We start from the raw sequence: 230,686 nt of genomic DNA, 5'->3' as shown, positions 1-230,686 counted from the left end.
TCGGCGAAGCTGTATTACGAAGTGCGCACGCCGCCGGTGGATGCCATGGAGATCCAGGTGGTGGCCAAGCAATGGATGTGGAAATTCCAGCATCCCGGTGGTCAACGCGAGATCAATACCTTGCACGTGCCGGTTGGGCGCCCGGTACGGCTGAACATGATCTCCCAGGACGTGATTCACAGCCTGTATTTTCCGGCCCTGCGCATCAAGCAGGATCTGTTGCCGGGGCGTTATACCGAGCTCTGGTTCAACGCCACCGAAACCGGTCGCTACGAGGTGTTCTGTGCCGAGTACTGCGGCACCGATCATTCGAAGATGCTTGCCACGCTGATTGTGCAACCGCCACAGGAGTACGCGCGCTGGCTGTCACAGGCCGGTGCCAGCGAATCCCTGGCCGAGCAGGGTGAGGTGCTGTTTCGCCAGTTCGGTTGCAGCGGTTGCCATGGCCCGGCCGCCGTGGCCAAAGCGCCGAAGCTGGAGGGGCTCTATGGGCGCCGGGTGGCGCTGGAAGACGGCAGTTCTGTCGTGGCCGATCAGGCCTATATCCGCGACAGCATCCTGCTGCCGCACAAGCAGATTGTGGCTGGCTACGAATCGATCATGCCGAGCTTCGCCAACGTGATCGATGAGGAGGGCGTGCTGCGCCTGACGGCTTATATCCAGTCGCTTGGCAAGGTAGGCCACGCCCCCGGCACGATTGATGAGCGCGGGCAGGGCGAGCCGCATGCCGACAGCCCCCGCAGCCCAACGCCAGAGGAGCCAATACCTTGATCCAGAAGAACCCGGTCGCCGACCGAGCGCCCAGTTACCTCGCCGACGAGCATGGGCTACGGACCTGGCTGCTGACTACGGACCACAAGCGTATCGCGATCCTCTACCTGATCGGCGTCACGGCCTTCTTCTTCCTGGGCAGCCTTGCTGCCGCTCTGGTTCGCATCGAACTGGTCACCCCTGATGGTGATTTGTTGAGCCCGGACGGCTACAACCGGACCTTCACCCTGCACGGTGTGGTCATGGTGTGGTTCTTCCTGATTCCATCTATTCCGGCGGTGTTTGGCAATTTCCTTATCCCGATCATGATCGGCGCCAAGGAGATGGCTTTTCCCAAGCTGAACCTGTTCAGTTGGTACCTGTTGGTGGGTGGCGGCCTCTTTACGCTGTACTCGCTCCTGGCCGGAGGCGTGGATACCGGCTGGACTTTCTATACGCCGCTGTCGACGATGTTCAGCAATGGCCATGTGGTGGCGGTGATTCTTGGGGTGTTCATCGTCGGCTTCTCGTCGATCCTGACCGGGCTGAACATCATCGTCACGATTCATACGCTGCGGGCGCCGGGCATGACCTGGTTCCGAATGCCGCTGTTCTGTTGGTCGCTGTATGCCACCTCGGTAATTCTGGTCCTGGCTACCCCGGTGCTGGCTATCACGCTGCTGCTGGTGGCGGCGGAGTACCTGTTCGGCATTGGCGTGTTCGACCCCAACCTGGGGGGCGACCCGCTGCTGTTTCAGCACCTGTTCTGGTTCTACAGCCATCCTGCGGTTTACATCATGATCTTGCCGGCGATGGGCGTGATGAGTGAGCTGATCACCGCAGCGGCGCACAAGCGTATTTTTGGCTATTCGTTCGTGGCTTATTCCAGCCTGGCCATCGCGGTGATCGGCTTCATGGTCTGGGGCCATCACATGTTCGTGGCGGGGCAGTCGATGTACGCCAGCATGGTCTTCTCGCTGCTCAGCTTTCTGGTGGCAATCCCTTCAGCGATCAAGGTCTATAACTGGACCGCCACGCTCTACAAAAGCAACCTGACCATCGATGCGCACTTTCTCTATGCGCTGACCTTTATCGGCCTGTTCGTCATTGGCGGGGTAACCGGGCTGTTCCTCGCGCTGCTGGCCGCGGATGTGCACGTGCACGACACCTATTTCGTGGTAGCGCATTTCCACTACATCATGGTCGGCGCGGCGGTGGCCGGGTTCTTTGGCGCGCTGCACTTCTGGTGGCCGAAGATGACCGGGCGAATGTACTCGCAGCTGTGGGGCAAGATCGCGGCGGTGATGATCTTCTGCGGTTTCAACCTGACATTTTTCCCACAGTTTCTGCTCGGCTATCTGGGCATGCCTCGGCGCTACCACAGCTACCCGGAAGACTTTCAATTCCTCCATGTGTTGTCGTCCGCTGGCGCTGGGGTACTGGCGGTGGGTTACATCATGCCGTTCTGCTATCTGCTCTGGTCGTTGCGTTACGGCCCGTTGGCTGATGACGACCCATGGGATGCGGCGGGGCTGGAATGGCGCACCTCGTCGCCACCGCCGCAGTACAACTTTGTCGAGACGCCGATCGTCGACTTCGAGGCCTACGATTACCCTCCCGAGGCGACCCATGGCCGACCGTGACGGGTACCTGACCGAGCCCTACCAGACCGCAGCCCAGCAGCGAGAAGCGAGTTTTCTGGGCATGTGGTTGTTTCTCGCCACGGAAATCATGATGTTCGGCGTGCTGTTGCTGGTCATCTACTACTACCGCCTGCAGCACCCCGAGGCAGTGGGCGAGGCGGTGCAGTACCTGCATTCGATTCTGGCGGGATTCAACAGCGCGCTGTTGCTCACCGGTAGCCTGTGCATGAGCCTGATGGTGCAGGCTTCGCGCTTGGGTAACTACCGTCGGGTGCAACAGTGGCTCTTGCTCAGCGCCTTCTTCGGCCTGGCGTTCCTGGGGGTGAAATTCTTTGAGTACGGCTGGGAATACCACGAAGGGCTGTTGCCCGGCATAGGCCCCGAGTCGCCGCTGGAGAATCCCGCCGCGCGGCTGTTCATGAACATCTATTTCTTCGCTACCGCGCTGCATGCGGTGCACCTGACCATTGCGGTGGTGATCGTGCTGGGCATGGTGGGGCGCATTCACTTCGCCCATATGAAACTGCCGGAGCGGGCGATCACACTGGAAATGGTCGGCCTGTACTGGCATCTGGTCGATGTGATCTGGATCTTCTTGTATCCCTCGCTTTATCTGGTCGGGAGGGCTGCATGAAGGCAGGCAAGCTGGTGCTGATCTATGTCGGGCTGCTGGCGCTACTGGCCATCAGCGTCACAATAGCCATTCAGTTCCCACAGTGGGCGATGCTCGCGCTGGTCTGTGCAGCCGGGCAGGCCATGCTGGTGCTGTTCGGGCTGGCCCAGCTCGGTACCCATTCGCCGCTGGTGCGCTTTTTCGCACTGGGCGCGGGGTTCTGGCTGGTGTTCCTGTTCGCCCTTTCAATAGCTGATCTGCTGACGCGCGGTAGCTAGCTGCTCGCTGGGTGGTCTGCGTTGGCATTACTGAAAATCCCGGCTGCGCACATCGAGGCCGGTGAGCATTGGGGTGAGATCACTGAGACGCCCGGCGATGACGTGGCGTACACCATTTGCCGATTCCAGATGCCCATCGATTCGAAGCATTTGCGACTGTATCAACACCCGCCGTTGCCGCTCGGCCAGGTCGTGCCAGACCACCACGTTGATCATGCCGAACTCGTCTTCCAGAGTGACGAAGATGACCCCGCTGGCGGTCTGTGGGCGCTGGCGCCCGATGACCAGCCCGGCGACGCTGACCAGGCGACCATGTTCCACTTCAGACAACTCTCGCGAACTGCGGCAGCGCCGGCTGCGGAGTTGCTCACGCAACAAGGCCAGCGGATGAGGGCCAAGCGTGGTGCCAAGGGTGGCGTAATCGGTCATCAGCTCTTCCCCGACAGAGGGTACCGGCAGTGGCACTGGCGCTTCCTCTTTCGAGACCTGTTCAGCGAACAGCGGCAGTTGAGGCTCGAAGCCGGCCACGGCCCAGCGAGCCTGATGTCGATGCCCGACAAGTCCTTTAAGCGCTCCGGCGTCGGCCAGCTGTTCCCGCGCACGGGCATCCAATCGGGCTCGCAAGCAAAGGTCATCGATACCGGCGAAGGCTTGCTGCTCACGAGCCGTTTCGATGCGCTTCGCATCCTCCTGACGAAAGCCGCGTACCAGGCGTAGCCCCAGACGGATTGCTGGTTGATTGGTCTCGGTCGGCTCGAGGCTGCAATCCCAGCCGCTGTAGTGCACATCCAACGCCCGGATTTCGAGGCCGTGACGGCGGGCGTCCTGGAGAATCTGATCGGGGTTGTAAAAGCCCATCGGCCAGCTGTTGATCAAGGCACAGGCGAAGGCGGCTGGCTCATGACATTTCAGCCAGCAGCTGGCATAGGTGAGCAGGGCAAAGCTGGCCGCATGCGACTCGGGAAAGCCGTAACTGCTGAAACCTTTGATCTGTTCGAAGATCCGTGCAACGAATTCTGCGCTGTAGCCACGGGCGAGCATACGTTCGCTCAATCTCACGCGGTGCGGCTCGAGACTGCCGTGCCGCTTCCAGGCGGCCATGGCGCGGCGCAGCCTGTCGGCTTCATCGGCGGTGTATTGGGCGGCGACGATGGCCAGCTCCATCACCTGTTCCTGAAACAGGGGTACGCCAAGGGTGCGCTCGAACACCGGCTTCAGCTCTTCGGACGGATACTCCACCGGCTCTTCTTTATTGCGCCGACGCAGGTAGGGGTGAACCATATCGCCCTGAATCGGCCCGGGCCGCACAATGGCCACCTGAATCACCAGATCGTAGAAAGTTCTGGGACGAAGCCGCGGCAGCATGGCCATTTGTGCGCGCGATTCGATCTGGAAAACGCCCACCGTGTCGGCGCGGCTGATCATTTCGTAGGTCGGTCGATCTTCCTTGGGCAGTGTGGCAATGGTCCACTGCGTGCCGCGATAGCGAGCTATCAGATCGAAACAACGGCGCAGCGCACTGAGCATGCCGAGCGCGAGCACATCGACTTTGAGCAGGCCGACCACGTCGAGATCGTCCTTGTCCCACTGGATCACGGTACGGTCGGCCATGCTGGCATTTTCGACCGGCACCAGGGTATCCAACGGATACTCGGAAATGACGAAGCCGCCCGGATGCTGTGAAAGGTGACGAGGAAAGCCGATCAATTCACTGGTCAGCACTAGGACCCGACGCAACACTGGACTGCTGGGATCGAAGCCGGCTTCCTGTAACCGGGCGTCATCGGGTATGTGCTCACTCCAGCGTCCACAGCATTCAGCCAGAGCATTGATCTGATCAGGCGGCAGACCAAGCGCCTTGGCAACGTCACGCATTGCGCCAGTGGCGCGGTAGGAACTGGCCACCGCAGTCAGAGCGGCGCGATTGCGGCCGTAGCGGCGAAACACATACTGGATCACTTCCTCACGGCGCTCGTGCTCGAAGTCCACGTCGATGTCCGGTGGCTCATTGCGTTCGCGCGAGAGGAAACGCTCGAACAGAAGCCGGCTATGCGTGGGGTCGAGTTCGGTGATACCCAGTACGAAGCACACCGTCGAGTTGGCTGCCGAACCGCGACCCTGGCAAAGAATGTGACGTTCGCGGGCGAAGCGGACGATGTCGTGGACGGTGAGAAAGTAACTCTCGTAGTGCAGCTCGGTGATCAGCTGCAATTCATGTTCGACCAGCGCACGTGATTTATCCGTCACGCCTGCCGGCCATCGCCATCTCATGCCGTCTTCGACCAGTTTGCGCAGCCATGAACTGGCATCGTGACCGCTGGGCACCAGCTCGTGTGGGTACTGATACCTGAGCTCGTTGAGGCTGAACTGACAACGCTCGGCGATACGCAGTGTCTCTGCAAGCAACTCTGGCGGATAGAGCTGGGCGAGTTCGTCGCGCCGGCGCAGGTGGCGCTCGCCGTTGGGAAACAGATAGCGCCCGGCCTCGGCTACTGGCAGGTGTTGGCGAATCGCAGTCATGCAATCCTGCAGGGCACGACGGCCACGGGCATGCATATGCACATCGCCACAGGCCACCACGGGTATGCCCACGCGCCTGGCCATTGCCTGCAAATGCTGCCGGTGTGTTGCATCGTCAGGTCCGCGATGCAGTTCGATACCCAACCAGAGGCGTCCCGCAAAGCGCTCGAGCAGCCAGAGACCTTCGGCGTCAGCATCGGGTTGCCGGGTAAGCCAGATGGCCAACAGTCCATTCAAGGGCTCGTTCAGGTCATCGCCCAGCAGCTGGTATTGACCTTTCTCGGCGCGACGTCTGGCGCAGGTAATGAGCCGGCACAAGCGCTGATACCCAATCAGGTTTTCGACCAGCAGGAGCAGCTTCGGGCCGTTTTCGATCTGCATCTCACTGCCGACAATCAGCGGCAGGCCTGTTTCCTTTGACGCCTGCCAGGCACGGACGATGCCCGCTAGCGTGCATTCGTCAGTAATCGCCAGGGCCCGATAGCCTTGGAGTGCGGCGCGTTCGAACAACTCTTTGGCGCTGGAGGCGCCCCGTTGAAAGCTGAAGTTCGAGAGACAATGCAGCTCCGCGTAATCGGGTGTCATGCGAACCAACCGTGCAGCATCAGCGGCCCTCCCGTGACTGAGCGAAAGGCCCAGCCGCGTTGGCCCGCTCGGGTTTCCACCAGATAGTAGTCGCGGCGCACGTCGCCTCCATCCCACCAACCCGATTCGATACGCTCAGGGCCCGATAGGATGCGCAACGAAGCTTCGTGGAGCTGTTTCGACTCGGCCAGCAACCAGCCGGGGCGGGGTGCTGCGGCCGATGGCGTTTCCAGGTGGGTCGCAGACTCTGGTCGCCAAGCGCATTCGGGGCGATGGTCGGCACGAGCAGCAAGCCCCTGTACGGCGTCGTCGCCCAATCGGGCTCGCAACCGCTCGCGCAACTGTTCCCATGACAACGACTGCTGCGGTCGCTCTTCGAAGAGCTCGCGATGTTCGGGCACAAAGGTCGGCAACTGGTCTGCAATCAACCGTATTGCCAGCACCGGGGCTGGGAGTTGCAGATGCTCCAGGCGACCGCGGGTCAGCTCGAACAGCATGGCCGGGTCGCGCTCCGCGCCGAGCAGACCGACCGGTAACAGGCTTTCGGGCAGGCTGCGGTGCTCCAGGTGCAAGGTGAAGCGTTGCACCCCGCTGTCGCGGCCTGCCAAATAGGCGGCGAGATCGGCGGTCAGGCGGCGCAGCGGGAACAGCAGCGCCTGATGCGACTCGACTTCGAAGTTCAGCTCGATTCGCGCATCGAAGCGGTCAGGCGGACGATAGAAACTCAGCCCCAGCGGGCGGTGCTCCAGCAGGGTGTCGAGGTGTCTCAGCGCCTCTGCCGGAAAACGCTTCGCCAGTCCGTTTCGAGGCAGTGCCAGCAGTTGCTTGAAGGTGCGCAGACCCATTCGCGCCAGAGCATTCGAGACATCACGTGGCAAACCGAGGCGATCTACAGGCAGGTCAGCCAGTACCTGATGCAGCTCAGGTGTATCAGTCACCGCCAAGCCGTCGTGCACGTTGGCCAGTACCCGCGCGGCGGCGGGATTGGGTGCCAGTGTGATGCGATGTCCAAAGCCCAGCGCGCTCAGCTCTGTGCGCAGTCGTGTTTCCAGACGAGGCCAGGGGCCGAACAGGCCGAGACTGGACTGCACTTCCATGAGCAGGCAGCGCGGGTAGTGCAGGCTGACCTGTGAACTGAAGCCGTAGGCCCAGGCGGCGAGGAATTGCTGCCAACGTTCGATCGAAGCCAGGTCATATTCGGCTGTCTCGAATTCCCGGGTCAGCGCCTGGGCGGCTATCAATGATTGCCCTGTTTTTAGCCCCAGTGATCGTGCCGCTGGGTTGACTGCTTGTAGCACGCGGCGCTGTGGCGTACCGCTCAGTAGTGCCAGTGGCGCATCAGCATCGGTACGGCTACGCAGCACACCGTCCATGGCCAGTTGCGGTAGCAGAATGCAGGCCCAGAGCATCTTCACTGCCATCCCACGGCAGAAATCGGCTGGACGGGCGCCAGTCCGCCGCGGCACTTGAGTACACGCACTTGAGACGGCTGAGCCTCGACTGCCAAGCGCAGTGCCGCTGGAGAAGGATTCACGGCTTCGTGCAAAGAGCGGTAGGCGAAGGCCAGCGTCTGTCCGGTTTCGGCGGCCACCTGCAGGCGACGCAAGGCGCGATCATCCGCTTTCTGCGGCCAGCACAACACAGCACCACAACTCCCTGAACGCAGACACTGTTCCGCTGCCCACAATGCATCACGTCCTTGCGCTTGAACGAGGCTGAGTTGGCGCAGATCGACGCCGGCAGCGAGCCAGGCATGAGGGAAGGGCAGATGAGGCGGGGCGATCAGTACCACCCGTTCGCCAGCAGCGGTCAGGCGTGCCAGGGTGGGCCAGAGCAGCCGTAACTCGCCAATCCCTGTGGTAGCGATCAGCAGCTCGCTCAGTGCTGCATCCGGCCAGCCACCGCCGGGCAGAGCGGCGTCGAGTGTGGGATGTCCGGTTGGCTGGTTACTGGTCGAGACGACGCTGGGCTGGCCGCGCCATAGGCGGCGTGCATCGAGCAACCGATCAAGGGAGACAACGGAGGACATGATGAACCGCAAACCCAGAATACTGTATATGGATACAGTATTCTGCTTTGCCTGAGTGCGGGTCAAGTCGATGTGATGAACGTCATCGACTGAGGGGGTATGCGCTAGCTCACACCAGAACGTTCAGGGCTCCTATCACGCTGAGGGCAGCGCCCATCGGCAGTGCCATGCGCTCACGCCAGGCGAGCATCAGGCCTACCAGCAGCCCGGCGCACATCAACTGGCCCAGACAAACGATCAGACCTATTGACACTCCCAGTGCTGTGACATCAAGCATGACGATGGCGATCAGCAGTCCGCCTGCCAGCAGGCGCAGCCCTCGCTGCAGAAGAGGGCTCGGTGCGCGATTGAACAGTTGCCGATGATGACGGGGCATCGCCAGGCACAGTGCAAGCATGCCCACGTAAGCCAACGCAAAAGCGAGTAGCGTCATGGTGAAACCTCCTGCATGCGCCTCTCTCGTGCCGGTCGCGCCTCGGGGCGGGCAACAGCCCGCCAGGCACACACCAACCCAACGGTCAGCAATACCAGGTCGATGCCGAAGAGCGTCATATCACCTCGGGTCAGGCTCGCAACAAGGTTGCCTTGCGGAGCCACGATACCGTTCAGCGCAGGCAGGCCAAGGGCGAGAATCGCCAGTACCGCAAACAATTGACGGGTGGCCCGTGCGGGTTGGCAAGGCCTGATGCATGCGAAGGCTGCCACTGCCAGCCAGCTCAAGGCGAAGCACCAGCCTTCGACTGTCGCCCGGTCAGGCAGGGTGTCCGGCAACAGACGGTTGGCCCAGAGGAGTGTGAGCGAAGCGATCGGAAATCCGAAAAAAACCGCTCCGTTGAGTGCGCGAACCACCTTCAGCCCTTTGATCTGCCGAGCTTCACGCTTGCGCAACCAGACTGCTGAACCGGCAATCAGCATTGCGCAGCCGGCTAGTCCCATCAGTCCGTAGAACAGTCGAACGATCTGCCCGCCGAATTGCGCCATGTGCAAACCGCCCATCCACATATAGGCCTCGTAGCTGGTGGGTGCCTGCTGCTGGTGGAGCATTTCGCCAGTGGTGGCGTCGTAATTTAGGGTGTCCTGCGGTGAACCGATACGTGAAGGGTCAAGCCGACGAATGCTGACCACTGCCGAGGCGTCGAACGGGTGCTCGACGATCAACCAACCTGGCTCGCCGCCGTTCCAGCGCTGACGGGCATCGCTGATCAGACGATCCAGGGAAGTCAGCTCACCTGCGGGTTTGTCCATCTCGTTGCGGTGATAGCCGCCCTGGACCTCCTCAAAAAAGGCCAGCGGATCTCCGTCATAGGCCACCATCGCGCCGGCCGGCATGTAGGTCGCGACAAAAATGGCGACGCCTGTGTAAGCCAGTACCAGATGGAAGGGCAGGCCGATTACCCCGAACAGGTTGTGTGCATCGAGCCAGGCACGTTGGCCGTTGGCCTGCGGCCTGAGGGTGAAGAAGTCCTTGAAAATCCGCCTGTGAACGATGATTCCGGACACCAACGCGACCAGCATGAACATGCCGGCAAGGCCGACGATGTACATGCCGATCGTGCCCGCCTGCAGGTTGTAGTGCAGGGTGAAGAAGAACTCACCGCCCAGCGTGTCCGGCATGGGCTTTCCGGTAGCGGGATCGAAAGCTGCACGGCCGCGTTCGCCCGTACCGTCTTTCTCCCAGCCCAGCTTCCAGTAAGGTTCGCGTTCGGTAGGGCCGTGCAGCCAGTAGGCATGCAGAGGCCCTTCTACATTGGCATTCAACCACTGCCGGACGTTGTCAGCATCGATGGTGCTGGTTGCAGGTACGTGCAACGCGGGCCGCATCCAGCGTTCGATTTCCTTGTCGAAGCAGGCCAGCGTACCGGCGAACAGAATGACGAACAGCAACCAGCTTGGCAGAAGCCCGCCCCAGGTGTGCAGCCCGGCCATCGATTGACGTAAGGTCACGGTCGGCTTCTCCATTCAACAGGCAGATAAGCGGCCAGACAGAGCAGTACTGTCAGCGCTCCCAGCCAAAGCCAGGCCCGCAAGGCGCTGCGGGCCGCAAAGGTGTAAATGACGGCGGCTACCCAGACGGCAAAACACAGCAAGCTGGCTGTGACCACTCGATCCGCTCGCGCCAACGGCAGATAGACGGATAGAAAGGCGGTAGAGCCGAAAGCCAGCGCATAGCCGCCGAACAGGGCGGCCGTGATGCGGCCGGCCAGGTCCAGTGAGAGGAGGGGGTGGTAACGCTTCATGACAGAGACGATCCGCGGATGGTAGGCACTCATGTTAATGCGAATCTGTTTGATTTGTAATAAGCAAGAGCTCTGGTTGCTCACGCAGCGATCCAGCTGAAGCACTGAAGCCAATCAACAGCGGCCAGCGACCGTCGCTTGTGCTAGCAAAATCAGTCGATTAGGATTCGCGCCGGGTGAACGGTGCAAGGCGATTATTCGGTCCGCCGTCCCAATCTATTAAAGCGAGGAAGCCCGGCCCGAAAGCGACCGGGCTTCTTTGTTTTCCGGCCTTGATTTTGCGCCGAAGCGCTCGTCGGCCAGGCCATTGCTTACTTAAAAGAGGTATGCTATGCGTGAACGTTTGTTGGCCGCGGAAAAGGTAAAGGCCATCGAATGGGAGGGCGGACAGTTGCGTTTGCTCGACCAGCGCAAGCTGCCCCTGGAGGAGCTCTGGCATACCTGTGATTCTGCTGCAGCGGTGGCCGCGGCGATCCGTGAAATGGTCGTGCGCGGCGCGCCAGCCATCGGTATCAGCGCCGCCTACGGACTGGTCATGGGACTAAGGGCCCGGCTCGCCGAAGGTGAGGACTGGCGTGCGGCACTTGAATCCGACTTTGAGCTGCTGGCGGCCACGCGTCCAACCGCCGTCAATTTGTCTTGGGCGCTGAACCAGATGCGCGAACGCCTTGACCGTCTGAAGCCCGGCGAAGATCCGCTGACCGCTGCCGAGGCTCAGGCGGCGTCCATCCATGCCAGTGATCGCGAAGCCAATCTGACCATGGCGCAATTCGGCGTCGACCTTATTCGCAAGCATCAGGGCAACTCGCAAAACATTCTGACTCACTGCAACACCGGGGCATTGGCTACCGGAGGGTTCGGCACTGCGCTCGGCGTTATCCGCGCGGCACACCTGGAAGGGCTGGTCGAGTGTGTCTATGTCGACGAAACCCGTCCGTGGCTGCAGGGTTCCAGGCTGACCGCCTGGGAGTTGGCCGGCGAGGGCGTGCCGGTCATGCTGAATGCCGACTCGGCGGCGGCGCATCTGATGAAGACCCGCGGCATCACCTGGGTCGTTGTTGGCGCCGATCGGATCACGGCCAATGGTGACATCGCCAACAAGATCGGTACCTACCAGCTTGCCGTGCTGGCCATGCACCATGGCGTACGGTTCATGGTGGTAGCAGCCAGCTCGAGTATCGATATGGAGCTGGAGTCAGGTGAGGACATACCCATCGAGGAGCGCGGCGGTCACGAACTGTTGGAGGTCAACGGTCAGCGGTTCGCAGCAGATGTCGAGGCCTTTAATCCTGTCTTCGATGTCACCCCTGCTGACCTGATCGATGCCATCGTCACGGAGAAAGGCATCGTCGAACGACCGAATGCGGCCAAGCTCGCCGCGCTGATGAGTCGAAAGCGGCTCCATTGAGGTTGTCGATGCACACCCGGTCATGCATTCCAGAGTGTGCATCCTGGAGCCTGCGGCTCCCCAGCTGTGATACCATTCCGCGCTTAATCGCAGGACCCTGCTGACTACAAGGAACCAGGCTTCCATGGGCGAACTGGCCAAAGAAATCCTCCCGGTCAATATCGAAGACGAACTCAAGCAGTCCTACCTCGACTACGCAATGAGCGTAATCGTCGGTCGTGCGCTGCCGGATGCGCGCGACGGATTGAAGCCTGTGCATCGCCGTGTGCTTTTTGCCATGAGCGAGCTGGGCAACGACTGGAACAAGCCGTACAAGAAATCCGCCCGTGTGGTCGGTGACGTGATCGGTAAATACCACCCTCACGGCGACTCAGCTGTTTACGACACTATCGTGCGTATGGCGCAGCCTTTCTCGCTGCGCTACATGCTGGTCGACGGCCAGGGCAACTTCGGTTCGGTGGACGGCGATAACGCTGCAGCCATGCGATACACCGAAGTGCGTATGGCCAAGCTGGCGCACGAGTTGCTGGCGGATCTGGATAAGGAAACCGTCGACTGGGTGCCCAACTACGATGGCACCGAGCAGATTCCGGCAGTCATGCCGACCAAGATTCCAAACCTGTTGGTCAACGGCTCCAGCGGTATCGCCGTGGGCATGGCGACCAACATTCCGCCGCACAACCTCAGTGAAGTCATCGACGGTTGCCTGGCGCTGATCGAAAACGCCGATATCACCATTGATGAACTCATGCAGTTCATTCCTGGCCCGGACTTCCCGACCGCGGGCATCATCAACGGTCGCGCCGGCATCGTAGAGGCCTACCGCACCGGTCGCGGACGCATCTATATGCGTGCCCGCTCGACCATCGAAGACATCGACAAGGTGGGTGGCCGTCAGCAGATAGTCATCACCGAGCTGCCTTATCAGCTGAACAAGGCGCGGCTGATCGAGAAAATCGCCGAGCTGGTCAAGGAAAAGAAGCTCGAAGGCATCACCGAGCTGCGCGACGAGTCCGACAAGGACGGCATGCGCGTAGTGATCGAACTGCGCCGCGGTGAAGTGCCAGAGGTTGTCCTTAACAATCTCTACGCCCAAACCCAGTTGCAGAGCGTGTTCGGCATCAACGTGGTGGCCCTCATCGACGGGCAGCCGCGCACCTTGAACCTCAAGGAGCTGCTCGAAGCCTTCGTCCGCCATCGCCGTGAAGTCGTGACTCGCCGGACCGTCTATGAGCTGCGCAAGGCGCGTGAGCGTGGGCATATTCTCGAAGGCCAGGCAGTCGCACTGTCCAACATCGATCCCGTGATTGCGCTGATCAAGGCCTCGCCGACGCCAGCCGAAGCCAAAGAAGCGCTGATCTCCAAGGAGTGGGAATCGAGTGCTGTTGAGGCGATGGTCGAGCGCGCCGGTGCCGACTCCTGTCGTCCTGAAGGTCTCGATCCGCAGTACGGTCTGCGCGACGGCAAGTATTACCTGTCCCCGGAACAGGCCCAGGCCATTCTTGACCTGCGCCTGCACCGCCTGACGGGTCTTGAGCACGAAAAACTGCTCAGCGAGTATCAGGAGATTCTCACCCAGATCGGCGAGCTGATCCGCATCCTGACCAACCCGGTGCGCCTGATGGAGGTCATCCGTGAGGAGCTTGAAGGCGTTAAGCGCGACTTCGGCGACGCGCGTCGTACCGAGATTCTCGAAGCGCGGCTGGATCTGACTCTTGCTGATCTGATCACCGAAGAAGAGCGCGTCGTCACCATCTCCCACGGCGGCTATGCCAAATCCCAGCCGCTTGCCGCTTATCAAGCGCAGCGTCGGGGCGGTCGCGGCAAGGCTGCAACCGGGGTGAAAGAAGAGGATTACGTCGAGCATCTGCTGGTCGCTAACAGCCACACCACGCTTCTGCTGTTCTCCAGCAAAGGCAAGGTGTACTGGCTCAAGACGTATGAAATTCCAGAGGCCTCGCGCACGTCTCGCGGGCGTCCGCTGGTGAACTTGCTGCCGCTGTCCGAGGGTGAGCACATCACCGCGATGCTGCAGGTCGATATCGAGGCGGCGCGACAGCAACAGCTGAACGGCGACGATGATATCGAAGACGCCGAAATCATCGGCGAAATCGATGATGTCGAAGAGTCGATTGAGGGTGACGAGACCGACGAGTCGGTGGACGAGCCTACCGGTACTTATATCTTCATGGCGACCGCGAAGGGCACCGTGAAGAAAACGCCGCTGTCGCAATTCAGCCGTCCGCGAAGCGTGGGTCTGATCGCGCTTGGCCTGGAGGAGGGCGACACCCTCATTGCAGCAGCCGTGACCGATGGTGCGCGCGAAGTGATGCTGTTCTCCGATGGCGGCAAGGTTATCCGGTTCAAGGAAAAGCACGTCCGCACCATGGGCCGTACCGCCCGCGGTGTGCGTGGTATGCGCTTGCCTGAAGGGCAGCGCTTGATTTCGATGCTGATCCCTGAGCCAGATGCCCAGATCCTAACGGCGAGCCTGAACGGTTATGGTAAGCGCACCGTGCTGGATGAGTTCCCGCGCCGCGGTCGTGGCGGTCAGGGTGTGATTGCAATGGTCTCCAATGATCGGAACGGGCCGTTGGTTGGCGCAGTTCAGGTGCAATCAGGCGAGGAAATCATGCTGATTTCCGATCAGGGCACGCTGGTGCGTACGCGAGTCGACGAGGTGTCTTCGCTGGGCCGCAACACGCAGGGCGTTACCCTCATCAAGCTGGGCAAGAATGAACATCTTGTAGGCCTTGAGCGGGTGCAAGAACCTTCCGAAGAGGACGTCCTGGAAGACATCGAGGCGGTAATCGATGAGGATGCGCTGGATAAGGAAATGCCCGTAGTCAGCACCGAGCCAGGCGAAGATGATTTGCTGGGCGGCGGGGGCGACGTTCCGCCAGATGTAGTGCCCACCGACGACGAGGATTGATCGGACGACGGCGCAGCCTTGAAGGCTTCGCCGTCGTTTCGTGTGTGCCTCTTTGCAGATGAAGGAATGGCGAGCACTGAGCCGAGCCCTTGGCACGGACGGAGCGAGCTAGGTATCGACCGTTTTTGAGAGAACGAAGATGAGCAAACGCGCGTTCAATTTCTGCGCAGGTCCCGCCGCGCTCCCTGAGGCCGTACTGCAGCGCGCCCAGGCTGAACTCCTTGACTGGCATGGACGCGGTCTATCCGTTATGGAAATGAGCCATCGCAGTGACGAGTACACAGCGATTGCCGAGAAGGCCGAGCAGGATCTGCGCGATCTGCTGAGCATTCCTTCGAACTACAAGGTGCTGTTTCTGCAGGGCGGTGCCAGCCAGCAGTTTGCCGAGATACCGCTGAATCTGCTCCCTGAAGATGGCGTCGCCGATTACATTGATACCGGCATCTGGTCGCGAAAGAGCATCGAGGAAGCCAAGCGTTTCGGCCACGTCAATGTAGCCGCCAGCGCCAAACCCTATGACTATTTCGCCATCCCAGGCCAGAACGAGTGGAAGCTGAGCGCCAATGCCTCCTACCTGCATTATGCAAGTAACGAAACCATCGGCGGCTTGCAGTTCGACTGGGTTCCGGAGGTGGGCGACACCCCGCTGGTTGTCGATATGTCGTCGGATATTCTTTCGCGACAGCTGGATGTTTCCCGCTTTGGTCTGATCTATGCGGGTGCGCAAAAGAACATTGGGCCATCGGGTCTGGTGGTGGTAATCGTTCGTGAGGACCTGCTTGGGCGGGCGCGTTCCAGCTGCCCGACCATGCTCAATTACCAGATCGCCGCCGACAATGGTTCGATGTACAACACACCGGCGACCTTTTCCTGGTACCTCTCGGGCCTGGTATTCGAGTGGCTGAAGGAGCAGGGTGGCGTCGAAGCCATGGAGCAGCGCAACCGCGCGAAGAAGGACTTGCTCTACGGCGTGATCGATTCCAGCGATTTCTATTCCAATCCAATAGCCACCAACGCCCGTTCCTGGATGAATGTCCCGTTCAGGCTTGCCGATGAGCAACTGGACAAAGCGTTCCTGGCCGGTGCGGATGCACGTGGGCTACTCAACCTCAAGGGTCACCGTTCGGTGGGGGGCATGCGTGCTTCCATCTACAACGCGGTTGGCCTGGATGCGGTCGAAGCGCTGGTCGCCTATATGCGCGAGTTCGAGAAGGAGCACGGCTGATGAGCGATGTCGACCGGCTGAAGGCGCTGCGTGTACGCATCGACAGTCTCGACGAGAAAATTCTCGAGCTGATCAGTGAGCGGGCTCGTTGCGCTCAGGACGTGGCTCGGGTCAAGACAGCCGCGCTCGCCGAGGGCGAGGAAGCGGTGTTCTATCGCCCCGAGCGCGAGGCCTGGGTGCTCAAGCACATCATGGAGCTGAACAAGGGGCCATTGGATAACGAGGAAATGGCACGCCTCTTCCGGGAAATCATGTCGTCCTGCCTGGCGCTGGAACAGCCGCTGCGGGTTGCCTACCTTGGGCCGGAAGGCACCTTCTCCCAAGCTGCGGCGCTCAAGCATTTCGGTCAGGCGGTGATCAGCAAACCGATGGCCGCGATCGACGAGGTGTTCCGTGAAGTGGTCGCCGGTGCGGTCAATTTCGGCGTAGTGCCTGTGGAGAACTCCACCGAAGGGGCGGTCAACCATACCCTCGACAGTTTTCTCGAGCACGACATCGTCATCTGCGGCGAAGTCGAGCTTCGCATCCATCATCACTTATTGGTGGGCGAGACGACCAAGACGGATCGCATCACCCGTATCTACTCGCATGCCCAGTCGCTGGCGCAATGTCGCAAGTGGCTTGATGCTCACTACCCGAACGTCGAGCGCGTGGCGGTTTCCAGTAATGCAGACGCCGCGAAGCGGGTCAAAAGCGAGTGGAACTCCGCTGCGATCGCCGGCGACATGGCGGCGCAGTTGTATGGCTTGACCAAGATTGCCGAAAAAATAGAGGATCGCCCGGACAATTCCACGCGCTTTCTTATCATCGGCAGCCAGGAAGTACCGCCCACCGGTGATGACAAAACCTCGATCATCGTTTCCATGCGCAACAAGCCGGGCGCGCTGCATGAGCTGTTGATGCCGTTTCATTCCAATGGCATCGATCTCACGCGGATCGAAACGCGGCCGTCGCGCAGCGGCAAATGGACCTATGTGTTCTTCATCGACTGCATTGGTCACCACCAGGATCCCTTGATCAAGGATGTCCTGGAGAAAATCGGCCGCGAAGCGGTGGCACTGAAGGTGCTGGGGTCCTATCCCAAAGCAGTACTCTAAATAGCAGCTGCAAGCTGGCAGCTGAGGCTGGAAGTCGAGAGCAACGTCGTTTGCCTGGCGCTTCAGGCTTCACGCTCCGGGCTTGCAGCTCCAGCGGAGCTGAATATGTCTTGTGATTTCCTTGCGCTGGCTCAGCCAGGTGTGCAAAAGCTGTCGCCCTATGTGCCTGGCAAGCCTGTGGAAGAACTGGCCAGAGAGCTCGATCTCGATCCGCAGTCCATCGTCAAGCTGGCCAGCAATGAGAATCCGCTGGGCCCCAGCCCGAAAGCCCTCGATGCGATCCGCGCGCAGCTTGATGAGCTGACCCGCTATCCCGACGGCAACGGTTTCGCGCTCAAGCAGAAACTGGCGCAGCGTTACGGCGTCGGCATCGAGCAGGTCACGCTCGGAAATGGCTCCAACGACATACTCGAGCTGGTCGCACGGGCCTATCTAGCCCCTGGCCTCAATGCCGTGTTCAGCGAGCATGCGTTTGCGGTTTACCCCATTGCTACCCAAGCTGTGGGCGCTGAGGCCAGGGCGGTTGCTGCCAAGCAGTGGGGGCATGATCTGAATGCCATGCAGGCCGCCATTGATTCGAACACCCGGGTCGTGTTTATCGCCAACCCCAATAATCCTACAGGTACCTGGTTCAACGCCGCAGCGCTGGAGCAATTCCTGGCTGCCGTGCCCGAGCATGTCCTGGTGGTTCTCGATGAGGCTTATATCGAGTATGCCCATGATGGGGAGCTGCCGGACGGATTGGCGTTCCTGAGCTCGCACTCGAACCTGCTGGTTTCACGCACTTTTTCCAAGGCCTACGGGTTGGCGGCGCTGCGCGTGGGCTATGCGATCTGTTCAGCTCAGATCGCGGATGTCCTTAATCGCGTGCGTCAGCCATTCAATGTCAACAGCCTCGCGCTAGCCGCGGCTTGTGCAGCGCTTGATGACAAGGAATACCTGGCCAGAAGCCGTGCCAGCAATGCTGCCGGTATGCAGCAACTTGAAGCGGGATTCAAAGAGCTGGGGCTGGAATGGATACCTTCCAAAGGTAATTTCATAGCGGTCGATTTTGGCCGTGACGCGGCCCCCATCAACCAGGTATTGCTGCGTGACGGAGTGATCGTACGGCCTGTGGCTGTTTACGGGATGCCGACTTTTCTCAGGGTGTCGATCGGTACCGGCGCTGAGAACGAACGGTTTCTGGAAGTTCTGCGCAAGGCGCTTGGACGTTGAGCCGAAACGGCGAGCCGCTCCCCGGAACGAAGCCGCTGCCTCGACTGGCCGTCGTTGGTCTGGGTCTGATTGGTGGCTCGTTCGCCAAGGGGCTGCGTGAAGGCGGGCACTGTGGCGAGGTCGTCGGGTTTGACTTGGACCCACGGTCGCGCGAGTTAGCGGTCGAACTCGGGGTAGTGGATCGCTGCGCTAGCAGCCTCGCTGAGGCCTGTCAGGGCGCAGACGTGATTCAGCTTGCCGTCCCGATCCTGGCGATGGAGCGCCTGCTGGCCGAACTCGCGCGGCTCGATCTCGGGCAGTCGGTGTTGACTGACGTAGGCAGCGCCAAAGGCAACGTGGTCCGCTGCGCCCGCGAACAGTTTGGTCGAATGCCGCCTCGCTTCGTGCCTGGGCATCCGATAGCCGGCTCGGAACAGAGTGGTGTCACAGCTGCCCAAAGCACGCTTTTCCGCCGGCACAAGGTAATCCTGACGCCTCTGGAAGATACCGATCCGGCTGCGCTAGCGCTTGTAGATGGGTTGTGGCGTGCCTTGGGCGCCGATGTCGAGCATATGGATGTCCGGCATCACGATGAAGTGCTGGCCGCGACCAGTCATCTGCCGCATTTGCTGGCATTTGGTCTTGTGGATTCGCTGGCAAAGCGCAACGAAAACCTGGAAATATTTCGCTACGCCGCGGGTGGATTTCGAGATTTCACCCGTATTGCGGGCAGCGATCCGGTGATGTGGCACGACATCTTTCTCGCCAATCGAGAAGCGGTGCTGCATACCCTGGACGATTTTCGTGCCGACCTCGACGCCCTGCGCGCCGCGGTCGATGAAGGAGACGGGCATACATTGTTGGGCGTGTTCACGCGCGCCAAGGCTGCCCGGGAACATTTCAGCAAAATACTGGCTCGCAGAGCCTATGTGGACGTTATGCATTCCAAAGATCTGATCTTCCTCGCCAATCCTGGCGGCAGCCTCAGCGGCCAAATTCGTGTTCCAGGTGACAAATCCATTTCTCATCGATCCATCATGCTTGGTTCGCTCGCAGAAGGCACCACAGAAGTTGAGGGCTTTCTTGAAGGTGAGGATGCGCTGGCAACCATCCAGGCATTCCGCGACATGGGTGTGGTTATCGAGGGCCCTAATCAGGGGCGTGTGACGGTGCACGGTGTTGGCCTGCATGGCTTGAAGGCGCCACCAGGGCCGATCTATCTCGGTAATTCAGGCACCTCAATGCGCCTGCTGTCCGGCTTGCTCGCAGCCCAGCCGTTCGACACCACCCTGACCGGCGATGCCTCGCTGTCCAAGCGACCGATGAACCGTGTCGCCAAGCCCTTGCGCGAGATGGGGGCGGTGATCGAGACGGCCCCTGAGGGCCGCCCGCCGATGATCATCCGCGGCGGTCAGAAGCTTTCCGGTATGCACTACGATATGCCCATGGCCAGTGCTCAGGTCAAATCCTGCCTGCTCCTCGCGGGTCTGTATGCTGCCGAAAAGACATCCGTCACTGAGCCTGCGCCAACACGGGACCACACCGAACGGATGCTGCAAGGCTTCGGCTATCCGGTACAGGTTGAGGGCAACACGGCTACGGTCGAGCCAGGTCATACGCTGCGCTCGGCTCAGATCGAAGTGCCAGCCGATATTTCGTCGTCAGCATTCTTTATGGTTGCTGCGAGCATTGCGCCGGATTCCGATATCACGCTCGAACACGTAGGGGTCAATCCGACCCGTACCGGCGTCATCGACATTCTCAAACTGATGGGTGCCAACATCGAGTTGATCAATCAGCGCGAAGTGGGCGGTGAGCCGGTCGCGGATATCCGCGTGCGTGCCGCTCAGCTGAAGGGGATCGATATACCCGAAGAACTCGTGCCGTTGGCGATTGATGAATTCCCTGTGCTGTTCGTGGCTGCATCCTGTGCCGAAGGGCGAACCACGCTGCGCGGAGCCGAGGAGTTGCGAGTCAAGGAGTCCGATCGCATTCAGGTAATGGCCGATGGTCTGCAAGCACTCGGTGTGAATGCCACTCCCACCCCGGATGGGATTATTATCGAAGGCGGCAGCTCCCTTGGTGGCGGAGAGGTCTGGGCGCACGGTGACCACCGTATCGCCATGTCCTTCAGTGTGGCCGCGCTTCGGGCAAGTGCATCGATCCGAATCCACGATTGTGCCAATGTTGCTACCTCGTTTCCGAACTTTCTTGCACTGGCCGAGCGGGCCGGGATGCGGGTTGGTGTGGAGGATAACTCATGATCAGGCAGATCCCCGTCATCACCATTGACGGTCCGAGCGGTTCCGGCAAAGGCACGGTTGCGGCGTTACTGGCGGCCAAGCTGGGGTGGAATTTCCTCGATTCCGGTGCGCTGTACCGTTTGCTTGCCTTCGCAGCGCGTAACCACGGCGTAGATCTGACCAATGAAGAGGCGCTGAAACTGCTGGCCGCTCATCTGGATGTGCAGTTCGGAGCGGCCAAAGGTGGCGAGGGAATGCAGATCATCCTGGAGGGCGAAGACGTCACTCAGGCGATTCGCAACGAACAAGTCGGCGCTGGGGCCTCACAGGTCGCCGCGTTGCCAGTGGTACGTGAAGCGCTGCTGCAGCGGCAGAAAGCCTTTCGTGAACCGCCCGGACTTGTTGCTGACGGTCGAGATATGGGTACGGTGGTTTTTCCCGACGCGCCATTGAAGATTTATCTTACGGCCAGTGCCGAAGAACGGGCCCGACGCCGTTACCTTCAGTTGAATAGCAAGGGTGATGATGTTAATCTCGCGAGTCTTCTCGATGAGATACGGGCGCGCGACGAGCGTGATACCCAGCGTGACGTGGCGCCATTGAAGCCGGCAGATGATGCGGTTCAGCTGGATTCCACCGATCTTTCCATCGAGCAAGTGCTAGGACAGATTCTGAGCGAAGTTGCCAAACGCGATTTCGCCTGAAGAGCGACCGCCGAGAGGCGGCCTGACGGTCACCCAATTCGGGGGCTGTTAACAAGGAGGCATGTGGGAGACCAGATCTAGTCCCGCAGGCCTTTTTTTATATGAATGAACCCACTTCTATCTGGGATGTGGAGATTGGGCGGATCCTCGTCCGAAAACAGCAGGAATAAACATGAGCGAAAGCTTTGCAGAACTTTTTGAAGAAAGCCTAAAAACCCTCGACATGCAGCCGGGTGCGATCATCACCGGCATCGTGGTCGACATCGACGGTGACTGGGTCACTGTTCATGCCGGCCTGAAGTCCGAGGGCGTCATCCCGGTCGAGCAGTTCTACAACGAGCAGGGCGAGCTGACCATCAGCGTGGGTGACGAAGTTCACGTTGCGCTGGACGCGGTTGAAGATGGCTTCGGTGAAACCAAGCTGTCCCGCGAAAAAGCCAAGCGTGCAGAGTGCTGGATTGTTCTGGAAGCGGCTTTCGCAGCTGAGGAAGTGGTCAAGGGCGTTATCAACGGTAAGGTTAAGGGCGGCTTCACTGTCGACGTTAACGGCATCCGTGCGTTCCTGCCAGGTTCCCTGGTTGATGTCCGTCCAGTGCGTGATACCACTCACCTGGAAGGCAAGGAACTCGAATTCAAGGTCATCAAGCTTGACCAGAAGCGCAACAACGTTGTCGTTTCCCGTCGTAGCGTCCTGGAAGCCGAGAACAGCGCCGAGCGTGAAGCTCTGCTGGAATCGCTGCAGGAAGGCCAGCAGGTCAAGGGTATCGTCAAGAACCTCACCGACTACGGCGCCTTCGTGGACCTGGGCGGCGTGGACGGCCTGCTGCACATCACCGACATGGCCTGGAAGCGTATCAAGCATCCGTCGGAAATCGTCAATGTTGGCGACGAGATCGACGTCAAGGTGCTGAAGTTCGACCGCGAGCGCAACCGCGTATCGCTGGGTCTGAAGCAGCTGGGCGAAGACCCATGGGTTGCCATCAAGGCTCGCTACCCGGAAAATACCCGCGTTGTCGCGCGTGTTACCAATCTGACCGACTACGGCTGCTTCGCTGAGCTGGAAGAGGGCGTTGAAGGTCTGGTACACGTTTCCGAGATGGATTGGACCAACAAGAACATCCACCCGTCGAAGGTTGTACAGGTCGGCGACGAAGTGGAAGTCATGGTTCTGGACATCGACGAAGAGCGTCGTCGTATCTCCTTGGGCATCAAGCAGTGCAAGTCCAACCCATGGGAAGACTTCTCTGGCCAGTTCAACAAGGGCGACCGCATCTCCGGCACCATCAAGTCGATCACCGATTTCGGTATCTTCATTGGTCTGGACGGCGGCATCGACGGTCTGGTTCACCTGTCCGACATCTCTTGGAATGAAGCTGGCGAAGAAGCCGTGCGTCGCTTCAAGAAGGGCGACGAGCTGGACACCGTTATCCTCTCGGTCGACCCGGAGCGTGAGCGCATCTCCCTGGGCATCAAGCAGCTGGAAGACGATCCGTTCTCCAACTACGCCGCCGTCAATGACAAGGGCAGCATCGTTCGCGGTACCGTGAAAGAAGTTGACGCCAAAGGCGCCATCATTGATCTGGGCAACGATATCGAAGCCACACTGAAAGCCTCTGAAATCAGCCGTGACCGCGTTGAAGACGCGCGCAACGTACTGAAAGAAGGCGAAGAAGTCGAAGCCAAGATCATCAGCATCGACCGTAAGAGCCGCGTCATCAGCTTGTCCATCAAGTCGAAAGACGTTGAAGACGAGAAGGACGCGATGAAGGAACTGCGTACCAAGCAGGACGTAGAGCCGACTGCCGGTCCGACCACCATTGGTGATCTGATCCGTGCACAAATGGAAAACCAGAACTAAGTTCTGTAATCCATTAAAAAGGGCGACTGCGGTCGCCCTTTTTTGTGCCTGAATTTTGTGTCTTTGGGATCGAGCAAGGTTTGGTGCTTCGACCCGCCTTTAGTGGTTGGGCAGCACTGCAGCCAGTTAGCAGTCTGCTGCCGGCCGGTTTTTCAAATGCGCGTCATGCCCGTTGCCAGTGCTTGGTTTACCGCCAGCCAGCCATTCACTGCTTCTTCTCCTGCATGCTCAAAGGCCCGTTCGAGCAACCGCACCTGCTCGCGTCGCAATGCCTGTTCGAGCTTTGCTCCTTCCGCGGTGAAGCGCAGCATGCGCTTGCGCTTGTCGTCATCGGCCGTCCTGCTTTCCACAAGGTGCATCTCGATCAGCTGGCGCAACGGCGTATTCAAGGCCTGCTTGCTGACCCCCAGGTAACCGAGTAGCTCCTTCACGCTGAGGTCTGGATAACTGGCGATAAAAAACAGGATCCGGTGATGCACCCGGGACAGTCCGCGTCGAGCAAGCATCTCGTCCGGCTTGGCGGTAAAGGCCTGGTAGCCCAGAAAGAAACTCTCCATGATCTGGCGCTGGACAGTGCTTTTTTTTAGGTCAGGCATATTGACGTATTCACGATTGGGGGCGTAATTTCGGTCAAGCAGTTTGACTCATTTTTCTTTTCCCCGCATCTGGTGCCTCATGGCCTTCTCCGAACGCGTCGACCGCCTGAAAAGCTCGCTGATCCGTGAAATTCTTGCTGCTGCACAGCGACCTGAGGTGATGTCGTTCGCCGGTGGATTGCCTGCTGAGCCCATGTTGCCAAAGGTCGATTGGGCGCCTATGCCGGCGAGCCTGGGGCAATATGGGATGAGTGAAGGGGAGCCCGCCTTACGCGAAGCCATCGCTGCTGAAGCACGTGCCATCGGAGTTTCTTGTTCGGCCAGTCAGGTACTCATTGTCAGTGGTTCCCAGCAGACGCTGGACCTCGCTTCCAAGCTGTTCATTGATCGGGGCACCGAGGTGCTGCTTGAGGCGCCGACTTACTTGGCTGCGCTGCAGGCCTTTCAATTATTCGGTGCCGAGTGCCTGGCAGTGGCGCAGGAAGCCGATGGCCCATCGCTGGCCGCGCTGCGTCAGCGGCTGGAGCAGCACAAGCCGGCTTTTGCCTATCTTATTCCAACGTTCCAGAACCCTTCAGCGGTGCGTTATAGCGAGGAAAAGCGCGACGCAGTAGCCGCGCTGCTTGATGAGTTTGGCGTAACCCTGATTGAAGATGAGCCCTATCGCGAACTGGTATTTGACGACGAGCGGGCTCGCCCAATCGTTAGTCGCTTGCATAAGGCGAGTTGGATCTACACCGGGACGGTTTCCAAGACGCTGCTACCCGGGCTGCGAGTCGGCTATCTGATCGCGACCCCAGACCTGTTCCCTTATCTGTTACGTCTGAAGCAGTCAGCTGACTTGCACACCAATCGCATCGGTCAGTGGCAGGCACTTCAGTGGCTTGGCAGTGAGCAATATCGGGCGCACCTGAGCGAGCTGCGCAGCTTCTACCGCCTGCGTCGGGATGCTATGCAGGCGGCGTTGGCGGAACATTTCACTGATCTCGCCGATTGGTTGGTACCACAGGGCGGGCTTTTCTTCTGGCTGCAGCTGAAACAATCGATCGACACCCGAACGCTGCTTGATTCGGCGCTAGCACAGGACGTGGTGTTCATGCCGGGCGAACCGTTCTTCGTCGACCCAGAACAGAATCTTGGATATCTGCGGCTTAACTTCAGTCACGTCGCACCAGAGCGCCTTGATGAAGGTGTTCGCCGGCTGGCAGGGGTAATCCGAGAGGCGCTGTTGGTCGAAGCAGCCTAGTTCAGGCGCGGTGGGAACAGCCGCTGGAGGGGCAAATGACTTACAAGGTTTATGGCGACCATCGGTCCGGCAATTGCTACAAAGTGAAGCTGATGCTGCACTTGCTCGGGCTGGCGTATGAGTGGATTCCGGTGGATATCCTGCGCGGTGAAAGCCGCGAGGCTGCCTTTCTGGAAAAGAATCCCAACGGCAAGATTCCGGTGCTCGAACTGCAAGACGGTACCTGCCTATGGGAATCGAATGCGATTCTGAATTATCTTGCCGAAGGAAGCGAATATCTGCCGGCCGATGCTCGCTTGCGGACCCAGGTTCTTCAGTGGCAGTTCTTTGAGCAATACAGCCATGAACCCTTTATCGCTGTAGCGCGCTTCATCAAGGTTTACCTCGAGCTGCCCGATGATCGCCTTGATGAGTATGCTGCCAAGCAGCTGGATGGCTATCACGCGCTCGATGTGATGGAGCAGCAGCTGCTCCGCACATCATATCTGGTTGGCGAGCGTTACTCGATCGCGGATGTGGCGCTCTATGCTTATACCCATGTAGCCGAGGAGGGTGGCTTCAGCCTTGATCGCTACCCGGCCATCAGCGCTTGGCTGCAGCGTGTAGAAAGTCACCCGCGCCATGTCGGTATGTACGATTAAGGCCAAACGTGACCGCGTGGTTAAGGCGCTAGCCTCACGCGGGCACGGTTAGGCACACTGCCTTGCAGCTTATTTGACCAAGCCGAGAAATTCGCTGCGGGTCGCAGCATTCTCGCGAAATTGGCCGAGCATGACCGAGGTGACCATCGATGAGTTCTGTTTCTCGACGCCGCGCATCATCATGCACATGTGCTGCGCTTCGATCACCACAGCGACCCCCCATGCACCTGTAACCTGCTGAATCGCTTCTGCAATCTCGCGGGTGAGATTTTCCTGGATCTGCAGCCGGCGCGCATACATGTCTACGATGCGGGCGACCTTCGACAGGCCGAGCACCTTGCCGTTGGGCAAATAGGCGACATGAGCCTTACCGATGAAGGGCAGCATGTGATGCTCGCACAACGAATAGAGTTCGATGTTCTTGACCAGCACCATTTCGCTGTTGTCGGAGCTGAACAGTGCGCCATTCGTAACGTCCTCCAGCGTCTGCTGGTAGCCCTTGCACAGGTACTGCATGGCTTTGGCGGCCCGCTTGGGCGTATCGAGCAGACCCTCGCGGTTGACGTCCTCACCCAGTTGGCCAAGGATCGCGGTGTAATGTGTTTCCAGAGACATTTGTCTACCTGTCAGGCTTGCAAATAAGCGCGAGTGCGAAGGTTAGGGACTTGACGGCTGGGCTGCAAGCAGCGCGCGCCTTATTAGAGAGGTTCATGAGTGGCCGCGCCAGGGTTACTCGTCGCGCCCTTCGAGCATGGTTCGTTTGAGCATCACATACACCGCGCCGGTACCGCCGTGTCTAGGCACGCAAGAGGCGAAGCCCAACACCTGAGAGTGCTGGCGTAACCACGTATTGACGTGGCTTTTGATCAAAGGACGCTTGCCGTCCTTTCGTGCTGCCTTGCCATGGGTTACGCGCACGCAGCGAATCTCGAGTTTGCTCGCTTCGGCGAGAAAATCCCAAAGCAGCTCACGGGCTTTCTCGACGCTCAGTCCATGCAAATCCAGGCTGCCCTCGAACGGGATTTGTCCCGCTTTCAGCTTGCGCATCTGGCTGTCCTGAACACCGTCGCGGACCCAGTACAGTTCGTCTTCAGCCGCAACATCAATTACAAACTGATCAGACAGCCCGTCGATCCGGATATCGCCGTCGCTGATCGAGGCGTTGGCCCGCAGCGTGGCGATCTGTGCCTTGTTGCTGCGTGGTTTGCCCGTCTCAGCCCGGTCGTGCTCAATCGGCTTGACGCCACGCACAGCTGATCTGAACAGTGAAAAATCATCGTCTTGCATGAGGCCTCCGCGTTAGTCGGCCATTTTATCGCAAAGCTTCTGTCGTGAGCCGCATCCATTGCCGACGACGACATGGGGCTGGCCGACATCTCAGCGCCTTTTTCCGAGGCGCGGCGACAGGCTCAAGTCGTTCGGTGCGTGCGCGCGGCGGCGAGCTCGGCGTCGGATGATCATGCCTAGGAGAAGTAGAACCACGCCCAAGGTCAACAACGTCACTGCGGCTTCTTTATCCAGCGGCATGCTAGTGAGGGCTTCGATTTCGCTAAACAGCGAAGCCGCGCCAATGCCGGTGAAGAGCACTCCAGAGACGATCAGCAGCAGGCCGAGCGCGGCCCCAAGTCGCGAGCCCCAGCTGCGGTGTTGGCGAGGGCGGAGACGGCGAGCATCGAATCCATCGGTTCGTTTCATTCCAGTTCGCTCCTCAGAACGGCTATCGCCCCGTTAAAAAACGCAGGCGAGGTAGGCAAGACGAGGCGAAAGCAGCCGAAGACGCCGGGTTTGACTTACTTGAAGATCACGCTGAGATTTTTTTACAGCCGGGTTGCCAGGGCAGGCTAGGTATCAACAGCCTGCTACTCCTGAATCCATTGGGCCAGTCTATTCGATGTCAGCTAACACTTTTCGGTTCGGTTGCGGCTTATACCAATGCGCCGGCATCAGCTACGCAGACCGCAAAGTTGTCCGCGAGAATGGTCATCTCCATACGATGCACCTCTGCCGCCGCAATTGCGCCGTCTCCCATCGGCAGGTCGCGTGTGGCACAGGCCTTGTCAACGAGTGTGCAACGGTAGCCGTAATCTTTTGCCGCACGGACCGTGGTGCTCACGCTTGAATGTGTCATGAACCCACAAACAATGAGGTCGAGGCGACCATGCTGCTGCAAAAGTTCATGCAATCGTGTGCCGGCAAATGCGTTAGGCAGCGTTTTGCCGATCACCGTTTCGCCAGGAAGCGGCGCTGCCTCCGGCATGATCTGACCGCGTAGCCCTTGAGGATCGAACAGCCCACCCGGAATGCCCAAATGGTGGACATGCACGATGGGTGCGCCAGCCGCGCGGGCGGCGGTCAGTAGCTCGCTGACCTGCTCAAGCGCCGACGTCAGATTCGGTAGTGCCAGTGTCCCCGTCCGATATTCTTCCTGAACGTCAATGACGACAAGGGTCGCGTTGGCCAGAGTCGCCGGTGCATAACTGCGGCCACTGAGCTGAAGCATGGTCTGTGGCTTGGACATGACTGACTCCTTGTTCTGAGAGGGGCATGATTGTGGCGCCAGTCGCGCGAGATGTGAACAGCCAATAAGTGATGAATTGGTCATATAGATTGGTGTTATGGGCGTTTTGCCATCGCACATAACCGCAAAACTCGCGAAACGCGCGTGGCCATCGGCTAGACTTCCGCCCTTTTTAGAGGAGATGCCCCGTGACCGCTTCGCCTTCCCGTTTGCGTACCTTGCGTGATCATATTCGCTGGGCTGTCAGCCGCTTCCACGCCGAGCAACTTTTCTTCGGCCACGGCACGGACAACGCTTGGGACGAGGCGCGTCAGTTGGTACTGGGTGCCTTGCACTTGCCCTGGGAAATGGCTGACACCTATCTCGATTGTCGGCTGGAAGACGATGAGCGCGAACATCTGCAGACTCTGTTGCAGCGACGGATCGAGCAACGCGTACCGACTGCTTATCTGCTTGGACAAGCCTGGTTCTGCGGGCTTCCATTCATCGTCAACGATCACGTGCTGATTCCGCGCTCGCCGATTGGCCAATTGATTGAACGACGCTTCGAGCCGTGGTTGGCGATGGCGCCAGCACGAATTCTGGATCTCTGTACCGGCTCCGGTTGCATCGGCATTGCCTGCGCCTATGAGTTTCTTGATGCCGAGGTGCTGTTGGCCGACCTGTCATTCGAAGCGCTGGAAGTGGCCAATCGCAACATTGAACAGCATGGTCTGGAAGACCGGGTCTACACCGTTCAGAGCGATGGATTCGATGGCCTACCCAAGCAGCGCTTTGACCTGATCGTTTCCAATCCGCCGTATGTGGACGCCGAAGACTTTGCCGATATGCCTGCCGAGTTCCAGCACGAGCCGGCACTCGGCCTGGCTTGCGGCGACGATGGTTTGGATCTCGTTCGAAGAATACTGGCGGAGGCGGCGGACCATCTGACGGAAAAGGGCAGCCTGATCGTCGAAGTCGGCAACAGTCAGGTGCATGTCGAGGCGCTTTATCCTGAAGTCGACTTCACCTGGCTCGAGTTCACCGAGGGTGGGCATGGGGTTTTTCTGCTTGCCGCCAGTCAATGCCGGGATCATCAGGCGCTTTTCCAAGAGCGGCTGGTGCCAAAGGGCAACTGAGGGTCTGCTCGGTACTCTGTTCGGTAGGGCAGGGCTGTCAGCGGGTTGCGATCCAGATCAGTAGCCCGGCCTGAAACAGTGAGAACACAATCAGGCAGGCAATGGTGAATCGGAGGGTGCCATCCTCTCGACGGAGTTTGCTCAATCGTTCATGGGTGTCGCGAATCCGATTTTCCTGTTCGAGTAGATTTCGATCAGCCTGCTCGAGCATAGCTGCCGCTTCTTGCAGTTCGATGATCTGCACTTTTTCGATGTTCCAGTCTGGCCGTAAGGCGCTGACACGAGCTGCGCTATAGGTTGCCTTGGGCTTCTGGGGCTCGGCGTAGACCACGTCGAATCCTTGACTCAGCAGGCAATGATCCCGCCGCAGCCGTACATCTTCGCCGGTTATATCCTTGACCGGCAGCGCGCCGCCTTCTACCAGATAGTGCGCCCAGCGTCGCTGCGCCCAAGCTGCCCCTTGCGCCAACAGGAAGCGCCCGAGGCCACGGTTTATCGGTTCTACATGCAAGCCTGAATCGGGGCCGAAGCGCAGCTCCTTGGCCCGGTGGTCGGCCCAGACCTCCAGCAGGTTCTGCTGCTTCGATAACACTTGGCCCGGTATACGAATGAAGAGCCTCAACAGGCTCTGCTCAGGCGTATGTCGCTCGACCTGGGCCAGCTCGACGAAACGCAGCGGACGTGTCCCGGTGTCCCGGTCGGTAGGCAGCGGAGCCAGACGGAGCAGCCGGAATCGATCCGGCGCGAGCGCGGCCCAGGGGTGCGGCTGCTGCGCCACCGCGGGCGTCTGGGCGTCGTTTTCTTCAGGGGCTGTTGGGCTGTCGGTCATCTCGGTGTCCATAGGCCTGGCGGTGGTCGTTGCGGCAGGCAAGGAGCGTATCGGCCGGCGGTCGCCTAACTGGAGGCTGGCAATACGCCGTGCTCGGTCAAGAACCGGCTGATCTGTTCCGTCAGTTCATGCGCGATAGGCAGTTCGGGGCTGTTGTAGGAAGCCACTTGTCCGGCGCTATCCTGCGGCGTGATGCGCAATACGTGGCCCATCCCTTTGATCAGCGCTAACTCGGCATCTGCCCTGGCCTGTTTCAGCGCTTGCGCATCTTTAGAGCTGACCTGAATGTCATGAGAGCCCTGAATGATCAAGGCCGGCGCGGTGGTGTTGGCAAATGCAGCGGTCGGATCTTCCTGAAACAGAGAGATCAGGTAGGGTTGAACGCTCAAGCGAAAAAGCACTTGCAGCGGCTCGGGCACCTGCTGGTTGATTCTTCCCGCGTTCAGTTCATCGATCAGGTAGTTCGCGCTTGCCAGAAGCGCCGGTGGTAGACGGCCCTGCAGCTGCTCTCGCAGTAGCGTATCGATGGAGCGGCCGCTGCCAGCGAGGCTGATCAACGCGGCAGGTTTGACGGTAGGTTCGGCCAGACTGGCAATCAACGCGCCTTCGCTATGGCCAATCAGCACGAGCGCCGAAAACCGTGGATCGGCTTGTAGCAACCGTGACCAAGCCACTGCATCGTCGACATAGTCTTCTACCTTCAACTGACCTTCGTCCGGCGCCACCGGTTGGCTCTGGCCGACTCCACGCTTGTCGTAGCGCACACTGGCGATACCGCGCTTGGCCAATGCCTGCGCCAGTCGCTTGAGGCTGTCGTTGTGTCCCAGTGGGTTGTTGCCGTCGCGGTCGGTCGGGCCCGATCCTGCTATCAACAGCGCAACCGGCAAGGGTGCGTCAGTCTTAGGCAGCAGCAGGCTGCCATGAAGATGCCCGGCCGGCACCTGCACAGTCATCCTCTGATTTACCCACGTCTGGGCTTGGGCTAAGGGCGCGAACATGGCGAGCAAGGCGAGCAAGGCGAGCAAGGCGAGCAGTAAAAAGAAACGCATGGACAAAATAAACCATCGGCGGAACGGGGATACGAAGCGAGCTCGCGAGCCGGCGGGTTCGCAGTATGCGCCGCGTCCGCAGGCAGCGAAACCTTCAGCAGCTCGGGTATACTTCCGCCCCCTCTTTAGGTCGATCGCGGAGCGCCCTGCATGTCCGGCAATACATACGGCAAGCTGTTCACCGTCACCACGGCTGGCGAAAGCCATGGTCCGGCACTGGTCGCGATTGTTGACGGCTGTCCGCCAGGCCTGGAGCTAAGCGCCGCTGATCTGCAGCGCGACCTCGATCGACGCAAGCCCGGCACTAGCCGGCACACCACTCAACGCCAGGAGGCCGACGAGGTCGAGATTCTTTCTGGCGTATTCGAAGGGCGGACCACCGGTTGCCCGATCGGTCTGCTGATCCGCAACACCGATCAGAAATCCAAGGATTATTCGGCCATCAAGGATCAGTTCCGTCCCGCACATGCCGACTACAGCTATCACCACAAGTATGGCCTGCGCGACTATCGCGGAGGTGGCCGCAGCTCAGCCCGCGAAACTGCCATGCGCGTCGCTGCCGGTGCCATTGCCAAGAAATACCTGGCGACCCTGGGCATCCAGGTGCGCGGCTACATGAGTCAGCTGGGCCCGATCGAAATTCCTTTCAAGACCTGGGACAGCGTCGAGCAGAACGCTTTTTTCAGCCCAGACCCGGACAAGGTCCCGGAGCTGGAGGCCTACATGGATCAGTTGCGTCGTGACCAGGATTCGGTTGGCGCGAAGATCAGTGTCGTCGCCGAAGGCGTTCCGCCGGGGCTTGGGGAGCCAATTTTTGACCGTCTCGATGCTGAACTGGCACATGCCCTGATGAGCATCAACGCAGTAAAAGGCGTGGAGATTGGCGCCGGATTTGCCAGCGTGGCGCAGCGCGGTACTGAGCACCGTGATGAGATGACGCCAGACGGCTTCCTGTCGAACCATGCAGGTGGTGTTCTGGGAGGCGTTTCGTCCGGCCAGCCGATCATCGCGCATCTGGCGCTCAAGCCTACGTCGAGCATCACGACACCAGGACGCTCCATTGACGTCGACGGCAATCCGGTTGAGGTCATCACCAAGGGTCGCCACGATCCATGCGTAGGTATCCGAGCCACGCCGATCGCCGAAGCGATGATGGCCATCGTGTTGCTTGACCATCTGTTGCGCCATCGCGGGCAGAACGCCGATGTGCTGGTGGGTACGCCGGTGTTGGCGCAGCTCTGAGCCTGCCGCTGGAGGCCTGAAGCTGGAAAGCGAGCAAAGCGCTCGCTCCAGCGTCACGTTTGTTTCCAGCTACTGGCTTGTTGCTTATGGCGGCTTCCATTCCCTACTGGCGTCTGTCCGGTTTTTACTTCTTCTACTTTGCGCTGCTCGGTTCGGCGGCGCCGTTCCTCGGCCTCTATTTCGACCACCTCGGCTTTACTGCCGAGCGCATTGGCGAGCTAGTGGCCATTCCCATGCTGATGCGTTGCCTGGCGCCGAACCTGTGGGGTTGGCTGGGTGATGTCACAGGCCGACGTCTGGCGATTGTTCGGATTGGCGCACTCTGTACGCTGATTTCGTTCAGCTTGATCTTCTACAGCAAGAGTTACGCTTGGCTGGCGCTGGTGATGGCGCTGCATGCCTTCTTCTGGCATGCCGTGTTACCGCAGTTCGAGGTCATTACGCTGGCGCACCTGCATGAGCAAGCGTCTCGCTACAGTCAGATCCGCCTCTGGGGCAGCATCGGTTTCATCGCGGCGGTAGTCGGGCTTGGCGCGTTGTTCGAACACCTGAGTCTCGACATCTATCCGGCGGCGGTCCTGTTAGTGATGACCGGGATCGTGATCAGCAGCCTATGGGTGCCCAATGCGGTGCCGGCGGAGCGTCCTGAGCCGGAGGGGCAGGGTGGCTTTCTTCGCCAGCTCTGCCGGCCGGGGGTATTGGCATTCTTCGTGTGCGTCGGTCTGATGCAGGTCAGTCATGGTCCGTACTACACCTTTTTTACCATTCATCTCGAGGCGCTCGGCTACGGGCGTGGCACCATCGGCCTGCTCTGGGCACTCGGAGTGGTAGCTGAGATCCTGATCTTCCTGGTAATGGCACGGCTGCTTGCGCGCTTTTCGTTGCGTCAGGTCCTTGCCGCTAGCTTTCTGCTGGCGGCGCTGCGCTGGCTACTGCTGGGAACGCAGGCTGATCATCTTGGGGTGCTGTTGATTGCGCAGCTGATGCACGCGGCAACCTTCGGCAGTTTTCATGCGGCTGCCATTCATTTCGTCCAGCGCAGCTTTGGTCACCGCCAGCAAGGGCAGGGGCAAGCGCTGTATGCGACCCTTGCCGGAGTGGGCGGGGCGCTGGGTGCGCTTTACTCCGGCTACAGCTGGGCCAGTCTCGGCCCTTTGTGGACCTTCGCCATTGCCAGCCTGTCAGCGCTCGGCGCAGCCGTTATCATCGTCTTCCCGCGCAGGAATTCGGTATGACCGCTATACCGTGGAAACCGTCATCGACGCTGGCCTGTTTCGCTATGGCAGCGGTTGGTCGCCGGCCATCAGCAGTAACGCTTGGCCCATCTGATGAGCGCCGAGGTTCCGACCTTTCCAACGCCGGGGCAGCCATCCCGACAGGAGACAACCAGTATGAGCATCCTTAGCGTTTATCAGGACACTGCGCCGGAGCAGCCTCTCAAAGTGCTCACGCATGTTGAAGATATTGCCGCCACCCTGGCCGATGTCGGGGTGCACCTGGAACGCTGGGAAGCCAGCACGCCCATTCGCGCCGGTGCAAGTTCAGAGGAGGTAATAGCCGCCTATCGTCCGCAGATCGATCGACTAATGGAAGAGCGCGGCTACGTCACGGTCGACGCCCTCAGCGTGACCAGCAATCACCCAGATAAGGCAGAACTCCACGCCAAGTTCCTTGAAGAACACCAGCACGCCGAGGACGAGGTGCGTTTCTTTGTCGTCGGCCGCGGGCTGTTCAGCCTGCATATCGAGGACAGGGTGTATGCCGTGCTGTGCGAGAAAAACGACCTGATCTCGGTGCCTGCAGGAACCCGGCATTGGTTCGATATGGGCGAGCACCCTCACTTCGTTGCCATTCGCCTGTTCACTAATCCAGAAGGTTGGGTCGCGCAATTCACCGGGGAAGACATTGCCGGCCGGTTTCCGCGCCTGGATGATTTCTGATCCCGGCAAAGCCATCCTTACCGATGTCGAAAACATCACCAGCGCCGTGAGGTCCGTCTTCGACGTGCTGTTCCCATGTATTGCGGGCTCGATCAGCTTGCCGTCCGACGGGATTCTGTTTCTCTTCGATATGTGAAGAGCTGGATGCTGCGCAGCATTGCCGGCACACCTGCGGCCTGCTGTGAGAGGGCGTGAGCTGGCTGATCATCCAGCGGTCGCCAGCTTCGAGGCGAACGATCCGCGCCGTGAGCAGATCGCGTACTGAACCCTCAAACCCGCCTGGCATCCTAATTACGAACTCACTGTAATTTGGAGTCTTGTCATGACCGATGCCTTCGGCGGTATTTTCGGCCTGCTTATCCTGGCACTGGATATCTGGGCAATCATCAGCGTGGTGCGAAGCGACAGCAGCACCGGGAAAAAAGCCCTCTGGGTGTTGTTGATCGTCATCCTGCCAGTGTTGGGCCTGATCATCTGGGGCATCATGGGGCCGCGTGGCAATCGGCCTGATGAGCGCAACCTGAGGCACTGACCGGTGGAAACCTGGAGTACGCTGCTGGCCTTGATCGTGTTGGTGGCTAATCTGGTAGCCATCGTGCAGATCTGGCGAAGTCGTATCGAGGTGGGTCGCAAGATCATCTGGAGTCTTGTTGTCGTCCTGTTGCCAGTTGTCGGACTGGTCATGTGGTTCGTGGCCGCCGGACATTTCGCCAAAGTCAGGTTGTGATGCGTATAGCAGTTCTGGTCGCGTTGCTGCTTTGGGCTGGTAGTGCCTGGAGTGGTGACGAGATGGCCTGGACTGCGCTGCGGGAGGGCCGTGCCGTTCTGCTCATGCGTCATGCCTTGGCGCCTGGGACAGGCGATCCGCCGGGTTTCGTACTGGAGGACTGCACGACTCAGCGCAATCTTGATCAGGCGGGCCGCCTGCAGGCAGAGCGGTGGGGTGATCTGCTCCGGCAGAACAGCATTACTGCGGCGCGGGTACTCAGCAGTCGTTGGTGCCGGGCGTTGGATACGGCAGAACTGCTGGGCTTTAAGCCAGTTGAGCCGCTGCCGCTTCTCGATTCGTTCTTTGTCCAGACCTACCGCAAGAACGAGCAGACCCAAGCCTTGCTCATGTACCTGCGAGAATTGCCAGGGACATCACCCATCGTGCTTATCAGTCATCAAGTCAATATCACCGCACTGACGGGCATCTTTCCACGATCCGGTGAGGCTTTGGTGCTCGCGTTGCCGATCAGCGACCCGCCTCAAGTCCTGGCCAGGCTCTCCCCGCCTTGATCGGCGCTGCGGCATAACTCTCCCAGATATGCACTGCGGCATAGGCCCGCCAGGGTCGCCAAGCCTGTGATCGCGCGAGCAACTCTTTCGCGCTGATGCCGTCACTTCCCCATAGCGGCGATTTCAGCAGGCCAAGGTCGGCTGCTGGAAAGGCATCCGCCTCGCCGAACCCCCTCAACGCAATGTATTCAGCCGTCCATGGCCCAATACCGGGTAGCTGGCAAAGGTGGCTGACCAGCGCGTCTGCACCGTTTTCGACATGCAACTCAAGTGCGCCGCCAGCAACGGCGGCTGATAGATGTTGCACTGCCGCCACCCGCTTGCCGGGCATGCCGATATTTTCCAGTGCCGCGGTGGCTAGCGTTTGTGGGCCGGGAAACAGCATGGTCAAGCCATTCGTTCCAACCGCAGATTGGCTAAGCCGGTTTTCCCCAAATCGTTCGATCAGGCGTCGGGTGATGGTCACCGCGGCCTTAACGGTGACCTGTTGACCAACGATAGCCCGCACGGCTTGTTCGAACGGATCGAACGCGCTGGGTAAGCGCAGTCCGGGGTTAGCCGCGACCAGAGGGCCGAGCTGAGGGTCCGAAGCGAAATGGCGCGTTATGGCGACCGGATCGGCATCGAGGTCGAACATCTTTCGTACACGCATTGCTAATGTTGAAGAGTGCCCCTCTAGCGAATCGCTGATGACCAGTTCTAGAGCAGATTGTGACAGCAGTGGTCGTACGCTGAACCAGCCGACATCGTCGCCTACTTGCACGGTGCGGCTGTAACGCTCCGGCTCCAGCGCCTCGATACCCGGCAGAAGGCGCAAGGCAAAGTGCCGATGAAACTGAGACCAGCTCCATGGGGCGTTATAAGGAAGTTGGATAGAAATCATCACTAGACAATAGCCAGTGGTGATGGGGCAGTCTTCATCAAACGTGCCTTGAGGACGGGCGGTTACTCCTGTCATAAGACCAAAGTAGAATGCGCCTCTCTGGCAATCGGGCCGCCTGCGAGGCCCGTCTGTTAAGTCATCCATCAGGGAGACACCCATGAGCGACTATCAGGAAACTCTCTACGAGGGGTACGGCCAGCGCTTCAGAGTCGACAAGATGCTGCATGAAGTGCACACCGGGCATCAGCATCTGGTGATATTCGAGAACGCCCGTATGGGACGTGTGATGGCGCTCGATGGGGTTATCCAGACCACCGAGGCAGACGAATTCATCTATCACGAGATGCTTACACACGTGCCGATCCTGGCTCACGGGCTGGCGCGGCGAGTGCTGATCATTGGTGGGGGTGATGGCGGCATACTGCGGGAGGTGGCCAAGCACCGTGACGTCGAAAGCATCACCATGGTCGAAATCGACAGCACCGTAGTGGAGCTATGCAGGGAGTTCTTGCCAGAACACTCCAAGGGAGCGTTCGACGATCCTCGGTTGGGCCTGGTAATTGATGACGGTATGCGCTTCGTGGCGACCACCGATCAGAAGTTCGATGTGATTATCTCCGACTCGACCGATCCCATTGGGCCGGGAGAGGAGCTGTTCTCCGAAAACTTCTATCAGGCGTGTCGTCGTTGCCTCAACGAAGGTGGCATCCTGGTCGCGCAGAACGGCACTCCGTTCATGCAATTGGCTGAAGTGCAGACCACCTCCAAGCGGATGGCCGGCCTGTTTCCCGACTGGCATTTTTACCAAGCTGCGGTTCCCACCTATATCGGGGGCGCCATGACGTTTGCCTGGGGCGCTTGCGATGCCGACAGTCGCAAGCTGTCGTTGGAAACCCTGTGCCAGCGTTTCGCCGGCAGTGGGATCGTGACCCGTTACTACAATCCACACCTCCATATTGGCGCGTTCGCGCTACCTCAATACGTGTTGCAAGCCATCAGCAAGCCCAGCAACGGCTGAGTGATCAGCTTGCTGCAACGAGATTCGGTGCAGCAAATTGGTCGCTGGCATTCCTGTCAGTGGTGATTGAGTGGGATTAAACCTTCCCGTTGCGGACGCGGTTTATACGTCGTATGTTCCAGTGGTAGCGATGGAGCACTGAAATCGCTTGGTGCTTAGCTGCTAGGCCGTGTGGTATTGGTGACGTACGGTCAGGGTCGTTCGATTGCTGTATCGAACTCCCAGACGTTGCCGAGGCCTATTAGAAACACCGCTGGGTTTCTTTTTTCGATCAACCAGGCAATTCGCGTCCGGCGCTGTCCGGTCGTTCCGCAACGAGGTAGACAAGGCTTTCCATTCCTGAAGTCGTCATCCATGAGTGAGAGGAGGTTGTTTTATGAGTACCACCTTCCATGAGGATGTAAGCGGCAATGTTCTTTTGAGGATGAAGGAGGGCGGTTTCGACTTTGCCCGCGTCCATCCGATCGAGTTCTATGCCGTGTTTCCCGATCGTGAACGTGCCTGCGCCGCGGCCAGCAATTTCCGTGGCGAGTGCGTCAATACACAGATAGCACCCCGCGACGATGGCGCCTGGGACCTCCAGGTCAGCAAGGTGATGTACGCCACTTTTGATGGTATCGGCGATTTCGAGCAGGACCTGGAGAACCTGGTCGAGCCGCTAGGTGGTGTGCTGGATGGTTGGGGGGTGACCCAGGAGCTTTCTGGGTGCGCTGTCTGACACCTCAATGCTTTAAGTAAGTGTGAGTCCGCTTTGCAGCGCCTGGTCCCATGGCGGGACCGGGCCGAAGCGACCCTTCAAAAACTCAAGCAACAATCGGCTGCGTGAATCGGCTTCCCGGGTCAGGCGCAACGCATAAATGCCGCTAGGTTCCGGTTCGGGCAGGCCACCTTCACAGAACAGCGGCAACAAATCACCACTGAGGAGTTGGTCACTGATCAGCCAGGTGGGTAGATGGGCGATACCCAATCCAGCCAAAGTGGCGGTCAGCAACGCTTCCGCATTGTTCGCTACCATACGCAGCCGCTTCGGTCTCAGCAGTTGTCGCTTGCCCTCGTGCTCGAAACGCCATGCGTGCGGAGGCGCCAGCGCGTCCCAGTCCAGCCCGTCGTGTTCCGGCAGTTCCGCTACCGATTGCGGTGCTCCTCTCCGTTGCAAATAACTCGGGCTGGCACAAACGATGCGCCTCATCGGTGCCAGCGGCGTTGCCACGAGGCGCGTGTCGGCAAGCTGGCCAATACGTAGCACCAGATCGACCTCTCCCAGATGCTCACCGTGCATATCGATGAAGCTATCGATCAGGCGTAGCTGGATGTCCACTCGAGGGTAGGCCTGCAAGAAATCGGCAAGTGCTGGCGCCAGATGTCTGCGTCCGAAAGGAGCGGGTGCGTCAATGCGGATGCGGCCTTCCGGTGCGCTTTGTAGCGAGGCCATCTCGGCCCGAGCAAGTTGCAATTCCTGAACGATGCGTCTGGCACGCTCGGCAAACAGCTGCCCAGCAGCGGTAGGCTTGATCGCATGGCTGGTACGACTGACCAGCTGGCAACCAAGTGAACGCTCCAATGCGTCCATGCGTCGCGAGACGGACGAAGGCGCTAGCGCATGCAGCCTGCCTGCTACCGAGAAGCTTCTGGTATCGATTACGTCGAGGAATAACTTGAACTGATTAGTAAGGGCTGTTGCATCCATGATGCTCGCTTCGCTTTGCGGAATACGCAAAGCCATTGTGCATGCTTGTGCATATGCCTACTAGAGCGCGCTGAGTAGCATTGCGCCTTTGATAGGAGGCGTCATGGACCTGGTCGGATTTGTTTTGGATGTGGTTCTGGGTCTGGCGTTGGGCACGCTGGGTGGCCTGTTCGGTATTGGGGGAGGGCTGATCGCAATTCCGGTATTAGGTGTGTTGTTCGATCTGGACCAGCAGGTCGCTCAGGGCACCGCCTTGGTCATGGTGGTGCCCAACGTGCTGCTCGCCATCTGGCGCTACCATCAGCACAATCGCATCGACCTTCGCCACGCGGCAGCGTTGGGCATCGCCAGTTTTTGCTTCGCCATCGCGGGTGCTGCGCTCGCTGTATCGCTGAACGCTGAGCGCATGCGGATTGCCTTTGTGGTGTTTCTCGTCGCCTTGGCTATACACACATTGTCGCGGGTGTTCTTCAGGCCGCCATCCGGTGGGACCGAACTGCGTCATCCCTGGCCCTGGTTAGGCGTACTGGGCGCTGGCGCCGGCGGGCTGGGCGGGTTATTTGGCGTGGGGGGCGCAGTGCTTGCCACGCCAGTACTCACAGCTGTATTTGGCACGTCACAGGTCGTGGCACAGGGTCTTTCTCTTGCGCTGGCGGCGCCAAGCACCGCTGTTACGCTGGTCACTTACGCCACTCATGGTCAGGTGGACTGGATGCTGGGATTGCCGCTTGCCATCGGGGGGCTCTTGAGCATCAGCCTCGGGGTGAGGTTGGCCCATGCGCTGCCGGAGCGTACTTTGCGTCTGCTATTCAGCGGCTTCCTGTTGCTGAGTGCTGTCATGCTGGCCTTGGAGGTCTGAACAGCCGGTAGCAAATGAGCGCTAGATTGCTGCCTGGTTCGGCTTTCGGCGAATTTCACGACGGGCGCTGCGCACCAGGCGAATGGTCAGCAGAAACGCGGCACAGCTCAGTCCGGCGATCAAGCCCTGCCAAAGCCCTGCCGGTCCGCTGGGCTCGCCAAATTTGTCGGTAAGGCCAAGCAGGTAGCCCACCGGCAGGCCGATTCCCCAGTAGGCGAAAAGCGTGAATATCATGGTCATTCGCGTGTCCTGATAGCCGCGCAGTGCGCCGGCTGCGGTGACTTGAACCACGTCCGAAAACTGAAACAGTGCGGCGTAGAAAAACAGGCTGGCGGCTACGGCGATCACAGCCTGATCGGGTGTGTAGATGCGCGCAATCTGCTCGCTGAACAACAGCATGCTGCCTGCCGAGAAGCAGGCATAGACCAGGCTCGATACGATCCCCACGCCAGCAACAAAGCGTGCGTCTCGTGGGGCGCCTCGGCCCAGCGCCTGGCCGATGCGGATGGTGATGGCCATCCCCAGCGACAGCGGAATCATGAATATCAGCGAGGTGAAATTCAGCGCGATCTGATGCCCGGCTACCACGGTCGCACCGAGGCCGCCGATCAGAAGTGCGATGACCGAAAAAATACTGGCCTCGGCGAACACCGCAACACCAATCGGTACGCCGACCGATAGCAGTCGGCTGAGCACCGGCCATTCCGGCCAATCGAAACGGGTGAACAATTGGCTTGGCTGGTAGTAGTTGGCGCGGCGCACCCAGAACAGCATCGCCAGCAGCATGAAAGCCATGACCACCGCGGTAGCCCAGCCACAACCGACGCCGCCCATGGCCGGCAGCCCCAGCTTGCCGTAGATGAAGATGTAATTGAGCGGAATATTCAGCATCAGCGCAAGAATGCCGACCACCATGCTGGGCCGGGTGTGGCCGAGCCCGTCGCTGTAACAACGCAGCACCTGATACAGCGCCACTGCGGGAAAGCCGCAGGCGACTGCACGCAAATAGGCCATGGTCGGGTCAATCAGTGCCGGTTCGACCTTCATCAGATGCAGCACCGGTTCAGCGTTCCACATCAACAGCGCGAATAACGATCCTACACCGAGCCCCATCCACAACGCCTGGCGGACCAGCGGCCCAATCCGTTCGTGCTGGTCACGGCCGAAGTGCTGAGCGACATTCGGGGTGGTCGCCAGGATGACACCTGTCACAAGCAGAAATACCGGCACCCAGATCGAGTTGCCCAAGGCAACTGCCGCGAGGTCTTCGGGACTGACGCGGCCGGCCATCAGGGTGTCGACAAAACCCATGGCTGTGTTTGCCAGTTGAGCAATCATCATCGGCAGGGCGAGGGCGAAGAGGGTGCGCAGTTCAACGCGAACCCGTCTGAGTCTGAACTCAGTGGGCATTGCAGATTATCCGGATTGTATACAGGAAGCCGACTAGTCTACGCCGCCAGGCGCACGCACGGGAAGCCAGCAGAGCGGCTCGCCGCGGTCTAGAATGGGAAATCACTGATGGAGCCTGACAATGCGCATCCTTGCCGATGAGAACATTCCTCTGGTCGACGCTTTTTTTGCTGAGTTCGGCGAGATACGCCGCATGCCTGGGAGAAGCATCAACAGGGCCGCACTCGAGCAGGCCGACGTGCTTCTGGTTCGTTCCGTCACCCGGGTAGACCGCGAGCTGCTCGGAGGGAGTGCAGTGCGCTTCGTGGGCACTTGCACGATCGGCACCGACCACCTCGACCTCGATTACTTTGAAGAGGCGGGAATCAGCTGGGCTAGCGCACCGGGTTGCAACGCTCGGGGCGTCGTCGATTATGTGCTCGGCAGTCTTCTGGCTCTGGCCGAAGGTGAGGGCGTTGAGCTAAAGGGACGCCGCTATGGTGTGATCGGCGCTGGCGAGGTCGGTGGCCGGCTGGTAGAGGTTCTGCGTGGCCTGGGCTGGGACGTGCGAGTCTGCGATCCGCCGCGGCAGGCACGTGAAGTGGGTGAGTTCGTCACGCTGGATGAAATACTGGCCGAGTGCGATGTCATCAGCTTGCACACCCCGCTGACCCTGGAAGGGGAGCACTCGACTTTTCATTTATTGAATCAGTCCCGTCTGGAGCAGCTGCGACCCGGTACCTGGCTGATCAATGCCGCCCGCGGCGCAGTTGTCGACAATGACGCTTTGCGAGAGCAGTTGGCCAGGCGGACAGACCTCCAGGCAGTACTCGATGTCTGGGAGGGAGAGCCGCAGGTCGATGTCGAATTGGCCGAGTTGTGTTGGATTGCGACTCCGCATATTGCCGGCTATAGCCTCGACGGGAAGTTGCGCGGAACGGCGCAGATCTATCAAGCGTTTTGTGCCAGCAAAGGGCTGGAGCCAAAGGTCGAGCTGGCGGAGCTGATGCCGCCTACGTCGCTGCGCGGCCTGGTCTTCGATGCGTGCGCAGGGTCGGCAGACCTGTTGGCGACAATCTCTCGGGCGGTTTACGACCCGCGGCGTGATGACGCTGCGTTTCGCCGTCATCTGGGGGGCGACGAGGCTCAGCGCCGGGTCGGCTTCGATCAGCTGCGCAAGCAGTACCCGCCGCGTCGCGAAATAGACGGTTTGCAGATCGAGATTAACGGCGGTCAACCAAAGCTGGAGAAAATCGTACGAGCCCTGGGCGCTACCGTTAAGTGTTAACCGGTTGCTCGCGATCAGCAGCGCCGACGGGGCGGACGTCAGGCTGGATGCAATTTGCAGCCTGCTCCGCTAGCATTACCCGTCCTCTGCTTTATCCCGCGATGGTGTTATGAGTTATCAGGTACTAGCCCGTAAATGGCGTCCGCGTTCGTTCCGCGAAATGGTCGGGCAGACGCATGTGCTCAAGGCCCTGATCAACGCGCTGGATAGCCAGCGCCTGCACCATGCCTACCTGTTCACCGGTACTCGTGGCGTCGGTAAGACGACCATCGCGCGGATCATCGCCAAATGCCTCAACTGCGAAACCGGCATCAGCTCAACGCCGTGCGGCGAGTGCTCGGTCTGCCGGGAAATCGATGAGGGTCGGTTCGTCGACCTGATCGAGGTAGACGCCGCAAGCCGCACCAAGGTCGAAGACACCAGGGAGCTGCTGGACAACGTGCAGTACGCTCCCAGCCGCGGGCGCTACAAGGTCTACCTGATCGACGAAGTGCACATGCTCTCGTCGCACTCGTTCAACGCATTGCTTAAAACGCTTGAAGAGCCGCCGCCTCACGTCAAGTTCCTGTTGGCTACCACCGATCCGCAAAAGCTTCCTGTGACCATCCTGTCCCGCTGCCTGCAGTTCTCGTTGAAGAACATGCCGCCCGAACGGGTAGTCGAGCACCTGACCCATGTGCTTGGCGTCGAGCAGGTGCCATTCGAGGAGGATGCGCTCTGGTTGCTCGGCCGTGCCGCTGACGGTTCAATGCGCGATGCGATGAGCCTCACCGATCAGGCGATCTCCTTTGGCGAGGGCAAGGTGCTCGCGGCTGATGTACGCAGCATGCTCGGAACCCTTGATCATGGACAGGTCTATGGCGTGCTGCAGTCGCTGTTGGAGGGCGATGCCCGCGCGCTGCTCGAAGCGGTACGTCATCTCGCAGAGCAAGGCCCCGATTGGGGGGGCGTGCTCGCGGAAATGCTCAACGTCTTGCACCGCGTTGCTGTCGCCCAGGCTTTGCCGGATGCGGTCGACAATGGGCAGGGCGATCGCGATCGAGTGCTGGCCCTGGCGCAGGCGTTGCCGGCCGAAGATGTACAGTTTTACTACCAGATGGGGCTGATCGGCAGGCGCGATCTGTCGTTGGCTCCCGATCCGCGAAGCGGCTTCGAAATGGTTCTGCTGCGTATGCTCGCGTTTCGGCCTGCCGATGCTGAAGGCGCGCCGCGAACACCGCTAAAGATATCGGGAGTCAGTCCGGCCACGACTGATTCCAGAGCAACGAACGTGGCCGGTTCAGCAACATCGGCTGCGCCGGTTCGTGATCCGGTTGCGGTTCCATCGGCTTCGGCACAATCACCGACTCCCATACAGGCGCATCCGTCGCAGATTGCCCCCGATTCGGCGGCTGTGGCTACCGAACGAACTATGGCACCTGTGCCTGCAGCCAGTGTTTCGTTCCCGGAAATCGCAACCGTGACGAATACTGGGTTTGCGCCTGCCTTGTCCGGACCTGCTAAGGCGGAAGCTGCGCCGCCAGTGGTGGATGTGCCCTGGAATGAGCCTCCAGACACCCCACCGGTAGCCGTGGAAAGTGAGGCACTGGAACGAAAGGCCGAGCCTCTAGCTGAACCAGCGCATCACGCTGCGGTGGTTGAAGTGAATGAGCCGGACGATGATGAGCCGCCGCTCACGGACGAAGACTACTTCGAAGTCGAAACGCAGGCGGAAGCCTACCTTGGCGGATTGGACGATTTTGAGGCTGACCCGCAGCCGCCCGAACCGGCTCCAGCCGTTGAGCCGGCCACGGGGTTGGCGGCCGAGTGGCTGGACATTTATTTGAAGCTGGGACTTGCTGGCCTGACCGGAAGTATTGCGGCTAACTGCACCTTGATTGCTGTAGAGGGCGACCGCTGGCTCATGCATTTGGACCCGGCGCAAAGTGCGCTGTTTAACGCCACTCAGCATCGGCGTCTCAACGACGCACTCAACCAATACCATGGGCGCACTTTGCAGCTGGATATCGAGTTGCAGACACCACAGCAGGAAACGCCGGCGCAGGCTGCTGCTCGGCGCCGTGACGAGCGTCAGCGGGCTGCAGAGCAGTCGATTCAGGCAGACCCCGTGGTCCAACAGTTGATGCAACAGTTCGCTGCCGTCATTCGCGACGGTACCATCGAACCCGTAGAACACTCCGAACCCTGATCCGAGGTAAACCCCATGATGAAAGGTGGCATGGCCGGCCTGATGAAGCAGGCGCAGCAGATGCAGGAAAAAATGCAAACGATGCAGGAGGAGCTGGCCAACGCAGAAGTGACCGGTCAGTCCGGTGCTGGCTTGGTGAGCGTTGTGATGAATGGTCGGCACGACGTCAAGCGCGTCAGTCTTGATGACAGCCTGATGCAGGAAGACAAGGAAATTCTCGAGGACTTGATAGCCGCTGCGGTAAACGATGCGGTTCGCAAGATCGAGCAGAACAGCAAGGAAAAAATGGCCGGCATGACCGATGGTATGCAGTTGCCACCGGGTTTCAAAATGCCCTTCTGATGTGATTTCGGGGGCCGTTCCAGGCACTCGTCCAGCGTGGCCTATCGGCGCCGTGAATGACGCTTAGCGAAGCGAAGTCCACGGCGCTGTGCTGAGCGCCGCCTCTGTATAAAACAGCCCCATTGCCTCTCAGTTTGGTGAGCCATGTCATTCAGTCCGCTTATTCGTCAACTCATTGATGCATTGCGCATTCTTCCAGGCGTAGGGCAAAAAACCGCCCAACGCATGGCTTTGCAGATGCTCGAGCGCGACCGCAGTGGCGGGCTGAGACTGGCTCAGGCGCTTGCGCGTGCAATGGAGGAGGTGGGCTATTGCCGTCAGTGCCGCACACTAAGCGAGGAAGAGCTGTGCCCCCAATGCGCTGACCCGCGTCGGGACGATACCTTGCTTTGTATCGTCCAGAGCCCTGTAGATGTGTTCGCAGTAGAGCAGACCGGTTTCCGAGGTCGCTATTTCGTCCTCAAAGGGCACCTGTCTCCGCTCGATGGCCTCGGGCCAGAGGCCATAGGCATCCCTGAATTGCTCGGCAGAGTGGCTGAGGGCAATTTCAAGGAGGCGATACTGGCCACCAATCCCACCGTCGAAGGCGAGGCTACTGCGCACTACATTGCTCAGCTTTTGATTCCCAAGGGGTTGACGCTCAGCCGTATCGCGCACGGTGTGCCGCTTGGCGGAGAGCTTGATCTTGTCGATGGGGGCACGCTTGCACATGCGTTAGCTGGACGGAAGACGATCACACTCTGACTTATCTTTCTCGCGGTGCCGAAGTGATGCGACGTTCTGCTGCTATATAACCTCCGGTTTAATGCTTATGGCGCCTAAGTGGGTGCGTTGCTCAGCTGAGTTGATGTAAAGTTCTAAGCCATAACTCGTTAATAACCAAATCAATGGCTGACCGTTCGTTCGGTTATATGCATGGCGCTGCCTATCCAATTGAGGTCGACAATGAAGGCAAAACACTGGTTGGTTCCCGCACTGCTGCTGCTAAGCGCTTTTGCGCAGGCGCAGGAAAAATTCAAAGTCGGCTATATCCGTGTAATGGATGATGCTCAGGCGATGGTTGCCCATGAGGGTGGCTTCTATAAGAAGCATGGTCTCGACGTTGAGCTGGTCGAGTTCAGTTCCGGTACCGATCTGATCAAGGCCATCATTGGCGGCCAGCTGGACACCGGAGTTCTGGGCTTTACCAATGCGGTCGCATGGGCATCCAAGGGTGCTGACCTTAAGGTAGTCGGTGGTGCTCAGCAGGGCTATCACTCGATCGTGGCTCGCGAGGGAACCGGCATCGAGAAGATCGCCGACCTGAAAGGCAAGATTCTGGCATCCCAGAAAGAAGGCAGCACCGCCGATGCGGTGCTGCGTGGCGTCACCTTGAAGGCTGCCGGCTTGGCGCCCAGCGACGTCAACATAATGGGTACGAGTCCGGCAGTCGCCGTCCAGTCGCTCGTCTCGGGACGCACCGATGCGGCGTTTCTCTTCGAGCCCTATGATCGAATCGCTCAGCTCGTGGCCCCTGTCAAGCAGATCTATGAAATCGGCGAAGTCTGGCCATTCCCGTGCATGGTTGTGATCACCGCCGGCGAAACCTTGGAAAAGCGCAAAGAGGCAGTCTGGAAGTCGCTTGATGCTCAGCGGGAGGCAATCGAGCTACTGGAAAATCAGCCAGCCGAAGCGGCCAAGCTGATCGCTGATTACTTTATCGCCGAGCCGACGCTGAAGACGCTTAACCGCGGTGAGTTGCCTCGTGAAGTGGTAATCGAAGAGGCCATCGCTACTCAAACCTTCGGCGCCAAGCTTGGCAGCGATGACCTGGCACGTATTCAGGAGCTCGCCAATATTCTTCAGGAGCTCGGCTCGCTCAAGACTCGCGATGGTAAGCCATTCGATACCAGTGCCATTCTCGACTTGTCCTGGCAAGAAGCCCGCGAGCTGTAAAACGGCGGCAGATTGTTCCGCACTGCCCGGCCATAGAGCCGGGCAGTGTCATTTAGCCCATTAATTGGGCAGTTCTTGAGGTTTTCCAAGCGATATGCAACTCAGGTTCGAAGAAGTAGACAAGCAATTTGGCCAGCTTGAAGTCATCAAGGGTTTCAGCGGCGAGTTTGCCCAGGGTGAGCTGGTCGCTCTGGTAGGACCTTCCGGTTGCGGGAAGTCGACGTTACTGCATCTGGTTGCCGGACTCGAAAAACCTACTGCAGGGCGTGTACTCGCCGATGGCGAGAAAATTCCTGGTCCAAGTCCCCGGCGCACCTTGGTTTTCCAAGAGCACGCTCTATACCCCTGGCTTTCGTTGCAGGCCAATGTGGCAATGGCCCTTGAGTTACAAGGCGTAGCCAAGGCCGATGCATTCGAGCAGGCACGGGTCTGGCTCGCTCGGGTCAGCCTGGAGGGTTTCGAGCACTACTACCCGCATCAGGTCTCAGGCGGCATGCGGCAGCGCACGGCTCTGGCGCGTGCGTTTATTGCCAAGCCGGAAGTGCTGCTGCTCGATGAGCCGTTCGGGGCGCTTGATGCGCTTACGCGCATGGCATTGCAGGACGTGCTGCGTGAGTTGATCGACGAGCATCAGCCTACGGTGCTGTTGGTTACTCATGACGTGGATGAGGCGTTGTACCTGGCTGACCACGTGCTGGTGTTCAGTGCTCGTCCGGCCAAAGTGCTGAAGACGTTCAACTTCATCCATTGCGAGAAAAGCCACGATCTTTCCGAGTTTGCTGCCGAGCGGCGCGAGATCCTTCGGTTGTTGGGTATCAAGACGGAGGTAGGGCACTGATGAGCCAGGGACGTCGTCTGACCGGACCGAAGAAATATCTCGCCGTGGTGTTGGCGATTTTATTCATCCTGCTGATTTGGCAGATCGCTGCATGGAGCCTTCCTGCCTTTCTGATGCCTGGGATACCCGTTGTTTTCGAGCGGTTGCTAACCACGGTCTATGAGCCGGAATTTCGCGAAGGGCTTTATGGCAGCATGAGCCGACTGGGGAGTGGTTACAGCTTCGCAATGCTGTTTGGTATCGGCTTCGGGTTGCTGGGCGGTGTGCTGTTCTTCTTCCGTGAAATCCTGCGTTCTGCCATCGTAATCCTCCAGTCAATCCCCTCGATCGCGTGGGTGCCGCTGTTCCTGATCGTGATGGGTTTCGGTAACTTGCCAATCATCGTCGTGGTCGCACTGGCGGCATTCTTCCCGATGGCGCTGTCGGTCATGAACGCCACCGAAAGTGTGCAGCCTGTCCAGGTTGCCGCTGCTCGGGTGATGGGCGCATCACGTTGGCAGCTGGTGCGGCGGGTCTATCTCCCGGCTGTGATGCCCGAATTGATTACCGGCGCGCAGCTTGCCTTCGGCAACGCCTGGCGAGCGCTGATCTCGGCAGAAATGCTGATCGGCTTCGGTCAGGGCCTTGGGCGCTCGCTGGCTTATTCCGGTGAAATTGCCGACATGGCCGGCGTGATGATGAATATCCTGGTCATCGCTATTCTGGCGACGCTGATCGATCAGGTTGTTCTGGAGAAGTTCAAGCAGCGCATGCTGCGCTATCAGTACGTGTAGGACAGCGCCGTGAAGACCCGTTTGTTACGGCTGATGCTCCTGCTGTTGGCGCCGGCTGGCGCCCAGGCCGCCACGCTGGAGGCTGTTGCGGTTGATGCTTACCGTCCGCTCAAAGCGGCGGAGGCTGAACCAATCGAGCAGGGTTTCGAGGCCGCTTGGCTCGCCCGTCTGGGCGAAGCCTTGGGCCACGACATAGCGCTTTCAGTCGCCCCCGGGAAGGGGCCGCTGCGCTTCGGTGAGCTTGAATCAGGTGCCGCTTATTATTCCAGTGAGACCGGTGCTTTAACCGCAAGCAAAGCAGGGCTAGCCGACTGGGCTGATCTTGCCGGCGAGTCATTCTGCGTTACAGCAGGTAGCCCGCACGCTGGCATTGTGGCTGGCCGCTTCGGCGGTGTTGCACGTATATATCCCAGCGCGGCACAGGCACTGATCGGGCTCAAACTCGGTGAGTGCAAGGCGGTTGTGGACGACCTTGTCTTGCTGCGGCAGATCGCTGAGCTGCCTGAGTGGCGTCGCTACGATCAGCTGCTACCTGCCTTTGACTATCCTCGCCTCACATTAAGGGTCGCGGCAGGAGATAGAGCGCTGCAACAGCGCGTCGAGCAATACACTGCCAGCCGGGAAGGGCAGGATGCTTTGGCTGAGGTAACGCAGCACTGGATTGACGAGGTTGCCTTTCAGGCCTACGTGCTTGCCGATACGCTTGATTGTCACTAGGTCTTTTCGGCCGTAGATGGCGTCATCTCGGGTCGATTAGCTGGGGCAGGGCCTTGCTTAGCCCTTCCAGCTTCAATGGGGCTCGGATATGTCCGCGCAGCGTCCCGTTCGGGCCGACGATTGCTAGATTGCGGCTGTGGCTGACGCTGTAGTCGGCTACCGTCGCATCCGTTGTCGCAACGAAAGGAAGCCCAAGACCTTTAGAGAGCTTCTGCAGCTCGGGCATTTCGCCGGTCAATCCTTTTAAGCCTGCTCGGTAATAACTCAGGTAGGTACGCAACGCTTCAGGCGTGTCGCGTGCAGGATCGGCGCTGACCAAGATCACTTGCAGCTGGTCACGCACCGTGGGCGGCAGCTGGTTGAGTAAACGACGCATGTCGCTCAGCGTTGTTGGGCAGATGTCAGGGCAAGCGGTGAATCCGAAAAAGAGCAGGAACCAGCGGTCACGTAGCGCATCGCTTGTGAAGCTCAGGCCCTGTTCGTCAACGAGTTCGACAGTAGGCAACTGTCGCTCCCGTGGAAGCACTAGTAGGTTCGCCTCGTCGAGCATGGCGTCGCGGTCGAGTGCAAAAGACGTTGAGCAGAATGCCAGGAGCCCGAGCAGCGCTCCGCAGCGCAGGGCAGACGTGCAACTGCTGCTCAAGTCTAGCGCTCGTTCAGTTCGAATGCGGTCAGGGTGAAGGTGGGGATGCCCATGTCCTGTAACTTGCGCGATCCTCCGAGCTCAGGCAGGTCGATAATCGCAGCGGCTTCATGAATGTGAGCGCCCATGCGGCGAACCAGCTGAGCCGCCGCGACCAGCGTACCGCCCGTGGCGATGAGGTCATCCAGCAGCAGAACCGAATCCCCTTCGCAGAGGCTGTCGGTATGCACTTCAAGGTAAGCTTCGCCGTATTCGGTGCTGTAGGCCGCTGCCAGCACGTCGGCTGGAAGCTTGCCCTTCTTACGAAACAGGACCAAAGGCCGGTTCAGTTCGTAGGCGATGATCGAACCGATGAGAAATCCACGGGCATCCAGCGCACCCACGTGGGTGAAATCGCTTTCGACATAGCGCTGAATCAGACTGTCCGCCACCATGCGCAGGGCTTTTGGCGACTGCAAGAGTGGCGTGATATCACGGAACACCACACCCGGCTTGGGGAAGTCAGGGACTGGTCTGATCAGGGTTTTGATCGCGAATTCGTCAAAGATCATACGAGCTCCGTTAGGCGTCCATGTTTCCGCCCGCCAGGGCGCACAACCGGATGGAATCAAGAATTCGGACTTCTTTTCCTTCAGCTTCGAGCAGCCCACTCGCCTGGCAGCGTGTGAATACGCGCGAAACGGTTTCTACCGCGAGACCGAGGTAGTTGCCTATTTCATTGCGTGACATGGGGAGGCGGAACTGATTGGCGGAAAAGCCGCGGGCGCTGAAGCGGGCCGACAGATTGATCAGAAAGGTCGCGATGCGTTCGTCGGCAGTCTTCTTCGACAGCAGCATCATCATCTGCTGATCATCGCGAATCTCGCGGCTCATGATGCGCATCAGCTGACGGCGCAGCTGGGGCAGCAGCACACTGAGCTCGTCGAGGCGCTCGAAAGGGATTTCACACACGGAGGTGGTTTCAAGCGCTTGTGCGGAAACTGGATAGGTTTCGGTGTCCATGCCGGAAAGCCCGACCAGCTCGCTCGGCAGGTGGAAACCGGTGATCTGCTCCTCGCCGGCATCCGTGACGCTGAAAGTGCGAAGGGCACCGGAGCGGATGGCGAACACGGAATTGAACGCATCACCCTGACGGAACAGTGTTTCGCCTTTTTTCAGGGGGCGTCCGCGCTTGACGATTTCGTCCAGCGATTCCATGTCCTGCATGTTCAACGAAAGCGGCAGACAGAGGCCAGAGAGGCTGCAATCCTTGCAATTAGCCTGCGGCTGCTTGCGGACCTTGATGGGCTCGGACATTGCGGGATCCTGATAAAACCTTACGGTGCGCAAGACTAACTCACGTAGGCACCTTAGGCCAATCGGTACAAGGGTCGCAGTGGGGGTGGCAAGGGCCGTTATTCACATGGCATGTAAGAACCGCGACGCGGGGCGAGGGGGCAGGCAGTGGTCGAACTGCATACACACGGCATGTACCAGTAACCGTCCGGCCGGCAGAATGGTCATCGCGTCCGCACTTAGCTGGATGAGACCATCGGCAGCCATCTGCTCCAGAGCGGGCCAGGTCTCCTCGAAATAGGTCTTGAAGCTGACACCGAAGATGCTTTCGATCTCGTCGAAACGTAGCTCGAAATCACAGAACAAGGCCTGAATGGTGTAGTGCCGTATCTGATCGTCCTGATTGCATCGCAGCCCCCGGATGGTGGCGAGTTGGCCTTGTGCCAGCGACTGTTGGTAGAGCGTGATGTCGCTGTTGTTCTGGCAATACAAGTCGCCAATCTGGCTAATCGCTGAAACCCCGAGGCCGACCAGATCGCAATGTCCATGAGTCGTATAGCCCTGGAAGCTGCGTTGGAGGGCCCCATCTTCCTGGGCCATTGCGAGCTCATCGTCAGGCAGGGCGAATAGATCCATGCCGATATAGCGATAGCCCGCGCGAGTCAGCTGTTCCACGCTGTGCTGCAGCATCGCCAACTTATCCGACCGGGCTGGTAGCTCTGCAGTGTTAATCTTTCGCTGCGCCATGTACCGCTCGGGCGCATGCGCATAACTGGAAACTGAAACCCGCTCCGGCTGCAGCGCGATCACGGCAGCCACCGTCTGAGCAAAGCGTTCGGGGGTTTGCAGCGGCAGTCCGTAGCTTAGATCGATCTGTATCGAGCGGAACTGCAGCGTTCGGGCAGCTTCGATAACCGTCTGAGTCTGTTGTAGGGTCTGAGTGCGGTTGATTGCCCGCTGCACATCCGGGTCAAGATCTACCAGGCCAATGTTGATGCGGTTGAAGCCAAGCTCACGCAATAACCCCATGGTCGGCCAGTCTGCTGCGCGTGGATCGATATCGATGCTGAAATCGCCATGATCGTCGTTTTGCAGGTTGAAGTGCTTGCGCAAGTGGCTCATCAATCCGCGCAGCTCGGCATGCCCGAGAAAGGTCGGTGTGCCACCGCCGAAATGAAGTTGCTCCACCATCTGGTCCTGGCTGAGATGACAGCCGACCAGCTCGATTTCCTTTTCCAGTCGTGCCAGATACGGAGAGGCACGCTCGCGGTCTTTGCTAATGACTTTGTTGCGCTGGCAGTGGTAGCAGATGTCGGCACAAAATGGCAGATGAACATAAAGCGACAGCGGTCTGACCGCTTGGCGGCTGCTGCGCAGCGCATGCAGCAGGTCGAACGAGCCGAGGTTGGAATTGAACTGCAGGGGCGTCGGATAAAGGGTATAGCGCGGCCCATCCTGATCGTAACGATGAATCAGGTCGGCATCCCAGCGAATGGCGTCGAGCATCATACGGTCTCGGGTTGACTGCGGTGACCGGATTCTAGGGCGGGCGCCATTGCGTAGACTTGACCTGTATCAAGCGAGTCCAGACCCTGCTGCAGAGCTCGAGACCGGCGGTACATAGAAGGAGATTTATTGGCTGAGTTATGGTCGGATTAGCTACCGTCTTGCCAACCTTATCTACTGCAAGGAGAAACCCATGCATCATCGCCAGCAAGAAATCGCTGCTGCGCTTAACGTTTGTGCACCTTTCGATGGGGCCGCAGCAATACAGGCCGAGATTGACCGGCGGGTCGCCTTCATTCAGCAATGCCTGCGCGATTCTGGGCTCAAGACGCTGGTACTGGGCATCAGTGGTGGGGTCGACTCGACCACCGCCGGGTTGCTTGCGCAGCGCGCCGTTGAGGGCATGCGCGAAGCTGGCGAAGGCGACGACTACCGATTCATTGCTGTCCGGCTTCCCTACCAAGTCCAGCATGACGAAGATGAAGCGCAGCTTGCAGTCGATTCGATCAAGCCGGATGAGTGTCATACGGTCAACATCGGCGCCGCCGTGCAAGGTTTGACGCGAGCGACCGAAGCGCTTGATGACTTGGCGCCGGAGAAACGTGACTTTGTTGTCGGCAATACCAAGGCGAGGATGCGCATGGTGGCGCAGTACACCATTGCCAATGCCCGGCAGGGACTGGTTATCGGCACCGATCATGCCGCCGAGGCGGTTATGGGGTTCTTTACCAAGTTCGGTGATGGCGCTTGCGACCTGACGCCGCTGGCCGGTCTGGTCAAGCATCAGGTTCGTGAGCTGGCTGCTGCGCTAGGCGCACCCGAGCAGCTGGTGAAGAAAGTCCCCACCGCCGATCTCGAGGAGCTTTCACCAGGCAAGCCGGACGAAGATGCTCACGGGGTGAGCTATCAGAATATCGACGCCTTTCTCCAAGGCCGATCAGTGCCGGACGAGGCGGCTCGCATCATCATCGACACCTACGACAAATCTGCACACAAGCGACAGCTGCCGAAAGAGCCCTGAGTCAAACGCCGGTGAGAGTAGGCCCGCTGAGCGCATGCTTGCTACTCAGTGGGCTATCTCGGTCAGCGACCTTCAGTGATGAACGTGCGTGGGCGCTTGCTGCGCGGACGCACTGTTAACGTGACCGTGGCCCATCAACCATTGCTGGTGAGGGCCTGGAAGTGTCCAGAGTCCGAAAAGAATTACCGTGAGTCCGCCGAGCATTCGTACGCCGCGTTTGCGAAGCAGTGCGGTAAGGCGTTCGGCGGCTAGGCCGGTCGCCAGAAGCACGGGCCAGGTGCCGATACCAAATGCCAACATCAGCAAGGCGCTATCCAGTGCATCGCCCTGGCTCGCGGCCCACAGTAGAGTGCTGTAAACAAGACCGCACGGCAGCCAACCCCAAAGAGCACCAAGCAGGAGTGCTCTTGGCACGCTCTTGACGGGCATCAGCTTACTTGCGAATGGTTGAATGTGCCGCCACAGGCCCCTACCGACTGCCTCGACACGCGTCAGGCCTGTCCACCAGCCCGCCAGATACAGGCCCATGCTGATCAACAGAAGTGCGGCTAAAATTCGCAACGCCATCGCGAAAGGGCTGTTGGCAACGGCCCAGCCTGCCAGTCCGATGAGCAGGCCGGCACTGGTATAACTGAGTACCCGGCCCAGGTTATAGGCCACGAGCAAGCGCAGGCGTTTGCCACGCTGCTCAGCAGGAATGGCCATGGTGAGGGCACCCATCAAGCCGCCACACATGCCCAGACAGTGACCACCGCCAAGCAGGCCAAGCACCAGCGCCGACACCAGCAGAGGCAACAATTCACTCACGATCAGACTTCCCTTCATCGTGAGCTTTGTCTGCTTGCTCGATGCCTGCCCTGTGCTTTGGGTCCTCTTCGTCGAAAAGGATGCTGTGGGCCGGACCGTCCAGATCATCGTACTGGCCGCTGTCGACAGCCCAGAAGAATATCCAGATGGCCAGCGCGACCAGAACCACGGCCACGGGAATCAAGATGTAAAGTGCGGCCAAAAGAGCCTCCAGAAGTGGTGGGTAACGCCAAGCCCCGAGTAGGCGCTACCTATCCTACGCCGGTCGGACCAGACTGTCGGGTCGCTGCTGATTCGGCACTCGGCTCAGGCGCAATGCGTTCAGCACGACCAGCAGCGAACTGGCAGACATGCCCAGAGCCGCCCATAGCGGTGTTACCCAGCCGATAGCCGCGAACGGCAAGATCAAGCCGTTGTACAGGCTCGCCCAAGTCAGGTTTTCGATGATGATGCGGCGGCTGCGGCGCGCCACGCTGAATGCTTGTACCAGACTGTCGAGACGGTTGCTGAGCAGTACGGCGTCAGCGCTGGTCTTGGCTAGATCGGTCGCTGACCCCATGGCCACGCTGATGTCCGCCGCTGCGAGGACCGGCGCATCGTTGACACCGTCGCCGATCATCAGCACACGACGACCGTCGGCTTGCAGTCTCTGCAGGTGAGTGAGTTTGTCGGTTGGGGTCATGCCGCCGTGGGCATCACTGATGCCGAGCTGCTGAGCGATTTCTCCTACCATCGGAGAACTGTCGCCGGACAAGAGGACGGTGTCCCAGCCACGTGATCTACACGCCTGTAACAGTGCCGGCGCGTCATCGCGCAAACGGTCGTTAAGCACTAGCCAGGCGAGAGGCCCCTGGGTGTCGCCCAACAGTAACCACTGGCCCTCTTTTCCGGGAATCTCGGGCGCTGCGCCGGCATAGCCGATTGCTACGAAATCAGGTTGTCCAATACGCAGCGTACGTTGGCCAACAGAACCTTGGAGGCCTAAGCCGGGAAAGCTGTTCACGGCATCGGCCGCCTGGGGCGCTCGACCAAACGCCCGGGCAATCGGGTGCTCGGAACGGTTTTCCAGAGCAGCGGCCAACTCCAGACAGGCACCGGCTTCTAGCTCAGCAAGTGGTCGAACTTCATTCAAGGTCAGTCGCCCTTCGGTGAGGGTTCCAGTCTTGTCGAAGATCACTGTGTCGATGTGATTGAGCCCCTCCAGCACATGACCCCGGGTGAGCAGTAGACCCAGTTTGTGCAGCGTGCCGGTGGCCGTGGTCAATGCGGTGGGCGTAGCCAATGACAAGGCACAGGGGCAGGTGGCCACGAGCAAGGCAAGAACGATCCAGAAAGCACGTTGCGGGTCGATCTGCCACCACACAATGCCAACCACCGCGGCGGTCAATAGCACAATTATCAGGAACCACTGCGAAACGCGGTCGGCCAGCTCGGCCAGGCGTGGCTTGTCGGACTGCGCGCGCTCCAGCAGGGTGACAATGGCAGAAAGCCGCGTGTTGTCGCCCAGCGCTTGAACCTCGATGGTCAATGCGCCCTCGACGTTGAGGGTGCCCGCAGTGACGGTATCGCCAACGATCCGAGCCTGTGGCAGGTATTCGCCGGTGAGTACCGATTCGTCCACACTCGATTGGCCGCTGAGGATACGGCCGTCGGCTGGAATCAGCGCGCCGGGCTGGACCAGCACCCGATCGCCAAGCTGCAGTTCTCGAAGCAGAATGCGAGCAGTCTGGCCGTCGTCGGCCAGTTTCAGGCACGAGGCCGGCAGCAGATTGACCAGCTGTGCAGTCGCCGCAGCAGTGCGCTCGCGGGCACGGCGCTCGAGAAAACGTCCAGCCAGAAGAAACAAGGCGAACATGCCCACGGCATCGAAATACAGCTCGCCCTGACCAGTGACCGTCGACCATATACCGGCGACGTAGGCGCCGCCGATCGCCAGCGAAACAGAAACGTCCATGGTCAGATGACGGGTGCGTAGATCGCGCATTGCACCTTTGAAGAAGTCAGTGCAGCAATAGAACACGATCGGGGTGGTAAGCAGCAGGGCGGTCCAGCGAAGGATGCTAGCCATGCCTGGCGAGAGGTCGATGTTGAATTCGGGCCAGGTCGCCATGGTCGCCATCATCACCTGCATCCAGAGCAAGCCGGCTACCCCCAGCTGGCGCATGCTGCGACGGTTCTCTTGAGCAAGCCGTTCTGCAGCCTGATCCGCTTGATAGGGGTGGGCGGCGTAACCGACACGACGAAGCTCGGCGAGCAGCTCGCTGAGCGGCAACGAGGCATCATTCCAGCGCACTCGCAGGCGGTGGTTTGACAAGTTAAGGCTGGCCTCGGACACCGCGTCGAGCCGGCGCAGGTGTTTTTCGATCAGCCAGCCGCAAGCGGCACAGCTGATGCCTTCAATCATTAGCGAAGCATCGGCCAGCGCACCTTCATGGCGTACGAAAGGCTCTTGTACGTCCTTGCGATCGTAAAGCTCCAGCTCTTCGGTCAGCGCTTGCGGCAGTGTGTCGGGATTGATGGAAGCGTCGCTGCGATGCGAATAGTAGCTTTCCAGGCCGCCCTGGACGATTGCTTCCGCAACGGCCTGACAGCCAGGACAGCACAGCGCCCGCTGCTCGTTCAGCACGCGGGCGTGATAGGCGCTGCCAGCAGGAACTGGTAGCCCGCAGTGGTAGCAGGGGACAGGGGTTGCCATCGCTCGGTCAGTAGCTCAGTTTGATCGTCTGACCGCTAGCGATTTCCTTTTCCTCGAACAGCCTCCAATCCTGGTCACCCTCACGACCAAGCAGCTCAACGAAGCGCCTGCCGGTGACTGGCTCCTGCATCTGCCCCTGATAGAAGCCATCGCCCTGTGGCTGTAGAACGATGCGACGATCGCGTTCTGGCTGCGTAGGGGAGATCAGGTTGAGTATGACTTGTTGCGGGCGGCTCGAACCGCTCAGCTGGACCTCGGCGAGCCCGCGCTCGTCGTTGAGGTTGAGTTGCGCCTGCATTTGCAGGCGCTCAGCGAGCTTCTCGCGTTCCAGTGACTGGTTTATACCCTTGCCGGCATCGTAATAGTTGTCGGAGACGAGGGTGTCGGCATTGCGAATCGCGATTGTCAGCATCGATGTGCCAAGGATGACTGACATCAGCAGGATGCCGATCACGAACCAGGCCCAGAACTGCTTGTACCAACGGGTACTCTCTTGCTCGGAATTGCTCATGTACTACCTGTTTAGCGGATGCTGGGGCCGATGAAGCGGCTTTCTGCTTCATCTTCAATTGAGGAATCATCTGCCGATCTGATGTGGAAGATGACTTCGTTTGTGCTCGACGGAAGCTGTTCTGGTGCGACGGACAGCTCTACTGGAACGGTGACCAGTTCACCCGCTTCAGCACGCACCTCGTTGCGCCCTTCGTATTGCAAACCTTCAAGGCCGACGGCTTCGATGATGAAGGTCTGCTCACTTTGGGCCTTGTTCATCACCTTGAGCGTGTAGACGTTTTCGATCCGTCCTTGCTCGTTTTCCCGGTAAAGCACGCGGTCCTTGAGCACATCGAGCTTGACGAGTGCACGGTCCGAGACGGCATAGGCGAACACGCCCATCATCGCTGTCAGCGCAACGGCATAGCCGATAAGTCGCGGCCGCACCAGATGGGTTTTTTGTCCGGACAGGTTGTGCTCGGTGGTGTAGCTGATCAGCCCGCGCGGGTAGTTCATCTTGTCCATGATGGCGTCGCAAGCGTCAATGCACGCGGCGCACCCGATACATTCGATCTGCAGCCCGTCGCGGATGTCGATGCCGGTGGGGCATACCTGCACGCACATGGTGCAATCGATGCAATCTCCCAGGCCCATTGCTTTGTAGTCGGCATCCTTTTTCCGCGGACCACGGCGCTCGCCGCGGCGTGGATCGTAGGAGACGATTAGGGTGTCCTTGTCGAACATCACGCTCTGGAAACGAGCGTACGGGCACATGTAGATGCACACCTGCTCGCGCAAGTAACCCGCGTTGCCGTAAGTCGCTAGGGTGAAGAACCCCACCCAGAACAAAGCCCAGCCGCCTACCTGAAGGGTCACGAGATCAGGGACCAGGTCCCTGATCGGTGTGAAATAGCCGACAAAGGTAATACCGATCGCTAGAGAAACTGCCAGCCAGATCGAGTGCTTGGCGGCTTTGCGCATGAACTTGTTGGCACTCATGGGCGCCTTGTCGAGTTTCATGCGCTGGTTCCGGTCACCCTCTGTGACCTTCTCTGCCCACATGAAGACCCAGGTAAACACGCTCTGGGGGCATGTGTAGCCACACCAGACGCGACCAGCGAAAACGGTGATAAAGAACAGGCCGAATGCGCAAATGATCAACAGGGCAGAAAGCAGGATGAAGTCCTGCGGCCAGAAGGTGGCGCCAAAGATATAGAACTTGCGCTCTGGCAAGTCCCACCAGACCGCCTGCCGTCCGTTCCAGGTCAGCCACACGGTGCCGAAGTAAAGTACGAACAGCAGTGCCCCGCCAGCGAGTCGCAAGTTGCGAAACAGGCCGCTGAAGGCTCGTGTATAGATCTTTTCGCGCGCGGCGTAGAGGTCGCCCGATGCTTCGGACTTGGAGGGAGGTGTTACGTTGCGGACGGGAATCTGCTCAGTCATCAAGTGCGTACCACGGCGGAGGGTGAGTGTCCCGGCCGATGCATGTCGGCCGGGATCTTTTGCTTACCTGCTGCGAATGGTACGCCTCGTCAGTCGAACTAAGGTGCGACCTTGGGTCGCGCCAGGACCGATGGATCAGTCCTCCGACTCTTGCGAGAGGCTATACACATACGCTGCCAGCAGGTGCACCTTGTCGTTGCCAAGAATGTGCTCCTGGGCGGGCATACGGCCATTTCGGCCGTAGCGCAGGGTCTGCTGAATCTGTCCGAAACTCGAGCCGTAAAGCCAGACGTTGTCGGTCAGGTTCGGCGCGCCCATGGCCTGAGTGCCTTTGCCTGCAGGACCATGACAAGCTACACAATTGGCGGCGAAGATTTTTTGACCCTGCTCAATGTCGACGTTAATACCCTCGGGGGTATCGCGGCCCGACAGGCTGCGTACGTAGCCAGCGACATTACTGATGCCATCTTCGCCAATCACATCGCGCCATGCGGGCATAGCTGCCTGCCGTCCGCCCATGATGGTGGTTTTGATGGTTTCAGGCGCGCCGCCCCATAGCCAGTCGTTGTCGGTCAGGTTGGGGAAACCGTAGGCACCCTTGGCATCCGAACCGTGGCAGACGGAGCAGTTGGAAGCGAACAGGCGGCCACCCATTTTCAGGGCTTGCGGATCCTGAGCGACCTGCTCGACGGGCATCGCCGCGAACTTGGCATAAAGCGGGCCATACTGCTCGTCCGCCTTGTCCATCTCGCGCTGCCATTCCTTCACCTGAGTCCAGCCACCTTCGTAGCCGGGCAGCATGCCCTTCCAGTTACCCAGCCCCGGATACAGCGCCAGGTAACCCAATGCGAAGATCACCGTGGCAACGAACAGCAGGAACCACCAGCGCGGGAGCGGGTTGTCGTACTCCTCGATTCCATCATAGGAATGGCCAACGGTTTCTTCGGTGCTGTCGTGGCGTTGTCCCTTGCGAGTGGCGAGCAATAGCCAGACCAGTGCGGCAATGGTCCCCAGGCTCAGCAGGGTGATGTACCAACTCCAAAACGAGGTCATTTATTTCTTACTCCTGGAAGCTTCTTCATCACGCTTGTTGGCGTCGGGCTCATCCGCGAAGGGCAGGTTGGCCGCTTCGTCGAAGCTTTTCTTGCGCTTGCTGCTATAAGCCCAGAGGATGATGGCTATCATTGCGACGAAAACAAGAATGGTGCCCAGGCCGCGAAGAGTCCCGATATCCATGGTGCGTTACCGTTTGTTGGTGAGTGCAGTGCCGAGTACTTGCAGGTAGGCGACAAGGGCATCCATTTCGGATTTGCCTTTGACCGCGTCCTTAGCGCCGGCGATGTCTTCTTCGGTGTAAGGCACGCCAACGCTGCGCAGCGCAACCATCTTGTCGGCGGTGTTCTTGCCATCAAGGCTGTGCTCGACCAGCCATGGGTAGGACGGCATCTTCGATTCAGGCACTACGTTGCGCGGGTTGTAGAGGTGCGCGCGGTGCCAGTCATCGGAGTAGCGGCCGCCGACACGTGCCAGGTCCGGGCCGGTACGCTTGGACCCCCACAGGAACGGGTGGTCGTACACGCTTTCCCCCGCCACCGAGTAGTGGCCATAGCGCTCGGTTTCAGCGCGGAACGGGCGAACCATCTGCGAATGGCAGCCAACGCAACCTTCGCGGATGTAGATGTCGCGGCCTTCGAGTTGCAACGCGGTGTAGGGCTTCATGCCTTCCACAGGCTCGTTGACCACGTCCTGAAAGAACAGCGGAACGATCTGGGTCAGACCGCCGATGCTCACTGCCAGGATCATGAACAGGGTCAGCAGACCGATGTTCTTTTCGAGTATTTCGTGATTCTTCATTTATCGGTTCCCTCAGGCGATCTGCGCAGCGGCTTCGAATTCAGCCGACTTGGCGGCACGCACAGTGCGCCAGGTGTTGTAAGCCATCAGCAGCATGCCGGCGAGGAAGAACGCGCCGCCCAGTGCTCGCACGATGAAGCCTGGATGGCTGGCTTCCAGTGCCTCGACGAAGGAGTAGGTCAGCGTGCCGTCTTCGTTGATTGCGCGCCACATCAGGCCCTGCGTGATGCCGTTGACCCACATCGACGCGATATAAAGCACGGTACCGATGGTCGCCAGCCAGAAGTGGGCGTTGATCAGACCGATGCTGTACATCTGCTCGCGAGCGAAGACTTTCGGAATCAGGTGATACAAGGAGCCGATGGAGATCATCGCAACCCAGCCGAGGGCTCCGGCGTGAACGTGGCCGATGGTCCAATCGGTGTAATGGGACAGGGCGTTGACGGTCTTGATGGCCATCATCGGACCTTCGAAGGTCGACATGCCATAGAACGCCAGGGACACGACCAGGAAGCGCAGAATCGGGTCGGTGCGCAGCTTATGCCAGGCACCCGACAGGGTCATCATGCCGTTGATCATGCCGCCCCAGCTCGGTGCCAGCAGGATGATCGACATCACCATGCCAAGGCTCTGAGCCCATTCGGGCAGCGCGGTGTAGTGCAGGTGGTGAGGGCCGGCCCAGATATAAAGCGTGATAAGTGCCCAGAAGTGCACGATGGACAGGCGGTAGGAGTAGACCGGACGGCCAGCCTGCTTGGGTACGAAGTAATACATCATTCCCAGGAAGCCGGTGGTCAGGAAGAAGCCCACGGCGTTGTGGCCATACCACCACTGGACCATCGCATCGGTAGCACCCGAGTAGATCGAGTAGGATTTGAACCAGCTCACCGGCACTTCCAGGTTGTTGACGATATGCAGCATCGCCGTGACCAGGATGAAAGCACCGTAGAACCAGTTGCCCACATAGATGTGCGCGGCCTTGCGCTTCATGATCGTGCCGAAGAACACCACGGCATAGCTGACCCAGACGAGGGTGATCAGGATGTCGATCGGCCACTCGAGCTCAGCATATTCCTTGGAACTGGTGAAGCCTTGCGGCAACGTGATTACCGCGAGAACGATGACCGCCTGCCAACCCCAGAACACGAACGACGCGAGACCGTCCGAGAACAGGCGGGCCTGGGAGGTCCGCTGCACCACATAAAATGATGTGGCCATCAGGGCACAACCACCGAAGGCGAAGATCACCGCGTTGGTGTGAAGTGGGCGTAAACGACCGAAACTTGTCCAGGGCAGGTCGAAGTTGAGTTGAGGCCAGACCAGCTGTGCGGCGATAAACACACCCAGGCCCATTCCGATAATTCCCCACACCACCGTCATGATGGCGAATTGGCGAACCACCTTATAGTTATATGCAGTCTCACTTATTGCTGTGCTCATGCAAGGCTTCCACGCTAATGGCATTTCAAGGGGGCAAAAACGGCGGCAAGTATGGAGAAAGGAGGGGGGCAATGCAATCAAGGCCCAGGCCGTCTCATGCCGTTCGGACCCTGATTCCAAGCGTTTTCCATGCTCTTTGCAGGGTCGTTTAGCACATCATGCCGATGTGATGAATCGAGGGCTTCGCCTTATAGTTCTGCGCGACTTCGGCGAGTAGAGAGGAATATTAGATCAGCGGGAGGGAGGAGCAAACGGAGGAGGGTTGGGCGGTCTGCGACAGAGCGTCGCATACGGCAGAAAGTTGATCAGAAGCAGGGCGATACGGCGTATCGCCCTGTAGAGCGTTATTGCTTGGCTACGCGTTCTGGTTGCTGTGAAAGGCTATAAACGTAAGCGGCCAGTAGGTGCACTTTGTCGTTGCCCAGGTATTGTTCCTGCGCAGGCATCTGCCCGTTGCGGCCGTGGCGAATGGTCTGCTGCAGCTGCGGCAGGCTTGAGCCGTAGATCCAGCCGGCAGGGTTGGTCAGTTTGGGTGCGCCGAGGGCGGCCATGCCTTCCCCATTTGCACCGTGGCAGACCGAGCAGGTCTGAGCGTAGACCTGGCCACCCGCAGCAGTGTCTGCATCGCTGCCTTCTGGCAGGGGCAGACCACCGAGATCATTGCGTACATAGGCTGCGACGTTTTTCACGCCTTCCTCACCGATGACCTGACCCCAAGCCGGCATCGCTGCCACGCGACCGTGGAGGATAGTCGTCTTGATTGTTTCGGCATCGCCGCCCCAGCGCCATTCACTATCCGCCAGGTTCGGGAAACCGACCGCGCCCTTGGCGTCAGAGCCGTGGCAAACCGAGCAGTAGTTGGCGAACAGACGACCGCCGATCTTCAGCGCCCGCTCGTCCTGAGCGACCTGCGCTACAGTCATGGCGGAATATTTGGCGAAGATCGGGCCAAATTTCGCGTCAGCCTGATCAACTTCACGCTGCCATTGCTTGTCCTGGGTCCAGCCGTCTTCATAGCCTGGCATCACGCCTTTCCAGTTACCCAGGCCCGGGTAGAGCACCAGGTAGAAAATGCCGAACACCAAGGTGCCGATGAAGAGCATGAACCACCACCGAGGCAGCGGATTGTCGTATTCCTCAATACCGTCGAAGGAATGTCCCATGGTCTTGTCGGTCGTGCCTGCAGATTCGCCCTTGCGGGTAGCGAAGATCAGCCAGAACAGAGCGACAATGGTGCCCAGCGTCAGCAGGGCGATGTATCCACTCCAGAAAGCGTTCATCTGTTACTCCTGGGCAGCCCGAACGCTCGAGCTGCCCGCGATGTTGGTTCCCTGACGGCTGCGCTGCAGCGCGTCGTTCTCGATAGCTTGCCGTCGATCTCAGCGCTTGTTCTGCAGCGCGGTACCGAGCACCTGCAGGTAGGCCACCAGAGCGTCCATCTCGGTCTTGCCCTTGACAGCGTCTCCCGCAGTGGCGATGTCCTCGTCGCTGTACGGCACGCCGACGGTGCGCAGCGCTTTCATCTTGGTGGCGGTGTCCTGGCCGTCAAGGGTGTCCTCAACCAACCATGGATAGGACGGCATCTTCGATTCAGGCACGACGTTGCGCGGGTTGTAGAGGTGCGCACGGTGCCAGTCATCGGAGTAACGGCCGCCGACGCGGGCCAGGTCCGGACCGGTACGCTTGGAGCCCCACAGGAACGGGTGGTCGTACACGCTTTCACCCGCCACCGAGTAGTGTCCATAACGCTCGGTCTCAGCACGGAACGGACGGATCATCTGCGAGTGACAGCCGACGCAGCCTTCACGGATGTAGATGTCACGGCCTTCCAGCTGCAGCGCGGTGTAAGGCTTCATGCCTTCTACCGGCTCGTTGACCACGTCCTGAAAGAACAGCGGAACGATCTGTGTCAGACCGCCGATGCTCACTGCCAGAATCATGAACAGAGTCAGCAGGCCGACGTTTTTCTCGAGTATTTCGTGCTTCTTCATCAGTCTGCTCCTCAGGCGATCTGCGCGGCGGCTTCGTATTCGGCCGGCTTGGCGGCCTGTACGGTGCGCCAGGTGTTGTAGGCCATCAGCAACATGCCGGTGAAGAAGATCGCACCACCGATCATGCGTACCACAAAGCCCGGATGACTGGCTTCAAGCGCTTCGACGAAGGAGTAGGTGAGGGTGCCGTCTTCGTTGATCGCACGCCACATAAGGCCCTGAGCGATGCCGTTGACCCACATCGAGGCGATGTAGAGCACGGTGCCGATGGTGGCGAGCCAGAAGTGCGCGTTGATCAGGCCGATGCTGTGCATCTGGACACGACCGAACACTTTCGGAATCAGGTGATAGAGCGCACCGATGGAGACCATGGCTACCCAGCCGAGCGCACCGGCATGAACGTGACCGATGGTCCAGTCGGTGTAGTGGGACAGTGCGTTGACGGTCTTGATGGCCATCATCGGACCTTCGAAGGTAGACATGCCATAGAACGCCAAAGATACGACCAGGAAGCGCAGGATCGGGTCGCTGCGCAACTTATGCCAGGCCCCGGAAAGCGTCATCATGCCGTTGATCATGCCACCCCAGCTTGGCGCCAGCAGAATCAGCGACATCACCATGCCCAGCGACTGCGCCCAGTCCGGCAGTGCGGTGTAGTGCAGGTGGTGTGGACCGGCCCAGATGTAGACGGTGATCAGTGCCCAGAAGTGGACGATCGACAGACGATACGAATACACGGGACGTTCGGCCTGCTTGGGCACGAAGTAGTACATGATCCCGAGGAAGCCTGCAGTGAGGAAGAACCCTACGGCGTTATGGCCGTACCACCACTGGACCATCGCATCGGTCGCACCGGCATACACCGAGTAGGACTTCATTGCTGTGACCGGGACTTCCAGGTTGTTGACGAGATGCAGGATCGCCACGGTCAGGATGAAGGCGCCGAAGAACCAGTTGCCGACGTAGATGTGCTTGACCTTGCGCGTGGCCAGGGTGCCGAAGAACACGACCGCGTAGGACACCCAGACGATGGTGATCAGGATATCGATCGGCCATTCCAGTTCGGCGTATTCCTTGGAACTGGTAAAGCCCAGCGGCAGAGAGATCGCGGCCAGCAGGATGACCAGTTGCCAACCCCAGAAGGTGAACGCAGCCAGCTTGGGTGCGAACAGAGTGGTCTGACAAGTGCGCTGGACCGAATAGTAAGACGTCGCGAACAATGCACAGCCGCCGAAGGCGAAGATCACCGCGTTGGTGTGCAATGGGCGTAGACGACCGAAACTGGTCCATGGGAGGTCAAAGTTGAGAAATGGCCAGGCCAATTGTGCTGCGATGAAAACGCCGAGCCCCATCCCGACGATTCCCCACACCACCGTCATGATGGCAAATTGGCGGACCACCTTGTAGTCATAGGCGGTACTGGTTGCTGTGTTCATGTATGGGCTTCCATCCACGGTAATGAGCATGTTTTTCTGTTGCGGTGAGCAGAGATTTCTTTCAATAGAAAGCGGGGGCAAGGATGGGCACTGGGCAAATGGCCGGTATTGACGCCGGTCAATACTCACAGGGCGAGGAAATTCCATTCGTCCGGCGTGATCAACCAAAGGGGGCGGTTTGCGCGAGCCTGATCCTGGCACATGGAGCCGGGGCTCCGATGGACAGCCCGTTCATGGAGCAGATGACTGAACGGCTGGTGGCGCGGGGCGTGGCGGTCTTTCGTTTCGAGTTTGCCTATATGGCCCGCAGGCGCATCGATGAACGCAAGCGTCCGCCAAATCCACAGGCGCAGTTGCTTCAGCAATGGCGGGCAGTTTATCGAACGGTGCGACAGCAAACCGCAGGGCGATTGGCGATCGGTGGCAAGTCGATGGGCGGGCGAATGGCGAGCATGTTGGCTGACGAGCTCGCGGTTGATGCGCTGGTATGTTTGGGCTATCCGTTTCATGCCGTGGGCAAGCCGGAAAAACCACGAGTGGCGCACCTGGCAGAGCTGCGAACACCGACGCTGATTATTCAGGGGGAGCGCGATGCCCTGGGTAACCGAGACACTGTCGCCGGCTACTCCCTGTCGCCGGCGATTCGCCTCGATTGGCTGATGGCGGCCGACCATGATCTCAAGCCACTGAAACGCTCAGGCTTTACCCACGAGCAGTCTCTGGACAAGGCTGCGGACGCAATCGCGGCATTCCTCGGCAGCCTTTAGGCTCGATCAAACCCAAAATGCCCGCTACCGTGACGCGGTAAGCGGGCATGCTTGGTGGCCTCAACAATACTGAGATGAGGCTTTAGTTAGCGGTTGAAGCGCTCTACCAGGCTGTACTGCGACTGAGCAGTCGCCGCCAGGTCTTCGGAAAGCAGCGCCGAGCTCTGTGCATCGCCAGAGGTTTGGTCAGCAAGGCGAGCGATATTGCCAACGTTCTGGCTGATTTCGTCAGCCACTGCGCTTTGCTGCTCGGTTGCGGAAGCGATCTGCGCGGTCATGTCGATAATACGGCCCACCGCCTCGCTGATGCCGGTCAGTGCCCCGTCGGCGTCAATAACGCGCTCTACGCCGCGGCTCGCCTGGCTTCGGCCTTGCTCAGTGGTTTCCACGGCCTGGCGCGCCTGCTGCTGCAGCTTTTCGATCAGCTGATGAATCTGTCCCGTGGCGGATGCCGCGCGCTGAGCCAGTTGCCGGACCTCGTCAGCCACCACAGCGAAGCCGCGACCGCTTTCACCCGCTCGCGCGGCTTCGATGGCTGCGTTCAGTGCCAGCAGGTTGGTCTGGTCGGCAATGCTCTTGATCACATCAACTACGGTGCCAATTTCATTACTGTTCTGTGCCAGTGCGGACACCGCGTCGCCGGTTTCGGTAACGGCCGCGGCCAGTAGTTCGATGGCCTTGCGCGTCTGCGAGCTGATCTGCCGACCCTGAGCAGTGAGCTGGTTGGCTTGTTCGGTGGCCTCCGCTGCAAGGGCGACGTTGCTGGCGACCTCCTGGGTGGTGGCGGCCATCTGCGTGATTGCGGCAGCGACCTGCTCGGTCTCGTGATGCTGGCGCGACAATCCATCAGAGCAGCTATGGGCCAAGTTATCCGCCCGCTTGGCCTGCTGCTGCAGTTGCACGGCGCTGTCCTGCAGGCGGGTCAGGCATGTCTTGAGTCGTGCATGCTCGCTGAGCAGGGCCATTTCCAGCTGTGCCTCGGCGCCGTGGCTGTCGGTATACATTCTAGCGATCAGCGGATCACTGGTTGACTGCTGAGCCAGGCCGAGCAATCGCTGCATCCCGCGCATCTGCCAGTGACGACCGATCAGACCAAGGGGGATCGATAGCAGAGCGGCGAGCGCGAACCCCCAGCCGTGGTCGTGCCAAGCGCCGATCAGGAAGCCAATCTGGCTGATGACGATAAAGGGCAGCCAATTGACCACGGTTGGGAGCCACTTGTCGCGCTGGGGAACCCCACTTTTCCCCGCGTTTAGCCGAGCATAGAGCGCTTCCGCACGCCCGACCTGCTCGCGGGTTGGCTTGGTGCGAACCGACTCATATCCGATGACCTTGCGCTGAGCATCCAGCACCGGCGTGACGTACGCGTTGACCCAATAGTGATCGCCGTTGTTGCGGCGGTTCTTGACGATGCCCATCCAGGGCTTGCCGTCCTTGAGTGTGGCCCACATATGGTCGAACACCGCCGAAGGGACGTCTGGATGGCGTATCAGGTTATGTGGTGCGCCGATCAGCTCACTGCGTTCAAAGCCACTGACCTCAGCAAAGATGTCGTTGCAATAAGTAATCTTGCCGGTCAGGTCAGTGGTGGAAATCAATCTCTGCTGATCGGGAAACGCATATTCACGTTGAGTAACGGGCTGGTTGTTTCGCATGCAATACGCCTGGCAAGTCGGGGTGGCCATGGCCACTTATTGTGTTCAGTCAGTCCGCAAATTCTGCGGCTCTGGGAATGATGGCATTTTGACGCCAAGTTCACGACCGTTGTGCTTGGCATCGTAACGGCTGATTTTCCAAAGACTTAAGCGACAGTGGATAAATGGCAGCACAAAAAAAGCCCGCTGCAGATGTGCTGCAGCGGGCCTTCATTGAAGCGATGACTGTTCCTGTCTATTAGCCCTCGATCAACTGGCGCAGCACGTAATGCAAAATACCGCCGGCTTTGAAGTACTCAACCTCGTTGAGCGTGTCGATGCGGCAGAGCACCTGAAAGCTGTCGCGGCCACCGTCGGCACGTTCCAGATCGACTGTCAGCAGCTGGCGTGGCTTGATATCGGCGCCCAGGCCGCGGATCGACAGCTTCTCGTTTCCGGTCAGCCCCAGCGACTGCCGGGTCTGGTCGCCGACGAACTGCAGCGCCAGAACGCCCATGCCAATCAGGTTCGAACGGTGGATTCGCTCAAAGCTCTCGGCAATAACGGCTTTCACCCCTAGCAGATTGGCGCCTTTCGCGGCCCAGTCGCGGCTGGAGCCGGTGCCGTACTCTTTGCCCGCGATGACGACCAGGGGCACAGCCTCCGCCTGGTAACGCATCGCAGCGTCATAGATGGACATCCGTTCGCCACTTGGCTGATACAGGGTGTTGCCGCCTTCTTCGCCGCCGAGCATCTCGTTCTTGATACGGATGTTGGCGAAAGTGCCGCGCATCATGACTTCGTGATTACCGCGGCGTGAACCATAGGAGTTGAAGTCCTCCGGCTGTACGCCCAGCTCCTGCAGATAGACGCCAGCAGGGGAGCTGGCCTTGATGTTGCCGGCCGGAGAGATGTGGTCCGTGGTGATGGAGTCACCAAATACCGCAAGGACTCGCGCGTTCTCAACATCCTTCGGTGGCGTCAGGGGTTGCCCGATGTCCTCGAAGAAGGGTGGGTTCTGCACATAGCTGGAACTGTTGTTCCATTTGTAGGTGTCGCCAGCGGTGACCGCAATGGACTGCCAATGCTCATCGCCGCTGAATACATCGGCGTAGCGGGTGCGGAACATCTGCCCGTCGATCTTGCTGACTGCCTCGTTCACCTCGGCGCTGGTCGGCCAGATGTCCTTGAGGTAAACGGGCTGGTTCTGCTCGTCATAGCCCAGCGGATCTTTCTCCATGTTGATCCGCGTGGTCCCAGCCAGCGCAAAGGCCACCACCAACGGCGGCGATGCCAGCCAGTTGGCCTTGACCAGCGGATGCACGCGACCTTCGAAGTTACGGTTGCCCGAGAGTACAGAGGACACCACCAGGTCGTTATCGGTGATCGCCTGGCCGATGGCATCAGGAAGTGGCCCGGAGTTACCGATGCAGGTTGTGCAGCCATAGCCGACGAGGTTGAAGCCCAGTTGATCGAGGTAGGTGGTCAATCCGGCGCGCTCGAGGTAGTCGGTGACGACCTTGGAGCCCGGCGCTAAGGATGACTTCACCCACGGCGCGCGCTTGAGGCCACGCTCGAGTGCCTTCTTCGCCACCAGACCGGCAGCCATTAGCACGTTCGGGTTGGAGGTGTTTGTGCAGGAAGTAATGGCTGCAATCACGACCGCGCCGTGTTTGAGGCCGTAGTCTTCGCCGGCCACCGGGACCGAGCTTGCGGCTTGCTGAGCCTTGCCACTGGTTTCCAGCAACAGGTCGAAGTTGGCGCCGATATCCTCAAGCGATACGCGATCCTGTGGGCGCTTGGGGCCGGCCAGGGATGGCTTGACCTCGGCGAGGTCCAACTCCAGGGTGGCTGTAAAAACAGGGTCCGGCGAGTTGGTGTCGCGCCACATGCCCTGGGCTTTGCTGTAGGCCTCGACCAGCGCGATACGGTCTTCGTCACGTCCGGTCAGGCGCAGGTAATCGATGGTCACCTGATCGACCGGGAAGAAGCCGCAGGTCGCACCGTATTCCGGTGCCATGTTGCCGATGGTCGCGCGATCGGCCAGTGGAAGGTGATCCAGACCGGGGCCGAAGAACTCGACGAACTTGCCCACCACACCGTGCTTACGCAGAATCTGGGTCACGGTCAGCACCAGATCGGTGGCGGTCACGCCTTCGTTGAGCTTGCCAGTCATGCGCATGCCGATCACTTCCGGGATCAGCATCGAGACCGGTTGGCCGAGCATCGCGGCCTCCGCTTCGATGCCGCCGACGCCCCAGCCCAGCACGCCAAGACCGTTGATCATCGTGGTATGCGAGTCAGTACCGACCAGGGTGTCGGGGTAGGCAATGGTTTCGCCGTTCTCTTCCTTGGTCCAGACAACCTGCCCCAGATATTCCAGGTTGACCTGGTGACAGATGCCGGTACCCGGCGGCACCACGCGGAAATTGTCGAATGCTTGCTGACCCCAGCGCAGAAACTCGTAGCGCTCCCCGTTGCGTTGCATCTCGATGTCGACGTTCTGCTCGAACGCTTTGTCCGTGCCGAAACGGTCCACCATCACCGAGTGGTCGATCACCAGATCGACCGGCGACAACGGATTGATGCGCTGTGGATCGGCACCGGCACGAGAGACCGCGTCACGCATGGCCGTCAGGTCGACAACCGCGGGTACGCCAGTAAAGTCCTGCATCAACACCCGCGCGGGGCGATATTGAATCTCGCGTTCGGAGGTGTGTGTCTTCAGCCACACGGCCAGTGAGTTGAAGTCATCGGCACGAACGGTGGCGCCATCTTCCCAGCGCAGCAGGTTTTCCAGCAGTACCTTCAGCGACGTGGGCAGTCGGCTGATGTCGCCCAACTGCGTCGCGGCTTCCGGGAGGCTGTAGTAGTGGTAGGTCTTGCCGTTCACGTCGAGACTGCGACGGCAATTCAGGCTGTCCAGGGATGGCATTCGTCTCTCCTTGTGCCCGCACGGCCGGGCTGATTGAGTCGGGAGCGTTCTTGGAACCTAGCCTCTGGCGAAGTGATTCGCCACGAAACTGGCCGCCAATCGTTATGGCGAAGTGCGAGAGTCGAGCCGCGACAGCGTGTTCGCAGCGGCGTAAAGGCGCTGCTTGCCGGGGCGCAAACGACTCCTGCAACTGTTCACTGGACCGAACCAGCAAGCCCGTGGTTCCCCACTCGGCTATCATGTGCGGCTTTTGTAGTAGGGGCGGCGCCGATGCGCTTTGCGCCGCTTATAGGGTTCGTACCATGAATACATTGCTGCTGCATTGCCGCCCCGGGTTCGAGAACGAGGTCTGCGCTGAAATCAGTGACCAGGCAGCTCGCCTCGATGTCGCCGGCTACGCCAAAGCCAAAGCTGACAGTGCGTGCGCCGAGTTCATCTGCAACGACGCGGCAGGGCCGGAACGCCTGATGCGCGGCGCGCGTTTCGCACGGCTTATATTTCCCCGGCAGTGGGCGCGCGGGGAATGGCTGGCGCTCCCGGAAACCGATCGGATCGGTGTATTGCTCGATCAGCTGAAATCCATGCCGGTGTGCAGCAGTCTGTGGCTGGAAGTGTTAGATACCAATGACGGCAAAGAGCTGTCGAACTTCTGCCGCAAGTTCGAGGCGCCGTTGCGCAACGCGCTGGAAAAAGCCGGCAGGCTGAAGGAGGGCGGCCATGGTCCCCGCCTGTTGCTCACGTTCAAGAGCGGTCGTGAGGTCTTTGTTGGGCTCGCTGAAGCAGAGAACAGTGCCATGTGGCCGATGGGGATTCCCCGGCTGAAGTTTCCTCGCCAGGCGCCGAGCCGCTCGACCCTGAAGCTCGAGGAGGCGTGGCACCATTTCATCCCCCGCGAGCAATGGGATGAGCGGCTGGCTCCCGGCATGACGGCGGTCGACCTCGGCGCCTCGCCGGGCGGCTGGACCTGGCAGCTGGTCAATCGCGACATCGAAGTAATGGCTGTGGACAATGGGCCGATGAACGAGGAGCTGCTCGAGTCCGGTCTGGTTGGTCATTACCGCGCCGATGGCTTCGCCTTTCGCCCCAAGCGCCCGGTGAACTGGATGGTTTGCGATATCGTCGAAAAGCCGGCAAAAAATGCTGCGCTGCTTGAAACCTGGATCGGCGAAGGCTTGTGTCGTGAAGCTGTGGTCAACCTGAAGCTGCCAATGAAACAACGCTATGCCGAAGTAAAGCGGCTGTTGGAACGCATCGCCGACGGGCTTGCCGAACGAGGGGTGAAGGCCAGCATCGGCTGCAAGCAGCTATACCACGACCGTGAGGAAGTGACTTGCCACCTGCGTCGGCTGTAGACCCACGCCTGTTTATCTGCGCATCAAAACCGTCCCTGTTTTTGTGGAGCCTGTAATGTCTCGATCTACCGAACTGTCCGCCGACGCACTGCTTGATGCCAGCGGCCTCAACTGCCCTGAGCCAGTCATGATGCTGCATAACAAGGTGCGCGATCTGCCCGCGGGCGAGGTCCTGAAAGTTATCGCAACCGATCCGTCGACCCAGCGGGATATTCCCAAGTTCTGCGTGTTTCTGGGTCATGAACTGGTCGACCAGCAGGCCGACGAGGGCACCTACCTGTACTGGATACGCAAAAAGCTCGACTAGACGCCCGCAATGTTGGGCGTCTGGTTCAGATGCAGGGAGGCAAAAACACCAGCTGCATGCCAACGAAAACCGTCGCCAACGCCGCGATGAAGTGAATCCCGGACGACACCTTGATCACGAAAACCTGGCGTTCATTGAAATCGTTCGGTTCATGAGACAGCTTCCAGGTCCGGCGTCCTAGCCAGAGCAGCAGCACGATCACCAGTACCGTGAACAGCCCGAAGCTCGCATTCAGCCAATTGAAGACCCCAAGGTTCGGGTCTGGCGGGGCGATCGAGCAGACCACCGCGTGCGAGCCATACATGATGGCGAACCAGAGACCCCAGATGGTCAGCCCGAACGGAATCTGAATGGGGTGGAAGACCGATGTGCGGTTGTACTTCATCAGGCAGCTCCCCATGCAGTCGGGAACAGGACAATCGCGGCATAGGCGCTCCAGATCACGCCGAGGTTGTAGTACCAGAGCTGTTCGACGACCACCACCTCGTAGGGCGCCTTGTCACCCACGTAGCCGTACATCACCCGCAGCGTCTGCAGCAGCGTGAGGATGGTGGCCAGCCCGCAGTGAATCAGCCCGTAGGCAAGAATCACGAAGACCACCGCGTCGTGCGCCGTCTCGGTCACCCTTAGGTTGGCCGTTAGCAGCAGCCACAGCAACATCGCCCATTGCACGGCACCGATCGCCGTGATCGCAGCGAGATTGAGCATCAGCTGTCCGCCGCTTCCCCGCCGCAGCCGGCCGGGCACCAGGCGCATCCACAGCGTCCCAGCGCTGAGCACTACTGCGCTGGCAAACATCAGCCAGCCGTTCAGGTCGGAGTGCTCCGGTACCATCCATTCCGGTGAAACCGTCCACAGGTAGAACCAGCCGAACAGCAACGACAGGTAAAGGGTGCCATTGGCCAGCAGGGTCACGCCCATTCCCCAGAGGCCGGGGCCGTCAAAGGTGCGCGAGTGCAGTGGGGGCTCGCCGGGCTGTGTCTGCGCGTCAGGTGCTGCGGCAGGGTGTGCACCGTTTTCCCAGGACCAGCGAAACAGCACGAGCAAGGTGACGACCGTCGCAATCAAAGCGACCCAGTAAAACTTGTTCAGCAGGCTCAGGCAGAGCACCGCCAGAAACACCGAAGCCACGAACGGCCACCAGCTGTTGCCAGGCAGATGGATGATTTCGCGAACCTTGCCAGTCAGCGGGTCTGAGCCCCAGGTTTCGCGCCGGCCATGATCGATGGCCTTCAGCGAATGCTCGGCGCGGGCGATGCTGTTGGGCAGGTCCGGATCCTTCCACAGCGGATGACGGTCGGTAATGTCCGGCAGGCTGACGAAGTTATAAGGGCTCGGGGGCAGGGCGGTACCCCATTCCAACGTGTCAGCATTCCAGGGGTTGGTTTTTGCGGGCTGGCCGAAGCGGAAGTGCAGGACGATATCCAGCAGGATGGTACCGATGCCGATGGCCATGATGAAGCTGCCGATCGAAGAAATCAGGTTAGGCATGTCCCAACCAAGCCCGGTGTCGTAGGTGTAAACCCGCCGTGGCATTCCGATCAGACCGGTCCAGTGCATGATCAGGAAAGTTGTGTTGAAACCAATGAATACCAGCCAGAAGCCCCAACGGCCCAGGCGCACCGAGGGCATGCGGCCGGAAAAGTGCGGCAGCCAGTAGTAAAGCCCGGCCATCAGGGGGAAGAACATGCCGCCCACAAGCACGTAATGCATGTGCGCGACGATGAAGTGGGTGTCATGCACCTGCCAGTCGAAGGGCACCAGCGCCACCATCACCCCGGTCAGGCCGCCACAGACGAACACGATCAGGAAGCCCACCAACCAGAGCATCGGCACGTGATAGACCGGTTTACCCAGCCATAACGTTGCGATCCAGGCAAAGATCTGTACCCCGGTGGGTATCGCCACGAGCATGCTCGCCGCGGAAAAGAACCCCAGCGCCAGTGCTGGAATGCCGACGGTGAACATGTGGTGCACCCACAGCCCGAAGCTCAGGAATCCGGTGGTCAGTACGCCGAGCACCACCCACCGATACCCCACCAGTGGCCGCTGACAGAACACGGGCAGCAAGGTGGAAACGATGCCGGCTCCGGGCAGGAAGATGATGTACACCTCTGGATGGCCGAACAGCCAGAACAGGTGCTGCCAAAGCACCGGATCGCCGCCCTTGGCTGAATCGAAAAATGGCATGCCGGCAGCGCGCTCCAGCTCCAGCAAAATGCTGCCCAGGATCAGCGGAGGGAAGCCGAACACGATCATCAGCGCCATCACCAGGATGTACCAGGCATACAGCGGCATCTTGTGCAGCGCCATGCCGTTGGTTCGGGTGCGCAGGATAGAAACCACCAGCTCGACACCGGCACTGACTGCGGAGATCTCGACGAAGGTGATGCCGAGCAGCCAGAAGTCGGAGTTGACGCCAGGCATGTGCGCCGAGCTCGACAGCGGGGTGTACATGAACCAGCCCGCCTTGGGGGCGACGCCGAGAAACACGCTGGACAGCAGGATGATGCCGCCGAACAGGTAGCAGAAATAGCCAAGTGACGAGAGGCGCGGAAAGATCAGGTCTCGCGCGCCGATCATCTTTGGGATCAGGTAGACCGCCAGCCCCTCCATCATCGGTACGGCGAACAGGAACATCATCACCGAGCCATGCATGGTGAAGACCTGGTTGTACACCTCAGGCTCCATCAATACATAGCCGGGCAGGGCGAGCTGGGTGCGGATAAGCATCGCCATCAGCCCGCCGATGAGGAAGAACACGGCTCCCGTGACCAGAAAGCGCAGACCAATCGTGGTGTGGTTGACGATAGTCAGCGCGCGCCAGCCGCGCGGGTTGCCCCAGACGTCGTTGAACTGGTCGCGTAGCTGATCCGGATGCGTGCTGGGCTTGCTGCTTTGGTCGAGTTGAGTCATGGAGCGAGCGTCTCCAGCCAGTCGGCAATCTGATCGAGTGTTTGCGGCGGAACGTCGTCATGCGCGGGCATGCCGTTGCCGAATTTGAGCGTCTTGTGGTCACGTAGCCACTGCCGCAGCCCGTCATGGTTGTTGTCGAGCACCCCCGCGCCGAGGGTTGGCCGTGTGGCGAGGTCGGTGAGGTCCGGCGCACGAGTGCCGTTGCTGATGCCCGCGACGCGGTGGCATTGACCGCAGCGCTCATCGAACACCCGACCGGCGTCGCCAGGGGCGCGTTGCTTGATAGTGAGATTCTCCCGCACGGCGATCCATTGATCGAAACCGGCTTCGTCCAGCGCCTCGACATGCAGTTTCATGTGCGCATGCTGCAACCCGCAGAATTCCGAACACTGGCCGTGAAAGACGCCGGTATGGCCTGCTTGCAGACGGATGACATTGGTACGCCCAGGGATCATGTCCATTTTTCCGCCGAGTCTCGGAATCCAGAACGAATGGATGACATCGGCGCTGGTGACATTCACGTCTATCAGTCGTCCGGCCGGGATGATCAGCTGGTTCGCCGTGGTGACACCGCTCTCGGGGTAGTGCACCTCCCACCACCATTGGTGGCCAGTAACCTCTACCTCCAGCGGCTGCTGACCTTCGACCGGCAGGGGCATCATGCTGCGCCCGGTAGGTATGCCGAAAATCAGCAAGACAACGATGCTCAGACTCGGCAGTACGATGCCGCCGCCAATGACCCAGCGGCGATTGATCTTGAGCGCCGTTTCCTCGCTGGTTTCCCGCGGCTTGCGTGCCAGCGCATAGATCCATATCGCGCTGACTGCGACCAGCACCAGCGTGGCGAAGGCAAACATGCCCCACCAGACATGAGATATCTGGCGCGCCATGGGACTGGCTGGGTTGAGCGACGACAGCGGACCGCCACAGCCACTCAGTAAAGGAACTGCCAGCGCCAGCGTGGTCCATTTCAAAAGGTCGCCGGCTCGTTTTGCGCGGTGGCCTACCCCCGACAAATGCTGCCGGAGCGCCCAATGGCCCGATACAGAGATTCCATCCACAGCCGCGCTGCGATAGCCGGCCACCCGCTGCACCCGATGTTGATCCATTTTCCGGTCGCCGCACTGACCGGCTTGCTGCCGGTTGATCTCGCACACCTCTGGACGTTGGATGATTTCTGGTGGCGTGCCGGCCTGTGGCTGTCCGGCGTGGGCGCCCTGGGTGGCTGGATCGCCAGCATCTTCGGACTGATCGATTTGGTGACCGTGCGCGAGATTCGCCACAAGATCACTGCCTGGTGTCATGCGATTCTCGCCGTAATGATGCTGTCTCTGGCTTCGCTGAACTGGCTGCTGCGCTACCAGAACGACGCCCAGAGCATGCAGCTGTGGGCGCTGTACCTTTCGGCAATCACCGCCGTGTTGATTTCCCTCGCGGCGTATCTCGGCGGCCGGCTGGTCTACGAGCATGCTGTCGGGGTCGACCTGGACAAGGTCTGAATCAGAAAAATACGGGGCTTGGGATCGTTCGGTCATGGGCATCTTCGAAGTGATCGAGCGGTTCGGGGCACGGGCTAGAAAGGTTTTGCCAGCACCAGCCAAAGCGTCGCGGTGATGAACGTTGCGGCAACTGCTCCAAGGAAACGACAACGGATGCTCACGCTCTGCTCAGGCGCCCGTTCGATATGCAGTACCAGCACGCCACACAGGGTGTGGCAGAGCACCATCCCGGCCACGGTGCTGAGCTTGACGATCAACCAGCCGGCCACGAGACCCTGGCTCAGGAAAAGCGCTGTACCCGAACCAATGGCGACCAGCGCCGCTGGCGTGCCGATCAGGTTGAACACCATGCGCGTCAGATGCGCATGGTCACGATAGAAAAGTGGGTCACTGCGTCGAGTACCTGCTGCAATCAGCGCAGGCAGGTAGAGCAGGGTGCCGCACCAGCAGAGCAAGCCCGCGAAGTGCACCAGTTTGAGCAAGGGCATGCATGTCTCCGTCCAGCCCGCGGCAAGTCAGATGTTGTGACAGCCGCTTGCCGGGGGGGTTCGGAGCTCGCAATGGAAGCGTATGGAAGAGGATCCAAGTCGCGAGCGCAGCGCTGCCTCAGTCGCTCTGCTGCTTAGGCGGATCCTGCTCCTCGTCGGGCTCAGGCTCACTGCGTTTGAACAGGTGAGTGCCACAGCGGCTGCAAAAGGCCGCGTTTGGTTCGTGGCTCAGCTTTTCGCAGGTCGGGCAGCGCTGCTGAAGGCTGTCGGCGCGCATGGCGGTGGCCAGCTCCGCGGTAAAAATGCCGGTGGGCACCGCGATGATCGAATAACCGGTGATCATCACCAGGCTGGCAACCGCCTTGCCCAGCGTAGTGTGGGGAACGATGTCGCCGAACCCCACCGTCGTGATGGTCACGATTGCCCAGTAAATACTGATCGGAATGCTGGTAAAGCCCCTCGATGGCCCTTCGATCACGTACATCAAGGTGCCAAAAACCAATACCAGCGTGCTGACGCTGAGCAGAAAGACGATGATTTTCTGCTTGCTGCCTCGCAGCGCGACCATCAGAAAGTTGGCCTGACTCAGGTACTGGGTAAGTTTGAGCACGCGGAAGACGCGCAGCATTCGGATCGCACGTACTACCAGTAAATACTCAGCGTCTGGCAGCAGCAGGGCAATGAAAGCCGGGACGACCGAAAGCAGATCGATCGCACCATAGAAGCTGAAAATGTATTTGCGCGGCTCGGGATGACAGTAGATCCGGATCAGGTACTCGATCAGGAAAACGCCGGTGAACAACCATTCCAGACCGTCCAGTAATCCGCCGTAGCGCTCGCTGTACAGCGCTACGCTGTCCAGCATCACCACTACGAGGCTGGCGAAGATGACCACCAATAACCAGGTATCGAAGCGCTTACCGGCCGGCGTATTGGTAAAAAAAATGATGATATAGAGGCGTTCTCGCCAGTTCATCGACTGGAGGGCGTCGTTGTCCATGTGGGCTCCCGGCAAAACTCGAGCGCGAAGTATCCCCGAGTTCGATCCGCAGGCAAAAGGATCGTTGCAAGGGGGCCTTGTTTGTAGCCATATCAAGGCGCTCCGGCAGGCTAAAGTTCAATCTCGCTGAATCGTGCCCGGATACCTCGGGTCTACCATTCAGCTCGCAGCCTTTGCTACGTCTGGCGTTCAGTAATAGTCTTAGTCTTGCGCATCAAACCGCTGGAGAGCGAAATGCCAGATTCGAAGTTGGTCGACCCATTCGGCCGACGCATCACCTACCTCAGATTGTCTGTCACCGACCGTTGCGATTTCCGGTGCACGTACTGCATGAGTGAGGACATGGTCTTCGCTCCGCGTGCTCAGATCCTCACGCTGGAAGAGCTCTATGCCGTGGCTGACGCCTTTATCAGTCTGGGCGTCAAGCGTATCCGTGTGACGGGTGGAGAGCCGCTGGTGCGCAAGGGGTTGCCGAGCCTGTTGAGTCGACTGGGTGCGCGTGAAGAATTGGAGGATCTGGCAATCACAACCAACGGTTCGCAGCTGCCGACACTTGCACCGGTGCTTCGCGAGGCTGGCGTCAAGCGTCTGAATGTCAGCCTGGATTCACTCAAGCGTGAACGCTTCGCCGAGCTCACGCGCCGCGACATGCTCGAACAGGTGGTCGCCGGTATCGATGCTGCACGTAATGCCGGTTTCGAGCGAATCAAGCTCAATAGCGTGATTCAGAAGGGCCGTAACGGCGATGAAGTGCTGGATCTGGTGAATTTCGCCGTCGAGCGCGGGCTGGATATCAGCTTTATCGAGGAGATGCCGTTGGGCAATGTCTCCAGCCATGAGCGTGAGATTACGTTCTGCTCCAGCGAGGAGGTCCGTGAGCGTATCGAAGTCGGCCATCAGCTGATACGAAGCAGCCACACCACCGGCGGTCCCTCGCGGTATTGGCAAGTGGCCGGCAGTGACACCCAGGTGGGCTTCATCTCGCCTCATAGCAACAACTTTTGCGGCAGTTGCAACCGGGTGCGGGTGACCGCCGAAGGCAAGCTGGTGCTCTGCCTCGGGCATGAAGGCGCGCTGGATCTCAAGACCTTGATGCGTCGCTACCCCGGCGACAGCGAACGGCTGCGCCAGGCGTTGGTCGATGCGCTGCAGCTCAAGCCTGAGAAACATGAATTCCGGACTGATGAACAGGTCCAGGTTGTGCGGTTCATGAGCATGACGGGCGGCTAGCGCCAGCATCCTTTGTGAAGGATGTCGCCCGTTCCTCACGCCATCGATGTCAGTTCAGTCGTGGCGTGGTAGCGGCTTTTCCCTTCGATAATGGCTAACCACTGCCGGCCATTGGCTCGCGGTCAAACCTGTCATTTCTGACCTCCCCACACACGTTTTCGCTTTGTGCTACGGGCCCTGAGAGGCCCGCTTGTCGTCGTGATAAACTGCGCGGCCGACCGCCCAGACGACTCCAGCAATGCCCCGGGAAACCCATCAAGCCCACGGTGAATACGACGCTCCGGCTCACGTACCGATTGCCACGGATAGGCCTCAATGCGTCTGAAAAGCATCAAGCTCGCCGGTTTCAAATCCTTCGTCGATCCCACCACGGTAAGTTTCCCCAGCAACATGGCGGCAGTGGTCGGCCCGAACGGTTGTGGCAAGTCCAATATCATCGATGCCGTACGCTGGGTCATGGGCGAGAGTTCGGCTAAAAACCTGCGTGGCGAGTCGATGACAGACGTCATCTTCAATGGCTCGAACACACGCAAGCCAGTGACGCAGGCCAGCATCGAGTTGATCTTCGATAATTCGGACGGCACGCTGCTCGGCGAGTACGCGGCGTTCGCGGAGATCTCGATCCGTCGCCGGGTGACCCGTGATGCACAGAACACCTACTTCCTCAATGGCGTGAAATGTCGTCGCCGCGACATCACCGATATCTTCCTGGGCACCGGGCTGGGGCCACGCAGCTACTCGATCATCGAGCAAGGCATGATCTCCAAGCTGATCGAGGCCAAGCCGGAAGACCTGCGCAACTTCATCGAAGAGGCGGCCGGTATCTCCAAGTACAAGGAGCGCCGCCGCGAAACTGAAAATCGTATTCGCCGAACCCATGAAAACCTGGCTCGCCTGACCGATCTGCGCGAAGAGCTCGAGCGCCAGCTGGAACGCCTGCATCGCCAGGCGCAGTCGGCGGAGAAGTATCAGGAGTACAAAGCCGAGGAGCGCCAGCTGAAGGCCCAGCTGACGGCACTGCGCTGGCAAACGCTGAATGCTCAGGTGGGTCAGCGCGAGCAGGTGATCGGCGACCAAGAGGTCAGCTTCGAAGCGCTGATTGCTGAGCAACGCAATGCCGACGCCAGCATCGAGCGTCTGCGCGACGGCCACCACGAACTGTCGGAGCGCTTCAACCTCGTTCAGGGGCGCTTCTATTCGGTCGGCGGTGATATCGCACGCGTCGAGCAGAGCATCCAGCATGGCCAACAGCGTTTGCGTCAGCTGCAGGACGATCTGCGAGAGGCTGAGCGGGCCCGACTGGAAACCGAATCTCATCTGGGGCACGACCGGACCGTGCTCGCCACCCTTGGTGAAGAGCTGGCCATGCTCGAGCCGGAGCAAGAGATCGCAGGCGCGGCCGCTGAAGAGACTGCCGCCCAGCTCGAAGAATCCGAGACAACCATGCAGCACTGGCAAGACCAGTGGGAGCGGTTCAACCAGCAGAGCGCCGAACCGCGCCGAACGGCGGAGGTCGAGCAGTCGCGTATCCAGCAGCTTGAACAGAGCCTGGAGCGGCTGGCCGAGCGTCGGCGACGTCTTGAGGACGAACTCAGCTTGCTCGCCGGCGATCCGGAAGATGCCATGGTTACCGAGATGAGCGAACAGTTGGCCGTCGGCGAGATGAATCTCGAGGAGCTGTCTGCGGCACAGGAGCTGACCGATCAGCAACTCGAGGGCCTCCGTGAACAGCTGCAACAGGCGAGCCGCGCCGAGCAGGAGGCGCTGGGCCAGTTGCAGCGTATGGATGGCCGTATTGCCTCGCTGGAAGCCCTGCAGCAGGCCGCCATGGATCCTGGGAAAGGTGTTTCCGATTGGCTGCATGAGAGAGCGCTCGACCAGCGACCGCGCCTGGCCGAAGGGCTACGCGTCGAGCCGGGCTGGGAGCTGGCCGTCGAAACCGTGCTGGGCGCGGATCTGCAGGCGGTACTACTGGACACCTTCGACGGCCTGGACATGAGTGGCTTCGAACAGGGCGACTTGCGTCTGGTCAGTGCCGCACAGGGACGCGGCCTGATCGACGGAAGTCTGCTGGACAAGGTCGACTCCTCGACCGATCTGTCGCCATGGCTGGGGCGGGTGCGCCCGGTGGACGACCTCGAGCAGGCCTTAGCAGCACGTGGCTCACTCGGTGATGGCGAGAGCTTAATCAGCCGTGACGGCTACTGGGTTGGTCGGCATTTTCTCAGGGTCAAGCGAGCCGGGGAGGCCGAGTCCGGGCTGTTGGCGCGCAGCCAGGAGCTGGCGCTGTTGCAGACTGAACGTGATGACTGTGAGGCGAGCCTCGATCAGTTGGCCGAAAAGCTCGGCCAACTGCGAGAGGCGCAACGCGAGCAAGAGGAACGCCGCGAGCAACAACGACGCCAGCACCAGGAACTGTCCCGTCAGCAAGGCGAATTGAATGCTCGCTTGTCGGCCAGCCAGGCCAAGCTGGAGCAGCTGAGCCTGCGTCGGCGCCGGCTGGATGAGGAGCTCCTGGAGCTCTCCGAGCAGCGCGCCCTGGAAACCGAGCAGCTGGGCGAGTCGCGGCTGCAGTTGCAGGATGCGCTCGACGCGATGGCCGTCGATACCGAGCAGCGCGAGTCATTGCTGGCGAACCGCGACACGATTCGGGAACAACTCGACCGGGTTCGCCAGGACGCCCGCCAGCACAAGGATCACGCGCACCAGCTGGCCGTGCGGATTGGCTCGCTGAGGGCCCAGCATGACTCGATCCGCCAGGCGCTGGAACGCCTGGAGCAGCAGTTCGAACGCGCCGTGGAGCGCCGCGAGCAGCTGAATCTGAATCTGGAGGAGGGCGAGGCGCCGCTTGAAGAGCTGCGCATGAAGTTCGAAGAACTGCTGGAGCGGCGCATGGGCGTCGAAGAAGAGCTCAAGCTGGCGCGTCTGGCGCTCGAAGACGCCGATCGCGAGCTGCGTGATGCTGAGAAGCGCCGGACGCAGGCCGAGCAGCAGGCACAATTGCTGCGTGGCCAACTGGAGCAGCAGCGGATGGACTGGCAGGCCCTTAGCGTCCGGCGCAAGACGCTACAGGACCAGTTGCATGAGGATGGTTTCGACCTGCATGGCGTTCTGGCGACGCTGCCTGCCGAGGCCGGCGAGGCGGCGTGGGAGGACGAACTCGAGCGTCTGGCTGCGCGCATCCAGCGCCTTGGCCCGATCAACCTCGCGGCGATCGACGAATACCAGCAGCAATCGGAGCGCAAACGCTATCTCGATGCGCAGAACGACGACCTGGCTGAAGCACTTGATACGCTGGAAAACGTCATCCGCAAGATCGACAAGGAAACGCGCAATCGCTTCAAGGAAACCTTCGACCAGATCAATTCCGGTTTGCAGGCGCTTTTTCCGAAGGTTTTCGGTGGTGGCAACGCTTATCTGGAACTTACCGGGGAAGATTTACTCGATACCGGGGTGGCGATCATGGCGCGTCCGCCGGGTAAGAAGAACAGCACTATCCATCTGCTGTCAGGCGGTGAGAAGGCACTGACCGCGCTGGCGTTGGTGTTTGCGATCTTTCAACTCAATCCGGCACCGTTCTGCATGTTGGACGAAGTGGATGCGCCTTTGGATGACGCCAACGTTGGGCGCTATGCGCGGCTGGTTAAGGAGATGTCAGAGAAGGTGCAGTTCATTTACATCACGCACAACAAGATTGCGATGGAAATGGCCGACCAGCTGATGGGCGTGACCATGCACGAACCGGGATGTTCAAGGCTGGTCGCGGTCGACGTGGAGCAGGCGGTAGCGCTCGTAGAAGCTTGAATGGCGCTGTTTCAAGCGCAGTGGAAGGTGTTGGAAGACCAATAAAAGAGCGGTGTCGGGCGGTGCAAAACTACCGTTCGTCGTGCTAGTTTAGAGCGCAATTTTTACGATGCGCAGATGAGCCTGTTCAGCGGCTGTGAATCTGCGTCTTTATCATCGATTTCAGGGGTTCAAGCATTAATGGATATCGGTCTGCGCGAGTGGCTGATCGTCATCGGCATCATTGTCATCGCCGGCATTCTTTTTGATGGCTGGCGGCGGATGCGCGGTAGCAAGGGCAAGTTGAAATTCAAGCTGGACCGCAACATCGCGAGCAATCTTCCCGATGAAGATGAATCGAACGAGCTGTTGGGCCCGCCGCGTGTCGTGAGTCGAAACAACGAGCCCTCACTGGACGAAACCGATCTTCCCTCAATGAGCGCGCGCGAAACCGGTAAGCGTCGTACCGCCGAGCCGCGGCAGGGCGATCTGCATTTCTCGAGCGACGATGCTCCTGTTCCGACGCTGCTGGATCCGGTAGCGGACGAAGAGGCGGAATCGAATGAGCATTTCGATCAGGATCTGCCTCCCGTCGAGGAAGTGCTTGTCATCAATGTGATCTCGCGTGATCCGCACGGCTTCCGTGGTCCTGCACTGTTGCAGAATATTCTGGAAAGCGGTCTGCGCTTCGGTGAGATGGACATCTTCCATCGTCACGAAAGCATGGCGGGCAACGGCGAAGTGCTGTTCTCCATGGCCAACGCGGTCAAACCTGGCACTTTCGATCTGGATGACATCGACCACTTTACTACCCCAGCCGTGAGCTTCTTTCTGGGTCTGCCAGGCCCGCGCCATCCGAAGCAAGCTTTCGATGTCATGGTTGCCGCTGCTCGGAAGTTGTCACAGGAGCTCAACGGCGAGCTCAAGGACGATCAGCGCAGCGTGCTGACCGCTCAGACCATCGAGCATTATCGCCAGCGCATTGTCGATTATGAGCGTCGGCAGATGACCACCAAGCGTTGATCCAGAAAACCGCTCCCAGGAGCGGTTTTTTGTTTCTGGGACAGTTATCCGTCTGGTCTGCCGAGCCCGTCCGGCGGGTGGGCTTCAGCCCAACGAAGCCTCTTCGCTAGCTCGGATGGTGACCGAAGCTATCTCGGCCAACGATGTCTCTGGTTGTCGCTCCGGCGTAGTCTTCGAAGGCAAAACTGACCTGCAGATAGCGGTGAAGCCTCTGTCACCTTGCTGCCCGACGCTCCATGCCGTCACGCAAACAGGCTAAAATCCTGCGCAGAACATTCACTTAAGGTCGGCCGGTGCGCTGCTTCTGCGTTCGGTCCGGCCTGCAGCTATGGCACCAATACCATGACGTCCGCCCAGACCGCCGCAGAACGCATCGCCGAGCTGCGCAGCGAAATCGACGCCCACAATTATCGTTATTACGTGCTCGACGAGCCCAGCGTTCTTGACGCCGAATATGACCGTCTGTTCAATGCGCTCAAAACGCTAGAGGCCGAGCATCCCGAGCTGGTGAGCCCGGATTCACCCACTCAGCGTGTAGGCGGCGCGGCGCTGGCAGCATTCGGCCAGGTCCGCCATGAAGTGCCGATGCTGAGCCTGGGTAATGCCTTCGAAGAGCAAGACCTGATTGACTTCGACCGTCGCGCTCGCGAAGGCTTGGACCTGCCGGCAGGCGATCTTTTCGGCGACGGCGTCGAGCTGGAGTACAGCTGCGAGCCGAAGCTCGACGGCCTGGCGGTAAGTCTGCTCTACGAAAATGGCCAATTGGTGCGCGGCGCCACGCGTGGTGACGGCAGCACTGGGGAAGACATCAGTACCAACGTCCGTACCGTGCGCAATATTCCGCTCAAGCTTCACGGCGACGGCTGGCCCGACGTACTGGAAGTACGCGGTGAGATCTACATGCCCAAGGCGGGCTTCGAGGCCCTGAATGCGCGTCAACTGGAGGCGGGCAGCAAGCCGTTCGCCAATCCGAGAAACGCCGCCGCGGGCAGCCTGCGCCAGCTGGATTCGAAGATAACCGCGAGCCGTCCGCTGGAACTCTGCGCCTATGGGGTCGGCCGTAGCGACGGCGACCTGCCCGGTACCCACGTTGGCATTCTCGAGGCACTCAAGGGCTGGGGCTTGCCGATCAGTCGTGAGCTCAAACTGGCTAAAGGCGTTAGGGAGTGCCGCGATTACTTTCATGCCATCGGCGAGAAGCGCGACGCGCTGCCTTATGAGATTGACGGCGTGGTGTTCAAAGTCAACTCGACTGCGCAGCAGCGCGAGCTAGGCTTTCGTGCTCGTGAACCGCGTTGGGCGATCGCTCATAAATTCCCGGCGCGCGAAGAAGTGACCGAACTTCTCGACGTGGAATTCCAGGTTGGCCGTACCGGTGCTATCACGCCGGTTGCGCGTCTGCAGCCGGTTCAGGTTGCTGGGGTGACGGTGTCCAACGCAACGCTGCACAACATGGACGAGGTCGCTCGGCTCGGGGTCATGATCGGGGATACGGTCATCGTCCGTCGCGCCGGTGACGTGATTCCGCAAATCCTCGGAGTCATTCCGGAGCGCCGGCCTGAGCATGCCCGTGCCGTTCATGTGCCGGAGCAGTGTCCGGTTTGCGGCTCGGCCGTCGAGCGTACCCAGCTGATCAAACGCAGCAAAGGGCGCGAGTCGGTGACGGAAGGTTCGATCTATCGCTGCGTTGGTCGTCTGGCCTGTCAGGCGCAGCTCAAGCAGGCGATCATCCATTTCGTTTCGCGCCGGGCAATGGACATCGATGGCCTGGGTGACAAGATCGTCGAGCAGCTGGTCGATGCCGGGTTGGTCCGGTCCCCGGCAGATCTCTATTGCCTGAACTTCGAACAGGTGTTGGCACTTGAAGGCTTCGCCGAAGTGTCGAGTCGCAACCTGCTCAATGCCATCGACGCCAGCCGCAAGCCGTCCCTGGCGCGCTTCGTTTTTGCTCTGGGCATCCCTGATGTTGGCGAAGGCACGGCGAAACTGCTGGCGCGTGCCCTGGGTTCGCTGGACCGCATCAGTCGTGCTCTGCCCGACGTGTTGGTTTACCTGCCGGATATCGGCCTGGAAGTTGCCCATGAAATTCATAGCTTCTTCGACGATGAACATAACCAGTCCGTCATCGAGCAGCTGCGCTCGCGTGGTGTTCAGCTGCAGGAGGAGGGGGATGTGCATCCTGACTTTGCTGCCTGTGCGACGATGGCAGGCTTGCTCGACAGGCTGAACATCCCGTTTATCGCCGCCACCGGTGCCCAGCGTCTTGCTGATCGTTTCGGCAGCCTGACCGGCATCATCGAAGCCGACTGGCTGGACCTGCGTCAGGTTGAGCGTCTCAACGAAAAAGCGGCCCGAGCACTGCGCGACTATTTCGATGATCCGGCGAATGCCGCGCGAGCGCGCGCCATCGAGGACCAGTTGAAAGAATTCGGCATGCATTGGGAGAGTGAGCGCAAGACTGCGGAGGGTTTGCCGCTGGCCGGCCAGACCTGGGTTCTGACGGGCACGCTGGAAAGCATGAGCCGCGACGATGCAAAGGCAAGACTGGAAGCGCTGGGCGCTAAGGTGTCAGGCTCAGTCTCGGCCAAGACCAGTGTCGTAGTGGCCGGGCCGGGTGCCGGCTCCAAGCTGGCAAAGGCCAACGAACTGGGACTGGAAGTGGATGACGAGGAGGCCTTTCTGAAACGCCTCGCCAGCCTGGAAGGTTAACCGTGATAGGGGGCCAGCTGCATAAGGAATGACCGACCAGGCTGCCATCGCAACGATGGCAGCCTGGTTTTCGAGCGGGGAGACGTTCACTAAGCTCACAAACGTGGCGCACGCTGGCTACCTGAGCGGACTCGGCTACCGCTTTGGCTCCGACTTCAGTGGCCGCGGTATTCGCAGCCACTGGTGCAGGTTTCATGGATACGTATCCGCGAAAGCTCTGGCAACAACGGCTTCAGCTCATCCCAGATCCATACGGCAAGGTTTTCGCTGGTTGGATTCTCGAGGCCGGGCAAATCGTTCAGATAGTTATGGTCTAGTCGTTCATAGACTGGCTTGAAGATCTGCTTGATCTCGCTGAAGTCCCGGATCCAGCCGGTATGGGGGTTCACCTCGCCTTCAAGGTAAATCGCAACCCGGAACGAGTGCCCGTGTAGACGGCCGCATTTATGCCCTTCGGGTACATGGGGCAAGCGGTGGGCTGACTCGAAAGTAAACTCTTTGAATATTTCCACTGGTCGATCCGGTAAGGCGAAAGGCCGCATTCTACCGGTTTGTGTTCGGCTGTCGCCGTTGTGCAGCGAGCTACCAGACGTAACCGCTGCACTGCCCATGCAGCGCTTTTGACACTCTCTCGGGCTTGCGGCACAGTGCCCGGCTTTTTATCGGCGTTCGCCGCTTTCGGGGAGTTGAAATGAATGCAGTGGTAGCGGCAGTCGGCATCATGCTGATTCTTAGCCTGTGCAGGGTTCACGTGGTAGTGGCACTGATTGCCGGCGCGCTTGCCGGCGGCGTCCTGGGCGGATTGGGACTGGACGGCAGCCTTGCAGCTTTTAACAAAGGGCTGGGTGGTGGCGCGACGGTAGCGCTTTCCTACGCCTTGCTGGGAGCATTCGCTGTTGCGATCGGCAAGAGTGGATTGGCCCATGCGCTGGCTGATCGTGCTTTGGCCATGGTCGGCCGGCACGAGTCGGACTCCGCGGGGGCTGTGAAGTGGTTGATGATCGGTCTACTGCTGGCGGTCGCCGTGTCGTCGCAGAATATCCTGCCGATCCATATCGCCTTCATCCCTTTGCTGGTTCCGCCGTTGCTCTACGTGCTGAGCAAGTTGCGGATCGACAGGCGCTTGATTGCCTGCGTACTCGCATTCGGCCTGGTCACGCCCTACATGTTTCTGCCGGTGGGCTTCGGTAGCATCTTTCTGCATGAGATTCTGCTGGCAAACGTGGCTAAGAGTGGTGCGGACATCGCCGGAATCAATGTCAGTCAGGCCATGCTGATTCCAGCGGTCGGCATGCTGACCGGCCTGCTGATTGCCATGTTCAGCTATCGCAAGCCGCGCACCTACGACCTCGCCAAGGTCGATCAGTCGAAAGCCATCAGTGTCAGCTACAGCCCGCTGACCTTGTTGGTGGCTGCGTTGGCCGTCGCTGCTGCGTTCGTCGTCCAACTGTGGCTGGACTCGATGATCATCGGCGCGCTGGTTGGTTTCGTGATCTTCTCCGTATCCGGCGTGGTGCGCTGGAAAGAGGCTGATGATCTGTTTACCGAGGGCATGAAGATGATGGCCATGATCGGCTTCATCATGATTGCTGCAGCGGGATTTGCCGAAGTGATGCGCGAAACCGGCGAGGTGAAAACGCTGGTCGATACGTCTGCCGCCTGGATTGGAAACAGCAAGGCCATCGGCGCACTGATGATGCTGCTGGTGGGGTTGCTGGTCACCATCGGCATCGGCTCCTCCTTCTCCACGGTACCGATCATCGCTGCGATCTTCGTACCGCTGGGGTTGGAGCTTGGCTTCAGTCCGCTGGCAATCGTCAGTTTGGTGGGCACGGCGGGTGCGCTGGGTGATGCGGGGTCGCCCGCTTCGGACTCGACGCTCGGGCCGACCGCTGGGTTGAATGCCGACGGCCAGCACAACCATATCTGGGATACCGTGGTTCCGACCTTCCTGCACTACAACCTGCCGCTTCTTGCGTTCGGCTGGATTGCCGCGATGACGCTGTAACTCTCGTCGATACGGTTAGCGCTGGCACGACGTATCGTCGCCAGCGCGTCCGCTGTTTCGCTGGATCGTGGCCCGTCAGCACTCCTGACGCCAATCGCTGACTAACGGATACAACCGCAGCGATAGGAAGTATTCGTGAACACCACTCTTGAGCAGAAAGTCTTTCTCGCTCTATTGCTCATTGTGAGCATCGCCTTCGGCTGGATACTGCTTCCCTTTTACGGGGCCGTGTTCTGGGCCGTTATTCTCGCGATCATCTTTGCGCCGCTGCAACGCCGCCTGCAACGCCGCATGGGGCACAGGCGAAACCTGACGGCGATCATCACCTTGACGGTTTGCCTGGTCGTTGCGGTACTGCCAGTGATCCTGATTGCGGGTCTGCTGGTTCAGGAGGGCTCATCGCTGTATCAACAGATGGAAAGCGGAGAACTCGACGTCGGCGAGTTCGTGGGCGGCGCCAAGGAGATGCTGCCTGAGTCGGCGCAACGACAGTTGCAACGCTTTGGGCTCGGCAATCTCGACCAGATGCGTGAACGGCTTGCCAGTGGCGCCTTGCAGGGCAGTCAGTTCCTGGCAACCAAGGCGTTCAGTTTCGGCCAGGGCACCTTCCAGTTTCTGGTCAGCTTTTTCGTGATGACCTATCTGCTGTTTTTCTTCATCCGAGACGGGCGCGAGCTGGTTGCCAAGATTCGTCGCGCACTGCCACTGACCGATAACCAGAAGCGGCGGCTGTTCAGCAAATTCACCCGCGTGGTCAGGGCCACGGTCAAAGGCAACATTGTCGTGGCGGCTACCCAGGGATTCCTCGGTGGGGTGATCTTCGCTGTCCTGGGAATCCCAGGCTCGTTGCTCTGGGGCGTGATGATGGCGTTTCTTTCCTTGCTGCCCGCGATTGGCGCCGGGTTGATCTGGGCACCTGTGGCGATCTATTTCCTGCTGCAGGGAATGGTTTTACAGAGCGTGATCCTGACGCTCTATGGCGTTCTGGTGATTGGCCTGGTGGACAATTTCCTGCGGCCGATTCTGGTGGGTAAGGACACCAAAATGCCTGACTATCTGGTGCTGATTTCGACGTTGGGCGGGCTCGCCCTGTTTGGCTTGAACGGCTTCGTCATCGGGCCGCTGATTGCTGCTTTGTTCATGTCGTCATGGGCCTTGTTTATCACTCCTGACGCCAAACCTTCCCCCCAGTAGGCGTCCGGGTGAGCCGGACGCCGCTTCGGGCTAGAGAATACGCCCGCCATCATCACGGGTGATGATGACCGTTGCCGAGCGAGGCCTGCGGCCCGGGCCATCTGGCCAGGCGCTGGTGTACTCGGTTGACGTCGAGCCTTCCCCTGGATGCTGGATATTCACGAACAGCGTACGGAAGTCCGGGGTGGCGGTAATACCGGTGACCTCGGCGCCCAGAGGGCCGACCATGAAGCGCTTGGTTTCGCCGCTCTTCGGGTCTGACACCAACATCTGATTGTTGCCGAAGGGACCGCTGCGCAGCTGGCTTCCGCTCATGTCGGTCTGGATCCAAAGGCGACCTTCATCGTCGAACCAGAGTCCGTCGGGGCTCGCCATGATGTTCTCGTCAGTCAGTGGCCGACCGCGCGGATCACGGCTGTCACTCTGCGGCCCGGCGAGCAGATAGAGGTCCCACTGGAACCGTGTGCCCACCTGATGCTTACCTTCCTCACGCCAGCGGATGATGTGGCCGGTGGGGTTCGGCGCGCGGGGGTTGGCTGCGTCGGCTTCCTGCCTCGAGCTGTTGTTGGTAAGGGTAAAATACACTTCGCCCGTATCGGGATGTACGGCGCCCCATTCAGGACGATCCATTTTGGTAGCCCCGACGATATCCGCCGCTAGGCGAGTGTTGATCAACACCTCGCCCTGATCGGCAAAACTGACGTTCGCTGCAGCACAGGCCTGCTGGAAGGCAGCGTCTTCGATATCCAGCGCTAACCAGTCGCCGCTGCCGTCCGGGTTGAAGCGTGCAACGTACAGGGTGCCATCGTCGAGCAGCCGGCCGTCGCTGCGCTGCGGGCGGTACTTGTCGCGGCTGATGTATTTGTAGATGTACTCGTTTTGCGAGTCGTCGCCGGAGTAACAAACCAGCGGCCAGCCTGCTTTGGTTGGCGCGAACACAATGCCTTCATGACCAAAGCGACCCAGCGCTGTGTGCTTGACCGGCGTGGCATCGGGGTCAAAGGGATCGATTTCCACGATCCAGCCGAAGGTATTCGGCTCGTTACGATAGTCGGCGCGCGGGTCTGCCGCCGTTGTGGTTGCGTCAAAACGCTCGAATTCGTCGCCGCGAATGGTTTCCCAGCCGTAGCGCCCGGTTGAACGGAGGCCGTACCGCTCCAGATGGCGAGGCAATTCAGCGTCGCGAGTGGCGAAATAGCCCGCCCAGTTTTCCTCACACGTCAGGTAGGTGCCCCAGGGGGTGTAGCCATTCGAGCAGTTGTTCAGCGTTCCGCGGGTGGAGGTGCCGCTCGGGCTGTAGCGGGTCTTCATCAGGTCATGACCACGGGCAGGACCTTCGATGCGCATCGGCGTGGCACCGGTTATGCGACGATTGCGTGCCGAAGGCAGTACTGACCAGTCTCCCTGCGGGCCGCGGCGCACTTCGACAACGGAAACGCCGTGCGCATTGATCTCCTTGCGCACCTCATCGGCGTCCACGCGTTTGCCATCAACAACTGTCGGGCCGTTGGGATGCAGCAGAGGTGCATCGATGTACTCATGGTTCAGCACCAGCAGACCGTGGTCACTCTTTCGGCCTTTGAAGCGCGCATTCATGGGAAAGAAATGCATGCCGTCGTGGTGCATGCCTGTCTGCTGGGCCTGATCTTCCGCACTGTTGCTGGCGTCTTCGAGGAATGCTGGATAGCTTCCACAGATCGGCGTGCCCCAAGGGATAAAGGCTTTCGCGGAGAAGCCAGCGGGAACCGTAATGGCATCGGCTCGGGTCACTGCAACCGCCCCGAAGGGGAGACGGTTACGCCGTTGAAAGGGCGACCCGCTGCCGACCCCAGCCGGCTCGGCTGCAGTGGCCATCGAAGGCAGCCCGCCGAGAAAGGCCAGCGCGCCGAACGCCGCGCCTCCGGCCACAACCTTGCGGCGCCCCGCATCGATGACATCCTGGATGTGAGGGTTGGCTGAGCGGTTGCTAGGCAACTCATCGCCATTGCCGAACAGTATGTTTTGATTATCGTCAGTCACGACGCAGCTCCATTGGTAATCGACGGGACTGTGACGTTATGTTCGGCTTACGACAGCTTAATGACACCCGCGCCACGGTCGACGAGCGGTTCGCTCGTTCTGTTCGCCAGGGCTGTCTGCGTTACCATCGCCGCCCTTGTTCACAATGGCCTTGTTATGGAATTTAGCGCTCCGCTTGCCCTGTATCAGCAGGCTATCGCACGTCAGGGTTACGTCAGTGACGACGCCCAGCTGCGCGCGGTCGAGCGGCTGCAGCGCTGCCATGAGGCGCTGCATGGCGATGCGTCTGGCGAATCGCTTCGCGGCGTTTACCTGTGGGGCCCAGTCGGGCGCGGCAAGACCTGGTTGATGGACATGTTCCATCGCAGCCTAGAGGTGCCAGCAAGACGGCAGCATTTCCACCATTTCATGCGCTGGGTACACATTCGTCTGTTCCAGCTCAACGGCACGCCTGACCCCTTGCAGGCATTGGCAAAAGAGCTGAGCGAAGAGGTGCGGGTGCTGTGTTTTGACGAGCTGTTCGTTGCCGACATCGGTGATGCGATCATTCTGGGGCGCTTGTTCCAGGTGATGTTCGAGCAGGGCGTGGTGATCGTCGCGACCTCTAACCAGCCACCTGATCAGCTCTATGCTGACGGATTCAACCGTGAGCGCTTTCTGCCCGCCATCGATGCAATCGAGCGGCACATGCAAGTCGTCAATGTCGACGGTGGGGCTGATCATCGTCTGCGTCCAGGCGTAGCCGAACAACGCTACTGGGTCAGCGAACCACACCAAGACGGGGCGCTGCGTTCGGTGTTCGACACTCTGAGCAGAGGGGAGGCTGCTGATACCCAGCCGGTCCACGTCGGGCGTCGATCATTGCAGGTCATATGCAGCAGCGACTCCGTGCTGTGGTGTGGCTTTGCCGCGCTGTGCGAGCAGCCGTTCTCAGCGCTGGATTTCATCGAGCTGTGTGATCGCTATTCCGCGATCCTGATTGGTGCGGTGCCGAAGCTGGGCAGCCAGCAGCGTGAGGGGCGCATCGCGCGCGGCACTGAAGACGGCGCAGCGCAGGTGGAGGCGGGCGACCGCGAGCTACCGAAACTGGCTGCAAACGATGACAGCGTCAGACGCTTCATTGCGCTGGTAGACGAATGCTACGACCGAGGCGTGCCGCTCTATCTGGAGGCTTGGGTTGCCATGGATGAACTCTATACCGAGGGCTATCTGTCCTTTGCTTTTCGCCGAACGCTGAGCCGGTTGCGGGAAATGCAGCTGCAGCGTTTCGGTAACACCGACTAGCTCTTCAGTCGCGGTAGAACACCTGCACCAGGTGATAGCCAAACTGGCTTTTGACAGGGCCGTGCACCTCGCGCAGCGGCTTCTTGAAGATCACCTGGTCGATGCTGCGCACCATCTGCCCCGGACGGACCTCTCCCAGGTCGCCACCTTTCTTGCCGGAGGGGCAGGTTGAGTATTTCTTTGCCAATACGTCGAAGGCTTCGCCGTTGGCGATGCGCTTTTTCAGCTGCGCGGCTTCGGCTTCAGTCTTGACCAGGATGTGGCGGGCCATGGCTTTGGGCATTGCGGATCTCCTCGGATGCGGCGGCGATTGTAGTCAGACAGCCCGGCAAACCGAAGCGGGGAAGCAGCGATTTTGACCGTTCGGATGCAAGTAAAACCGACGAACGGTAGTTATGGTTGTTCGTATGTTAGCGCTACCATCCGGTCCACAAACATAATGTGGCACAACGATGCCGCCGGAGACCGACAGTGGACTACCAAACCCACAGCGAATTTCCCGCTAACCGCCGCGCACTGGTGGTGATGGGCGTGAGTGGTTCGGGCAAGACCGAAACCAGCCATGCCGCCGCTGATGCGCTGGGCTTCCGACATATCGAAGCCGATCATTTCCACCCCGAAGAAAACGTTGCGCGCATGCGCGCCGGCACGCCGTTGTCGGATGCTGACAGGGTCGAGTGGCTGCAGAAGCTTGTCATCGAAATGCAGCGCGCCATCGATGATGACGTCGGCTTCGTGCTTGCCTGTTCGGCTCTGAAGCGTCGCTACCGTGACCTCTTGCGCGACGCGGTGCCGGGCTTGTGCTTTGCGCACCTGTCCATTGATTACGACACGGCGGTCCAGCGAGTCGGCGGGCGCGCTGGGCATTTCATGCCGATTTCACTGGTTGACAGTCAGTTCGCCACGCTCGAGTCGCCGGCTGGCGAGCCCCATGTGCTTGTGGTCGATGCCAGCCAGCCCCGCGAGCAAGTGCTGGACGAAATCACCGCCTGGATGAATCAGGACGGCGGCTTGGCGATCAATGCCAAAGAGGATCTTTCCGCGGCTCCGCTTGATAGCGCTAACAAGCGCGGCGGCCAGCGCGGCGGCCAGCGCGGCGGCCAGCGCGGCGGCCATGCTGCGAGCGCGCCCAATGTCGAAGACGTCGAGCCGACGGGCGCCGAACTGACCACCCGGCCGATCTATGGCGGTAAGTTCGCCCAAGGCTTCGACCGGATTACCGATTGGCTGATGGCGGCTCTGCTGGCCTTCATGGTGATCGTGGTGTTCAGCAGCGTGGTCCTGCGCTATGCCTTCGGCACGGGCTGGACGGGTGCTGAAGAGCTTTCGAGGCTGGCCTTTGTCTGGCTGGTATTCGTCGGCGTGGCCTCGAGCATGCGCCGTGGCGAGCTGATGGCTTTCAGCATGATCCGCGACCGATTCCCGCATCTGTTCCGCCGGGTGGTGGATTCGATCAGCTGGATCATGGTCGCGGTAGCCAGCGCACTGGCTGCGCTGGGCGGATGGAATCAGATGCAGTTCGGCTGGACGATCAATAGCCCGGTTGTGGGTTATCCGCTGGCCGTGGCGATGGTTCCGGTCGCCGCCAGCATGGTCGCGCTTGCGGTCCTGGCGCTGATCCAGCTGGTCAATGTCTGGCGTCGACAGCCGCCGTTACCCATCGCCGAAGCCAACGTTACGGCCGATTGATTCCTGATAACAACAAGGGCGTACGCCCACCCGAGGTCCGTACATGACTGTCGTCGTCTTCTTATCGTCATTGTTTGGCTTCATGGCCTTCGGCATGCCGATTGCCTTCGCGCTGATTCTCACCGGCGCGGTGCTGATGTGGTACCTGGATTTCTGGGATGTACAGCTGCTGGCGCAAAACCTTCAGGCTGGTGCTGACAGCTTTCCGTTGTTGGCCGTGCCTTTCTTCATTCTCGCCGGCGAACTGATGAACGCGGGCGGCATTTCGCGCCGGATCATCAACATGGCGCAGGCCTACTTTGGCCATAAGCGCGGCGGTCTCGGCTACGTGGCAATTGCGGCTTCGGTCCTGTTGGCGAGTATGTCCGGCTCGGCGCTGGCTGACACTGCAGCGCTGGCAACCTTGCTGCTGCCAATGATGCGCGAGCGCGGCTATCCGCTGAGTTCTTCCTCGGGTCTGGTGGCGGCGGGCGGCATCATCGCGCCGATCATCCCGCCGTCGATGCCGTTCGTGATCTACGGCGTTGTCACCAACACCTCGATCAGCCAGCTGTTTCTCGCCGGTATGGTTCCGGGCCTGATCATGGGCGCCGGGCTGGTCGTGGCCTGGACGCTGATCGCTCGCAAGATAGAAGAGCCGCCACAAGCGAAGGCCAGCGGAGCCGAACGTCGCAAGGCATTGGTCGATGGTGCGGCTGCTTTGATGCTGCCGGTGATCATCGTGGGTGGATTGCGCTTTGGCCTGTTCACGCCGACCGAGGCGGCAGTGGTAGCGGCAGTCTACGCGTTGCTGGTATCGACCCTGCTGTACCGCGAGCTGAGCTGGAGCGGTGTGGTCGAGGTGCTGACCCGTGCCAGTCGGACCACGGCTTCGGTCATGTTCCTTTGCGCCGCAGCGATCGTCTCCGCTTACATGATCACGCTGGCCCAGCTGCCAGACGAAATCGCCTCGATGCTCGGCCCGCTGGCTGAAGACCCGAAGCTGCTGATGGTTGCCATCATGGTGCTGATGATCGCCATCGGCATGGTGCTCGACCTGACTCCGACCATTCTGATCCTTGGGCCGGTACTGGCGCCGATTGCGGTGAAGGCCGGCATCAATCCGGTGTACTTCGGCGTGATGTTCGTGCTGATCGGCTCGATCGGGCTGATCACGCCGCCCGTCGGTACCGTACTCAACGTCGTCGGCGGAATAGGGCGGCTGCGCATGGAAACGCTGGTGCGTGGTGTCATCCCGTTCTTCCTCATCTATCTGGCCATCGTCGTCCTGTTGATTGCGGTGCCGTCGATCATCACCGTGCCGTTGGAATGGCTACGGTGACCGAGGCATGAGCTTCAACCCTCCATCCAAAAGGTAAGTGAACATGAAACGATTTCTCATCGCGGCCCTGGCCGCCACTACGCTTAGCAGCGCCATCACTGCAGTGACCGCTCAGGCAGCCGACGATATCCGGCCACGGATGATTCGCTTCGGTTACGGACTCAACGAAGATAGCAACCAGGGCCGCGCCGCCAAGTTGCTTGCTGAGGAGATCGCCAAGGCGTCCGATGGCAAACTCAAGGTTCGTACGTTCGGCTCTGCCAGTCTGGGCTCCGATGATCAGATGCAAAACGCACTGATGGGCGGCGCTCAGGAAATGATGGTCGGCTCGACGGCGACCCTCGTCGGTGTGGCTGAAGAAATGGCGGTGTGGGACACGCCGTTCCTGTTCGAGAGCGAAAAACAGGCCGACTACGTGCTGGATGGCCCGGTCGGCCAGAAGGTCATGGATGCGCTGGAAGATAAAGGGCTCGTGGGCCTGGCCTACTGGGAGAACGGCTTCCGTAACCTGACCAACAACGTGCGTCCAGTCGAGAAGATGGAAGACTTCGACGGCATCAAACTGCGCGTTATGCCGAACCCAGTGTTTATCGACACCTTCAAGCAGATGGGCGCAAATGCGGTCCCGCTGCCGTTCTCCGAGCTGTTCACGGCACTGGAAACCAAGGCAGTCGACGGTCAGGAAAATCCCTATAACACCATCCTCTCGTCCAAGTTCTACGAGGTGCAGAAGTACCTGAGCGTGACCAATCACGTGTACAGCCCATGGATTGTTACGGCATCCAAGCGCTGGTGGGATGGCCTGTCGAAAACCGAGCAGGACATCATCATGGAGGCGGCAAAGACCGCGCGTGATTCGGAGCGTGAAGACACTCGCGCCGAAGCCCGCGAAGCCTTGGCCAAGATCAAAGAGCAAGGCATGGAAGTGAACAAGGTCAGCCCAGAGGAAATCCAGCGCATGCGCGAGAAGGCCAAGCCGGCGATCCAGACCGTGATCGATACCGTTGGCGAGCCGCTGTTCAACGAAGTACAGGTAGCGATCGAAAAAGCGCCGAAGTAAGCGGTTGCACCCCTTTCAGGCCGTGTGAACGCTGGCGTTTGTCAGTGCTCACCTGGCCTGCTTCGGGGCGCCTTCCCGTATAGAATCTCCGCCTCCCCGTAGCTGGATTCCACCATGAGTTCTCGCCGTCGCCGCTCGCTGGAGCGGGCCACCTTGTCCGACGTGGCTCGCAGTGCCGGTTGTTCGCTGATGTCCGCCTCGCGTGCGCTGTCGCAACCCGAACGAGTATCGGACGCCCTGCGCGAGCGAGTGATGGCAGCGGTAAAGGCCTTGGGCTACGTCCCGCATACAGCGGCGCGCAATCTGGCAAGCGCACGCTCGAATCTTGTCGCAGTGATCATTCCGTCACTGTCGAACGCCGTATTCGTCGACACCGTCGAAGCCATTCAGCGCGTGCTGATGCCGGCAGGTTACGAGCTGATGATCGGCGTCAGTCATTACCATCCCGAAGAAGACGAACGCCTGTTGCGTGCCTACCTTGCCCATCAGCCGGCAGGGCTGCTGGTCACCGGCTTCGAGCGCAGCGATGCCGCACGCGAAGTGCTCGGCAGCTACACCAGCCCGATCGTGACTTTGATGGAACTGAGCGACGGTGAGGAAGAATACTGCGTCGGTTTCTCCCAGTTGGAAGCCGGTGCGGCCATGACCCGCAAGTTGCTCGACCGCGGCTATCGCAACATTGCGTTCGCAGCCGCGCAACTCGACCCCCGAACCCTGCAACGTGCCGAAGGTTATCGGCAGGTCATGCGCGGGGCCTCGCTTTACGATGCCGCACTTGAGGTGCTCACGCCGCAGGTGTCATCCATCGGGCTTGGTGCCGAGTTGCTTGATCGGTTACTGGCGCAGCATCCAGAAATCGATGCGATCTTCTTTAACAACGACGATCTGGCGTTGGGCGCGCTCTTTCGTGCTCGCCAGCTGAGTTTGGCCGTGCCGGAGCGGCTGGCGATTGCCGGTTTCAACGATCTGCCGGCCGCCGCCTGGATGCACCCGGCGCTGACCACGGTACGCACCATCCGCGGCGAGATCGGCAAGCTGGCCGGGCAAATGCTGCTGAGCCTGATGCGCGGCGAGTCGCCACCGCAACGGCGTATTGATGTGGGTTTTGAAGTGGTGATGCGCGAAAGCGCATGAGGAAAACCGGCACGCCTTGCACGTGCCGGCCGATTTAGCGTCTACGCGGGCAAATCAGTCGGCTTGCTGCGCCGCCGTGACCTGCTGAGCGATCTCGATCATCTGTTCGCGCATCCAGCGGTTGGCCGGGTCCTGATCGGTGCTCTCGTGCCAGTAAATGTGTGTCTCCAACGGCGGGATGTCCACTGGCAATGGCACCTGGTACAGGTCATGACGCCGGGCGAAACGCTCCGGAACGGTCACCGCCATATCGGTCTGTTGAATCACCTGTGTGGCCATCATGTAATGCTGGGAGCGCAAAGCGATTTTGCGCTGTTGCCCCATCTTGCCGAGCGCCAGGTCAACCATGCCCAGCCCGCTGCGCCGGCTGGAAATATGAATGTGTGACAGCGACAGATATTCCTCAACGCTGAGCTTGTCCTTCGCCAGCGGGTGCCCGCGGCGCATGGCGCAGACGTAGCGGTCTTCCAGCAGCTTGACGTGGCGCACCTGGGGATCGGTGTTGAGGGGGGCGTCCATGGCGAAGTCCAGACGCCCGGCCGCCAACTCTTTGGTGGTTTCGCGGCGCTTGGCGAGCATGCTTTCGATCTTCACGTTTGGCGCCAGCCGACGCAGGCGCTGGAACAGCGGCGGCAGCACCACGGCCTCGGTAAGGTCGGTCATGCTGATGCGAAAGGTCTTGTTTGCCTGCAGCGGATTGAAAGTGCGACTTTCCTGCACCGATACACGCAACAACTGCAGTGCGTTTCGCACCGGACCGATGATGTTCTGCGCCATCGGGGTCGGCACCATGCCCTGTGCGGTACGCACGAACAGCGGATCGTTGAAGGTTTCCCGCAGGCGTGCCAGGGCGTTGGAAACGGCTGGCTGCGTAATGCCGACGATCTGCCCGGCGCGGGTCAGGTTGGCCTCGGTGTAGATGGCGTCGAAGACAATGAATAGATTCAGATCGACCTTGTTCAGGTTCATTGTTGTGCTCTCTGGCGTGTATCGGAATTCGCCGATCATATATCGGTGATGAATGTTTATACACGAGGAAAATAGCTTAGATAAATCAACAAGCCTCCTCTAGCATTCAAAATTACAAAACATTACCTGCCAGAAGGTTATCGCCCATGGATTTCGCCTACTCCCCAAAGGTTCAAGAGCTGAGAGAGCGCGTGCAAGCGTTCATGGATGCTCACGTCTATCCCGCCGAAAAGGTCTTCTATCAGCAGGTCGCAGAGGGTGATCGCTGGCAGCCGACCGCCATCGTCGAGGAACTCAAGGCCAAGGCAAAAGCCGAGGGGCTGTGGAACCTGTTTCTGCCAGATTCCGAGCTGGGCGCCGGCCTGACCAACACCGAATACGCGCCGCTGGCTGAAATCATGGGCAGCTCGGGCCTTGGCCCGGAGGCATTCAACTGCTCAGCGCCGGACACCGGCAACATGGAAGTGCTGGTTCGCTACGGCAGCGAAGCGCACAAAAAGCAGTGGCTGGAGCCATTGCTGCGCGGCGAGATCCGTTCCGCCTTCGGCATGACCGAACCAGGCGTGGCTTCGTCTGACGCCACCAACATGGAAGCCCGTGCAGTGCGCGAGGGTGACGAGTGGGTGATCAATGGCCGCAAGTGGTGGACATCTGGTGCCTGCGACCCTCGCTGCAAGGTGATGATCTTCATGGGCCTCACCAACCCCGATGCCCCGCGTCACCAGCAACATTCGATGATCCTCGTGCCGATGGATGCGCCGGGTCTGAAAGTCCTGCGTCCGCTACCCGTGTTTGGCTACGACGACGCGCCGCACGGCCATGCCGAAGTCCTGCTGGAAAACGTTCGTGTGCCGTACGAGAACGTGCTGCTGGGCGAGGGCCGCGGTTTCGAGATCGCTCAGGGCCGCCTTGGTCCAGGCCGTATTCACCATTGCATGCGCTCCGTCGGTGTCGCCGAGCGTGCATTGAAACTGATGTGCGAGCGCTCCGTGAACCGGACCGCGTTCGGCAAACCACTGGCACGGCTGGGCGCCAACCTCGATCACATCGCCGAGTGCCGGATCGAGATCAACATGGCGCGCTTGCTGACGCTCAATGCCGCATACATGATGGACACGGTCGGCAACAAGATCGCCGCGAGCGAAATCGCGCAGATCAAGGTAGTGGCGCCAAACGTCGCGCTCAAGGTCATCGACCGCGCCATCCAGATTCACGGTGGTGCCGGAGTGTCCGAGGACTTCCCGCTGGCCCATTGGTGGGCCATGCAGCGCACCCTGCGCCTGGCTGACGGCCCGGACGAGGTGCACCGCGCTTCGATCGCCAAGCATGAGCTGGGCAAGTATTTCCCGCGGGAAATGCTCCGCAGCCGCTAAGCAGTCGGTCGCATCAGCAAAAGACAGGAGCAAAGCCACGCGAGTGGCTTTGCTTTTTTATGGACCCTCACTTTTGGTGATAACGAGGCAGCACTCGCAGCAAGCGTGCTGCTGTTAAAAACAGCCTCGGTAAGAGCGAGCTTGCCAGCGAACAAGACTTGGGATTATCTCCCCGCAACTGCCTCCACTTCAGCCCCCCTCAAGGCGCCACAGTGCTCAGGCCCGGAGGCGTTTGCTAGCCGTATGTGTCGCTGATCAGGCGCCGATAGCGCCGGTAGGCCTGTTCATACGCATCGACAGCACTGGCTGACGGCACGACAGCAGTTCTCTCATCAACACTGACGCAACGCTCGCATAGCGCTGCGAGGCTGGCCTCAGCATCTATCTGTCTCGCATGGCACCAAGCGGCCTGGATCGCACCACCTAGCGCAGCAGCTTCGCTGTGGGTGGTGCATACCACCGGTGTCGCCATCATGTCGGCAACCATCTGCCGCCACAGCGCACTCTTTGCGCCGCCGCCGATAAGCTGGATGCGTTCGCTGCGAATCCCACTATCGCGTAGCAGATCCAACCCATAGCGCAGGCCGAACGTCACGCCTTCAATGACCGCGCGGCACAGATTGGCGCGGGTGAGGTTATCTGCCGTCAGGCCATGCAGGGTGGCTGTGGCCTGGGGAAGGGCGGGGACACGTTCACCGTTCAGAAACGGAAGCATGGTCACCCCTCCGGCACCGATCGGAGCCTCAGCGGCCAGCGCGTTGAACTGCTGAAGATCAAGCTGCAACAGATCGCGAATGGCCCCGTTTGCGTTGGTCAGGTTCATCGTGCAGATCAACGGCAACCAGCCTCCGCTGGATGAACAGAAGGTCGCGACTGATGGCTGCGGACTGATACGCGGCTGGTCGGCAAAGGCATACAACGTGCCCGAAGTGCCGAGGCTCATGGTGATGGCGCCTGAGCTGATGTTCCCCGTGCCGATAGCACCCATCATGTTGTCGCCACCACCGCTCGACACGATGGCTTGTGGGTTTAAGCCCAGGCGTTTTGCCAGTTCTGCACGCAGTAGGCCGATTGGCCTGTCTGACTCGATCAACTCTGGCAGCGCCGCTTCGATGCGGCCGCCCGGATCGATATGCCGCAAGATCTTGAAGTCCCATTTCCGGGTACGTACGTTGAAATAGCCGGTACCTGAGGCGTCGCCGTACTCGCTACTGCACCGTCCGGTGAGCCAGTAATTGAGAAAATCGTGCGGCAACAGCACGTGCGCGATCCGTTCGAACAGCGCTGGATGCTGTTCTTTCATCCAGAGCAGCTTGGAGACGGTATAGCCCGGCGCTATGACCACGCCTAGGCGCTCAAGCGAGCCCTGTTCGCCGCCCAGCCAGTCGAGCAGGCGTTGATTTTCGTTAGCTGATTCGGTGTCGCACCAGAGTTTGGCGGGGCGTAGCACCTTTCCGTCGGCATCAAGCGTGACCAAGCCATGTTGTTGTCCCGAGACACCAATACCGAGTATTCGACTACCGTCCACGCCTGCTTCAGCCAGAGCGGCCGCGGTGGCCTGCTCGAACGCTGAAATCCATTGCTCGGTATCCTGTTCGCGACGCCCATTCGGCCCGCTGATCAGCTCGTGGCTCGCAGAGCTTTGGCCTAGGACGCGTCCGCTGGCTGCATCGAGCAGCAATGCTTTGGTGCCCTGGGTCCCGCAGTCGATACCGAGATACATGGAGTCGACCTCAGCGCGTCAGTAACAGATCGAGCGTTCCGCTGACACCCAGCGTCCTCAGCCTCAGGAGGTTGCGCTCGAACGCATCGCGAAACGCCGGGGAGCGGGGGATCTGGGCGCCAAAGATTTCTTCACGACTCAGCAACCGCTCGGCGACCCCCTCATCCTCCTCGACCAGAGCCTGGCAGAACTCGGCGCGTGGATCGGGAATGCTGTACCGGGTGCCGTTCTCGTCGACGCCTTTGAGGTACATCGCCCAGGCAGCGACGACCAGTGCAGCGCGGTCCAATTCTGCATTGTCAGCGATCAGCCGGTTGATGGTCGGCACGGTGAACTTGGGAAATTTCGACGAACCGTCTGAGCAGACCCGCTCAAGCTGATCGGCGATCGCGCAGTTTGAGAACCGTTCGATCAGGGTCCGCTTGTACTCCGTCAGGTCGATACCGGGTACATGGGCCAGCTGCGGCGTGACGTCGTCGTCCATATAACGTCGGATGTACTCGACGAACAGCGGATCGGCCATGGTTTCGTGCACGAAGCGATAGCCGCGCAGAAAGCCCAGGTAGGTCAGCGCCAGATGGCTGCCATTGAGCAGCTTGATCTTCATCTCTTCGTAGGGCGCTACGTCGTCGGTGAACTGCACGCCGACCTTGTTCCAAGCAGGCCGGCCGGCGACGAATTTGTCCTCCAGCACCCACTGGACGAACGGCTCGCAAACCACTGGCCAGGCGTCGTCGATGCCGTGCTGCTGCTTCAGATGCTTGCGGTGCGCTGCGCTGGTCATCGGCGTAATCCGGTCGACCATGGCATTGGGAAAACTGACGTTGCTTTCAATCCAGCCAGCCAGCTCGGGATCGACCAGATTGGCGAAGGCCAGCGTCGCCTTTTGGGTAACGTCGCCATTGTGGGGCAGGTTATCGCAGGACATCACCGTAAACGGTCCCGTGCCTTCGCCGCGACGCCTGGCTAGGGCGGCGCAGAGTAGGCCGAAGACGCTGATAGGCGTTCGCGGATTTTCCAGATCATGCTGGATGTGCGGCAGCGAGGCGTTGAACTGACCGGTGCTGTCGTCGAGACAGTACCCGCCCTCGGTAATGGTCAACGAGACGATGCGGATGGCAGGATCGGCAAGGCGTGCGACCACCGCTTCAGATCCATCGCGAGGAACCAGCAGCATGTCGCGGAGGCTGCCGATGACACGAACTTCAGTGTCCGGCCGGTCATCAAGCTCCACCAATGTATAGAGATGGTTCTGCGAGGCGAGCGCGTCACGCATGGGCAGCTCATCGACACGAGTGCCAATGCCGCAGATGCCCCAATCAAGACCTTCGCCTGTGTTCATCAGCGCATCGGTATAGGCTGCCTGATGGGCACGATGAAAACCACCTACTCCGATGTGTGCGATACCGGCCGTAACCGATTCAAGCGTGTAGGAGGGGCGGGCAATGTGCGCCGGCAGCTGCGGCAGGTTCTGTTCATTCAGCTTCATGTCAGGCCTCGCTGGGCGTGGAAGGGGGATAGCCGGCGGTGTGATCGCTGCCGTGATAGCAGCGATTGGTCTGCGAGATGGCTGTGGCTAAATCGGGTTGGTTATCAGGCGACCTGTTGCAGCGGCTGGCCGACAGCCAAACCATTGCTATCGAACAAGTGGCAATGGCTGGCATCCAGCACCAGGGTCAGCGGCTCGCCATAGCGCGGCGTGAAATCGCCACGGATACGCATCGTCAGCGGCTCGCGGGTCTCGGTAATCACGTGGCAATAGGTATCGCTGCCCAGTCGCTCGCTGACATCGGCCTTTACCGTCAGCTGGCAACTACCTTCGCTACCGCGGTTGAGGTGCTCCGGACGAATGCCCAACGTAACCGGGTCGCCTACCGCCAATGCAGCGCCGCCCAGCGGGAGAAACAGGCGGCAACCGGCTTCCAGGTCGACTTCCACACCGGTGGCTTCGGCCCGGCTAATACGGCCTTTGAGGAAACCCATTTTCGGTGTGCCGAGAAAGCCTGCGACGAACAGGTTCGCCGGATGGTGGTAGAGCTCCATGGGCGAGCCGACCTGCTCGATGCGCCCGCCGTTGAGCACCACGACCTTATCGGCGAGGGTCATGGCTTCGACCTGATCGTGGGTCACGTAGATCATCGTGGCCTGCAGCTCTTGATGCAGGCGCGACAGCTCGAGGCGCATCTGCACACGCAGTGCCGCGTCGAGGTTCGACAGTGGCTCGTCGAAGAGAAACACCTTGGGATTGCGCACGATGGCGCGTCCAATCGCGACACGCTGGCGTTGCCCACCTGAAAGCTGGCGCGGTTTGCGTTCGAGCAACGGCTCCAGCTCCAGAGTGCGCGCTGCCGCTTCGATCTTGCTGGCGACTTCTTTTTTGTCTGCCCCCGCCAGGTCGAGCGCGAAGGACATGTTTTTGCGCACCGTCATGTGCGGATACAGCGCGTAAGTCTGGAAGACCATGGCCAGGTCACGCTTGGCCGGGCTGAGGTCGGTTATGTCCCTGCCGTCAAGTTCGATTTTCCCGCTGCTGACTTCCTCCAATCCCGCAATCAGGCGCAGCAGCGTGGACTTGCCGCAGCCGGACGGGCCGACGAAAACGACGAACTCCCGGTCGCGGATATCCAGATCGATGCCCTTGATGATGTCGTTGCCGTCGAAGCTTTTCTTCAGGTTGTGGACTTTCAGATCTGCCATGTTCGAATCCTCTGTTGTTCTTGTTGGCTCGTCGGCGTCACTTGACCGCGCCGAACGACAGGCCGCGGACCAGCTGTTTCTGACTGATCCAGCCGAATATCAGGATGGGTGCGCAGGCGAGGGTGGATACGGCCGAAAGCTTGGCCCAGAACAGCCCTTCGGGACTGGAGTAGGAGGCGATCAGGGCAGTCAGCGGGGCGGCATTGGACGATGTGAGGTTCAGCGACCAGAAGGCCTCGTTCCAGCACAGGATCAGCGACAGCAACATGGTGGAAGCGAGGCCGCCTTTGCTGATCGGCAGGAGCACGCGAACCATTTCCTGCATCAGCGTGGCGCCGTCCATTCGGGCCGCTTCGAGAATGTCGCGAGGGATGTCCTTGAAGTAGGTGTAAATCATCCACACCAGAATCGGCAGGTTGATCAGCGTGTAGATCACAATCAGCACCGTGCGGCTGTCGAGCAGGCCGAACTGTTTGGCCAGCAGATAGATCGGCACCAGCACTCCCACTGGTGGCAGCATCTTGGTCGACAGCATCCACAAGAGTGTGCCCTTGGTCCGCTTGGTCTCGTAGAAGGCCATGGAATAGGCCGCGGGGATGGCGATCAGCATGCCCAGCGCGGTTGCACCGAAGGAAATGGTTACCGAGTTCCAGGCGTACCTGAAGTAGCCGCTGCGGTCCTGGATTTCCAGGTAGTTCTCAAGCGTTGGCGTAAAGATGAACTGTGGCGGCGTCGCGAAGGCGTCAATCTCGGTCTTGAGGCTGGTCAGCAGCATCCAGAAGATCGGAAAGAACAGCAGCAGCGCGATAGCCCAAGCGAACATCCCTACCACCAGGGTATTGATGCGGCGACTTTGTTTGAGCGTCAGCATCGGTCTGTCCTCAGTATTTTTCGGTGAGATTCTTGCCGAGCATCCGCACCAGGATGATCGCTGCGATATTGGCAATTACCACTGCGATCAGGCCGCCGGCTGATGCCATGCCAACGTCGAACTGCAGCAGCGCCTGGGTGTAGATCAGGTAGGCGAGGTTCGTGGAGGCGTAGCCGGGGCCGCCACTGGTGGTGGTGAAGATTTCTGCGAAAACGGACAACAGAAAAATGGTCTCAATCATCACCACCACGGCGATGGGGCGCGCCAGGTGCGGCAATGTCAGGTGCCAGAAGATGGCGACCGGGCCGGCCCCATCGAGGCGAGCGGCTTCCTTCTGCTCCTGATCCAGGGACTGCATGGCGGTCATCAGAATGAGGATCGCGAAGGGCAGCCACTGCCAGGACACGATGATGATGATTGAGAGCAGCGGATGTTGGGCCAACCAGTCGATCGGCTGCGCACCGAAGAACTTCCAGACCGCGGCGAGGATGCCGGATACCGGATGGTAGATCAGGTTTTTCCAAACCAGGGCGCTGACGGTCGGCATGATGAAGAACGGCGAAATCAGCAGCACGCGAACGATGCCGCGGCCGGCGAAATCAGCCGCCTCCAGCAATGCGGAGATCAGCACACCGAGCACGACGCTGATCAGCAGCACACTGCCGACCAGCAGCAAGGTGTTGATCATGCCGGGCATGAAGCCGGCATCGGTCAGGAAGTAGTGGAAGTTCTCCAGCCCGACGAAATCATTCTCGCCGGGATAGAGCAGGTTGTAGCGAATCACAGAGAAATAGACCGTCATCGACAGCGGTACCAGCATCCACAGCAGCAACAGCGCAACGGAGGGGCTGACGAGGAACCAGCTGGGTGCGAACCGGCGCGGCTTGCGCTCGTTCGACTTGCTTGCCGTTTCGGTAACAGGGGCCTTGGGCAAGGCTGTGGTCGTGGTAGCCATGGGCGTGCTCCGGCTGATAGAAGGCCATGAGGGCTCAGGTGAGCCCTGTCCGGTGGGATGCCTACTGTCGGTCTACTTCGGGTAGCCGGCGCGCTTCATTTCACGTGTGGTCGTTTGCTGCACAGCCGTCAGCATCTGTTCGACTGGCATTTGCCCGGTGAGCGCGGCGGAGAACATCTTGCCGACCTGGGTGCCAATGGCCTGGAACTCGGGGATAGTCACCAATTGAATGCCGATATAAGGCACCGGCTTTGCGGATGGTGAGGCCGGATCAGCTTGCTTCAGCGATTCAAGGGTGATCTTGGCAAAGGGGGCGGCCGCCATGTATTCCTCGCTGTAGGTGGACTCCCGGGTGCCCGGCGGCACGTTGGTGACGCCGTCGGTCTTGGCCACCAGGTCAGCGTAAGACTGGGAAGTGGCCCAGGCGGCGAAGGTTTTGGCAGCGTCTTTTTTCTGCGAGCTGGTTGGAATAGCCAACGCCCAGGAGTAGAGCCAGGCTGAGCCTTTGTCGGTCGTCTGCTGTGGCGCGAAGGTGAAACCGACTTTCTCAGCAACCTTGCTCTGTGACGCGTCGGTAACGAACGAGCCGGCGACAGTGGCATCCACCCACATGGCGCACTTGCCGCTGTTGAATAGCGCCAGGTTTTCGTTAAAGCCGTTGCTGGATGCGCCTGGTGGGCCATATTTGCTTAACAGATCGACGTAGAAATTGGCGGCTTTGGTCCATTCCGGGCCGTTGAATTCGGGCTGCCAATTTTCATCGAACCATCGCGCGCCGAACGAATTGGCCACGGTGGTGACCAGTGCCATGTTCTCGCCCCAACCAGCCTTGCCGCGCAGGCAGATGCCGTATTGCTCTTCGCCTGGCTTATGCAGCTTCTCGGCGAATTCAGCCATCTGCGTCCAGGTCGGGTGCTCCGGCATGTCCAGTCCGGCCTGTTCGAACAGATCGGTGCGGTAGTAGGTCATCGAGCTTTCGGCATAAAACGGTAGGGCATAGAGGGTGCCATCGACTGACAGGCCCTCGCGCACAGAGGGGAAGATATCGTCGAGGTTGTAGTTGTCAGGAAGGTTGGTCATGGGCGCCAGCCAGCCTTTTTCGCCCCAGAGCGAGGCCTCGTACATGCCGATGGTGAGGACGTCGAACTGACCGCCCTGAGTGGCAATGTCTGTGGTCAGGCGCTGGCGCAGGACGTTTTCTTCCAGTACGACCCAATTGAGGTCAATGTCGGGATGCTGTTCTTCGAAGGTCTTGGACAGGCGCTGCATACGGATCATGTCAGCGTTGTTGACGGTGGCGACGGTCAAGGTCTCGGCGGCTTGCGTCGCGCCGATTACTGCGATGCAGGTGGTTCCGATCAGCAATTTTGCGAGTTTCATCTAGGGCTCCTCTTCCGCAGCCGGAGGGCGGAAGCACTTATTGTTTTTGTTGTTGCTCGCTTACTGCCGTACGAGCGGCTCACGAGCATTACAACGCCAGGGATGTCAGGTCACAAAGCCCTGACTGCACGTCATCTGGTACTTTTTTGCACTCCTTTATCAGTGATTAAAGGCAAGTGACGAGCACATCCAAGCACCGCGAAGCGCCGCAGCTGTGCCAAGCCTGCGGGCGGCATAACCGAAAAGGGCGAAGCGTAACGTCATCTTTGTTGCGGCAGGGAGCGAGGATGCGTATCAGCTGGCGAGGTTCTGCTCGGTCAGTCGCTGCTCCACCAGGCGGCGATAACACGACGGCGTCATGCCCTTTAGTTGCTGGAAGCGGCGGTTGAAGTTGGACAGGTTGTTGAAGCCTGACTCGAAGCAGACATCAGTGACCGGCTTGTCGTTATCGAGCAGCAACTCGCAGGATTTGCTGATGCGCAGACTGTTGACGAACTCAACGTAGCAACGGCCAGTGGCACGTTTAAAAAAACGGGAAAAGTACGTGGGTTTCATACCCAGATGCCCGGCGACTTCCTCGAGAGGCAGCTCACGCATGTAGTTGTCGAAGATGTAATTGACCGCCATGTTGGTTCGATCGGCGTGGTGTTCGTCGCCGAGCTGTGCCGAGGTAGCGCCGGAGAGCAGCTGGTAGTCTTCGCAGCTGGCGAGCAGCTCCAGCATGATCAGAAAATAGCCGAGGCGGGTGGCACCGCGGCTGTCAGCAACCCGGTGCATCAGTCTGCTGGCCTCGGCAATGGTGTGAGGGCAGCGATACTCGATCCCGTAGCGCGAACGTTCGAGCATTGGTGTCAGGCTGCGTAATTCGGAAAAGACGTTATGGCCTGCTTCGAATAATTCATCGGTGAAGTTAACCAGCATGTCCCGCTTGGCGACGACCTCATCTTCGTCGACCTGGCTGATCCAGTTATGTGGCAGATTTGGCCCGGTGAGAAACAGGCTGTCGGGACCAAAATTGCCGACGTAGTCTCCGACGAACACCTTCCCTGAGCTGGCTACGATCAGGTGCAGTTCGTATTCCTTGTGGTTGTGCCAGCGCACAAGCGGACAGGGAAAGCCATGCTCTCGGTAGATCAGTGAGTTGCCATGGTGATCATCCATCAGTTCGTAGGATGGGTCGGAGATCTTCAACGCTTTCATGCCCGGTTCCGTCGCCCTTATTCTTGTCCCCTTGGGGTTATAGACGTTCGTGCTGTTGCGGCCAACCTGTCAGACAATTTCGTATCGGTAGGGTAGATCCGGGCCGCGACGGGAGCAGGTGATCGCGGCAGCCTGGACAGCAAACGCCAGCAAGGCCTGTAGTTGATCACGCTGAATCTGCGCCAACGCTTGGGCGGTATCCAGCTGATGGTCATGCAGAAAGCTGAGCAGGGCGGCCTGAAAGGTATCGCCGGCGCCAACCGTATCGCGCACGGTGACAGCTACTGCGGTCACATAAAACTCGCCATGGCGACGGCTGAACAACTGCGCGCCTTCTCGGCCTCTGGTCAGCGCCACCAGTTCACAGCTTCCTTGCAACCAGCGCTTGGCAATGGATTCGGGGGCTTCGCCGGGATAGAGCAGAGCCAGATCCTCATCGCTGACTTTGATGAGATGCGCCAGCGCGGCTATCGCCTCGACGCGCTCGCGCCAGCGGGCCAGGTCCGGTTCGACGTTCAGGCGGATGTTCGGGTCGAGCGAAATGAGCCGGCGCTTGTTTTCGCGGCGCACCAGCGACAGCAGGGTGTCGGCGATCGGGGCGGTCACGATCGAGTAGGAGCCGAGGTGGATGCCGCGGATCTCCTCGCCGAGCGGGACGAGATGCTCCTCGCGTGGCAGGCGATCAGCGCAACCTTCGCCACGAAAGCTGTAGACGGGAGAGCCGTTGGCGCCCAATGCGACCATCGCCAGTGTGGTGGGTGCATCGAAGTCGATCAGATAGTGCCTATCGACCCCTTCGTCCTCGAGCACTTGTCGAAGTTGCTGGCCCAAGTGGTCTTGAGACATGCCAGTCAACAGAGCCGACGGCGTCCCCAAACGCGAGAGGCCGACTGCTACGTTAAAGGGGGAGCCGCCAGCCACCGCGTCGAGACTCAGGCGATTGCGGGGGGCGCCTCCCGGGGCTACAAAAACGTCGAACAGGGCTTCGCCACAAACCAGATACATGATCGTTTCCGCTGCTGGAAATCGTCCGAGCTTAATCGTGCTGGCGTCGACGTAACAGTACGCCGCTGGCTATCGACCGATACGATCTTGCACTGGCACCAGATCGCTCAATACACCCATACTTCGACGCGGCGGTTCTTGACGCGGCCGCTCGGTGTATTCGAGGCTACTGGAAGATAATCTCCTAAGCCGTTGATTTCTTTAACAAGTACCCCGCCTCTAGCAAGTTCTCTACGTACGGCCATGGCGCGAAGTTTGGAGAGCAAAGCGGTACGCGCCGGTTCGCCGCGAGCGTCACCGAATCCAACCAGCACCGCTGCGCTCATCGTTTTGTTGGTGCTCTGCAGATAATTGATCAGACGCTCCACGTCACGTTGCGCCTTGTTGTCCAGCCGTGCGCTGCCTTCATCGAAGCGGAAATTCACTGTCAACCGCTGCGCCTGGCTGGCGAGGGTCTGATACGGCTGCGGCATGTCAGGAGAGGGCGAGAGGCTGATCGCGTCGATGGCCTGTCCAATGTAGCCAGATTTAGCAACGATGGCCTGGCCAGCGGCGCTGTGCACGAAGCTCAGAAAGGTCCGGGTCCATTGCGACTGCTGCACCGGATTGGCGTAAAAAAACAGCCGCCGCGACAACGGATAATCTTCAGTCGCCACTAACGCTTTGCTGGGCAGCATAGGCTGAGAATCGCCGTCGGCTATCGCCAGCGCGCGGGCTTTGCCTACCGATGCCAGGCCAACAAAACCGATCGCGCCGGGACGGCTGCTGACGATCTGCGAAAGCTGATCATTGGATTCATAGCGGGCGGCGTCCGCGGCCAGTGTCTTGCCTTGGACGCCAAGTACCAGCTCCTTGAAAGTGTCGTAGGTGCCCGACTGATCATCCCGTGCATGCAGCTCGACCGGAACGTCCTTCCCGCCGAGCGCTTTCCAGTTACGAATCTCGCCGGTAAACAGGCTAGCGACTTGCTCAACGCTGAGGGAGGAGACCGGGTTGTCCGGGCTGACGATGATCGCCAATCCGTCGATGGCGATTACTTGTTCGGCGTCTGCGCTGCGTAGATCGCCCAAGCTGGCGAGACTTGCATGCTCGCTGTCCTTGATTGGGCGCGAAGCGGCGGCGAGATCGGAGGAACCGTCCTTGAGCCCGGCGAACCCGGTGCCGGTGCCGTGTGCTGCAACCAATGCATGATAGGTTCGGCCGGAGCTGTCGACGGCACTGATACGCTGTTCGTTCTCCTTGCCGGCTGGGCCGATCCGTACTGAATTCAAACCCTGCGCTTCGAAGAAACCGGCTAGAAGCATCGGCGCGAGCTTCGCACCGACTGTATTCGATCCCTGTATGCGCAGCACTGGACTGTTGGCAGCAGGCGCAGCCAATGGCTCACCTAGCGCGAGCGGGCTGGCGCAAAGCAGGCCGAAGACCCACAGGCACAGCGCCCGTTTCCTCATGGTGCTGGCGGACGCTGAAGCTGTCATGCGACGACTCTCCCTTTCAAAGAAGCGGGGGAGATTAAGACGCTTTGCTTACCGTTATGTGACAGCTGACTGCGATGGATCGAAGATGTCGATCAGCTCGCAAATATGCGTTCTGGGCTCCACACGTGCGGCATCGCACGCGCAGTTATTGGCCCAGCTCGATCCAGACGGGGCAATGGTCCGACGGCTTTTCCATGCTGCGGATGTCATAGTCGACGCCGCAATCCGTGACGCGCTCGTGCAGGCCCGCGGTGGTCAGGATCAGGTCAATGCGCAGCCCCCGGCGTGGGTCGTCTTCGAAGCCTCGGCTGCGGTAGTCGAACCAGCTGAAGCGATCAACCACTTCAGGATTCAGCGTGCGAAAGCTGTCCTGCAGACCCCAGTTCTTCAATCGTGTCAGCCACTCGCGTTCCTCCGGCAGGAAGCTGCATTTGCCCGTGCGCAGCCAGCGCTTGGCGTTTACCTCACCAATGCCGATGTCGCAATCTTCGGGTGAGATGTTGAAGTCGCCCATCACGGCTACGGATTGCTCAGGGGTAAAACGTTCTTCCAGCAGCGCCTGGAGGTCGGCATAGAACTTAGTCTTGGCCGGAAACTTGGTGGGGTGGATGCGGCTCTCGCCCTGAGGGAAATAACCGTTCATGACCGTAACCGGCTCGCCATTGCTGTCTGCGAACCGACCCCAGATGAAGCGCTTCTGCGATTCCTCGCCATCGCCGGGAAAGCCTTTGTGGATTTCCAGCGGGGCCTGTCGTGACAGCAGCGCGACACCGTAATGACCTTTCTGGCCATGAAAATGGACGTGATAACCAAGGGCCTCTATCTCGGCCTGCGGGAACTGTTCGTCAGACACCTTGGTTTCCTGCAAGCCAATCACGTCAGGCTGATGCTTCTCGATGATTGCGGAAAGCTGATGAGGTCTGGCTCTTAAACCATTGATATTGAAAGAAACAAGCTTCATCGACTGTGGCTCCGGCAAAACCGCGATTCTACTGGCTATGGCGGCGCTGCGGCGAGCCGTAATCATCAAACCAGGTTCTCCCCCGGCAAGACTCCGATGCGGCTGCTAACGTGAAATCAGCCCCAGTGACATAACAAGAGAACCGCCATGCCGATGACTGCAGAAGTACGAATGCTCGACAGTGGTTACGCCAGGGAAATCCGCTCGCTTCTGTATAACGCCTACCGACACGAACCGACCTTCGCTTATTTGTTCGAGGCTGATCGCCCCGGCTACGAGCAGCGTGTTCGCGCAACCGTGCGCGAGCTGGTCAATCAGCACTTGTTGCAGGACCAACCGGCGTTGGGGTTGTTGCTCGATGACCGGTTGATTGCTGCCGCGCTGATCGCGCCACCGCAGCGTCGGCTCGACATCACCGAAAGCTGGGCGTGGCGAATGCGCATGCTGCTGACTGCAGGCTTCCGCTGTACACGGCGCTATCTTGATTACCACGCTGCGGTGCTGGGTTGTCTGCCACCAGGGAATTTCCATGTGTTGCCGCTGATGGCGGTCCATCCCAAGTGCCAGGGGCAGCACTATGGCGAACAGCTGCTTGAAGCGTTGCACAACTGGTGTGCTGCGGACGCCGCATCGGAGGGCCTGGTGATCGACACCGGCAACTCACGCTACCTCAACTTCTACGCACGTCAGGGGTACGAAGACATTGGCCAGGTAGCCATCGGTCCGGTGGTCGAGCACGTGTTCTTCCATCCGGCGCCGCGACAGGTCGAGGCATCCAGTGGTTAGAACGAATTTTGCGCAGGGGCGACAGTCGTACTGATGTTGTCCTAAGAAGTGTTCCCATGCTTTTGCCTAACGCTGTATATGCCGTGCTACACGCATCGACACTTCGCCAAAGCCTAGTGCGCAGCGTGCTAGCATCCCTGGCCATGCCTATCCGTATCCTTCGCCGTACCGCCCCGGCGGGCGTCTTCTTGTGCTTCGCATCTGCGCTGGATGCAGCTGAGCTCGACGTCAAGGTCACGCCATCAAACAGTGCGTTGCGTGAAAACGTCGAGAACTACATCGGCGAACTGGGCGATCGCAACGAAGAAGAATTGCTGCGTTACAGTCGCATTGCCCAGGAGCAGGCGAACAAAGCGCTGCAGGCGTTGGGCTATTACCACGCTGTTATCGAAACCAGGGTCACCGGAGGCGAAACTCCTCGGTTGGCGCTGCGAATCAAGCCCGGCGAGCCAGTTCGTCTGCGCGACATCACATTGCAGGTCAATGGGCCTGCTGCCGAACTGCAGGCGTTTCGAGTGCCGCGCAACACCTTGAAGCCAGGCGCCGTGCTCAATCACGGGCAGTACGAAGCGGTCAAACAACGGATCCTCAATCAGGCCTCGCGCTATGGGTTTTTTGATGGCCGCTTCGAGCGTCAACGGCTGGCGATCAACCCCGACACCAATGCCGCCGACGTCGAACTGGTGTTCAACAGCGGGCCACGCTACTTGCTCGGGGATGTGGGTTTTGAAGGAGATTCGCCTTTTGATCCGGACTTGCTGGAGCGCATGGTGCCGTTCGATCCCGGCACGCCGTATGACTCGGAATTGATTGCCGAACTCAACCAGGCGATGCAGTCCAGCGGCTACTTCGAAGGCGTCCGGGTTGATGCCAACCCGGCTAACGCCGATCAGCAACGTATTCCCGTTGCGGTGCAATTGACCACGCGAGAGCCGCGCACGCTCGGGTTTGGTTTGGGCTACTCGACGGATGTCGGGCCACGGATACGTTTCGACTTCACCCGCCATTGGGTCAACCCGCAGGGCCACAGCTACGGCATAGAGTCCGAGTTGTCGGCGCCGCGGCAGAACGTCGGTCTGTTTTATGACGTACCACTGGACCCACCGTTGACGGACAAACTGCGCTATGCAGCCGGCTATCAGTACGAAGAACTGAGTGATAACGACAGCCTGAGTCGCCTGCTGACGGTTGGCCCCGAGTGGCATCGTCGGCTGCCTAGCGGCTGGCAGCGCGTCTGGGCGCTGAAGTGGCGTCATGAGCAGTACGAGCTGGGCGATGATTCGGGGGTCAGCACCTTGTTGATGCCGGGTGTTTCTTACAGCTTTCTGCGCAGCGACAACCGTCTCGATCCCGGTCATGGCTATCGCTTGAGGTTCGAACTGGGGGCGGCGAAGGAGGGGGTGTTCTCGGACGCTGATCTGATCCACGCCAACGCGACGGTCAAGGGACTCACCACGCTGGGTGCTCGACATCGTTTTCTTGGGCGGGTGGAAGTGGGCGGTAACTGGACCGACGAATACACCAACGTGCCGCCATCGCTGCGCTACTTTGCCGGTGGTGATCAAAGTGTGCGCGGTTACGACTACCAGAGCCTGTCGCCGACCAACTCTGATGGCGACCGGATCGGCGGGCGTTATCAGCTCGCGGTCAGCGCTGAGTACCAGTATTCAGTGACTGAGAAATGGCGACTGGCGACCTTTGTAGACCAGGGCAATTCGTTCAACTCGCTGGAGTTGCCGAGTCTCAAGAGCAGCGTGGGCGTCGGAGTTCGATGGGTTTCGCCGGTTGGGCCGATTCGCGTTGACCTGGCACATCCGCTGGATGGCGAGGGCGGAGTTCGCCTGCACTTTTCCATGGGGCCGGAGCTTTGAGGCGTAGCGTGAAAGTCGTCAGCGGGATGCTGTTGGCCATACTGGCGCTGCTGCTGGTGGTTGTTTTGGCGGTCTTACTGGTGCTCGGCACGAACGCGGGGAGCCGTTGGACGCTGAGTCAACTACCTGGGCTGCAGCTTGAGGCGTTCACGGGTCGCCTCGGTGGTCGCTGGCAGGCGGATCGTCTGGTCTGGGAGCAGGATGGTCGTCGGGTCGAAGTGGCTTCGCCGCGCATGAATTGGGCGCCTAGTTGTTTGCTGCGCAAGACCCTTTGTATCGACGAGCTGGTCACCGGCGATATCGATCTCACATTTCCTCCTGCTCCGGAGGATGAAGCAACAAGCGAACCCTTCAGTCTCCCGGATCTCGATCTACCACTCGAGCTCCGTCTTGACCGCGTCGACATCGGCGCGATCAACCTCAACGGCGTTCAACAGATGCAGGGCGCGGAATTGCAGGCGGACTGGGACGAACAGGGCCTAGTCATTCGAGCGCTGGAGGTTCGCCGTGAAGACGTAGTTCTTGAACTTTCGGGCCGGCTGCAGACCAGAGCCGACTGGCCGTTGATGCTGAGCGGTAGCGCGGCGATTCGCTCGCCAAATGAGCAGCCCTGGGCAGTGAAGTTCGAAGCCGACGGCGAGCTGCGTGAACATCTCATGGTCGACGTGCAAAGCCAGGGCTATCTGCAGGCCAAGCTCAGCGGATGGGTGAGACCCTTGGAGCCGGAGCTGCCGGCGAATCTACTGCTGGCGGTGGAGCGTTTCAAGGCGACCCCGGAGTTGCCCGACGCCTTGCGTCTCGAGGCGCTGGAGCTGACCGTCAAAGGTGACATGGAACAGGGCTATCGCCTGGTGGGTGATGGAAGCCTGCAGGGCGAGGGCGGTGCGGTGGATCTCGCGCTCAAGGCATTGGTCGACTTGGCCCATGCCGATATCGAAACCCTCACGTTGACTGCCGGCGAGCAGCAATACGTTGATCTGGCCGGCCGGATCGATTGGCAAGACGGTTTAGATGCCGAGGCGCAGCTGGCCTGGCGTAACTTCCCCTGGCGCCGACTCTATCCCGACGTCGAGGAGCCGCCCGTGACATTGCGAACCCTCGACGCGCAGATCCAGTACGACGATGGCAGTTACCTGGGCAATTTCAACGCGGCGCTGACCGGTCCCTCCGGTGACTTCACGTTGCAAAGCCCGGTCAGCGGTGACCTTGAGGTCGTTCATTTGCCGCAGCTGCAACTGCAGGCCGGACAGGGCAGGGCTGAAGGAAATCTCAGCGTCGGGTTCGCTGACGGAGTCGATTGGACGACCCGACTCGAGCTGAGCGAACTCGATCCGTCTTACTGGGTCGCAGAGCTGCCGGGAACCATAGGCGGCACGCTGACTAGTAGCGGCGCCTTGCGAGAGGAAAACCTGCAAGCCGACGCCGCCCTCGATTTGAATGGCACGTTGCGTAAGCAGCCGCTCAGGCTTCAATTGCAGGCTAGCGGTGAGAACACGACCTGGAGCGTGCCGGCGGTCGATTTGCGTCTGGGCGACAACCGCATCCAGGGCAACGGCCGCTGGGCCGAGACGCTTGAGGCGAACCTGGCCATTGATCTATCGCGCCTGGGCCAGCTCTGGCCTGATTTGAGCGGCAGAATGACCGGCAAGCTTGACCTGTCGGGCACGCCAGACGCACCTCAGGGAAAGCTTGCGTTGAGCAGCACCGGGATCGCGTTTCAGGACAATCGAGTTGATCAACTGCAAGTGGCCGCGAGCCTCTCCGAGGGCGAGCGGGGCCAGCTTAGCCTCGACGCGAAAGGCTTACAGGCTGGAGCGACTGATATCGGCGAGTTGCAGCTGAGCGCCGAAGGCACGCCAACGGCGCATCAGGCCAGACTGCAACTGCAGGGCCCCTTGCTCGACCTGTCGCTGGCGTTGACCGGTGGGCTTGAACGCGGTGATTGGCGGGGTCGGTTGACGAAAGCCGAGCTGGATGCTCAGGGACAGCAATGGGCACTGCGCGATCCCGCGTCGCTGCAGCGATTGGAGAGCGGCAAGATTACCTTCGGAGCGCACTGCTGGGTCTCGGGCCAGGCCACGCTGTGTGCCGACGACCAGCGACTGCAACCTGACCCGCAGTTGCGCTATCGCCTGCGCGACTTCCCGCTTGAGTCGCTCGCCGAATACCTGCCGGAGAATTTGCTCTGGCAAGGAGAAGTCAACGCTGATCTTGCACTGGACCTGCCAAAATCAGGCCCAAGCGGGACCATCCGTGTGGACGCCGGGCCAGGCGTTTTGCGTATGCGGGATGGCGAGCAGTGGCTCGATTTCCCCTATCAGACCTTGTCACTGAGCAGCCAGCTGACCCCGAAACAGGTCGACAGCAGGTTGAGCTTCGAGGGCGGGGATCTCGGCGATCTGGATGTTCGACTCCAGGTGGACCCTAGTGGCGAGGTCAAGCCGATCTCTGGCAATTTCGAGCTAAACAATTTCGATCTTTCCGTTATCCGGCCTTTCGTTGCCCAGGTCGAACGACTCGACGGTCAACTGAATGGCAATGGTCAGATTTCGGGCACGCTGCAGAAACCACAGCTCGAAGGAGTGCTAAAGCTCACCGGGGGCGAGATTGCTGGTGCGGAGTTGCCTGTCAGTTTCGAGCAGCTGCAGGTGACGGCCGTCATCGATGGTGAGCGGGTCCGTGTCGAGGGTGACTGGCGCAGCGGCGAGCAGGGCCAGGGACAGATTGCGGGAACAATCGATTGGGCGCAGGCGCTGGACCTCGATCTGCGTATCAATGGCAACCAATTGCCTGTGATCGTCGAGCCCTATGCTGAGCTCGAAATTGCGCCCGATCTACGCATTCAGTTGGCTGACGAGCAGCTGGCCGTCAGCGGCAAGCTGCGCGTGCCGCGTGGGGAAATCACGGTGCGAGAGCTGCCACCCTCGACGGTCAAGATATCCGAGGATGCGGTCATTGTCGGCGCCGAAGCGGAAGAGACGAAGCCGCCCTTGGCGATTCGCATGGACGTGGATGTTGAGGTTGGACAGGACAGGCTGCGCTTCTCAGGCTTTGGCCTCACTGCCGACCTCGCCGGTTACCTGCACATCGGCGATGACTTCGATGCGCGCGGGGAGCTTAGCCTCAACAAAGGGCGTTACCGTGCTTATGGGCAACGCCTGACGATCCGTCGCGCCCGGTTGCTGTTCACGGGTGTGCTGTCGCAACCCTATCTGGATATCGAAGCCATTCGACGTATCGAGGATGAAAACGTGATCGCGGGCCTGCGTATCACAGGAAGCGCCGAGCAGCCGCGCGTCGATGTGTTCGCCGAGCCTGCCATGAGCCAGGAGCAGGCGCTGTCTTACCTTGTGCTTGGGCGGCCCCTTGGTGCCGAGACCGGAGACAGCAATCTCTTGGCTCAGGCAGCGCTTGGGCTAGGCCTGGCGGGCAGCGCATCGATTACCGGCAACGTCGCGCAACGCCTCGGCATCGAGGACTTTCAGCTGGACACTGAGGGTAGCGGTACAGACACCAGCGTGGTGGCGAGCGGGAAGCTGACCGATCGGCTGACGTTACGTTACGGCGTTGGGGTATTCGAGCCTGCCAATACGGTCGCGTTGCGCTATCAGCTGACCAAGCGGATTTTTCTTGAGGCGGCCAGCGGGCTCGCCAGCTCGCTGGACGTGTTCTACAGACGCGATTTCTGACGACTACTAAACCAAAAACTCTCGTTTATCGACTGGCTTTGGCGCTGCTCTGGGCTACGCTGACAGGCTTCCGTATGCGGCAATCTGGCGTGGCTTCACAGGTTGACCAGTCGGTCGCTCGTTTGCACTCAGCATCCGCTTTGGATCACGCACAAAGCGTGTGGCGCCAAGTACAGAATGTGGTGGTAGGATCGCTCGGTCGCTCCTTGCATGGCGGCTGATGCAAGGCTCTAGCACGAGTCTTGCAGGTTGTCGGTAATGCACCGGACATTGAAGTCGGGGTATTACCGGGTCGTTCGGGCAGCAGTTGAACTGGTGTACTCAAACTCGCCGTTTCATTGTTCGTGCCGGCTCGGCCCGTTCGGGCAAGGATGTCTAACATAATCAATAAGGGTGCCTTGAATGGAATTCCTGCAAAACCTGGTCAATAGCGTCAACGGTCTCGTCTGGGGACCGCCCATGCTGGTACTGATCCTCGGTACTGGTTTCTTTCTTATGGTCATGCTCAAGTTCATGCCATTGGCGCGTATCGGTACGGGCTTTGCGCTGATCTGGCGCGGACGTGCCAAGGGCGATGATGAAACAGGTGAGATCAGCCCGTTTCAGGCGTTGATGACCTGCCTGGCCGCTACCGTGGGTACCGGTAATATTGCCGGTGTCGCCACGGCGATCTTTCTCGGCGGTCCGGGTGCGCTGTTCTGGATGTGGTGCACGGCATTGGTTGGGATGGCGACCAAGTACTGCGAGGTGGTGCTGGCAGTGCATTACCGCGAGAAGGATGATCGTGGCGAGCACGTCGGCGGACCGATGTATGCCATCAAGAATGGCTTGCACAAGCGCTGGCTTTGGCTGGGTGGCGCCTTTGCCATCTTTGGCGGGCTGGCTGGGTTCGGCATCGGCAACATGGTCCAGGTCAACAGCATGGCGCTGGCGCTGGATTCGACCTTCTCGGTGCCGTTGTGGGTGACCGGTCTGGTCACCATGCTGTTCGTGGGGCTGGTCATTCTCGGCGGCATCAAGCGTATCGGTGCAGTGGCTGCTGCCCTGGTGCCGTTCATGTGCGTTGCGTACGTCATTGCCGGCATCGTTGTGCTGGTGGTGCACGCCGCTGAGCTTCCTGCGGCCTTCGAGCTGATTTTCACCCATGCCTTCTCGCCGATCGCGGCCACTGGCGGCTTTGCCGGCGCGGCAGTGATGGCCGCAATTCGCTTCGGTGTGGCGCGGGGCATCTTTTCCAACGAGGCGGGGCTGGGCACGGCCGGTATCGCACAGGCTGCCGGTACGACCAACAGCTCGGTTCGCTCCGGGCTGATCGGCATGATGGGTACCTTTATCGATACCATCATCATCTGCTCAATCACTGGCCTGGCGATCATCTGCTCGGGTGTCTGGACGGGTGGCGAAAGCGGTGCGGCGCTGTCCGCTGCTGCCTTCGAATCGGCCATGCCCGGCGTGGGTGCAGCGCTGCTGACGATCGCACTGGTCGTGTTCGCTTTCACCACAATCCTTGGCTGGAGTTACTTCGGCGAGAAATGCTGGGAATTTCTGGTCGGCACCAAGGCGATCTGGCCGTTCCGTATCATTTGGGTCCTGGCTGTGCCGTTCGGTGCAATCGCCCAGCTCGATTTCGCCTGGCTGTTGGCAGACACGCTGAATGGTCTGATGGCAATTCCCAACCTCGTTGCTCTGCTGCTGCTAAGCCCTGTGGTGGTCAAGTTGACCAAGGAATACTTCGCCCGCACCCACGTAGCCTGATAACCCGGGCCGTTGCTACGCGCACGGCCCATGACTGAGAGGAATTAGACATGACTGAAGTAACCCTGAAAGGCAATCCGATTCAGGTTGCCGGCAACTTTCCGCAAGTCGGCCAGAAGGCCGCGCCGTTCAGCCTGGTAGGCGGTGATCTGTCAGATGTGACGCTTGCTAGCTTCGCGGGCAAGCGTAAGATCCTGAACATCTTTCCAAGCATCGATACGCCAACCTGTGCGACCTCGGTACGCAAGTTCAATGCGCAGGCCAACGAACTGGCCAATACCGTGGTGCTATGCATCTCTGCTGACCTACCCTTCGCGCAGAAGCGCTTTTGCGGTGCTGAAGGGCTAGAGAATGTCATCAATCTCTCGACCATGCGCGGACGCGAGTTTCTCGAGCAGTACGGCGTTCTGGTTGCAACCGGCCCACTAGCCGGTGTGTCAGCTCGTGCTGTCGTTGTACTGGACGAGCACGATGAGGTGCTTCACAGCGAGTTGGTCGCCGAGATCGGTAGCGAGCCGAACTACGAAAAGGCGATAGCAGCGCTTAACTAAGCTCTGTCGATAGGGAGCGGTGCAACGCCGCTTCCTTTTATTCCGGATATTGGCGACAAAAAAACAGCCGAGTCGCCCCTCTCTTTTGCCTTTAATCAATTGGCTCAATCGGCCTGCTGACGCTTAGCTTTCAGGTAGCTGGCTTTGCTAACGCAACCGTGATTCGCCATACCGACAGGCCTGATTTACTGCGCCATAAAATCTTTTTCTGTCGTTGCGGTCAGAGCATCGTTGCCTACTGAATGGATTCGCTTATGTCTACCTCGCAGATTAAGAAAAAGATCGGTGTATCCGGCACAGGGATGATCGCCCACTGCTTTATTCGGCTGATCAAGCAGCATTATCAGGATATTGAAATCTCGCGAGTCCTGACCCGTCGCCCGTTGAACTCCTTTACTGATTTTCCCCTGCCTGAGCGACTCACCAATTCTATTGACCATCTGATTGCTGGTGCAGACCTGATCGTGGAATGCAGCGGCGATGTATTTCACGGCACCGAGGTCATTGAGCGTGCTTTCGAAGCTGGTCTGCCGGTGGTGACGATCAACGCTGAGCTGCAGGTCACCACCGGGTCGTACCTGGCTGCTAAAGGCTTCATCACCGAGGCCGAGGGCGACCAGCCGGGTTCATTGGCGGCCCTTCATGAAGAAGCCTTGATGATGGGCTTCAAGCCGTTGGTCTACGGCAATATGAAGGGGTATCTGAACCACAACCCTTCGGTCGAAGACATGAGGTACTGGGCAAAACGCCAAGGCATAAGCGTAGATCAGACCACTTCATTCACGGACGGCACCAAGGTGCAGATCGAACAGGCTATTGTCGGCAATGGCCTCGGCGCGACTATTACAAAACAAGGCTTGGAAGGCCTGGCTTCGACCAATCTGACTGAGTCGGGCAACCTGCTTGGCATGATGGCCGAACGGTTAGGGCAACCCTTCGTCGATTACGTGATTCCTTCCGGATATCCCGCGGGTGGAGTGTTTCTGGTCTGCCGCCACGACGACAACCAGCGTGCCGCTATAGAGTATTTCAAGCTTGGCCCTGGCCCTTATTACACGCTGGTACGCCCGTTCCATCTCTGCTCGCTCGAAGTCGGCAAAACCGTGCGTCGAGTGCTCGGTGGTGGTGATGTACTGTTGAACAACTCCACCGCACCAACCCTTGGCGTGGGGGCTATTGCCAAGCGAGCCATGCGACCAGGTGAGTTGATCGAGCGGGGCATCGGTGGTTTCCAGTTTCGCGGCGAAGCACTGAAGCTCGACCAGAATCCGGATCACGTCCCCATTGGCCTGCTGCGCAAGACGGCCCTGCGGCATGCGGTCGAGCCGGGTCAGCTTATTACCTTCGATGACATCGATATTCTGCCCAGCCGTGCCCTAGACATTGTCATGCAACAGCGTGCTGCGACTGCGGCAAAGGTTCAGCAGAAGCCCTCGGCGGACCATGAGCGGTCAGAATTGGCGGCGATAGGCGGTTGACGCTTTTAAGGGCTGTGCCGGTCAAGTGTTTCGCTCCCGCGTTCGGATCTCAAACATGCTTGAAAGCAGGCGATCTCGATGATCGGGGTCGCCTGCTTCGAGGGCCTACTCGAACTCTCTATATGTCTGATCGGGCAGGCCCGATGAGCTAGACCGCATAGCCCAGTATCCGAGGCAGCCACAGCGCGATTTCAGGAAAAACGGCCACCAAAACCAGCGCGCTGCCCATCACCAGAACGAATAGCGTGGCCCAGCCGACCGTTTGCTCCAGGCGGATCTTGGCAACCTCGGCGGTGACTAGCAGGTTTATCGCTACCGGAGGGGTGAACTGGCCAATCGCTATGTTCATCGCCAGTAGGATGCCGAACCACACCGGATTCCAACCGAAGTGTTGCATCACGGGAATCAGGATCGGCATCAGGATCAGATAGATGGAAATCGCATCTAGCAGCATCCCGGCCAGCAGCACTGCGATCATCACCAGAATCAGCAGCACCGCACTGTTGTCAGACAGCGATATCAGCCATTCGGCCAGATGGCGGAAAGTACCCAGCATTGTCCCGGCCCAGGCAAATATTCCGGCCAGCGCAATGATCAGCATCACTACGCCGGAAATCACTGCTGCCTCGCCGCAGAGCCGCCACAGGTTCCTCCAGTCCAGTTCGCGTGTAACGAACAAGCCAATGACCACGCCATAGGTCACGCCGGCCACTGCGGCTTCGGTGGGTGTGAACAGGCCGCTGCGCAAGCCGCCTAGAATCAATACGGGGGCGAAGAGTGCCGGCAATGCTTGACGAAAGCTTTCACCAAGCGGCGGGCGCTCAGCACCTTCCGGGTTCTCCCAGCCGTAGCGGCGCGCCAACAGCCAGGCCGGTAGCAGCAACACGAGGCCTGCAATGATTCCCGGGAAAAGGCCGGCTGCAAACAGTGCTCGTAGGTCGACGCCAGGGACCACGATGGAATAAAGAATCAGCGCAATGGACGGCGGGATCAGAATCGCTGTCGAGGCGGAGGCGGCTATCAGCGTTGCCGAGAATGGCTTGGGATAGCCGGCGCGAGTCATGCTCGGCAGCATCACCATGGCAACTGCGGCTGCATCGGCCGGGCCGGAGCCGCTCATACCGCCCATGATCAGGCAGACCAGGATTGCGACCATCGCCAGACCGCCATGGCGTGGACCGATCAAGGCCTGAGCGAAGCGCACCAGACGCAGCGCGACGCCAGATTTTTCGAATACCAGGCCGGTAAGGATGAACAGCGGAATCGCTATCAGGGGGTATTTGGCAACGCCGTTGTAGGTGTTGGTACCAAGCGTCGCAAGCATGTCCGGTGAAAGGCCTGCCACGATGCCAATGGCGCCGGAGAGCGCCAGAGAAAATGCAACCGGTACGCCAACCAACAACAGCAGCAGGAAGCTGGCAAGCATCCAGAGGTCAGGGCTCATCGGTGAGCCTCCCGCGCAATCGATCGATCGTCATTTGGGTCAAGCGCACGACCATCAACAGCGCCAGCAATGGCAGCCAGACCACGTACCACCAGTTCGGCAACCCGAGACCAGGCGATTCGGATTCCCACTGGTATTCCTCCAGTGCGAACTGTCCGCCGTACCAGAGCACCATACCGAGCACCGATACGCAGGCCAGCCACTGCAACAAGATCAGCGGAGTACGCAGCCGCGGAAACATTCGCTCAGCAAAACCGATGCGGATGTGGCGGTTGCTGCGCATGGCCACCGACGCACCGGCGAAGGTGAGAATCACAAGGAGAAAAACGGAGATTTCTTCGGTAAAGGCGAAAGAGGCATCGGTGAAGTAGCGCACCACCACATTGCCCAGGCTGATCAGGCTGATGACCACCAGCGCCAGGGTGGCCAGCACGCGCTCAAGGCGCGCGTCCTGTCGATTATTCATGAATTTCCTCGACGCCCGGCTGCATCATGCGGCCGGGCTGAACGGTTTTTACTTTGCCACGGCGGTGCGGGCTGCTTCGACCAGGTCGGCACCGATCTTCGACGTCCACTTATCCTGCACGCTGCGAGTCGCGTCAGCGAACGCCTGTTGCTCGGCCTCGCTCAGCTCGGTTACCTCGACGCCGCGTGCGCGAATGTCTTCCAGGCGCTTGGCCTCGCTGTTGCGCGACAGCTCGATTTCCCACTTGCCAGCGTCTATCGCGGCCTGACGCAGCAGTTCGCGGTCGGCTTCTGGCAGCTCCTTCCAGACACGCTGGTTGACTGCGAAGATCAATGGGTCGGCCATGTAATGCCAGAGCGTCAGATATTTCTGCCCGACCTGATCGACCCGCGCCACGTCGAACACGGATAACGGATTCTCCTGCCCATCAACCGCGCCGGTGGTCAATGCGGGTTTGGCGTCCGCCCAGCTCATCTGGGTCGGATTGGCGCCCAGTGCGGTGAAGGTGTCTTGGAAGAGGGGTGAACCCACTACACGGATCTTCAGGCCTTTCAAGTCGGCGGGCGTCTTCACGGGCTTGACCGAGTTGGATATCTCCCGGAAACCGTTCTCACCCCAGGCCAGCGGAACGATGCCGCGTTTCTTGATGGCGGCGAATGCTTGCTCGCCCGCGTTCCCCTGGGTGATGGCGTCGAGGTCGGCGCTGTCTGCCATCAGGAAGGGTAAGGAGAAGAGGTTGAGCTCCGGAACTTGTGGCGACCAGTTGATGGTCGACCCGACAGCCATGTCGATCAATCCGGAACGCATCGCGGAGAATTCCTTGGTCTGGTCGCCCGCGACCAGTTGTGCGTTGGGGTATACACGCAGGGTGATTTCGCCGTTCGAGCGCTCCTCAACCAGGTCAGCCCACTTCTGGGCGGCCTGGCCCCACGGGAAGGCATCGGAAAGCACAGTGGAAACGGAGTATTCACGAGCCGAAGCGGCGAAGGTGGCAGAGAGCGCAACGGCAGCAGTCAGCGCAGTTAAGCAACGAGTCAATTTCATGAGGCGTCCTTGTTCGGATCGGTCTTTTGGTTGTTATTGACGAACGGCCGAGCATCGACAACAGCGATCGGCTCAGTGATGGCAGGTGAGCCATCGAAACGCGCGGGTGGCGCGAAGGACGCGGCAGGCTGCCGACGGTAGGAAGCAGCAGAACTCGCAAGGCGTCATAAGCAGTGCCAGCCTTGTGGGCTAACAGCAGACCAGCCGAATAAGCTGGTCGTACAACTATCGCAGATGGCGGCAACGAGTGCCATCGCGGCGCCTTCGTTCGTTGCGCGGGTGGTGTCACGCATCGCGCAACAGGTCGTGTGCGTTGAGCAAGCTGAAGGCGATTTCCGGGCGCTTTTCCAGGCCGCGGCGGATCGCCGCCGGGATCGATTGCCGGGTCTTGCGGCACAAGCCTGGTAGCTCCTCAATGTCAATGCGGATGCCGCGCATGCTGCGCACTTCGTTGAAACCCGGTGCGATATGAAGGCGAACCCCGAGCTGTTCATAGATTCGTCGCTGCATACGCTCAAGATCGGCAAGGTCTTCCAGGTTTTCCAAGCGGGAAAGCAAGCGGTTCTCCTCCTGGCGGGTCAGCCGGAGGATGCGCAGGTCACTGCTGCCGGGCGCTTCGAGCAACTGATTGCGCCCGCAGATGCAGGCGGCAGGCGGGCAGGGCTGACGTATTGGCACGGAAGCGGTCATGGACTGATCATAGGCACGATCGTTGAGGTGTTAAATATCTCGCAGCCGAAGCGGTCCGGCACGTAGCGTCTTCTTCTGGCTCAAACAACGTTCTTCAATGCCTGTTTTGAAGAGGTAACAAGCGTATCAGCGTCTGCCGACGAGGGCCGGAACCGGGAAATGCTCTCGTCAGTTATATCGCCCAGCGGTCCCGCCAATACTGAACCTGCCTGCACCGATGAGGGCGACGGCGATGGATCCAAACAGAAACATGCCTTGAAGCTCAAGAGCCCAGCCACCCATTTGGCCGAGCGAGAACAGCTCCTGTAGATGGGCGAGTCCAAATGCGACGAGCATGTTGCCTGCTATGAGCAACGCACCAATTCGGGTGAATACGCCCAGAATCACCAAGGCCGGCGCAATCACCTCACCTATATATACGCCATAAGCCAAAAAAGCGGGCAGCCCATGACTGGATAGCATGCCTGCGATCCCGTCGATACCGTTCTGTAGCTTGAAAAGGCCATGCAGGAGAATAAGCACACCCAGCGAAACCCTTAACACCAGCTTTCCAAAATCATCGGCCATGGTTCGTTCATCCTTCATCTTCAGGGTCGGTGGCGGCGCAAATAAAAGATAGACGACTCACGCCGGGCATGCACTAAAGCCGCAGTAGAGGGCGCGGTAGGCGGCCTGCTTTGCCCGTCCGCGCTGGGTGAGTGTGTTGGTTGCAATCCCGTTTTTTTGAATAGCGTCAGCGGCGCCGTGTACAGCTGGTAGCGTTTGGCGTTTCGACAGCTATAAACGAACCCCGCGCGACTCTGTTTTCTTGTGCCTTATCAGCGGGGTGACTTCTCCGATACGAGCCACTAGAATGCTTGCCCATTCTGGGGCCGGAATGCCGGCTTATGTCTGTGCAACGAGGAAAATCCATGCAAGTTTCTGTTGAAAGCACCTCCGCTCTTGAGCGCCGCATGACCATTGGCGTGCCGGTCGAGCGCATCGAGACCGAAGTCAACAAGCGTCTGCAACAGACCGCCAGCCGTGCAAAGATCCCAGGCTTCCGTCCCGGCAAGGTGCCGATGAGCGTCATCCGCCAGCGTTACGAGGCGGCTGCACGCCAGGAAGCATTGGGTGACCTTATTCAGGCTACTTTCTACGAGGCGGTCGTTGCCGAGAAGCTGAACCCGGCTGGCGCTCCGGCGGTCGAGCCTAAGGTGTTCGAAAAGGGCAAGGATCTGGAGTACGTCGCAACATTCGAAGTGTTCCCCGAATTCAAAGTTGCCGGTCTGGACGCTATCGAAGTCGAGCGTCTGCAGGCTGAAGTGGCTGATGCTGACGTAGACAACATGCTTGAAATCCTGCGCAAGCAGAACATCCGCTTTGAAACAGTTGATCGTGCTGCCGAAGATGGTGATCAGCTGAACATCGATTTCGTTGGAAAGATCGACGGTGAAGCTTTCGCTGGCGGTTCGGCGCAGGGTACGCAGCTTGTTCTGGGCTCCGGTCGTATGATTCCTGGCTTCGAGTCCGCACTGGTTGGCGCCAAGGCTGGCGAAGAGAAGGTCATCAATCCGACCTTCCCCGAGGACTATCAGAATCTCGATCTGGCAGGAAAAACGGCTGAATTCACTGTTACTGTCAACAGCGTAGAGGCTCCGCAACTGCCGGAGCTGAACGACGAGTTCTTCGCTCAGTTCGGCGTGCAGGAAGGCGGTCTTGAAGGCTTCCGTGCTGAAGTCAAGAAGAACATGGAGCGCGAGCTGCGCCAGGCTATCAAGACCAAGGTTAAGAACCAGGTCATGGAAGGTTTGGTTAGCGCCAATCCGATCGAAGTGCCAAAGGCCCTGATCGACAACGAAGTGAACCGTCTACGTGTTCAGGCCGTTCAACAGTTCGGCGGCAATATCAAACCTGATCAGCTGCCTGCTGAGCTGTTCGAAGAGCAGGCCAAGCGCCGTGTCGTGCTGGGCCTGATCGTTGCCGAGGTGGTCAAGCAATACGAGCTGAAGCCAGACGATGCACGCGTCCGCGAGTTGATCGAGGAAATGGCGTCCGCTTATCAGGAGCCGGAGCAGGTCGTGTCCTGGTACTACAAGAACGATGAGCAGTTGAACGAAGTTCGGTCTGTTGTGCTCGAAGAGCAAGTTGTAGATACTGTTCTGCAGCAGGCTAAAGTGACCGACAAATCGGTCTCCTATGAAGAAGCAGTGAAGCCTGCGGAAGCCCCGCAAGCTGCCTGAGATCCTTCAATCGTTTAATGCACATTCATAAGCCAGCCTCGAGCTGGCTTATGTCTTTGCGGCGTAATTTAGGGAGTATCGTTGGACATGTCCGGCAATCCGTTTATGCAAGCACCAGACATTCAGGCCGCCGGCGGCCTCGTGCCGATGGTTATCGAGCAGTCCGCTCGTGGCGAGCGCGCGTACGACATCTATTCCCGCCTCCTCAAAGAGCGGGTGATCTTCATGGTCGGCCAGGTCGAAGACTACATGGCCAACTTGATCGTCGCGCAGATGCTGTTCCTCGAGGCCGAAAACCCAGAGAAGGATATTCACCTGTACATCAATTCGCCTGGTGGGTCGGTGACTGCCGGCATGGCTATCTACGACACCATGCAGTTCATCAAAGCAGATGTTTCTACAACCTGTATCGGTCAGGCGTGCAGCATGGGAGCATTCCTCCTGGCTGGCGGGGCCAAAGGCAAGCGATTCTGCCTTCCGAATGCCAGGGTAATGATTCATCAGCCACTTGGTGGGTTCCAAGGGCAGGCGTCGGATATCGATATCCATGCCCGTGAAATCCTTTTCATTCGCGAGCGTCTGAATCAGTTGCTGGCCCACCATACTGGTCAGGATCTGGAAACGATTGAGCGCGACACCAATCGCGACTACTTCATGAGTGCCACACGGGCGCTGGAATACGGGGTTGTCGATGCGGTTCATGAGAAGCGGCAGTTGCCGGTCTAACGCTGGTCTAGGAGGGCGTAGTTAGCGGGCATCCGTCATGTGCGCTGTGCGCGCCCTTGAAAATGCCTGCGTTTGCCTTCATCTTGTATTACAAGCCTTCCCCGATTGGATCGATCGAATGACTGACACCCGCAACGGCGAGGATTCCGGCAAGCTGCTCTATTGCTCTTTCTGCGGCAAAAGCCAGCATGAAGTACGCAAGTTGATTGCCGGCCCCTCGGTTTTTATCTGTGACGAGTGCGTCGACCTTTGCAATGACATCATCCGTGAGGAGGTGCAAGAAGCACAGGCCGAGAGCACATCGCAAAAGCTGCCTGCTCCCAAGGAAATCAGCGGCATCCTCGACCAGTACGTGATTGGTCAGGAGCGCGCGAAGAAGATCCTGGCTGTGGCTGTGTACAACCATTACAAACGACTTAACCAGCGCGATAAGAAGGAAGAAGTCGAGCTGGGCAAGAGCAACATACTGCTCATTGGGCCGACCGGCTCAGGCAAGACGTTACTTGCGGAGACGCTGGCCCGGTTGCTGAATGTTCCCTTCACCATCGCGGACGCTACCACGCTGACTGAAGCCGGGTACGTGGGCGAAGACGTTGAGAATATCATCCAGAAGCTGCTGCAGAAGTGCGATTACGATGTAGAAAAAGCCCAGATGGGTATCGTCTATATCGATGAAATCGATAAGATTTCGCGCAAGTCTGACAACCCGTCGATCACTCGCGATGTCTCGGGTGAAGGCGTGCAGCAGGCGCTGCTGAAGCTGATCGAAGGCACGGTCGCCTCTGTTCCCCCGCAGGGTGGCCGTAAGCATCCGCAGCAGGAGTTCCTGCAGGTAGATACACGAAACATTCTGTTCATCTGCGGCGGTGCCTTTGCCGGCCTTGAGAAGGTTATTCAGGGTCGCTCGACCAAAGGCGGGATCGGTTTCAATGCAGAAGTTCGCAGCATGGACCCGGGCAAGAAGATCGGTGAGTCGCTGCGCTCGGTTGAGCCGGACGATCTCGTCAAGTTTGGTCTGATCCCTGAGTTCGTGGGTCGTCTGCCTGTAATTGCAACCCTTGATGAACTCGACGAGGCGGCGCTGATTCAGATCCTAACGGAGCCGAAGAACGCGCTGACCAAGCAATACAGCAAGCTTTTCGAGCTGGAAGGTGTTGATCTCGAGTTCCGTAACGATGCCCTGAAAGCAGTGGCAACTCGGGCGCTAGAGCGCAAGACGGGTGCCCGAGGTCTGCGTTCGATTCTCGAGGGTGTGTTGCTGGATACCATGTATGAGATTCCTTCCCAGAAGGACGTAAGCAAGGTGGTCATCGACGAGAGCGTCATCGAAGGTACATCTCAGCCGCTGCTGATCTACGAGAACAGCGAGCCGCCTGCCAAGGCCGCGCCTGACGCGTGACAGAACAAGGGGCCTCCGGGCCCCTTTGCTTTTCTACAGACTCCTTGTTTTTTGCGTTGCGCGCCCTCATCTTGATCGCCAAGGGTATGAATTTCCCGTTTACCGCCGTATGGCCGTCGTAGAGCTGAATTTATGAAGACAACCATCGAATTGCCCCTTTTGCCGCTGCGCGACGTAGTGGTCTACCCGCACATGGTGATTCCGCTGTTCGTTGGGCGGGAAAAATCCATCGAGGCCCTTGAAGCCGCCATGGCTGGCGACAAGCAGATATTGCTCTTGGCCCAGAAGAACCCTGCCGACGACGACCCAAGCGAAGACGGGCTCTATCGTGTGGGTACAGTCGCGACGGTGCTGCAACTACTGAAGCTGCCGGATGGCACTGTTAAAGTGCTTGTTGAAGGCGAGCAACGTGGCGTCATCGACCGCTTTTTCGACGTCGAGGACCATTGTCGAGCCGAGGTTGTACTGATCGACGAGTCGGAGATCGAAGAGCGCGAAGCGGAAGTTTTTACTCGCAGTCTTCTGAGCCAGTTCGAGCAGTATGTTCAATTGGGTAAAAAGGTCCCCTCAGAGGTGCTTTCCTCGCTTGCAAGCATCGATGAGCCGGCGCGTCTGGTTGACACCATGGCCGCGCACATGGCGCTCAAGATCGATCAGAAGCAGGCGATTCTCGAAATCACCGATCTGCCGGCTCGTGTCGAACATGTGCTGGCCTTGCTTGATGCTGAGATAGACCTCCTGCAGGTTGAGAAGCGCATCCGTGGCCGCGTCAAGAAGCAGATGGAGCGCAGTCAGCGTGAGTACTATTTGAATGAGCAAATGAAAGCCATTCAAAAAGAGCTGGGCGACATCGATGAAGGCCACAACGAAGTTGATGATCTCAAGAAGCGCATCGAGAATGCCGGGCTGAGCAAAGACGCCTATGCCAAGGCGACGACAGAGCTGAACAAGCTTAAGCAGATGTCGCCTATGTCGGCAGAAGCGACCGTAGTGCGGACTTACATCGATTGGTTGGTCAACGTGCCGTGGAAAGCGGCTAGCAAGGTTCGCCTCGATCTCGCCAAGGCTGAGGACGTGCTGGATACCGATCACTATGGCCTGGAAGAGGTCAAGGACCGAATTCTCGAATACCTCGCGGTGCAGAAGCGTGTAAAGAAGCTGAAAGGTCCGGTTTTGTGTCTGGTGGGTCCGCCAGGCGTGGGTAAGACTTCGCTCGCCGAATCCATTGCCCGTTCGACCAATCGTAAATTTGTGCGTATGGCACTGGGCGGGGTACGAGACGAGGCCGAGATTCGCGGACATCGTCGCACCTATATCGGCTCTATGCCCGGTCGGTTGATTCAGAAGATGAGCAAAGTCGGGGTTCGTAACCCACTGTTCTTGCTCGACGAGATCGACAAGATGGGCAATGACATGCGTGGAGATCCTGCATCTGCTCTGCTTGAAGTCCTTGATCCTGAACAGAATCACAACTTCAACGATCACTATCTGGAAGTCGACTACGACCTGTCCGACGTGATGTTCCTGTGCACCGCGAACTCCATGAACATTCCAGCCCCGCTGCTTGATCGCATGGAAATCATTCGGCTGCCCGGCTATACGGAAGACGAGAAGATCAACATCGCCATTCGCTACCTGGTCCCCAAGCAGGTCCAGGCCAATGGGCTGAAGAAAACCGAACTGCTGTTCGATGATGAGGCTATCCGCGACATCATTCGCTATTACACTCGCGAGGCCGGGGTTCGCGGGCTGGAGCGGCAGATAGCGAAAGTATGCCGCAAGGTAGTGAAGGAGCATGCGGGCGAGAAGAGCTTTGAAGTCAAGGTGACTGCAGAGTCGCTGGAGCACTTCCTTGGCGTTCGCAAATTCCGCTATGGGCTTGCCGAGCAGCAAGACCAGGTCGGTCAGGTTACCGGCTTGGCATGGACTCAGGTGGGCGGCGAACTACTTACCATCGAAGCTGCGGTTGTGCCTGGAAAGGGTCGGCTGACCAAAACCGGGTCATTGGGCGATGTGATGGGGGAGTCGATTACGGCTGCCCTCACGGTGGTGCGTAGTCGCGCTAAAAGTCTTGGTATCTCCGTCGATTTTCACGAGAAGCAGGATATCCATATCCATGTCCCGGAAGGTGCCACGCCAAAAGATGGTCCTAGCGCAGGTATCGGTATGTGTACCGCACTGGTCTCGGCATTGACCCAGATTCCGGTTCGGGCCGAGGTCGCTATGACCGGAGAAATTACCCTGCGTGGACAGGTGCTCGCTATTGGTGGCTTGAAAGAGAAACTGCTCGCGGCACACCGTGGCGGTATCAAGACGGTGATCATTCCGGAAGAAAATCAGCGTGATCTGAAAGAGATTCCTGACAATATTAAGCAGGACCTGCAGATTAAACCGGTCAAGTGGATTGACGAAGTCCTCCAAATTGCGCTGCAATACGCGCCGGAGCCCTTGCCCGATGCGGCTCCTGATATTGTTGCAAAGGATGACAAGCGCGAGTCTGATTCCAAGGAGCGAATCAGCACGCATTAGTCCGAAAGGCTTTGTTGACACATATTCGGCGGCCTCTATTTAAGCCGGCCTTATTGTGTAGTTGCTATTTCGGCACCGCTTCGCTTACACCTAAAAAATCAAAGATACGACTCAACAGAAATAAGGGGACTTAGAGTGAACAAGTCGGAACTGATCGATGCTATCGCCGCATCTGCTGATATCCCGAAAGCTGTTGCTGGCCGAGCGCTGGATGCAGTAATTGAATCCGTCACAGGCGCTCTGAAGGCTGGTGATTCCGTGGTGCTGGTTGGTTTCGGTACTTTTGCTGTCAAGGAGCGCGCTGCGCGCACTGGCCGCAACCCTCAGACTGGCAAGCCGATCGACATCGCTGCAGCCAAGATCCCTGGCTTCAAGGCAGGCAAGGCTCTGAAAGACGCCGTTAACTAAGCGTTTTCGATCCGGCTAGTTGCCAGTTAGCGCTGGACCTGGCTTGGAGCGGTCATTCGAACAGGCACTGCTTGTATCGGGCTTGGGGGAATAGGCCCAACTGCTCCAAAAGCTCCGAGAAGGCGCATCCCTGGATGCGCCTTTCTTTTTATCCGGATTCCGCGCTGCACTGAAAACCGCGCAGCTGACTCCTGGGGGACGCATGCTTCAGAACATCAGGGACAATTCACAAGGCTGGATTGCCAAAACCATCATTGGCATCATCGTGATGCTGTTGGCGTTGACCGGCTTTGACGCCATCTTCAACGCGGCCAGCAATAGCCGTAATGCCGCTGAGGTCAACGGTGAGGAAATCTCACTGGACGAGCTCAACCAGGCCATGAACATGCAGCGTCGCCAACTGGCTCAGCAGCTCGGAGGTAACTTCGATCCCTCGATGCTGGACGATAAGCTGGTACGCGAATCATCGCTTCGTGCGCTTATTGACCGAGCGTTGTTGCTGCAGGGCGCCCGCGATGCAGATTTCGCGTTTTCCGAAGCAGCGCTTGATCAGCTGATCCTGCAGACGCCTGAGTTTGCCGTCGACGGCGTGTTCAATGCCGCACGGTTCGATCAGGTCATTCAGCAGATGGGCTATACCCGGCTGCAGTTTCGTGAGCTGTTGAAGCAGGAAATGTTGATTGGCCAGCTTCGCGCAGGCATATCCGGTTCCGGTTTCGTCACAGATAAGCAGATCGAAGCGTTTGCTCGGCTGGAACAGCAGACACGTGATTTCGCAACAATTACCGTGCCGGCTGAAACCGCCGCGGTTGACGTGAGCAATGACGAGGCGCGCGAGTATTACGAGAAGAATACCGACCGTTTTCGCTCGCCTGAGCAGGTCATCCTCGAGTATCTCGAACTGAACAAGGAGTCATTCTTTGATCAAGTCGAGGTTTCTGAGGAGGATATCAAGGACCTGTATCAGCAGCGCATTGCCAACCTGGCAGAGCAGCGCCGTGCGGCGCATATCCTGATCGAAACCGACGGCAGCGACGACGCGACTGCCAAGGAAAAGATCGACGAGGTTGCTAAGCGTTTGGCCTCTGGCGAGGACTTCTCGGCGTTGGCTAAAGAGCTTTCACAAGATCCAGGTTCCGCGAACGAAGGGGGCGATCTCGGCTTTGCCGGTCCGGGCGTTTATGACCCGGCATTCGAGGAGGCGCTCTACGGACTGGAGGAAGGTCAGGTTTCTGCGCCGGTTCGTTCCGACTTCGGCTGGCACCTGATCAAGCTGCTTGGCGTTCAGTCACCAGAGATCCCCACACTGGAAAGCTTGAAGCCGGAGCTGGTGCGCGAACTCAAGGCCCAGCAGGTCGAACAACGTTTTGTTGAAGCTAGCAAGCAGCTCGAGGACACCGCGTTTGAGTCATCTGATCTTCTCCAGCCGGCCCAGGAACTGGGACTTTCAGTGCAAACGACCGAGGCGTTCGGGCGCGAGGGCGGGGCTGGCGTCGCTGCGAATAGGCAGGTTATCCAGGCTGCGTTCAGTGATGAGGTTTTGGTCGACGGCGCTAATAGTGGTGTGATCGAACTGGATCCGGATACCGTCGTTGCGGTGCGTGTAAAAAAGCACCTGCAACCCGAAGTGTTGCCTTTCGACGCAGTGAAGGACGACATCATTGCTCAGCTCAAGAGTAGCAAGGCTGCAGAGCAAGCGCTGGCGAAAGGCGAGCAGCTGATCGCTACGCTGCGTGATGGCGGGCAGGTCGAGCAGCAGTGGCAACCGGTCGAGGCTGCTTCGCGTAGCCAGGAAGGGGTTGAGCCGGCGGTGCTTCAGCAAGTCTTTCGGATGCCAAAACCGGAGGCAAGTGACAAGCCGAGTTACGGCAGTGTGCGTCTGTCTGACGAGGATTTCGTCGTGGTTCGTCTAAGCGGTGTAAGCGAGCCAAAAGCCGAACTCTCGGAGGAAGACAAGCAGAACTATCGTCGCTTCCTGGCTTCACGCAGTGGTCAACAGGATTTCGCTGCCTACCGCCAAATGCTGCATGAAAACGCAGAGATCGAGACGTTCTGACTGAACGCTAGCGCAAAAAAAAACCCGCATCATATGCGGGTTTTTTTTGGGGCGCTGGATCAGTCTTCCATCGCACCCATCGCGGTGGTGTTGAAGCCGCCGTCGACATAGAGAATTTCACCGCTGATCCCCGATGCCAGATCTGAGCAGAGGAAGGCGCCAGCATTGCCAACCTCGTCAATAGTTACGTTGCGGCGCAGGGGGGTTTGCTTTTCGTTGGCTGCCAGCATCTTGCGGAAGCTCTTGATCCCTGAGGCAGCCAGCGTACGAATGGGTCCCGCAGACACAGCGTTGACGCGGGTGCCTTCAGCGCCCAGGCTGCCGGCGAGGTAGCGAACACCGGCTTCGAGGCTGGCCTTGGCCATGCCCATGACGTTGTAATTGGGCATGGTGCGCTCGGCACCGAGGTAGGAAAGCGTCAGGATGCTGCCATTGCGTCCCTTCATCATTGGGCGTCCGGCCTTGGCCAGCGCAACGAGGCTGTAGGCGCTGATGTCGTGGGCGATGCGGAAACCTTCACGAGTAGTAACCTCGGTGAAATCGCCATCGAGCTGATCACCTGGGGCGAAACCTACCGAGTGGACGATGCCGTCCAGACCGTCCCACTTCTTGCCGAGCTCTTCGAAGACCTTGTTGATCTCCTCGTCACTGGCAACATCGCATGGGAAGCACAACTCTGGGCCCGAGCCCCAGCCAGCGGCGAACTCTTCGACGCGGCCCTTGAGCTTCTCGTTCTGATAGGTGAACGCCAGCTCGGCACCTTCACGGTGCATGGCCGCGGCGATCCCGGAGGCAATCGACAATTTGCTGGCAACGCCAACGATCAATACGCGCTTACCGGTAAGAAAACCCATGTGCTTTTCCCTCTTCTGGTTGTTCATCAGTGGCTGGAACCATGAAAGCCGATTCCAGCAGCTGCTGTGTGTATGGATGTTGGGGAGCGGCAAAGATTGCCTCTGCCATTCCCTGTTCTACGACTTTGCCTTGCTTGACCACCATCATCTGGTGGCTCATCGCCCGTACCACCGCCAAATCATGGCTGATGAACAGGTAGGTCAGGTTGTACTTGGCCTGGAGTGAGCGCAGTAGCTCCACCACTTGGCGTTGCACCGTTCGGTCCAATGCCGAGGTCGGTTCATCAAGCAGAATCAGGTCCGGCTTGAGGACCAACGCCCTGGCTATTGCAATTCGCTGCCGTTGACCTCCAGAAAACTCGTGGGGGTAGCGGTGCCGACTTTCAGGGTCGAGTCCAACCTCCACCAGTGCATCGATGATTGCTTGTGCTTGTTCCTCGGAAGAACCCAAACCATGGATGCTGAGTCCTTCCCCGACGATCTGTCCCACCGACATGCGCGGGCTCAGGCTGCCGAAGGGATCCTGAAATACGACCTGCATTTGCCGCCGCAGTGGGCGCACCGCCCGTTGCGACATGGTTTCCAGTGCCTGGTTCTGAAAACGGATTTCGCCGCTGCTTGAAATCAGGCGAAGAATAGCCAAACCCAGCGTGGACTTCCCCGAGCCGCTTTCGCCCACAATGCCCAGCGTCTGGCCTTTTGGCAGGTTGAACGTGACGCCATCGACTGCCTTGATATGGTCGACGGTGTGTCTGAAAAGTCCCTTCTTGATCGGGAACCAGACCCGAAGATCATTCACTTCCAGCAGTGTCGGCGCCGACGCTTCGACCGTTACCGGCCCGCCGCTAGGCTCTGCTCCAAGCAGCTCCTTTGTGTAGGGGTGCTGCGGTGATCGGAACAATTCCTCGCAAGGTGCTTGTTCGACGACGCAACCACTCTTCATGACACATACATGGTTGGCGATTCGGCGAACCAGGTTCAGGTCGTGGCTGATCAGCAATAGGGCCATGCCCAGGCGCGCCTGAAGCTCCTTGAGCAGCTCAAGTATTTTCAGCTGCACCGTCACGTCCAGCGCCGTTGTCGGTTCGTCGGCAATCAACAACTCGGGTTCGTTCGCCAGTGCCATGGCGATTACCACGCGCTGGCGCTGACCGCCCGAGAGTTCGTGAGGATAGGCTCGGATCCGCTTGGTGGGTTCAGGTATCCCAACCAGCTCAAGCAGCTCGAGGGTGCGGGCCGTAGCTGCCTTAGCGCTGAGACCCTTATGGATCCGCAGCACTTCGTTGATCTGCTTGCCTATGGTGTGCAGCGGGTTGAGCGAGGTCATCGGCTCCTGAAACACCATGGCGATCCGATCTCCACGGATGCCGCGCATGCGTTTCTCGGACGCCTGGAGTAAATCTTCACCTGCATAGCGAATTACACCTGCCGGGTGTTGCGCGATGGGGTAGGGCAGCAGACGCAGGATTGAGTGCGCTGTGACCGACTTGCCCGAGCCGCTCTCACCCACCAGCGCCAACGTCTCGCCTTTGCGGATATCGAAGCTCACGCCCGTTACTACGCGCTGGGCCTGCCCATTGGTGACGAACTCGACCGCCAGATCGCGGACCTCAATAAGGTTCTCGGTCATGCTATTTCCTTGGGTCGAAAGCATCGCGAGCCGCCTCGCCGATAAACACCAGAAGGGTCAGCATGACAGCCAGGACCATGAATGCGCTGATTCCAAGCCACGGCGCCTGCAGGTTCGACTTTCCCTGTGCCACAAGCTCGCCTAGCGAAGGGGCGCCGGGCGGTAAACCAAAGCCAAGAAAATCCAAGGCGGTCAAGGTGCCGATCGCTCCGGTGAGGATGAACGGCATGAATGTCATGGTCGACACCATGGCATTAGGCAGAATATGGCGGAACATGATGGCGCCGTTGCGCATGCCCAGCGCGCGCGCCGCTCGCACGTACTCCAGATTGCGACCGCGCAGAAACTCGGCCCTGACCACATCGACCAGACTCATCCAGGAAAACAACAGCATGATGCCGAGCAGCCACCAGAAGTTGGGTTGCACGAAGCTGGCGAGAATGATCAGCAGATAGAGCACCGGCAGGCCGGACCATATTTCCAGTACTCGCTGACCGACAAGGTCTACCCAGCCGCCATAGAAGCCTTGTAGAGCCCCGGCAATCACACCGATAACCGAGCTGATCAAGGTAAGTGTCAGCGCGAACAAAACCGAAATCCGGAACCCGTAGATGGCTCTTGCGAGCACATCGCGCCCCTGGTCATCGGTGCCCAGCCAGTTTTCCCAGGACGGCGGAGCGGGGGCCGGTACCTGCAGGTCGTAGTTGATACTGGAGTGATGAAAAGGAATCGGTGGCCAGATCATCCAGCCGTCTTTCTTCTCGATCAGTTCCTGGATGTAGGGACCTTTGTAGTTTGCCTGCAGAGGAAACTCGCCACCAAAGACGGTTTCTGGATAGCGTTTAAACACCGGTACATACCAGTCGCCGTCGAAACGGACCAGGATCGGCTTGTCGTTGGCGATCAGTTCGGCACCCAGGCTCAGAATGAACAAGGCCAGAAATACCCAAAGCGACCACCAGCCGCGCTTGTGCGCCTTGAACAGGGCGAAGCGGCGCTGGTTCAAAGGTGACAGCGTCATCTCAGGCCTCCCTGCTTTCGAAGTCGATTCTCGGGTCGACGAGCGTGTAGGTCAGGTCACCGATGAGCTTGACCACCAGGCCGAGCAAGGTGAACAGGAACAGCGTGCCGAACACGACGGGATAATCGCGATTGATGGCTGCCTCGAAACTGAGCAGGCCAAGGCCGTCGAGGGAGAAAATCACTTCGATCAGCAACGATCCTGTGAAGAACATGCCGATGAAGGCTGATGGGAAACCAGCGATGATGATCAGCATGGCGTTGCGAAACACATGGCCGTACAGCACGCGATTCTTGCTCAGGCCTTTGGCGCGCGCGGTGATCACGTACTGCTTGTTAATCTCGTCGAGAAAACTGTTTTTGGTCAGCAGGGTAAGCGTCGCGAAGTTGCCGATGACCAATGCCGTCACGGGAAGCGCCAAGTGCCAGAAATAGTCGATTATCTTGCCGGTAAGCGACAATTCATCGAAGTTTCCCGATGTGAGTCCCCGCAGCGGAAACCAGTTCCAGTAGCTGCCGCCCGCGAACAGCACGATCAGCAGAATGGCGAACAGAAACGCCGGTATCGCATAGCCGATGATGATGGCCGAACTGGTCCAGACGTCGAATGCACTGCCGTGCCGAGTTGCCTTGGCGATTCCCAGGGGGATCGACGCCAGATACATGATGAGCGTGCTCCACAGCCCCAGCGAGATCGATACCGGCATCTTTTCGATGATCAGATCGGTCACGCTGGCGTCACGAAAGAAGCTTTCCCCGAAATCCAGCCGCAGGTAGTTGCTGAGCATGATCCAGAAGCGCTCTGGTGCCGGCTTGTCGAAGCCGTAAAGGCGTTCGATCTCGGCAATCAGGTCCGGGTCCAGGCCTTGCCCGCCGCGATAGCTATTGCTGCCAGTCGCGACTTCGGATCCTCCACCGGCAATCCTGCTGGTTGCGCCTTCGAAGCCCTCCAGCTTGGCGATTGCCTGTTCAACCGGCCCCCCTGGTGCGGCCTGGATGATGATGAAGTTAATGAGCAGGATGCCGAACAGGGTCGGGATAATGAGCAGTAGGCGCCGGAAAACATACGCGAGCATGCTTATTGCTCCGTCGCACGGGTAGCGCTGGTCTCTCTCTCGGCCGCTGGCCCCTCGCCGATCTGTTCTGGCTCAGGCTTGCTTACATCTGGCTTGTTCCACCAAGTCATCAGCCCGACATCGTAAAGGGGAGTGATCTCTGGATGGCCCAGATGACTCCAGTACGCAACGCGCCATGTCTTGATGTGCCAGTTGGGAATCACGTAGTGACCTGAGAGCAATACGCGATCCAGCGCGCGAGTGCGCGTAATAAGCTCGTCTCGCGAATCAGAGGCAATCAGTTTTTCTACCAGCACGTCAATGGCGGGATCTTTCAGTCCGATGTAATTGCGGCTTCCCGGATTATCGGCGCTCGCCGAGTGCCAATACTCACGTTGCTCATTTCCGGGTGAGCTGGACTGGCCGAAGCCGCTGACAATCATGTCGTAATCGCGTGAACGCAACCGATTGATGTATTGCGAGACGTCGACGCGTCGAAGCTCCAGTTCGATACCCAGGCTGGCGAGGTTTCGCTTGTAGGGCAGCAGCACGCGCTCGAAATCCGCCTGCACCAACAGGAACTCGAGTTTGACCGGCTTGCCTTCGGCGTCGACCATTTGGTCGTTTTCAATTTTCCAGCCCGCCGAGGTAAGCAGCTCGTAGGCCCGGCGCTGCTGCGCGCGAATGATGCCGTCGGCGTTGGTTTGCGGAAGTTCGAAAGGTTTCTCGAACACCTGATCGGGAATCTGGCCGCGTAGAGGCTCGAGAATACTCAGCTCCTGCTTGCTGGGTAGGCCCGAGGAAGCGAGCTCGGAGTTATCGAAGTAGCTGGTGGTGCGTGTGTAGGCGCCGTTGAACAGCTGGCGATTTGTCCATTCGAAGTCGAACAGAAGCCCTAGGGCTTCACGGACCCGGGCATCCTGCAGCCGATCTCTTCGGGTGTTGAAGATGAATCCCTGCATGCCCTGCGGATTGTGATTGGCGATATCTTCCTTGATGATCCGGCCGTCTTTGACGGCGGCGATATCGTAAGCAGTGGCCCAGTTCTTCGCGCTGGTTTCCAACCAATAATCAAAATGACCTGCCTTGAAGGCCTGAAGAGCCACGGTGTTATCGCGGTAGTAATCGATGTTGATGTGGTCAAAGTTATAGAAACCTCGATTTACCGCCAGGTCCTTGCCCCAGTAATCTTCGACTCGGGCATAGCCGACTGATCGACCCGCTTCTGCACGCTCGATGCGATAGGGGCCGCTGCCCAGCGGCACTTCCATGCTGCCCGTGGCAAAGTCTTTTCCTTCCCACCAATGCTTGGGGAGGACGGGCAGCTGTCCGAGAATCAGTGGAAGTTCTCGGTTGCCGGCGTGCTTGAAATCAAATCGGATGCGCCGTGGGCTTTCGATCACGGCTTTTTCGACATCAGCGTAGTAACCGCGGTAATGCGGCGCGCCCTTGCTGATCAGCGTTTCGAAGGAGAACACGACATCTTCCGCTTCAACCGGCTCGCCGTCATGAAACCGCGCCTCTGGCCGCAAGTAGAAGCGTACCCATTCGTTGTTCGGACCCTTCTCGATCTTTTCAGCCAGTAGCCCGTAGACCGTGAAGGGCTCATCCAGGCTGTTGGTGGTCAGGGTGTCATACACCAGGCCGATATCGTCCGCAGCCACGCCTTTGTTGATAAAGGGGTTGAGCGAGTCAAAACTACCGAAGCCCGCCTGGCGCAGCGTTCCACCTTTGGGCGCATCCGGATTGACATACTCGAAATGAGAAAAGCCAGGCGGGTATTTGGGTTTCTCACCGTATAGCGTCAGCGCATGTTGTGGTGCCGCTTCAGCCAGACCTGTGAGCAGGAGGAGGGCGAAGGTGCCCGCATGTAGAAACAACCGTCGTGTGTTGCTTGTCATTGAGCCTTCTCCAGGTCCTTTAACCACCACGCTCGCAATCCCAGGGTGTAGGGCGGTGTAGTGATGTGGGCGAACCGATTGCGGTATGCCAGACGGTGGTAACTGATGTACCAGTTGGGGATGGTGTAGTGATTCCAGAGCAGCACGCGGTCGATGGCGCGTGCGGCGGCAATCTGCTCTTCACGGGTCTTGGCTACGAGCAACTTCTCGATCAGTTCGTCGACGATGGGGTTGGCGATGCCGGCATAGTTGCGACCGCCTTTTACATTCACCTGGCTGGAGTGGAAATACAGCCACTGTTCCAATCCCGGACTGAGGCTCTGCCCCAGCGTTGTCAAAATCATGTCGTAGTCGTATTGGTCGAGCCGCTGCTTGTACTGCGCACCGTCAACAGTTCGCAAGCGGGCCGCTATGCCAATCCGTGAAAGGTTCTCGACGTAAGGCTGAAGTATTCGCTCCAGCCCTGGATTGACGAGCAGAATTTCGAATCTGAAGGAATGCCCGGCCTTGTCGCGAAGACCTTCGGGGGTGAGTTTCCAGCCGGCATCCTTGAGCAAAGCCAGCGCCTTGCGCAAGGTGTCGCGTGGAATCCCTCGGCCATCGGTTTTCGGTAATTTGAACGGCTCTGTGAAGAGCTGCGCCGGCAGTTGCTCTCGAAACGGCGACAGCAGTAGCCACTCACCGCCTTCCGGCTTCCCGGTCGCGGAGAACACACTGTTTGGATAATAGCTCTCGCTGCGCTGGTAGGCGCCGTAGAACAGCGCTCGGTTGGTCCATTCGAAATCAAACAGAAGACCGAGTGCCTGGCGCACCCTGATGTCAGCAAAGGTCGAACGGCGCCCGTTCATAAACAGTGCTTGGGTCTGGGTAGGAATCTCGTGTGGAATCTCTGCGCGTATGACATCGCCGCGCAGAACCGCCGGAAACTGATAGCCGTTGGCCCAGTTTTTGGCCTGATGCTCGATATAAAAGTCGAACTCACCAACCTTGAACGCTTCGAAGGCGACCGTCGTATCGCGATAGAACTCGACGTCGACCTGGCCGAAGTTGTATTTGCCGCGATTGGCGGGCAGGTCGGCGCCCCACCAATTCTTCACCCGTTCGAAAGTCACTCGACGACCGGGCTGCACATTGCTGATTCGGTAAGGACCACTGCCGAGTGGCGGCTCGAACGTGGTTGCGCGGAAGTCTCGGCCTTTCCAGTAGTGTTGCGGCAGTACCGGCAGTTCACCAAGACGCATGATCAGCAATGGCTGACCCGGTTTGTCAAATACGAAACGGATTCGATGACGATTGAGTATGTCGACGCGTTCGACGCCCTGCAGATCCGTGCGATAGCGAGGGTGTCCATCTTTGACCAACAGCCGATAAGAAAAGGCGACGTCGTAGGCGGTGATTGGGCGTCCGTCATGAAAGCGGGCCGAATCACGTAGATTGAAGACCACCCAGCTGTGGTTGTCGCTGTATTCAATGGTCTCGGCAATGAGTCCATAGGCGGAAGCAGGTTCATCGCCCGACGGATCGTAAACGCCGGTGCCCACCATCAGCGGCTCGTTCAGTTCGGAGATGCCGTACTGGAAGAATCCGGGTGTGGCGGTTGGGCTGGTTCCCTTGAAGGTATAGGGATTAAGCGTGTCGAACGTGCCGGAAGCCATCAGCCGCACGTGGCCACCCTTGGGCGCATCGGGATTCACCCAATCAAAATGAGTAAAATCCTCAGCATATTTAAGGGTGCCGAACTGCGCATAACCGTGACTTTCGCTGATGGTGGCGAAAGAGGGAAAGCTCAGTCCCAGGCAGCTCAGCAGTAATAGGATGGGTCGCATCAAACGGTGAATCCGATCCATGGCGCTTTCGGTCTTTTCGGCCGGGTACAGTAACAGCTTGTATCCGCTGGAAAAAGGCCGGTTATCTGGGCAAACTGCCTTTCCCCTTCAGCCGCCCGATCATTGGGTGAGGTCTCAGATTTTGAGCGAAACCAGTTACGGTCTACAGTCCTGGATCGACCGCCTTAACCAATCCGAGCTGCCCGCATTAGCGGCGGTCGTGCAGGATTTGCAGCGCCTCACCGAGCAGGAGCACGCATCCGTTCAGCAGCTGGCCGACGTGCTCCTGCGCGACGCTGCCCTGACCTCGAAGGTACTTCGAGTCGGCAATAGCAGCTACTACAACCCCTCTCAGGAAACGATCAAGACCATCTCTCGCGCCATCGTCATGATCGGCTTCGATAACGTTCGGCTGATCAGTCTTTCGGTCAGCCTGATTGACGGCTTGCTTGATCGTGCACCGCGCCAGCAACTGCAGGAATTGCTGGCGCGGTCTTTTCATGCGGCAGTGCAGGCTCGCAATATTGCAGGCTACGTTCTGACCAAACATGAGGAAGAGGTCTTCATTGCCGCGTTGCTCCATGAGGTCGGTGAACTTGCGTTCTGGGGCTGCGGTGGTCGGCAGGCCGATGAATTGGGCGAGGTACTGGCGGGCGGTACGGATCATGACGAGGCTGTCGAGCAAGTGCTTGGTACAAGTTTCCGCCAGCTTAACCTCGGTCTGATCAAGAGCTGGAATATCGGTGAGCTGGCCAGCTTCGCTCACGGGGCTGGCAACCTGCGGGATCCCGCCGTGCATTCGGTCAGCCTGGGGGTTCGCATCGGTGCAGCGGCGTTGAACGGGTGGGGCTGCCCGGAAATGGAAGGTCTGGTGAGAGAGCTGGCTGATTTCGGCGGTATCTCTGAAGCGGATGCGATGCAGCAGATCCTTGCCAGTGCAGATGAGGCTGTGAACGTGGCGACGACGTTTGGAGCAAGTCGACTGTGCAAGCTGATTCCATCAACTGATCCGGAGCAAGTGCAATTGCAGCAGGCACAACGCGCTGCGAGTTTCTTGCAGCCCGATTTGTTGCTGATGCAGCAGGCCATGCAGGACCTTGGGATGATGGCCGCTAGCCGGGGCGACGTCGGCTTGATTCTCGATGCGTTGCTCAAGGGATTACACCAGGGCGCGGGGCTGGAGCGCGTAATGCTCACAGTGCTCGCCGATCAGCAACGTTCTTTTCGGGCCAAGTGTGCAGCGGGAGAGCAGACCGCGACCTGGCTTGAGAGATTCGTGTTGCCCGTTGATCCGTCAGGCCAATCGCATATTTTCAGTTATGTGCTGCGCCAGCGTCAGCCACTGTGGATGGGTGTACCGGCAAGCAACAACCTTGATGAGCTGGTTACTTTGCCGCTTCGCCAGCAGCTGGGAAAAGGGATGTTCTTCATCGCGCCTTTAATGGCGGGCACGCGCGAAATCGGTGTTCTCTATGCCGACAATCGAATATCCGGCCGAGCGCTTAAGCACGAGCAATTCGTCGCTTTCCAGCGATTCACTCAATTGGCCGGGCGCTGCCTGGATGCACTCAGCAAACGCAATTGAGCAGGGCGCCCGGTCCGTTCGCGCGATGCCTCAGCGTGGAATATATAGCGTAAGGGTCTGGCCCGGCTTGAGCATCGCGCTGTCTCTGGGGTTCCAGGTCTTCAGGTTGTTGATCTGAACATTGAAGCGTTTGGCGATCACATAAAGTGAATCACCTTTCTTGACCTTGTAATAAGTCGGCGCGGGTTTGCTCTGCTGGTTATTGCCTGCAGCCTGAAGAAACAGCGCTTGGCCCACCTTGAGGTTGCTGCCAGAAAGGTTGTTCCAACGCTGCAGATCACGCACTGAGATCTTTTGTTTTTTGGCGATATCCCAGAGGTTGTCACCCTGGCGGACTCGGTAGCTGCGCGGTGCCGGCTGGCTTCGCGCCACGGCATGCAGAAGCTCCGGTGATTGAGTTGCGCCGACCGACTGCGGAATGCTCAGAACTTGCCCGATCTGCAGGCGATCGCTGCGAAGACGATTGATGTCACGAATGATATTGACCGATAGCCGATATTTGTTGGCGATTGCGCCAAGGCTGTCGCCGGGACGCACCTTGTACTGCTGCCAGTCAACCAGATCCTGTGGCTTCATCAGCGCCAGGTTGGCTGCGAACATCTCGGCCTTGTCACTCGGCACTAACAGGTGTTGTGGGCCGTCCAGCGTAATGCGCCGGGTAAATGCAGGATTCAACTGGTAAATCTCGTCCTCATCCAGGTCGGCCATGTCGGCGACCCTGGCGAGATCCATGCGTTGCTTCAGTGCGACTACTTCGAAATAGGGCTCGTCGGCGATCGGGTTTAGATTCAGCCCGTATGCCTCTGGGCTTTGGATCATTTGAGAGAGGGCCAGCAATTTGGGCACGTAATCGCGTGTTTCTCGAGGCAGGGGCAGATTCCAGTAATCCGTCGGTAACCCGAGCTTCTGGTTACGCTCGATGGCGCGACTGACAGTGCCTTCGCCCGCGTTATACGCCGCCAAGGCAAGCAGCCAGTCGTCGCTGAACAAACCGTGAAGATAGGTAAGGTAGCGCAGCGCCGCGGCAGTTGAAGCGGTGATGTCGCGTCTGCCGTCATACCAGCTGGTTTGTTGCAGATTGAAATGTCGGCCTGTCGAAGGAATGAACTGCCAGAGGCCGACGGCGTGAGCTGGGGAATAGGCAAACGGGTTGTATGCACTCTCGATAATTGGCAGTAGCGCCAGTTCAAGCGGCATGTCGCGCTCTTCGAGTTGCTCGACGATATAGTGGATGTAGGGACTGCCTCGCTCGCTCGCCATCTCTATGGAGTTCGGGCGACTGGAAAAAAGCAGGCGCTGTTGCTCGATGCGCGGATTGCTGTCCAGGTGATCCTGCAGCTTGAATCCATGCCTGATGCGATCCCATATATCCGCATGGGTCGGCTCTGCCGGCGCGTTGTCCGTGAGCCAGAGGGTGTCCTGTACCGTCGGTACAGTCCGGGTTTGGACATCGCTGTCTGCCGGAGACCGGGGAGCGGTGCTCTGGCAGCCAGTTATAGCGAGACAGATTGCCAGCGCCAGGGCCCGGCCGGAGGCTGCCAAGGCGTCCGGCTGTGGGCTATTCGAAGAGTCAGACGGCATTGGCTGATGGGCTCCCTAGGCGCAAATTCGAGCGAGTGTAGGAATGCCGTTCCGGTGGGTCAACCCAATGCCTTGGTTTTTGGCGACTGGTCGATCTTCATCAAAAGCTGTCTTTCCACCCTCGAAGGACCGCAAAGACAGCTTCCGCTGTTTCCAGCGAGCGATCTGCATGTCGACTGGCTGCAGCTATAACTGACGGCTCGCTGCAACGCAGGAAGGGGTTGGTGGCCTGCTCGATGCTCAGCTCAGAGGGGAGGGTGAAGCGCTTTTCCTCGCGCTGGCGGGTGACCTGTTCGAGACGTCCGGCGATGTCTTGGTTTTCCGGCTCGACCGCCTGGGCAAACCGTAGATTGCTCAAGGTGTACTCATGTGTGCAGTACACCTTGGTAGACGCAGGCAGCGCGGCAAGCCTCTGCAGTGACCGGAACATTTGACTGGCGGTGCCCTCGAACAGACGGCCACAACCAGCGGCAAACAGCGTATCGCCACTCAAAAGCCACGGGTGTTGAGCATCATCATGAAAATAGGCGATGTGACCGCTGGTATGTCCTGGGACCTCGAATACGTCCAGCTCATGGTCGAGGATGCGAATGCGCTGTCCATCGACCAGCGCTTCATCCCTCGCTGGAATCTTTTCCATCGCCGGGCCGTGGACCGTGGGGGCGTATCTGGCTTTGAGCTGCTCAACGCCACCTACATGATCATGGTGGTGATGAGTGATCAGAATGTCGGTCAGTTGCCAGCCGGGGCGAGTATCGAGCCATTTCTCAACTGGGCCCGCCTCACCCGGATCTACCGCAGCGCAGAGCCGGCGTTGTGGATCCTGCAGCATCCAGATGTAGTTGTCGGTGAAGGCGGGCAGAGCGTCTATTTTCAACATATGCACGGGTCGCCAATTCAATAGCAAAAGCGCATCCTAACAGCCGAACTGGAGAGTTGAACCGATCGGACTCATTGATCGGGTCGGCCCAACCGACGAATGGAGGCTAGCCATGAGTGAGTCTTGTACCAAGTCGGACGAACGCTGGCTGTCGCTGATGAATAAAGCCAGTGCCTGGTTCGATGGCCCATCAGGGCGACAGCTGCTTGAGCATGAGCAGCGTGTGATCAATCAGCAGCTGTCTCGGTGTTTCGGCAGCTATCTTGTGCATTACGGGCCCTTCGCCAATGCCCTGATCGAACCGCAGAAGATCAAGCGCAGCGTTCGGGTAGGTCCGCCACTTGCGGGTGTCGACATCATTTGCGAGGAGCAATCCTGGCCCATCGGCGAACATGCTGCAGACGTCGTTGTGCTTCAGCATGGCCTGGACTTCAGTCTGTCGCCGCACGCCCTGCTGCGCGAGGCGGCCCGCAGCGTGCGGCCAGGAGGGCATTTGTTGATCGTCGGGATCAATCCATGGAGTGCCTGGGGGGCGACTCGTCTGCTGTCACGCAAGGGGTTTCGCCATGCGCGTTGCATTCGTCCGACCCGAGTGAACGACTGGTTGAACCTGCTTGGATTCTCGCTGGAGAAACGACAGTTCGGATGCTATTGTCCGCCGCTTTCGTCGCGCCAGTGGCGCACGCGGTTGTCCGGCCTGGAAACTGCGGGACAAAGGTCGCAGCTGCCTACCGGTGGCTTCTACATGCTTGTGGCAAGAAAGCTTATGGTAGGCCTTCGACCCGTGCGGCAAAGCCGTCGAGAGCGAATGGGGCAGCTACTACCAATGCCCGTGGCGAAGGTCAGTCGCCGCGATGCCGAACACTAATAGTCAAAGAATTCCTTATGAGTGACGAAACGGTCGAGATATACACGGACGGTGCCTGCAAGGGCAATCCGGGTCCGGGTGGCTGGGGCGCACTGCTCGTCTACAAGGGCGTGGAGCGAGAGCTCTGGGGTGGCGAGGCGGAAACCACCAACAACCGCATGGAGTTGATGGCTGCCATCCGTGCGCTCGAAGAGCTGAAGCGGTCTTGCCAGGTCAAGCTGGTGACCGATTCCCAATACGTCATGCAGGGCATCAATGACTGGATGCCTAATTGGAAGAAGCGTGGCTGGAAGACTGCCGCCAAACAGCCTGTCAAAAATGCCGATCTCTGGCGGTTGCTGGACGAGCAGGTTAGCCGTCACCAGGTAAGTTGGCAGTGGGTCCGTGGGCATACTGGCCACCCCGGAAACGAGCGCGCTGATCTTCTGGCCAATCGCGGCGTAGTGCAAGCCAAACGACAACCAGCTTGAGTGAGTTGAAAGATGCGTAGCGTAGTACTCGATACCGAAACCACTGGCATGCCAGTGACCGATGGTCACCGGATCATCGAGATCGGCTGTGTCGAGGTTATCGGCCGCCGCCTTACCGGCCGGCACTATCACGTTTATCTGCGGCCGGATCGTGAAGTGGACGAGGGTGCAATCGCCGTTCACGGAATCACCAACGACTTCCTGACCGACAAGCCCCGCTTCCGGGACGTTGCCAACGAGTTCTTTGAATTCATAAAAGGCGCGCAGCTGATCATTCATAACGCTGCGTTTGATGTCGGGTTCATCAATAACGAATTCGCGCTGCTTGGCCAGCAGGACCGTGCAGAGCTGAGCGATCACTGCAGCATCCTCGACACCCTGCTGATGGCTCGTGAACGCCACCCGGGCCAGCGCAACAGCCTCGATGCGTTGTGCAAACGCTATGGTGTCGACAACTCGGGCCGCGATCTGCATGGCGCGCTGCTCGATGCGGAGATTCTCGCCGACGTCTATCTGACGATGACCGGCGGGCAAACCAACCTGTCCCTCGCCGGTGACGGTGCCGACTCAGAAAGTGGTGGTCGTCAACAGGCTACGCCGATCCGTCGGTTGCCAGCCGACCGCGCCAGTACCTTGGTGATCCGCGCCAGCGCGGAAGAGGTCGCTGCCCATGAGGTGCGCATGCGCGCAATCGAGAAGGCGGCGGGGACAGCGCCTCTCTGGCTTCAGTTGGAGCAGGCTGCCAGCGACGAGCCTGAAGCACTGCCAGCCTGAGGCCTTGATGTCGACGCGCACATCGGGCGCGTCGGCACTGCGTGACAATTCTCGCTTGGTGCTTGGGGGCGGAGCCTCTACGCTGGAGATGAATGTCTCCAGGAAACCCCCATGTATAAAGACCTCAAATTCCCCGTCCTTATTGTTCATCGCGACATCAAAGCCGATACGGTTGCTGGTGAGCGTGTGCGTGAAATAGCGGCCGAGCTTGAGCGGGACGGCTTTCACATTCTTCCCACCGGCAGCGCCGCAGAAGGCCGAATTGTGGCCTCCACCCATCACGGGTTGGCTTGCATCCTGGTTGCTGCAGAAGGCGCGGGCGAGAATCAGCGGCTATTGCAGGATGTGGTGGGCCTGATACGGGTTGCCCGGCGGCGCGCACCTCAACTGCCGATTTTTGCGCTTGGCGAGCAGATCACCATCGAGAATGCGCCGGCCGAGGCCATGGCGGATCTGAATGAGCTGCGGGGTTTGCTCTATCTGTTTGAAGACACCGTGCCGTTCCTGGCGCGGCAGGTCGCTCGGGCGGCCCGAAGCTATCTGGACGGTCTGTTGCCACCTTTCTTTCGGGCGCTGGTGCAGCATACAGGTGATTCGAATTACTCCTGGCACACACCAGGCCATGGTGGGGGCGTCGCCTTTCGCAAAAGCCCGGTCGGACAGGCGTTTCACCAGTTCTTTGGCGAAAACACGTTGCGCTCTGATCTGTCCGTATCAGTGCCTGAACTCGGTTCGCTGCTCGACCACACGGGGCCGCTGGCGGCGGCCGAGGCTCGAGCGGCGCGCAATTTCGGCGCAGACCACACGTTCTTCGTCATCAATGGAACCTCGACCGCCAACAAGATCGTTTGGCATTCGATGGTGGCGCGGGACGACCTGGTCCTGGTTGATCGCAACTGCCATAAGTCGATACTGCACTCGATCATCATGACCGGTGCAATTCCGCTATACCTAACGCCGTCACGCAATGAACTCGGCATCATTGGCCCGATTCCGCTCGAAGAGTTCTCACCAGAATCGATTCAGGCCAAGATCGACGCCAACCCGCTTACCCGTGGTCGTTCGCCCAGGGTGAGGCTGGCGGTCGTAACCAACTCGACCTACGACGGCCTTTGCTACAACGCCAACCTGATCAAACGGACCCTCGGCAACAGCGTTGATGTTCTGCATTTTGACGAGGCCTGGTACGCCTACGCCGCGTTCCATGAGTTTTACGACGGGCGCTACGGGATGGACACCCGCGAGCAAGGCCCGCTGGTATTCACCACTCACTCGACGCACAAAGTGCTTGCGGCATTCAGTCAGGCATCAATGATTCATGTACTCGACAGTGAGCAGCGTCAGCTGGATCGTGATCGCTTCAACGAGGCCTTCATGATGCACATCTCCACATCCCCGCAGTACGGCATCCTTGCCTCGCTCGATGTCGCCTCGGCGATGATGGAAGGGCCCGCGGGGCGCTCCCTCATTCAAGAAACTTTCGATGAAGCGCTGAGCTTTCGCCGCGCGTTGGCTAACCTCAGGCAGCATCTGGCGCCCGAGGACTGGTGGTTCAGTATCTGGCAGCCAGGCGAGGCGGATGGAGCGGACGAGCTGGTCACCAGCGACTGGTTGTTGCAGCCAGAAGCGGAGTGGCATGGTTTTGGGGATGTCGCCGATGATTACGTGCTGCTTGATCCCATCAAGGTCACCTTGGTGACTCCAGGACTTACCGCTGATGGCAAACTAAGCGAGCAGGGCATTCCGGCGGCTGTGGTCAGCAAGTTTCTCTGGGAGCGTGGGCTGGTCGTCGAGAAAACCGGTCTGTACTCCATCCTGGTGTTGTTTTCCATGGGGATCACTAAGGGTAAGTGGAGCACACTGCTGACCGAGCTACTTGAATTCAAGCGGCATTACGACGACAACGTACCGTTGTGCGATGCGCTTCCAACCGTAGCTCGGGCAGGAGGCAATCAATACCTTGGTATGGGGTTGAGAGATCTGTGCAACTCGCTCCACGATTGCTACCGAGACAACGCCACCGCGCGGGCCATGAGGCGAATGTATACCGCTCTGCCTGCATTGGCGATGAAGCCGGCCGATGCCTACGACAAGTTGGTACGGGGCGAGGTTGAGGCCGTTCCCATTACTGAATTAGAAGGCCGTATCGCTGCAGTCATGCTGGTGCCGTACCCGCCAGGAATCCCCCTGATCATGCCGGGTGAACGCTTCACCCCGGAAACGCGCTCGATACTCGATTACCTGGCTTTCGCTCAGCGGTTCGCCACGCAGTTTCCAGGCTTCGATGCTGATGTGCATGGGCTGCAGCACGAGGAGCACCCTGGTGGGTACACCGTCGACTGCATCCTCGAGGGATAGCGCACCAGTAAGCTGAATCCGGCCGGTATTACGGCTTGTCAAAGAAGATCATGTGCGAGGGCGTGGGCTGCTTCACATCGTCCCGCATCGACTTTCAGTTCGCTGTTGTTATAGTTGTTCGGCTGAGTACAGTCCTCTTTCTATGGGGCTGTCGAACCCGTTAAGGCACTGAGTGCCTCGGCTGTCGAGGATGATAGCGTGACCGACTACCAAGCCTTTCGTGTGGAGTTGAAAGACAAGATCGCCCATGTGGCGATTAATCGACCTGACAAGGTCAACGCCATGAATGCCGCATTCTGGAGCGAAATTGTCGACATATTCCAACGGATCGACGATACGGATGACATTCGAGTGGTGGTGCTGTCGGGCGAGGGCAAGCATTTTTCTGCCGGCATCGACCTTCAATTGTTGGCGCAGGCGGCGAGCCAGATGGGCAGCGATGTCGGTCGCAATGCCGAGCGCCTTCGTCGCCAGATTCTCAAGCTTCAGAGTTCGTTCAACGCGGTGGATAGCTGCCGCAAGCCGGTCATTGCGGCGATTCAGGGATATTGCATCGGTGGTGCGATCGATCTGATTGCCGCCTGTGATATGCGTTACAGCACGCTGAACGCACAATTTTCGATCAAAGAGATTGATATGGGCATGGCGGCGGATGTTGGCACGCTGCAGCGTCTGCCGCGAATCATTGGCGACGGCATGATGCGTGAGCTTGCGTACACCGGACGTACCGTTGACGGCCAGGAAGCGGAGTCCATCGGCCTGGTCAATCGAACTTACCCTGACCAGCCATCACTTATGGCTGGTGTGTTTGCTATGGCTGCAGATATCGCCAGTAAGTCGCCAGTGGCCATTCGCGGCACCAAGGAGATGATTCGCTACATGCGCGACCACCGTGTCGATGACGGTCTCGAATACATCGCCACCTGGAACGCAGCGATGCTTCAGTCGGCGGACCTGAAGGTGGCGATGGCTGCCCATATGAGCAAGCAGAAGCCGGATTTCGCTGACTGATGCATCATTCAAACGTTGCGCGGGAGGCGCGCTAGGCATGGTTACCGGAGCAACTTCACTCAGCCTGGTTCGCGATGAGCTGTTCGCTACCATGGAGGAAGCCGAGCAGAGCCTCGAGCATTTCATCATCGACAGGAACAACGGCAGCCTGTTGCAACAGGCTGTCGAGAATCTCAAGCAGGTTCGCGGAACCCTGCGGCTCATCGAGCTTACCGGTGCCGAACTGCTCGCACAGGAAATTCTTCAGCTGGCGACAGACATCCCTGTAGGCGCTGGGGAGGATCGGGATACTCAACTGGCGTCGCTGAGCAACGCGCTTTATGTCCTCGGACGTTATCTGGAAAGCGTCGACGCCAGTCGACAGGAAATGCCCGAACTGCTGCTGCCACCGATCAATGCATTGCGGTTGGTCAGTGGGCAGTCGCCACTTCCCGAGAGTTTCTTCTTTAGCGTTCGTCTCGACCATGCGCGTCCGCCGATTGAGGCCGCGGTGCGCCAGCCAACAACGCGTGCGGCCGAAGCGCGGCGGTTGCGCCAAATGTATCAGGTTGGCCTGCTCGGCTTCATTCGGGAAGATAATGCATCGGCAAGTCTAAAGCTGATGGCGCGAGCGCTGGGTCGCTTGGATCTGCTGTTCGCCAACACCGCGGGTGGTCGCCTGTGTTGGTTAGGGAGCGCAGCGGTGGAGGCCCAATTGGATGGACAGTTGTTGCCTCGCCAATCACGTAAGCACTTATTCTCCAGGCTTGACCGAGAACTTCGGCAGCTCAGCAGTCATGATGCCTATGAACCGCCACGGGTGCTGCTCAAAGAACTGCTTTATCTCGTTGCGTTGGCCGAAAGCAGTGGACCATTAGCACGTCAGGTCCGTGAAACGTTTTCGCTTGGTTCGTTACCCTTCACCGATCATCTTCTTGAGGACGAGTCACAGCGTCTGGCCGGCCCGGGGCAGGCCGTAATGCGCTCGTTGTCCTCGGCGATCCGCGAAGAGCTGGCAAGTCTCAAAGACTTGCTCGACCTGATCGAGCGCCAGACCGCACCGGCTGAGTCTTATCCGAACCTGCACAGTCTGCTCGGCAAGCTGGCAAAGACATTGGGGATGGTGGGCTTGTCCTCCGCATCGAGCACCCTCCATGCTCAGCTGTCAGTGGTTTCCGGCTGGAGCGTTGAGCAGTTGCCCGAGCCCCAGGCGTTGCTGAAACTGGCTGATGCGGTGCTCTACGTCGAGAGCATGGTTGCTAGCCTGGAGCGCGGCGAGCGTTATGATTCGCGGCCTCATATAGCGCAGCCGGGCCAAGAGGCTGAAGCCTTCGCCAACCATCAGCTCACCGAAGCCTGTATTGTCGTTATCGGCGAGGCGACGGCTGGGCTGGCCTTGGCCAAGCGAGCCATCACAGCCTATCTGGAATCCAATGGTGAGAAGTTGCATTTGGCCAACGTCCCTTTCAGCTTGATGGCTGTTCGTGGAGGGCTGCGTTTTCTAGAGCAAGATCGCGCCGCAGACTTGATTGGCGCGTGTGCGGACTTCATTCAAAAACAGATGCTTGAGGGCGTGCAGATGCCACCAGAGCAAATGCTAGAAACCCTAGCCGATGCGTTGACCAGCCTCGAGTATTACCTCGACGGCGGTGCGATATTGCGGCGTGATGACTCACGCGTCAGCGTATTGGATCTCGCAACCGAAAGTGTCCGCGCACTGGGCCTTCCGGTGGCCGCCTGATGAGTTTACGGTGGCAGCCGGCGCTGCTCGATCCGGCAGCCGGAGGCGGATGGGCAGTCGTGCATTGCCAACAGGGGTTCCTCTGTGACGCGAATGGCGTTCTGTTCCCCAGGGATTGGTTAAAGCGCCTCGAGTTGCCGTTGCTCAGCGAGCAGGGCCTGGGTTATTTCGATGGTGACCAGGTATTTCTCATGGAGTTGGCCCACCCTGTCGAAGTGCCTGGCTCGGGCTGGCAGGGGCTGCGTCAATTCATGATGCAGGATGACGATATCGAAAGGTTTCGTATGCTCGGTTTCGCTGCGCAGATTGGCACCTGGGCAAACCATCACCGCTTCTGCGGCAGCTGCGGCAACCCGATGCGCCAGCATGCTACCGAGCGTGCAATGCAGTGTGAGAGTTGCGGCATTCATCACTATCCTCGTATCTCGCCAAGCATGATCGTCTTGGTGACCCGTGGCGACGAGCTGCTCCTCGCCCGCTCACCGCGCTTTGCTCCTGGCGTATACAGCACTCTTGCAGGGTTCGTTGAGCCCGGAGAGTCAGTCGAGCAGTGCGTCAGGCGGGAAGTACACGAGGAGGTTGGTGTATCGATTGCTGAGCCCAGGTATATCTGCAGTCAGGGTTGGCCGTTTCCGCACTCGTTGATGCTCGGCTTTCACGCCGAGTACGCAGCGGGAGAGATAGTGATGCAGCCTGAGGAGATTGAGGATGCGGGCTGGTTTTCCATCCACGACCTGCCTGCGTTGCCGGCTCCAAAATCCATCGCCCGTTATTTGATTGACCTCTATCTCGCTCGGCGTTTAGGCCGCCCCGAACCAGTGCTGCCAAGCTAGCCGCAGACTCAGGATAAGCACTACCGAGATAAAGATCGGCCGAATGAATTTCGACCCACCCTGAATTGCCGTGCGTGCCCCCAGGTATGCGCCGACCATCAGCGCCAGCCCCATACCGATCCCCAGCCCCCAGGCGACCTGCCCGCCGGCAATGAACACGGCAAGTGCAACACCGTTGCTGACAAAATTCATGCTGCGAGCCACTCCGCTAGCTTTTAGCAAGTCGAGCGGGTAGAGCAGCATGTTGCTGACGGTCCAGAAAGCTCCTGTGCCGGGGCCTGCTATACCGTCATAGAAGCCTAGTGTCAGGCCTTGTGGCCACTGTCTGCGTACGTCTACTGGCAAGGCGTCCGTTCGAGGTGTGGTCGGTACCCGCCCGAAAAGCAGATACAGGCCGCAGGCAAATACCACCAAAGGCAGCACCTGATTGAGCCAACGCGCTGGGATCATGTGGGCCAATCCCGCGCCGAGCGCCGCCCCGATGGCGGTTGCCAAAAGCGCGGAGCGCCATTGCCGTAGATGGAACAGTTTCCTGCGATAAAAGGTGAAGCTTGCCGTAGCCGAACCAAAGGTTGCGCACAGTTTATTGGTGCCTAGCACCAGATGCGGCGGCAAGCCCGCCGTAAGCAGCGCAGGCAGTGTCAGCAAACCACCCCCACCGGCGATGGCATCGATAAAGCCGGCAAGAAAGGCTACGGCCATGAGGGCGGCCAATACCATTGGGTCCGTCGCAAGCTCAAACATCAGCATGTTGAACACTCATAACAAAATCGGCAAAGAGGGTAAGGCATCATGCCGGCTGTGCTTCCTGGGCGCCAACAACAAGTCGCTCAGAAGGTTGCGGTATCGATCGCTTAGGCAGATGGCCAACAGCAGAATGTCGACTCGTCTCCAGTGTTCCGTTCTGGCGCTGGCTGCTCCGATTGCCCGTATCGATAATGCCCTCTTGGATTTCTGTGGGAATGTCGATCAATGCAATATGTCGGGCTTGCAGTGGTTGTTGCGTTGCTCGCAATCGTCACTGCCCTTGTTGCGGCGCGGATGCTCGCAGGTGGGCAATGGTTGCTGGGCTGGCTACGCGGCACTCTAGGGATGCTGGTACTTTCGCTGGCTGGCCTGGTGGGGCTAGTCGCCTGGGATGTCACCACCTACCAGTCGCTGGGGCACAGCTCGCCGCTGGTTTCGCTGACCTTTCAGGCCGATGGTCAGCAGCGTTATCAGGTGAAGGTGCAAGAGGGACAAACTACTCGCTTCGTCACGCTGGAAGGTAATCTCTGGCAGTTCGACGTGCGGGCGCTTCACTGGAAAGGGCTGGCTGCGCTCATTGGGCTGGAGCCAGGCTATCGGCTGGAACGGCTCTCTGGCCGCTACCTCGCGGTGGAGCAACAAGATCAGGCGCGCCATCCTTACGTACAGTTGGGGAACAGCTGGGCAGGGGTGGATTTCTGGGCGTGGTTAAATCAGTGCCAATGCGCTCCGCTGATGCTTGAGGCGCAATTGCGCAGGGTTAGCTATCTGCCGATGGTAGATGGCGCCGTCTATACGGTCGAAATGGCGCCAACCGGCCTGTTAGCGAAACCGGCCAGCGTAGCAGCAGAGCAGGCAATGAAGGGCTGGTAGCGGTGGAACGTTGCACAGAAGAAAGGGAACCCGAAGGTTCCCTTTTTCACGTCGGCACAAATCAGGCGAGGTAGCCGCCGTCCACGTTGAGCGACAAGCCAGTGGTGTAGCTTGATGCGTCGCTGGCGAGATAAAGCACAGCGCCCGCCATTTCGCTTGGGTCAGCGACACGGTGCAGCGGAATGTGACGTAGCGCTTCTTCGCGAATCGAATCGTTCTTGACCAGAGCCGAGGCGAACTTGGTATCGGTGAGACCCGGAAGCAAGGCGTTGCAACGGATACCCTGTGGCGCGCACTCTTTGGCGAAGGCCTTGGTCATGTTGATCACCGCTGCCTTGGTGATGGAATAGATGCCCTGGAAGTTGCCCGGGGTGACGCCATTGATTGATGCCACGTTAATAATGCTTCCGCCGCCATGCTCACGCATCAACTTGCCGGCCTCGACTGACATGAAGAAATAGCCGCGGATATTCACGTCAACAGTCTTCTGGAAGGCCGATACGTCCGTGTCGAGGATGTGGCAGAACTGCGGGTTGGTAGCCGCGTTGTTAACCAGGATATCCAGCCGACCGAACTGTTCGCGGATTTGAGCGAATACGGTCTGAATCTGTTCGAGCTCACCAATATGGCAAGCGACTGCAGTAGCCTTTCCGCCGTCAGCATTGATGGCATCAGCAACCGCTTGGCAGCCTTCGATCTTGCGGCTGGAAACGATAACGTGGGCCCCTTGCTGCGCCAGCAGTTTGGCGATGGCTTCGCCGATGCCGCGGCTGGCGCCAGATACGAATGCAATTTTGCCGTCCAGGTCGAACAGGGTGGTCTTGCTCATGGAGTCGATTTCCTCTTGGTGAGCTGTGTTACAGCTTCGAGTTGTTAATAACCTGCAGGCTCACTTGCTCGAGCAGGGCGTTCATTTGTACGAATTTTGCGAATCGCTTGTCCTGGGTCTGACCGTGGAAAAAGCGGTAGTAAATTTGTTGCACGATGGCCGCCAGGCGGAACAGGCCATAGGTGTAGTAATAATCGAAGTTGTCGATGCGAATACCGGCACGCTCAGCGTAGTAATCGACAAACTGCTGGCGAGTCAGCATGCCGGGCGCATTGCTCGGCTGCTTGCGAATCAGCTGCATCGGCGGCGGGTCAGTTGCTTCGATCCAGTAGGCCAGCGTATTGCCGAGATCCATGAGTGGATCGCCCAGGGTTGTCATCTCCCAATCGAGGACGCCAATGATTTCCATCGGGTTATCTGGACTGAGGATTACATTATCGAAGCGGTAGTCGTTGTGGATGATGCCAGGCTTGGGGTGATCGTCTGGCATCTTGTCCCGCAGCCAAGCCTTGACCGGCTCCCAACCGGGCGCGTCAGCCGTGATTGCGCGCTCATACCGATCGATCCAGCCATTTATCTGCCGCTGGACGTAACCTTCTGGCTTGCCCAGGTCGCCTAGACTGCATGCGTTGTAGTCGACGTTGTGCAGGTCGACAAACTTATCGATGAAACTCTTGCATAGCGCGGTGGTTTGCTCCGCCGTGAAACCCAGCTCGGCGGGCATGTCCTCGCGAAGAATGATGCCCTTGACCCGCTCCATGACATAAAACTCTGCACCGATAACCGCCTCGTCGGTGCAGTAGGCGTAGGCCTTCGGACAGTACGGAAAGCCAGCGTTTAGCTGGTTGAGAATTCGGTATTCGCGGCCCATATCGTGGGCCGACTTGGCTTTGTGCCCAAAGGGAGGGCGGCGGAGTACGAATTCCTGCTTTGGATATTCCAGCAGATAGGTCAGGTTGGACGCGCCGCCTGGGAACTGTGAAATAGTCGGCATCCCTTCCAGCCCTGGAATTTGGGCTTTCAGGTACTGGTCGATGGCCTCGGTGGGCAGTTCTTCGCCGTCGCGTATGCGGCTGGTCTGATCGGTAAGCGCCATGCTTTTCCCTTTTCTGTAATCGATGCCTCAATGACCAGTTTCGGCTGCCGTCTAACCTCGGCGCCACTGACCATTCGACATCTCTAATCTAATGCGCCCATCTGGCATCACCAAGGGAAGTCGGCCGTTATTGGCCGGGGTGTTGCCGCGTAATCAAGGTGCCTGATGCGCGGAAAACACTAGAAAAAGCGCATAAAAAAGCCGAAGTCGCGGGACTTCGGCTTTTTCATTCCGGCAGATCAGGCCGGAAACAGTTCGCTCAGCTTCAGCGCGAGCATCATGTCACCCTCGGCGCGCAGCTTGCCTGCCATGAAGGCCTGCATACCGTCGGTTTCACCACTGATGACGCCCTGCATGGTTTCGCTATCCATGATCAGCGTAACGTTGGCGTCGGCCGATTCGCCCTTGTGGAAATCACAGGTGCCATCTTTTACGACCAGGTAGTAGTTTTCGGCATCGGTGATGTTGAACTGGAAAACCAGATCCAGACCGGCAGCAGCGCTGGGATTGAATTTGGCCTTCATGCCCTGGATGGTTTCGTCGACATTGCTCATCGGATATGACCCTTTATTGTCGTGGGAAAAGCGTGCGGCTTGAGCCGCAGCTGGCAGGAGCTTATCTATAGGTGACGAGCTCCGGATTCTTCAGCAGTTCCAGGTGTGCGTGACTATTAAACGAAGCCAGCGCTACATCCTGATCCCGATACTTCAAGCGGCTGAGCGACGTGTTGACGATCTGCCAGTTCAATTCGAATGCCTTGATGGGCGATACGCCGATGATCAATTGCAGCAGCGCCGTGATCGTGCCGCCAGATGTGAAAACAGCGATGTTATCCTTCTTGTCTGCCTGTTCGAGTAGACGGCTCAATCCAGCCCGTACGCCGTTTACGAAACTCTGCCAGCTTTCAAGGCCCTGTTTTTCGTGGTCGCCTGAAACCCATCGCTGGATGACATATTTGAAAAGTCGTTGGAACTCGGCGCGATGATTGGCCGCATTGGCAAAGACCTGCATGGCACCCGGTTCGACGGCCAGTAGATCGTCCATATGGGCACGAATCACCTCATCAGCGCGAAACTCATTGAAGGCTGCGTCAATCACCAAAGGTGGTAGCTGGCTTTCGACACGAGAACTCATCTGTTGGAGCGTCGCGCGAGCTGTATCTTGCTGTCGGTTCAACTCCCCGCTTACGCAGCGGTCGAAGCGAATGCCCATTTGGTCCAGATAGTCCCCCAGCGCTGCAGATTGCTGGAATCCGAGCGGGGACAAAACATCATAGTTTTCTGCGCCGAACGACGCCTGGCCATGTCTGATCAGGTAGATACTGCCCATGCGCTGCTCCGGGACTCAGTTTTCGCGAGCGTAGGGGGATCGTCCTAGAGTGTCAACGATAAATCATACGTTCGTTTGAATCTGCTTCTGCTGGCTCAGGCGGCGTCCTAATCGGTATGCTTGAACGATTTTCGCCACTCAGGTTTCTGCTGGCGGTCGTGGTGAATGAGGAGGATCTGTGGAATTTCTTGCTGACTATGCAAGCTTTCTGGCGAAGACAGTAACGCTGGTAGCCGCCGTGCTTGTGGTGCTGATTGCGCTTGCCTCGCTGCGTCGTGGCCGGTCCAAGCAGTCGGGTGGCCATCTGGAGGTACACAAGCTCAACGATTTCTACAAGTCGATGCGCGAGCGCCTCGAGCAATCGATCATCGAAAAGGATCAGCTGAAACTACAGCGCAAGCAGGAGGCCAAGGCTGCCAAGCTGGCCAAGAAACATCCAGAAAGTCGTTCGCGAGTCTTCGTGCTCGATTTTGATGGGGATATAAAAGCATCGGCGGTCGAGAGTCTTCGTCACGAAATTACCGCTCTACTGACCATGGCCACTCCGCAGGATGAAGTCGTCTTGCGCCTTGAAAGCGGCGGGGGGATGGTCCACGGTTACGGTCTTGCAGCGTCACAGCTGGTGCGTATCCGTGATGCCGGCGTGCCACTGACGGTGTGTGTCGATAAGGTGGCTGCCAGTGGTGGCTACATGATGGCCTGTATAGGTCAGAAGATTCTCAGCGCACCTTTTGCAATTCTTGGCTCCATCGGCGTCGTTGCGCAATTGCCCAATCTCCATCGGTTGTTGAAGAAGCATGACGTCGATGTCGAAGTGCTGACTGCAGGTGAGTACAAGCGGACCCTGACCATATTCGGTGAAAACACTGAAAAAGGCCGGGAGAAATTCCAGGATGATCTTGAAACGACACATGAGCTGTTCAAGAACTTCGTTGCGCGGTATCGCCAGCAGCTGAGTATCGATGATGTCGCTACCGGCGAGGTATGGCTCGGAATTGCGGCGCTCGGCAAGCAACTGGTTGATGAGTTGCAGACCAGCGATGAATACCTGGCTTCCCGCGCACATGAGGCTGACCTGTTTCAGCTGCATTATGCAGAGAAGAAAAGTCTGCCTGAGCGATTCGGCATGGCTGCAAGCGCCGCTCTTGAGCACGGTGTGTTGAAAGGCTGGACCCGTCTCAATGAACAACGTTTTTGGCAATAAGGGGTTTACTGATGGCTCGTTTTAAAGCACTGCAAACCAACGAGACCGACGGGCGTTTCGAAACAAGCGTGATCGAGCGGGACACCAATGATTTGCCGGCTGGAGAGGTGCTAATACGCGTCAGCTTCTCTTCGCTGAACTACAAGGACGCCCTGTCAGCGAGTGGCAACCGCGGCGTCACCCGCAATTTTCCACATACGCCGGGTATCGATGCGGCTGGGACTGTCGCCGAGTCAAGCGTCAGCGACTTTGCCGTCGGTGATGAAGTCATCGTCACCGGTTATGACCTCGGGATGAACACGTCGGGCGGTTTCGGCCAATACATTCGCGTGCCAGCTGCGTGGGTGATAAAGCGTCCGGTCGGGCTGTCTCTGCGTGAGGCCATGGCTCTCGGAACGGCCGGCCTGACCGCTGCACTATGCATAGACAAGCTTGAACAGGCAGGTCTCGAACCGACTGATTCGCCGATCCTGGTAACAGGCGCGACCGGGGGTGTCGGCAGCATTGCGATAGCCCTGCTGTCCAAGCTTGGATACAGGGTGGCCGCAGTGACGGGCAAGGCTGAGCAAGGCGACTTCCTTCGCAAGCTTGGCGCTACGGAAATCGTTGGGCGTAGTGCGCTGCAGGCCGGTACCGAGAAGCCGTTGCTCAAAGAACAATGGGCGGGAGCGGTCGATACGGTGGGCGGCGACATATTGTTCAACGCAGTGAAGTCACTGCGACGTGGCGGGAGTGTCGCCTGTTGCGGCCTAACCGCCGGAACAAATTTTCAGGCCAGCGTGCTGCCATTCATCCTGCGTGGGGTGAATCTGTTAGGGGTTGATTCGGTTGAAATCCCGTTGGTCGTGAAGGCGTCCATGTGGGACAAGCTTTCCGTGCAATGGAAGCTGCCTAATCTTGATGACCTGGTACAGGAGATTTCGCTGGATCAGTTGCCTGAAGCGATTGAACGAACCCTGGCAGGACAACAGACTGGAAGGATATTGATTCGACTCGACTGATGGCGGCTGCTCTGGCGCCATTAGCATTTTGCTTGTTGAGCATAGTCAAAAACGATTTATCAGCCTTTATCGATTGAGCGAAGCTAACGCTATTTCAACATAGCAGGAGCCGCTCATGAAAATACTGGCCGAGAAAATCAAGGCAGCGTTCGGTAAGCATCCGATCGTTGCCGCGGAGCGGATAGAGCATCCGAACTTCTGGATGTACCAGTAATAAAAAACCCGCCGAGAGGCGGGTTTTTTTATAGCGCAGCGTTGGCCTCAGCCTTGTCTGCGACGAAACAACGGAAGGGGTTCGTCTGCGGCAGACTGGTAGGTAACGGAGAAATCGTTCAGCCCTTCCAGCGCATCGTAGGGGTCGCGATCCGGGCGCACCGCGAAGGCGTCGAAACCACAACGGCGCATGTAGAACAGCTGGTCACGCAGCACATCCCCAATGGCACGTATTTCCCCTTTGTAGCCGTAGCGATCACGTAGCAGGCGCGCACTGGAGTAATGGCGGCCGTCGGTGAATGCAGGGAAGTTGAGCGCGATGACCTGAAAGTTTTCCAGTTCTTCGGCGATCTCTTCCACGGCCTCGTCGGAGTCCAGCCAGATGCCAAGACCGCCATCACGAGCCTTCAGGGCGTGAGCGTGATCGAGCCATAGCTGGAACGGCACTATCAGGTCGTCGCAGTTGGAAAGGCCGTCAAGGGTCACATCTTTAGGCAGCAGGTGCCAGGTCTCGTCGATGACCTGACCGTCCTTAATGATTCGCTGCATAGACACGCTCCTTGAAGGGGTCGATACCGATTCGGCGGAAAGTATCGAGAAACTGTTCATCTTCAGTACGGTACTCCACGTAGACGCCGATGACCTTTTCGATCACATCGGGCATGACATCCTGAGCAAATGAAGGGCCGAGTATCTGGCCGAGACTCGCGTTGCGCCCGGAACTTCCACCGAGCGAAACCTGATAGAACTCGGCGCCTTTCTTGTCCACGCCAAGGATGCCGATGTGGCCTACATGGTGGTGCCCACAGGCGTTCATGCAGCCCGAAATGTTCAGGTCGACATCACCGATATCGAACAGGTAATCCATGTCATCGAAGCGGCGCTGGATAGCTTCGGCAATCGGGATCGATTTGGCATTGGCCAGGGAGCAGAAATCGCCGCCCGGGCAGCAGATGATGTCGGTCAGCAAGCCGATGTTCGGCGTGGCGACACCCAGTTCCCGCAGCTCATGCCAGAGTTCGAACAGGCGTGCCTGCTCGACATCGGCCAGGATCATGTTCTGCTCGTGAGAGTTGCGTACTTCGCCAAAGCTGTATCGGTCCGCCAGATCGGCAATGGTGTCGAGCTGCTTGTCTGTCACATCACCCGGGGCTACGCCGGTGCTTTTCAGGGACAGCGTTACGGCTGCATAGCCGGGCTTTTTATGAGCGACGACATTCCGCTCCCGCCAGCGAGCGAAGCCGGGATGCTCCGCATCAAGCTGCGCGAGTGCAGCGCTCTGGTCGTCCAGAGGCTTGTAAGCGGGATCGACGAAGAATTTGCTGACCCGGTCGACTTCGGCCTCGGTCAGTGTATTTGCGCCGTCTTTCAGATAAGACCATTCAGCCTCGACACGCTCGGCGAACACTTCCGGGGTAAGCGCTTTGACCAGGATCTTGATCCGCGCCTTGAACTTGTTGTCACGACGGCCATAGCGGTTGTATACGCGCAGGATCGCATCGAGATAGGTCAGCAGGTGCTGCCATGGCAAAAATTCATTGATGAAGCTGCCTACGATCGGCGTTCGGCCAAGGCCGCCACCGACCGACACGCGGAAGCCCAGCTCGCCGGCATCGTTGTTTATCGCTTCGAGACCAATGTCATGCACTTCGATTGCGGCACGGTCGCTCACGGCGCCGTTAACGGCGATCTTGAACTTGCGCGGCAGGAATGCGAATTCCGGGTGGAAGGTCGACCACTGACGAATGATTTCGCACCAGGGACGTGGGTCGATGAGCTCGTCCTTGGCAACGCCGGCGAACTGGTCGGTGGTGGTGTTACGAATGCAGTTGCCGCTGGTCTGGATGGCATGCATCTGGACAGTTGCGAGTTCGCCAAGAATATCGGGTACGTCTTCCAGTTCCGGCCAGTTGAGCTGAACGTTGGTCCGGGTGCTGATATGGGCATAACCCTTGTCGTACTTGCGAGTGATGTCGGCCAGCTTGCGGATCTGAGTAGACGACAACAGCCCATAGGGCACAGCAATACGCAGCATCGGCGCATAGCGCTGGATGTACAGACCGTTTTGCAGGCGAAGAGGCAACAGTTCTGCGTCAGTCAGTTCACCGGCGAGATAGCGGCGAATCTGGTCACGGAACTGACGCACGCGATCCTCGATGATGTGTTGGTCATACTGGTCGTATACGTACATAAATGTCCTGTTTTTTCAGGCTGTCTACAGCTTCTGCGCGCACGGCCGCGCACCCGTTGATGGGAGGCCGGCACGATACCAGCTAGCGTTTATGCGCAAAAGTGATGTTTGGGAATATGTTTAGAACGAAACGCTGCTTTTCAGGCATTTCAATCACTGGCCTTGAGCGCTCCGTATGCATGGTCTTAACTGCAATCAATGCGATCCTCAACGACAAGGTATACCGCTGTGTCAGAGCATTTTAATCGCCATGATAATGACAGCCGCGCAGATGCCGCCGCGATCTTCTTTCTGATCCTGCTCGCAGTAGCGACCGCAGTGTTCTGGGTAAGCCACCAGTAGACCAGGCGGCTCCTGGTAACCGATCAAACGCCGACCAGATAGAGCACCAGCTTGACGACGCCGAGTATCACCAGAACGAACGCTACGGTGAATCCGATGCCCAGAAGAATGAAGTGGCTGGGTTTACCGTGGCTGAAGTCCCGTTCTCGATTTTTCCCGCTTTGCACGCCCAAAGCGCCGGCCAGCATGCTTTGAAGCATCTGCCGCAGCGTGAGCGATTTGGGTTGCCGGTCTTCACTCATAACTGTCTCCGCAAGGCTCGCTGTTCTGAAGTCTAGTCAGCAATCCAGCTTCTGCAGCTATCGATCCGATAACCAACTGAGCCAATGCATCGTCAGGTCTGTCGTTGCTTGATCTTGCCCAGGCCGGCGCGTAAGGTTCGCGGCTTGGCCGCCTAGCGGTTGAATACATGAAGTGCGTGGTGCCCGGATCTTGGTCCGGGTTAAATGGGAAATCAGTGCAAGCTGATGCTGCCCCCGCAACGGTAGAGTCGATTCGACTGAGCCCGATACCAGCCCGTACTTCCCAGGAACAGTCGCGGTGGGCGACGTCCTCAGAGTATGCCGTCTGCCTGTCTGGTCAGCGGCAGTTCTGTTGCCCACTGCACCCGGATGGAGTGGGCATGTCTTTCGCGTTTCGCTGCGTGTTTCTGGCGCTTCTGCTGCTGGCTCCAACGGTGCCGGCCAGTGCCAATCAGGTCAATGCGATCATTTCGCAGTACAGCGCTGCCGAGTTCGCTTCAGCCGCGGCCATCTTCAAGCAACGATACCCCGACCGTGCCGTCAGCGCGCGCACCCCCGAACAGCTGGCTGAGCTGGACGATGCCGAGGTCGGCCAATGGCTTGCCAGCGGAACGCGTTTGCTCGTGGTTGGCGTATTCGGGCCAGAAGCGGAGCGGTTGCGCCCGCTGATCGACCAACACAGCGCTGGCGAGCGCTTCATCATGCACAGTGACCAGGCGCTAGTGGCGCTAAGCCGTAGCGATGGACTCATGCTCTTTGCCAACCGAGACCAGGCTGTGCGCTTCGGTGCTGAGAAACCCGGCGGCGACCTGGGTGACTGGGTGCACTCACTGGCGGCGGCCAATCCGATCCAGGCGCAATGGATAGAAGCGCGCAGCTATTGGCTGGCTGGTGGCAGCGACAATATTGCGCGTTTGCTGGCCTGGTTGACGGCTCGTGGCACTTCACGCGGCAACGCCGAGCCTGCAAAGGCGAGGCCGGCGTTGCGGTTCTATCAAGATGGGACGATAAAGGAGTCGTCGGAGCTGGCTTGGCGCGGTGAGCGATTGGTCGCGGTGATCGACCATGGGCGAGCTGACCGACGCGGAGATTCCGACCTCAACGATGCGCTGTGTCAGACGCTGCAACAACGCGATATCGCGTGCGTCAGTCTCTTTGGCAGCTGGGGCTACGGCACACTACAGGCGCTGCGCTGGCTCAACAGCGCAGAACATCCACCACTGGCAGCGGTCGTCGTGCTGCAAGATTTTGTGCTTGGTGGCGGCGAGGGTCGTGAAGACGCCACGGAGCTGCTGAGTCAACTCAATGTGCCCGTGCTGAAGGCGCTGCGTCTGGATGACCGAGATGAGAACGCGTGGCAGCTGTCCAGTGATGGGCTCGCTCGCGACAAGGTGCATTACCAGCTTGCAATGCCGGAATTGCAGGGCACCAGTCAGCCGATGGTGCTGGCGGCGTGGGAGTCGTCGCAGATCGACCCGAACTCAGGGATTCGCTTTGGCTTCAGCCAGCCGATGCCATCTCGTGTCGAGGCCATGGCGGCGCGCCTGGCCCGTTGGCATCAATTGCAAACCAAGCCCAATGCGGACAAGCGGCTGGCTCTCATCTACTACAACCATCCACCAGGGCGGCACAACATCGGGGCAGACAACCTGGATGTACCGCAATCGCTGTTCGCCATTCTTCAACGCTTGAAAGCCGAAGGCTACAACACCGGCACCTTGCCGGACTCGCCGGAGCACTTGCTGGAACAGCTGCAGGAGCAGGGCGTCAATCTGCCTGAACAGGGCGACGCGCTGGCTGCGATGGCGAAGAAAGCCGTTACCGTCAACACTCATAGCTACCGTCGTTGGTTCCGTTCGCTGCCTTCGGCAATGCAGGCCGAGATGGTGCAGGGCCCGTTGGGATACTGGAACGCACAAATGCGTCGTGCGCTGCACGCCTCACATCTCGACAGCGCCCGGTTGACGCTGAAAACAGGTTCCAGCGAGTTGCACCATGTGCTCGACGGTGTTGTGCATCCGGCCCGCGAGCGCGCGCTGGATCTACTGGCGCAACTCGAAACGTTCTATGAGCAGGCACTTAGTCAGCCGGGCCTGGCTGATTGGGAGCAGGCCGAAAACCTGATCCAGGCGCTGGCGGATACCGGTATCGAGGGGCTGCGTGGCTGGGGTGAGGCGCCGGGTCAGGTCATGGTGCATGACGGCCAGATGGTCCTGCCGGGGGTACGGTTTGGCAATATTTTCATCGGGCCGCAGCCACCCAGGGGCTGGGAGGTCGATGAGGAACTGCTGCACGCCAACCTGGTATTTCCTCCACCCCATCAGTACCTGGCCCTGTATCACTGGCTACATGACGAGTTCAGAGCCGATGCGCTGATCCACCTCGGTCGCCATTCCACCTACGAGTTCTTGCCACGACGTCGAGCAGGACTCAGCGCTGAGGACTATCCGACGCAGATCGTCGGCGACCTGCCGAGCATCTATCCCTACATTGTCGACGGCGTTGGCGAAGGAATTCAGGCCAAACGCCGCGGCCTTGCCGTCATGATCGATCACCTGACGCCGCCGCTGGTGGCTACCCCGCTGTATGACGATCTGCTCAAGCTGCGCCAGTTGATCGAGAGCTTCGAGACGGGTACTGGCAGCAGCGAAGGCCCGGCGCGGCGAGCCACCATTGCCGAAATCAAGCGACTGGTCACCCGTTCCGGTCTGGAGCCAGAACTGCGCGCGTCCATGGCCGAGCCGCTGGCCGCCCGCGGAATCGATTTCGAACAGGTGGACGATGACCTGCTGGTGCATGAGGTCGGGCATTACCTGACGAATATCCAGGAGCGCTTCATGCCGCTCGGTTTGCATGTGTTCGGCAAGCCCTGGGCGCCGGAAGCCGTGGATACTTTGTTTGCATCCATGAACACTGATCAGGCGCGTTACCGACAGGCACTGGTTGATTCGCCGGCTGCAGAAATGCAGGCGCTGATTGACGCCCTCAATGGCGGATTCGTCGCGCCAGGAAAGGGCAATGACCCGATCCGTACGCCGGAAGCGCTGCCGACTGGACGAAATTTTCACGCGCTCGACAGCAGCCTGATCCCGAGTCGCATTGGTTGGAACATCGGCCACGAGTTGGCCGAGCGCGCGCGCGAACGCCCGACGGAGCAGGGTGGACGCGAAGCAGTCATTTTATGGGCGTCCGACACCGTGCGGGACGAAGGCGCCATGATTGCCTTCGGTTTGGCGTTGCTCGGAGTAGAACCTGTCTGGAACAGCCGGGGCATCGTCGAAGGCATCAAGAGGATGCCGGCAGCGGCCGGACGCGAGCGGCGCGACCTGATGTTTACCACTTCCGGTCTGTTCCGCGACCTCTATGCCGATCAGCTTGCGCTGCTTGAACGCGGTGTACTGCTTGCGCTGGACGGCGCCAGCGAAACTATCCGGCGCGACTATCCCGCTTTGCGCACCGCACTGGATGCGGCTCTGCAGCCCCTCGGGCCACTCGCCAACGCCGGCAACGAAAGCCTGCAGCTAAACCTGGTGGCGGCCAATTGGGTCAGGGATGCCGCTCGGCGGCTCGACGCGGGTGCGGACGCCGAACAGGCAGGCAGCCTTGCTGCGCTGCGGCTGTTCGGTGTTGCACCAGGCGCTTATGGCGCCGGTGTCAATACGCTTGTCGAGCGCTCCGGCAGCTGGCAGGAACGCGGTCAGCTTGCGCGTAGTTACGTCAATCGCATGGGCCATGCTTATGGTTTGAAGCATCAGGGCGAGCCCGTTCAGGCAGTGTTCGAGGAAAGCCTTAAACACGTCACCCGCACCTACCTCGGGCGGTCCAGCAACCTGTATGGACTGATGGACAACAATGATGCGTTTGATTACCTCGGCGGGCTGAGCATGGCCGTCGAGCACCTGAGTGGAAAAGCGCCAGAGAATTTCGTCAGCTGGCACAACGATCCGCGCAAGGTGCGCCTCGAGCCGTTGCAGGAGGCACTGCTGGCCGAAATGCGCGGAAGATTCCTGAATCCCGCCTGGATCAAAGCGTTGATGCAACATGACTACGCTGGCGCACGGACCATGGGCAGTGAGTTTCTGGAATATCTGTGGGGCTGGCAGGTCACCAATCCCGACATCATCACCGACAGTGCCTGGGGGGAAGTCAAGTCGGTTTATCTCGATGACAAGCACGCGCTGGGTATCGATGAATTTCTCGAGCAGGGCGCCAACGTACACGTCAAAAGCAACATGCTCGCGATTATGCTGGTAGCGATTCAGAAGGGCTTCTGGAAGGCCGACGAGGCGACCCAGCAAGCGCTGGCCAAACAGTTCGCCGTCTTGGTCGCTGAGCATGGTTTGCCAGGAAGCGGACATACCCGGCCGGACCATCCGATGTTCGAATGGCTGATGCCCAAGCTCCCGGAAACACTGCGTGAACCTTTGCAGGCGCGGCTGGATTCTGCGCTGCGCAAAGCGCCGCAACCAAATACGCCAAGCAGCATTCGTGAGATACAGCCGGAGGCCGAGACGCCGCAGGCGGAGCCAGGTCAGGCTGAAACACAAGGTGATCGAAGCGCCAGCCAATATCTCTGGCTGGCAGGGTTGATCGCTCTGCTGTTGTTGGGGCTGGGGATTTGGCGTGGACGTGGGCCACGGTCGAGAGGAGCTGCATAACGTGTTCGACAATCAATTGTTCAGCTGGCTGCACCTGCTGGTGGGCTGGCTTTTGCAACCGGTTACCTGGGGGCTGTTCGGGCTGTTGGCGCTGGCTATTTGCGATGCCGGAGTCGCCATGGGCGAACGATTTGGCGGGCTGCGCCGTTGGGGTCAGCTGCCGGCAGCAGAGATCGAGCGGCGCGCGCGCCGAAGGCTTGATCGAGCCGATCTGGTGGCGCGGGTAGGTCCCATGCTGGGACTGATGGGAACGCTGATCCCGCTAGGCCCTGGCTTGGCAGCCCTGGGCGATGGCAATGTCCAGATTCTCAGCGTGGCTATGCGTGTAGCCTTCGACACGACGGTGCTGGGTTTGCTGATCGGCGTGCTGGGCTTCGCACTGGGACGCTTACGCAGGCGCTGGTACGACGAGCTGCTGGACGAGTTGGAAGCCCAAACAGTCAAGGAGCGCGAAGATGAGTCGGCGGTGGCGCTCTAGTCGGTTCGCGGCTGGCGACGACGATCCGCTGGGCCCGCTAGCCAACATGGTCGATGTCGTGCTGGTGTTTGCCTGCGGACTGATTGCGGCGCTTGTCGCCCAGACGGATTTGCTCCAACAACTGAATGCATCGAAGCAGCCGGTTGCCGTCGAGCGCGGACGGGAGCTGCCCAAACTGCCGGACAGCCTTGAGGGTGACGGCGGAAAAGGGCTGCAAAGCGTCGGCCAGGTATTCCGTGATCCGGCTACCGGCAAGCTGATCCTGATCGGCGATTGAGGCGTGCTGTAGCCGCATCATTCTGGGGCCACGTGCCGCCCTCAGCCCTTGAACCAGTCCCACAGTCCCAGCGAGTAATTTGGCAGCAGGTTGATACCGAGTGCCGACTTCACCAAGTACAGAGCGACCAGGCCTACCAGCGCTGAAAAGAACAGAAACGTGGTGATCGCGCCGGCCTTGGCCGCCAGTGACAGACTCCGCTGAGCACGGCTCAGGCTGCGCTTGTTTCGCCCGCCAACCAGTACGAAATAATACTGGTTGCTCCACAGATTGAAGGTTCCGCGCCAATCGAACTTGTGCCTGGCCCACGAGCGGGTCGCAAAAGCATTGCGTAACGCGTCCAGTTGCTGCGGGGTAAAGCTTTCTCGCAGTTCGGCAGGGAGCCGTTCCTTGAGTCCGACCACGAAGGGGTCATGATCCAGCGTGACGTTATCGAAGGAGCTGGCGTAGCGTTCAGAGGCGTTATCGGGTTTTGATTCTGGAGCGAGCATAGCGTCAGGTTGCCGTCGAAAAGCGAGAGGAGCGATGACTCATGCAACTACCCGGCCGAAACGCTCCGTAGCGACATCATATGCTCCAATTGCTCGACCAACTGGTTGAAGTCGGGGCGTTGGCTGGGGTCTTCCTGCATGCATTGACGCTGCAGGGTGGCAAGGTGAGAAAGCCGCTCTGGCACGCCGCTTTCATTGCAGCGCTCCAGCAATTCCTCGAGCAAACAGCCGAACGCACGGGTTTCGAGGCGCTGCAGCGCCTGGCCCTCAGGGGTGTCTGGATCGAAGAACGAGGCTGCACCGAAATCGCTGAGCAGCGTTTGGCCACGCGAATCGACCAGCAAATTGTGCGCGTAGAGGTCGCCGTGCAGGATGCCTAGCGCGTGCAGATGACTGGCCGCCGAAGCGGCACCTGTCGCGATCCGCAGCAGTTGGTCTGCAGAAAACCGTCGCGCCGGTGCGTAGCAGTCCCGGGTGCAGCTTGCCAATGACGGTGGACCGGCGAGCACCTGATATGACGGGTCGATGAGTGCCATCAACAAACCCGGTAGCGCATCGGCGCGCTCGGCCAGTGGCCCGGCAATGTCTATCAGGTTGGGGTGTTTGCCTGCGGCGATGCAGGCTGCCATTTCGCTGTGGGGTAGCCCGTCGCTTGTGAGGCTGCCTTTGAACAGCTTGGCCGCCATGGCTTGCGCAGGTTGGCCAAGCGCCTGCCAATCAGCACGATGAACGACGCCGGACGCGCCCTGGCCAAGCACTTCTCTGAGGATGACCTGCTCGCGGTCGACCGGTGGCAGCGGGTGCTGTGCCAAGGTCTGCGCCTCCAGCGCATCGCTGAACGGGTTTCCGGCGAACGCCAGCCAGCTCAGGCGCGGCATGGACAACAGCCACTGCGGCAATGCTGGCAAGCGATTGGCTGCGACGCGCAATAATTCCAGCTGGCGGCAGCTGGCAAGCGTTTCGGGTAAGGCAGCCAGCCGATTGCCCGCGAGCATCAGCTTTTGCAGACGGCTGCAGTGGCCAATCTCGTCAGGCACCTTTTCGAGCTGGTTGTCGGTGAGAATCAACCAGCGCAGCTTGGAAGGCAGCGCTTCGGCGGGCACGTGGCGAATCCGACAGGCCTTGAACCCGACCATCTCCAGATTGGGACAGCGGCCGATCGAGGCGGGCAGCTCGGTGAATGGGTTGTCCGAGCAGAACAGGACGCGCAGCTTGTGCAAACGCGACAGGTCATCAGGCAGGCTGCTGAGCTGGTTCCCGGAAAGGTTGAGCACTTCCAGACTGTCGGCCAGGTCAAAAATCGCTCGGGGGAACGTCTCAAGCTGTTCGGACAGGTCCAGACGGGATGTCCCGGCGAGTTCGCCGCGTTCAAGTTGTGCCAGCGTATGCATGGGAGCTCTCGCATCCGGACGGAACCGGGAATGGGGTCAATGCGCTAGGACAATGCCCTGTGTTGCCGGTTCAATTGCGTCTGGCACGGGCGTTTCGGCCGGTCGGGTGCGTGTGCGCACAAGGCGTTCTGCACGCGCGCGCAGTTGGCCGCAGCCGCCATCGATGTCCTGTCCTGCCGAGTTGCGCACCTTTGTCAGTACGCCGTTCTCATGCAGGTAGCGCATGATCTGGTGAATGCGATCCGCCTCAGGTCGCTGAAACTCGTCGTCATCGAGGCTGTTGTAGGGAATGACGTTCATGATCGCGAACTTGCCGCGAAGCAGCCGAATGATCCCGTCCATCTCCTGCTGGCTGTCGTTGATACCTTTGAGCAGCGTCCACTGATACTGGATTGGGTAGTCGACCAGCCGGGCGTAGGCTTCGCCGAGCTCGACAAGCTCGGCGGGGTCGAAATAGGGCGCTCTCGGTAGCAGCTCTCGGCGCAGGCTCGCATCGGTACTGTGCAGCGATAAGGCCAGCGCCGGCTTCACCTTCTGCTGAGGCAGCCGCTCGAACACTCGCGGATCGCCGACGGTGGAAAAAACGAGGTTCTTGTGGCCGATGCCGCCTTCGGTGCCGAGCAGCTCGATGGCCTCAAGTACGTTGTCCAGATTATGTGCAGGCTCGCCCATGCCCATGAACACGACTTTTTTGACCGGACGGAAGCGGCGCGCGAGGGCGACCTGCGCAACAATCTCGGCGCTGCCCAGTTGGCGGAGCAGGCCGCTCTTGCCCGTCATGCAGAACACGCAGCCCACCGCGCAACCGACTTGGCTCGAGACGCACAGGCCGTCGCGGGGCAATAGCACGCTTTCAACCATCTGACCGTCCGCCAGCATTACCAGCAGCCGCGCGGAACCATCGGTGGCTGGATGCTCGGAGCGCAGACGGGCGAGGCCATCAATTGTCTCGTTCACGCACGGCAAGCCGTTACGTACGGAGAGGGGAAGGAAGTCTTCGGTTTTCTGATGACGCGTGCCGGTATCCAGCGGCCGGCCATTCAGCCAGGCGCGGGTGACCCGACCGATGTGAACGGGCTTGGCGCCAATGGAGGCGAGCTGTTGGTGAATATCTTGGATGCGCATAGGGCGCGCATTCTAGCCAAACGGCGTCAACCGGTCTGTAGCCCGTTGCGCGACATTGAGGATGGTCTATGGCGCTCCGCCAGGCGGTCAGTCCCGGAACCGAGGGCTCCCCAGCGCCATGACGATCAACAGCGCTGCAAGCAGGGCGAACGCCAGCGTCAGCGATGCGTAGTGAGCAATCACGCCAATCAGCGCCGGGCCTGCGAGAACCCCTGCAAAACCGATGGTGGTCGCTGCTGTGATGGCTTGATGGACGGGCATGGTGTGCTGACGGCTCAGCGAGGAGATCAAAACAGGAGAGACGTTGGCGCAGCCAAGCCCGCAGAGCCCATAACCGAGCAGGGCCCACCCCCAATGGTCGGTGAGAACGGTCAGGGCAATGCCGAAGGCAGCCAGCAGCCCACCCAAACCAATCACCCTGGCGGTGCCCAGGCTGTTCACCACCGGCGCCCCGGCGAAGCGTCCTATTGTCACCATGAGCGCGAAACTGGCGTAGCCCAGGCCGCCTTTGGCGGTTTCCAGCGCCTTTTGCTCGGTCAGATAGAGAGCACTCCAGTCCAGCACTGCGCCTTCTGCCAGATACACGACGAAGGTCATGGCGCCCACCAGCAGCACCGCACCTGTCGGTCGGATGAAGGCGACGCCGCCAGCTGGTGCCTTGTCCCGCAAATAGCCGGGCATCACTGTGATGTTGGCCAGCGCGATGACCGCGATCATCAGCAGGGTGCCGGTAGCTGGGGCGAGGCCCAGTGTCAGTGCGCCGGTAAGCGACAGCGCGCCGCTGATCGAGCCCAGACTGAACATGCCGTGGAAGTTCGACATGTGACGCCTGCCAGTGTCGCGCTCGATCACCACCCCCTGAATGTTCAACACGACATCGATCACGCCAAGGCTACCGCCGAAACAGAATAGCGCCACAGCCAACACTGCAATCGATTGGGTGAAAGCAATGCCAATCAGGGCAAGCAGCAGCAAGACGACGCTGCTGAGCACAACGGGACGGATTCCGCGTCGTGTCACCAGCAGCCCGGACAGAGGCATCCAGGTCAGCGAGCCGATACCGATGCACAGCAGCAGGGTGCCGAACAGCGCGTCGCTCATTTCGATGCGCTCGCGCACGTACGGCACCAGCGGTGCCCAGATGGACAGACCGAACCCGGCCATGAAAAAGCCGACACGTGTCGCACGGCGCGCGATGGGGGAGGCGGCATCGAGGGGCTTGGAGGCCGCAGGCATGCTCAGGGTTCCTTGCTCTAAACGGGGGCGACGCTCACTCATACATTGGCTGGAGATCGCGGCGCGCATTCTGTCAAAGAAATGCAGCGAGAGCAGAGAGATAGGTGCCAGCGAAGCCGGATCTCGTCGGATGCAGTCGGCTCAAACCATCCAGCCAGCAAGACACTCATGGTAATCTTCGCGTTTGCCAACATGCGGCCCCGGAGCGGTACATGAAGTTCATTCACCAGCGCGAACACCTCAACGAAGACGACTTCGTGATCATCGAATGCTCGCAACCTTGCAACATCCGCCTGATGAACGACAAGAATTTCCGCAGCTTCAAGAATGGCGGCCGTCATGCATATCACGGCGGCGCTTTCGACAAGTTTCCAGCGAAGATCAAGGTGCCCAACACCGGCTTCTGGAACATCACCATCGACACGGTGACGCGCAAGGCCATCAGTGTCACCCGCAAGCCGACGCTCACCCACTCGATCAAGATCGTCCGCAATTCGCCGTCCGAGCTGAAGTAACCCTTTCTATCCGGTGCGCAGCCTCTGCTGCCGCGAGGTTTCTGGTTGTTCAAATGTCACTTGTCGATTAACGCACCCCCTGCGACGTAATCGCTTGCCTTTGGTGCTTCGTTTAATTAGCTTCACGTGAAGATTCTTTTCGTGGAGACAATTATGCGCAAACCCAAAGGCGGTGATCACGTCGATGGCGTGCTCGCTCAGTGGCAAAGCGTGCGCCCTGAAGGTGACGCATCGCCGATGGCGATCTTTACGCGTGTGTATCGGCTGTCCAAATACCTCAACCGACGCATCGCCGACGTTTTTCGCAAGCACGGTCTGCATGACGGCGAATTTGATCTGCTCGCGACGCTCTATCGCAGCGGCCAACCGCAAGGGCTTACGCCGAACGCCTTGCGGCACGCCGCCGTGCTCAGTTCGGGTGCCATGACCAATCGGCTCGACCGCCTCGAGGCCGCCGGGCTGATCCACCGCGTGCCCAATCCGGACGATCGGCGCAGCCTGTTGATACGCCTCACTGATGAAGGGCAGACCGTATTGCTCGCCTGTCTCGATGAATATCTGGCGACGCTGGACGGTCTACAGGCGCCGCTGGATCAGGAGCAGAGACAGGCCTTGGCGAGCGGCCTTCGCATCCTATTGCGGTCCTTGGAGGAGCAGGGCGATGACTGAGGCAAAACGTGGCACTACAGGTGCGCACCTCGGCATGCTGCTCTGGGCGTTGTTCGTTGGCCTGTCTTTCCCCGCAGTGGGGCTGATGAGCGAAGGCCTGCCGCCGTTGCTACTGACCGCTATCCGTTTCAGCATTGCCGCCTTGGCATTGCTACCCCTGTTATTGCGCCAGAATGAACGCTGGCCAAGCCTGCCGGGGCTGCTTCTGTATGCGTTGATGGGCCTGAGCCTGGCTGGTTTCTTCGGCACCATGTTCTGGGCCGCACACCGTATCAGCGCTCTGTCGATGGCTACGCTGTTCGTCAGTGTGCCGCTGCTGGCCTATTGCATCGGTCGCGGCTTGGGTGTCGAACAACCTGCAGGCCGGCTGCTGGCGATTCTGGCGCTGGGTGCGGTGGGCGCGCTGGGGCTGGCTGTGGCCGAAAGCAACGGAGACATAGCCCAGTTGAAGTTCGGCTTTGGTGAGCTGGCATTCTTTTTCGGCTGCATTGCCTCGGCGATGTACCCGGTGCTGAGCAAGTGGGGGCTGCAGCGCGGAGTACTGGCACCTCAGGCTGGCTTGCGCACGTTCTGGAGCCTACTGATGGGGGCCATGCTGATTGGCGCGCTCGGGCTCGTCTGGGAGCAGCCGACGGCTCTAACCCGGATGGACTGGCGTGATGTCGCGCTGGTGGTCTATCTGGGTGTATTTTCCAGCGGTATGACTTTCTTCCTGCAGCAGCGGGCCACGGCGGCGCTGACCCCGGGGGCGGTGACCGCGTATAGCTACCTGGTTCCGTTCGTATCGATGCTGCTGCTGTTCATCGCCCAACCACAACGAATCGGCTGGCACTGGCTACCGGGCAGTTTGTTGGTGATCATCGCTATCGGATTACTGCTCCGGCGCGGTAAGGCTGCTGCGGCGTAGCGGCGGCGCGTCAAAGACAGCCGTCTAACTGAACGGCTCGCTGCCGCCGCCGCGAGCGTTGAGGTCAAGTGCCCTTCAGTCATCGTCAGCGCTTGCACTCACCGCACCCAGGCAGCGAAGGCGGGTTTGCGGTGCACTGCCGAGGCTCCAGCACTGCTCATCTTCGCTGTACAGTGCTTCCATTACGCTGTTGTAGCTAAACGACCACTGCCGCCGCTCACGGCCGTCGATCGACTCGATGCGCACAACGGTTTCCTCACTGGCGAAAGGCTCGCCTGCGTTGGCGGCGGCATCGGCGCGGTCGAGCAAGTCATCGTTAAGGGTGAACTGCCAGGCGTGCAGACCGTCGACTTCAAGCATGTCAGCGGATTCCAGTTCATCGAGCAGGTAGCGGGGTTCGGTAGACATTGCACGCTTCGCGAATGGGTTGATTGAGGTAGGTTGCGTGGCCGCCCAGAGATATGGGACGGCCAGAGTTGGCTCAGTTGTCGTAACCCAGGTTCGGCATCAGCCAGCGCTCCGTGACAGTGATGTCTTGGCCCTTGCGAGAGCTGTAGCGCTCGGCCTGGTCCTTGTCGATCTTGCCTACTGCGAAGTACTGCGCCTGAGGATGGGCGAAATACCAACCACTGACTGCAGCTGTCGGGAACATTGCGTAATGCTCGGTCAGGGTGACCTGACTGACGCCGTCGGCATCAAGCAGCTGGAACAGCGTGCCTTTTTCAGTGTGGTCGGGACAGGCTGGGTAGCCCGGGGCAGGGCGGATGCCTTTGTATTGCTCCTTGATCAGCTCTTCGTTGCTCAGCTGTTCTTCAGGATCGTAGCCCCACCATTGCTTACGGACCTGCTGGTGCAACCACTCGGCACAGGCCTCGGCGAGGCGATCGGCAAGCGCCTTGACCATGATTGAGTTGTAGTCATCGCCGGCGTCTTGATAGGCCTTCGCCACTTCTTCAGCGCCAATACCGGCCGTGGTAATGAAGCCACCCACGTAGTCGGTCACTCCGCTGCTTTTCGGTGCGACGAAGTCGGCCAGCGAAAAGTTCGGCTTGCCGTCTGTCTTCACCGTTTGCTGGCGCAGGTGGTGAAGTGTGGCGAGGGCTTCGCCGTCGTCGCCATAGACCTGGATGTCGTCTTCGTCGACTTGGTTGGCCGGCCAGAAGCCGAACACGGCGCGCGCCTTGATCAGCTTTTCATCGACCAGCTTGGTGAGCATCGCCTGGGCATCGTTGAACAGTGAGGTGGCGGCTTCGCCAACGACTTCGTCCTCGAGGATGCGTGGATACTTACCGGCGAGATCCCATGAAATGAAGAACGGTGTCCAGTCGATGTAATCGATCAGGGTACGCAGGTCGATATCTTCCAGGACCTTACGGCCGGTGAATGTCGGTTTGACCGGCGAGTACGCTGCCCAGTCGAACTGGGGTTTGACCGCAACCGCTTCAGGGTACGTCAGGCGCTCGGTGCGGGCGCTGCGATTAGCGGTGCGCTCGCGAATCATCGCGTATTCTCCACGGGTTTTCTCGACGAAGGCCGGCTTCAGCTCCTTCGAGAGCAAGGTGGTCGCCACCCCTACGGCGCGCGAGGCGTCGGTGACATAGACCACTGCATCGTTCTTGTAATGCGGGTCGATCTTCACCGCTGTATGTGCTTTGGATGTGGTCGCTCCGCCGATCATCAGCGGCAGGTGAAAATCCTGGCGCTGCATTTCACGCGCGACGTGGACCATCTCGTCGAGCGACGGTGTGATCAGGCCGGACAGGCCAATGATGTCGCATTTTTCGGCTATTGCTGTCTGCAGGATCTTTTCAGCCGGGACCATGACGCCCATGTCCACCACGTCGTAGCCGTTACAGCCAAGCACCACGCCGACGATGTTCTTGCCGATGTCATGAACGTCGCCTTTGACGGTTGCCATGAGGATCTTGCCCTTGGCTTCCGGCTTGTCGCCTTTCTCGGCCTCAATGAAAGGAATCAGGTGTGCTACGGCTTGCTTCATCACACGCGCGGACTTGACCACCTGCGGCAAAAACATCTTGCCCGAACCGAACAGGTCGCCGACCACGTTCATGCCGGACATCAGCGGCCCTTCGATGACCTCGATAGGACGCGCGCACTGCTGGCGGAACTCCTCGGTGTCCTGAACGATGTGGGTGGTGATGCCCTTGACCAGCGCATGTTCGAGCCGCTTCTGGACCGTATAACTACGCCATTCCTCGGTTTCCGCTTCTCTGACGCTGCCGTCGCCCTTGAACTCGTCGGCAATGGCCAGCAGCGCTTCGGTGCCGTTCGGCGTGCGGTTGAGCACCACGTCCTCGACTGCATCGCGCAGTTTTTTCGGGATCTCGTCGTAGATCTCCAGCTGACCGGCGTTGACGATGCCCATCGTCAGGCCGTTCTGGATCGCGTAGTAGAGGAACACCGAGTGAATCGCTTCGCGCACCGGATTATTGCCGCGGAACGAGAACGAGACGTTCGATACGCCGCCCGAGGTCAGGGCGTAGGGAAGGTTGTCGCGGATATAGGCGCAGGCTTCGATGAAGTCCACGGCATAGTTGTTGTGTTCTTCGATGCCGGTAGCGACGGCAAAGATGTTCGGGTCGAAAATGATGTCTTCCGGTGGGAAGCCCACTTCATCCACCAGAATGTCGTAGGACCGCTGGCAGATCTCGCGCTTGCGTGCAGCGGTATCGGCCTGACCGGCTTCGTCGAAGGCCATGACCACCACGGCGGCGCCGTAGCGCTTGCATAGCCGCGCATGGTGTTTGAAGGCGTCGACGCCTTCCTTCATGGAGATGGAGTTGACGATGCCTTTGCCCTGGATGCACTTGAGGCCCGCTTCGATCACTTCCCACTTGGAGGAGTCGATCATGATCGGCACGCGTGAAATGTCTGGCTCGCCGGCGATCAGATTGAGGAAGGTCACCATGGCCTTCTCTGAATCCAGCATGCCCTCGTCCATGTTGATGTCGATCACCTGTGCGCCGGCCTCGACCTGCTGCAGGGCAACTTCCAGCGCCTCGGTGTAATTCTCTTCACGGATCAGCCGGGCAAACTTGGCCGAGCCGGTAATGTTGGTGCGTTCGCCTACGTTGACGAACAGCGAACTACGATCGATGGTGAAGGGCTCGAGACCGGACAGCCGGCAGGCCTTGGGAATATCGGGTATGACGCGCGGCGGGTACTTCGCAACGGCATTAGCAATCGCCTCGATATGCGCAGGCGTCGTACCGCAGCAGCCACCGACAATATTGAGAAAGCCGCTGGAGGCGAATTCCTCGACCACCCGGGCCATTTCTGCCGGGCTTTCATCGTATTCACCAAAGGCGTTCGGCAGGCCCGCGTTGGGGTGCGCCGAAACATGGGTTTCGGCCTTGTTAGACAGTTCTTCCAGATAGGGGCGCAGCTCTTTCGCACCCAGGGCGCAGTTGAGGCCGACCGAAATGGGCTTGGCGTGGCGAACCGAGTTCCAGAAGGCTTCGGTGGTCTGGCCGGACAGGGTACGGCCCGAAGCGTCGGTGATGGTCCCGGAGATCATTATCGGCAGCTCGAAGCCGATGTCCTCGAAGACCTGTTGCACGGCGAAGATCGCCGCTTTGGCATTGAGCGTGTCGAAGATGGTCTCGATCAGGATCAGGTCGGACCCGCCTTCGATCAGGCCGCGCGTAGCCTCGGTGTAGTTCTCGACCAGCTCGTCGAAAGTCACGTTGCGGTAGCCGGGATTGTTCACATCCGGTGACAGCGAGCAGGTACGGCTGGTTGGGCCGAGCACGCCGGCAACGAAGCGCGGACGATCGGGCGTTTCAGCCGTCTTGGCGTCGGCGGCTTGTCGGGCGAGGCGGGCGCCTTCGACGTTCAGCTCGTAGACCAGCTCTTCCATGCCGTAATCCGCCTGGGATACGCGCGTGGCATTAAAGGTGTTGGTTTCGACGATGTCGGCGCCCGCGTCGAAGTAAGCCTTTTCAATCGCGCTGATGGCGTCCGGCCGGGTGAGGATCAACAGGTCGTTGTTGCCTTTCAGATCCTGCGGCCAGTCGGCGAAGCGCTCGCCGCGGTAGTCGGACTCTTCCAGTTTGTAACTCTGGATCATCGTGCCCATGCCGCCGTCGAGAATCAGGATGCGCTCCTTGAGGGCCTGCTGGAGTGCCTGGAGACGGGCATTACGGTCGAGCATGAGAACTACCTGAAACTGGTTGCGAGGACCGCGAATAATAGCAAAGCTGCACCCTTTTTGATCACTAGCTGATTTACATGAGCAGCGCTCATGTTGATAAGGTGCTCGTAAGCGACAGGCCTATGCGTAGGCAGGTAAGTCCTACTAAAACACTAGGACTTTATCCGGGGCGGTGGTTGGCGTACACTGCCGGGCATGTATGAGAGGAGTTCCCATGAGCGCCATTACCATTACCGAAGCTGCACACGATTACCTGGCCGACCTGCTTGAAAAGCAGAACACTACCGGGATCGGTATCCGGGTCTTTATCACTCAGCCAGGCACGCCTTACGCTGAAACCTGCATCGCCTATTGCAAACCGGGCGAGGAAAAGCCGGACGACATCGCGGTCTCTCTTAAGAGCTTTACCGCCTGGATCGACGGCACCAGCGAACCCTTCCTGGAAGACGCCCTGGTTGATTACGCCACTGACCGCATGGGCGGACAGCTGACTATCAAGGCACCCAACGCCAAGCTGCCGATGGTCAATGAAGACAGCCCGCTCAATGATCGCATCAATTATTACCTGCAGACCGAAATCAATCCCGGACTTGCCAGCCATGGCGGGCAGGTGACTTTGATCGATGTGGTGGACGAAGGCGTGGCAGTGCTGCAGTTCGGAGGTGGGTGCCAAGGTTGCGGTCAGGCTGATGTAACGCTCAAGGAAGGTATTGAAAAAACCTTGCTGGAAAGGATCCCGGAACTGAAGGGCGTGCGTGATGTGACCGACCACACCAACCGCGACAATGCCTATTATTGAGTAGTAACGGCCTAAACGGTGGCTGTTTCGGTCAGCTTGATGGCTGATTGCTACTATCTTTTCGCGTCGTCCCCACAGCGCCCGCTAGCTGAGATAAGCTGTCCAGGATCCAGAGGCCTGGCCAAGTGAGCGAGCGCTGCATGTCTGCCGTTTCCCTTTTGATTTGCGATGATTCCAGCCTGGCGCGCAAGCAATTGCTGCGCGCACTGCCGGCTGAGTGGCCGCTGGATATTTCTCAGGCTGCCAGTGGTCGCGAGGCGCTTGAAAGAATTCGTGAAGGGGACATTGATGTCTTGCTGCTCGATCTGACCATGCCAGACATGGACGGCTATGGGTTGCTGGCAGCCCTTCGCCACGAGCAGCTGGAATGCAAGGTCATCGTGATCTCGGCGGACGTCCAGGAAGAGGCCGTCCGCCGGGTGCTGGAATTGGGGGCGCTGGCATTCATTCGCAAGCCTGCCGATCCCGTACATTTGCAGCAGACCCTGGCGGGGCTTGGGGTTGTCGGCAGCGAATTTTCGGCGCTCGGAGAGCGAAACGCCGGTCCGGTTGCGTTCCGCGATGCCTTCCGTGAGGTGGTTAACGTAGCGATGGGGCGAGCGGCGGCATTGCTCGCCAAGGTGCTAGGGGTGTTCGTGCAGCTGCCCATCCCCAATGTGAACATCCTCGAAGTCGGCGAATTGCACATGGCGCTGGCTGATGCCGCTCAAGGCGACAAGCTGTCGGCGGTGTGCCAGGGTTATATCGGCGGCGGCATCGCCGGCGAGGCACTGCTGATATTCCACGATTCCGAGATTGCCGACATGGCGCGTCTGATGCGCGCCGATGATTACCTCGAACTGGAGATGCTGCTCGATCTTTCCAGTCTTCTGATCAGCGCATGTCTGAGCGGTATAGCAGACCAGATCGATGTGGTTTTTTCTCAAGGGCACCCGCAGGTGCTGGGCCAGCATGCTTCAATCGACGAACTGATACGTCTCAACCGTAAACGCTGGAAAAACACCTTGGCGGTTGAAATCAGCTACAGCCTAGAAGGTCATGACATCCATTTCGACCTGCTCTTGCTGTTCACCGAAGACTCGGTTGAGCTGCTGTCACGCAAACTCGTCCCGTTGATGAGCTGAACATGTCCGAGCCGAACGATCTAAGCGAACTCCACTGGTTACTGGCCATCGTCCAGAGTATCGACGTGGGTGTCGTGGTGCTTGACCGCGAGTATCGCATCGATGTCTGGAATACGTTCATGGAGAACCGCTCCGGACGGTTGCCTGAAGAGGCGCGCAAGAAAACTTTCTTTGAGCTGTTTCCTGAAGTCGACGAGCACTGGTTTCGCCGTAAGGTGGAGAACGTCGCTACGCTCGGGACGCCGTCGTTCACCATCTGGGAGCAGCGGCCGTATCTGTTGCGATTCAAAAACTACCAGCCGATTACCGGACTGGAAGATTTCATGTACCAGAACACCACTTTGATGCCATTGAAGGCGCTCAACGGCAGAATCGAACAGATCTGCCTGATCATCTATGACGTAACCGATGTGGCTACCAACCGTCGCCAGTTGCAAGCGGCGAATCAGGAACTGCAGCGCCTATCCAGCACCGACCGCCTGACAGGTTTGTTTAATCGAGGCCATTGGGAGGAGATGCTGCGTCAGGACTATGCGCGACATCTTCGCTATGAGCGCATCGCTGCGCTGGTCATGTTCGATATCGACCACTTCAAGAAGATCAACGACAGTTACGGCCATCAGGCCGGCGATGCCGTGATCCAGCAAACTGCCGAGCTTGTTCGGCAGTGCATGCGCGACGCGGATATTGCCGGACGCTACGGCGGTGAGGAGTTCGTGGTACTGCTGCCGGACACCGACAGCGAGGGCGCAGTGACCTTTGCTGAACGGTTACGGCAAACCATTGAGGCCCATGAGGTCGTCTACGACGGGCATAGCATTCGCTTCACCGTCAGTTTGGGAATTGCGGACCTTAGCCAGCCAACCAGTGGTTACGCGCAACTGATTGAGCGCGCAGACAACGCCCTGTATTCATCAAAAGCCGCAGGGCGCAATCAGGTGACGCTGTACCGCTAGGCCTTCGTGCGGGCGCTTAGAAATTTCAGCAAAGTGACTTCTTCACTGCTCATCCACTTGCGCTTTCTCGCCTTGCTCAGTTGCGCCAGTTCGCCAGCGACGAAGGCGTCAAGCACGTCAGGGTGGATGTAGCACTGGCGACACACGGCGGGCGTATTACCGAGTTGGCGAGAAATCTGGGAAACCACATCGACCAGATTGCGGCGCGCCACGGTGTCCGGTTGCCATTCACGCTTGCGCAGGTATTCCAGCGCCAAGGCACTCCCTGCCCAGGTACGATAGTCCTTGGCGGTAAAGTCGCCCCCGGTCATCTCCTGTATGAATGCGTTAACGTCACTGGAGCTGACTGGCCGACGCACACCATGCTCGTCCAGGTACTGAAACAAATGCTGACCTGGCAACTCCATGCAGCGCCGGATGATGCGCGCCAGGCGTTGGTTCTTTAGTGTCACGCGATGCTCTACACCGCTTTTGCCTCGGAACTGAAAACGGATCGCAGCGCCCCGTACATCGACATGACGGGTTCGCAGTGTGGTCAGTCCATAAGAGCGGTTTTCTTTTGCGTATCGCGAGTTGCCAACACGGATCAGGGTCGATTCGAGCAACTGCACCAGCAGCGCCATTACCTTTTCCCTTGGCATGCCATGCAAAGACAACTGCTGCTGCAGGCGCTCTCGCATACGCGGCAGGGCAGAACCGAATAACAGGACACGTTCATACTTGCTGCTGTCGCGGATCTCACGCCAGCGAGGGTGATAACGATATTGCTTGCGACCGCGAGCATCGCGTCCAGTCGCCTGCATATGGCCTTGAGGATCCGGGCATATCCAGACGTCGGAATAAGCGGGCGGGATGGCCAGCTTATTGATGCGGGCTATTTCCTGCACATCAAGGATGCGCTCGCCCGACGGCAGGAAATAAGCAAATTTACCTCTGAGCTTTCGGCGGCTGATGCCTGGCCCGTGATCGTCCACGTAGTGCAGATCGGTAGGTAGCTCAGGGCAGAGGGCCGTGCCGGTATCCGGTATTTCATCCGCCGGCTGCGGGCGAACGCCCTCCGCCAATTGCGGAGCCTTCCCGCTGCCCTGATCGATCAGCATGCATGCTCCTGAAAGGGCCTCTGCCCGGCGTTCTAAGCCCAGCTGCGTCAATGATTGTGCGTTGAATGCAGCCAGGCTGTCCTGGTGGTTGGTGGCGACTTGCTGGGCGAGGCCGGTGTCAGTCTTCGCTTTCCTGGCTGTTACGCATCAACAGCCGTATCGCGGCTACAAGTTCGTCGATTGCCTCGCGATAGATCGCCGGATCCGCCTTTGTTTCGGCGCTGTCCGCCAGCCGTCGTGCACTTTCCAGATGGTCATTTATCGAGGAATAGTCTCCGATCATATAAGCGCTCCTGGGTTCGAACGAGAAGGGTGCTGACACAAGCGCTGTGTCTCAATAACAGACCGGCACGGACGACAGGGGTTCTGGCTCGCATAACGGCGCAGCATGAACAGCAATGTTGTTTCCATTTTTGCTGCCAATGCCGTGCCGCCTGTCAGTAGCGGCGCCTCCAGCGAGATCATTGCAGCAGCTGATCGCGGGAATATTGGCTCCGTCCGGCTCCGATACTCACTGTTCGGCGCCGTTGAGTCATGCTCAGTCAGTAATCCCAGGCTGTGCAGGCATGGACCATGCACTCAATTTCACGCCATCCTTGCTCAATTCGAGTCGGGCAGCCTCCAGCAAACCGGCCAAGTGGGCCGGGTCTGCATACTAAGATCGCGCGATATGTAGGATTGATAGAGCTTCGTCACCTGCCGCACTGGTTACGCTTAGCGAGAAGCTGCCGTCCCGTGTGGTCGGCTCGGGTGACTGCATGACAGGGTAAGAACGCCATTTCGCAGATTCGTCTGGCTTCATCAAGGCCAAGGACTGCCGATGTCATCCTCTTGGTCCGCAGATATTGATCATTTCGCAGGTGCAATGTCGAAGATCAGATTGATCCCATCGCCGCTGCCATCGCCCACTACCGAGCCCTGTACCGGTTTGTGCGTCACCTGACGACCCTTGTAGAAGTCGCTCAGATGCTGCTCCGCTACATCGCAGACATGTGTGATCAACCCGGTGGTCTGCGTATCGCGGGGAATGATGAACTTGAGGGTGATGCAATGGCCTTGTTCACCCTCCGGCAGATTGGCCAGACCGCTGCTATGCCATTGATCATTGACGTAGGCTTCTGCACCTTTCATGGGCTGCTCCTTGTTTATTGGCTTATTGCTGGGACCGTCGAATACCCGAATGGGTCCGTCTGCTCAGCGGAGCACCTGCGCGGATCAGGCACTTGAAAGCAAAAAGGCCCGGCGCTTGCGCAGCCGGGCTTCATCTAAACGCGGACAGTTTTATTCGGGCATGTGCCAAGGAGCCAAATGTACGCCTTGGCGACTCAGGTCGGCGCGTGCCTGCTCCAGTGACTGGCCGAGCTTGATCGGGTCGGAGTAGACATGGCTAGCCAGTTTGCAATGACCGACGGTGCGCGATTCGCTGCCATCCAGAACTGTGATACTGAGCTCGCCGTTGCCTTCGAGCAGCGTCCAGGCCACGCACTGGAATGGTTTGAACGCACGGTCAGTAATCAGGAGGGCGTCGTTAAAGCGAAGCGGGCTGTTCATCAGGCATGTCTCTCTATGTGATAACCAAAAATCGGATATGAGCCTGCCGCCAAGCTGTCGGCGTTGGCCTTACATATCCATTGATGTACACAGAGGACCGATAAGTCACAGGGCTGTTTCGTGTTTTACGGTTTTTTTTGCAATTAGCCAAAGGTCTAGCATTAGCTGCAGCTTGCACTCTCGGCTTAATTGCAAGCTAAGTTATTGTTTTAGTTGAGCTAGTTTCAGGTGGCACATGTAGATTCCGGTTCAAACCTGCGTTTAATGTTGTTTCGGGTGTGGCGAAGAGCCGCAACCGGAGTAAAAAACAAAACGGCCAGATCCAAGTTCTGGATCTGGCCGATGTATACAAAGCGCTGCGCTAATTCTGCGTAGTCAGACCTTGAACTGCCTGAGCAGGCGATTCAACTGCTCGGCTAGCTCACCGAGCCGCTCTCCTGCCGCGCTCGACTGCTCGGCGGCCTGTGTACTTTGTTGCGCCAACCCAGCTGCCTGAGTGACATTCTGGTTGATGTCTTCGACCACGTGCGTTTGTTGCAATGTAGCGCTGGCTATCGACGCGTTTAATCCCGATAGGTTGCGCAGTGCCTGGGCAATTTGGCCAAGGCTTGCCCCGGCCTGACTCGCTTGCTCCACGGTGGCCTGGGAAGCTCGGCTGCTTTCCATGATCACCGTGACGGCTGCACCTGAGTTCTTCTGCAGGCGTTCGATCATTGTGTGAATCTCGGCCGTTGAGGTCTGGGTGCGTTGCGCAAGCAGGCGAACCTCGTCGGCCACCACTGCGAAGCCTCGACCTTGCTCACCTGCGCGGGCTGCCTCGATCGCGGCGTTTAGTGCGAGGAGGTTGGTCTGATCGGCGATCGACCCGATAACCTCGAGAACCGATCCGATCTTGGTGGTCTCGTCAGCTAACGACTGGATGACCCCGACCGCTTCGTTGATGGTGGTTGAGAGCTGGTCGATCTGCTGCAAGCTGGCTTCGATATTTCGTTGCCCCAAGCCTGCCTGTTTCTCCGCGTCACCTACTTCGTTGGATGCCTGTTCAGCATTCTTCGCCACTTCCTGAACAGCATAGGTGACCTCGTTGACGGCTGTGGCAACCAGCTCCATTTGTTGCGACTGTTGCTGACTCTGCTTGTGCGCCTGTCCGGCCAGACCGCCGAGTGCATTAGAGGAGGTTTCCAGTGCGCCAGAGGTTTCAAACAGTTGCCCGATCACCGAACGAAGCTTGGCCGTGAAGGTGTTGAAGTCGCGGCTAAGTGTGGTCAATTCGTCGTTGCCCGACACGTCGAGGTTGCGCGTCAGGTCGGCTTCGCCGCTGGCGATGTTGGCCATCGCCTGCATGGAGTGGCGCAACGGCTGGGTGATACTGCGGATGAGAATGGCGACCAGCACCGCCATCAGCGCAGCGATTGCCAAGCCGATGATCGAAAAACGGACGAGATAATTCTGGAACTCCGCTTCGACGTCGTCGACGTAGATCCCTGAACCTATGATCCAGCCCCATGGCTTGAACAGCTCGACATAGGAGATCTTCGGTACGGGGTCTTTCTCGCCGGGCTTCGCCCATTGATAGTCAACCAGGCCGGCACCTTTGAGTTGGGCAATCTTGACCATCTCGTTGAACAGTTCTTTGCCGTTCGGATCCTTAACCTTGGACAGATTCTGGCCCTCAAGCTCGGGTTTCATCGGATGCATGACCATGACGGGCTGCATGTCATTGATCCAGAAATAGTCGCTCTGGCCATAGCGAATCAGACGAACCTGATCCATTGCGGCTTTCTGTGCCTCGGCCGTCGTCATGCTCCCGTTGGCTTCGAGCTGCTGGTAATAGGTCAGTACTCCTCGCGCGGTCTCGACGATGTTTTGCGTCATGACCTGCTTGCCTTTGTACAAGTCGCTACGCACCTGCTGGATCATCAGCAGGCCAAGCACGAAGAGCATGACCACCGCTACCAGCGGAATCAGCCAGAGGCGCTTGCTAATCGGGAAGTTTCTTAGCAGATTCATAGGGTTGTAAGCTCCTGTTAATGTCTTGTGTTTTTATTATTCGAATTGGGAGTGGAGCGCGGCGACACGGTCTGCCCTGAAAAACAGTTAAGGCAGCGGTTTTGGTCATGGCTCATGAATAGCGTTTCGGCTGTCAGTTGAAAAAGATGAGTGTGGCCGCGTTCACCAATGAATTTACTTGGCTCAAGCGAGTCAGAACAGCGCTCAGATGGCTATCTGACATATACCTTTGTGGCATATTCAGCCGCGATAAAATCCAGCGTTAAATTGGGGAAATAGATGGACCTATGGATTGCCTTTCAGGCGTTGCTTCTAGGGGTAGTGGAAGGCATCACGGAGTTTCTGCCGATATCCAGCACCGGGCACCAGATCATCGTCGCGGACCTGATCGGTTTCGGCGGGGAAAGAGCGCTGGCTTTCAACATCATTATTCAGCTAGGTGCGATCCTGGCGGTTGTATGGGAGTACCGGCGCAAGATAGTCGACGTGGTGGTCGGCCTGCCGAAACAGAAGCAGGCCCAGAAGTTTACCGGGAACCTGCTGGTCGCGTTTTTTCCGGCGGTGGTGCTTGGTGTCACCTTCGCTGATCTCATCCATGAGTTCCTGTTTAACCCGATCACGGTAGCTGCCGCACTGGTAATTGGCGGCGTAGTGATGCTCTGGGCTGAAAAGCGAGCGCATGAAGTGCAGGCCGAAACGGTTGATGACATGCACTGGAGCCAGGCCCTGAAGGTGGGTTTTGCACAGTGCTTGGCACTCATTCCCGGCACCTCCCGTTCGGGTGCAACGATCATCGGTGGACTGTTGTTCGGGCTGTCCCGTAAGGCAGCCACGGAGTTTTCGTTCTTCCTGGCCATGCCAACCATGGTCGGTGCTGCGGTGTATTCGGGTTACAAGTATCGAGATCTTTTTCAGCCAGCCGATTTGCCGGTGTTTGCGATCGGCTTTGTTACATCGTTCATTTTTGCGATGGTGGCTGTCAGAGCCTTGCTGAAATTTATAGGCAACCATAGCTATGCGGCATTTGCCTGGTATCGAATCATCTTCGGCATCATCATCCTTGGAACCTGGCAGTTCAGCCTGATCGACTGGAGTACTGCGGCCGGCTGAGCACGCTTGAACAGATAGCCAAGGAGCGCTTACGTGCACTCGTTCGAACATCAGCTTCTATCAGTCAACGGCATCACACTCAGCATCTATAGCGCGGGTCCCCTGGATGGGCCTGTAGTCTGGTTGCTGCACGGGTTTCCTGAAAGTTGGTATTCGTGGCGCCACCAGATACGGCTGCTGGCGGAGGCGGGATATCGGGTGTTGGTCCCTGAAATGCGCGGCTACGGGCAGACCAGCGCTCCGGATGATGTCTCCAGCTATGATCTGATGACCGTCTGCGCAGACATCCAGGCGGCGATGGACCTGCTTGGTCAGCGCTCGGTAGCAGTGGTGGGGCACGATTGGGGCGCACCGGTCGCCTGGCATCTGGCCTTGCTTGAGCCGCAACGAGTCAGAGTGATCGCCGCCATGGCCGTGCCCTATGGTGGTCGTCCGAAACGCCCTGCTATAGAGATCATCCGCAGCCAGTTCGCTGATCGGTTCAACTACATCCTTCACTTTCAGCAGCCTGGTGTTGCCGAGACCGAATTGGATCAGGACATTCCGCGCACGTTGCGGATGATGATGCACAACACTTCGGCGGCGGTCCCCAAGGATTTCTTTCTACAGGACAAACCAGCCGGCAGCTCGCTCTATCAGGGCATGCGAGACCCGGGCGCGCCCCCAGCCTGGTGCGGTTTGGACGCGTTCGCCGTCTACCTCGCTACGTTCGAGGGGCGTGGCTTTCGTGGCGCACTGAACTGGTATCGCAATTTCGAGCGTAACTGGGAGCGCACAGCGCCGTTAGCCGAGCGAAAGGTTGAGCAGCCCGCGCTTTTCCTGCTGGGCGACAAGGACCCGGTTGGTACTCTGGAAGCCCATACGCTGCAGAAGATGCCCAGCTGGGTTTCGGACCTTGAGCAGCACATCGTCGAAGACTGTGGTCATTGGATACAGAGCGAGCAGCCCGAGCAGGTCAACAGGCTTCTTCTCGGTTTTCTTGAGCGCCGCTACACCCAGGCCCGATAGCGGCTAGCTGCTCGTAGCGCCAAAGGTAAGCGGCTAGAATCCCCGGTTTTTCCGCGGGATCACTTGTCATGGAATTACGCGGTCAGCTGAAAAGCTGGAACGATCAGAAGGGATTCGGTTTCATTCGGCCGGAACAGGGTAGCGAGGAAATCTTCGCGCATATTTCGGTCATGCATGGCGCTCGGCGTCCGGTGCAGGGCGACCGGGTACTCTATATCAGTGAACGGGACGAGAACGGACGCCTGCGCGCCACGCATATCCGCCTGGACGCAGGGCTGTCTTTAGACGAGCCAGCCATTCGACGAAAGCCGCCTGGGGTAGCGATCCAGTCCGCGCAGAATAGAAGCATCCAACCAAGGCCCAAGTCGCAAGCATGGCCTCGGCGCAACGGGGCGATAAGTTGGCCGCTACCAAAACTCCTGGGGTTGATTCTGCTCTGTCTGTTACCGGCGCTCGGGCTTTTTCGTATGGCGGTGCAGGGTAGCTACTGGCCGCTCTATGCCTATCTCTTGGGTAGCCTGTTGGCCTTTGGGCTCTACCTGCACGACAAGCGCAGCGCACTGCGTAGCGGCTGGCGTACACCCGAGGCCCGCCTGCATCTGGTTGAGTTGCTGGGTGGCTGGCCGGGTGCGTTGATCGCTCAGCAGGCATTGCGCCACAAGACCCGTAAATTCTCATTCCAGCTGGTGTTCTGGCTGATCGTTATCGTTCATCAGGCCGCGTGGCTGGACTACCTGTATCTCCAGAGCATGTATCGACTCCTGCCGCAGTTCGGAGTACATAAAACCAACGCCAGCAGATACAAGAGCGCCCCGGCTTAGCGGGGCGCTTTCGTGCGTTGCGGACCTTTAGATCACGCCGAGGCTGCGCAGGTAGTCATCGTACGTTCCGCTGAAGTCGGTCACGCCCGAAGCCGACAGCTCGATAATGCGGGTCGCTAGCGACCCGACAAACTCCCGGTCATGGCTGACGAAGATCAGAGTGCCCGGATAGTTCTCCAGTGCAAGGTTGAGCGCCTCGATCGATTCCATATCGAGGTGGTTCGTAGGTTCGTCCATCAGCAGCACGTTGGGCTTTTTCAAGATCAACTTGCCGAAGAGCATGCGGCCCTGTTCGCCACCGGATATCACGCGGACGGATTTCAGGATTTCGTCGTTGGAGAACAACATGCGACCGAGCGTGCCACGCACGACCTGCTCGCCACCTTGCGTCCATTGACCCATCCAGTCGAACAGCGTGACATCGTCTTCGAAGTCATCGGCGTGATCCTGAGCGTAGTAACCGAGTTCGGCGCTCTCGGTCCACTTCACCGAACCCGCATCGGGTTGCAGCTCGCCAACCAGCGTGCGCAGCAGGGTGGTCTTGCCAATCCCGTTAGGGCCGATAATGGCTACGCGCTCTCCGGCCTCGACCGTGAAGCTGAAATTCTTGAACAGCGTTTTGCCGTCAAAGCCCTTGGCCACATGCTCCACGGTCACAGCCTGGCGGTGCAGCTTCTTGGTTTGCTCGAACCGGATGAAGGGGCTGACACGGCTGGACGGCTTGACCTCGGCTAGCTGGATCTTGTCGATCTGCTTGGCCCGTGAAGTCGCCTGCTTGGCCTTGGATGCGTTGGCCGAGAAGCGGCTGACAAAGGTCTGCAGTTCGGCGATTTGCGCCTTCTTCTTTGCGTTGTCCGACAGCAGCTGCTCGCGTGATTGGGTCGCCGCGGTCATGTACTCGTCGTAGTTGCCAGGGAACAGGCGCAACTCGCAGTAATCCAGGTCCGCCATGTGCGTGCACACGCTGTTCAGGAAGTGGCGGTCGTGGGAAATGATGATCATGGTGCTGTTACGCGCCGTGAGTATGTTTTCCAGCCAGCGGATGGTGTGAATGTCCAAGTGGTTGGTTGGTTCGTCGAGCAGCAGCACTTCAGGGTCGGAAAACAGCGCCTGCGCCAGCAACACGCGCAGTTTCCAGCCGGGGGCGACCTCGCTCATCGGGCCGAAATGCTGTTCCAGAGGAATTCCCAGGCCCAGCAGCAGCTCACCAGCCCGAGACTCAGCCGTATAACCGTCCATCTCGGCGAAATCGGTTTCCAGCTCTGCCACCGCCATGCCGTCGTCTTCGCTCATTTCTGGCAGCGAATAGATGCGCTCGCGTTCGGCCTTGACCTTCCACAGTTCCTCATGACCCATGATCACCGTGTCGATGACATTGAAGTCCTCGTAGGCGAACTGATCCTGCCGCAGCTTGCCGAGGCGCACGTTGGGTTCGAGCATGACCTGGCCTGCGGACGGCTCAAGATCGCCACCGAGGATTTTCATGAACGTCGATTTGCCGGACCCGTTGGCGCCGATCAGGCCGTAGCGATTGCCATTGCCAAATTTGACGGAGACGTTTTCAAACAGCGGCTTGGCGCCAAACTGCATGGTGATGTTAGCTGTAGAAATCAAGAAGCTCTATCTCGCGGGTTTCAGAGTGTTAGGTATCGGCTTGTGCATGCTTGGAGCGAGCGTTGTTGCTCGTTCGCCCAAATCCCCCTCAGCGTTGATCCGGCGGGCGTACGTTGGCAGCAGCATTCGTGCGCAAGGCCGAGCTGTTGGGATAAAGGTAGGGGTTCATGCCAGACAGTGCCGCTATTGTCGCATAGCTGCGCCGGCAGTTGTATGAGGTCCACAAAAGCAAACGCCCCGAACCAGTCGGGGCGCTCACTCATCTACCGCTTCGTCGTCAGGCTGCTCTAGACAGCCTGCGATCTGAGCGTTGTCACTGAAGCGTCAAACGGCAACCACGTCGATCTTTGCCTTCGCCGCAGACTCGCGGAATTCGGCAATTTGATCGAAGCTCAGGTAGCGGTAAACGTCAGCCGCCATGGTGTCGATCTGAGCAGCGTAGACCATGTACTCCTCGACAGTCGGCAGACGGCCAAGAATCGAAGCAACAGCTGCCAGTTCGGCAGAAGCCAGGTACACATTGGTCGCGTCGCCGAGGCGGTTGGGGAAGTTACGAGTCGAGGTGGAGACGACTGTCGAGCCGGTTTCAACACGTGCCTGGTTACCCATGCACAGCGAGCAGCCCGGCATTTCCAGTCGCGCACCGGCACGGCCGTAGATGCCGTAATAACCTTCCTCGGTCAGCTGATGCTGGTCCATCTTGGTCGGAGGCGACAGCCACAGGCGTGTCGGTAGAGCACCTTCGACCTTGTCCAGCAACTTGCCGGCGGCGCGGAAGTGACCAATGTTGGTCATGCACGACCCGATGAACACTTCGTCGATCTTCTCGCCTTGAACGGTCGAGAGCAGGCGAGCGTCGTCCGGGTCATTCGGTGCACAGAGCACAGGCTCAGTAACTTCGGACAGGTCGATCTCGATGATCTCGGCGTATTCGGCATCCGCATCGGCAGCCAGCAGCTCCGGCTGGGCCAGCCAGGCTTCCATGGCCTGTGCGCGACGCTCCAGAGTACGAGCATCGCCGTAGCCTTCGCTGATCATCCAACGCAGCAGGGTGATGTTCGACTGCAGGTATTCGGCGATCGCCGCTTCCGGCAGCTTGATGGTGCAGCCGGCAGCAGAGCGCTCTGCCGAGGCGTCAGACAGCTCGAACGCCTGTTCTACGGTCAGCTCGTTGAGGCCTTCGATCTCGAGAATGCGGCCGGAGAAGATATTCTTCTTGCCTTTCTTCTCTACGGTCAGCAGACCTTTCTGGATTGCGTAATACGGAATTGCATGAACCAGGTCGCGCAGGGTGATGCCAGGCTGCATCTTGCCCTTGAAGCGAACCAGTACCGACTCCGGCATGTCCAGCGGCATGACACCGGTGGCTGCGGCAAAGGCGACCAGACCGGAACCGGCCGGGAAGGAGATGCCCATCGGGAAACGGGTGTGCGAGTCACCGCCAGTACCGACAGTATCCGGCAGCAGCATGCGGTTCAGCCAGCTGTGGATGATGCCGTCGCCCGGACGCAGGGAAACACCGCCGCGGGTCATGATGAAGTCCGGCAGGGTGTGGTGAGTGGTGACATCGATCGGCTTCGGATAAGCCGCGGTGTGGCAGAAGGACTGCATCACCAGGTCGGCAGAGAAGCCGAGGCAAGCCAGGTCCTTCAGCTCGTCGCGAGTCATCGGGCCAGTGGTGTCCTGGGAGCCGACGGTGGTCATCTTCGGTTCGCAATAGGTGCCCGGACGGACGCCTTTGCCTTCCGGCAGACCGCAGGCGCGACCGACCATTTTCTGGGCGAGCGTGAAGCCCTTGTTGCTTTCTGCCGGCGCTTCCGGCTTCTTGAACAGGTCAGTCGGACCCATGCCAAGTTCGGCGCGTGCTTTCTCGGTCAGACCGCGACCGATGATCAGCGGAATACGGCCGCCAGCGCGCACTTCGTCGAGCAGGACGTCAGTTTTCAACTGGAAAGTGGTGACCAGCTCATCGCTACCATGGCGGCGGACTTCGCCTTTGTACGGGTAGACGTCGATTACGTCGCCCATTGCCAGGTCGGAGCAATCGAACTCGATCGGCAGTGCGCCGGCGTCTTCCATGGTGTTGTAGAAGATCGGCGCGATCTTGGTACCAAAGCAGAAACCGCCGGCGCGCTTGTTCGGCACGTTCGGGATGTCATCGCCAAAGAACCACAGTACCGAGTTGGTAGCGGATTTACGCGAAGAACCGGTGCCGACCACGTCACCAACGTAGGCGACAGGGAAGCCTTTGGTTTGCAGCTCTTGCATCTGCTTGAGCGGACCAACCGAGCCAGGAGCGTCGGGGTTGATGCCGTCGCGAGCCATTTTCAGCATCGCCAGCGCGTGCAGCGGGATGTCCGGGCGCGACCAGGCGTCTGGTGCCGGGGACAGGTCGTCGGTGTTGGTTTCACCAGTGACCTTGAATACGGTCAGAGTGACCTTCTCGGCAACGGGTGCGCGGTTCTTGAACCACTCGCCTTCAGCCCAGGACTGCAGAACAGCTTTGGCGTTGGCATTGCCGGCTTTGGCTTTTTCAGCGACATCGTGGAAAGCATCGAACATCAGCAGGGTGTGCTTGAGTTGCGCTGCAGTGGTGTCGGAGAGTTCGGCGTCATCGAGCAGGTCGACCAGCGTGACGATGTTGTAACCGCCCTGCATGGTGCCCAGCAACTCAACGGCGTGCTGCTTGCTGATCAGCGGCGAGGTGGCTTCGCCTTTGGCGATGGCGGCAAGGAAGCCGGCCTTGACGTAAGCGGCTTCGTCCACGCCCGCAGGAACGCGGTTGGTGATCAGATCAAGGAGAAATTGTTCTTCGCCGGCAGGCGGGTTTTTCAGGAGTTCGACCAGGCCCGCGGTCTGCTCGGCGTTCAGCGGCTGGGGCACGACGCCCTGAGCGGCACGCTCTTCTACGTGTTTGCGATAGGCTTCAAGCACAGTTTTATACCCTCATCATTGGTCCCATGGGTGTCTCGGGACGCGCATCCGGAAGCTGTTTTCAAAGTTTTACGCCGGGTTGAGAACCGGGCGCGCAGGTGAGAGGGATCTGCGCACCCGGCGGAGTAGCCGGTTAACTGTGCTCGTGACGCTTTGAAAACAGCTTCTTGCGGATTGTGGCGCCTAAAACGGCGGGCCGATTCTACTGGAACGGGCCCGCAAAGTTAAGTGAAACGCCAAGGCGCGGCCGTGGCGGCGCTAACAGGAGGTTGCTGGCTGTTCCGGCTGAGGCCCGTGATCCGCGGGCTGCAGGGCGTCTTTTGAAGGTGTGCCCTGGATTGGTCAGTGACCCGGCTTGGACAAAAGTCTAAGATGCGGCGCTGTTCATCGATCCATCGCCCGCCATGTCCAATCAGCGAATCAAAACACCTTGCGTCGGCCTTTGCTCCACTGTTTATGGCGATCTCGTCTGCCGCGGATGCAAACGGTTTCATCATGAAGTGGTGAACTGGAATGGCTACAGCGAAGAAGTCAAACGCTCGGTCTGGCAGCGCCTGGAGGTACTGCTTGCGCAGGTGATGGCGGCCAAGCTGGAAGTTTTCGATGCGAAGCTGCTGCGTTCTCAGCTGGAAAGCCGACAGATTCGCTTCGTTGCAGACCAGTCGGCCTACTGTTGGGCGTATCAATTGATCGCACGGGGCGCGAGGGTCATTCAGCAGCTCGAAGCCTACGGCGTCGTGCTACTGCCGGAGTTTCGCGATTGGTCCTTGCCTGAACTCCGTGATGCGATCGATAGGGAGTTCTTTCTCCTGTCTGAAGCCCACTACCAGCGTTACATTGCCCCCCGGTTTCTGCAGGACATGGCGCGCTAGGGCTGGGTATAGCCGAGGAGGGTTTTGCCCAACCTCGGCTGATGGCCCTAGCGGCGGGCCACGAGCTCTTCAAGGTGGTCGATGATGTCTTCTGGCTTGAGCACCAGAACATCACTTTCCAGTGTGTCGAGCACTACCTCTGCAGTGTTGCCCATCAGGGCTCCGGAGAATCCAGTTCGGGCAACAGTACCGATGACCGTTACGGCAGCCTGAAGCTGGTGGCAAACGCGAGGGATCAGAGCGTCCGCAGGCCCTTCCTCGATGTGCAGCTGGCCGTCAGGTATGTCGAACTCGGTCTGAAATTGCCGGCAAGCGTTGCGGTAGCGGGCTTCTATCGTTTCCTTGAGCTGAAACGCGGGATCAGCGGAGGACAGCATCGCCGACGGATGAGCGCTGATCACATGCAAAGTGCCCTCGGCGAGCGAGGCAATCTGGTAGCCATAGTTGATGATGCTGGAGTGAAGTGTCCGATGCTCGATGTCGGCATTGCCAACATCTACTGCGGCGAGAATGTTGCCGCCCGTCCACGGCGCTTCGGTTTTGACCATCAGGACCGGGCACGGGCAATAGCGCAATAGCTTCCAGTCATCAGGCGTCAGCAGGGCGCGTTTCAGTGGGTTGTCGGCAATATGCTGTTTGATCACCAGGCCACAGCCTTCGGCTTGCTGAACGCTGATGATGGTCTGGTGAAGGTTCTCATGCCAGGCCTGACCTGCCGTGACGGCGTGGCCCTGGTCTTCAAGCTCTTGACGCAAGCGCTCAAGGTAGCTGCTGTGGTCCTGTTTGGCGTCGCAGATCAGCAAGTGCAACCGGGACTGGCTGACGCTGGAAATCAGTCGCGCTCTTTTCAACGCTAGGTTTTCGGAAAGTTTCGGGTCAATTACCACGAGGATGCAGCGTATGGCTTGCATGATCGGCTCCGTTTGGGTGATCGGACGGTTTCACTATAGACAAGGGTTTCACGACAGCCACTGATCCATATCAAGCAGCGCTGGTCGTTGATTGCCGGGCTCGTATAATGCGCGGCGGGCGAACGGCTTCATGCGGTTCGCCGCTTTCATTTCCTTCATGAATACCAAGACCTCATGCTCCCTGAACTGAATGAATTCCTTGGCTGTGTGACACCTTCGGCGTGGGTCGACGTTGCGCTGCAGAACCAGGACGTGATGCTGATTGATCATGGCAACTGCGAGAAGAAGGCTGCGGGCGCGGCCTTCCAGTTGATGTTTCGCTACGTCGATAAGCCCGACTTGCAGAACAAAATGTCGCGTTTGGCCAGAGAAGAATTGCGGCATTTCGAGCAGGTGCTCTCGATCATCCGCAAGCGCGAAATCGGTTTGCGCAATATCGGCTCGTCCCGTTATGCCGCCGGTTTGCGCGAGTTGGTACGCAACCACGAACCCTACCGGCTAACCGATACGCTGGTGATTGGTGCATTCATCGAAGCTCGCTCTTGTGAGCGTTTTGCGATGCTGGTGCCACACCTCGACGACGAGCTCGGGCGGTTCTACCACGGGCTGCTAAAGTCCGAAGCGAGGCACTTTCAGGATTACCTGAAGCTGGCTTATCTCTATGGAGAGGCGGCGGACATCGATGCAACCATCGCTCGGGTTCGGGAACGTGAGCGCGAACTGATCGAAAGCCCTGACTCCGAGTTCCGCTTCCACAGCGGCGTACCGAGCGCCGCTTGACGGTTCAGGTCAGGTCGAATGGCGCTTGGTGAAGGCCTGCCTCGTCGACCTGCAACGCCCAGCCCTGGCGATCCCAGTCGCCCAGCACGATGCGCACGGCGGATTGACCGTCGATGTGTATCGAATGGGTTGCTGGTCGGTGGGTGTGGCCGTGGATCAATGTGCGGACTTTGTGACGTTGCATGATCTTGATGACTTCGTCTGGCGTCACGTCGACGATGTCGCTGGCCTTCATCCGCGTCTCTTCCTTGCTGCTTGAGCGCAGTTTCTGCGCCAGCTTCTGACGCTTGGCGAGGGAAAGATTATGCAGGATGAAGAGGCTGACCGGATTGCGCAGCCAGCGCCGTAACCGCATATAACCTTCGTCACGCGTGCATAGACTGTCACCATGGGTCAGCAGTACCCGCTCGCCACCAATCTGTGCAATATGCGGATCGGCCAGCAGTGTGCACCCGGCCTCGCGACAGAACGCCTTACCGATCATGAAGTCCCGGTTGCCGTGCATCAGGTAGACACGCGTTCCACCCTGACTCAGCGCATTCAGCGCTCGGGCTATTTCATGCTGGAACGGCGACATGCCGTCATCGCCAACCCACACCTCAAAAAAGTCGCCAAGGATATATAGCGCCTCGGCCTGGGCTGCACGTGTCTCCAGGAAACGAAGAAACGCCCGGGTGATATCCGGGCGCTTTTCTTCGAGATGAAGATCTGAGATCAACAGGATCAATGCAAGTTACTCGACGATCTCGGCTTTCTCAATCACTACGTCTTCCACCGGAACGTCCTGATGGCCGGACTTCATGGTGGTAGGCACGCCTTTGATTTTTTCGACCACGTCCATGCCTTCGACCACTTCACCAAATACCGCGTAACCCCAGCCCTGAACGGTCGGCGCGGTGTGGTCGAGGAAGTCGTTGTCCTTGACGTTGATAAAGAACTGGGCGGACGCAGAGTGCGGTTCCATCGTGCGTGCCATGGCCAGCGTGCCTGTCTTGTTGGAAAGGCCGTTGTTGGCTTCATTCTTGATCTGGGCGCGGGTCGCTTTCTGCTTCATGCCGGATTCGAAACCACCACCCTGAATCATGAAATTGCTGATCACGCGATGGAAAATGGTGCCGTCGTAATGGCCGCTCTTGACGTATTCCTTGAAGTTGGCGGTTGTCTCGGGAGCCTTGTCTTCGAAGAGTTTGACGGTGATAACGCCGTGATTGGTATGAAGCTTGATCATTGAAAGTCGTCCTAATGAAGAAGAGGGAAGGTCGCGTCGTGCCGACAATGGGTAAGCGCTGCGGCTGAAGGGCGCTGCACGGCAGGCGCTTTGCTCTGTCAGGGGGTTGACGGGTCCGCTATGATAGGCGCTTTGATTTGGCGGGCCTACCCTGAGCCGCACACTCGCAGATCGTTAAGGACACCATGAGCAAGCCTGAGACTACCGCAGCCACCAATTTTCTCCGCCCGATCGTCCAGGCCGACCTGGAATCGGGTAAGCATGCCAAGATCATCACCCGCTTCCCGCCAGAGCCCAATGGCTACCTGCACATCGGCCATGCCAAGTCGATCTGCCTGAACTTCGGTCTGGCGAAGGAGTTTGGTGGCGAGTGCAATCTCCGTTTCGATGACACCAACCCGGCGAAAGAAGACCAGGAATACATCGATGCGATCAAGAGCGATGTTCAGTGGCTCGGTTTTCAGTGGGCAGGTGAAGAGCGCTACGCTTCGAACTACTTCGGCCAGCTGCATGATTGGGCTATCGAGCTGATCAAGGCGGGCAAGGCCTACGTTTGCGACCTGACGCCAGAGCAAGCCCGCGAGTACCGCGGCAGCCTGACCGAACCGGGCAAGAACAGCCCGTTCCGCGATCGCTCGGCGGAAGAGAATCTGGATCTGTTCGCGCGGATGAAGGCTGGAGAGTTTGCGGACGGCGCCAAGGCGCTGCGCGCCAAGATCGACATGGCCTCGCCGAACATGAATCTGCGCGATCCGATTCTCTACCGGATCCGCCATGCCCATCACCACCAGACCGGAAACGACTGGTGCATCTACCCGAGCTACGACTTCACCCACGGCCAGTCGGATGCCATCGAAGGCGTTACTCACTCGGTCTGCACCCTTGAGTTCGAAGATCATCGCCCACTCTACGAGTGGTTTCTGGAGAACCTCCCGGTTCCGGCACGTCCGCGTCAGTATGAATTTGCGCGGCTGAACCTGAACTACACCATCACCAGCAAGCGCAAGCTCAAGCAGCTGGTTGATGAAAAGCACGTTAGCGGCTGGGACGATCCGCGCATGTCGACGCTCACAGGCTATCGTCGACGCGGTTATACCCCAGCGTCGATTCGTACCTTCTGCGACATGATCGGCGTGAACCGCGCGGGCGGCGTGGTCGATATCGGTATGCTCGAATTTGCGATTCGTGAAGATCTGGACGTCAACGCGCCGCGGGCCATGTGCGTACTCAAGCCGTTGAAGGTCGTCATCACCAATTATCCCGAGGGTCAGACTGAGAATCTGGAGCTGCCGCGCCATCCAAAGCACGACATGGGCATGCGCCAGCTGCCTTTCTCGCGGGAAATCTACATTGACGCCACCGATTTCGAAGAGGTGCCGCCGGCCGGGTTCAAACGGCTGATTCCGGGCGGGGAAGTGCGTCTGCGTGGCAGTTACGTGATCCGTGCCGATGAGGCGGTCAAGGACGAGCAGGGCAACATCATCGAACTGCGCTGCACCTACGACGAGAGCACGCTCGGCAAGAATCCCGAGGGCCGCAAGGTCAAAGGCGTCATTCACTGGGTGCCGGCTGCTGAGAGCGTCGAGTGCGAAGTGCGTTTGTACGATCGTCTGTTCCGCTCGGCCAACCCCGAGAAGGATGAAGACGGCGGCAGCTTCCTGGACAACATCAACCCGGATTCGCTTGTGGTGCTGAAGGGCTGCCGCGCCGAGCCATCGCTGGCCTCTGCCGAGGCTGAGGATCGTTTCCAGTTCGAGCGTGAAGGCTACTTCTGTGTTGACCGCAAGGACAGCCGGCCGGACGCGATGGTATTCAACCGTACCGTGACGCTGCGTGATTCCTGGGGAGGCCAGTAATGGCGCTGGCGATCTACAACACGCTGAGTAAAACCAAGGAACCGCCCAAGCCATTGAGCGGAAACCAGGTGCGTATGTACGTCTGCGGCATGACTGTCTATGACTTCTGCCATATCGGTCATGCACGGGTCATGGTGGCGTTTGACGTCATCTCGCGCTGGCTGCGTCAGAGCGGGTACGACTTGACCTATGTGCGCAACATTACCGACATCGACGACAAGATCATTCGCCGAGCTCAGGAGAATGACGAAACCTTCGAGACGCTGACAGGCCGCATGATCGCGGCCATGCATGACGACGAGGCACGGCTCAACGTGCTGCGTCCGGACATCGAACCTCGGGCTACCGACCACATTGCTGGCATGCACGGCATGATCCAAACGCTGATCGACAAGGGGTTTGCCTACGCACCGGGCAATGGCGACGTGTACTACCGGGTTGGCAAGTTTGCCGGCTACGGCAAGTTGTCGCGGCGCAAGATCGAAGACCTCAAGATCGGCGCGCGTATCGAGGTCGACGAAGCCAAGGAAGATCCGTTGGATTTCGTGCTCTGGAAGGCAGCCAAGCCGGGCGAGCCGAGTTGGGGATCGCCTTGGGGCGCAGGCCGTCCGGGCTGGCACATCGAATGCTCCGTCATGTCCACCTGCTGCCTGGGCGACACTTTTGATATTCATGGCGGTGGGCCTGACCTGGTATTTCCGCATCACGAGAACGAGATCGCCCAGAGTGAGGCTGCAACTGGCAAGCAGTACGCCAATACCTGGATGCATGCCGGTGCCGTGCGTGTCGACGGCGAGAAGATGTCGAAGTCGTTAGGCAACTTCTTCACCATCCGAGAAGTGCTGGAGAAGTACCAGCCGGAAGTGGTTCGCTACCTGCTTGTCTCAAGCCACTATCGGAGCCCGATCAATTACTCCGAAGACAGTTTGAAGGAAGCCAAGGGCGCCCTGGAGCGGTTTTACACTGCCCTCAGAGGCCTGCCTGAGGCAACGGCGCAGGGTGGCGATACCTTCGCGGCTCGCTTTGGCGAGGCAATGGATGACGACTTCAACTCACCCGAAGCCTGCGCGGTACTGTTCGAGATGGCTCGCGAGATCAACCGTCTGCGCGATACGGATCTGCAGGCTGCGGCTGGCCTTGCGGCCCAACTCAAACAGCTCGCCAACGTGCTCGGTATATTGCAGATGGATCCAGACGCTTTCCTGCAAGCGGGCGCTGAAGGCAAGGTAGATGCCGCTGAGGTAGAAGCGCTGATTGCCGCACGCCTCCAGGCTCGCGCCGACAAAAACTGGGCGGAGTCAGACCGGATTCGCGACCAACTGACCGACATGGGTGTCGTTCTCGAAGACGGGAAGGGCGGCACAACCTGGCGACTTGGCGACTAAAGCGCACCGTCAGTTACAGGCCGCATTTCAGGCTGCACGCGCCTGGATGCGGTCTTTTCATTCGTTGTCTGCGATGTTCGCTGTGATAACCGTTCAGGCGGCATGCTGGCGCATTCGGCGCCTTGGTTAGGTCATTCTCATTTCTGTGGGAAGCTCGCCTCCCAGCAGGCTTATGTTGGATAAAGCCCTTCGGCACGCAAGCGCTTGTATAGGGTGTTACGGCTCACGCCGAGATGCCGCGCCAGGTGCGAAACGTTGCCGCGACAGGCTTCGAACTGTGCGCGGAGCGGCTCATTCGCAGCTATCGGAAACGACGGCATCTTGTCTGTCGGCAGAGTGGGCCCGGCATTGCTCTTGTTCGTCGGCGTTAAGTCCGCATCAGCAAGAAAATCATCCGGTAAATGTTCCAGACGGATCGGTTGATCCTGCGCCAATGCCAGCGCAACCTGCACGACACTGCTTAACTGGCGGATGTTTCCCGGCCAAGGGTGACTGTGCAGCACACGCTGCACTTCTGGACTGAACCCGGCCCACTGCTGGGGCTCCCGGTACTGCTCCCATATTTGCTGGAAAAGCGCATGCTTGTCGTGGCGCGCCCTAAGGGGTGGCAATTCAACGCTTAGGCCGCTGACCCGATAGAACAAGTCCTGACGAAAATGACCGCTCTCAACCTCCTTGCGCAGCGAACGGTTGGTTGCACAGATCAATCGAAAGTCGACTGGATAGGGCTCACCACCGCCCAGTGGCTGAACGCTGCGCTCCTGCAAGACGCGCAACAGGCGCGCCTGCAAGCTCAGCGGCATATCCCCGATCTCGTCGAGAAACAGCACTCCACCGTCTGCTTTGCGGATCAGGCCGAGGCTTCCTTTCTGGTGTGCGCCGGTAAACGCGCCTTTTTCGTAGCCGAAGAGTTCGGATTCGATCAGCTCGCTGGGAATCGCCGCGCAGTTAACGGCGATCAACGGAGCGTTTGCCCTTGAGCTGGCAGCATGCAGTGCTTTGACCAGCACTTCCTTGCCGACGCCCGTTTCCCCATTGACCAGAATCGGAATGTCCTTTTCCAGCATGAGCTGCGCCTGGCCAATTACCTTATGAACCTGCGGGTCGCCTTGGTCGATGCTTGCAAGGTCCAGGGTGCGCGCGGGTTTGGTTGCTGTATTCCGGAAATCACGAGGTTGGACCAAGGGCTTTTGCGGGCGTCGAACCAGGCCATGAAAACGGTGATTGCCGGTTGTTCGTAGCAGCATCGGCTGATCTTCCGGCTGACTGAGCAGCTGCTGCAGAGGAACGTCGAACAGCCTGTCGATGCGGCTCCGGGTAAGTGCTAACCCAAGCAGATTGTCTGCCCGGCGATTGGCTGAGACGATCAGCCCGGACTCGTCGAAAACCAGCAAGCCGGCCCATTGGCTATCAAGATTGTCTTGGCCGGTGTTGAAGGTCAGCTGAAAATAGTCATCGCGGAACAGGTTGAGGATCAGCCGGTTTTCCACAGACTGACTCATCATCTTGACCATGCCCAGCGTGTGCGACGGCGGCAGGTAACTGTCGCTGGATACGTCGAGCACGGCGATCAGCTGGCGTTGTGCGTCATAGATAGGTGACGCCGCGCCGGACAGATAACGATTGGCCTTGAGAAAGTGCTCGTCTCGCTGGATATGTACCGCCTGCCCGCTGGCCAATGCGGTGCCGATCGCATTGGTCCCGGTATCTCGCTCCATCCAGCTGGCGCCCGGCTTGAATCCTCTCTGCTGCGCAGGCTCGACGAAGCGCCGGTCGCCCCAGGACTCGAGCAGTTGACCGCCACTGTCCGCCAGCAGGATCAGGCAGCTCGAATTCGAAAGGATGTTCTCGTAATAAGGAAGTACTTCGCGCTGTGTGGTGTGGACCAGGTTTCGCTGACGCTCTAGCAGCGCACTGACGTCTCGCTCCGTCGGGTCGCCGAAGCTTGGAATGCTGAGTGGATTCAGTCCGTAGCGTTCGCAACGGCTCCAGGAACCTTCTACCAGAGCCTGGTGTGAGATGGGCTGGGCTGGGTTGGCCATGTTGCCTCTTATCGCTGCATGTTCTTGTTGTTTTGATGTTTGCCGCAGTCGGTGCCATGAACAGTCTTGTTCATTATTGTTCACTGTCAATGTTCAGAAATGTTCATTTTGAACACTTAACAACTGGAGTCTGCGCAGAGGACCGCGCGCTAGAGCGGTACAGCGTAGCTGGCATGGATATCGCTCTGGATCCTTCCATAACAACTAGAAGGATGCGGCATGTCCCTCACCCTGGAACACGTCACCAAAACCGTCGACGGTCAGCTGCACATCGACGACGCCAGCCTGAGTTTCGAACCTGGCTCGTTCAACGTGCTGATCGGTCGAACCCTGTCGGGCAAGACCTCGTTGATGCGACTCATGGCGGGGCTCGACAAGCCTACCCGGGGGCGAATCGTAATGAACGGCGCTGACGTAACCGGGGTTCCGGTACGCAAGCGCAATGTGTCGATGGTTTACCAGCAGTTCATCAACTACCCGACGTTGACCGTATACGAGAACATCGCGTCACCGTTGCGACAGGCCGGTGTGGGTAAAGCGGAAATCGAACGCAAGGTGCGCGAAACCGCCGAGATGTTGCACATCGAAGCCTTCCTGCACAAACACCCACTGGAGCTCTCCGGGGGGCAGCAGCAGCGAACTGCAATGGCGCGAGCCTTGGTTAAAGATGCCGATCTGGTCCTGTTTGATGAGCCGCTGGTAAACCTCGATTACAAACTGCGCGAGGAGCTCCGTCAGGAGATGCGCGAGCTGTTCAAAACTCGCCGCAGTATCGCGGTGTACGCAACCACTGAGCCGAACGAGGCTCTCGCGCTAGGCGGGACCGCAACCGTTTTGCATGAAGGTCGAGTGATACAGAGCGGACCGACGTCAGCGGTGTATCACCGCCCCAGCCAGGTGCTCAGTGCCGAGCTGTTCTCCGAGCCACCGATCAACCTGGTACCCGGGCGGATCGCGGCGAACGAGGTGAGTCTTCAAGACCGCATGCATTTCCCGCTCAACAGCGACCTGAGTGGGTTGGAAAAGGGCGAGTATCGCTTCGGGATTCGGCCCAGTCATATCGGTCTGGTGCCGTCCAATGACGATGATCTGGAAGTATCCGGCCTTGTCGAGCTGGCAGAAATCAGTGGCTCGGAAACCTTTCTACATGTGCGCAACGAACACCTCAGCCTGGTGCTGCACCTGCAAGGCGTACACGACTATCACGTCGATTCGCCGATCCGCGTGTATATCCCGACTCACAAATTGTTCGTCTTCGATGCCTCGGGGCGGCTGGCCCAGGCACCGTCTCGACGTGGCTGAGGGCATCGTTATGGCAGAAATTCGTTTGCAGAATCTTGCGCACAGCTATAGCAGCCAGCCGCAGGGCGCTGCCGACTATGCGATCCGTGAGATGGACCACGTGTGGGAGCAGGGCGGTGCCTATGCGCTGCTGGGTCCGTCTGGATGCGGCAAGTCGACCTTGCTCAACATCATCTCAGGATTGCTCAGCCCGTCCGAGGGCGAGGTGCTGTTCGATACGCGCAAGGTGAACACCCTGACGCCGCAGCAACGCAACATCGCCCAGGTTTTTCAGTTTCCGGTCGTCTACGACACCATGACCGTCTTCGACAACCTGGCCTTCCCGCTACGCAATCAAGGCATTGCCGAGGCTCGCATCACCAGCAAAGTGCATGAAATTGCCGAGGTGCTGGACCTCCACCCACTGCTTAAACGAAAAGCTCACAACCTGACGGCCGATGAGAAGCAGAAGGTCTCGATGGGGCGGGGCCTGGTCAGGGACGACGTCTCGGCGATCCTCTTTGACGAGCCGCTTACTGTCATCGATCCACACCTCAAGTGGAAGCTGAGACGCAAGCTCAAGCAGATCCATGAGCAGTTCAATATCACCATGATTTACGTCACGCATGACCAGCTGGAGGCGTCGACGTTCGCTGACAAGATTGCAGTGATGTACGGCGGGCAGATTGTCCAGTTCGGCACGCCGCGAGAACTCTTCGAGCGGCCCCAGCACACCTTTGTTGGTTATTTTGTAGGCAGCCCTGGGATGAACCTTATCGAGGTGGATGCCCAGGACGGAGGGGTCGGTTTCAATGGCCTGCACCTCCCGCTTTCGGGTGCGCTGGCCGCGCGCCTCCCGGGCTTGGCTACAAGTCGTCTGCAGATTGGCATCCGTCCCGAGTTCGTTCAGGTCAGCGAGGAGCCAGGTGCTGGCGCAATGCAGGCCGAGGCAGTACGTGTCGAGGATCTGGGCACCTACAAGATCCTCACGCTTCGTCTGCAAGGGCATCTGATCAAGGCGCGCTTGCCCGAGGATCAAGCGGTTCCGAAAGGTGAGGCCTGGGTGGGCTTCCCGGCGCAGTGGTTGATGCTTTACGCCGACGACAAGCTGGTGGAGGAGCTGCCGTGACCAAGACTAATGACAATCGCGCATGGTGGCTGGTCCTGCCGGTTTTCCTGCTGGTCGCCTTCAGCGCCATCCTGCCGATGATGACCGTGGTGAACTATTCGGTGCAGGACATCTTCGACTCCTCGACACGCTTCTTCGTTGGCGCGGATTGGTACCGGCAGATACTCAATGATCCCCGGCTGCACGATTCGCTGCTGCGGCAGTTCATTTTTTCGGGTTGCGTACTGTTGATCGAGATCCCGCTCGGGATTGCGGTTGCGCTGGCGATGCCGATACGTGGGCGCTGGGCTTCGCTGTGCCTGATCGTGATGGCGATCCCGCTGTTGATTCCATGGAACGTGGTGGGAACCATCTGGCAGATCTTCGGCCGCGCGGATATCGGTTTGCTGGGTTACAGCCTTCGCGAGCTGGGCATCAGCTACAACTATGCATCCAATACAAGGGATGCCTGGCTGACGGTGCTGGTGATGGACGTCTGGCACTGGACATCGCTGGTCGCGCTGCTGTGTTACTCGGGCCTGCGAGCCATTCCCGATGCCTATTACCAGGCGGCTCGCATCGACCGGGCGTCGAGCTGGGCGGTGTTTCGCTACATACAGCTGCCCAAGCTCAAGAGCGTGCTGCTGATCGCCGTGATGTTGCGCTTCATGGACAGCTTCATGATCTATACCGAGCCTTTCGTGCTCACCGGTGGTGGGCCGGGCAATGCAACGACCTTCCTCAGCCAGACCCTGACCAAAATGGCGGTCGGCCAGTTCGATCTGGGGCCGGCTGCGGCGTTCTCGCTGATCTACTTCCTGATCATCCTGCTGGTGTCCTGGTTGTTCTACACGGCCATGACCCATGGCGATCAAAAATGAGGGTCTGCTGATGAACCTGCGCAAGCGAGTCGTACTGATCGTCTACATCGCGTTTCTGATGGTGCCGATCTACTGGCTGATCAACATGTCGTTCAAGAGCAACACCGAGATTCTCGGTGGGCTGACGCTCTGGCCGCAGGGGTTCACGCTGGAAAACTACCGGGTGATCTTCACCGACCGAAGCTGGTACAGCGGCTATATCAACTCACTGTATTACGTGTGCCTGAACACGATCATTTCGCTGGCCGTCGCGCTGCCCGCCGCCTATGCCTTTTCTCGGTTTCGGTTTCTCGGTGACAAACACCTGTTCTTCTGGCTGCTGACCAATCGGATGGCGCCACCGGCCGTCTTCTTGTTGCCTTTCTTTCAGCTTTACTCATCGATCGGGCTGTTCGACACGCATATCGCCGTGGCACTCGCGCATTGCCTGTTCAATGTGCCATTGGCGGTGTGGATTCTTGAGGGGTTCATGTCCGGTGTACCCAAGGAAATCGATGAAACGGCTTACATCGACGGCTACAGCTTTCCGAAATTCTTCGTGAAGCTCTTCATTCCGCTGATTGGTTCAGGCATCGGCGTCACGGCTTTCTTCTGCTTCATGTTTTCCTGGGTGGAGTTGCTGCTGGCGCGCACGCTGACTTCGGTTGACGCCAAGCCGATCGTTTCGGTGATGACACGAACCGTTTCGGCATCGGGGATCGACTGGGGCGTTCTGGCGGCGGCCGGTGTGCTGACGATTCTGCCCGGCATGCTGGTGATCTGGTTCGTTCGCAATCATGTCGCCAAGGGCTTTGCCCTTGGCCGGGTATAGGAGACCGCAGATGAGCTGGATGGCCTGGACCACCCCTACAGCAGCCTTCTTTGCTGTGATCGGCTTGATGCTGGCGTGCATGAGCGCATGGGAACTGCGGCGTCCCTGTCTGCCGCGTAAAGGCTTTCTGCCGATCGTCACCACGCGCGGCGATCGACTGTTTATTGGACTTCTGGGCAGCGCCTATTGGCATCTTCTGCTAATCGGCCTGACCGACTGGAGCATCTGGATAGCGTCCGCGCTGTCTCTCGTCTGGTTGTTTGCAGTGATGCGCTGGGGCTGAGCCTTCGGGTTCATCCCTCCGAAAAACCCAAAGGAGGTGTGTATGTTCGAGAATAAAAACAACACCCGACATGGCATGGCGCTCGCGGCCCTGCTGACGTTGTCCGGCATTTCAGGATCGGCTTGGGCCGATGCCTATGAAGATGCGGCGAAGAAATGGATCGAATCAGAGTTCAATCCGTCGACCCTATCGCCTGAGCAGCAGATGGAAGAGCTGCGCTGGTTCATCAAAGCGGCCGAGCCGTTCCGCGGCATGGAAATCAACGTCGCATCGGAGACCATCACCACGCACGAATACGAGTCCAAGACCTTGGCGCGTGCGTTCAGTGAAATCACTGGCATAAAGCTGCGGCATGATCTGATGCAGGAGGGCGATGTCGTCGAGAAGCTGCAGACACAGATGCAGTCTGGCAAAAATATCTACGACGGCTACATCAACGACTCGGACCTGATCGGCACGCACTTCCGTTATGGCAAGGCCGTGGCTATCAGCGACATGATCGAGGGTGAGGCCAAGGACTACACACTCCCGACACTCGACCTGGACGACTTCATTGGTATCTCGTTCACCACCGGTCCGGATGGCAAGATCTACCAACTGCCGGTCCAGCAGTTCGCCAACCTCTACTGGTTTCGTGCTGACTGGTTCGAGCGGCCTGAACTGAAAAAGCAGTTCAAAGAGCGCTACGGGTACGAGCTTGGTGTGCCAGTGAACTGGTCCGCCTATGAAGACATCGCTGAATTCTTCAGCAAACACGTCAAGGAGATCGACGGGCAGCGGGTCTACGGCCATATGGACTACGGCAAGAAGGATCCGTCGCTTGGCTGGCGCTTTACGGATGCGTGGTTCTCGATGGCGGGTGCCGGCGACAAAGGGCTTCCAAACGGTTTGCCGGTAGATGAGTGGGGCATCCGCGTTGAGGATTGCCATCCGGTCGGCTCGAGCGTCGCGCGCGGTGGCGCCACCAATGGCCCTGCGGCGGTTTATGCAACGCAGAAATATGTGGATTGGATGCGTGAATACGCACCGCGCGAAGCTCAGGGCATGACCTTTTCTGAGTCGGGACCGGTTCCGGCACAGGGCAATATCGCCCAGCAGATCTTCTGGTACACCGCCTTTACGGCCGACATGACCAAGCCGGGTCTGCCGGTGGTGAACGAAGACGGCACGCCGAAGTGGCGGATGGCGCCGTCGCCAAAAGGGCCATATTGGGAGGAGGGAATGAAGCTCGGCTATCAGGATGCGGGCTCCTGGACCTTCCTGAACTCAACCCCGGAGGAGCGTCGTCTGGCTGCCTGGCTCTACGCGCAGTTCACCGTGGCCAAAACCGTGTCGTTGAAAAAGACCTTGGTGGGGCTGACGCCGATTCGTGAGTCTGACATCAACTCAGACGCCATGACCGAGGCCGCGCCAAAACTGGGCGGTCTGGTTGAGTTCTATCGCAGCCCGGCACGCGTTCAGTGGACACCGACCGGGACCAATGTGCCGGACTATCCACGTCTGGCGCAGCTCTGGTGGCAGTACATCGCCGAAGCGGCCAGTGGCGACAAGACGCCTCAGGAAGCGCTGGACGGACTTGCCGAAGCGCAGGACACCATGATGGCGCGACTGGAACGCGCCAAGGTGCAACCGAAGTGTGGGCCAAAGCTGAACGAACCACGTGACCCGGAATACTGGCTGAGCCAGCCAGGGTCGCCCAAAGCCAAACTGGACAATGAAAAACCACAAGGGCAGACAGTCAGCTACGACGAGCTGATCAAGTCGTGGGAGCAGGCGCGGTAGTCGCGATCCATGGGAAAAAAAACGGCACCCGAGGGTGCCGTTTTGCTCTAGACGCGCTTTATGTGAAGGCGTTGAAGGCTTCAGTCATGCAGGTGTTCAGCGGCATGCAGTGTGTTTTCCAACAGGCACGCACGGGTCATCGGGCCCACGCCGCCGGGAACCGGGGTAATCCAGCCAGCACGTTGCACGGCCACATCGAACTCGACGTCACCCACCAGCTTGCCGTCGGTCTGGCGATTGATTCCCACATCAATCACGATGGCCCCTTCCTTTATCCATTCACCTTTGACAAGACCCGTGATGCCGGTCGCGACCACGATCAGATCGGCGCGCTTGACGTGGTCAGCCAGGTCATTGGTGAAGCGATGCGTGACGGTTGTCGTGCAGCCTGCCAGCAATAATTCCAGCGCCATGGGCCTGCCGACAATGTTGGACGCACCTACCACCACCGCGTTGAAGCCATGTAGGTCAACGCCGGTGCTCTCGAGTAGGGTCATGATCCCTTTGGGTGTGCAGGGGCGTAGCAAAGGCATCCGCTGGGCGAGCCGGCCGATGTTATAGGGGTGGAATCCATCCACATCCTTGTCCGGACGAATGCGTTCGAGCAGTTGCGATGCATCCAGATGCTTAGGCAACGGAAGCTGCACGAGAATGCCATCGATCGAAGGGTCATCATTAAGCTGATCGATCAAGCCCAGGAGTTCATCCTGGCTGGTCGAAGCGGGAAGATCATGAGCGGTGGACTTGAATCCAACCTCCTCGCAATCCTTGCGCTTGTGCGCCACATAGACCTGAGAGGCCGGGTCCGTGCCCACGAGAATCACTGCCAGGCCAGGTACTCGTAAACCTTGCTTGGAGCGCTCGGCAACCCGGCCGGCAATATGCTGGCGGACATTGGCAGCGATCTGTTTACCGTCGATCAGTTTTGCGGTCATGACGCGTGATTAACCATCGAGAAGGACTGAAAAAGGACGCGCATTCTCGCACGGCGGCACCGTTCGGCAAAGGCGACCCGGTGGGGGATTCCCGTAACTCCTTTACCAGGCTGAATTTTTTTTGGTTTAGCTGTTGACGAGGTGAAGTCAGGCCATTAAGATTCGCCCCGCTTGTCGAGCACAGCTTGCTGCTGGGTAAGGCGGCTTTTGAAGGTCAGTCCTTCACTGGTCGGAACTTTAAGTCTGCGCTCAGCCGAATGCAGATATAAAGCGCCCGTAGCTCAGTTGGATAGAGCATCCGCCTTCTAAGCGGATGGTCGCAGGTTCGAGTCCTGCCGGGTGCGCCATTTTGGGCTCTGGCACAAGCAAGGCAATATGGTGGGCGTAGCTCAGTTGGTAGAGCACAGGATTGTGGCTCCTGCGGTCGTGGGTTCGAACCCCATCGTCCACCCCATATTCCGGAACGCCAGGCACTGCCTGGCGTTTTCGTTTAGAAGTTTGCGGACGTGGTGAAATTGGTAGACACACCAGATTTAGGTTCTGGCGCCGCAAGGTGTGAGAGTTCGAGTCTCTCCGTCCGCACCATCTGAAACGCTGAAAGCCCCGTTTATCGGGGCTTTCGCGTATTTGGGAAATAAGAATGGCGGCGCTTCGTCCATGTGTCTGCGCGCGTGAATGCCGGACTGCATTCTTCGAAATCCCCTGTGCTTCTTTACGGCTCAAAGACCATTTCTCTGCTGTGGCCGGGTTATCTATTGCCCGCTCAGCTTCCCCAGTGCTGGCCAGATGCTACATGGCCCAGCCTTTTTAGACCCAAGCTCCAGATCGGTAAACGCTGGTCAACTCTGCAGAGTGCGACGGATCGAGTCAGCCGAAGCGGCTGGATGATTGTGCGCTAGTGGCATTTTGGCTCGTTGTGCAGGCGTGACGATTAATCGAGCTGCCATCAAGGTGAAAATGTAGAGAGCAAATATGGCGCCGCGTCTATGGCTACAAGTGCCAATTCTGTCTAAAAAAGTCGTTGACAAGAATTGTTATGCACACTCATGTCTGGAAAGCTCCCTGCCCAACGTCTGCGCCGTTTCGTTTGTTAGGTAGATTTGTTTAAGTAACTGAATTAAAAGCCTTTTTGGATATGGTTGAAAACTCGACGATCTGTACCAAAGCCACGTGAGCCGGGCGTTTGAGCAAGTCATCCATCATGTGTTCACAGACTTATCCACAGCTTTTGTGGATAACGCGCGCAGGGCAAGCGCGGCGGGGCTTTCACGGATTCGCTGAAGAACTCAGATGTTTATGACAGTGATTCAATCGCAGGAAGTCACCTGTGGTTGCCTTGCAGCAGACACTGTTGCTGGCAGGGCTAATGGCGTCCAGTATCGCTTTTCAAAGCGCGTCCCGCGCTTTACCTCGATAGACCCGGAGTACATCAGCCATCACCGAGAGGGCAATTTCAGCCGGTGTCTTGCTGCCGAGATCCAGTCCGATGGGCATATGGATGCGCTCGATTTGCTGTTCGTCTAGCCCACCCACGCGTTGCAACCGTTCGGCTCGCTTGGCGGAGGTCTGTTGCGACCCCATAGCGCCGATGTAGAACGCAGGAGTTCGTACCGCCTCCATCAGCGCGAGGTCATCAATGCGTGGATCGTGCGTCAGCGCGACCACGGCGGTGGCCTCGTGACACGCGCCAGAAGCAATAAACACGGAGGGCAACACCGGCTGCACTTCGATGCCTTCGATCAGCGTGCCCTGCATTTCGTCTCGGGGATCACAGGCAATCACTTCGCAACCAAGCGCCCGAGCGAAACTGGCGCACGCCTGTGCAACAGGCGATACACCTGCGAGAAGCAGCCGAAGCGCGGGGCCGATGCGGATATCGACTTGCTCACCCTCAAGGCGGGTCTGCTCACCACCTTGGTCAGGTAGCAGTTCAGCGGCGCCAGTCGTCAGGTCTACTCGTCGCAGCAGGCGCTGTTGGCCTTGTAGAGCTGCTTGTAGCATGAGCAAGTGAGTGCGCCATGTTTCGCTCGGTGTGTGGTGCTCCACCAGCACCTGTAGGATGCCGCCGCACGGCAGCTGTAGGCGTCGTCGGTCATCATCGGTTTCGCCGTAGCGAACGATTTGGGCCGGCGCTTGTAATTCGCCTTGCGCCAGACAGGCGAGAAATTCCTCCTCGACGCAACCGCCGGACAATGAGCCAACGTGCGCACCGTCCGCCCGGGCCGCGAGGAGGGCGCCGGGCGCTCGAGGCGCCGATCCGTAAGTCGACAACACGGTACAAAACCATATGTCATGTCCTTCCGAGACCCATTTAAGCGCCTGATTGATCACCTGCAGATCAAGGTGTTGCATGTCTGTCTCCCCTGACAATTCGCCGAGGCTGAGCCGCCCGTTATGGATCGGACCCGTCCGAGGCGCGTTCTGCTGCATGGGGGCTTTGGGTTGTACGGTACTGGGAAGACTCAGGCGGAGCGTGCGCCGGACGCTTGAGCGGTTTTATCTACTGCTTTCGATATGATTCTATGCCCGAGGTGTGCCGGTTGGTCTGCAAGGTAGCCATCTTAAGGGGCGATTTCAGATCGCGGTGATCGAACTGACGCTTGAGATGCAACCGTTCCAGACCATCTCGTAATGCTCGCTTTGAATGATCGAGGTCACCGGCTTTGGGGTCATCAATGCCCAGCAATGCTGACCCGATTTGCGTACGGAGTGGTAACGCAAGCCGGGCTTTTGACCTTTTCTGAGCAGTCGCCCGAGGCGATGGCCGCTCGAATAATCCTCAGGGTCGTAGAGCGGATCCGTCATTGGGATGGGCATCGCATCGAGCATCCCGGCTTCGCTGAAGCGGCACGACAAGCCGCGAAAAACAAAGCGCTCATAGCTCAGGCCAATCACCTTCGACCAGTAGCGGTCCTGGTGATGGCGAACTTCAGCAAGCGCTGTATCCATCGTGCTGGCCAGATAAAGCACGCCAAAGCTACCGTCGCTGAAACGTGACCCGGCCGGGTTCACATGGGTAAACGGAGCAGTGGCGTATGAGCAGCCGGGAATGCCGAAGGGTATTTCAGCGCGCGCGATCAGCTCCAGATGGCCTGTCTCGTTTCGTAACCGTGGATTGGTCAGGGCTTGTAATTGGTAGAGCGTTTCGAACTCGTCGGCATCGGCGACATCATCGAACAAGGCAATGGGAGGAAACTTCGAGTTAACCAGCCGATAGGCCTGTTGCTCGACATCAGCCAGTCTGGGCAGCTGACTCGGGCTTACCACTGAGCGCCTCGCAGGCTATCGATGCGTCGGAACGTTTCGTACAGAGAGACCATGTCACCCTGAGCCATGACTTCCAGTGGTGAGCGCCCATTGAAGAACTCGTTATGGTTGGCCATCGCTGGGAAGCCATACATATTCTCCGGATTGTCGAAAACAAGCCGAAGTGCGGCATGAATGTTCAGAACGAAGCTGATGCGTTGCATCTGGTCCGGGTCGAGACTGACCGACCAACTAGCATCGCCTGACCTGGCGCGATTATGGGTGCTACGTGATATCCGAAGAATCGTGCAAGCCTGGTCGGTGGTTGCCTGCCATTTTTCCAGAATGCTCACCGCAGCCCGTAGACCGGTTGCGCACTGGTCCTTCGTGAATGCCTGTGCTTGAAGAACTGCTGCCATAGTTAAGCTGCCTGGCTGTGTCTGTAGAATTAAAAGTAGCACATCATGTATCTACAGACAAAGCTGGGTGCCATCGGGGTGAGTGGCAGCAGAAATTGCCGTCAGGCTTTTTTCATGGACCAGTACGCCGGCTTGAACAGGTCCCGTTCGCCGAGCAGCACCACGCCCACGGCGAAAGCACAGAGCACCAGGCCTATATACAGGCACAGTTGCAGTAGCCCGTGCGGGGAAGGCAACCAATGCAGTGCGGTTGCGACCACGACGGCGGTAGCGAGCCAGCGCCCGAGCACGCCGGGAGCCAGGCCTGCAGGCGACGCACGATAGACGTACAGTCCCATGAAGAGCGCCTGGAGGGTCACGCCGCTGGTAAACGCAACGGCCAGACCTTCGGCACCATATGGTCTGTAGAGCAGCGCATCGAGTCCGATCGTAAAGGCAGAACTGACCAGCATGATCACCAGAAACAACCGTGATTGATGCTGCGCCAGGAGCGCACGTCCCCACAGCAGCGCCAAGCCCATCGCAGGCAGACCGAGTGCATACAGGACCACCAGCGAGGCCGTGGCGTCGGTTTGTGTTGCGCCGAACTGCCCCCGTTCCAGTAGTACTGAGACCACCGGTTGCGGGAATGAACAGAGCACCACGGACGCCGGAACCAGAAATAGCAGTGTCGCCAGCAATCCTTTGCGAATAACGGCGCCATGGCCGCTGAGATCGCCATCGTTCCAGCTCGAGACGAAGCGAGGAAAGAGCACCGATAGCACGGACAAGGCGTAAAGCGTGAGCGGAATGGTGACGATGCGAAACGCAAACGACAGCATCGTGATACTGCCTTCTTCCAGGAAGGAGGCTAACATCCGCTCGGCAAGAATGCAGGCTTGTTGCGCCCCGGCCGCCAGCAGTACGGGTGCGAACGCGAGACCGAAGCCACCTGCATGCCCCTTTGTCTCGACTTTGCTGTCGCCTCGTAGGTACGCGATACGTCGGTGCTGTACCAGAATCAACGCCAATTGGGGCAGCAGCATGCCGATGAAGATCACCATGCCGGTAGGTTGGAACAGCAGGATGCCGACGATCGCGCCAGCGTTGAGCAGCACCGTCCGTGTCATCGGCAGGATGAACACCTCATCCATGTTCAGCAGTGCACCCTGGCAATACAAAACCGCCTGAACGGCGACCAGTACTGCGCCTACGCAGAATACGATCTGGCCGGCGGCAACCTGAGCGTCCGTCCAGCCGGGCGCCAGCATGTTCAGAATCCAATAGCTTGCAATGATGGCGACGGCACTCACGGCTGCGCCCATGAGCATGACCCGCCAATAGAGCCAGCGGCTGACGGCTTCAAACAGGGCTTCGGATTGGCTGCGTAGCTTTTGCAGGTAAGGAATCATTGCGTCGCGCAGGGCAAGGCCGAGAAAGTTCTCGAAGAACATCGGCAGGATCAGTGCGACAAATATCAGGTCCGCTTCCCAGCTCAGTCCGAAAGACTTGGCGATAAACAGGTCGCGTAGAAAACCGAGTAGAAAGCTGGCAACTGTTAACGCCAGGATGACCAGTGATGCGTTCATTCCTTGATCCTGTGCAGGCCATTATCGGACGGCCTGAAAAATAGCGGCATGCCTCATCGAACACGGGACGATTCCGCTGAGCCACATTGGTCAGCGTCCCGGCGAACGATACATAGACTGGATGGCTCAAGCATGGTTCCTGCGCCGGTATGGAGCGTTTTGCCATCGGTTCGGGTTGCTACAAAGCCTGATACGTAAAAATGCCGTAAATCCCCTTTGCGAGCGGAGCGCGACTGCTTATGGTTCACGCTCATTTTCAGGCGAACCCAGTTCATGTCCGAGGCAACTACTTCTTCTGCGGGCTCCATGCGGCGTTGGCTAATAATCGGCGGCGTGGTTGTTGTGATTGCGTTGCTGCTCTGGTGGCTATGGCCAAGCGCGGCCGAGACGCCGCCACAGCAGGCGGGTGGGCGTCCGGCTTTCGGCGCATTTGGTGGCCCCACGCCCGTGCGGGTTGCCCCGGTGGAACGAGGTGAGTTCGAGGTCTACGCCAAGGCGCTTGGCACCGTAACACCGTTGAATACCGTCAACGTGCGTAGCCGCGTGGCCGGTGAATTGGTGGAGATTCACTTCGAGGAAGGCCAGCGCGTCAAGGCCGGCGATTTGCTGGCCGTCATCGATCCCCGCGCTTATGAAGTGGCACTGCAGCAAGCCGAAGGCACCCTACAGCAAAACCGCGCTTTGTTGCAGAATGCGCAGCTGGACCTCGACCGTTACCGTGGTCTGTTCGCCGACGACAGCATTGCCAAGCAGACGCTTGATACGCAGCAGGCACTGGTCAATCAATACAAGGGAACGCTTGCAGCCAACCAGGCCGCTGTCAACGAGGCCAAACTGAACCTGCAGTTCACCAAGATTCGCGCGCCAATAGATGGCCGCGTCGGCCTGCGTCAGCTGGATCAGGGCAACCTTGTGGCGGCCAACGACACCACGCCGCTGGTGGTGATCACCCAGACCCAGCCCATCGCAATCACCTTTACGCTGCCCGAAAATGAGCTGCCGCCGGTCATCTCCCGGTTCCGCAGCGGTGAAGAGCTTTCAGTCCAGGCCTGGGACCGGGGCGAGCGCACCCTGTTAGGTGAAGGTGTACTGGAAAGTCTCGACAATCTGATCGATACCACCACTGGCACGCTGAAGATGAAGGCGCGCTTCGATAACGAGGCCGAGCTGTTGATACCCAACCAGTTCGTCAATGCTCGTTTGCGTGTGGAAACCTTGTCTGATGCGGTTCTGATTCCTTCAGCAGCGCTGCAATTCGGCTCGCGCGGCAACTACGCGTATGTCGTCGGTGAGGACTCGAAGGTTGAGCTGCGGGTGCTCGAAGTCGGCCCGAGCAATGGCGACAGGACCGTCGTGGTGAACGGTTTGAACCCCGGCGAGCGAATCGTCATGGAGGGAACCGACCGCCTGCGTGACGGCAGCGAAGTCGAAGTGGTGGATCGTCAGAAACTTGCCGACGAAGCGGCTGCAAATCCGAAGGCCGATACTCAGAGCACCAAGGAGCGTCCGGCGCGATGAACATCTCGCGGCTGTTCGTCCTTCGGCCGGTGGCCACCACCCTGACGATGATCGCGATTCTGCTGGCCGGGCTTATCGCCTACCGCATGCTGCCGGTGTCCGCCTTGCCCCAGGTGGACTATCCGACCATCCGGGTAATGACGCTGTATCCCGGAGCCAGCCCGGAGGTCATGACCAGCGCGGTGACTGCGCCGCTGGAAAGGCAGTTCGGTCAGATGCCAGGCCTGACGCAGATGTCCTCCACCAGCTCTGGCGGCGCATCGGTGATCACCTTACGCTTCTCGCTGGACGTTGAGCTCGACGTTGCCGAGCAGGAGGTCCAGGCGGCGATCAACGCGGGCAGCAATCTGCTGCCCAATGATCTGCCGGCACCGCCGGTCTATAACAAGGTCAACCCGGCTGACACGCCGGTCATGACACTGGCGGTGACCTCGGAAAGTCTGGCCCTGCCGGAGCTGCACGACCTGGTCGATACCCGCATGGCGCAGAAATTGGCGCAAATCAGCGGCGTCGGTATGGTCAGCATCGCTGGCGGCCAGCGACCAGCAGTGCGTATACGGGTCAATCCGGAGGCGCTTGCGTCTTACGGCCTGTCGCTGGCTGACGTGCGTTCCCTGGTGACCAGCTCCAACGTCAACCAACCCAAGGGCAATTTCGACGGCCCGACCCGCGTGTCGATGCTCGATGCCAATGATCAGCTGAAGACGCCGGAGGAGTACGCTGAGCTGATTCTGGCCTATGAGGGCGGCGCGACGCTGCGCTTGAAGGATGTCGCCGACATTATCGACGGGGCTGAGAATGAGCGGTTGGCCGCCTGGGCCAATGAAAGTCAGGCCGTGCTCTTGAACATCCAGCGCCAGCCCGGCGCCAACGTGATCGAGGTGGTCGAACGGATTCAGGCATTGCTGCCTGAGGTGACCGCCAGCATGCCGACCGGCCTCGATGTGGTGGTGCTGACTGATCGAACGCAGACCATCCGGGCTGCAATCACCGATGTCCAGCACGAACTGTTGATGGCGACCTTCCTGGTTGTCATGGTCACCTTTGTATTCCTCAAGCGCCTGTCGGCGACCATCATTCCTTCGATTGCAGTGCCGCTGTCGCTGATCGGCACTTTCGCGGTGATGCACCTTGCCGGTTTCTCGCTGAACAACCTGACCTTGATGGCGCTGACCATTGCGACGGGATTCGTTGTGGATGACGCCATCGTCATGCTCGAGAACATCGCACGCCACGTGGAGGAGGGGGAGACGCCGCTGCAGGCCGCACTGAAAGGTGCCAGACAGATCGGCTTCACGTTGATCTCACTGACCTTGTCGCTGATTGCCGTACTGATTCCGCTGCTGTTCATGCAGGACGTGGTGGGGCGGCTGTTCCGCGAGTTCGCCATCACCCTGGCTGTGGCGATCCTGATTTCACTGGTGGTCTCGCTGACGCTGACGCCAATGATGTGCGCCAAGCTGCTCAAGCCCGCCGCCGTTGAAAAGGGCAAGCCCGACTGGGTCGAGCGTCTTATTGGCGGTTATTCCCGCTGGCTGACCTGGGTGCTGGGTCACCAGACCCTGACGCTGCTGGTGGCGGTGGGCACGCTCGGTCTGACGGTGGTGTTGTATCTGGCGGTGCCGAAGGGCTTCTTTCCGGTGCAGGACACCGGTGTGATTCAAGGCATCAGCGAAGCGCCGCAGTCGATTTCCTTCCGCGCCATGATCGAACGCCAGCAATCCTTGTCGCGCGTTATCCTGGCTGATCCGGCGGTGGCCAGCCTGTCGTCGTACATTGGCGTCGATGGCGACAACGTAACGCTCAACAGCGGGCGGATGCTGATCAACCTCAAGCCCCATGGCGAACGTGATGTCACCGCCAGCCAGGTCATTGATCGTCTACGTCCCGAGCTGGCGAAACTACCGGGTATCGAGCTGTACATGCAACCGGTGCAGGATCTGTCGATTGAGGACCGGGTCAGCCGTACGCAGTTTCAGTTCAGCCTGGAATCACCCGACGGTGAGCTGTTGCAGGAGTGGACGCCACGCCTGGTGGCAGCGTTGCGTGAGCGCCCGGAGCTGACCGATGTGGCCAGCGACCTGCAAAGTGATGGGTTGCAGATCTTCCTGGATATCGACAGAGATACCGCGGCCCGCTTGGGGATCGAGATATCGGCGATAACCGATGCGCTGTATGACGCCTTCGGCCAGCGGCAGATTTCAACGATCTTCACCCAGGCCAGCCAGTACCGCGTTGTGCTCGAAGCAGAGGCAGGCAACCGCCTTGGCGCGCAGGCGCTGGAGCAGCTTTACGTGCAGAGCGAGAGCGGAACCCCGGTTCGGCTGTCCAGCCTGGCAACGCTGCAACAACGTAGCGCACCCCTGCTGATCAATCACATTGGCCAGTTCCCGGCCGTCACGTTGTCGTTCAATCTGGCTGATGGCGTTTCGTTGGGCGAGGCGGTGGAAGTCATCGAAAGCGTCGAGGCACAGATCGGCTTGCCGGCAGGAATCCAGAGTCGGTTCCAGGGCGCGGCCGAAGCCTTCCGCGCGTCGCTGTCGAGCACATTGCTGCTGATTTTGGCGGCAGTCGTTACCATGTACATCGTGCTCGGTGTGCTCTACGAGAGCTATATCCACCCGATCACCATTCTCTCGACGCTGCCGTCGGCTGCGGTCGGCGCCTTGTTGGCTTTGCTGCTGACCGGCAACGACCTGGGGCTCATTGCGATCATTGGGATCATCCTGTTGATCGGCATCGTCAAGAAGAACGCCATCATGATGATCGACTTTGCCCTGGACGCTGAGCGCAATCAGGGCATGAGTCCGCAGGACGCGATCTATCGCGCGGCGTTGCTGCGCTTCCGGCCCATCCTGATGACCACGCTGGCGGCGCTGTTCGGCGCGGTGCCGCTGATGCTGGCATCTGGCTCCGGTGCCGAGCTGCGTCAGCCGCTGGGGCTGGTACTGGTCGGCGGCCTGCTGCTCAGTCAGCTGCTGACGCTGTTCACCACGCCCGTGATCTACCTGTTCTTTGATCGACTGGGCAACCGGTTCGGCCGCAAGCAACAGCCTGTGCAGGAAGTGCGTACATGACCCTGGCAGCAGAGCAGACTTCCTCAGTTTGCGGCGACCCGCAGCGATGAACATCTCGGCCCCCTTCATCGCGCGCCCGGTCGCGACCATGTTGCTGAGCCTGGCGATCCTGCTGCTGGGCAGCGTCAGCTTTGGTCTCTTACCGGTCTCGCCACTGCCAAACATGGATTTCCCGGTGATCACCGTGCAGGCAAGTCTGCCCGGTGCCAGCCCCGAAATCATGGCTTCGAGTGTGGCGACGCCGCTGGAGCGCTCCCTCGGAAGCATCGCAGGCGTCAGCCAGATGAGCAGTCGTAGCAGCCAGGGGCAGACCCGCATCGTCATCCAGTTCGACCTGGAGCGGGAGATCAACGGTGCCGCGCGAGATGTGCAGGCGGCGATCAATGCCTCGCGCAATCTGCTGCCCAGCGGGATGCGCAGCATGCCGAGCTACCGCAAAATCAACCCAGCCCAGGCACCGATCATGGTGTTGTCGCTGACGTCCGACGTGCTCGACAAGGGGCAGCTTTACGACATCGGCTCGACCATTCTGGCGCAGAAGCTATCGCAGGTCCCTGGGGTGGGCGAGGTGCAGGTGGGAGGGAGTTCGCTGCCTGCCGTCCGGGTCGAGCTGCAACCACAGCAACTGGAACAGTACGGCGTTTCACTCGATGAGGTCCGCCAGACCATCGCCAGCGCGAATGTCCGGCGACCCAAGGGGATGGTCGAAGACGACGACCGCCATTGGCAGGTGCAGGCCAGTGACCAGCTGCATGAAGCCGCAGATTACCTGCCGCTGATCATTCGCTATCAGGACGGCGCAGCACTTCGCCTGAGCGATGTCGCGAAGGTCAGGGACGGCGTGGAAGATCGATACAACGACGGCTTCTTCAACAACGACCGCGCCGTGCTGCTGGTCATAAACCGCCAGGCCGGCGCCAACATCATCGAAACCATCGAGGGAATTCGTAACGAGCTGCCAGCCCTGCAGGCGATCGTGCCGGGCAGTGTCAACATGGCCGTCGCAATGGATCGCTCACCGGTGATCCGCGCCACCCTGCATGAGGCCGAGCGGACCTTGCTGATTGCTGTCGGACTGGTGATCGTTCTTGTGTTCCTGTTCCTCGGCAAAGTGCGGACCGCGTTGATCCCGGCGCTGGCGGTGCCGGTATCGCTGGTTGGCACCTTTGCCGTGATGTACCTGTTTGGCTTCTCGCTTAATGTGCTATCGCTGATGGCCTTGATCCTCGCCGCCGGGCTGGTGGTCGATGACGCCATCGTGGTCCTGGAAAACATTGCACGACATATCGACCAGGGTGTGCCGCCGATGCGCGCCGCCTATATCGGCACCCGTGAGGTTGGCTTCACCTTGCTGTCGATGAACCTGTCGCTGGTGGTGGTGTTCGTCTCGATTCTGTTCATGGGCGGCCTTGTCGAACGGCTTTTTCGAGAGTTTTCCATCACCCTGGCGGCCGCCATTCTGGTGTCGTTGCTGGTCTCGCTGACCCTGACACCCATGCTTTGCGCACGTTGGCTCAAACCCCACCAACCTGAGCATGACGGGCGCCTGCATCGCTGGAGTCACAATGCCCACCAATGGCTGTTAGGCCATTACGACAGGTCTCTCGGCTGGGCGCTGCGCCATCATCGGATCACCCTGATTACGTTGCTGGCGACCATCGGACTCAATGTTTTTCTGTACATCGAAGTTCCGAAAACCTTTCTGCCGCAGCAGGACACAGGCCAGCTGACCGGCTTTATTCGCGGCGACGACGGCTTGTCGTTTCAGGTCATGCAGCCAAAGATGGAAACCTACCGCAAGGCAGTACTGGCCGACCCAGCCGTGGAAAGCGTGGCGGGCTTTATCGGCGGGCAGGGCGGTATCAACAATGCGTTCATGATCGTCCGGCTAAAGCCATTGGATGAGCGCAAGATCTCTGCGCAGAAAGTGATCGAGCGTATTCGCAAGAACCAGCCAAAAGTGCCGGGTGGTCGGATGTTCCTAATGGCCGATCAGGATCTGCAATTTGGTGGCGGTCGGCAGAGCAGTTCAGCGTATTCCTACACCCTGTTGGCCAGCGATCTGGCTGATTTACGCACCTGGGTGCCGCAAGTGACCCAGGCGCTCAAGGCTTTGCCGGAGCTCACCAGTATCGACGCCAACGAAGGCGAGGGCGCCCAGCAGATCAGCCTGAAGATCGACCGTGACGCGGCCAAGCGGCTTGGCATCGACATGAGCACGGTGACGACCTTGCTCAACAACGCCTTCAGCCAACGGCAGATATCCACCATTTACGAGTCGCTCAACCAGTACCGGGTTGTCATGGAAATCGACCCGAGCTATGCCCAGCACCCTGAAGTGTTGGAGCAGATCCAGGTGATCACCAGCGACGGCCGACGCGTGCCGCTCTCGGCCTTTGCCCGTTACGAGCGGAGTCTTGAGGAGGACCGGGTCAGCCATGATGGGCAATTCGCTGCCGAGAGTATCGATTTCGATCTGGCGCCCGATGTCAGCCTGGATCAAGCGACGCGAGCAATCGAGCGTACAGTGGCGGCGATAGGGCTGCCGAGCGAAGTCCAGGGGCGCCTGGGAGGCACGGGTGATGTCTTCAAGGCGGCTCAAGAAAGCCAGCCGTTCATGATTCTTGGAGCGTTGCTGCTCGTCTATATCGTGCTCGGCGTGCTGTACGAGAGTTATATCCACCCGCTGACGATCCTTTCCACGCTGCCTTCTGCCGGGGTCGGCGCGTTGCTGGCAATTATCCTGACGGGCGAGCAGTTCAGTCTGATTTCGCTGCTTGGGCTGTTCCTGCTGATCGGTGTGGTGAAGAAGAACGCGATCTTGATGATCGATCTGGCGCTGCAGTTCGAACGTAACGATCACCTGCTGCCGGATGAGTCGATTCGTCGGGCCTGCCTGTTGCGTTTTCGGCCGATCCTGATGACCACCATGGCGGCGATCCTCGGTGCGTTGCCATTGCTCATGGGCGGCGCCGAGGGTGCGGAAATGCGCCAGCCGCTGGGCCTGACGATTATCGGTGGCCTGATCCTCAGCCAGGTCCTTACGCTCTACACCACGCCGGTGGTCTACCTGTATCTGGACCGCGCGCGGCATCGATTCAACAGCTGGCGCGGTGTCCGCACCGACGCCGCCCTGGAAAATCCGCTATGAGTCAGTTGTTTTCGAAATACGCCCTACGCCCGCTGGCCCTTGCCGGCATGGCTTTCTCCCTAGGAGCTTGCACCTTGGGCCCTGACTACCAGCGCCCAGCGCTGCCAATGGCTGCTGAATTCAAGCAGGCCGAAGGTTGGAAGGTTGCCAACCCGGCAGATGTGCTGGAGCGCGGTGATTGGTGGCGGCTATACGGTGATGTGGCATTGGATGCCTTGGTTGGGCGCCTCAATGTCTCCAACCAGAGTCTGGCGGCTGCTGAAGCGCAGTACCGCCAGGCGCGCGCACTGGTTATGGGGGCACGATCACAGCTGTTTCCTTCGGTAGGCAGCAGCGCTGGCGCAACACGTGCCGGGCAGGGCAGTTCGACCTCATCTACCGCATTGACTGGCAGCAGTTTCAGCGGCATCAGCGAGAGTTATAGCGTGGGGCTTGATGCGGCCTGGGAATTGGATATATGGGGTCGCCTGCGGCGCAATCTGGAAGCCAACCGAGCCAATATGCAGGCCACCGCAGCGGACGTGGCCGCTGTCCGCTTGAGCCTGCAGTCCGAGCTCGTCCAGACCTACCTTCGATTGCGCGTGATGGATGAACAGCAGCGTTTGCTGAATCAGACGGTCGAAGCCTTTGCTCGCTCGTTGAGGTTGACGGAAAACCAGTATCGCGCAGGCATCGTGCCGAAGTCCGATGTCACCCAGGCACTGACCCAACTCCTGAGTACCGAGGCTCAGGCCATCGACTTGCAGTGGCAGCGAGCTCAGATGGAGCACGCTATTGCGGTGCTGGTCGGGGTGCCGCCGGCAGAGCTGAACATCGCTGAGCGCGACGAGATTCCGGAGTTGCCGCTGTTGCCGCTGGCGCTGCCTTCGCAATTGCTTGAGCGTCGCCCGGACATCGCATCGGCCGAACGTCAGGTAATCGCGGCCAATGCACAGATCGGGGTGGCCGAAGCGGCCTGGTATCCGGACCTGACGCTGAGCGCGAGCGGTGGCTATCGAAACAGCAGTTTTACTGACCTGATCAGTCTCCCCAACCGCTTCTGGTCGCTCGGTCCGCAGCTGGCAGTCACATTGCTTGATTTTGGTGGCCGTCGCGCTGACCTCGAAGCTGCCGAAGCCAACTATGACCTGACAGTGGCCAACTATCGCCAGACGGTGCTCGACAGCTTCCGTGAGGTCGAGGACAACCTGGTGCAACTGCGTGTTCTCGCGGCTGAGGCCGTGGTGCAGCGACAAGCGCTGGAGGCCGCGCAGGAATCGCTGCGCCTGATCCAGAACCAGTACCGCGCGGGCACCGTGGACTTCCTCAGCGTTGCCACCGTGCAAACCAGTGCGCTGAACAACGAGCGGACCTATCTGACGCTGCTGGGTGATCAGCTCGCCGCCAGCGTTCAACTGATCGCGGCGCTAGGCGGCGGATGGGAAGAAGCGCAGCTGGATTTCGAGCCCGTACTGGAGGCGTCAGAGCGCTGACCAACGAACGCGTGAGTGCAAACCGCCTTCCGGCGAGCAGGCTGCACGCTGAGAGGTTAGTAGAAGGCTAAAGAACTTAGGGACTCGCCGAGCGGCGTTGGCAAACCGCGGCGTTGCTGCCGCGGCTGGGAGGAAAGGCGGGAAGTAATCAGTTGCGCTGCTTGCGATTGACCGTTTGCGCCGCCTTGATGATGTCAGCGCCAATCACCGGTTCGAATTCTTGCCACACCGGTCGCATGGCTTCGCGCCAGGCTTCGCGTTGTTCAGGCGTCAGTTCGATGATCTCCGATGTGCCCGCTTTGCGGATCCGCTCACGGTCGGCCTGGTTGGCTTCTTCCGCGGCACGGTTCACCTCGAAGGTGACCTCGTCGATGATGCCTTCCAGCTCGGTACGCAGCTGATGCGGTATGCCAAACCAGAACCGCGTATTGCTCACCAGCATGTAGTCGAGCACGCCATGATTGGATTCGGTGATGTAGGGCTGCACGGTGTGCATCTTCTTGCTGTAGATGTTCGACCAGGGATTTTCTGCCCCTTGGACGGTGCCGTTCTGCAACGAGGTGTAGACCTCGGCAAACGGAATCTTCTTGGTGGCTGCGCCTACCTGGGAGAATTGCGATTCCAGAACGGCTGAGGGTTGGATACGGAACGCCAGCCCCATGGCATCGCTCGGCTGCAACAGCGCCTTCGTTGCCGATAGCTGCTTCATTCCGTTGTGCCAGTAAGCAAGGCCAGTGATGTTTTCCTTTTCCATCGAGCGCAGCAATTGGCGGCCCTTGGCGCGCTTCTGGAACCGGTTGACGGCCTCCAGGTCGTCGAACAGGAAAGGCAGGTCGAACACTTGCACCTGCTTGGTGTACTTCTCGAACTTCGCTAACGACGGCGCCAGCAGCTGCACCTCGTCGTTGGCCAATGCCTCAAGCTCGTTGGCATCACCGAACAGTGTCGAGTTGGGATAAACCTCGACGGTCACCTGGCCGGGTAGACGCTCTTCAACCAGTTTCTTGAACAGCAGGGCACCCTTGCCTTTCGGGGTGTCTTCAGCGACGACGTGCGAGAACTTGATGACGATCGGCTCAGCTTCGACCGCGGTTGCGGTCAACGCCAGCACCAGGCCAGCGAGGGTGATGATCGGCTTGATCATGAAAAGGCTCTTTATTTTTGGTGGGTTGGCATGACATCCGGGAGACGGATGTGATTGAGCTTCAATGAAGCGTTATGCCAAATAAGCCGCACCGTAAAAAGGGCTTTCTCACAGAATTCATAATTGAGCGAGCGGGAGTTGCAACAGATCACACTTTGGCCGCTGAGAGCGACTGCTCTGC

At 59.2% G+C, this 230,686-nt stretch carries 196 protein-coding genes, 3 tRNA genes and 1 riboswitch (1 of these 200 cut by a window edge); of the genes, 102 read left to right on the top strand and 97 right to left on the bottom strand.

Features of this window, described 5'->3' with window-relative positions; genetic code table 11:
- The 4 genes in view from coxB (CXK96_RS05465) to CXK96_RS05450 are tightly spaced (each overlapping or abutting the next) and all read left to right on the top strand, a layout consistent with a single transcriptional unit that may run on beyond the window.
- Positions 1-771, top strand: partial view of a cytochrome c oxidase subunit II gene (gene coxB / locus CXK96_RS05465; RefSeq protein ID WP_102835458.1) — the 3' portion only. It extends 255 nt beyond the left edge of the window; the window shows 771 of its 1,026 coding nt (coding positions 256-1,026); its start codon lies off the left edge, out of view; the stop codon is at positions 769-771.
- Positions 768-2,393: a cytochrome c oxidase subunit I gene (locus tag CXK96_RS05460; protein ID WP_102835457.1), complete on the top strand. Its 1,626-nt coding sequence runs from the start codon at positions 768-770 to the stop codon at positions 2,391-2,393. The genes coxB (CXK96_RS05465) and CXK96_RS05460 overlap by 4 nt, the downstream gene beginning before the upstream one ends.
- On the top strand, positions 2,380-3,027 hold the full coding sequence (locus CXK96_RS05455) for a cytochrome c oxidase subunit 3 (protein WP_102835456.1): 648 nt from the start codon (positions 2,380-2,382) through the stop codon (positions 3,025-3,027). The genes CXK96_RS05460 and CXK96_RS05455 overlap by 14 nt, the downstream gene beginning before the upstream one ends.
- Positions 3,024-3,284 carry a hypothetical protein gene (locus CXK96_RS05450; protein ID WP_102835455.1) on the top strand — a complete coding sequence of 87 codons (261 nt, stop codon included), beginning with the start codon at positions 3,024-3,026 and terminating at the stop codon, positions 3,282-3,284. The genes CXK96_RS05455 and CXK96_RS05450 overlap by 4 nt, the downstream gene beginning before the upstream one ends.
- Positions 3,285-3,311: 27 nt before the next feature.
- On the opposite strand, the gene CXK96_RS05445 is transcribed toward CXK96_RS05450, so the two are convergent.
- The 6 genes from CXK96_RS05445 to CXK96_RS05420 all read right to left on the bottom strand — a co-directional run bounded on the left by CXK96_RS05445 (position 3,312) and on the right by CXK96_RS05420 (position 10,655).
- A complete protein-coding gene (locus CXK96_RS05445) occupies positions 3,312-6,389 on the bottom strand; it encodes an error-prone DNA polymerase (RefSeq protein WP_102835454.1) in 3,078 nt (1,025 codons plus the stop codon).
- Positions 6,386-7,798 (bottom strand): Y-family DNA polymerase, encoded by a 1,413-nt coding sequence (locus tag CXK96_RS05440; RefSeq protein WP_102835453.1) that lies wholly within the window; start codon positions 7,796-7,798, stop codon positions 6,386-6,388. The genes CXK96_RS05445 and CXK96_RS05440 overlap by 4 nt, the downstream gene beginning before the upstream one ends.
- 2 nt (positions 7,799-7,800) lie before the next feature.
- Entirely contained in the window at positions 7,801-8,418 is a 618-nt protein-coding gene (imuA, locus tag CXK96_RS05435; RefSeq protein WP_102835452.1) for a translesion DNA synthesis-associated protein ImuA, read from the bottom strand.
- Positions 8,419-8,527: 109 nt separating this feature from the next.
- The gene (locus CXK96_RS05430; protein ID WP_102835451.1) at positions 8,528-8,851 is read right to left on the bottom strand and encodes a DUF3325 domain-containing protein; all 324 of its coding nucleotides are present in this window, start codon (positions 8,849-8,851) and stop codon (positions 8,528-8,530) included.
- A complete protein-coding gene (locus tag CXK96_RS05425; protein ID WP_102835450.1) occupies positions 8,848-10,362 on the bottom strand; it encodes a PepSY-associated TM helix domain-containing protein in 1,515 nt (504 codons plus the stop codon). The genes CXK96_RS05430 and CXK96_RS05425 overlap by 4 nt, the downstream gene beginning before the upstream one ends.
- Positions 10,359-10,655: a DUF3649 domain-containing protein gene (locus CXK96_RS05420; RefSeq protein WP_102835449.1), complete on the bottom strand. Its 297-nt coding sequence runs from the start codon at positions 10,653-10,655 to the stop codon at positions 10,359-10,361. Before CXK96_RS05420 ends, CXK96_RS05425 begins: the two co-directional genes overlap by 4 nt.
- A gap of 331 nt (positions 10,656-10,986) precedes the next feature.
- Between CXK96_RS05420 and mtnA the strand changes: the two genes are divergently transcribed.
- The 8 genes from mtnA to rpsA all read left to right on the top strand — a co-directional run bounded on the left by mtnA (position 10,987) and on the right by rpsA (position 23,316).
- On the top strand, positions 10,987-12,063 hold the full coding sequence (gene mtnA, locus CXK96_RS05415; protein WP_102835448.1) for an S-methyl-5-thioribose-1-phosphate isomerase: 1,077 nt from the start codon (positions 10,987-10,989) through the stop codon (positions 12,061-12,063).
- A gap of 124 nt (positions 12,064-12,187) precedes the next feature.
- Positions 12,188-14,995, top strand: a complete 2,808-nt coding sequence (gene gyrA, locus CXK96_RS05410; protein ID WP_102835447.1) for a DNA gyrase subunit A — start codon at positions 12,188-12,190, stop codon at positions 14,993-14,995.
- A 139-nt stretch (positions 14,996-15,134) separates the two neighbouring features.
- Positions 15,135-16,220 (top strand): 3-phosphoserine/phosphohydroxythreonine transaminase, encoded by a 1,086-nt coding sequence (gene serC, locus CXK96_RS05405; RefSeq protein WP_102835446.1) that lies wholly within the window; start codon positions 15,135-15,137, stop codon positions 16,218-16,220.
- Positions 16,220-17,317: a prephenate dehydratase gene (pheA, locus tag CXK96_RS05400; protein WP_102835445.1), complete on the top strand. Its 1,098-nt coding sequence runs from the start codon at positions 16,220-16,222 to the stop codon at positions 17,315-17,317. Before serC ends, pheA begins: the two co-directional genes overlap by 1 nt.
- Before the next feature lie 105 nt (positions 17,318-17,422).
- Positions 17,423-18,532, top strand: coding sequence for a histidinol-phosphate transaminase (gene hisC / locus CXK96_RS05395; RefSeq protein WP_102835444.1), 1,110 nt, complete (start codon positions 17,423-17,425; stop codon positions 18,530-18,532).
- Positions 18,529-20,775: a bifunctional prephenate dehydrogenase/3-phosphoshikimate 1-carboxyvinyltransferase gene (locus tag CXK96_RS05390; RefSeq protein ID WP_102835443.1), complete on the top strand. Its 2,247-nt coding sequence runs from the start codon at positions 18,529-18,531 to the stop codon at positions 20,773-20,775. Before hisC ends, CXK96_RS05390 begins: the two co-directional genes overlap by 4 nt.
- A complete protein-coding gene (cmk, locus tag CXK96_RS05385) occupies positions 20,772-21,458 on the top strand; it encodes a (d)CMP kinase (RefSeq protein ID WP_102835442.1) in 687 nt (228 codons plus the stop codon). The genes CXK96_RS05390 and cmk overlap by 4 nt, the downstream gene beginning before the upstream one ends.
- A 172-nt stretch (positions 21,459-21,630) precedes the next feature.
- Entirely contained in the window at positions 21,631-23,316 is a 1,686-nt protein-coding gene (rpsA, locus tag CXK96_RS05380) for a 30S ribosomal protein S1 (RefSeq protein WP_083380720.1), read from the top strand.
- A gap of 152 nt (positions 23,317-23,468) precedes the next feature.
- On the opposite strand, the gene CXK96_RS05375 is transcribed toward rpsA, so the two are convergent.
- Entirely contained in the window at positions 23,469-23,912 is a 444-nt protein-coding gene (locus tag CXK96_RS05375) for a MarR family winged helix-turn-helix transcriptional regulator (RefSeq protein WP_102835441.1), read from the bottom strand.
- A 79-nt stretch (positions 23,913-23,991) separates the two neighbouring features.
- Here CXK96_RS05375 and CXK96_RS05370 point away from each other — a divergent pair, with 79 nt between their 5' ends.
- Positions 23,992-25,158 carry a PLP-dependent aminotransferase family protein gene (locus tag CXK96_RS05370; RefSeq protein WP_102835440.1) on the top strand — a complete coding sequence of 389 codons (1,167 nt, stop codon included), beginning with the start codon at positions 23,992-23,994 and terminating at the stop codon, positions 25,156-25,158.
- 35 nt (positions 25,159-25,193) lie between these two features.
- Positions 25,194-25,799 (top strand): glutathione S-transferase family protein, encoded by a 606-nt coding sequence (locus CXK96_RS05365; protein WP_102835439.1) that lies wholly within the window; start codon positions 25,194-25,196, stop codon positions 25,797-25,799.
- Between the two features lie 69 nt (positions 25,800-25,868).
- On the opposite strand, the gene folE is transcribed toward CXK96_RS05365, so the two are convergent.
- The 4 genes from folE to CXK96_RS05345 all read right to left on the bottom strand — a co-directional run bounded on the left by folE (position 25,869) and on the right by CXK96_RS05345 (position 28,317).
- Complete coding sequence (gene folE, locus CXK96_RS05360) at positions 25,869-26,414, bottom strand: GTP cyclohydrolase I FolE (protein WP_045427837.1); 546 nt, start codon at positions 26,412-26,414, stop codon at positions 25,869-25,871.
- A 114-nt stretch (positions 26,415-26,528) separates the two neighbouring features.
- Positions 26,529-27,086: a Smr/MutS family protein gene (locus CXK96_RS05355; RefSeq protein WP_102835438.1), complete on the bottom strand. Its 558-nt coding sequence runs from the start codon at positions 27,084-27,086 to the stop codon at positions 26,529-26,531.
- Between the two features lie 90 nt (positions 27,087-27,176).
- Entirely contained in the window at positions 27,177-27,494 is a 318-nt protein-coding gene (locus CXK96_RS05350) for a hypothetical protein (protein ID WP_102835437.1), read from the bottom strand.
- Positions 27,495-27,723: 229 nt separating this feature from the next.
- Positions 27,724-28,317 (bottom strand): cysteine hydrolase family protein, encoded by a 594-nt coding sequence (locus tag CXK96_RS05345; protein WP_102835436.1) that lies wholly within the window; start codon positions 28,315-28,317, stop codon positions 27,724-27,726.
- 188 nt (positions 28,318-28,505) lie between these two features.
- Between CXK96_RS05345 and prmB the strand changes: the two genes are divergently transcribed.
- Positions 28,506-29,435, top strand: a complete 930-nt coding sequence (prmB, locus tag CXK96_RS05340; protein ID WP_102835435.1) for a 50S ribosomal protein L3 N(5)-glutamine methyltransferase — start codon at positions 28,506-28,508, stop codon at positions 29,433-29,435.
- 37 nt (positions 29,436-29,472) lie between these two features.
- Here the strand turns inward: prmB and CXK96_RS05335 are convergent, their stop codons facing one another.
- On the bottom strand, positions 29,473-30,264 hold the full coding sequence (locus CXK96_RS05335) for a hypothetical protein (RefSeq protein ID WP_256061597.1): 792 nt from the start codon (positions 30,262-30,264) through the stop codon (positions 29,473-29,475).
- A gap of 65 nt (positions 30,265-30,329) precedes the next feature.
- Positions 30,330-31,313, bottom strand: a complete 984-nt coding sequence (locus tag CXK96_RS05330; protein ID WP_102835434.1) for an alpha/beta hydrolase — start codon at positions 31,311-31,313, stop codon at positions 30,330-30,332.
- Positions 31,314-31,463: 150 nt separating this feature from the next.
- Between CXK96_RS05330 and aroC the strand changes: the two genes are divergently transcribed.
- The 7 genes from aroC to CXK96_RS05300 all read left to right on the top strand — a co-directional run bounded on the left by aroC (position 31,464) and on the right by CXK96_RS05300 (position 35,776).
- A complete protein-coding gene (gene aroC / locus CXK96_RS05325; RefSeq protein ID WP_102835433.1) occupies positions 31,464-32,555 on the top strand; it encodes a chorismate synthase in 1,092 nt (363 codons plus the stop codon).
- Positions 32,556-32,641: 86 nt separating this feature from the next.
- Positions 32,642-33,790: an MFS transporter gene (locus CXK96_RS05320; protein ID WP_102835432.1), complete on the top strand. Its 1,149-nt coding sequence runs from the start codon at positions 32,642-32,644 to the stop codon at positions 33,788-33,790.
- Positions 33,791-33,946: 156 nt separating this feature from the next.
- The gene (locus CXK96_RS05315; protein ID WP_102835431.1) at positions 33,947-34,495 is read left to right on the top strand and encodes a 1,2-dihydroxy-3-keto-5-methylthiopentene dioxygenase; all 549 of its coding nucleotides are present in this window, start codon (positions 33,947-33,949) and stop codon (positions 34,493-34,495) included.
- A complete protein-coding gene (locus CXK96_RS20730; RefSeq protein WP_180981491.1) occupies positions 34,485-34,631 on the top strand; it encodes a hypothetical protein in 147 nt (48 codons plus the stop codon). Before CXK96_RS05315 ends, CXK96_RS20730 begins: the two co-directional genes overlap by 11 nt.
- A 186-nt stretch (positions 34,632-34,817) precedes the next feature.
- The gene (locus tag CXK96_RS05310; protein ID WP_102835430.1) at positions 34,818-35,027 is read left to right on the top strand and encodes a PLD nuclease N-terminal domain-containing protein; all 210 of its coding nucleotides are present in this window, start codon (positions 34,818-34,820) and stop codon (positions 35,025-35,027) included.
- 3 nt (positions 35,028-35,030) lie between these two features.
- Entirely contained in the window at positions 35,031-35,222 is a 192-nt protein-coding gene (locus CXK96_RS05305) for a PLDc N-terminal domain-containing protein (RefSeq protein WP_102835429.1), read from the top strand.
- Complete coding sequence (locus CXK96_RS05300; RefSeq protein ID WP_102835428.1) at positions 35,222-35,776, top strand: histidine phosphatase family protein; 555 nt, start codon at positions 35,222-35,224, stop codon at positions 35,774-35,776. Before CXK96_RS05305 ends, CXK96_RS05300 begins: the two co-directional genes overlap by 1 nt.
- On the opposite strand, the gene CXK96_RS05295 is transcribed toward CXK96_RS05300, so the two are convergent.
- Positions 35,733-36,659, bottom strand: a complete 927-nt coding sequence (locus CXK96_RS05295) for a DNA-3-methyladenine glycosylase family protein (protein WP_272888430.1) — start codon at positions 36,657-36,659, stop codon at positions 35,733-35,735. The two genes, CXK96_RS05300 and CXK96_RS05295, sit on opposite strands and share 44 nt — an antisense overlap.
- A gap of 157 nt (positions 36,660-36,816) precedes the next feature.
- On the opposite strand from CXK96_RS05295, the gene speE reads away from it, so the two are divergent.
- Positions 36,817-37,677, top strand: coding sequence for a polyamine aminopropyltransferase (gene speE / locus CXK96_RS05290; protein ID WP_102835426.1), 861 nt, complete (start codon positions 36,817-36,819; stop codon positions 37,675-37,677).
- A gap of 376 nt (positions 37,678-38,053) precedes the next feature.
- On the top strand, positions 38,054-38,395 hold the full coding sequence (locus CXK96_RS05285) for a ribonuclease E inhibitor RraB (RefSeq protein WP_102835425.1): 342 nt from the start codon (positions 38,054-38,056) through the stop codon (positions 38,393-38,395).
- A gap of 12 nt (positions 38,396-38,407) precedes the next feature.
- Here the strand turns inward: CXK96_RS05285 and CXK96_RS05280 are convergent, their stop codons facing one another.
- On the bottom strand, positions 38,408-39,364 hold the full coding sequence (locus tag CXK96_RS05280; RefSeq protein ID WP_102835517.1) for a LysR family transcriptional regulator: 957 nt from the start codon (positions 39,362-39,364) through the stop codon (positions 38,408-38,410).
- Between the two features lie 103 nt (positions 39,365-39,467).
- Between CXK96_RS05280 and CXK96_RS05275 the strand changes: the two genes are divergently transcribed.
- Positions 39,468-40,223, top strand: coding sequence for a sulfite exporter TauE/SafE family protein (locus tag CXK96_RS05275; protein ID WP_102835424.1), 756 nt, complete (start codon positions 39,468-39,470; stop codon positions 40,221-40,223).
- Positions 40,224-40,244: 21 nt separating this feature from the next.
- Here the strand turns inward: CXK96_RS05275 and CXK96_RS05270 are convergent, their stop codons facing one another.
- Complete coding sequence (locus CXK96_RS05270; protein ID WP_102835423.1) at positions 40,245-41,633, bottom strand: MATE family efflux transporter; 1,389 nt, start codon at positions 41,631-41,633, stop codon at positions 40,245-40,247.
- A 121-nt stretch (positions 41,634-41,754) separates the two neighbouring features.
- Between CXK96_RS05270 and pdxB the strand changes: the two genes are divergently transcribed.
- From pdxB to CXK96_RS05230, 8 genes are all read left to right on the top strand, one after another.
- Positions 41,755-42,900, top strand: coding sequence for a 4-phosphoerythronate dehydrogenase PdxB (pdxB, locus tag CXK96_RS05265; protein ID WP_102835422.1), 1,146 nt, complete (start codon positions 41,755-41,757; stop codon positions 42,898-42,900).
- Positions 42,901-43,009: 109 nt separating this feature from the next.
- The gene (dnaX, locus tag CXK96_RS05260) at positions 43,010-45,088 is read left to right on the top strand and encodes a DNA polymerase III subunit gamma/tau (protein WP_102835421.1); all 2,079 of its coding nucleotides are present in this window, start codon (positions 43,010-43,012) and stop codon (positions 45,086-45,088) included.
- Between the two features lie 15 nt (positions 45,089-45,103).
- Positions 45,104-45,430: a YbaB/EbfC family nucleoid-associated protein gene (locus CXK96_RS05255; RefSeq protein WP_102835420.1), complete on the top strand. Its 327-nt coding sequence runs from the start codon at positions 45,104-45,106 to the stop codon at positions 45,428-45,430.
- Positions 45,431-45,574: 144 nt separating this feature from the next.
- Entirely contained in the window at positions 45,575-46,174 is a 600-nt protein-coding gene (gene recR, locus CXK96_RS05250) for a recombination mediator RecR (protein ID WP_102835419.1), read from the top strand.
- Positions 46,175-46,375: 201 nt separating this feature from the next.
- Entirely contained in the window at positions 46,376-47,365 is a 990-nt protein-coding gene (locus tag CXK96_RS05245; RefSeq protein ID WP_102835418.1) for an ABC transporter substrate-binding protein, read from the top strand.
- Positions 47,366-47,459: 94 nt separating this feature from the next.
- Positions 47,460-48,203, top strand: a complete 744-nt coding sequence (locus CXK96_RS05240; RefSeq protein WP_102835417.1) for an ABC transporter ATP-binding protein — start codon at positions 47,460-47,462, stop codon at positions 48,201-48,203.
- Complete coding sequence (locus CXK96_RS05235) at positions 48,203-48,976, top strand: ABC transporter permease (RefSeq protein WP_073300143.1); 774 nt, start codon at positions 48,203-48,205, stop codon at positions 48,974-48,976. The genes CXK96_RS05240 and CXK96_RS05235 overlap by 1 nt, the downstream gene beginning before the upstream one ends.
- A gap of 9 nt (positions 48,977-48,985) precedes the next feature.
- Complete coding sequence (locus CXK96_RS05230) at positions 48,986-49,693, top strand: transporter substrate-binding domain-containing protein (protein ID WP_102835416.1); 708 nt, start codon at positions 48,986-48,988, stop codon at positions 49,691-49,693.
- Positions 49,694-49,715: 22 nt separating this feature from the next.
- Here CXK96_RS05230 and CXK96_RS05225 read toward each other — a convergent pair whose 3' ends face one another.
- The 4 genes from CXK96_RS05225 to hemN form a co-directional block, all read right to left on the bottom strand.
- Positions 49,716-50,336: an SCO family protein gene (locus tag CXK96_RS05225; RefSeq protein ID WP_102835415.1), complete on the bottom strand. Its 621-nt coding sequence runs from the start codon at positions 50,334-50,336 to the stop codon at positions 49,716-49,718.
- Positions 50,337-50,338: 2 nt separating this feature from the next.
- A complete protein-coding gene (locus CXK96_RS05220; RefSeq protein ID WP_102835414.1) occupies positions 50,339-50,887 on the bottom strand; it encodes an adenine phosphoribosyltransferase in 549 nt (182 codons plus the stop codon).
- A gap of 10 nt (positions 50,888-50,897) precedes the next feature.
- Positions 50,898-51,632, bottom strand: a complete 735-nt coding sequence (gene fnr, locus CXK96_RS05215; protein WP_102835413.1) for a fumarate/nitrate reduction transcriptional regulator Fnr — start codon at positions 51,630-51,632, stop codon at positions 50,898-50,900.
- A 102-nt stretch (positions 51,633-51,734) separates the two neighbouring features.
- A complete protein-coding gene (gene hemN / locus CXK96_RS05210) occupies positions 51,735-53,117 on the bottom strand; it encodes an oxygen-independent coproporphyrinogen III oxidase (protein WP_102835516.1) in 1,383 nt (460 codons plus the stop codon).
- Between the two features lie 193 nt (positions 53,118-53,310).
- Between hemN and nadE the strand changes: the two genes are divergently transcribed.
- Complete coding sequence (gene nadE / locus CXK96_RS05205; RefSeq protein WP_102835412.1) at positions 53,311-54,138, top strand: ammonia-dependent NAD(+) synthetase; 828 nt, start codon at positions 53,311-53,313, stop codon at positions 54,136-54,138.
- 72 nt (positions 54,139-54,210) lie between these two features.
- Here the strand turns inward: nadE and CXK96_RS05200 are convergent, their stop codons facing one another.
- From CXK96_RS05200 to ccoN (CXK96_RS05145), 12 genes are all read right to left on the bottom strand, one after another.
- Positions 54,211-54,945: a sulfite exporter TauE/SafE family protein gene (locus tag CXK96_RS05200; RefSeq protein ID WP_102835411.1), complete on the bottom strand. Its 735-nt coding sequence runs from the start codon at positions 54,943-54,945 to the stop codon at positions 54,211-54,213.
- Positions 54,938-55,147: a cbb3-type cytochrome oxidase assembly protein CcoS gene (gene ccoS, locus CXK96_RS05195; RefSeq protein ID WP_102835410.1), complete on the bottom strand. Its 210-nt coding sequence runs from the start codon at positions 55,145-55,147 to the stop codon at positions 54,938-54,940. Before ccoS ends, CXK96_RS05200 begins: the two co-directional genes overlap by 8 nt.
- Before the next feature lie 54 nt (positions 55,148-55,201).
- A complete protein-coding gene (locus CXK96_RS05190) occupies positions 55,202-57,640 on the bottom strand; it encodes a heavy metal translocating P-type ATPase (protein ID WP_102835409.1) in 2,439 nt (812 codons plus the stop codon).
- A gap of 7 nt (positions 57,641-57,647) precedes the next feature.
- Positions 57,648-58,151, bottom strand: coding sequence for a FixH family protein (locus tag CXK96_RS05185; RefSeq protein WP_102835408.1), 504 nt, complete (start codon positions 58,149-58,151; stop codon positions 57,648-57,650).
- A gap of 11 nt (positions 58,152-58,162) precedes the next feature.
- The gene (gene ccoG, locus CXK96_RS05180) at positions 58,163-59,575 is read right to left on the bottom strand and encodes a cytochrome c oxidase accessory protein CcoG (protein ID WP_102835407.1); all 1,413 of its coding nucleotides are present in this window, start codon (positions 59,573-59,575) and stop codon (positions 58,163-58,165) included.
- Positions 59,576-59,710: 135 nt separating this feature from the next.
- The gene (gene ccoP / locus CXK96_RS05175) at positions 59,711-60,628 is read right to left on the bottom strand and encodes a cytochrome-c oxidase, cbb3-type subunit III (protein WP_102835406.1); all 918 of its coding nucleotides are present in this window, start codon (positions 60,626-60,628) and stop codon (positions 59,711-59,713) included.
- On the bottom strand, positions 60,629-60,811 hold the full coding sequence (locus tag CXK96_RS05170) for a CcoQ/FixQ family Cbb3-type cytochrome c oxidase assembly chaperone (protein ID WP_045427751.1): 183 nt from the start codon (positions 60,809-60,811) through the stop codon (positions 60,629-60,631).
- A gap of 6 nt (positions 60,812-60,817) precedes the next feature.
- Entirely contained in the window at positions 60,818-61,429 is a 612-nt protein-coding gene (gene ccoO / locus CXK96_RS05165) for a cytochrome-c oxidase, cbb3-type subunit II (protein ID WP_102835405.1), read from the bottom strand.
- A 12-nt stretch (positions 61,430-61,441) separates the two neighbouring features.
- Positions 61,442-62,869, bottom strand: a complete 1,428-nt coding sequence (ccoN, locus tag CXK96_RS05160; protein WP_102835404.1) for a cytochrome-c oxidase, cbb3-type subunit I — start codon at positions 62,867-62,869, stop codon at positions 61,442-61,444.
- Between the two features lie 344 nt (positions 62,870-63,213).
- A complete protein-coding gene (ccoP, locus tag CXK96_RS05155) occupies positions 63,214-64,149 on the bottom strand; it encodes a cytochrome-c oxidase, cbb3-type subunit III (protein ID WP_045427743.1) in 936 nt (311 codons plus the stop codon).
- A 99-nt stretch (positions 64,150-64,248) separates the two neighbouring features.
- A complete protein-coding gene (ccoO, locus tag CXK96_RS05150; protein WP_102835403.1) occupies positions 64,249-64,860 on the bottom strand; it encodes a cytochrome-c oxidase, cbb3-type subunit II in 612 nt (203 codons plus the stop codon).
- Between the two features lie 11 nt (positions 64,861-64,871).
- On the bottom strand, positions 64,872-66,296 hold the full coding sequence (gene ccoN, locus CXK96_RS05145; protein ID WP_102835402.1) for a cytochrome-c oxidase, cbb3-type subunit I: 1,425 nt from the start codon (positions 66,294-66,296) through the stop codon (positions 64,872-64,874).
- A gap of 83 nt (positions 66,297-66,379) precedes the next feature.
- On the opposite strand from ccoN (CXK96_RS05145), the gene CXK96_RS05140 reads away from it, so the two are divergent.
- Entirely contained in the window at positions 66,380-67,063 is a 684-nt protein-coding gene (locus CXK96_RS05140; protein WP_102835401.1) for an alpha/beta family hydrolase, read from the top strand.
- A gap of 86 nt (positions 67,064-67,149) precedes the next feature.
- Here the strand turns inward: CXK96_RS05140 and CXK96_RS05135 are convergent, their stop codons facing one another.
- Together CXK96_RS05135 and acnA are read right to left on the bottom strand one after the other, a co-directional pair.
- Positions 67,150-68,718, bottom strand: a complete 1,569-nt coding sequence (locus CXK96_RS05135) for a methyl-accepting chemotaxis protein (protein ID WP_102835400.1) — start codon at positions 68,716-68,718, stop codon at positions 67,150-67,152.
- Positions 68,719-68,956: 238 nt separating this feature from the next.
- On the bottom strand, positions 68,957-71,632 hold the full coding sequence (gene acnA, locus CXK96_RS05130) for an aconitate hydratase AcnA (RefSeq protein ID WP_102835399.1): 2,676 nt from the start codon (positions 71,630-71,632) through the stop codon (positions 68,957-68,959).
- Positions 71,633-71,934: 302 nt separating this feature from the next.
- Between acnA and rlmM the strand changes: the two genes are divergently transcribed.
- Positions 71,935-72,984: a 23S rRNA (cytidine(2498)-2'-O)-methyltransferase RlmM gene (gene rlmM, locus CXK96_RS05125; RefSeq protein WP_102835398.1), complete on the top strand. Its 1,050-nt coding sequence runs from the start codon at positions 71,935-71,937 to the stop codon at positions 72,982-72,984.
- A gap of 55 nt (positions 72,985-73,039) precedes the next feature.
- The gene (gene tusA / locus CXK96_RS05120; protein WP_102835397.1) at positions 73,040-73,291 is read left to right on the top strand and encodes a sulfurtransferase TusA; all 252 of its coding nucleotides are present in this window, start codon (positions 73,040-73,042) and stop codon (positions 73,289-73,291) included.
- Between the two features lie 25 nt (positions 73,292-73,316).
- On the opposite strand, the gene CXK96_RS05115 is transcribed toward tusA, so the two are convergent.
- From CXK96_RS05115 to coxB (CXK96_RS05105), 3 genes are read right to left on the bottom strand one after another with little or no spacing between them, the layout of a single operon-like run.
- A complete protein-coding gene (locus CXK96_RS05115; RefSeq protein ID WP_102835515.1) occupies positions 73,317-73,676 on the bottom strand; it encodes a hypothetical protein in 360 nt (119 codons plus the stop codon).
- Entirely contained in the window at positions 73,676-76,207 is a 2,532-nt protein-coding gene (ctaD, locus tag CXK96_RS05110; protein WP_102835396.1) for a cytochrome c oxidase subunit I, read from the bottom strand. Before ctaD ends, CXK96_RS05115 begins: the two co-directional genes overlap by 1 nt.
- Entirely contained in the window at positions 76,204-77,097 is an 894-nt protein-coding gene (gene coxB, locus CXK96_RS05105; protein WP_102835514.1) for a cytochrome c oxidase subunit II, read from the bottom strand. The genes ctaD and coxB (CXK96_RS05105) overlap by 4 nt, the downstream gene beginning before the upstream one ends.
- A 144-nt stretch (positions 77,098-77,241) precedes the next feature.
- On the opposite strand from coxB (CXK96_RS05105), the gene CXK96_RS05100 reads away from it, so the two are divergent.
- Positions 77,242-77,706, top strand: a complete 465-nt coding sequence (locus tag CXK96_RS05100; RefSeq protein ID WP_102835395.1) for a DUF2231 domain-containing protein — start codon at positions 77,242-77,244, stop codon at positions 77,704-77,706.
- A gap of 74 nt (positions 77,707-77,780) precedes the next feature.
- Here CXK96_RS05100 and CXK96_RS05095 read toward each other — a convergent pair whose 3' ends face one another.
- Complete coding sequence (locus CXK96_RS05095) at positions 77,781-78,194, bottom strand: CopD family protein (RefSeq protein WP_102835394.1); 414 nt, start codon at positions 78,192-78,194, stop codon at positions 77,781-77,783.
- 118 nt (positions 78,195-78,312) lie between these two features.
- Positions 78,313-79,194: an ion transporter gene (locus tag CXK96_RS05090; protein WP_102835393.1), complete on the bottom strand. Its 882-nt coding sequence runs from the start codon at positions 79,192-79,194 to the stop codon at positions 78,313-78,315.
- Positions 79,195-79,428: 234 nt separating this feature from the next.
- On the opposite strand from CXK96_RS05090, the gene moaA reads away from it, so the two are divergent.
- The 4 genes from moaA to ligA all read left to right on the top strand — a co-directional run bounded on the left by moaA (position 79,429) and on the right by ligA (position 87,939).
- A complete protein-coding gene (moaA, locus tag CXK96_RS05085) occupies positions 79,429-80,424 on the top strand; it encodes a GTP 3',8-cyclase MoaA (RefSeq protein WP_102835392.1) in 996 nt (331 codons plus the stop codon).
- Positions 80,425-80,739: 315 nt separating this feature from the next.
- On the top strand, positions 80,740-84,228 hold the full coding sequence (gene smc / locus CXK96_RS05080) for a chromosome segregation protein SMC (protein WP_102835391.1): 3,489 nt from the start codon (positions 80,740-80,742) through the stop codon (positions 84,226-84,228).
- Positions 84,229-84,408: 180 nt separating this feature from the next.
- Positions 84,409-85,230 carry a cell division protein ZipA gene (zipA, locus tag CXK96_RS05075; RefSeq protein ID WP_102835390.1) on the top strand — a complete coding sequence of 274 codons (822 nt, stop codon included), beginning with the start codon at positions 84,409-84,411 and terminating at the stop codon, positions 85,228-85,230.
- 342 nt (positions 85,231-85,572) lie between these two features.
- Positions 85,573-87,939, top strand: coding sequence for an NAD-dependent DNA ligase LigA (gene ligA, locus CXK96_RS05070; protein ID WP_102835389.1), 2,367 nt, complete (start codon positions 85,573-85,575; stop codon positions 87,937-87,939).
- A gap of 155 nt (positions 87,940-88,094) precedes the next feature.
- Here ligA and queD read toward each other — a convergent pair whose 3' ends face one another.
- Complete coding sequence (queD, locus tag CXK96_RS05065; protein WP_102835388.1) at positions 88,095-88,451, bottom strand: 6-carboxytetrahydropterin synthase QueD; 357 nt, start codon at positions 88,449-88,451, stop codon at positions 88,095-88,097.
- Between the two features lie 179 nt (positions 88,452-88,630).
- Between queD and CXK96_RS05060 the strand changes: the two genes are divergently transcribed.
- A complete protein-coding gene (locus CXK96_RS05060) occupies positions 88,631-89,947 on the top strand; it encodes a Na+/H+ antiporter family protein (protein WP_102835387.1) in 1,317 nt (438 codons plus the stop codon).
- A gap of 135 nt (positions 89,948-90,082) precedes the next feature.
- A complete protein-coding gene (locus CXK96_RS05055) occupies positions 90,083-91,141 on the top strand; it encodes an AI-2E family transporter (protein ID WP_102835386.1) in 1,059 nt (352 codons plus the stop codon).
- 30 nt (positions 91,142-91,171) lie between these two features.
- Here CXK96_RS05055 and CXK96_RS05050 read toward each other — a convergent pair whose 3' ends face one another.
- On the bottom strand, positions 91,172-93,160 hold the full coding sequence (locus tag CXK96_RS05050) for a PhoX family protein (protein WP_102835385.1): 1,989 nt from the start codon (positions 93,158-93,160) through the stop codon (positions 91,172-91,174).
- 156 nt (positions 93,161-93,316) lie between these two features.
- Between CXK96_RS05050 and zapE the strand changes: the two genes are divergently transcribed.
- Positions 93,317-94,444: a cell division protein ZapE gene (zapE, locus tag CXK96_RS05045; RefSeq protein WP_102835384.1), complete on the top strand. Its 1,128-nt coding sequence runs from the start codon at positions 93,317-93,319 to the stop codon at positions 94,442-94,444.
- 4 nt (positions 94,445-94,448) lie between these two features.
- On the opposite strand, the gene CXK96_RS05040 is transcribed toward zapE, so the two are convergent.
- Positions 94,449-94,727, bottom strand: coding sequence for a peptidylprolyl isomerase (locus CXK96_RS05040; protein WP_014852742.1), 279 nt, complete (start codon positions 94,725-94,727; stop codon positions 94,449-94,451).
- Between the two features lie 242 nt (positions 94,728-94,969).
- Here CXK96_RS05040 and CXK96_RS05035 point away from each other — a divergent pair, with 242 nt between their 5' ends.
- The 4 genes from CXK96_RS05035 (at position 94,970) to CXK96_RS05020 (ending at position 99,648) form a co-directional block, all read left to right on the top strand.
- Complete coding sequence (locus CXK96_RS05035) at positions 94,970-96,133, top strand: gluconokinase, GntK/IdnK-type (RefSeq protein WP_102835513.1); 1,164 nt, start codon at positions 94,970-94,972, stop codon at positions 96,131-96,133.
- Positions 96,134-96,176: 43 nt separating this feature from the next.
- Positions 96,177-97,454, top strand: a complete 1,278-nt coding sequence (locus tag CXK96_RS05030) for a TRAP transporter large permease (RefSeq protein WP_102835383.1) — start codon at positions 96,177-96,179, stop codon at positions 97,452-97,454.
- Between the two features lie 43 nt (positions 97,455-97,497).
- Positions 97,498-98,514, top strand: coding sequence for a TRAP transporter substrate-binding protein (locus CXK96_RS05025; protein ID WP_102835382.1), 1,017 nt, complete (start codon positions 97,498-97,500; stop codon positions 98,512-98,514).
- 114 nt (positions 98,515-98,628) lie between these two features.
- Positions 98,629-99,648: a LacI family DNA-binding transcriptional regulator gene (locus CXK96_RS05020; protein WP_102835381.1), complete on the top strand. Its 1,020-nt coding sequence runs from the start codon at positions 98,629-98,631 to the stop codon at positions 99,646-99,648.
- A gap of 54 nt (positions 99,649-99,702) precedes the next feature.
- On the opposite strand, the gene CXK96_RS05015 is transcribed toward CXK96_RS05020, so the two are convergent.
- A complete protein-coding gene (locus CXK96_RS05015; protein ID WP_019339258.1) occupies positions 99,703-100,617 on the bottom strand; it encodes a LysR family transcriptional regulator in 915 nt (304 codons plus the stop codon).
- A gap of 146 nt (positions 100,618-100,763) precedes the next feature.
- On the opposite strand from CXK96_RS05015, the gene CXK96_RS05010 reads away from it, so the two are divergent.
- Positions 100,764-101,990: an acyl-CoA dehydrogenase gene (locus CXK96_RS05010; RefSeq protein WP_045427675.1), complete on the top strand. Its 1,227-nt coding sequence runs from the start codon at positions 100,764-100,766 to the stop codon at positions 101,988-101,990.
- 235 nt (positions 101,991-102,225) lie between these two features.
- Here the strand turns inward: CXK96_RS05010 and xylB are convergent, their stop codons facing one another.
- From xylB to xthA, 10 genes are all read right to left on the bottom strand, one after another.
- Positions 102,226-103,713: a xylulokinase gene (gene xylB / locus CXK96_RS05005; protein ID WP_102835380.1), complete on the bottom strand. Its 1,488-nt coding sequence runs from the start codon at positions 103,711-103,713 to the stop codon at positions 102,226-102,228.
- 10 nt (positions 103,714-103,723) lie between these two features.
- Positions 103,724-105,202: a mannitol dehydrogenase family protein gene (locus tag CXK96_RS05000; RefSeq protein ID WP_102835379.1), complete on the bottom strand. Its 1,479-nt coding sequence runs from the start codon at positions 105,200-105,202 to the stop codon at positions 103,724-103,726.
- 104 nt (positions 105,203-105,306) lie between these two features.
- Complete coding sequence (locus CXK96_RS04995) at positions 105,307-106,410, bottom strand: ABC transporter ATP-binding protein (protein WP_102835378.1); 1,104 nt, start codon at positions 106,408-106,410, stop codon at positions 105,307-105,309.
- Between the two features lie 37 nt (positions 106,411-106,447).
- On the bottom strand, positions 106,448-107,281 hold the full coding sequence (locus CXK96_RS04990) for a carbohydrate ABC transporter permease (protein ID WP_102835377.1): 834 nt from the start codon (positions 107,279-107,281) through the stop codon (positions 106,448-106,450).
- A 10-nt stretch (positions 107,282-107,291) separates the two neighbouring features.
- The gene (locus CXK96_RS04985) at positions 107,292-108,236 is read right to left on the bottom strand and encodes a carbohydrate ABC transporter permease (protein ID WP_102835376.1); all 945 of its coding nucleotides are present in this window, start codon (positions 108,234-108,236) and stop codon (positions 107,292-107,294) included.
- 72 nt (positions 108,237-108,308) lie between these two features.
- Positions 108,309-109,616 (bottom strand): ABC transporter substrate-binding protein, encoded by a 1,308-nt coding sequence (locus CXK96_RS04980; RefSeq protein WP_102835375.1) that lies wholly within the window; start codon positions 109,614-109,616, stop codon positions 108,309-108,311.
- 294 nt (positions 109,617-109,910) lie between these two features.
- Positions 109,911-110,816: an AraC family transcriptional regulator gene (locus CXK96_RS04975; protein ID WP_102835374.1), complete on the bottom strand. Its 906-nt coding sequence runs from the start codon at positions 110,814-110,816 to the stop codon at positions 109,911-109,913.
- A 69-nt stretch (positions 110,817-110,885) separates the two neighbouring features.
- Entirely contained in the window at positions 110,886-111,821 is a 936-nt protein-coding gene (locus tag CXK96_RS04970) for a carbohydrate kinase family protein (RefSeq protein WP_102835373.1), read from the bottom strand.
- A 107-nt stretch (positions 111,822-111,928) separates the two neighbouring features.
- Entirely contained in the window at positions 111,929-113,299 is a 1,371-nt protein-coding gene (locus CXK96_RS04965) for a substrate-binding domain-containing protein (protein ID WP_102835372.1), read from the bottom strand.
- Positions 113,300-113,444: 145 nt separating this feature from the next.
- The gene (gene xthA / locus CXK96_RS04960) at positions 113,445-114,260 is read right to left on the bottom strand and encodes an exodeoxyribonuclease III (RefSeq protein WP_102835371.1); all 816 of its coding nucleotides are present in this window, start codon (positions 114,258-114,260) and stop codon (positions 113,445-113,447) included.
- A 147-nt stretch (positions 114,261-114,407) separates the two neighbouring features.
- Between xthA and CXK96_RS04955 the strand changes: the two genes are divergently transcribed.
- The 6 genes from CXK96_RS04955 (at position 114,408) to CXK96_RS04930 (ending at position 124,390) form a co-directional block, all read left to right on the top strand.
- Complete coding sequence (locus tag CXK96_RS04955; protein WP_102835370.1) at positions 114,408-115,046, top strand: GNAT family N-acetyltransferase; 639 nt, start codon at positions 114,408-114,410, stop codon at positions 115,044-115,046.
- A 143-nt stretch (positions 115,047-115,189) separates the two neighbouring features.
- Positions 115,190-116,917 (top strand): autotransporter assembly complex protein TamA, encoded by a 1,728-nt coding sequence (locus CXK96_RS04950; RefSeq protein ID WP_102835369.1) that lies wholly within the window; start codon positions 115,190-115,192, stop codon positions 116,915-116,917.
- Between the two features lie 26 nt (positions 116,918-116,943).
- Positions 116,944-120,606, top strand: coding sequence for a translocation/assembly module TamB domain-containing protein (locus tag CXK96_RS04945; RefSeq protein ID WP_102835368.1), 3,663 nt, complete (start codon positions 116,944-116,946; stop codon positions 120,604-120,606).
- A gap of 402 nt (positions 120,607-121,008) precedes the next feature.
- Positions 121,009-122,361: an alanine/glycine:cation symporter family protein gene (locus tag CXK96_RS04940; protein WP_102835367.1), complete on the top strand. Its 1,353-nt coding sequence runs from the start codon at positions 121,009-121,011 to the stop codon at positions 122,359-122,361.
- Positions 122,362-122,411: 50 nt separating this feature from the next.
- On the top strand, positions 122,412-122,912 hold the full coding sequence (tpx, locus tag CXK96_RS04935) for a thiol peroxidase (RefSeq protein WP_102835366.1): 501 nt from the start codon (positions 122,412-122,414) through the stop codon (positions 122,910-122,912).
- A 302-nt stretch (positions 122,913-123,214) separates the two neighbouring features.
- On the top strand, positions 123,215-124,390 hold the full coding sequence (locus tag CXK96_RS04930) for an NAD(P)-dependent oxidoreductase (protein ID WP_102835512.1): 1,176 nt from the start codon (positions 123,215-123,217) through the stop codon (positions 124,388-124,390).
- A gap of 148 nt (positions 124,391-124,538) precedes the next feature.
- Here the strand turns inward: CXK96_RS04930 and CXK96_RS04925 are convergent, their stop codons facing one another.
- From CXK96_RS04925 to CXK96_RS04905, 5 genes are all read right to left on the bottom strand, one after another.
- Positions 124,539-125,834, bottom strand: coding sequence for a TRAP transporter large permease (locus CXK96_RS04925; protein ID WP_102835365.1), 1,296 nt, complete (start codon positions 125,832-125,834; stop codon positions 124,539-124,541).
- Positions 125,824-126,300, bottom strand: a complete 477-nt coding sequence (locus tag CXK96_RS04920; RefSeq protein WP_102835364.1) for a TRAP transporter small permease — start codon at positions 126,298-126,300, stop codon at positions 125,824-125,826. Before CXK96_RS04920 ends, CXK96_RS04925 begins: the two co-directional genes overlap by 11 nt.
- 48 nt (positions 126,301-126,348) lie before the next feature.
- A complete protein-coding gene (locus CXK96_RS04915) occupies positions 126,349-127,344 on the bottom strand; it encodes a DctP family TRAP transporter solute-binding subunit (protein ID WP_102835363.1) in 996 nt (331 codons plus the stop codon).
- A 285-nt stretch (positions 127,345-127,629) separates the two neighbouring features.
- Positions 127,630-128,034, bottom strand: coding sequence for a hypothetical protein (locus CXK96_RS04910; RefSeq protein WP_180981490.1), 405 nt, complete (start codon positions 128,032-128,034; stop codon positions 127,630-127,632).
- Positions 128,035-128,202: 168 nt separating this feature from the next.
- Positions 128,203-128,601 carry a DoxX family protein gene (locus CXK96_RS04905; RefSeq protein ID WP_102835362.1) on the bottom strand — a complete coding sequence of 133 codons (399 nt, stop codon included), beginning with the start codon at positions 128,599-128,601 and terminating at the stop codon, positions 128,203-128,205.
- 344 nt (positions 128,602-128,945) lie between these two features.
- On the opposite strand from CXK96_RS04905, the gene tig reads away from it, so the two are divergent.
- The 6 genes from tig (at position 128,946) to CXK96_RS04875 (ending at position 137,374) form a co-directional block, all read left to right on the top strand.
- Positions 128,946-130,256, top strand: coding sequence for a trigger factor (gene tig, locus CXK96_RS04900; protein WP_102835361.1), 1,311 nt, complete (start codon positions 128,946-128,948; stop codon positions 130,254-130,256).
- An 87-nt stretch (positions 130,257-130,343) separates the two neighbouring features.
- Positions 130,344-130,982, top strand: coding sequence for an ATP-dependent Clp endopeptidase proteolytic subunit ClpP (gene clpP / locus CXK96_RS04895; RefSeq protein ID WP_073300029.1), 639 nt, complete (start codon positions 130,344-130,346; stop codon positions 130,980-130,982).
- A 118-nt stretch (positions 130,983-131,100) separates the two neighbouring features.
- The gene (clpX, locus tag CXK96_RS04890; protein WP_102835360.1) at positions 131,101-132,381 is read left to right on the top strand and encodes an ATP-dependent Clp protease ATP-binding subunit ClpX; all 1,281 of its coding nucleotides are present in this window, start codon (positions 131,101-131,103) and stop codon (positions 132,379-132,381) included.
- 132 nt (positions 132,382-132,513) lie between these two features.
- The gene (lon, locus tag CXK96_RS04885) at positions 132,514-134,910 is read left to right on the top strand and encodes an endopeptidase La (RefSeq protein WP_102835359.1); all 2,397 of its coding nucleotides are present in this window, start codon (positions 132,514-132,516) and stop codon (positions 134,908-134,910) included.
- Between the two features lie 135 nt (positions 134,911-135,045).
- Entirely contained in the window at positions 135,046-135,318 is a 273-nt protein-coding gene (gene hupB, locus CXK96_RS04880) for a nucleoid-associated protein HU-beta (RefSeq protein WP_019339231.1), read from the top strand.
- A 202-nt stretch (positions 135,319-135,520) separates the two neighbouring features.
- Positions 135,521-137,374 carry a SurA N-terminal domain-containing protein gene (locus CXK96_RS04875; protein WP_102835358.1) on the top strand — a complete coding sequence of 618 codons (1,854 nt, stop codon included), beginning with the start codon at positions 135,521-135,523 and terminating at the stop codon, positions 137,372-137,374.
- A 59-nt stretch (positions 137,375-137,433) separates the two neighbouring features.
- On the opposite strand, the gene fabI is transcribed toward CXK96_RS04875, so the two are convergent.
- Genes fabI through CXK96_RS04845 form a run of 6 tightly spaced genes read right to left on the bottom strand, consistent with a single transcriptional unit; the run spans position 137,434 to position 145,660 of the window.
- Positions 137,434-138,228, bottom strand: a complete 795-nt coding sequence (fabI, locus tag CXK96_RS04870) for an enoyl-ACP reductase FabI (RefSeq protein WP_102835357.1) — start codon at positions 138,226-138,228, stop codon at positions 137,434-137,436.
- Entirely contained in the window at positions 138,209-139,858 is a 1,650-nt protein-coding gene (locus CXK96_RS04865) for an ABC transporter ATP-binding protein (protein WP_102835356.1), read from the bottom strand. Before CXK96_RS04865 ends, fabI begins: the two co-directional genes overlap by 20 nt.
- Position 139,859: 1 nt before the next feature.
- Positions 139,860-140,879 carry an ABC transporter permease gene (locus CXK96_RS04860; RefSeq protein ID WP_102835355.1) on the bottom strand — a complete coding sequence of 340 codons (1,020 nt, stop codon included), beginning with the start codon at positions 140,877-140,879 and terminating at the stop codon, positions 139,860-139,862.
- A gap of 1 nt (position 140,880) precedes the next feature.
- Entirely contained in the window at positions 140,881-141,954 is a 1,074-nt protein-coding gene (locus CXK96_RS04855) for a microcin C ABC transporter permease YejB (protein ID WP_102835354.1), read from the bottom strand.
- A gap of 2 nt (positions 141,955-141,956) precedes the next feature.
- Complete coding sequence (locus CXK96_RS04850; RefSeq protein WP_102835353.1) at positions 141,957-143,834, bottom strand: extracellular solute-binding protein; 1,878 nt, start codon at positions 143,832-143,834, stop codon at positions 141,957-141,959.
- Complete coding sequence (locus tag CXK96_RS04845; RefSeq protein WP_102835509.1) at positions 143,831-145,660, bottom strand: extracellular solute-binding protein; 1,830 nt, start codon at positions 145,658-145,660, stop codon at positions 143,831-143,833. Before CXK96_RS04845 ends, CXK96_RS04850 begins: the two co-directional genes overlap by 4 nt.
- Positions 145,661-145,802: 142 nt before the next feature.
- Between CXK96_RS04845 and CXK96_RS04840 the strand changes: the two genes are divergently transcribed.
- The gene (locus CXK96_RS04840) at positions 145,803-147,245 is read left to right on the top strand and encodes an HDOD domain-containing protein (protein ID WP_102835510.1); all 1,443 of its coding nucleotides are present in this window, start codon (positions 145,803-145,805) and stop codon (positions 147,243-147,245) included.
- A gap of 30 nt (positions 147,246-147,275) precedes the next feature.
- Here the strand turns inward: CXK96_RS04840 and CXK96_RS04835 are convergent, their stop codons facing one another.
- Together CXK96_RS04835 and gloB are read right to left on the bottom strand one after the other, a co-directional pair.
- Positions 147,276-148,826 (bottom strand): lytic transglycosylase domain-containing protein, encoded by a 1,551-nt coding sequence (locus CXK96_RS04835; protein ID WP_102835352.1) that lies wholly within the window; start codon positions 148,824-148,826, stop codon positions 147,276-147,278.
- A 100-nt stretch (positions 148,827-148,926) separates the two neighbouring features.
- Positions 148,927-149,706: a hydroxyacylglutathione hydrolase gene (gene gloB / locus CXK96_RS04830; RefSeq protein ID WP_102835351.1), complete on the bottom strand. Its 780-nt coding sequence runs from the start codon at positions 149,704-149,706 to the stop codon at positions 148,927-148,929.
- A gap of 112 nt (positions 149,707-149,818) precedes the next feature.
- Between gloB and CXK96_RS04825 the strand changes: the two genes are divergently transcribed.
- From CXK96_RS04825 to nudC, 7 genes are all read left to right on the top strand, one after another.
- Positions 149,819-150,574, top strand: a complete 756-nt coding sequence (locus CXK96_RS04825; RefSeq protein ID WP_102835350.1) for a class I SAM-dependent methyltransferase — start codon at positions 149,819-149,821, stop codon at positions 150,572-150,574.
- 17 nt (positions 150,575-150,591) lie between these two features.
- Positions 150,592-151,044 carry a ribonuclease HI gene (rnhA, locus tag CXK96_RS04820; protein ID WP_102835349.1) on the top strand — a complete coding sequence of 151 codons (453 nt, stop codon included), beginning with the start codon at positions 150,592-150,594 and terminating at the stop codon, positions 151,042-151,044.
- Between the two features lie 12 nt (positions 151,045-151,056).
- Positions 151,057-151,818: a DNA polymerase III subunit epsilon gene (gene dnaQ / locus CXK96_RS04815; RefSeq protein ID WP_102835348.1), complete on the top strand. Its 762-nt coding sequence runs from the start codon at positions 151,057-151,059 to the stop codon at positions 151,816-151,818.
- Positions 151,819-151,929: 111 nt separating this feature from the next.
- Positions 151,930-154,176 carry an Orn/Lys/Arg decarboxylase N-terminal domain-containing protein gene (locus CXK96_RS04810; RefSeq protein WP_102835347.1) on the top strand — a complete coding sequence of 749 codons (2,247 nt, stop codon included), beginning with the start codon at positions 151,930-151,932 and terminating at the stop codon, positions 154,174-154,176.
- Between the two features lie 198 nt (positions 154,177-154,374).
- A complete protein-coding gene (locus tag CXK96_RS04805; protein WP_102835346.1) occupies positions 154,375-155,187 on the top strand; it encodes a crotonase/enoyl-CoA hydratase family protein in 813 nt (270 codons plus the stop codon).
- A gap of 37 nt (positions 155,188-155,224) precedes the next feature.
- The gene (locus tag CXK96_RS04800) at positions 155,225-156,907 is read left to right on the top strand and encodes a ferrous iron transporter B (RefSeq protein WP_102835345.1); all 1,683 of its coding nucleotides are present in this window, start codon (positions 155,225-155,227) and stop codon (positions 156,905-156,907) included.
- Complete coding sequence (nudC, locus tag CXK96_RS04795) at positions 156,907-157,740, top strand: NAD(+) diphosphatase (protein WP_102835344.1); 834 nt, start codon at positions 156,907-156,909, stop codon at positions 157,738-157,740. The genes CXK96_RS04800 and nudC overlap by 1 nt, the downstream gene beginning before the upstream one ends.
- On the opposite strand, the gene CXK96_RS04790 is transcribed toward nudC, so the two are convergent.
- The gene (locus CXK96_RS04790) at positions 157,708-158,490 is read right to left on the bottom strand and encodes a TSUP family transporter (protein WP_102835343.1); all 783 of its coding nucleotides are present in this window, start codon (positions 158,488-158,490) and stop codon (positions 157,708-157,710) included. The genes nudC and CXK96_RS04790 overlap by 33 nt on opposite strands.
- Positions 158,491-158,712: 222 nt before the next feature.
- Here CXK96_RS04790 and CXK96_RS04785 point away from each other — a divergent pair, with 222 nt between their 5' ends.
- A complete protein-coding gene (locus CXK96_RS04785; RefSeq protein WP_102835342.1) occupies positions 158,713-159,360 on the top strand; it encodes a hypothetical protein in 648 nt (215 codons plus the stop codon).
- A 61-nt stretch (positions 159,361-159,421) separates the two neighbouring features.
- Here CXK96_RS04785 and CXK96_RS04780 read toward each other — a convergent pair whose 3' ends face one another.
- From CXK96_RS04780 to CXK96_RS04765, 4 genes are all read right to left on the bottom strand, one after another.
- Entirely contained in the window at positions 159,422-160,189 is a 768-nt protein-coding gene (locus tag CXK96_RS04780) for an SDR family oxidoreductase (RefSeq protein WP_102835341.1), read from the bottom strand.
- Between the two features lie 28 nt (positions 160,190-160,217).
- Positions 160,218-161,285: a phosphotransferase family protein gene (locus CXK96_RS04775; protein ID WP_102835340.1), complete on the bottom strand. Its 1,068-nt coding sequence runs from the start codon at positions 161,283-161,285 to the stop codon at positions 160,218-160,220.
- 239 nt (positions 161,286-161,524) lie between these two features.
- Complete coding sequence (locus tag CXK96_RS04770) at positions 161,525-161,839, bottom strand: SCP2 sterol-binding domain-containing protein (protein ID WP_045427587.1); 315 nt, start codon at positions 161,837-161,839, stop codon at positions 161,525-161,527.
- Between the two features lie 61 nt (positions 161,840-161,900).
- Complete coding sequence (locus CXK96_RS04765; RefSeq protein WP_102835339.1) at positions 161,901-162,614, bottom strand: histidine phosphatase family protein; 714 nt, start codon at positions 162,612-162,614, stop codon at positions 161,901-161,903.
- Positions 162,615-162,792: 178 nt separating this feature from the next.
- Between CXK96_RS04765 and sohB the strand changes: the two genes are divergently transcribed.
- Together sohB and CXK96_RS04755 are read left to right on the top strand one after the other, a co-directional pair.
- Complete coding sequence (sohB, locus tag CXK96_RS04760; protein WP_102835338.1) at positions 162,793-163,818, top strand: protease SohB; 1,026 nt, start codon at positions 162,793-162,795, stop codon at positions 163,816-163,818.
- A gap of 11 nt (positions 163,819-163,829) precedes the next feature.
- Positions 163,830-164,819: a YhdH/YhfP family quinone oxidoreductase gene (locus tag CXK96_RS04755; RefSeq protein ID WP_102835337.1), complete on the top strand. Its 990-nt coding sequence runs from the start codon at positions 163,830-163,832 to the stop codon at positions 164,817-164,819.
- Between the two features lie 261 nt (positions 164,820-165,080).
- Here the strand turns inward: CXK96_RS04755 and CXK96_RS04750 are convergent, their stop codons facing one another.
- From CXK96_RS04750 to CXK96_RS04740, 3 genes are all read right to left on the bottom strand, one after another.
- On the bottom strand, positions 165,081-165,581 hold the full coding sequence (locus tag CXK96_RS04750) for a DUF934 domain-containing protein (RefSeq protein WP_102835336.1): 501 nt from the start codon (positions 165,579-165,581) through the stop codon (positions 165,081-165,083).
- Positions 165,565-167,223 (bottom strand): nitrite/sulfite reductase, encoded by a 1,659-nt coding sequence (locus CXK96_RS04745; RefSeq protein WP_102835335.1) that lies wholly within the window; start codon positions 167,221-167,223, stop codon positions 165,565-165,567. The genes CXK96_RS04750 and CXK96_RS04745 overlap by 17 nt, the downstream gene beginning before the upstream one ends.
- A 365-nt stretch (positions 167,224-167,588) precedes the next feature.
- A complete protein-coding gene (locus tag CXK96_RS04740) occupies positions 167,589-167,807 on the bottom strand; it encodes a DUF2970 domain-containing protein (protein WP_102835334.1) in 219 nt (72 codons plus the stop codon).
- A 160-nt stretch (positions 167,808-167,967) separates the two neighbouring features.
- Positions 167,968-168,098: riboswitch (cobalamin riboswitch) on the top strand.
- Positions 168,099-168,187: 89 nt separating this feature from the next.
- Here CXK96_RS04740 and CXK96_RS04735 point away from each other — a divergent pair.
- The 3 genes from CXK96_RS04735 to CXK96_RS04725 are packed head-to-tail and all read left to right on the top strand — an operon-like array spanning position 168,188 to position 173,220.
- Positions 168,188-172,465 carry a cobaltochelatase subunit CobN gene (locus tag CXK96_RS04735; RefSeq protein ID WP_102835333.1) on the top strand — a complete coding sequence of 1,426 codons (4,278 nt, stop codon included), beginning with the start codon at positions 168,188-168,190 and terminating at the stop codon, positions 172,463-172,465.
- Position 172,466: 1 nt separating this feature from the next.
- Complete coding sequence (locus tag CXK96_RS04730) at positions 172,467-172,943, top strand: MotA/TolQ/ExbB proton channel family protein (protein WP_219807518.1); 477 nt, start codon at positions 172,467-172,469, stop codon at positions 172,941-172,943.
- Positions 172,921-173,220 carry a DUF2149 domain-containing protein gene (locus tag CXK96_RS04725; protein WP_102835332.1) on the top strand — a complete coding sequence of 100 codons (300 nt, stop codon included), beginning with the start codon at positions 172,921-172,923 and terminating at the stop codon, positions 173,218-173,220. Before CXK96_RS04730 ends, CXK96_RS04725 begins: the two co-directional genes overlap by 23 nt.
- Positions 173,221-173,261: 41 nt before the next feature.
- On the opposite strand, the gene CXK96_RS04720 is transcribed toward CXK96_RS04725, so the two are convergent.
- The 4 genes from CXK96_RS04720 to CXK96_RS04705 all read right to left on the bottom strand — a co-directional run bounded on the left by CXK96_RS04720 (position 173,262) and on the right by CXK96_RS04705 (position 177,463).
- Positions 173,262-173,711, bottom strand: coding sequence for a 3-phosphoshikimate 1-carboxyvinyltransferase (locus CXK96_RS04720; RefSeq protein ID WP_102835331.1), 450 nt, complete (start codon positions 173,709-173,711; stop codon positions 173,262-173,264).
- A gap of 47 nt (positions 173,712-173,758) precedes the next feature.
- Entirely contained in the window at positions 173,759-175,102 is a 1,344-nt protein-coding gene (locus CXK96_RS04715) for a leucine-rich repeat-containing protein kinase family protein (RefSeq protein WP_102835330.1), read from the bottom strand.
- A gap of 36 nt (positions 175,103-175,138) precedes the next feature.
- Positions 175,139-176,227, bottom strand: a complete 1,089-nt coding sequence (locus tag CXK96_RS04710) for an RNA methyltransferase (RefSeq protein WP_102835329.1) — start codon at positions 176,225-176,227, stop codon at positions 175,139-175,141.
- An 87-nt stretch (positions 176,228-176,314) separates the two neighbouring features.
- On the bottom strand, positions 176,315-177,463 hold the full coding sequence (locus CXK96_RS04705; RefSeq protein ID WP_102835328.1) for an MFS transporter: 1,149 nt from the start codon (positions 177,461-177,463) through the stop codon (positions 176,315-176,317).
- Positions 177,464-177,675: 212 nt separating this feature from the next.
- Between CXK96_RS04705 and CXK96_RS04700 the strand changes: the two genes are divergently transcribed.
- The 3 genes from CXK96_RS04700 to CXK96_RS04690 all read left to right on the top strand — a co-directional run bounded on the left by CXK96_RS04700 (position 177,676) and on the right by CXK96_RS04690 (position 179,554).
- Complete coding sequence (locus tag CXK96_RS04700) at positions 177,676-177,978, top strand: DUF1883 domain-containing protein (protein ID WP_019339196.1); 303 nt, start codon at positions 177,676-177,678, stop codon at positions 177,976-177,978.
- A gap of 153 nt (positions 177,979-178,131) precedes the next feature.
- Positions 178,132-178,647 (top strand): MarR family winged helix-turn-helix transcriptional regulator, encoded by a 516-nt coding sequence (locus CXK96_RS04695; RefSeq protein WP_102835327.1) that lies wholly within the window; start codon positions 178,132-178,134, stop codon positions 178,645-178,647.
- Positions 178,640-179,554 carry a DMT family transporter gene (locus CXK96_RS04690; RefSeq protein WP_256061598.1) on the top strand — a complete coding sequence of 305 codons (915 nt, stop codon included), beginning with the start codon at positions 178,640-178,642 and terminating at the stop codon, positions 179,552-179,554. The genes CXK96_RS04695 and CXK96_RS04690 overlap by 8 nt, the downstream gene beginning before the upstream one ends.
- Before the next feature lie 75 nt (positions 179,555-179,629).
- Here the strand turns inward: CXK96_RS04690 and CXK96_RS04685 are convergent, their stop codons facing one another.
- Together CXK96_RS04685 and metH are read right to left on the bottom strand one after the other, a co-directional pair.
- On the bottom strand, positions 179,630-179,962 hold the full coding sequence (locus CXK96_RS04685) for a DUF5629 family protein (RefSeq protein ID WP_102835326.1): 333 nt from the start codon (positions 179,960-179,962) through the stop codon (positions 179,630-179,632).
- A 73-nt stretch (positions 179,963-180,035) separates the two neighbouring features.
- Positions 180,036-183,728, bottom strand: coding sequence for a methionine synthase (metH, locus tag CXK96_RS04680; protein WP_102835325.1), 3,693 nt, complete (start codon positions 183,726-183,728; stop codon positions 180,036-180,038).
- A gap of 214 nt (positions 183,729-183,942) precedes the next feature.
- Between metH and nfuA the strand changes: the two genes are divergently transcribed.
- From nfuA to CXK96_RS04665, 3 genes are all read left to right on the top strand, one after another.
- Complete coding sequence (nfuA, locus tag CXK96_RS04675) at positions 183,943-184,527, top strand: Fe-S biogenesis protein NfuA (protein ID WP_102835324.1); 585 nt, start codon at positions 183,943-183,945, stop codon at positions 184,525-184,527.
- Positions 184,528-184,667: 140 nt separating this feature from the next.
- A complete protein-coding gene (locus CXK96_RS04670; RefSeq protein WP_102835323.1) occupies positions 184,668-185,651 on the top strand; it encodes a response regulator in 984 nt (327 codons plus the stop codon).
- A 2-nt stretch (positions 185,652-185,653) separates the two neighbouring features.
- On the top strand, positions 185,654-186,607 hold the full coding sequence (locus CXK96_RS04665; RefSeq protein ID WP_102835322.1) for a sensor domain-containing diguanylate cyclase: 954 nt from the start codon (positions 185,654-185,656) through the stop codon (positions 186,605-186,607).
- On the opposite strand, the gene CXK96_RS04660 is transcribed toward CXK96_RS04665, so the two are convergent.
- The 5 genes from CXK96_RS04660 to CXK96_RS04640 form a co-directional block, all read right to left on the bottom strand.
- Positions 186,604-187,707 (bottom strand): DNA topoisomerase IB, encoded by a 1,104-nt coding sequence (locus CXK96_RS04660; protein WP_102835321.1) that lies wholly within the window; start codon positions 187,705-187,707, stop codon positions 186,604-186,606. The two genes, CXK96_RS04665 and CXK96_RS04660, sit on opposite strands and share 4 nt — an antisense overlap.
- Positions 187,708-187,825: 118 nt before the next feature.
- The gene (locus CXK96_RS20725) at positions 187,826-187,990 is read right to left on the bottom strand and encodes a hypothetical protein (protein WP_164863208.1); all 165 of its coding nucleotides are present in this window, start codon (positions 187,988-187,990) and stop codon (positions 187,826-187,828) included.
- Positions 187,991-188,556: 566 nt separating this feature from the next.
- A complete protein-coding gene (locus tag CXK96_RS04650; RefSeq protein ID WP_102835320.1) occupies positions 188,557-188,838 on the bottom strand; it encodes a hypothetical protein in 282 nt (93 codons plus the stop codon).
- Positions 188,839-188,988: 150 nt separating this feature from the next.
- Entirely contained in the window at positions 188,989-189,258 is a 270-nt protein-coding gene (locus CXK96_RS04645; protein ID WP_102835319.1) for a hypothetical protein, read from the bottom strand.
- Positions 189,259-189,633: 375 nt separating this feature from the next.
- Positions 189,634-191,268, bottom strand: coding sequence for a methyl-accepting chemotaxis protein (locus tag CXK96_RS04640; RefSeq protein WP_102835318.1), 1,635 nt, complete (start codon positions 191,266-191,268; stop codon positions 189,634-189,636).
- A gap of 279 nt (positions 191,269-191,547) precedes the next feature.
- On the opposite strand from CXK96_RS04640, the gene CXK96_RS04635 reads away from it, so the two are divergent.
- The 3 genes from CXK96_RS04635 (at position 191,548) to CXK96_RS04625 (ending at position 194,207) form a co-directional block, all read left to right on the top strand.
- Positions 191,548-192,378: an undecaprenyl-diphosphate phosphatase gene (locus tag CXK96_RS04635; protein WP_102835317.1), complete on the top strand. Its 831-nt coding sequence runs from the start codon at positions 191,548-191,550 to the stop codon at positions 192,376-192,378.
- Positions 192,379-192,411: 33 nt separating this feature from the next.
- Positions 192,412-193,386 (top strand): alpha/beta fold hydrolase, encoded by a 975-nt coding sequence (locus tag CXK96_RS04630; protein WP_102835316.1) that lies wholly within the window; start codon positions 192,412-192,414, stop codon positions 193,384-193,386.
- 68 nt (positions 193,387-193,454) lie between these two features.
- A complete protein-coding gene (locus CXK96_RS04625) occupies positions 193,455-194,207 on the top strand; it encodes a DUF1294 domain-containing protein (RefSeq protein ID WP_102835315.1) in 753 nt (250 codons plus the stop codon).
- 27 nt (positions 194,208-194,234) lie between these two features.
- Here the strand turns inward: CXK96_RS04625 and CXK96_RS04620 are convergent, their stop codons facing one another.
- Positions 194,235-195,821, bottom strand: a complete 1,587-nt coding sequence (locus CXK96_RS04620; RefSeq protein WP_102835314.1) for an ABC-F family ATPase — start codon at positions 195,819-195,821, stop codon at positions 194,235-194,237.
- A 324-nt stretch (positions 195,822-196,145) separates the two neighbouring features.
- Entirely contained in the window at positions 196,146-198,755 is a 2,610-nt protein-coding gene (gene acnB / locus CXK96_RS04615; RefSeq protein ID WP_102835313.1) for a bifunctional aconitate hydratase 2/2-methylisocitrate dehydratase, read from the bottom strand.
- A 404-nt stretch (positions 198,756-199,159) separates the two neighbouring features.
- Between acnB and CXK96_RS04610 the strand changes: the two genes are divergently transcribed.
- On the top strand, positions 199,160-199,627 hold the full coding sequence (locus tag CXK96_RS04610) for a DUF1289 domain-containing protein (RefSeq protein ID WP_102835312.1): 468 nt from the start codon (positions 199,160-199,162) through the stop codon (positions 199,625-199,627).
- Positions 199,628-199,674: 47 nt separating this feature from the next.
- On the opposite strand, the gene CXK96_RS04605 is transcribed toward CXK96_RS04610, so the two are convergent.
- The gene (locus tag CXK96_RS04605; protein WP_102835311.1) at positions 199,675-200,538 is read right to left on the bottom strand and encodes a universal stress protein; all 864 of its coding nucleotides are present in this window, start codon (positions 200,536-200,538) and stop codon (positions 199,675-199,677) included.
- 174 nt (positions 200,539-200,712) lie between these two features.
- On the opposite strand from CXK96_RS04605, the gene CXK96_RS04600 reads away from it, so the two are divergent.
- Positions 200,713-201,318, top strand: coding sequence for a tRNA-(ms[2]io[6]A)-hydroxylase (locus CXK96_RS04600; RefSeq protein WP_102835310.1), 606 nt, complete (start codon positions 200,713-200,715; stop codon positions 201,316-201,318).
- Positions 201,319-201,322: 4 nt separating this feature from the next.
- Here the strand turns inward: CXK96_RS04600 and lpxH are convergent, their stop codons facing one another.
- Both lpxH and CXK96_RS04590 read right to left on the bottom strand, forming a co-directional pair.
- Positions 201,323-202,045, bottom strand: a complete 723-nt coding sequence (gene lpxH, locus CXK96_RS04595; RefSeq protein WP_102835309.1) for a UDP-2,3-diacylglucosamine diphosphatase — start codon at positions 202,043-202,045, stop codon at positions 201,323-201,325.
- A gap of 6 nt (positions 202,046-202,051) precedes the next feature.
- Positions 202,052-202,546: a peptidylprolyl isomerase gene (locus CXK96_RS04590; RefSeq protein ID WP_019339172.1), complete on the bottom strand. Its 495-nt coding sequence runs from the start codon at positions 202,544-202,546 to the stop codon at positions 202,052-202,054.
- 185 nt (positions 202,547-202,731) lie between these two features.
- Here CXK96_RS04590 and CXK96_RS04585 point away from each other — a divergent pair, with 185 nt between their 5' ends.
- Together CXK96_RS04585 and cysS are read left to right on the top strand one after the other, a co-directional pair.
- Positions 202,732-204,402: a glutamine--tRNA ligase/YqeY domain fusion protein gene (locus CXK96_RS04585; protein WP_102835308.1), complete on the top strand. Its 1,671-nt coding sequence runs from the start codon at positions 202,732-202,734 to the stop codon at positions 204,400-204,402.
- Positions 204,402-205,787, top strand: a complete 1,386-nt coding sequence (gene cysS, locus CXK96_RS04580; RefSeq protein WP_102835307.1) for a cysteine--tRNA ligase — start codon at positions 204,402-204,404, stop codon at positions 205,785-205,787. Before CXK96_RS04585 ends, cysS begins: the two co-directional genes overlap by 1 nt.
- Positions 205,788-205,957: 170 nt before the next feature.
- Here the strand turns inward: cysS and CXK96_RS04575 are convergent, their stop codons facing one another.
- Positions 205,958-207,829, bottom strand: coding sequence for a sigma-54-dependent Fis family transcriptional regulator (locus tag CXK96_RS04575; RefSeq protein ID WP_102835306.1), 1,872 nt, complete (start codon positions 207,827-207,829; stop codon positions 205,958-205,960).
- 219 nt (positions 207,830-208,048) lie between these two features.
- Here CXK96_RS04575 and CXK96_RS04570 point away from each other — a divergent pair, with 219 nt between their 5' ends.
- The 6 genes from CXK96_RS04570 to CXK96_RS04545 are packed head-to-tail and all read left to right on the top strand — an operon-like array spanning position 208,049 to position 213,975.
- Positions 208,049-209,131: an ABC transporter ATP-binding protein gene (locus CXK96_RS04570; RefSeq protein WP_102835305.1), complete on the top strand. Its 1,083-nt coding sequence runs from the start codon at positions 208,049-208,051 to the stop codon at positions 209,129-209,131.
- Between the two features lie 10 nt (positions 209,132-209,141).
- Positions 209,142-210,239, top strand: coding sequence for an ABC transporter ATP-binding protein (locus tag CXK96_RS04565; protein ID WP_102835506.1), 1,098 nt, complete (start codon positions 209,142-209,144; stop codon positions 210,237-210,239).
- Entirely contained in the window at positions 210,236-211,099 is an 864-nt protein-coding gene (locus CXK96_RS04560; protein ID WP_102835304.1) for a carbohydrate ABC transporter permease, read from the top strand. The genes CXK96_RS04565 and CXK96_RS04560 overlap by 4 nt, the downstream gene beginning before the upstream one ends.
- 10 nt (positions 211,100-211,109) lie before the next feature.
- Positions 211,110-211,910 carry a carbohydrate ABC transporter permease gene (locus CXK96_RS04555; RefSeq protein WP_102835303.1) on the top strand — a complete coding sequence of 267 codons (801 nt, stop codon included), beginning with the start codon at positions 211,110-211,112 and terminating at the stop codon, positions 211,908-211,910.
- Positions 211,911-211,920: 10 nt separating this feature from the next.
- Positions 211,921-212,193, top strand: a complete 273-nt coding sequence (locus CXK96_RS04550) for a DUF2160 domain-containing protein (protein ID WP_102835302.1) — start codon at positions 211,921-211,923, stop codon at positions 212,191-212,193.
- A 42-nt stretch (positions 212,194-212,235) separates the two neighbouring features.
- The gene (locus tag CXK96_RS04545; protein WP_102835301.1) at positions 212,236-213,975 is read left to right on the top strand and encodes an ABC transporter substrate-binding protein; all 1,740 of its coding nucleotides are present in this window, start codon (positions 212,236-212,238) and stop codon (positions 213,973-213,975) included.
- Between the two features lie 80 nt (positions 213,976-214,055).
- On the opposite strand, the gene folD is transcribed toward CXK96_RS04545, so the two are convergent.
- The gene (gene folD, locus CXK96_RS04540) at positions 214,056-214,910 is read right to left on the bottom strand and encodes a bifunctional methylenetetrahydrofolate dehydrogenase/methenyltetrahydrofolate cyclohydrolase FolD (protein ID WP_102835300.1); all 855 of its coding nucleotides are present in this window, start codon (positions 214,908-214,910) and stop codon (positions 214,056-214,058) included.
- Between the two features lie 270 nt (positions 214,911-215,180).
- Between folD and CXK96_RS04535 the strand changes: the two genes are divergently transcribed.
- From CXK96_RS04535 to CXK96_RS04525, 3 genes are all read left to right on the top strand, one after another.
- Positions 215,181-215,257, top strand: a tRNA-Arg gene (locus tag CXK96_RS04535).
- A 31-nt stretch (positions 215,258-215,288) separates the two neighbouring features.
- Positions 215,289-215,364, top strand: a tRNA-His gene (locus CXK96_RS04530).
- A gap of 46 nt (positions 215,365-215,410) precedes the next feature.
- A tRNA-Leu gene (locus tag CXK96_RS04525) sits at positions 215,411-215,495 on the top strand.
- Between the two features lie 801 nt (positions 215,496-216,296).
- On the opposite strand, the gene CXK96_RS04520 is transcribed toward CXK96_RS04525, so the two are convergent.
- The 4 genes from CXK96_RS04520 to CXK96_RS04505 all read right to left on the bottom strand — a co-directional run bounded on the left by CXK96_RS04520 (position 216,297) and on the right by CXK96_RS04505 (position 220,143).
- Complete coding sequence (locus CXK96_RS04520) at positions 216,297-217,262, bottom strand: XdhC family protein (protein ID WP_102835299.1); 966 nt, start codon at positions 217,260-217,262, stop codon at positions 216,297-216,299.
- A gap of 222 nt (positions 217,263-217,484) precedes the next feature.
- The gene (locus CXK96_RS04515) at positions 217,485-218,177 is read right to left on the bottom strand and encodes an RES family NAD+ phosphorylase (protein WP_102835298.1); all 693 of its coding nucleotides are present in this window, start codon (positions 218,175-218,177) and stop codon (positions 217,485-217,487) included.
- Positions 218,171-218,575: an antitoxin Xre-like helix-turn-helix domain-containing protein gene (locus tag CXK96_RS04510; RefSeq protein ID WP_102835297.1), complete on the bottom strand. Its 405-nt coding sequence runs from the start codon at positions 218,573-218,575 to the stop codon at positions 218,171-218,173. Before CXK96_RS04510 ends, CXK96_RS04515 begins: the two co-directional genes overlap by 7 nt.
- A 101-nt stretch (positions 218,576-218,676) precedes the next feature.
- A complete protein-coding gene (locus CXK96_RS04505) occupies positions 218,677-220,143 on the bottom strand; it encodes a lipid II flippase MurJ (protein WP_102835296.1) in 1,467 nt (488 codons plus the stop codon).
- Positions 220,144-220,416: 273 nt separating this feature from the next.
- Between CXK96_RS04505 and CXK96_RS04500 the strand changes: the two genes are divergently transcribed.
- From CXK96_RS04500 to CXK96_RS04485, 4 genes are read left to right on the top strand one after another with little or no spacing between them, the layout of a single operon-like run.
- Positions 220,417-221,661 (top strand): MdtA/MuxA family multidrug efflux RND transporter periplasmic adaptor subunit, encoded by a 1,245-nt coding sequence (locus CXK96_RS04500; protein ID WP_102835295.1) that lies wholly within the window; start codon positions 220,417-220,419, stop codon positions 221,659-221,661.
- Complete coding sequence (locus CXK96_RS04495) at positions 221,658-224,738, top strand: MdtB/MuxB family multidrug efflux RND transporter permease subunit (RefSeq protein WP_102835294.1); 3,081 nt, start codon at positions 221,658-221,660, stop codon at positions 224,736-224,738. Before CXK96_RS04500 ends, CXK96_RS04495 begins: the two co-directional genes overlap by 4 nt.
- A gap of 46 nt (positions 224,739-224,784) precedes the next feature.
- On the top strand, positions 224,785-227,889 hold the full coding sequence (locus tag CXK96_RS04490) for an efflux RND transporter permease subunit (RefSeq protein ID WP_102835293.1): 3,105 nt from the start codon (positions 224,785-224,787) through the stop codon (positions 227,887-227,889).
- Entirely contained in the window at positions 227,886-229,361 is a 1,476-nt protein-coding gene (locus CXK96_RS04485; RefSeq protein ID WP_102835292.1) for an efflux transporter outer membrane subunit, read from the top strand. Before CXK96_RS04490 ends, CXK96_RS04485 begins: the two co-directional genes overlap by 4 nt.
- Positions 229,362-229,509: 148 nt before the next feature.
- Here the strand turns inward: CXK96_RS04485 and CXK96_RS04480 are convergent, their stop codons facing one another.
- On the bottom strand, positions 229,510-230,502 hold the full coding sequence (locus CXK96_RS04480) for a TRAP transporter substrate-binding protein (RefSeq protein ID WP_102835505.1): 993 nt from the start codon (positions 230,500-230,502) through the stop codon (positions 229,510-229,512).
- Positions 230,503-230,686 lie beyond the last annotated feature (184 nt).

Origin of the sequence: Stutzerimonas stutzeri (assembly GCF_002890895.1) — a bacterium.
Lineage (GTDB): Bacteria > Pseudomonadota > Gammaproteobacteria > Pseudomonadales > Pseudomonadaceae > Stutzerimonas > Stutzerimonas stutzeri_AB.
This window is presented reverse-complemented; position numbering and strand designations above follow the sequence as displayed.

Bases quoted from the DNA above. Each gene is read 5' to 3' on its own strand.
- CXK96_RS05095 (WP_102835394.1), bottom strand. From the start codon at position 78,194: ATGCCCTTGCTCAAACTGGTGCACTTCGCGGGCTTGCTCTGCTGGTGC.
- CXK96_RS04980 (WP_102835375.1), bottom strand. From the start codon at position 109,616: ATGAAACTCGCAAAATTGCTGATCGGAACCACCTGCATCGCAGTAATC.
- ccoO (WP_102835405.1), bottom strand. From the start codon at position 61,429: ATGAAGAATCACGAAATACTCGAAAAGAACATCGGTCTGCTGACCCTG.
- ccoO (WP_102835403.1), bottom strand. From the start codon at position 64,860: ATGAAGAAGCACGAAATACTCGAGAAAAACGTCGGCCTGCTGACTCTG.
- ctaD (WP_102835396.1), bottom strand. From the start codon at position 76,207: ATGACTCAACTCGACCAAAGCAGCAAGCCCAGCACGCATCCGGATCAG.
- xylB (WP_102835380.1), bottom strand. From the start codon at position 103,713: ATGTATCTCGGTATCGACTGCGGGACCCAGGGCACCAAAGCATTGCTG.
- zapE (WP_102835384.1), top strand. From the start codon at position 93,317: ATGGAATTTAGCGCTCCGCTTGCCCTGTATCAGCAGGCTATCGCACGT.
- CXK96_RS04905 (WP_102835362.1), bottom strand. From the start codon at position 128,601: ATGGCCGATGATTTTGGAAAGCTGGTGTTAAGGGTTTCGCTGGGTGTG.
- CXK96_RS04860 (WP_102835355.1), bottom strand. From the start codon at position 140,879: ATGACGCTGTCACCTTTGAACCAGCGCCGCTTCGCCCTGTTCAAGGCG.
- CXK96_RS04570 (WP_102835305.1), top strand. From the start codon at position 208,049: ATGTCCCTCACCCTGGAACACGTCACCAAAACCGTCGACGGTCAGCTG.
- CXK96_RS04565 (WP_102835506.1), top strand. From the start codon at position 209,142: ATGGCAGAAATTCGTTTGCAGAATCTTGCGCACAGCTATAGCAGCCAG.
- CXK96_RS05315 (WP_102835431.1), top strand. From the start codon at position 33,947: ATGAGCATCCTTAGCGTTTATCAGGACACTGCGCCGGAGCAGCCTCTC.
- CXK96_RS04765 (WP_102835339.1), bottom strand. From the start codon at position 162,614: ATGGGCAGTATCTACCTGATCAGACATGGCCAGGCGTCGTTCGGCGCA.
- CXK96_RS04610 (WP_102835312.1), top strand. From the start codon at position 199,160: ATGTCCAATCAGCGAATCAAAACACCTTGCGTCGGCCTTTGCTCCACT.
- CXK96_RS05190 (WP_102835409.1), bottom strand. From the start codon at position 57,640: ATGGCAACCCCTGTCCCCTGCTACCACTGCGGGCTACCAGTTCCTGCT.
- nudC (WP_102835344.1), top strand. From the start codon at position 156,907: ATGAGTTTACGGTGGCAGCCGGCGCTGCTCGATCCGGCAGCCGGAGGC.
- CXK96_RS04810 (WP_102835347.1), top strand. From the start codon at position 151,930: ATGTATAAAGACCTCAAATTCCCCGTCCTTATTGTTCATCGCGACATC.
- CXK96_RS05320 (WP_102835432.1), top strand. From the start codon at position 32,642: ATGGCGGCTTCCATTCCCTACTGGCGTCTGTCCGGTTTTTACTTCTTC.
- CXK96_RS04745 (WP_102835335.1), bottom strand. From the start codon at position 167,223: ATGTACGTATACGACCAGTATGACCAACACATCATCGAGGATCGCGTG.
- CXK96_RS05220 (WP_102835414.1), bottom strand. From the start codon at position 50,887: ATGATCTTTGACGAATTCGCGATCAAAACCCTGATCAGACCAGTCCCT.
- hisC (WP_102835444.1), top strand. From the start codon at position 17,423: ATGTCTTGTGATTTCCTTGCGCTGGCTCAGCCAGGTGTGCAAAAGCTG.
- ccoP (WP_102835406.1), bottom strand. From the start codon at position 60,628: ATGACCTCGTTTTGGAGTTGGTACATCACCCTGCTGAGCCTGGGGACC.
- CXK96_RS04685 (WP_102835326.1), bottom strand. From the start codon at position 179,962: ATGTCTACCGAACCCCGCTACCTGCTCGATGAACTGGAATCCGCTGAC.
- CXK96_RS05115 (WP_102835515.1), bottom strand. From the start codon at position 73,676: ATGAAGTACAACCGCACATCGGTCTTCCACCCCATTCAGATTCCGTTC.
- CXK96_RS05060 (WP_102835387.1), top strand. From the start codon at position 88,631: ATGAATGCAGTGGTAGCGGCAGTCGGCATCATGCTGATTCTTAGCCTG.
- gyrA (WP_102835447.1), top strand. From the start codon at position 12,188: ATGGGCGAACTGGCCAAAGAAATCCTCCCGGTCAATATCGAAGACGAA.
- rnhA (WP_102835349.1), top strand. From the start codon at position 150,592: ATGAGTGACGAAACGGTCGAGATATACACGGACGGTGCCTGCAAGGGC.
- CXK96_RS04965 (WP_102835372.1), bottom strand. From the start codon at position 113,299: ATGACAGCTTCAGCGTCCGCCAGCACCATGAGGAAACGGGCGCTGTGC.
- CXK96_RS04910 (WP_180981490.1), bottom strand. From the start codon at position 128,034: ATGACCGCTTCCGTGCCAATACGTCAGCCCTGCCCGCCTGCCGCCTGC.
- rlmM (WP_102835398.1), top strand. From the start codon at position 71,935: ATGAATACATTGCTGCTGCATTGCCGCCCCGGGTTCGAGAACGAGGTC.
- CXK96_RS05370 (WP_102835440.1), top strand. From the start codon at position 23,992: ATGGCCTTCTCCGAACGCGTCGACCGCCTGAAAAGCTCGCTGATCCGT.
- CXK96_RS04970 (WP_102835373.1), bottom strand. From the start codon at position 111,821: ATGTATCTGGTTTGTGGCGAAGCCCTGTTCGACGTTTTTGTAGCCCCG.
- CXK96_RS05430 (WP_102835451.1), bottom strand. From the start codon at position 8,851: ATGACGCTACTCGCTTTTGCGTTGGCTTACGTGGGCATGCTTGCACTG.
- CXK96_RS20730 (WP_180981491.1), top strand. From the start codon at position 34,485: ATGATTTCTGATCCCGGCAAAGCCATCCTTACCGATGTCGAAAACATC.
- dnaX (WP_102835421.1), top strand. From the start codon at position 43,010: ATGAGTTATCAGGTACTAGCCCGTAAATGGCGTCCGCGTTCGTTCCGC.
- CXK96_RS04670 (WP_102835323.1), top strand. From the start codon at position 184,668: ATGTCTGCCGTTTCCCTTTTGATTTGCGATGATTCCAGCCTGGCGCGC.
- CXK96_RS05025 (WP_102835382.1), top strand. From the start codon at position 97,498: ATGAAACGATTTCTCATCGCGGCCCTGGCCGCCACTACGCTTAGCAGC.
- CXK96_RS05185 (WP_102835408.1), bottom strand. From the start codon at position 58,151: ATGAGCAATTCCGAGCAAGAGAGTACCCGTTGGTACAAGCAGTTCTGG.
- clpP (WP_073300029.1), top strand. From the start codon at position 130,344: ATGTCCGGCAATCCGTTTATGCAAGCACCAGACATTCAGGCCGCCGGC.
- CXK96_RS04930 (WP_102835512.1), top strand. From the start codon at position 123,215: ATGATCGCCCACTGCTTTATTCGGCTGATCAAGCAGCATTATCAGGAT.
- CXK96_RS04665 (WP_102835322.1), top strand. From the start codon at position 185,654: ATGTCCGAGCCGAACGATCTAAGCGAACTCCACTGGTTACTGGCCATC.
- CXK96_RS04575 (WP_102835306.1), bottom strand. From the start codon at position 207,829: ATGGCCAACCCAGCCCAGCCCATCTCACACCAGGCTCTGGTAGAAGGT.
- CXK96_RS04785 (WP_102835342.1), top strand. From the start codon at position 158,713: ATGCAATATGTCGGGCTTGCAGTGGTTGTTGCGTTGCTCGCAATCGTC.
- CXK96_RS05270 (WP_102835423.1), bottom strand. From the start codon at position 41,633: ATGCCCACTGAGTTCAGACTCAGACGGGTTCGCGTTGAACTGCGCACC.
- mtnA (WP_102835448.1), top strand. From the start codon at position 10,987: ATGCGTGAACGTTTGTTGGCCGCGGAAAAGGTAAAGGCCATCGAATGG.
- folE (WP_045427837.1), bottom strand. From the start codon at position 26,414: ATGTCTCTGGAAACACATTACACCGCGATCCTTGGCCAACTGGGTGAG.
- xthA (WP_102835371.1), bottom strand. From the start codon at position 114,260: ATGAAGCTTGTTTCTTTCAATATCAATGGTTTAAGAGCCAGACCTCAT.
- acnA (WP_102835399.1), bottom strand. From the start codon at position 71,632: ATGCCATCCCTGGACAGCCTGAATTGCCGTCGCAGTCTCGACGTGAAC.
- CXK96_RS05280 (WP_102835517.1), bottom strand. From the start codon at position 39,364: ATGGATGCAACAGCCCTTACTAATCAGTTCAAGTTATTCCTCGACGTA.
- ccoP (WP_045427743.1), bottom strand. From the start codon at position 64,149: ATGAACGCTTTCTGGAGTGGATACATCGCCCTGCTGACGCTGGGCACC.
- CXK96_RS04945 (WP_102835368.1), top strand. From the start codon at position 116,944: ATGCTGTTGGCCATACTGGCGCTGCTGCTGGTGGTTGTTTTGGCGGTC.
- CXK96_RS04545 (WP_102835301.1), top strand. From the start codon at position 212,236: ATGTTCGAGAATAAAAACAACACCCGACATGGCATGGCGCTCGCGGCC.
- CXK96_RS05375 (WP_102835441.1), bottom strand. From the start codon at position 23,912: ATGCCTGACCTAAAAAAAAGCACTGTCCAGCGCCAGATCATGGAGAGT.
- CXK96_RS05170 (WP_045427751.1), bottom strand. From the start codon at position 60,811: ATGGATATCGGGACTCTTCGCGGCCTGGGCACCATTCTTGTTTTCGTC.
- nfuA (WP_102835324.1), top strand. From the start codon at position 183,943: ATGAGCGCCATTACCATTACCGAAGCTGCACACGATTACCTGGCCGAC.
- CXK96_RS05335 (WP_256061597.1), bottom strand. From the start codon at position 30,264: ATGACCGACAGCCCAACAGCCCCTGAAGAAAACGACGCCCAGACGCCC.
- CXK96_RS04485 (WP_102835292.1), top strand. From the start codon at position 227,886: ATGAGTCAGTTGTTTTCGAAATACGCCCTACGCCCGCTGGCCCTTGCC.
- CXK96_RS04550 (WP_102835302.1), top strand. From the start codon at position 211,921: ATGAGCTGGATGGCCTGGACCACCCCTACAGCAGCCTTCTTTGCTGTG.
- CXK96_RS05355 (WP_102835438.1), bottom strand. From the start codon at position 27,086: ATGCAAGACGATGATTTTTCACTGTTCAGATCAGCTGTGCGTGGCGTC.
- CXK96_RS04695 (WP_102835327.1), top strand. From the start codon at position 178,132: ATGCGCAAACCCAAAGGCGGTGATCACGTCGATGGCGTGCTCGCTCAG.
- fnr (WP_102835413.1), bottom strand. From the start codon at position 51,632: ATGTCCGAGCCCATCAAGGTCCGCAAGCAGCCGCAGGCTAATTGCAAG.
- CXK96_RS04855 (WP_102835354.1), bottom strand. From the start codon at position 141,954: ATGCTCGCGTATGTTTTCCGGCGCCTACTGCTCATTATCCCGACCCTG.
- CXK96_RS05275 (WP_102835424.1), top strand. From the start codon at position 39,468: ATGGACCTGGTCGGATTTGTTTTGGATGTGGTTCTGGGTCTGGCGTTG.
- imuA (WP_102835452.1), bottom strand. From the start codon at position 8,418: ATGTCCTCCGTTGTCTCCCTTGATCGGTTGCTCGATGCACGCCGCCTA.
- cysS (WP_102835307.1), top strand. From the start codon at position 204,402: ATGGCGCTGGCGATCTACAACACGCTGAGTAAAACCAAGGAACCGCCC.
- CXK96_RS05365 (WP_102835439.1), top strand. From the start codon at position 25,194: ATGACTTACAAGGTTTATGGCGACCATCGGTCCGGCAATTGCTACAAA.
- CXK96_RS04585 (WP_102835308.1), top strand. From the start codon at position 202,732: ATGAGCAAGCCTGAGACTACCGCAGCCACCAATTTTCTCCGCCCGATC.
- CXK96_RS05040 (WP_014852742.1), bottom strand. From the start codon at position 94,727: ATGCCCAAAGCCATGGCCCGCCACATCCTGGTCAAGACTGAAGCCGAA.
- coxB (WP_102835514.1), bottom strand. From the start codon at position 77,097: ATGGCGCGCCAGATATCTCATGTCTGGTGGGGCATGTTTGCCTTCGCC.
- CXK96_RS05035 (WP_102835513.1), top strand. From the start codon at position 94,970: ATGGGCGTGAGTGGTTCGGGCAAGACCGAAACCAGCCATGCCGCCGCT.
- lon (WP_102835359.1), top strand. From the start codon at position 132,514: ATGAAGACAACCATCGAATTGCCCCTTTTGCCGCTGCGCGACGTAGTG.
- CXK96_RS05100 (WP_102835395.1), top strand. From the start codon at position 77,242: ATGGCCCGATACAGAGATTCCATCCACAGCCGCGCTGCGATAGCCGGC.
- CXK96_RS04715 (WP_102835330.1), bottom strand. From the start codon at position 175,102: ATGCATACGCTGGCACAACTTGAACGCGGCGAACTCGCCGGGACATCC.
- serC (WP_102835446.1), top strand. From the start codon at position 15,135: ATGAGCAAACGCGCGTTCAATTTCTGCGCAGGTCCCGCCGCGCTCCCT.
- CXK96_RS04800 (WP_102835345.1), top strand. From the start codon at position 155,225: ATGGTTACCGGAGCAACTTCACTCAGCCTGGTTCGCGATGAGCTGTTC.
- moaA (WP_102835392.1), top strand. From the start codon at position 79,429: ATGCCAGATTCGAAGTTGGTCGACCCATTCGGCCGACGCATCACCTAC.
- CXK96_RS05420 (WP_102835449.1), bottom strand. From the start codon at position 10,655: ATGAAGCGTTACCACCCCCTCCTCTCACTGGACCTGGCCGGCCGCATC.
- CXK96_RS04835 (WP_102835352.1), bottom strand. From the start codon at position 148,826: ATGCCGTCTGACTCTTCGAATAGCCCACAGCCGGACGCCTTGGCAGCC.
- CXK96_RS04915 (WP_102835363.1), bottom strand. From the start codon at position 127,344: ATGAAATTGACTCGTTGCTTAACTGCGCTGACTGCTGCCGTTGCGCTC.
- CXK96_RS20725 (WP_164863208.1), bottom strand. From the start codon at position 187,990: ATGATCGGAGACTATTCCTCGATAAATGACCATCTGGAAAGTGCACGA.
- ligA (WP_102835389.1), top strand. From the start codon at position 85,573: ATGACGTCCGCCCAGACCGCCGCAGAACGCATCGCCGAGCTGCGCAGC.
- CXK96_RS04720 (WP_102835331.1), bottom strand. From the start codon at position 173,711: ATGCTCGCTCCAGAATCAAAACCCGATAACGCCTCTGAACGCTACGCC.
- CXK96_RS05295 (WP_272888430.1), bottom strand. From the start codon at position 36,659: ATGATTTCTATCCAACTTCCTTATAACGCCCCATGGAGCTGGTCTCAG.
- zipA (WP_102835390.1), top strand. From the start codon at position 84,409: ATGGATATCGGTCTGCGCGAGTGGCTGATCGTCATCGGCATCATTGTC.
- CXK96_RS05450 (WP_102835455.1), top strand. From the start codon at position 3,024: ATGAAGGCAGGCAAGCTGGTGCTGATCTATGTCGGGCTGCTGGCGCTA.
- CXK96_RS04825 (WP_102835350.1), top strand. From the start codon at position 149,819: ATGAGTGAGTCTTGTACCAAGTCGGACGAACGCTGGCTGTCGCTGATG.
- CXK96_RS05350 (WP_102835437.1), bottom strand. From the start codon at position 27,494: ATGAAACGAACCGATGGATTCGATGCTCGCCGTCTCCGCCCTCGCCAA.
- CXK96_RS04650 (WP_102835320.1), bottom strand. From the start codon at position 188,838: ATGAAAGGTGCAGAAGCCTACGTCAATGATCAATGGCATAGCAGCGGT.
- recR (WP_102835419.1), top strand. From the start codon at position 45,575: ATGTCATTCAGTCCGCTTATTCGTCAACTCATTGATGCATTGCGCATT.
- CXK96_RS04510 (WP_102835297.1), bottom strand. From the start codon at position 218,575: ATGGCAGCAGTTCTTCAAGCACAGGCATTCACGAAGGACCAGTGCGCA.
- CXK96_RS04600 (WP_102835310.1), top strand. From the start codon at position 200,713: ATGCTCCCTGAACTGAATGAATTCCTTGGCTGTGTGACACCTTCGGCG.
- CXK96_RS04775 (WP_102835340.1), bottom strand. From the start codon at position 161,285: ATGGCGCTTACCGATCAGACCAGCCGCATACGCGACGGCGAAGAACTG.
- CXK96_RS05285 (WP_102835425.1), top strand. From the start codon at position 38,054: ATGAGTACCACCTTCCATGAGGATGTAAGCGGCAATGTTCTTTTGAGG.
- CXK96_RS04495 (WP_102835294.1), top strand. From the start codon at position 221,658: ATGAACATCTCGCGGCTGTTCGTCCTTCGGCCGGTGGCCACCACCCTG.
- CXK96_RS04640 (WP_102835318.1), bottom strand. From the start codon at position 191,268: ATGAATCTGCTAAGAAACTTCCCGATTAGCAAGCGCCTCTGGCTGATT.
- tpx (WP_102835366.1), top strand. From the start codon at position 122,412: ATGACTGAAGTAACCCTGAAAGGCAATCCGATTCAGGTTGCCGGCAAC.
- CXK96_RS04590 (WP_019339172.1), bottom strand. From the start codon at position 202,546: ATGATCAAGCTTCATACCAATCACGGCGTTATCACCGTCAAACTCTTC.
- CXK96_RS05240 (WP_102835417.1), top strand. From the start codon at position 47,460: ATGCAACTCAGGTTCGAAGAAGTAGACAAGCAATTTGGCCAGCTTGAA.
- clpX (WP_102835360.1), top strand. From the start codon at position 131,101: ATGACTGACACCCGCAACGGCGAGGATTCCGGCAAGCTGCTCTATTGC.
- CXK96_RS04690 (WP_256061598.1), top strand. From the start codon at position 178,640: ATGACTGAGGCAAAACGTGGCACTACAGGTGCGCACCTCGGCATGCTG.
- CXK96_RS04875 (WP_102835358.1), top strand. From the start codon at position 135,521: ATGCTTCAGAACATCAGGGACAATTCACAAGGCTGGATTGCCAAAACC.
- CXK96_RS05330 (WP_102835434.1), bottom strand. From the start codon at position 31,313: ATGCGTTTCTTTTTACTGCTCGCCTTGCTCGCCTTGCTCGCCTTGCTC.
- CXK96_RS04520 (WP_102835299.1), bottom strand. From the start codon at position 217,262: ATGCAACACCTTGATCTGCAGGTGATCAATCAGGCGCTTAAATGGGTC.
- CXK96_RS05020 (WP_102835381.1), top strand. From the start codon at position 98,629: ATGAGTTCTCGCCGTCGCCGCTCGCTGGAGCGGGCCACCTTGTCCGAC.
- speE (WP_102835426.1), top strand. From the start codon at position 36,817: ATGAGCGACTATCAGGAAACTCTCTACGAGGGGTACGGCCAGCGCTTC.
- pdxB (WP_102835422.1), top strand. From the start codon at position 41,755: ATGCGCATCCTTGCCGATGAGAACATTCCTCTGGTCGACGCTTTTTTT.
- CXK96_RS04990 (WP_102835377.1), bottom strand. From the start codon at position 107,281: ATGCTGACGCTCAAACAAAGTCGCCGCATCAATACCCTGGTGGTAGGG.
- CXK96_RS05255 (WP_102835420.1), top strand. From the start codon at position 45,104: ATGATGAAAGGTGGCATGGCCGGCCTGATGAAGCAGGCGCAGCAGATG.
- CXK96_RS04505 (WP_102835296.1), bottom strand. From the start codon at position 220,143: ATGAACGCATCACTGGTCATCCTGGCGTTAACAGTTGCCAGCTTTCTA.
- CXK96_RS05235 (WP_073300143.1), top strand. From the start codon at position 48,203: ATGAGCCAGGGACGTCGTCTGACCGGACCGAAGAAATATCTCGCCGTG.
- CXK96_RS04845 (WP_102835509.1), bottom strand. From the start codon at position 145,660: ATGCGACCCATCCTATTACTGCTGAGCTGCCTGGGACTGAGCTTTCCC.
- CXK96_RS04750 (WP_102835336.1), bottom strand. From the start codon at position 165,581: ATGCAGCGAATCATTAAGGACGGTCAGGTCATCGACGAGACCTGGCAC.
- CXK96_RS04735 (WP_102835333.1), top strand. From the start codon at position 168,188: ATGTCTTTCGCGTTTCGCTGCGTGTTTCTGGCGCTTCTGCTGCTGGCT.
- CXK96_RS05245 (WP_102835418.1), top strand. From the start codon at position 46,376: ATGAAGGCAAAACACTGGTTGGTTCCCGCACTGCTGCTGCTAAGCGCT.
- ccoN (WP_102835404.1), bottom strand. From the start codon at position 62,869: ATGAGCACAGCAATAAGTGAGACTGCATATAACTATAAGGTGGTTCGC.
- fabI (WP_102835357.1), bottom strand. From the start codon at position 138,228: ATGGGTTTTCTTACCGGTAAGCGCGTATTGATCGTTGGCGTTGCCAGC.
- rpsA (WP_083380720.1), top strand. From the start codon at position 21,631: ATGAGCGAAAGCTTTGCAGAACTTTTTGAAGAAAGCCTAAAAACCCTC.
- tig (WP_102835361.1), top strand. From the start codon at position 128,946: ATGCAAGTTTCTGTTGAAAGCACCTCCGCTCTTGAGCGCCGCATGACC.
- pheA (WP_102835445.1), top strand. From the start codon at position 16,220: ATGAGCGATGTCGACCGGCTGAAGGCGCTGCGTGTACGCATCGACAGT.
- cmk (WP_102835442.1), top strand. From the start codon at position 20,772: ATGATCAGGCAGATCCCCGTCATCACCATTGACGGTCCGAGCGGTTCC.
- CXK96_RS05010 (WP_045427675.1), top strand. From the start codon at position 100,764: ATGGATTTCGCCTACTCCCCAAAGGTTCAAGAGCTGAGAGAGCGCGTG.
- CXK96_RS05455 (WP_102835456.1), top strand. From the start codon at position 2,380: ATGGCCGACCGTGACGGGTACCTGACCGAGCCCTACCAGACCGCAGCC.
- CXK96_RS04555 (WP_102835303.1), top strand. From the start codon at position 211,110: ATGAACCTGCGCAAGCGAGTCGTACTGATCGTCTACATCGCGTTTCTG.
- CXK96_RS04985 (WP_102835376.1), bottom strand. From the start codon at position 108,236: ATGGCTACCACGACCACAGCCTTGCCCAAGGCCCCTGTTACCGAAACG.
- CXK96_RS04660 (WP_102835321.1), bottom strand. From the start codon at position 187,707: ATGCTGATCGATCAGGGCAGCGGGAAGGCTCCGCAATTGGCGGAGGGC.
- CXK96_RS05030 (WP_102835383.1), top strand. From the start codon at position 96,177: ATGACTGTCGTCGTCTTCTTATCGTCATTGTTTGGCTTCATGGCCTTC.
- tusA (WP_102835397.1), top strand. From the start codon at position 73,040: ATGTCTCGATCTACCGAACTGTCCGCCGACGCACTGCTTGATGCCAGC.
- CXK96_RS04755 (WP_102835337.1), top strand. From the start codon at position 163,830: ATGGCTCGTTTTAAAGCACTGCAAACCAACGAGACCGACGGGCGTTTC.
- CXK96_RS05000 (WP_102835379.1), bottom strand. From the start codon at position 105,202: ATGAAGCTGAATGAACAGAACCTGCCGCAGCTGCCGGCGCACATTGCC.
- aroC (WP_102835433.1), top strand. From the start codon at position 31,464: ATGTCCGGCAATACATACGGCAAGCTGTTCACCGTCACCACGGCTGGC.
- gloB (WP_102835351.1), bottom strand. From the start codon at position 149,706: ATGTTGAAAATAGACGCTCTGCCCGCCTTCACCGACAACTACATCTGG.
- CXK96_RS04950 (WP_102835369.1), top strand. From the start codon at position 115,190: ATGCCTATCCGTATCCTTCGCCGTACCGCCCCGGCGGGCGTCTTCTTG.
- nadE (WP_102835412.1), top strand. From the start codon at position 53,311: ATGCATCATCGCCAGCAAGAAATCGCTGCTGCGCTTAACGTTTGTGCA.
- CXK96_RS05345 (WP_102835436.1), bottom strand. From the start codon at position 28,317: ATGTCCAAGCCACAGACCATGCTTCAGCTCAGTGGCCGCAGTTATGCA.
- hemN (WP_102835516.1), bottom strand. From the start codon at position 53,117: ATGCTCGACGCCATTCGCTGGGATGCCGACCTGATTCATCGTTACGAT.
- folD (WP_102835300.1), bottom strand. From the start codon at position 214,910: ATGACCGCAAAACTGATCGACGGTAAACAGATCGCTGCCAATGTCCGC.
- metH (WP_102835325.1), bottom strand. From the start codon at position 183,728: ATGCTCGACCGTAATGCCCGTCTCCAGGCACTCCAGCAGGCCCTCAAG.
- CXK96_RS04490 (WP_102835293.1), top strand. From the start codon at position 224,785: ATGAACATCTCGGCCCCCTTCATCGCGCGCCCGGTCGCGACCATGTTG.
- smc (WP_102835391.1), top strand. From the start codon at position 80,740: ATGCGTCTGAAAAGCATCAAGCTCGCCGGTTTCAAATCCTTCGTCGAT.
- CXK96_RS04920 (WP_102835364.1), bottom strand. From the start codon at position 126,300: ATGAATAATCGACAGGACGCGCGCCTTGAGCGCGTGCTGGCCACCCTG.
- CXK96_RS04770 (WP_045427587.1), bottom strand. From the start codon at position 161,839: ATGAGCAATGTCGACGAAACCATCCAGGGCATGAAGGCCAAATTCAAT.
- CXK96_RS04705 (WP_102835328.1), bottom strand. From the start codon at position 177,463: ATGCCTGCGGCCTCCAAGCCCCTCGATGCCGCCTCCCCCATCGCGCGC.
- CXK96_RS05300 (WP_102835428.1), top strand. From the start codon at position 35,222: ATGCGTATAGCAGTTCTGGTCGCGTTGCTGCTTTGGGCTGGTAGTGCC.
- CXK96_RS05090 (WP_102835393.1), bottom strand. From the start codon at position 79,194: ATGGACAACGACGCCCTCCAGTCGATGAACTGGCGAGAACGCCTCTAT.
- CXK96_RS04605 (WP_102835311.1), bottom strand. From the start codon at position 200,538: ATGCAAGCCATACGCTGCATCCTCGTGGTAATTGACCCGAAACTTTCC.
- CXK96_RS04780 (WP_102835341.1), bottom strand. From the start codon at position 160,189: ATGAGCAAGACCACCCTGTTCGACCTGGACGGCAAAATTGCATTCGTA.
- CXK96_RS04710 (WP_102835329.1), bottom strand. From the start codon at position 176,227: ATGCGCATCCAAGATATTCACCAACAGCTCGCCTCCATTGGCGCCAAG.
- CXK96_RS04740 (WP_102835334.1), bottom strand. From the start codon at position 167,807: ATGAGTGAAGACCGGCAACCCAAATCGCTCACGCTGCGGCAGATGCTT.
- CXK96_RS04790 (WP_102835343.1), bottom strand. From the start codon at position 158,490: ATGCTGATGTTTGAGCTTGCGACGGACCCAATGGTATTGGCCGCCCTC.
- CXK96_RS04700 (WP_019339196.1), top strand. From the start codon at position 177,676: ATGAAGTTCATTCACCAGCGCGAACACCTCAACGAAGACGACTTCGTG.
- CXK96_RS05140 (WP_102835401.1), top strand. From the start codon at position 66,380: ATGGGCACTGGGCAAATGGCCGGTATTGACGCCGGTCAATACTCACAG.
- CXK96_RS05445 (WP_102835454.1), bottom strand. From the start codon at position 6,389: ATGACACCCGATTACGCGGAGCTGCATTGTCTCTCGAACTTCAGCTTT.
- CXK96_RS04955 (WP_102835370.1), top strand. From the start codon at position 114,408: ATGCCGATGACTGCAGAAGTACGAATGCTCGACAGTGGTTACGCCAGG.
- CXK96_RS04500 (WP_102835295.1), top strand. From the start codon at position 220,417: ATGTCCGAGGCAACTACTTCTTCTGCGGGCTCCATGCGGCGTTGGCTA.
- CXK96_RS04925 (WP_102835365.1), bottom strand. From the start codon at position 125,834: ATGAGCCCTGACCTCTGGATGCTTGCCAGCTTCCTGCTGCTGTTGTTG.
- CXK96_RS04635 (WP_102835317.1), top strand. From the start codon at position 191,548: ATGGACCTATGGATTGCCTTTCAGGCGTTGCTTCTAGGGGTAGTGGAA.
- CXK96_RS04865 (WP_102835356.1), bottom strand. From the start codon at position 139,858: ATGACCGAGAACCTTATTGAGGTCCGCGATCTGGCGGTCGAGTTCGTC.
- CXK96_RS04940 (WP_102835367.1), top strand. From the start codon at position 121,009: ATGGAATTCCTGCAAAACCTGGTCAATAGCGTCAACGGTCTCGTCTGG.
- ccoG (WP_102835407.1), bottom strand. From the start codon at position 59,575: ATGACTGAGCAGATTCCCGTCCGCAACGTAACACCTCCCTCCAAGTCC.
- ccoN (WP_102835402.1), bottom strand. From the start codon at position 66,296: ATGAACACAGCAACCAGTACCGCCTATGACTACAAGGTGGTCCGCCAA.
- CXK96_RS05015 (WP_019339258.1), bottom strand. From the start codon at position 100,617: ATGAACCTGAACAAGGTCGATCTGAATCTATTCATTGTCTTCGACGCC.
- CXK96_RS04975 (WP_102835374.1), bottom strand. From the start codon at position 110,816: ATGAAAGCGTTGAAGATCTCCGACCCATCCTACGAACTGATGGATGAT.
- CXK96_RS04995 (WP_102835378.1), bottom strand. From the start codon at position 106,410: ATGGCAGATCTGAAAGTCCACAACCTGAAGAAAAGCTTCGACGGCAAC.
- CXK96_RS05440 (WP_102835453.1), bottom strand. From the start codon at position 7,798: ATGCTCTGGGCCTGCATTCTGCTACCGCAACTGGCCATGGACGGTGTG.
- CXK96_RS05135 (WP_102835400.1), bottom strand. From the start codon at position 68,718: ATGCGAAACAACCAGCCCGTTACTCAACGTGAATATGCGTTTCCCGAT.
- CXK96_RS05310 (WP_102835430.1), top strand. From the start codon at position 34,818: ATGACCGATGCCTTCGGCGGTATTTTCGGCCTGCTTATCCTGGCACTG.
- CXK96_RS04850 (WP_102835353.1), bottom strand. From the start codon at position 143,834: ATGACAAGCAACACACGACGGTTGTTTCTACATGCGGGCACCTTCGCC.
- dnaQ (WP_102835348.1), top strand. From the start codon at position 151,057: ATGCGTAGCGTAGTACTCGATACCGAAACCACTGGCATGCCAGTGACC.
- CXK96_RS04645 (WP_102835319.1), bottom strand. From the start codon at position 189,258: ATGAACAGCCCGCTTCGCTTTAACGACGCCCTCCTGATTACTGACCGT.
- CXK96_RS04725 (WP_102835332.1), top strand. From the start codon at position 172,921: ATGAGTCGGCGGTGGCGCTCTAGTCGGTTCGCGGCTGGCGACGACGAT.
- CXK96_RS04625 (WP_102835315.1), top strand. From the start codon at position 193,455: ATGGAATTACGCGGTCAGCTGAAAAGCTGGAACGATCAGAAGGGATTC.